Origin of the sequence: Algibacter luteus (assembly GCF_030344935.1) — a bacterium.
In the GTDB taxonomy this organism is placed as follows: Bacteria; Bacteroidota; Bacteroidia; order Flavobacteriales; family Flavobacteriaceae; genus Arenitalea; species Arenitalea lutea.
This window is the reverse complement of record NZ_CP128313.1, coordinates 115,343-346,028: the sequence shown is the minus strand read 5'-3', so window position 1 is coordinate 346,028 and position 230,686 is coordinate 115,343. Positions and strand designations below refer to the sequence as shown.

Sequence of the window (230,686 nt, the reverse complement as noted above, 5' to 3'; positions counted from 1 at the left end):
CAACATATTCTTGTTCTTCTTTAGCCGGATTGGTATCGTCAAATCGAAGATTTACAGGCGCATTATAGCTTTCGCCCAAACCAAAACTTATACCTATAGCTTTGGTATGCCCAATATGCAAATACCCATTAGGCTCTGGTGGAAAACGAAATCGTAAATCGTTTTTATCCATGCCATTTGCCAAATCTTCTTCTATAATTTGCTCTATAAAATTGAGCGATTTTCTTTCTTCAGACATAAAAAATAAAACTGTTAGGAATTAGCTCAACAAAAACCAACCCATTACACAAAAATATTGTGCAAAATTAGGTAATTTTGATGACTTAAATTGTTTGACAATGGGAATTATTAAAGTTGAAAACATTCGCGTATTCGCTTATCATGGTTGTTTAAAAGAGGAAACCAAAATAGGCAGCGACTATCGTGTAGATTTGGAAGTTAAAGCCGATTTACAAACTTCTGCTGTTACAGATAAACTCAATGATACTGTGGATTACGTGTTTCTGAATAGAATCATAAAAGAAGAAATGAATATAGCCTCGCATCTTCTTGAAACCGTTGCTAAACGTATATTAAATAGAATTTTTAATGAAGATAAACTTGTAAAAAAAGCCACGGTTTGGGTTAGTAAATTAAATCCGCCAATAGGAGGGGATGTTGAAAAGGTGACCATTAAAATGACCGATAAGCGTAAAAAGTGATTTTAACTATTGAAACATCGCAATTTTTTTTACATTTGCAGCAGATTTTTGCCAGCAGGTGAGAATGCAAAATTCAGGAGGTTTTTAAATAACATTCTGAAAAATAAAAGATAATGGCGTCGTGGCCGAGTGGCTAGGCAGAGGTCTGCAAAACCTTGTACAGCGGTTCGAATCCGCTCGACGCCTCTAAAACCTTCAACTTATGTTGAGGGTTTTTTTATTTAATTTATTGATCACTGAAAATACTTTGAAATAAAAAGGCTTATTCAGGAAGCGCTTCTTTAATTGGATTAATTTTTTCTAACTTCTCCTTATTTTTCTCGTATGTCTCAGGAAAAACACCTTGAATTAATAACAAAACACCAAAACCAAGTATAACTAAAGCAATTACCTTCTTGGTTTTAAAAATTAGACGAGGGGTTAGTTTAGCTTTCAACCTTTTCGCAATGACTATTTTAAATAAATCTGAAACAAAATAGGCCACTAACATAGAGGATATAAAAACAATATCACCATGTTTCGATGTTGTTAAGGAATCGCCAATTACAATAAAACCCAACCAACCAAGCAACACGCCTATATTTATAAAATTGAGTAAAAATCCTTTAATAAAAAGTTTTCCGTAATCTTTTTGGATTTCAACTTTATGGTATTCTTTAACGATTGAACGGAAAGATTTTGATGTTTTCATAAATGAAATAATACCGTAAACTATAAGTAAGGCACCGCCAAATATCAGGAAACTAGGGTCATTTCCTATTTTACCTCTTAACGTATTTGTACTGTAAAAGGCAATTACTATGAAAATGATATCAGCAAGAATAACGCCTAAATCGAATATTAAAGCGCTTCTAAACCCTTTGGTTGCGCTCGTTTCTAAAAGCACAAAAAATACAGGGCCTATCGTAAAAGCCAATATTATTCCAAATGGAATTGCTGTTAAAATATCATCAATCATAAAAACGTGAAGCTTTACACAAAGTAAAGAAATATTTTAGAACAATAAGTTTAGTCATAGCAAGAATATAAGCAATATCCTAACAAAAAAAGAGTGTGGATTTTCTCCACACTCTTTTCCTATTTTAAGTTAGTCAATTAATATCTCATTATTTTTTTACTAATTTTAAAGTACTTGTTCCAGTATCCGTTTGAATTTGAGCAAAATACAATCCTGAATTTAAGCGAGAACCATCTATTACTGCCTCTCTATTTCTTGGAGATAAGTTAAAAACTTGCTCTCCCAATAAATTAAACACTGTAATAGACAGCATATTTTGTTGTTCAGATACTATGTTCCAATTATTTTGAGTTGGATTTGGAAATGCACTCACCTGATTTACAAAATCTAAATCATCAACACTTAAAGAACAAGAATTACCAACCACATATGAAAAGTATTTTGTAACCGCTAATCCACCAGCAAAAGCAAACTTACACGCGTAACTAATGGTTGCTCCAGGCGTTTGACCGGTAATGGTATGTGTGAAAATTTTCCCAGACACGTTAGTCATTTGGGTTTCTGCAAATGGCGTTTGTCTCCATAAATAGGCTATAACTCCGTCTTTATTATCAAGTAATTCAAAAGTAAAAGTAACATCAGTGCCAGAAGTTGTAAACTCGTAATTGTATCCAATATCAAAAGCACCTTGCTGCGCGTCAGAAGCAACTCCAGAACATTCCGTATTGGAGTCTGCCGCAGTAGTAGCTTGTAACACAATAGGATTATTTACCGCTGTATTTCCAATTAAATCACTTGCCGTAATACTAAATGTATATAACGTATTAGGGCTTAAAGCGGTAATAGTTAAAGACTCTTCAACATCAGAAGTTGCAGTCGTGTTTTTTGATCCTGTATCATAAGAAGCATTGTAAACAATAGTACCAGAATTATCTGTTCCATTCAATATCAATTCAACAGAAGTTGAGGTAATGTTGCCTATAGTAGCTGTAAAATTTGTTGGAGCTTCAGAATCGGTGCCTCCACTACAATCTGAACCTACTACATAACTTATATATTCTGTAACAGCCAACCCACCTGGAAACTCAAATTTACAAGCGTAACTAAGCGTTGTTCCATTGGATAATCCGCTTAAAGTTTTGGTGAATTTATTGGTTGAAACAAAATCCATTTGCGATTCAGTAAAAGGTGTTTCTTGCCATAAATAGGCATTACCTGAAGACTTATCGGTATCTAACATTTCAAAAGTAACAATAACAGTGCTTCCAATAGTTTCGAATGTGCTTTTATAACCTGTTGAAAATGAGCCTTGAATAGCTGTTGTACCAGCTTCAGTACACATCTTAACTTCATCGACTGAGATATTAATAATTTGAGATATACTTTCACCAGCAGCATCGTCTATAGCTTTAGCTGTAATTTGATGTGCTCCTACGCTAGCATTATTCCATACATAACTATAAGGTTCGGTTGTATCTTCTCCTATTTTTGTAGCGCCGTCATAAAACTCAACAATACTAATTGTTCCATCTAAATCTGAAGCAGAAGCCGTAATGGGTATAGCTTCTCCTTCTTTAAACGTTGAACCATTCGCAGGAGCTGTAATAGAAACTGTAGGGTTTGTGTTGCCTGTTTGAGTTACAATTACTAAAACAGTATCTGTAGATGAATGTGTTCCATCATCAACAGTTAATTTTACTTTGTAAATACCTTCTTCTAAATTGGAGATATTTGGAGATTCCATTGTATTGCTAGAAAAGACAATAGTTGAAGGTCCGTAAACTTGTTCCCAATTATAATTTAACGTTGGTGTATCTGCATCGGTGCTTAAAGAAGCATCTAAACTAGCGGTTGTAGCTGGTAATAATACTGAAACATTTTCACCTGCATTGGCTACTGGAGGGTTATATGATAACGGACTATTATAAGCAAAAGTCATTTTTCCTAAGTTGAATTCTCCGTTTGTCACAACTAATCTTATCACATGTTCCCCTTCATTTAACTCCAAATTACTTACTGCTTTATTAGTCCATGCATCCCAGTCGCCAGTATTTGTCACTGTAATATCTGGACTTATTTTATTCCCATCTATTTCGAAGTAAAAAGGTCCGCCACCACTAGTATTACCAGAAGCATATCTAAAACTTAAATCATAATTCCCTGCGGTTTGAACATCAATTGTGTACTCTAACCACTCTCCTGCGGCTATGAAACCAATTGTAGCACCTTCTGTAGTGTCTGAAAAAGCATCTACGTATTCCGAAGTTCTAAAATCACCTTCGTTATTTATTGACACGTCTACATAGGCAATATTCTGCCCTATACCACCTTCAAAAACATCAAAATGTCCTGCTTCAATAATTCCAGGAATACTTATTGGGGTTCCAGAATAGGGTAGTTGCTCACCAACTTGTACAGTTACAATATTGGTAACATTAAAGCTAGTGCCCACATAAACCTTCGCGTACATTCCGTGAATACCTAGTGTTAAATTTGTAGCTTTAAATTCATAAGGCGCTGTAGTATCTTCACCTAATAATGTTGAGCCGTCGTAAAACTCAACTTTAGTAATACCTGTTCCTGTAGTGTTCGCAGAAAGATTTACACTTCCGTTGGGATAGGCTTGAGTAAAATCAGACGTTAATATACCAGAAACATTAATGTCTTTACTCGTTGCCATTTGATTTGCTGGAACATCTAAGGTAAAACCATCAGAGAATGTAACAGTAATAGGAGCATCTGAATAGTTATGAGCTACATAGGTTTTATCGCCATTATTATTAAAAACTGCAGCAATTGGATAATCAGCCGTAATTGTTGCATCTAAATTACCTAAGGCATTCATAGCATGTAACCAATGATAGGTTTGTACATCTGAAATTCCAAATTTTAAATTTCTGCTTGGATAAGCGTCATATAATTCAATAGCTTTTGCAGGATCTAAAAATGATAAATATTTCCAAAATGTATCATGCCATAAATTCGGATTGGTATCACTATCACTTAAAATCCCTGTGTAAGTTTTTAATTCGTCCCATATTTTTTGAACATAGGCTAAATTTTGACCCAAATATAACGAACCACCATGCATAGGGTATAATTCTATACCGTAAGATGCTGTTATATCAGAGGTCCAAAAGGTTCCATTATCGTAAGAGTTTCCCCAAACTCTAGACACTAAACTATACTGCTGAGTAGGCTGAAAATTACGTTCGTTCATATCGAACCAATATTCTTCAATTGCCGTTTGTTCGGTGGTATACAAATACACGCCTAAATCTCTTATGTCATTGTTCTCGGTAATCGTTCCCCAATGAATTAAAGACGAGTTAAATTGCATACTTTCAGAAGTAGATTCTTGATCATTTCCTTGTGGAAAAGAAGCAAAACCATTGGCCCAACAGTGTCCTGCATAAGGGCTAAAATTTCTTAAGAATGGAAACTGAGAATCATTCCTATCAGAAGATGCAGCATCACGCACTAGTAAATTAACCATATCTCCCCATTGTGCCGCCCAACCTGGTTGAAACTGTTCCATAAATGCAGCTGCATGTATAAAATAACCCCAATGAAAATGATGGTCGTTAATGTTAGTGTCTTGTCCGTGTCCAGCAGGGTAACCTAACATTGCAGACCATGTATCGTTATAATAAAACAAAAAGGCTTTTTCTCCAGATTGATAAACTAACCAATCTTCTAAACGTTGCTTTATAGTTGCAATCATTTTATCTCTAGCGTCAATATTACCTGTTTGGTCGGCTATTCTGGCTGTTTGAATTAAACGATTCATAACTTGTCCTTCATTATAAGAATCCGTCCAAGTTGCTAAACCATCGTTTTCAATCTGAGCTATTTTTGCATCCAATTCAGAAGGACTAAAGCCTGGGCTATAATTTGCCAAATAAGGCATTGTAGGAAGTATGCCTTTGTATGTGTTTTCAACTGAGAAAGTGTTACCATCTAGTGTCTTAATTTCACCTCTTACCCCATTATAACTATAACCACCTGGAATTGCTGAACTTGTTGCCAAATTATCCCATTGATGTGGTAATAATCCAAGTAAAATATTAGATTCTGTACCTTCTTTAGTTTCTGTAGTTACCGTAAAATCTGTTTGTACAACCCCTGTGTTTGAATTATATGACCAACTTGTAGAAGTATTTGTTGGAAATACGTAAGCAAACTTTTTATATTCGTTTGCTACCGTATTAATATTAGAAGCGCCTTGTGGCAACATGGCCATAGACCAATATGTTTTGCTATTTAATGTTGATGAATATGTGCTTCCTGAGTTTGTCCATGTGCTTCCTGCGGGAGCATAAAATACGAAATCGGCTCCGCTACTTGCGTTTTCAATAATTAATAATTCTGATGAAATTGTTACGTTTCCAGAGTTTACTTTAATTTCTAAAATATCATCATTATCTTTTTCAAAATATAAAAAAGGCATGCCTATCCCTGAGGTCACGTTTAGATTATGCGAACCATCATTCCAATTCATAGTCACCGTCCAATCCGAATAATCTGAAACTGAGGCGTTAGAAGTATTTAAACCAGAAAGACCAACTTCAATAGGGGCAGAGTCACCTATTACTCCAAATGGAATATAGGTTACAATGAGTCCTTGATTAGTTGTTTTCATAGTCATCGGATAGTTAAAAAGATTATCAGCATGATTTTCTTTTACTAATTTAGACCACCAATCGTTTGTTGGTATTGGTTTGCCTACGGCATTCCCACTAACTTGTGGTGTTCCTGAAGGAAATCCGTTTCGACCAGCTGAATCTGTTCCCGGAAAAGAATTAGTATAACTACCACTACCCACATTTGTAGTCTGCGCGTTCATACCTAATGAAGCACCTAAGAGAATAAATAAGAGCCTTTTAAAGATTAATGAGAAAGTTAATTTCATAATAATTATATTTTGAAAGTAAAAAAAAGGGTGTTTTAATAAAACACCCTTAATTGATTAAAAGTTAATAAATTAACCTTATTTCTTAATTAGTTTTACACTACTTGTGCCATTATCAGTGTTTATTTGAGCAAAATATAAACCAGATTTTAAAGATGAAGCATTAATAGTTACTTCGCTAGAATCAGGCGCCAATGTCAATACTTGTTTTCCTAATACGTCTAATACTTTAATAGAATTTATAATTGTAGTATTAACTTTTATATTCCAAACTTCTTGCGATGGATTTGGATATACTTTTACATCTGATACATCAAATTTTTCAGCACTTAATGCAGTTTCGTTATAAAAATACCAGTTATCAAAATACACAGTACCATTTCCATCAACTTTAAACTGATGTACATCTGCTAAATTTTCACCACCTGTAGAGAAAAAGCTCAAAGGAATATCTACGCTTACCCAAGTTTCTGTTGAAATAGGTAACGCATAACCAATTTCTCCAGCACTCTGATCAAGAACGTAAAAGTTTAAAGCTGTAGAATTGGGTGTCCAAAAATCTACATGTAAATGTGTTTGTGCCGTTACATCTTGAGGAACACCACCATCAGTACTTCCTAAATTAGTACCTTGGTAATTTAATCCACCGTACTTTATAACTTCATTTGATGCAATAGTTTCAAACGAGAAAGCAGTTGATTGTCCCCATCCTGGATTAAAATTACTTCCAGCTAAATCTGTATAGGCTTCACTGTAAATAGACATTACCTGATTTGCAGTTGCATCATGCGTAGGTGCAGCAGGTGCAGTTGTAGGCGCAGGTAATGGTCCAGTTGGCGTTCCATCCGGAAGAACAATATTATCAAAATACAAAGTATTGTTTGTAGTTCTATCTTGACCAGTTACATAAGGGGTAACAAAATCAGGAATGATAATTAATCTACTGTAAGTGTTTCCAATTTGTGCAGAAAAATCAAAAGTTAATTCTTCCCATTGATTAACAACGGTATTCGCAACATTAATTTCAATAGCCGGACTTAATCCTTCAAATTTAATGGCTACATTACTTATTGTTGGTTTGTACACCATAATTTTTACTGTAGAATTTGTAGCGTCGAATGTAAATTCTCCATCATCATCGGTCCAACAAAGTGCCCAGTTCTGATCTGTAGTATAGGCGATAAATTCAACAACAGTGGCTGAGGTATTTATTCCACCACTTACAGGATTTGAAATTTCCATGAAACTTGGAGCATTATCTGATGCTGTCCAGCTCCACCCGCTACCAGTTCCTGCAGGTTCAAAATCAATAGTATGTGAGCTTTGAGAGAATCCCAAACTAACAGTTAATAAGGTAAATAATAAAGTAATTTTTTTCATCATAAAATAGTTTTGAATTAATATTTAGTTTTTGTTTTTATAAACTTACCTATAAATAATTGCGAAGTCTAATAAAAAGCCCCTACAAAAATCATACATCTGCAAAAAATAGCTAGTTATTTTAACGAATTCGCAAAACACCAGTAAACACAATGTTTTGAAGACTTTTAAGGTTTTTGTAAAACCTGCTAAATATTACGGTGTTGTGGTAATGTTGTGGTTAAAAAGATTAGTGTATATATTTTTTACAACGTGATTACATTGTTATAAATCAGAATAACAGCTTTTTAACCTTATTTGCGAGTTTTTTAGGTAAGAACTTTGGGTTTTCGTCTTTATCCCATAAGCCCCAATAAGCACCAACATCGCCTTCAGTATCTACTTTCCAAGATTCATCAAAAGAGGAGAAATAAAACATATCTATATTATCTTCTTTTGACCATTCTTGTGCATTAATAAAATACTTCATGGCATTTTCATGTGAAGGTTTGGCTCCTAATAAACCTAAACCTTGACTAGGCCATCCTGTTTCAGTAATAATTACTTTCTTGCCGTTACCAGCCTTAACAGCTCTGGCAAACATATCTTTCATGTAAATTAACGAATACTCTATGCTACAACCTTCCCAGTATGGATAACAATTGGCTAAAACAACATCACTAGCCTCGGTAATCCTAGGGCGTTTTGCAAACTCGTAGTAGGCATCCACATAACCCATAGGAACATTAGGAATGGCTTTCTTAACTTGATACATAAAACCTAAAAGCTCATCTTCAGTTAAATCACCTCTATACATCACTTCGTTACCAACTGCAGCGATATCAACAAAACCTTTATTTGCAAGGTTTATTAACCCTTCGACTTCTTTTTTATTTATTTCGGCATCACTGCCTAACCAAGCGCCGACTAACGTTTTTATTCCGAATTCTTTGGCTATTATTGGAATTAATTCATTACCATCAGTACAAGAAAAAGTACGAACCCATTTGGTATAAGGTTTTATAATTTTCATACGTCTTCTAATCTGCTTCTCAGTTAGTTGGTCGCCAGTTTTTTGTCCTTCTTCGTATGCACTAAAACAGATTCCATGCATGCCACCCTTTATGACTCTATGAAATGTGTTTTTTAGTCCTTTTTCAGTTTTACTTTCAAGGTGCCCCCCTGTTAAAGACATTATTTTATCTGCTCTGTATGACATCTTTTTTCGTTTTAAAAACTTATAATTCTCCTCTACGTTTGATTAATTCTTCTTTTATTTCTCTTGCTCTTTCTTCGTTTAAACTATATTTCCACATAATCCAAATAGCAATTGCGGCAGTTGATGCTGGTATTATGATATCCGCTATCCTTAAACGCAACATAGATTCAGCAGTTTGAGACACCGCCCCTTCATCGAAACCAACTAAGGTTAAAATAGCACCTCCAAGTACCAATGAAATGGCCTGACCTAATTTTACCATCCACCAATAAATAGCACCAAAAGTGCCTTCTTTTCTAGGCATCCCATTTTCTAATTCATCAAGGTCGCAAACATCTGCCGTCATACTCATCATTAATGTAAATAAACCTCCCAAACCAAAGGCCATAAAGGGAATTGGTAAAAACATCAACCACGGGCCTCCTAGACTCACATCTATACTAAACCACGACATGCCAATACTATCCAGAAAAGGGTTTATTGCTTCAAAAATCGAACCTACAAAACTATTTACACCTTGCCCTATTGATGATTGGTTGAACGTTGCATTTAACTCATTATCAAATCCCCACCATTTTAAACAATAACCTATAATAGAAATCACTGTAGAAATAATAAAGGCACGTCGCTTTCCCCATTTGTCTGATATCCGAGAAATAATAGGAATAACTGCAAAGGCCGTTACTAAAGCGGTAAATGAGGCAAACCAAGCAGGCCATGTTCCGGCATTACCATAGTCCCCGTTATAAATATAGAAAACAATAATAAAAAAGCTAAACGAAGCCACCATTTGAAAACCATTAAACACTAAAAATGTAGCGCCACATAATTTCATGAATGGCTTGTTTTGAAACACATCTTTAATACCTTGAAATAAATCTTTAAAACTGGATGATAAGGTTCTTAAACTTATTTTTTTTCTGTTCTCCATTTTACCGGCATCTATACCTTTGCAAAATAAGGCAGGTAAAATTCCAAGAACAGCACATCCTATACCCACCAAAATCGACAATTTACGTACACCTGTACCTTGTAATTTTTCGTTTGTAACTTTTAGCAAATCATCACCAGATAAACCTAATTCGCCAATAGCCATTAAAGTTTCATCGCTTATAGGGAAAACTGTTGGATCTGCAATTACCACCCAAAACCAAGGTACAAGCATCCAAGCAATTTGGCCTACTGTGTTGGCAAAAGCCATTAAACGCGTTCGTTCGTTATAGTCTGAAGTCATTTCATACCCTAATCCAACTAAGGGAGTAGCATACATGGTATTTCCAACTAGAAATAATAATGACATTAATAAAAAATACCAGAAATTGAACATGACTGAATTGTCTTCACTCATTTGAAATAAAAGCGCAAACAATATTCCACTTAAAATAGCACCAACGAAAATATACGGTCTGCGGCGCCCCCATCTAGACTTCGTATTATCAGAAATAAAGCCCATGATAGGATCGGTAAGGGCATCGAATATTCTTGGTAATCCTCCTAATAAACCTGCTAAGAATGGATCCATTCCAAAAGCAGTTACCAAAAAGAACATGAATACAGCTAAAGCTCCGGGTAATAAATTTAGCACGAGGTGCCCAGATCCGAACGCCATTTTTTGACCAATTGGCACTTTATCTCTTAATGGGGTTACAGTATGATTCATATTATTTTGGTTTAGTTAGTTTAGTAATAGCTTATGTTAATTAGGAATTACAATGGTTTGAATTGCCTTTGCATCTATTGCAAAATCTAAGGTGTTTTCATGTAAAGATAAGTTTATTGTTTTTGGAGTTTCTGTTTCATTAAATAATACCACGACTATAGATCCATCAGGGTTTTTTGCAGCAGTAGCCATAAGTGACTCATCAGAGTTGTTGTGCATAATTACTTTAGCGCCAGGTCGAATATATTTACTAAAATGAGCCATCGTGTAGTATAATGGCGTGAAATAAACCTCATCGTTATCTGGGTCTACAATTACAGGCGCAACACACCAGTTTTCAAACCAATTTGGACCACCTTGTCTGTCTAAAACCATATTCCAATCTACCCATCCATCAACCCAGTTATTCAGACAACCAATAATATCTCTAGCATAGCGATTTACAGGCGCATATTTAGGGTGCAAGTATTTCTTTTCGGGTTCTCTCCAATCATAACCCCAATCTGTTGCTTCTTTTTTCCAATACCAAGCATCATCTTTCCAAACTGGTACTTGGGAATCTATACATCCCTCAGTTTCTATTAAGTACTTATCTGGCGCCTTATTATGTGCGTACTGTAAGGCTTCAGGAAAATAATCATAAGTACTCTCATACCAATGTATGGCTGTGCCATCAAAATATTTTGAAGACGCTTCATCTCTATACATCTCATCAACCCATTCTTTTAAACCTTCTCTATTTTGATCGTAGCCCAAAATAATTTTATCGCCATAACCATCAGCTTCTAGTTTCGGGCCTAAATGAAACTCTACAAAATCTGTCATTTCTTTTGGTGAAAAATGCATGCTTTCCCAATTATTTCCATTTCCATGTGGTTCGTTTTCAACAGTGAAGCCCCAAATATCAATACCTTCAGCTTTATAAGCCTCAATATATTTTGAAAAGAATAGTGCCCAAGTATCGTAATATTCAGGAAGTAATTTACCACCAACCCATTTGTTATTATCTTTCATCCAAGGTGCAGCTGTCCAGGGTGAAGCGAATATGTTAAAACCATCTTCTGAAACAGCTAAAGCATCTTTAATCATCGGAATTAAATCATCTTTATCTTCTTCTATTGTGAAGTGTTCCAAATTTTTATCGCCTTCAAAAGGTGTATAAGAATAGTTCGTTAATGAAAAATCACAAGAATTCATGTGTGTTCTTGTTAATGAGTAACGTGCACCATCTTTTGCGAAATACGCTTTTAGAATAGTGTCTCTATTCTTTTTACTTAATTTATTTAATAAATAGGCCGATGACTCGGTGAAGGCTCCACCAAATCCAGAAATGGTTTGTAAAGTTTCTTCAGGTTTAAGGGTTATATTAACCAGACTATCACCTGCTTTAAACTCCGTAATCTTAGTTAAACTATTACCACTTGCCGATGTTTCAAATACTTCAAAATTCATCTTTTCTTCTTTCTTGTTACAGCTTGAAATTAACAATGCAACGATGCATACCCATGCGTAATTAAATATTCTCATTTCTTTATTCTTTTAACTGTGTGTATTTGGCTTTTATAATACTAAAAGCTTCCTTTTTGTTTCTATCTATATCTACGATGCCCCAAAATTCTTCGTTGGGAGACCCGTCGTATGGCACACCGCTACTATTTGGCGCCCAACCGCCTATATCTTGTTGGTCTGGATTTCCTGCTTTCCACCAGCCATCGGTAAATGAAAACATGGCAACACCAGAACAAACATCTTTATTTTGAAAAATCTCATCTAAAATATTGGCATTGGCAGCGGCTTGTGCCTTTTCATTAACACCTTTCTCAAAACCATAATCAGAAATGGTCATGTAACTATCTCCTCCTGCTTCCGAAAGATACATAGGTTTAGAACTGATAGCTTTCCATTGCGGAAAAATAGTTCCTGGTTTATCCCATCGGTACACATTCATTCCCCAAACGTCAATGTTAGGGCAGGAGGCAAGCACTTGTTTATCTGGCAACTCGCCATGTGCAGTGGTTACCAAATGATTTTGGTCGTTTTGATGAATCCGTTCTGCCGCATTATTTAAAGCTTGATACCAATTGTTCATATCGCCTTCAAACCATTCTGGATGGTAGTTATACTCATTACCCAATTCCCACATTAAGATAGATGGGTGGTTTTTATAGGTGTTGACGTAATCAATAAAAGAGCCGGATTTAATATCAAAAACACCACCTTGATCGTAACCAAATCCTATTATTAATTTAATGCCTGAAGCATCAATTTCATCTAAAACTGCTTTATCATCAATTGGCGCGTACACTCTTATGGTGTTAATACCAGCTTCAAGCATCAATTCTAAATCTTGAGTAAGTGTATCGAAATTTCTTTGAGTACTGCCTTTTGGAACTGGATGATAACAAATACCTTTAATGAAGTAAGGCTCATTGTTTACATAAATTATACGTTCTGATTGAGATACAAAAGGAGTGTTTTTGTTCGTCTTACAAGACAAACAGAAACAAAGAACTAGACATGTAAAAACAAATTTTGCCATATGTGTTAATTGATTATTCGTGCATTAATAATTTATTTTCATCTGGAACTAAAACATCTTTCATTAAGGCTTTTTTGTCTCCATTATAAGTTTTATTAATAGAATTTCCATCTCTTTTTAAACCTTTAAAAACACCTTTGTCCACTAAATCCCAAAGTGCATATTTTGCTTTTCCTTCAATAGTAAATAACCCGAAGTAATTTTCAGATCCTTGCGGGTTTTTGGCATCTTTCCAAGATTCGTCAAATGCTTCAAAATAAAAACAAGACATGTTTTCTTTATTCGTCCATTCTCGCATATGTTTATAATACAAGGCTTCTTTATACTCGTCAGTAGCCTTAGTTCCATTAGCTCCGAAAAGACTACCTGAAAAACTTGCCCAACCTGTTTCTCCAATATGAATTGATTTTTTTACCCCAAGGCTTTTTACATAATTAAAAACACTATCGTATTGCGAAATTGCATATTCTTTAGCCTTTAACATGACGAAGTCTATATTCTCCATATCCGACAAATCATTACCTCCCTCTACACCCCAAAAAACTGGGTTGTGGTGCGTATCGTGCATCGGGTAGGTGTGCATAGAAATATAATCAACAGCTTTTATTAATTTTTCTAAATCTTTTACATGGTACTCGCTGCCACCGCCGCCCCAAGATGCAAAGTTATCAGAGCTCGTTATCCATAAATCTTTAGGCAATTCACCCTGACTTTTTAGTTCTTGTAGGTGGTTTACCCATTTTAAAATAACCCCAGGCTTTACAAAATAACTTGTTGCCCAATGTACCATAGCTTCATTACCAACAGCAATTATTTTTACAATATCTGGGTACTGTTTTGCTAAGGACACTGCCGTTGCTATTTCAACTGCATTTCTTTCGCTTTCTTGATTATGGTCTGGTGCACCATGCCCGCGATAAAATGCGTTTTTACAATCAATCCAAGCGCCCAACATAACATACATTTCAAAGTTAGAATCTTCTTTTTTTAACTGAGATATCGCTTTTAGAACATTTGCTGCCTGTTCGAAATGTACATTATAAGTTCTGAGTATTTTAATACCCATAGCAGACAATATTTTCATATCTTCTTTTATCTGCTCTACCGTTGGCTGAATATCGCGTGTATTCTGTCTATAACCACCATATGAAATGGCTAGGTAATTTGGATTTCCTAAAATATCGGTTGCAGATAATTGCTTTTCGGTTTTTGGTATTTTATTACATCCAAACATCATAATTACTATTGAAAATATTATATACTTATTAAGACTGGTCATTACTTAGTCCTTATTAATCGAAACAATAATCTGTTTTACTTCTCCTTTTCGTTTGAAAATTGAATTTGAAGTTTCTAAATCAAGCTGCAATTCATTTGATTCTATTTGCCTGCCATCATTAAAAACAACTTTTAATCCGTGTTCATTCGAAAGTTTATAAACTACTGGAACTTTACAATATGTAAAGCATAAAGAACCAGCTTCAACATCTATTTCTTGTTCTTCTTTATTCACATTTGTGAAACGGAAAACCGATGGTTTCTTTAAAAACTCACTTGTTTGTAATAATCTAGCATTGAAAACAATTTTTCCGTTTTCAACAAACACACCTAATTCTCCAAACCTACTTAAAACATCTTCTTTAACTTGCCCAGTCATTCCTGGTTGTTGTGCACCTTTTGTTCCTGGTGTATGTGAATATGGGTCGGTTGGAAATGCGCCATATAATTCTGGTGATTTATGAACACCAATACCTGCGTTGATTTCGTAATAATGATCGAACAATTTACCAATTACAACATTACTTTCATTATTCTTTATGGCTAACAAGCAATTTTCTTGTACAGCAAGTAATAATTTAGAAACCATATGCCAATAGATTGAACCTAAGCCCTCGTAACCAAAGAATGTTCCTGAACGTCCTGTAAATGATTTGTGATCGAAAATGTCTTCATAAATTTGAAGCAAGAGTTCTTCATCTTGTTCTATTAACGAAGCGTAATTAGTTCCAAGATTTTTTAAGGCCTCTTTGAGACTATTCGCGTTATTGAAGTTACCATTAAAATGGAAATTGCCTTTTACATCTTGTTCTATAATTTGTCTGTTACCATCTGCAACCAGTTGTTTCAATAAAGCAGACTGTTGCACTTTATTTGAAGGAATGTTATTCTTCTTATCGAACTTTGGCAAATCTTTATTTGGGTATAAGATATAGCTATATTGATCGTCTCTAAACAAAGCGCTACTTTTTAACCCGTCTAGCAAACTTAAAGCCTGAGTAGGAGAGAGGTAGCCAGAACTTAAAACCGCCACTTGGCCTTCTAACATTTCTGATAAATATGAAATCGAAACCTCATTATCGTTTTCAACAGTCATTAAATTATAGGCATGATACAAGTTATCATCACGCTTATTGGCATCTATACTGTGTTCTAAATAAGCTTTGGTAACTTTTATAAAGATTGAAACATCTTCAATTTTTAATGTTGATTTCGCACTTGAAAACCCATGTGCGTATATCGTTTCTCGATACTCACTTCCCGCTTTTCCTAAACCATCAAGAACTGTTTTTCTGTCTCTATCTAAAATTTTTCCCGATAAAATATTTGAGTTTTCTTGAAGTGTGTCAACAACTTCATTGAAGAAAACTGCTAATTCTTGAGAAATTTCAACTTGATTCGTTTCTGAGTTTTCAACAAGATTTTCAAAGAAGTTTAAAAATCTATATAGATAATACAGTGTAACCATTGATACACCGTTACCAACTAACGCATTATTAGCATCGTTCCATTCCGGACGTTGAGTATTTAACCAAATACCACCTTCAGGAATAAAGTTAGACACTTTTGCCAATACGGTTGCTAACAGTTTTTCAATTAAATTTACTCTGTAAATATTCTGGTTTGCATCGTTTAATAATGCACCATCTGCACCTAAAAGGGCTCTTTTTTCATCAATCTCACGATTCAGTTCGTAATCAAAATCGATAGTGTCTTTTGGGTTTTTTAAAGTATCCTGATAGCTTTTTATTTTATAAGGCACATTAGCATAAACAAAAATGTTTTCTGCAAAACGCTTACTTAAATCACCTGGGTAGTGGTCTTCAATAAACTCTAAGAATTTTAATAGATAGATAATTTGATGATCGCCCCAGTACCCAATATAAGACCAAGGGTCGTGCTCTTCAATAACTTCCCAATCAAAACCGCCTTTTGTAACACGGTATGGGTTGTAACCTTCAAAGGTAGATGCGTTTAAAAACTTATGAATCATCCCTTCAATAAATTCCGGGTAAGAATGTGCTAATGCCTCCCAGTTTTGGAAAATATCTCGCCAATTACCTTCGTAGTCTAGTATTTTAGAACCATCAATTTCATTTCTAGTATTTATAGAAAACTTATTCCAAGGTCTACTCGGGTCTCCATGTCTTCTACTAAATTTAAGTGGTAAATATTCAAAACATAAACGTTTAAAATCTTTATCACTGTCATTTTCTGCAATGTCTTTTAAATGGTTTAAAGAGAATATTTCTGGCAAATTACTAAGTGCTTCTTTTTTATTTGAAAAAACCGTCTTGTTTGCCTTTGATAAATAAGTTGTAAAATCGCCTTTTTCAATTTGATAATCGTTATCAAAAATACCACCTCGCATGATATTGAAAAGTGTATTGGCAAAATGTCTTGTATTTATTAATTGATCTTCTGTAAGTTGTAAACCATCTGCCGAAGCGGTTAATTCTACTAAGTTTTTGGTTCCGGCATCAACATCACTTTCAACAACTTGCTTTAAGTTGTTTTCGGTTTTAATTAATTCTGAAATCTGAACAACATCTGAAATAGACTGATTTACATTGGCAACAAACATCCAATTTTCCTCTGACTTTGATTCCAATGTGATATCTGCACAAATGAAGTAAGCACCTTTTTCTGCTTTTATATCAACTTCTTCTTGAATAGCTTCACCTCTTCTAAAATTATTAAGTTGTAAAGAGGATACTAAATAAGTTGGATTGTTTAATCCGTGAGACCAAACAATATTAGATTTTAATGCTTCACTGGGTTCTGCTTTATCAACAATTACAGCGCTTAAGGCAAAAATACCTACGCCAACTTCTTTTTGTAATTCACTTCTTTTATAAGCATCAACAAGATTACTCCTGCTATTTTGTAAATCTGAGCTAACGTTGTTTGGAACAATGTTTTGTAACCCATCTAAAACTTTAATATGAAGCGCGCTATCAGTATTATTTATAAGCGTCGATTTTTTTACAAAACCAAATTTGTTACTTGAATTCCACTCGTATCTAAAAGTTAATCCTAGATCTAAATTACTTTCTTCAAAAACAACTTTATTCCCATACACATTCTTATACAAATTAGTCTGGGTATTATAAAGTCCTGTTTGACGAATCGAAAATGGTTCCCAGATTAAAGTCTTACCGTTTTTCTTTATCTGAAAAATAGATTTGCTTCCAGTAATATCCGCAAGCTCCGTAAGTTTATCATCTGTGTAATAAGGAAACAATGCATATTCTGCATTTTTTCTTCCTGCGGTTAATCCGCCATTACTTGATATGAACATCCAGTGATTAGAATCACTAACTATGCTCATGAAAAATGGACGCATTTTATCACTATTCGAGATCTTGAAAAAAGTTTCTCCGTTAAGATTTACAATTTCAGATTCAATCTTTTTGTCTTCAAACGAAACGAGTTTATCGTTTTTCATGTAAATGGTATTAGTCATTAAATAATAATTAACAAGACACTCAAATCAGCCTTTTATTTTAATCTGTTATAGTTGAAAAAGGTCGGTTAAAAGCGTTTCACCGACCTTTTTATAATTACTTTATATGTTGTTATTGATATACTCTTACGTAATCAATTTCCATGGTATCTTCCGTAAACGCAGGATCTATATCACCTCCTAAGGTTCCTCCCATTGCGATATTTAGAATAAAGAAAAATTCTTTATCATAGAAAGGTAAATCAGCATTGTTTCCGATATTTACAACTGGTACATTATCAACTAAAATAATAAGCTCTTCTGCCGACCACTCTAGTGTGTATAAATGAAACTCTGTTGACGTATCAGATACCGCTAATGTTTCACCGTAGCTCGCATTTGCATTAGTGCCTGTATCAAACCAATGGAATGTTCCTAATGATGTATTTTTATCTGCACCTGTTTGCTCCATAATATCAATTTCGCCACATACAGGCCATCCAACATCTGGGAAATTAGCGCCTAACATCCATATAGCAGGCCATGTTCCTTGAGCAGCTGGTAGTTTTGCTTTAACCTCAACACGACCATATTTAAACTCATATAAATCAATGGATTTTAATCTCGCAGACGTATAATCGCTACCATCTTTTTTAGCAGTAATTTTTAAGGTCCCTTCTGAAACGCTAACATTAGACGCATCACTTGTGTAAGTTTGTACTTCTTGGTTACCCCAACCACCAGCACCTAAATCATAGGTCCAGTTAGCAGCATTTGGTGCACCATCCGTATCAAATTCATCAGACCAAACTAAGTTATTATAAGCCGATTCAAATTCTGCTTCACCTTCTGTTGGTTTACTTGATGTAAACACTTGATACCATGCAAAGCCATTACCCGCTTGAATTATTCTTACTTGTAGCATGTCCTCTGTTACAGATATAATATCGTAAGTGCTTGCACCTACATACCAACCCATAAATCCACCATCTGAAATTTCAAATGCGGTTCCTCTGTAAGGTGCTTCTTTATAAGAACCTTCTGTTGCTGCTTTAGATGTAGATGGTAAAAACGATACATTTTTAACACCAAACATAGTTGTAGCTACTGTTTCATCATGACAAGTATCACCCGCAACTCCTAATTCTGATGCATAAGTACCAGGAATAAAAGCTGGACCAACAGTTTGTTCGAAAGTTAAACCATTAGCAGTTCGCGTAAACACAAACTCATTTTGATACATACAGTATTTTTCTTCATCCCATGGTCCAATAGCATTCCACCAAGCTTCGTATGCAAACTCGCCATTTCCATAATCATCTTCTACAGGACCTAAGCCTACATGCAATGGAATATTTGCAGCCCAATACCACGTTTTAGAATCGCCAACTAACTCACCAGCTAATAAATTTTCAGCTTCAGGATCGGCAAACGAACTAAATACTTCTACTTCCATAGAAGCACTAGAAACAACACCACCTGTACCTACAGCATTAACAACTACCGTAAAAGTATTCACACCTGTAACAGTAAATCTGTGAGCCATTTGTCCTGAAGGTGCAACGCCAGTTTTTCCATCACCAAAATTAAATTGATATGTGATCTCATCATTTGCTGTAGCAGAAAAATTAACAATTCCACTTCCATCTCCATAAGGATTAGCTGCATCAGCACCCACAATTTCTGCAGATATTGTAACATTTGATGGCGCAATAATATCGCCTATCGAGGCATCATCTTCTTGACAACTAGTAAACACCAGCGCCAAAGAAAAAATCATTACTATATAATATTTTATATTTTTCATATTCTATGTTTTTGAGTCTTTAAATTAGTTTATATCAATATCATCTACATAGATGGTATAATTTGCAGAACCATCTCCTTGAGTTCCGTTATCAATAATCATAACAAGGTTATACCAATCAATTCCCATATCGATACCACTAAAATCGAATGTTAGTGTTTCCCATCCATTAGCAACTGTTGATGTTGCTATAATTTCTGCTGTTCCTGTAACATCTGGCCATGGCACTGCGTCTTCAAATTTAAACAGCAAGTTTAGACCTGCTCTAGGCGACCATACTTTTGCGGTAACTGTAGTTCCTCCAGAAAAATCGAAAGGCATAGGAACCGTAATTTTTGATCCTGCCCATGGCTGTCCTGCACCTTTTACAACTTGTAAAACACTTCCTGAAGTATTACCATTTGTATCTGGGTTTGAAACAACCGATGTTCCACCGCCATCAAATGCATCTAAAGAGAATGCTGGTTCAAAATCTAATTCAGGACTAGTAGAAATATCATCTACATAAATTGTATAATTTGCAGAACCATCTCCTTGAGTTCCGTTATCCATAATTAGTACCATATTATACCAGTCGATACCCATATCGATACCTGTAAAATCAAATGACAAAGTTTCCCAGCCATTAGCAACTGTTGTTGTTGCAATAATTTCTGCTGTTCCTGTAACATCCGGCCATGGCACTGCATCTTCAAATTTCATAAGAAGATTTAATCCAGCTCTTGGCGACCATACTTTTGCGGTAACTGTAGTTCCTCCAGAAAAATCGAAAGGAGTTGGTATCGTAATTTTAGATCCTGCCCATGGTTGTCCAGACCCCTTAACAAGTTCTAAAACACTTGAAGAAGTGTTACCATTTGTATCTGGGTTAGCAACGACTGTAGTCGCTCCACCGTCGAATGCATCTAGAGAAAATTCAGTTTCAAAAGTTAACGGTGTAACCCCGCCTGAAGTTACTTCGCCTTGTTTATAAAAATAAATATTATCAATAAATACAGTTCCAGCTGCCCAAGGTGTTCCCACAAATTTTAATTGAAAAATTTCAGAAACTGTTAATCCTTGATCTGTATATGCTGAAATTGGAATTTCAATACTTGTCCAAGCGTTTGCATTTAAATTAGTTGTTACCGGAGCCTCAGTAACTGTTCCTGAAGAATTATTAATTAACGAAGTTTCAATTGCAGTAACTTCATCAGCGGTCCAAACATCAAGGTGTAAATATTCCATATTTGAAACATCAACTGTTACACCATCTGCTAGTGCAATACCTTGGTAGCTTAAATTAATGTATTGAAGCATTTCATCTCCAGCTAAATTAAACATAGCCCAACTACTTCCTTGGCTACCTTGAGCCCAATCTGGGAAATAATTTGTGTCTGGCACATTATCATAAGCGCTACTAAAAATAGAAATAACATCTTCTGCTGCTCTATTTCTAGGCATTGGCGCCGATGCTAACGGTTGTACAATTGCAGTAACTTCAAACTCTTCTGAATATGAAGTAGTTTCTATAGCTGCACCCTTTGCTGTAACCATAATTGTGTACGTTCCTGCATCTTGGTAGACGTGAGAAGCGATTTCACCAATATTGGCTTCAACTACATCTGAACCATCTCCAAAATCTACTTCAAAGAACATTGCAAAGTCAGCTGTAGCTGTCACATTTACTTGTTTTGAAATAGCTAAATCATTTTCAATGGTAACTGCAAGATTTTCTGGAGCTTTAAAGGATACAACAACATTTTGAGCTGCTGTAGCTGATAAGCCATTTAATCCGTATGCTGTAATGGTTGCATCATAAGTACCTTCTTCATAAACATGATCTGCACCTTCACCCGGAGTAATCCCTTCCATTATTTCAGAACCATCTCCAAAATTAATTGAATAACTCACTGCACCTTGTGCTAATGGGGTTATAGTAACCAACCCCGTGTTATCTTGAGTAACACTAACTGCGGCAGAGACATTTGAAGGTGCCACAATAGCATCTACATAGTCTGTGCTTTCATCTTGTGAGCAACTAAAAGCAATTAGCGCTACAAGACATAAACTGAATGTGTGTTTAATAAATTTTTTCATAGTATTTTTTTATTAATAGTTAGGGTTTTGCTCCCAATTACCGTTTGAAAATTGAATTTCTTCAAAAGGAATAGGGAAAACCTCGTGTTTACCTGCAATAAATCCGTCTATTTCAGAACCTCTACCTGTTCTAACTAAATCGAAAAAACGGTGGCCTTCACCAACAAGCTCTACACGTCTTTCATTAGCAATAGCATCAGTAAGAACAGCTCCTGTTGAAGTTATATCATTTGGCGCTCCAAAAGCTCTTTCTCTAACTCTATTTAAATATTGTTGCGCTTTAGTATCGCTGATACCTCCACGGTTATACGCTTCTGCTGCCATTAATAAAACATCGGCAAAACGTATAGCTCTGTAATTATTAGGGTTTGTAAGGTTTTGATCTCCAGTATTTAAATCACCTTGTCTGGCAATATATTTTCTATTAAAATAACCTGTATGTTCATAACCTGTACCAAACGTAGCATTATTTGCAGCTGCCCAAGCTTCAATATCTAAAATGGCAACATCTTTACGTAAATCGCCAGCTTCAAATGCATCAACAACTTCTTGTGTTGGTACATTAAAACTGAAACCCGAATCAAATAAAGGGCCTGTGTAATTTCTGATACCGTTAAATCCAACAGCAACGTTACCCTCACTACATTGTAAACAACCAAATCCTGCACCTTCAGCATCAGTATACTGTACTTCAAAAACAGACTCTATACCGTTTTCTCCATCATTTTCAAAAATAGTGTCATAATCACTTACTAAATCATATGGTCCGTTTAAAATCAAATTATCTAAAACTGTAGCCGCAGGAGCAAATTTATTTTGATATAAATATGCTTTTCCTAAAAGCGCCTGTGCAGAACCTTTAGTTGCTCTTCCAACTTGAGGTGCTGTATAATTTAAATTATTAATAGCGTACAATAAATCTGATTCAATTAATGCGTAAACATCAGCCACTGGAGAGCGCGGTATGCTAGTTTCGTCTCCTAATTGAAATCTTGTTTCTTTTAGAGGAATAGGACCAAACCATTTTACTAATTCAAAATAATAGTAAGCTCTTAAAAAACGCGTTTCACCTAATATAATTTCTTTTCCTTCAAAATCAGCTTTATCCTGAAATTCTAAGATAAAGTTTGCTCTATTAACTCCAGAATACATCCAATCCCATAGACTTTTTAATCCGTCATTTACTGGGGTATGAATCATGTCGTCAATTTGTTGCCAACTAATTACGTCTGTTGCACTTTCGCCACCACATAAAGTGTTATCTGAAGCTATTTCACCTAGAATAACGTTTAAGTAAGATGCTTGCAACAAATCGTATGCGCCAACTAATGCGTTATAATAATCATCTTCAGAATTGAAATAACTTTCTGAATCAATGCTGTATCGTTCAACTTCCTCTAAATAATTGTCACTACAAGAGTATATGCCGAAAGCCAATACGCATACTACTAAACTTGCTAATATTTTATTTATATATATTTTCATCTTTTAAATATTTTATATTGATAAGTTTAAGCCTAAGATAAACTGTCTTGATATTGGGTAGAACCCGTAATCTATACCTCCACCAATGGCGCTACCATTTGTAGCAGCTGGATCGTAACCGTTGTACTTAGTAAACGTAAACGCGTTATTAACAGAAGCATATAAACGGAATTTACTGATACCCAATTTTTCAATAACATCACCTGGTAATGAATACCCTAATTGAATGTTTTGAATTCTTAAGAATGAAGAATCTTCTACATAAAAATCTGAAAACAATTTGTTAGTTGTTGCTCCAACTGTTGCTCTTGGAACAGTATTACTTGACCCTTCACCAGTCCATCTGTTTAAATATAAATTTAAACGGTTTACATTAGGTTGGTCACGCTCATAATTACGAACTGTTTCTTTTCCTAATTCTGCATACATATAAGTTCCAAAATCGAAGTTTTTATAATTAAAACTTAAATTAAGACCCATAATATAATCGGCTTGTGGTTTACCAAGATAAGTTCTATCCGCGATTGTAATTTCACCATCGCCATTAACATCTACGTAACGAATATCTCCAGGTGAAGCTGCAGACCCCAATCCTGTTTGTGATGGATGTGCATTAACTTCTGCTTGATTTTGGAAAATTCCATCTGATTTAAGTCCGTAGAAATAACCAATTGGTTGTCCTACTTCCATTCTTGAAATAGCAGGCTGACCAACACTAAAAGAACCACCTTCTGATATAATATCGTTACTTACTGCCGTAACTTCACCATCAATTTTTGTAGCATTATAACTAATTCCGAAAGAAACATCATCAGAGAAAGAATGTTTGTAATTTAGAAAAAGCTCAAGACCTTTATTTCTTGTTGTACCTGCATTAACTGTTGGTAAACCGGCTCCTGGTGCACTTGCACCTAAGATTCCTGAAACAGGAAAGCCTCCAATTAATAAATCATTTCTATCTTCAACAAAATAATCGGCTACAATCTCTAATTTATTATCAAATAAATTAATATCCAAACCAATATCTAGTTTTTCAGCTGTTTCCCAAGTTGCATCTGCGTTAGGTAATCTACCGTTAGCTGTACCTGTTATTAAAGCACCATCAAAAACATAAGTTGCTTCACCACTTAATAAAGCTCTATATAAATCGTCTCCAACATTATTACCTAATGTTCCATAACTTGCTCTAAGTTTTAACAAGTTTATAGTTTCAGAATCTTTTAAGAAATTTTCTTCTGAAAGTTTCCAACCAGCCGTAGCAGATGAGAAATAATCAATTCTATTTTCAGGAGCGAAATCTGAAGATCCATCACGACGAATCATTGCAGATAATAAATACTTGCTTTTATAATCGTATTGTACTCTTCCAAAAAATGAAGATAACCTTGAATCATAAATATAAGAACCAGTTGTTTTCGCTTCACTTAATCCGTTTGCTAAAGAAATATCAGCAAATTCCCAAGAGTTATTAGGCACATCAAAACCTGTTGCGCTAATATTATCTCCCCAAGCACGCTGTGCACTTGTACCTAATGTGAATGATGTGTTATGATCTTCCGCAAAAACCTTATTATAAGTGGCGAAAGTATCCCAAGTATAAGAATTATTTGCGTTTTTAGATTGGCTTACACTACTTCTATCTGTATTAAATACTTTACCTGAACCGTAATTTACAATTGGGCTAAAAGATTTTCCAGTATCGTTATAAGCTTTTAAACCAACACGAGAAGTGATTTTAAATCCTTCAAATGCTTCATATTCTAATTGAAAAGTACCCTCGATAGAACTACCGTTATATTCATTATACGTATTTGCTATTTGAGATATTGGATTAACCACTTCATTTCCTAAAAATCCAGATGTATCTTGTTGATCTAAGCTGTATGTAGGAGCGTAGTTAAGCGCGTTGAACAATGGTGTACCTAAAGCGTTTTCACCAATACTTCTTCTATTTTGGTTAAAGTAGTTAGCTGAAGTTGTGAACTTTAATTTATCTGAAAGTTCAAAAGTAAGCTTCACTTTAGCATTTGCTCTCTGAAAGTTTGATTTATCACTAGCAACGATACCATCTTGTTCTAAAATAGAACCACCAAAGTAATACGTGCTTTTTTCTCCACCACCAGTTACCGATAAACTGTGATTTGTTATTGGTGCTGTATCAAATAATTCGTTTTGCCAATCTACACCTGTACCTAAACCGCTTACATTAGGAAAAGGCAATGTCTGACCATTTGCCGCGTAGCTTTCGTTAAGAATTAAAGCATACTCTGTAGCGTTTAAATACGGTAACTCACGCGTTGTTTCTTGAACTCCAGTATACCCACTATAACTAATTCTAGCTTTAGAGTTTTTCTTACCGGTTTTAGTAGTCACTAAAACAACACCATTCGCACCCTCAATACCATAAATGGCTGCTTGGGCATCCTTCAGTATCGAGAAGGTTTCAATATCACTTGGGTTAATAGAGTTTAAATCTCCTTTATAACCATCAATAATGATTAAAGGACCATTATCACCATTAGAACTTACACCTCTAATTAATATATTAAATCCTCCACCAGGAGAACCAGAAGGTGCAGTTACCGAAACCCCCGCGGATGTTCCTTGTAATGCCTGTGCTGCATCAATTGGCCTTAACTCTTCTAGAGTTGCTGCGCTTACAATGGATACCGCACCCGTAACGTCTTTCTTTTTCTGTGTACCATAACCAACAACTACAACCTCATCTAATTGAGCTAAATCTTCTCGTAATTGAATAGTTAATTTTTTACTGTCTGTAATTACAATATCTCGTGTTACATAACCTATGTAACTAATAGATATTGTAGATCCTGTCTCTACCCCTGCTAAGACAAAGTTACCATCAAAATCTGTTGTGGTTCCTTTGGAGGTGTTCTTAACAATGATATTCGCCCCAGGAATTGGAAACCCTGTTTCATCCTGAACATTTCCGCTTATCTCTATATTCTGTGCTCCAGAATAAGTTATAAAGAATAAAGCTAAAATTTTAAATAGCGTGTGTCTCATAAATTTGTTAGTTTTTGTTTTAAGTAAATCTAGCTATTGATTTTGAAGTATTAGCATTTTCCACCTCAACAAAAAACATACACCATAAAAAAAACTAAATTATTTTATCAAATTGATAAATTATAGTCTATTTCCTTGTGTTTATGGGGATTGAGCAATTCACCAACAATACAATAAACCATGTTGTGTTGTGGTATTGTATGGGTAATTAACAGGTGTGTTGTAGATTTTAAATTTCTAGAATATAGTCTGTCAAGCTAGATTCGTGGGGTAATTCCATTTTCTTCCTTAATCTGTAGCGTTTAACCTCAACGCTTCTTGAGGAGATATTTAATAATGGTGCTATTTCTTTTGATGATAAATTTAATCGTAAATAAGCACATAAACGTAAATCATTTGAGGTTAGACTAGGGTGAAGCGTTTTAATCTTTTTAAGGAAATCTTTATCTGCATTATTAAAGGCTTCTTGGAACAAATTCCAATCGTCTGTATTATTAAGGTTTCTATCTATGATTTTAATAACACTATTTAAGTTTTTATTCCCTTGTGCTGCTTCCAATTCTTTCTTAATAGTATTTAAAAACTGATTTTTCTTAATTAGATTCATGGTAGAAGCAGCTAATTCTCTGTTTTTATTCTCGATATTTTCTTTGAGTTTTTCATTTTTAAAACGCATCAATTGTTGTTTGTTTTCTAATTCCTTTAACTCAAATTCTCTTGTTGTTTTTAACATTAACCGTTCTCTTTGTTTTCTATAATAGCGTTTATAAATGTTATGCATTAATAACGAGAATAATAATATTGACAAAGCATATACGGCAATTGCTAAATTAGATAAAAACCAAGGTCTGGCAATTTCAAAAGTATAGGTCTCTGTATTGTTAGATACTTGATTACCTACCTTACCCATAACACTAAAGGTATATTTTCCATGCGGTAGGTTTTCAAAATACACACTACCATTCAATGTCCAATCGCTCCATTCATTATAAATACCTTCTAGTTGATATCTGTATTCTGGCCTCTGTGTTTTTAAAAACTCTGAAATACTATAAGAAATGCTTAAATTATTCTCTTGGTTTTTAAATTTTCCTGGATGCTTCAAATTAACTAACCTAATAGTATCATGATGTTTAGATTGACTAATTGAAATTTGGTTGATATTAATCTTATGATCAAAACTGTTAATCATACTTAAATCAAAAATAATATAACCTGTTGTGGTTCCTAAAAGGTGATTCTCGTCAGCAATGTGCACTATGTTTTCAAAACCAACAACATCTTTTCTAACATCTACAGGAAAATGAATAGAGTTTATTTCTTTATCACCGCTCAACTTGGAAGTAGTCAAGTAATTAATTCCATCTGATGAAAAACTCCAAAGTTTGTTGGTAACTTCATCCGAAACCAATTTTCCGGAAGTAAATTTATCAATGTTTATTAATTTACTTAATAAAGAATCTTTTTCGAATTTGTTCTTAGATGTGTCATATTTATATACACCATTTTTACTCGAGTATAATACCTCATTGTTGTGTTTCGTTAAGCTAGAATAGAGGCCTTTTTTAAGCAAACTATCAAGCTTATAAGAAGTAACCGTTTCAAGATCATTGCTAATCTGCAATTTAAACACACCTTTATATTCATGATTTACAAAAACTTGGTTATTATTTAAAAACTCAAAATACCTGCTAGAAATGTTAAAACCTTTAATCTTGTTTCTGAGTTGCCAAGTTCCAGATTTTTTATGTAAAACATGTAAACCCGTATAATTTCCTTGTACCAATAAATTACTTTGATTATCAAAAGATTTAATTTGCCATGTTCCAGGAATATCAGAAATCCATTTTGCTTGATTGTTTTTCACTAAAAACGTACCCATATTATGGCCACAGAAAAGCTCATTGTTAAAAACTTCAATGCACCATATTTGTCCTTGTGTACCTTCTATAAATTTAAAACTATCATTACTATTTAAAGGTTTATAGTACAGGCCTTGATTTGTTCCTAGGTATAAAAAGTTATTGTAAACTGCCGAAGTATAAACACTACCAATTTTTCCATTATTATCATGAAAAATAAGATAAGGCGATTTAATGTTTATACAATTAATGCCGTTATCCAATCCCAGCCAAATATTACTATCAATATCCTCATGAAGCGATAAAACCGTGTTATTACTTAAACCGTCTGATTGATTAATTTTATAATTAATCTCTCCATTTTTTGTTAAATGAATTATACCATCTGAAATAGTACCAAGCACAAAGCTATTGTCGCGTAATTTAATACTACAAAAAACACTTACACTTTTTAATGCACTTCGCGCAGGTATATTCCATGGTGATACACCTTCATCATTTAAAATATAAAATCCGTTGTCTTGGGTAAGGACTAATAATCCTTCGTTTAGACTAAAAACATTAACTATAACATTGTTTTTAATTATTGCGTCTTCAGATACTAAGACATCTTTTCCGTTTTCAATTTTAAATAATCCATTGTTTAGATTCTGAAAATATAAGTTCTCATCAACCTTAAAAAGTCTTGAAAGAACAGTTTTTGAATTTATAATATTGTACGACTGTTTTATTCTATCATAGATTATGATGCGATTTAAAGATTGAAACAATACCCAGTTTTCTAAACTATGAATATTCCAAAACTCTTCATCTACAATAAATTCAATATCTAACTCTTGAGATAGCGAAGTATAATTTAAAACACCAAAATCATCCTTTTTCCAATATCCGAATTGATGAAAACTTCCAGTATAAATTAATGAGTCTACAACTTTTACGCAACGTAGAATAGTTTCGTTAGGAGATGGATATAAATTCCATTTAGCCCCATTATACTCTAATAATCCTTTATTATTAGCAACATAAATATAACGATCATTAGATTGTGAAACGGACCAATTTTGAGAGTCGGCACCATAATCATCTGGATTAAAAATACTAATTGGGGGTCTTTCTTGAGCCTGAATAGACAAAGAAAGCCAGAATACCAGAAAACAAACTAAACAATTAAGAATTTTCAAAACTTACAATTTTGTTTAGGTACTAAGGTACTAAAAATGGGCTATAAAAACACTTATGTATAGTTAGTGTTTGGTTTATTTTGGAAATAGAAGATAGTTTATTCTTTTAATATATTAATTTTCCCACCTAAAACTCTACTTTCATCAATTTGTTCTGGATTACCATAAATATATATATTTCCACCAGCACGCACTTTTGCAACTACTTTTTTACTAGCATTGATATTCGCATTTCCAGCAATCCTTATTGATACCTCTGATGTTTTAGTTTTTAAACCCTTCCCATCGTAATCGCCACCCATGTAGATTGAAACGTCTTGGTTAACAGCAATCCCTGAAGTTATAATATTAGCTCCAGTTACAGCTCTTACATTAACATATTTCGTGTCTATTTTTACATCAATTTTTCCGCCTTCTTGAGCGTTTAAATCGATTTCGAATTGTTTTATAACATCTTTTGAATGAATATAAGCACCTTCATTAGCATCAAGAATATCAAAAGATGTGTAATAAAGTTTCACTTTTGTATTGTTACCATCAAAAGCTTCTTCTAGTTTCATTTTTATTTTTAGTGTGCCATTTTTATTGTTCACTAAAACATCTTCGGTATTTTTTCCAGTGATGATTACTTTGTTTACATCTGCTTTTATAAGCTCCACTTCAATGAGATCGTAAACTTTTAATTCGCTAAATTCTCCAATTTCTTTTTCGATTGGATGTTGAGCAAAACAAGTGATTGATATAAAAAGTACTAGAATATGTGCTAAGGTTTTCATTAAATATATTTTTCAACTACAACGTAAAACTATCAAGAATTATTCCTTTATTTATTTACTTTATGAAAAGATTAAGAATGTTAAACAACTTTTACAGCCGTACCTGTTACAGAAACAAAAAAATAAGAGCCCGCTTCGGTTTCCATATCTAATTGAATTCCAACAATAGCATTGGCTTTTAAATTTATAGCATTTGCTTTTAAATTTTGAAAAGCCTCTTCTTTAGCTTTATTAATAATATCTGATATCATATTCATATTCTTTTCGGTTTTGAATGAAAATGACGTTTTGATATTACTTGAAACTCCTGTAACTATACCTAAATAATTTTCTATTTTATGCCCTTCAATAGAGTTTGTTGTAGTTAGAATCATTGTTATAAAATTTAAATAAGAGTAAAAACAAGTAGTTATTATTACTCTGGTTTACCTAATAAATTAAAATCTAAGTGTTTTTTAACTAAGTCTGTATTTTTAACTTTTACAATAACTTCATCACCTAATTGATATGTCATACCCGATTTTCTGCCAACCATAGCGTATTGGTCTTGATCGAATGCGTAATGGTCGTCTTTCATATCACGAACACTAACCATTCCTTCGCATTTATTTGAAATTATTTCAACATAAATTCCCCAGTCGGTTACTCCGGAAATAACACCAACAAATTCTTCATCTTTATGATCTTCCATAAAACGAATTTGCATATATTTTATAGAATCGCGTTCGGCTTTAGTAGCTAAATTTTCCATATTACTGGAATGCTGGCATTTTTCTTCATAAACCTCTTCATTAACCGATTTTCCACCATCTAAATAATGTTGTAGTAAACGATGTGCCATAACATCGGGATAACGACGAATAGGTGAAGTGAAATGACTATAATAATTAAAAGCTAATCCATAATGGCCAATATTATGGGTTGTGTATTCAGCTTTACTCATACTTCTTATAGTAAGTGTATCTACCAAATTCTGCTCTTTTTTTCCAACAACTTCTTGTAATAAATTATTTAAAGAAGCTGTTGTACTTTTTCGGTCTTTAAAATTAAGTTTATATCCAAAACGACCTACCACATTCTGCAAAGCAGCTAATTTACTATCGTCTGGTTCGTCATGCACACGGTAAACAAACGTTTTTTTAGGCGATTGTTTTCCAATAAATTCTGATACTTTTCTGTTTGCCAACAACATAAATTCTTCAATAAGTTTATTAGCATCTTTACTGGTTTTAAAAAATACACCTTCAGGATTATTATTGTCATCTAAATTGAATTTCACTTCAACCTTATCAAAAGAAATGGCTCCATTTCGCATACGTTGAGCACGCATAATTTTAGCGAGTTCGTCCATTTTTAAAATAGCATCAGCTAGTTTTTGATCGGTTTGATACGCTTCACCAGTTAATGAAACATCTGCAGGAATGGTATTGGTTTTACTCTCAATTACTGCCTGAGCTTCTTCATAAGCATAACGTGCATCACTATAGGTTACCGTTCTTCCAAACCATTCGTTTTTTATTTCTGCTTTGTCATTAATTTGAAATACAGCTGAAAATGTATATTTTTCTTCATGCGGACGTAAAGAACAGGCATTGTTTGATAAAACTTCAGGAAGCATAGGTACAACTCTATCTACCAAATACACCGATGTGGCACGTTCGTAGGCTTCATCATCTAAAACAGTACCTTCTTCTAAATAATGCGACACATCGGCTATATGAATTCCTATTTCGTATAAACCATTATCTAAAACTTCAAACGATAAGGCATCATCAAAATCTTTAGCGTCTTTCGGATCTATAGTAAAAGTTAAATCTTTACGCATATCGCGTCGTTTAGCAATTTCTTCTTTTGTAATAGAAGTATCTAATTGATTTGCATAAGCTTCAACTTCATGAGGAAATTCATGAGGTAAACCGTATTCCGCAAGTATGGCATGAATTTCTGTATTATGATCTCCAGGTTTCCCAAGAACTTGAATGACTCTTCCGTAAGGTGAATCTGCTTTTTCAGGCCAATCTTCAAGTGTTACTAAAACTTTATCGCCATCTTCGGCCTTATTTATTTTATTAATTGGTACAAAAATATCTTTGTACATTTTATTACTATCTGGTACTACAAAAGCAAAATTTTTATTTTCTATAATTTGAATTACACCAACATATTCAGATTTTGCTCGTTTTATAACATTAGTAATTTCACCTTCTAACTTACCACGTTTTCTGCGTTTGTAAGCATAAAATTCTACTTCATCACCATTTAAAGCTCTATTAATATTATTTGAAGCGATAAAAACATCGTCTTCAAAATCTTCGCAAATAACGTAACCGTTTCCTTTTGCAGCTAAATCTAAAATACCTGTATGATATTCTGTATTAATGATAGCTCTAAACTTGCCACGTTCAACTTCTTCTATTTCTTTCTGAACAGCTAGTTTAGCTAGAGTTTTTATAATTTGATTTCGACTACTAGCATCATTTACACCGAGTTTAGCAGCAATTTGTTTATAATTAAAACTTTGATTTCTTTCTTTTTTTAAAATACTTAAGATTGTATTTGTAAGGTTGGAAATTCCTTTATTCTTGGATTTCCCTTTTCTTTTTCTTGTCATTTAATTTTGTAATCATATTTATTCCTTAAGGTTAAGGAAATTTTGTTATTAAATAGCTCAATATTAGGAGAAGAGATTGCTATTTATTTTACAAAGCTACGGTTTTAAATTTTAACCTTTGTTATTTTATTATTAATTGAAGTTATCCACATTATATATTATATAATAATTTTTTTTTAAAATTTAAAAATATAAATGGTGGTTATTATAGTGTGTTAATATGTGGTATAACTTTTTTATCTTTTCTTTTGATATGTGTTTTATATATTCTTGTTGATATGAAATGAACATTTTTAATAGACTTAACTTGTTTAATTTTAAGTACTTTAAGAAATCTATTAACAACTGTTATAAACTCCTATTAACAACTTTTTTTAATAAGAATTTCTACTCACATGACTTATAAGTATACAATTTAGTGCTGATAAATTAACCAAAAATTTACATTAACTAATTTGTGTATGAACTAAATGTTATGGGTTGAAAAATTAATCGATTTATCCTAATTTTTGTTTCACAAAGTAACAAACAGTTATTAACATGTAATGAATATTTGAATGAACATTATTTATAATTAGTACCTTTGTTAAACCTAATATAATATATTAAATAATGACAATTTCAATAGGAAACGATCACGCCGGAACCGAATATAAATTTGCTATACTATCTTTATTAGAATCTAAAGGAATTAAAGTTAATAATTACGGTACAGATACCAATGATAGCGCTGATTATCCAGACTTTGTACACCCTGTTGCTAAAGATGTATCTGAAAATAAAGTTGATTTTGGTATTTTAATTTGTGGTAGTGGTAATGGTGTTGCAATGACTGCAAATAAATATAAAGAAGTAAGAGCAGGTTTATGCTGGAATAAAGAAATTGTAAACTTAACACGATTACATAACAACGCTAATATTTTATGCATCCCGTCGCGTTATACAGCAATACCACAAGCTTTAGAAATGGTTGAAACTTTTTTAAATACAGATTTTGAAGGCGGAAGACACCAAAGAAGAATAGATAAAATTCCTTTATCTTGTTAAATGGGGCACAACCATTCGCATAATCACACACACAACCATAACGACTTAAAAGGCCGCAACCTGCTTATTTCTATTTTATTAAATATAGGGATAACCGTTGCGCAAGTTATAGGTGGTATTTTATCTGGAAGTTTAGCTTTACTAAGTGATGCACTTCACAATTTTAGCGATGTACTTTCGTTGGTGGTAAGTTATGTTGCGAATAGGTTAACTAAGAAGAAAGCCTCTTTTCATAAAACATTTGGTTATAAACGCGCTGAAATTTTAGCTGCATTTATTAATGCTTCTACATTAATTATTGTTGCTGTTTTATTAATTATAGAGGCAATAAATCGTTTTAAAAACCCGCAGGAAATAGAGTCAAATTTAGTTATTTGGCTATCTGTTATAGCTATTTTAGGAAATGGGTTTAGTGTGCTTTTGTTAAAAAAAGATGCTGAAGCTAACATGAATATGAAAAGCGCCTACCTGCATTTATTTACAGATATGATGGCTAGTGTTGCCGTTTTAATTGGCGGTTTGTTAATGAAGTACTACCAAGTTTTTTGGGTGGATAGTGTGCTTACTTTTATTATTGCTTTGTATTTAATATGGATGGGTTACGATTTACTTAAAACGTCTACTAAAGTACTCATGTTGTTTACTCCAGATGCCATTCCAATAAAAAAGATTGTTAATGAAATCAATGCCTTTGAGAGTATTAAAAACGTACACCATGTGCATGTTTGGCAACTAAATGAAGATGAAATTCACTTAGAAGCTCATATCGATTTTAATCAAGATATTACTTTATCTCAATTTGATACCATTCTTCATGAAATTGAAGATTTAGTTTTTAAAAAATACGATATTAATCACGTTAACATTCAACCAGAGTTTGGTAAAGATGATGCTAAAGATGTAATTGTTCAGGATTAAAAAAATGCTAGAAATAAAAATTAAAACCTTTGCTGAATTAAGTACTCAAGAGCTTTACGATTTACTTCAGCTTAGAAGCGAAGTATTTGTGGTTGAACAGGATTGCGTGTATCAAGATTTAGATGGTAAAGATGAAAAAGCGTTGCACGTTTTAGGTTTTAAAAATAAAAAATTAGTGGCATACACACGCGTTTTTAAACCTGGTGATTATTTTGAATTTGCAAGTATCGGTAGAGTAGTAGTTGCTAAAAACGAGAGAGCATTTAAATATGGTTATGATATTATGAACGCTTCTGCCGAAGCGATAAAAACGAATTTTAATGAAACTAAAATTAAAATATCGGCTCAAAAATATTTATCAAATTTCTACCAGAATTTAGGCTATAAACAAATAGGTGAAGACTATTTAGAAGATGGTATTCCGCATATTGCTATGCTACGTAACTAACGTTTTAAAGCAAAATAGCCACGTAAAACTTCACGAGAGTTTAGTATAATTTCATACCAATAACTATCACTTGGTAACAACTCACCATTTAATGTACCATCCCAACTTGAGTCGCTATTTGGTAAAAATTTCAAAAGTTTGCCATTTCGGTTATAAATAGAAATATGATTTACGAGTTTTAATCTATCATAAACTTGCCAAACATCATTAGTACCATCATTATTTGGTGTAAAATATTTTGGAATAAAATAGTCCTCATTATTTATGATTACAATAAAGCTACTTTCATTACTATTACAGGCGGTAGCATTATAAATATAAATGGTTTGTGATGAGGTAATCACATCACCAGGATTTAAAGAGTTTCCTAAACCACCAGAAGCAGTAAAATAGCTACCATTATTTAGTGTTGGTAAGGTATAACTTGTGGCTATAACATTTTCTAGATCATCAACTGGAACAAAATTGCTGCAGGCCGCAGGCGTGTTCACATAATTTGAAAATGTTGTAGGCACCCAATTGGAATGATTTGCATTAGGATTATCGACCACAACACAACTTAAATCTGGGTTTAAATCGAAATTAACAGAGGTGAAATTACTGTTATTTTCGTTTTTAAGATTTAATGAACATAGTTGATTTTGGCTGCAATCGAGCTCTGAAATATTAGGGTTTGAACTTAGGTTTAATTCCGTAAGTTGATTATTAAAACAATATAAAAAAGATAATTGCGAGTTATTAGAAACATTAAGTTGTGTTAGAAAATTTTGTTCACAACCTAGATATGATAAATTGGTGTTCGCAATGATATTTAGGTTTGTTAATCTATTATTTCCACACTGAAATCTATTTAAATTAAGGCTATTTGAAACATCGAGAGTGGTGATTAGATTTTGTTCGCAAGCCAAAACATTTAAGTTGATATTACTTGATGTATCCAGACTTGTGAGTTGATTATTTTCACAACGCAATGAAATTAACCCAGGATTTTGCGTGACATCTAAGTTTGATAATTGATTATTAAAACACCATAATCGCACCAAGTTTGGCAGGTTAGTAACATCTAAACTTGGTAGTTGATTCGCGCTACAATACAACTCTATTAAATTGGTGTTTTGCGAAACATTTAAACTAGTAAGCTGGTTGTTAGAGCAGTCCAAATTTGTTAAACTTATAAAATCTTCTATCCCAGTTAAATCTGAAATATTTAGGTTAATCACGTCTAAATCTGTAATACCGCTAATGTTTGCAGTCAAGACATTATCGTCTAATACGGTATCATAACCTAAATCGATTAAAGCTTGTTCAAAATTATCGTCTGGCACAAAGGTATTTTGGCTGTAACTGTAATATGTAATAAAACAGAAACTAATAAGAATAAACTTAGTTTTGGAGCACATTGAAGTTTATTTAGCTTCATCACCCACATGGGTGATTAGTATTTCTACACGTCTATCAAATTTTGGATCACCACCTAGTGGAAATTTTCTTCGCATACCTAAATGACGCATTCGTTTTTTATCTATGCCTTTATTTGCAAAATAATCGTAAACATATTTAGCCCTGGCTTCAGATAGGTTTTGTTTTTTTGTTTTCCTGTTTACCGCATCTCTGGTGTTCTGGGTACAACACACATGACCCTGTATTGTGAAATATATATCATCACGCTCTAAAAGCGCTTTAGCAATCGATTCTAATGTTTTTTTAGAATCTGGAGTAACCGAGGCGTAACCTGTTTTGAATAAAATATTTTTAAACAAGATTTTATCACCTTTGGTACTTTCTTTAATTAAATCTACAACTCCTTTTTCTTTAGGTTTTTTTTCTTTTACAACCTCTTTTACTTTGGGCTGTTTAGGTTTTACTATAATTTCAACTTTCCTATTTAGACCTCTAATTTTTAAAAGATTTTCTTCCTCAACAATTTTAATCAGTATTTCACCTTTACCATCAACATTTGTTATAAGTGTTTCGCTTATTTCATTATTAGCAAAAACAGCTTTTATAGCATCGGCGCGTTGCTGCGAAAGAATTAAGTTATAGGTATCCGCACCTCTGTCATCACAAAACCCAAAAATTGAAATCGATTCAATATCAACATCGTTTAACGAAGAAATAAATAGAAGTAAACGATTCTCTTCAGTACTAGGAACCTCGTATTTATCGGTATCAAAATAAACTTCGTGTGTTAATTTGTTTTGCGAAAAACCAAAAACACTACTAAATGAGATTAATATTAATACTACTAATTTATTCATAGAAGGGCACTGAATAGGTGTTAAATATACTATTTTTAATCTAAAATCATGCCAGTTGTCTTTTATCCAAAGGGTTTGCCGGATATAAAGCCTTTTTTATTTTAAATAACCTTGATAGGTTGATGTGTTGCTAAGTATTTCAGTTGCTTTTTTAATTTCAGAATCATGCTCTTCTAAATATTCGTATAATCCTTCTCTATACACGTAGCGTTTTACAATGTCTTGCGTTAACAAATCTATTAAATAGTCTTTATTTTCATCAATAACACTGGTTTTTGAGGCATTTAAATTTGTAATTAATGTGTTATAATCGTTTTCAATATTATCATTCAGTTCTTCTTTTTTAGAAGTTTCAAAGGCTTTTTTAAGGGCTTTTTCTGTTTCTGTTTCAAATGAAAAATTGTTTTCTTTTAAGTAATTCTTAAAATCTAAGAAATCCTTATCAGTCAACTTTAGGTTGTTTATATCATCAATAGTATGATTGTAATAATAGTTGGTAGAAAAGTCGAAAACCAAATCATTATTAACAATAGCAGTTGTAATTGGTGATATTTTATGATTACCAATTTGCACATCAGGAAATACACCGCCACCATCAAAAACTTGTCTTCCGTTTTTAGTTTTAAAGGCGTTGTAATTTTCTTGTTTCACTTTTACCGCTTCGCCTTTTTCATTTCTATTCCAATAATCTAATGCCTGAATACATCTACCAGAAGGTGTATAATATCTAGAAATGGTAATTTTTACTTGGGTACCGTAGGTTAAGGCTTTCGGACGCTGTACTAGGCCTTTTCCAAAACTTCTAGACCCAACAATTACGGCACGATCTAAATCTTGAAGGGCGCCAGAAACAATTTCGCTAGCCGATGCACTACTTCCATCAATTAAAACCACCAACGGAATTTTAGCATCTATAGGGTCGCTTGGTGTTATATAAGTTCGGTTGTATTTTTTAACTTTAGATTTTGTTGTCACTACCAATTGACCTTTCGGTACAAAAAGGTTTACAATTTTTATAGCTTCGTTTACTAGACCACCAGGGTTGCCACGTAAATCTAGAATAATATTTTCTGCACCCTGAGCTTTTAAATCGCGCAGCGCATAATTGGTTTCAGCATGTGCTTTTCTACTAAACTGACTTAAAACAATATATCCTGTTTTATTATTAATCATAGAAAAATGAGGCACTGCTTTAATTTCAACCTCTGCACGTTTTATGGTGGCAGTTTGTGTTTTTCCTTGACGATTGTAAGTTACTTCTATTGAAGAATCTGGTGCACCTTTTAATAATTCACCTGCATTATCATCATAATCTACAATAGAAATATTACCAACTTTTATAATTTCGTCTCCAGCCTTTAAACCCGCCTTATCTGCAGGATAATCTTTATAAGGCTCAATAACGACCAACTTATCTTTTTTGGTTTTTATTCTAGCGCCAATTCCGGTATAATCGCCGGTATTATTAATTCTAGCAGATTCAACATCTTGCTCGTTCATAAAATTGGTGTACGGATCTAGATCGCTTAACATGCTTTTTATAGCCGTATCCATTAAATCTCCCGGGTTGGTTTCATCCACATAATTCATGTTTAATTCCTTAAACAACGTGGTGAAAATTTCAATTTGCTTCGCAATTTCAAAAAAGTCGTTTTTAAACGCTGAGGTTGAAATAAAAACAATACCTGCAAGCAATGGAATTAGTATTTTCTTTTTAAGAATATGTTTCATTTTTTACTTTTTTTAAGCCATTTTTTAATAAGAAATCCTGCAAAAACAAGAATTAAAATAAATGGCCAGATGTGTAATATACCTAAGAAAAATATTGAAATACCATTAAAACCAGATTTTATGGCATTCCACATTTTGGTTCCATAAGAGGTTGTAATGGGTGTTTCTGAAGTTAATTTATAAAATTCTATATCGAGGGTGCTCAACGACACTTTATCTTGAAGATATTTTAAGCGTCCTTGCTTCGCTTCAATTTCTTCTCGAATATTAGAAAGTTCGCGTTCTATTTCAAGCATTTCCTTTACGGTTTTTGCTTTGGTAAGTAATTCTAAATATCGATTTTCTAAAGTTTGTTTTGCTTTTAAACGGGCCTCTAAGTCTATAAATTCTTCAGTAACATCTTTTGCAGAAACTCGTTTAGCGTCAAAAAACGATACGTCTTTGCTTACAGCATCTAAGGTTTTTTGAAAGTTACTAGTAGGTACTCTAACAATTAAATGTCTTGTAATGGTATTGTATGATTTATTTGAATTATCATCTTGAATATACCCATTATTATCTTGTATAGCCTTTTTAATTTGAAGATAAGTTTTGTCTAAATCTTTTGTTTCAAATTTTAAATATGAGGTTTTTATTATTTTTTGCGGTGAAGCCTCCGCTGGGACAGAGACCATACCGTTTATATTTGAGGCTTCCTCAAAAACCATTTCTTGATCGCTATAATCTACAGTATTTGCATATTCAGAAGGCCCTTTAGAGCACATCAAAGGCAACATTAATATTAATAAATAGGAAACAAATTTCATAAGTAGTCGATATTAAGGATTTGTAAGCTTGCTGGAAAACTTATCAAATACCATTTTCATTTTACTTTCAACTTGCACAAAGGTGGGCATGTCCTTGCCAATGTACAAAATCATAAACGCGTGTTGTGTTGTTAAATTGTTAAAAAAGCTCGCTTTATTTAGCCTATAAGCTTCTCTTAACAAACGTTTGATCCTGTTTCTAGCAACCGCTGTTTTAAAATGCCTTTTGCTCACTGAAACGCCCGTTTTAGCTATAACATCATCATCAAAAGTAGTGCCTAAATACACTAAACGCAACGGAAACGCAGAAACCGATTGTCCTTCAGTAAACAATTGGTCTATAAGTTTTTTGCTTTTAAGCTTTTCTTTTTTCGAATAGGTTGCAGTCATAAATAGATTTATGCTTACAAAAATACTAATAACAATTCACACCAAGCGTAACAAGGGGCAACATGACAAAAATCATTTTTAAAACGCTTAAACTAAGGTATATTGGTATGTTACAACGAATTTAAATTAAACGATTATGGGAGATTTAAGTGTTACAAAACTAAATACTAAAAAAGATAGAGCTAATTATATCCATCATTTGATAAATGATATAGAAGCCCTAGACCTCATGATTGAAAAAAACATGATTGAAGAAGGCCCGATTAGAATCGGAGCAGAACAAGAATTTTGTTTAGTTAATAATCAGTTTTTGCCCGAGAGTAATTCGTTAGAGATTTTAGAAGAAATTAACGACGAGCATTTTACAACCGAAATTGGGAATTATAACCTAGAACTAAACTTAGACCCTTTAATTCTAGTAGGAGATTGTTTTTCAAAATTACACAAACAATTAAATAGCTATTTAAAAAAGGCTAAAGATGTTGTGGCTAAGAACGATGGTAAAATTATTCTAACAGGCATTTTACCATCCTTATCAGTTAATAATGTTGGCGAAGATAACATGACCAATGTTGAACGATATTCCGTTTTAAATGATGCCATTAAATCAAGTAGAAGAACCAGTTTCGATATTCATATAAAAGGTGTAGATGAGCTTAATTTATTACACGATTCTGTTATGTTAGAAGGTTGTAATACCAGTTTTCAAATGCATTTGCAGTTTGCTGCTAAAAATTTTGTAGATAATTATAATTGGGCACAAGCCATTGCGGGTCCTATTTTAAGTGTTTGTACAAATTCTCCTTTATTATTTGGAAAAGAATTATGGAGCGAAACTAGAATTGCACTTTTTACACAAAGCATAGATACCAGAGCAAATTCGTATTTATTAAATGACAAACCTTCTAGAGTAAGTTTCGGAACCGATTGGGAACGCGGCTCAATAACCGATATTTTTAAAAATAATATAGCCCGATTTAGGAGTTTTTTAACCACGCATTTTATTCGAAACAGTGTAGATATGCTAAAAAACAACGAAATCCCAAAGTTAAAAGCTTTGCAATTGCATAATGGTACCGTTTACCCTTGGAACAGAGTCTGTTATGGTTTAACCAACGGAAAACCTCATTTACGAATTGAAAACAGATACATTCCTTCTGGACCAACAACTGTTGATGAAATTGCAAACATGATGTTTTGGGTAGGTGTCATGTTAGGAAAACCAAAAGCTTACAATAATATTAGCGATAAATGGGATTTTAAAGATGTAAAAACTAACTTTTTTAGCGCTGCAAGATACGGTATGGCCACCCAGTTTTATTGGAATGGGAAATACATTTCAAGCCATGAACTTATTTTAAACGAACTTTTACCAATGGCATATAAAGGCTTGTATAAAATGGGAATTTCTCCAAAAGATGCCGAGTATTACTTAAAAATTATTAATGATAGAGTTATAGGTTATAACGGATCAGAATGGATGGTTAGAAATTACAGGTACCTTCTAAAAAGCCATAAGCGGTATGAGTCTATGCAAATACTAACAGCAAATATTTATGATAAACAAGAAAAAGGTTTTCCTGTTTCGGTATGGGATATGCTGCATCATCAAAACGAATCAATCTTAAAAACTAAATATGTGGCGAAACATATTTTAAGTTCGGATATATTTTCAGTAGATAAAAAAGACAGTATCGATTTGGTATTGCATATCATGAAATGGAAAAACATTCACCACATGCCTGTTATTAATGGGGATAGAGATCTGTTAGGTTTGATAACTTGGAATGACGTTGAAAGCTATATCGATCAGCGCGATGAAAAACATAATAGTGTCTCAAAATTAATGAAAACCGATTTAATCACTGTTGAGGAATACACACCTTATGAAACGGTTATAAAATTATTAAAAACACATGCAATTGGTTGTTTGCCCGTTGTAAAAAACAAAAAGCTTATTGGTTTAATAACCTCAAACGACTTATTACATGATTGATGTATACAACAAGGCACTAAATAGTAGTTTAAAAATTAACAGAATACTTGGTAAAATAGAAGGTACAAAACCTGGTCCGACGGTTATTTTTTTTGGCGGTATTCATGGTAATGAAACTTCTGGAGTGTTTGCTCTAAAAGATGCTTTAGCAGGAATAAATAACACCTATGTATCTGGCACTATTTACGGTATTGCGGGAAGTTTAACCGCTTTAAAAGCCCATAAACGTTATATTGAAGACGATTTAAATAGGCTTTGGACTAAGCAGCAAATTCAAAACATTATAAGTAAAGCTCATGTAAATGAAGACGAAGCTGAATTAGTTGAGCTCAACACCATTTTAAATGAAATTTTAGAAAAACATAAACCGCCATTTTATTTTGTTGATTTGCACACAACATCCAGTAAAACCTTGCCTTTTATTACAATAAATGATGCCTTAATAAACAGAAAGTTTTCAGAGCAATTTCCAGTACCTATAGTTTTAGGTATAGAAGAGTATTTAAATGGTCCGTTATTGAGTTATATAAATCAATTAGGTTATGTGTCTTTAGGTTTTGAATCTGGGCAACATGACGATTTTGTTGCCATTACCAATAGTATTGCATTTGTGTATTTAACCCTAGTGTATTCAGGTGTTTTAAAACAAGAAGCGGTTATTAATTTTTCAAAATATTACGAGCAATTAAAGCAGCAATCTAATAATACCAAGCAGGTATTTGAAGTGGTGTATTTACATAAAATTCAAAAAAACGAACGCTTTAAAATGCTTAATGGTTTTAAAAGTTTCGAAACTATTAAAAAAGGAACGCTACTAGCCATAAGCAACACTAAAGAAATTGAATCTCGTTACAACGGTAATATTTTTATGCCACTTTACCAACAAAAAGGCGCCGAAGGTTTTTTTATCATTAAACCCATAAAACCGTTTTTTCTAAAATTATCTACCGTATTAAGACGCATAAAAACAGATAGTTTTTTAGCCTTTTTACCTGGAATTTCTTGGGCAAATAAAAACGAAGGCATTTTACAAGTTGATTTGAAAGTTGCACGGTATTTTGCTAAACCATTATTTCATTTATTAGGTTACAGAAACAGGCAAATTACAAGAACTCATATAAGATTAAACAATAGAGAGCGTGTTGCAAAAACTAAAATTTACAGAAAAGCGCCTTGGTATTAATGCTTTAGATTAAAATTTAATAAAACTAACGCTGCCCTTTTTTAAAGCCATAGGTGTTTTGTCCAATAAAATCTTTAGGAAATTTATCATCGCCTTTAAACCCAATTTCAATCTTACCACTGTCTTCTGGAATGTAATTAGTTTTAAAAATATAATCCCATAAGCTTAAACTAATACCGTAATTCACACCATATGTTCCTTTTGGTAATACATAAGCATGGTGGTATAAATGCATCACTGGGTTATTGAAAATATACTTTAATGGTCCCCAAGTTATTTTAATATTTGAATGGTTAAGATGACCAATAGCAATTGTTATAAAGTGAATAATATAAGCTTGTTCTGGTTCAAAACCGCCAATAATCATGACGCCAAAAGTTTTAAGCGGTTTGTATAACACGTTTTCCATCCAATGGTATCTTAAATGTGCTGCAAAACCCATTTCTTTTACGCTGTGGTGAACTTTATGAAATTTCCAAAGAAAACCATACTTATGCAATAATACATGTGTAAACCACTGTACAAAGTCAAGAATTATGAAGAATACCAACAATTGCAACCATGGCGCCCATTCAGAAATATCCATAATTGCAAGACTTTTAGCGGTGACATTAATTTCGCCTAAAAGCAATCCAATAACCTTATAAACTCCACTTATGACAATGGAGAAAATGAAGAAATTGAAATACATATAAAATGCGTCTAACCAAAAATCGCGTCTGAAAATTGATTGATCTTTTCGCCAAGGGAAAGCAATTTCTAATAACCACACGACTATTGAAATTACTGTAAGTCCCCAAAAATAATTGGTATACCATGGCACTTCAAAAATTATCGATTTCCAAGTCCAATTTAATGTGCCTTCAAAGGCATTAATAAATGCGTCTAAATACTTTTCCATTTTTTTTATTGTGTTAATGTTATACTATCACTTTCAAAAGGTAAGTCGTTAAAATAGCTCCATTCTGTCCATGAGCCATCATAATTTGTTACATTTTTGTACCCTAATAGTTGGGTTAGCACAAAGGTTGTATGTGCTGAACGAACGCCACTATGGCAATACAAAATGATAGAATCGTTTTTATTTATTTTACTATATATCTTTTCTAAATCTTTTATTGGTTTAAATTTTTTATTACCACTATAGTTTATAGCTTCTACCCAATCTATATGTATGCTTTTAGGTATTCTTCCTGCCTTGTAAGCACCTTTTTTTTGTTGTTTTCCTGAAAACTCATCTTCATTTCTAGTGTCTAAAATAACCGTATTGTTTTTTAATGCTTCAATGACTTGTTCTTTTGAGGCATAATATCGCATTTTAGGATTTGCCTTTAGTTTAAAAACAGTTGTTTCCACTTTTGGTATTTCTGAATTAACATGACCATTAATTGATTTCCATACTGAAATTCCGCCTAGTAAAAGATTAATATTTTCAAAATCATAATTTTGTAATATCCACCATAACCTTGAAGCTTCACACAATCCGTTATCATCATAAATGACTATGGTGTCTTCCGTTTGAATTCCTAGTTTTCCAAATAAATCTTCTATCTGTTTTTTACCAGCCATAATTCCGGAGTAAGGATATGTTGTGTCTTCGATATCCGTTCTCCAAAGATTTAAAGCGCCTTCAATATGTTCATTTTTATAATGTTCTTTTTTTCTAAAATCAATTATTTTAATATTAGGTTGTTGAATAATTGTTTTTAATTCATTTGCTGATATTAAATATGCCGATTCAAATACTGCTGTTTCATTCTCTTTTTCAGGTTTACATGCTGAATTGATTAACAAGAATACTATGATATTAATCCTCCAATTCATACCAATCGATATCTGTTAAAACCGCGCGCCTTCCTTTTGCTTTTGGTGGATAGTTGGTTACTAAATAATTAACAATAACCTCCTGATTCCTTCCTAAATCCCAAAGATTTTGGGTTTCTTGCATCCATTTAATCGTGGCGTTCCAACGTTCGGCATTCATTCTATTTTGTGTTACTAATTTTGATGAATGACAATTGGTACAGTTATTTACAACCACCATTAATCCTTCTGCATCAATCAAACCCGTTCTAACATGAATGCCATTTTCAATCCTATCTTCGTCCACTTCAACTGGTGCAATTGCAACAGTTTCAGATTTAGACATGAAATCTAAGACATTAGGATTCACCATATATGAAATGATTCCACCTCCTGCAATTACGAACAACACAAACAGCAGCGCCAAAAGACGATGTACTTTTTTAACTTGATTCCTAAAGGCGTCTTCTTTTTTGGTCATTTATGTAACTTTTATCGCTATGCGATGGCAAGCATTATTTAAGTAACCTTTTGGGTTCCATCCTGGTAAAAGCATTGGTTGTGCTTTAGCATTGGTATCTGTTGCTCTGGCCCAAACCTCGTAATAACCAGGTTTCGGAAAATTTATTTTAGCTGTAAAATGTTGCCATGCTAAACGGTTTTCTGGTTTTGCGACATCACATGTTTCCCAAGTAGAACCAAAATCTATGGAATATTCCATTTTAGCAACTTCTAATTCTCCTGCCCATGCATGCCCTCTTATATTTAAAGACTGCCCTTTTTTTATTATTGCCCCAGTTTTAGGGTAAGTAATAATTGATTTTACAGGCATTGACTCGATAATACACATATCTTCATCTTTTACTTTTTCTCCAGGTGCCACAGGTTCGCAAGGCACTCTGTAGGCTGTACCTGTCATTTTTGTGCCATCATGGACTTTATCTCGAATGCTAATTCTATTTATCCACTTTCCAGAAACTGATGCCGGCCATCCACCTGCAACCAAGCGTAAAGGGTATCCATGAATAAGAGGAATGTCTTCTCCATTCATTTTAAATGCTAAAAGCGTTTCATCTTGTATAGCTTTATTCATTGGGCAACCCCTAGAAATAGGTTCTTTGTTAGGATCCATACTAAGGTGTTTATCTATGGCATGATATCCAATATAAACAGCATTACTTTTTATACCAGCATCTTCCAAAACATCGCGTAAGCGCACACCAGTCCATGAAGCACAATGTACAGCACCAACAGTCCATTGGTTTCCTTTTGCTGGTGGATCAAATTCTGCGCGTCCATTACCACCACATTCTAACGTTAATTGATAGGTATGATGCTTAAATTTTGATTTCAATTCAGTCAATGAATATGTTTTTTTATTTTTTACTGATTCTCCATCAATGGTGAGCGTCCATGTTTTTGGGTCGATATCTTCAGGTACCAAGCCATTATTTCTTATAAACATGCATGAATTTGGTGTGATTTTATCATCCAATAAATGCGCTTGTGCTTCAATATTCCATGGTTTATCGTTTAGAACAACCATGTCTTTGTGTTTATTAAAAAGTTTAAAAGGATCGGGTTCTTGCAACGCTAAAGGCGTATAACCATCTAACATTTTAGAACCAAAAACTAGCTCAGTACCTATTAATGCAGCAAACGAGCCTAGTGTACCTTTTTTTACAAAATCTCTTCTTTTCAAAATATTTCTATTATAGGTTTGACTAACCAACTTCCTAAGTTACAACTTCTAAGCTTCTTTATTTGTAACTTATGTTACATACAAAAGGCATAGTTAACGCTAAATTGCACTATTACCTTAAAATTAGCAATGATGAGAATTATTACAAAAAATTTTGAAACTAAGTTTACTGGTTGGTCGTTTATTATGGCCGCCTTAATGTTATGGTTAGGTTGGGCACTATCACCACATCATATTGGTGAATACATTGTAGCTTCGGATTTTGTAGCTATTGGTGAAAATGTTTGGACCTGGATTTGGATGTATCGTATTCACATTTTTGGTTGGGTTACCATGGCAATTGCCTTATTTGCACTGGTGGCGGTAGCGGCCAGAAAGCCATATCGGGTACTTATATTACCAGGTGCTGGCATGATTATTATTGGCACGTTTACCTTAGCTATTGCCAATGCTTATTTTTATAATTTTGGTGCTTGGGGTGTGGGTCAAACAATGGGGAAGTCTGCAGTAGAAATTCAGGCTTTCGTTAATGATATTTTATACACGAATCAATACGTAACATGCTTTATACGTTTTGGACGTGTTTTCTCTGGTGTTGGTTTAGTCTTGTTAGGCTACGGCTTAATAAAATGGCATATTGTAGCTCTATGGTTAGGCTGGTTTACGGTTTTGTTAGGACTTTCGGCAATGGGCATTGTTATGGGTATTCCTGATAATTATGAAATCTACAAGCCATTATTTCATATTAAAGTCATTTGGTTGGTAGCTATGGGAGCTTTAATTCTTTTAAAAGGCATTCATTTACCAAAATCTGAGTCATAATTAATAGTATTATCAATTAGAACTTAACTAATAGCAAAAAAAGCCACTTAATTTCAAATTAAGTGGCTTTTAAATGAATTATAATCTTAATTTTTGTTGTTTTCCTTTTCAATATCAGCCATTAAACCTTCTGGGTCTATTTCCACAGATTTTACAGGTTTAGTTGCTTCAAACGTGTAAGTTGGATAAGCCCAAGCCCAGTCTTTTATGATGGTTGCTGAGGTTGGTTTTTCACCACGCATCATTTGTAATGGGATATAAAATGCTTCAGTAGAGCCATCAGTATAGGTTACTAAAACATCAATAGGCATTGGCATTAATCCTATACGCTCTAAAGTTACCGAGTTGTTTTCAATAGTTTTAACTGCGTAGTCAATAGTATTAGTGGTTTGTGTCCAGTCAATTAAATACCAATCGAGTTCTAAACCAGATGTTTTTTCGGCAATTCTTAAAAAATCTATTGGTTTTGGGTGCTTAAAAGCATACGTTTTAAAATATTGTTTTAATGTTTTTTCTAGATTTTCTTGCCCAATAACATACGCCAATTGTTTCAAGAACACATAACCTTTGTAGTATGCTGAAATTGAATATGAACGATTGTAAACATACCTATCTGAATGTGTAGTTTGCGGTTGTTCTGTACCAGATTTAGCTAAGTATGCATAAACACCGTAAACACGTTTGGAAAGTTCGTTAAAATCTTTATTGAAAATATGACTTTCTGCAAGGGTACAAATGTATTCGGTAAAACCTTCATCCATCCAAGAGTGTTTTGCTTCGTTTGTTGCCAAAATAAATTGGAACCACGAGTGCCCCATTTCATGAGCTGTTACACCAAACAAACCATCAAAACTTCCTTCACCTAAAATAAGTGTGCACATGCCGTATTCCATTCCGCCGTCACCACCTTGAATTACAGAGTATTGATTGTAAGGATATTGCCCCACTTCGTTACTAAAAAACTGCATTAATTCTACAGCTTTTGGCTGCAAATTTTTCCAATTATCAAGTTTGTCTTGAGGCATGGTGCTTTTGTATAAGAAGTGCAATAACGGACCATTTGGTACTTGTTTGGTATCGTGAATATATTCAGGGTCTGCAGCCCATGTAAAATCATGCACATTAGGTGCTACAAAATGCCAAGTTAGTTTGTCAGAATTTGGACGATTTACGGTACCAGTTTCATAACCATGACCAATTTCATTTGGGTTTTGTAGGTAACCTGTTCCGCCAACAACGTAATTTTTATCTATGGTCAATTTCACATCAAAATCTCCCCAAACACCGTGAAATTCACGCCCTATGTATGGGTCTGCATGCCATCCTTCAAAATCATATTCTGCTAATTTCGGGTACCATTGTGCCATTGAAAGTGCCACGCCTTCTTTATTATTTCGTCCAGCTCGACGAATTTGAACAGGAACTTGTCCGTCAAAATCCATATCAAAAGTTACGCTTTCACCTGGTTGAATCGGTTTAGCTAATTCAACCTCTAAAACGGTACCAACAGTTTCGTGATTAATCGATACACCGTTTTGTTTAAGCGAATTAACTTTAATGTATCCTATTTCATTAGGTTTTAGTTTGCTAATGCGATCTTTTACTCTTCCATCTGGGTCTGCAATAGTAAGTGAACGCACATCCATTTCACTTCCAGGTTGAAATGCATTAAAGTATAAATGATAAAACACTTTATTTAATACGTCTGGTGAATTATTAGTGTAAACCAATTTTTGCTTCCCTTTGTATTGATAAGTATTTACATCCATATCAATTTCCATGTTGTAATCTACATGCTGCTGCCAATAAGCGGTAGTTACAGCTGAAGGCGCAGCAGGAGTGGGAGGTGTAGTTGCCGATAGACCTTTTGTACTACTGCAAGAAAACAATAATGAAACTATAAGAATTGATGAAAAAAATCGCGTCATAACTTTAAAAAGATTGAATCTATAGATTGAAAAGTAAAGCATAATCAAGATTGGTATATCCTTGATTATGCTTGAACTAAAAATATATTATTTTGACATTTGTTCTGCTAGAATTAAAGCATTGTAAGCATTTGCCATTTTTGAAGATTTACTTAAATCAGCAAACGGTTTTACGTCTTCAGAATTACCTCCAACAATTACCTTAGTTTTAATTGCTAAACCAGAATCTAAAATTACTTGCTTTACTTGTGCAGCAGTTAATTTGGGGTAGTATGAACGAATTAAAGCGGCTATACCAGCAACGCCAGGAGCTGCCATTGAAGTTCCTCCTTTAGTGTCGTATTCGTTTTCTGGAGTCGTAGAATATACGCTCGCACCTGGAGCAAAAATATCTACATTTTGTTTTCCGTAGTTAGAAAAACCGGCAACCATACTCGAACCGTATTTTGGTGCTAAAGCACCAACTCTTATGTAAGTATCAGTGACTTCAACACCGTTTACATTATCATCTGGATAATTAGGTTCTTTATCTACATTTTTACTGTCGTTTCCGGCAGCATGCACAAAGACCACATCATTTTTCCCAGCATAAGCAATGGCATCGCGCACCCAGTCGCTATGCGGTGAAAAACTCTTACCAAAACTTCCATTAATAACGGTAGCGCCGTTATCAACGGCATATCTTATGGCTAATGCCACATCTTTATCATATTCATCGCCGTTTGGTACCGCTCTTATGCTCATAATTTCAACATTATTGGCTACACCATTTGCACCTTTACCATTGTTACGTTCAGCAGCAATTATTCCTGCTACATGCGTACCGTGGCTCTCAGATTTTTTAACTGGCTTAACATTACCGTTGCCGTAAAATTTTGTAGACATATCATCAGGATCATCTCCAGTAACACGGCCTTTTAATTCTTTGTTTAAGTTATAATTTAATCGGTCGTTTATGCTTTCTAAACCATTTTCAATTTCTGTAATTGCAGTGGCCATAGTATCTAATCCATTACTAAACATGTAGTTTGCAATTTGTTGTGCTTGTGCTAAACTTTCATTTTCAGTTTTAATAGCCACAACCTCTTTTTGAGTGTAATCTTTCTTTCCAAAATGTTTAGTTAAGGCATCATCGGCTGTTTTTACCTGCTGATAAATTTGCTCGTATTGATTTTTTCTTCCTAACCATTTTTGATACTCGGTATCGTAAAGTGCTTTTGCCGCCGCATAATCAGGATTGCTCGTGTCTCCACTCGCTAAAATTCTAACATACTCTAACTGCTCATTATAACCATCGCCTAAAAAATTCCAGCCATGAACATCATCAACATAACCATTATTATCATCATCTTTTCCATTTCCAGGAATTTCGTCTTTATTTGTCCAGATAACATCATCTAGATCTTCGTGATCTATGTCAATTCCAGAATCAATTACAGCCACAATAACTTTTTTACCTTTTCTGTTTTTAATGATGTCTGTATACGCTTTATCTACACTCATTCCAGGAATGGTGTCTTTAACCAAATCTAGATGTCCCCAATTGTTTTTTTCAGCTTCCGTAAGCTCAGAAACTTTTAAAGGAGAGGTATCTATATTTTCAACGGGAGTTGATAAAATTGCCGCGGTTCCGCCACAGCCTGAAATTAAAACTGCTAAAAAAGCAGCCATTGCTATTAATTTAAATTGCTTCATGGGATAATTAGATTTAGTCTTTATTATAAATTAGTAAATATATCTTTTGTAGTAAAAGTGTCTTTGAGTCGGACTCCTTTTTCTGTTTTTTGTACGGTAATAATTTCATTATGAGCATCATGTTCTAAAAATAAGTAGAAATTTTGTTCTGCAGCAAGATTTAGAAAACTTTCTTTTTCATCTAAAGTCAATAATGGCCTTGTATCATAACCCATTACATAGGGAATAGGTAAATGCCCTACTGTTGGCAATAAATCTGCCATAAATGCAATGGTTTTGTCTTGATATTTAATAAGTGGAATCATTTGTTTATCGGTATGTCCGTCGGCATAAAAAATATCAAATCCTAGCTGGGAGTTATTTAACAGTTGATTCTGTGGAAGCGCTGTAAATTTTAGCTGCCCACTCTCTTCCATTGGAAGAATATTTTCTTTTAAAAACGAAGCACGTTCACGTTTGTTAGGCTGTGTTGCCCATTTCCAATGGTCTTTATTACTCCAAAAATGTGCATTTTTAAAAGCAGGCTCATAACCTGAGCGATTTTGATTCCATTGAATACTTCCTCCGCAATGATCAAAATGTAAATGGGTTAAGAACACATCGGTTATATCATCACGATGAAAACCGTAAGATTTAAGGGATTTATCTAGATTAAAATCGCCCCAAAGATGATAGTAGCCATAAAATTTTTCTGATTGTTTATTTCCCATACCGTTATCAATCAAAATCAAGCGATTACTGTCTTCAATAAGCAAACAACGTGTTGCAATATCAATCATGTTATTAGAATCTGCAGGATTGGTACGCTGCCAAATGGTTTTTGGAACAACTCCAAACATCGCACCACCATCTAGCTTTAAATTTCCGGCATTTACAGGGTATAAATTCATAGGAAGGTAAAATTAAGAAAACTATATCACATCCTTAAAATTCTTAAGAATATATTAAGAAATTACTTGTTTTAAACGTTTGCCAAAATCGTAAAGCGCCTTAATTTCTTTTATACTTGCCAATCTTTCTTTTTCAAAAATTAACAAAGCATTTCCGTTAGATTCGACATGATAATAAGGGTTGCTTTCGAAAAAATGGGTGACATCGTCATTAAAAAATTGGGCGATTCTGGTTTCGTTTTCACCTAGAAGATAGAAGCGGTTTGAGAAATCGTCGTGATTTTCAATAGGAATATCTTTAAATCCAGCTAGAGCTGATACTTTCTCGAGAAACCCTTCTTTATCTAATGTAAATTTTGGAATTTTAAAATCTAGCTCAATATGCAACATCGTGCTTCTAACAACTTCTTTGGCTATAAACTCACCTTCTGAAAACTCAATATCAAATAACGAAATCGTCAAATCTTTTTGAATTAATTTATTATAAATATGGTTGATGTGTTTCGTATTAAAAAACGAAAAACTATTTAGGAATGAAACTTCTTTTTTCTTCTTAGGGCTGTATTTTAAGTTGTAGTTTTTTGCCAAGGTTTCCATGGTACTTTGGCGTCTTGTAAGACTGTTTTTAATAATATTCGGAACTGGGAGCAATCGTCTGGACGCAAATGGATGTTTGGTTTCTGTGTCGTGCATATCCAATCCTATCACATCAAAATGACCATCTCTCTTAGCAAATAACTCTTGATAACTATGAATGTTTTCTAATACGGTATCATCAACAAAATCGCATAACGAAAAATCTAGAATAACATCTTTATTTTCTGGAATGGCATCTAAGTGTTTTTTTAATTTATAATAATTTAAAAAACTGCAAAAATGCTTAACACTTACATAGTAGTTGTCTTTTTCACCATGTTCTTTATACATTAAAACATTAGGTTTTAATAAATTCCTGATGAATAATCCAGCACCTAAATGCCTATTTATAAAAACATGAATAATAAAAGTGGTTATAACACCAGCAATAATTCCTGTTATAAGCCCTATTTTTAAGGTAACAATTAGGGTTACAAAAAATATAATAAGCTGCTCTTTACCAATAGAAAACATTTGAGTAACAACTTTTGGCGACGCCAATTTGTAACCTGTATATACTAAAATAGCCATTAATGCCGGTAGTGGTATACGTGTAAGTTGCGTGCTAAAAAATGCTATAAACAACACTAAAAATAAGGCATGAAAAAAGTTTGACGACCTGTTACTACCGCCTTGATTTACGTTAACAGAACTACGTGCTATTACCGTTACCACATTTAAACCACCTAACAAACCACTACCAACAGTTGCCAAACCTAAAGCTTTTAAATCTCTGTTAACGTTCGAGCGTCTTTTTTCTGGGTCTAGTTTATCAACCGCTTTGATACTTAAAAGTGACTCTATGCTGGCAATAAGTGTTAATGCTAATACGTTGCCCCAAAACATAAAACTCCAAATACTACCAAAATTTGGTGTTGGTATGTCTGCAATTATTTTTTGTATGCTTGGTATACCTGAAACCATATATTCTGGCGCTATTGGGTTTGCCTCATGTAAGCCATATTCAAAGTAATAACTAAACCCAATTGAAAGAATAACAATCCACATAGGTGCCGGGATAAGCTGTAAATATTTATTTCTAATTTTTGAGTAAAATAGCATGATGGTTAAACTTAAAATACCTGCAAAAGCAGCAAATATTAACCCTTTATTATCGTAGTGAATGGCATCATTTATTGTAAAAGGAATTTCTAAAAGATAATCTACCGTATCGGCTCGACTAATTTTATGAGCCAGCATGATGTGGAATTGCTTACCTAAAATAATTAAACCAATGGCTGCTAACATACCTTGAATGGCCGAAGACGGAAAAAAATCAGCTAATGCTCCCATTCTAAAAAACCCTAACAATAAAAGTAATACTCCTGAGCACATGATGGCGACATACGCGGTTTCCAATCCTAATGTTGTTATCGCTACTAATAGCACACCAACTAAACCGTTTCCAGGACCTACAATGGTTACATGGCTTCCGCCTAAAATAGAAACAACAATACCGCCTACAACTGCAGCAATAATCCCAGCAATTGGTGGTGCATCACTTGCCATAGCAAGTCCTAAACCTAAAGGTAGTGCGATAAGACTTACCACAAAACCTGAGAATATATTTTTTGGTAATGCATTGAAAAAGGCTTTTATGTTATTTTTTTTCGGACTCATTGCAGAATTAACACATCGGTTGGTAATTCGGTTAAAATATGTTCAATATCATGCGGAAATAACCTATCCCAAAATGTCATTCTTGAAGGTGCATTCATCACTAATAAATCGGCCCTAGTTATTTGTGCATAATGGCCTATAGAATACCCGCGCTTACCAAAAATGGGTTGCAGTTTTATGGTCTTATTTTGAGTATATTCTTTTGGGATATGACTTATTATTTCTTTTACTCTTGTGTTTTCTCTTAGTTTAATTCGTTCTTTGGCTATAGTAGCTCTTCTTAGCGATTTATCATCATCTACTTTTACCGCAATTTCATCTTGTCCAATTTCTTCAACAATGGTTATTTTTTCGGCATTTAGTTGATTTGCTACATAAAATGCTGCGGTAATTGTTTGTTCAGTTTTAGGGTCTTTTAAACCATTTACAACTACATGCTGACACGGTATACGCTCAACAGAGGGTTTTATTAAAAGCAAAACAGAACAATTGGCTTGTCGCGTAATTTTTCTTGCAATAGAGCCTACATAATATTTAACTATTTTTTCTCGTTTAACAGCACCAAGAATTAATAAATCGATCTTTTTTTCTTCAGATATAGATAAGATGACATCTACAGGATTACCTAGTTTAAAAACAACTTCATACTTTAATTGGTCTTTTTCAAAACTTTTTAGAATTGTACTAAGCAATTTGGATTTTTCTTCGGAAGCTTCACCTACATGAATTAAAACTAATTTAGCCTCAAAAAAAACAGAAAGTCTTGCAGCCTCAAAAAGGTTTGCTTTTAAGTTTGGAGAATATGCAACTCCAATTCCAATACTTTTAAAAGGCTTTATAGGCACAGGTTTTACGTTGTTTTAATACAAAAAGTTGAAAGATAACATTTTTTGAAAACAATAAATGATACGTTTTACTTAAATTAGTGGTTTTTAACAAGAAAAGTGCCTATGTTAGAACTCGCAGGAATCATTATTTTAGGAATATTAGCCCAATGGGTAGCTTGGAAATTTAAAATCCCAGCAATTTTACCTTTAATTTTAATTGGGCTTTTAGTAGGCCCTATTGCTGCGGCATATCTAAGCGAAGATGGATCTAAATGGATAGAACCCATTTGGAACGGAAAACAAGGACTTTTTCCAGGCGAAGGCTTGTATTACTTTGTATCTTTAGCCATTAGTGTCATTCTTTTTGAAGGAGGTTTAACGCTAAAACGCTCCGAGGTGAAAAATGTAGGTCCGGTAATTACTAAGTTAATAACTCTTGGTTCTGCTGTAACTTTTTTTGGTGCAGGTATTCTTGCTCACGTTATTTTTGGTTTAAGTTGGGACCTGTCCTTTCTTTTTTCTGGATTAATTATTGTTACCGGACCAACAGTAATTACGCCAATTTTAAGAAACATTCCGCTTAAAAAAGATATCTCAGCAGTTTTAAAATGGGAAGGTATTTTAATAGATCCTATTGGTGCCTTAGTAGCGGTATTGGTTTTTGAGTTTATTAGTGTTGAAGGCGATAGTGGTTTTACCAAAACAGCACTTATCGAGTTTGGTAAAATCATTCTCTTCGGTACTACCTTTGGGTTTACTTTTGCCCATGCATTGGCCTTTGCAATTAATAAAAAACTCATTCCGCATTACTTATTAAATGTAGTGTCTTTATCAACTGTTTTATTGGTTTTTGTTGAATCTGAAGTTTTTGCACACGAGTCTGGTTTACTTGCCGTTGTAGTTATGGGCATGGTTCTAGGTAATAGTAAACTTGAAAACATTAAAGAATTACTTTATTTCAAAGAATCGCTAAGTGTCTTGCTTATTTCCATATTATTTATTTTGCTGGCAGCAAATATCAATATTGAAGATATGATGCTGCTTTATACCTGGAAAACAGGAATTCTTTTCGCTGCGGTTGTATTTATTATAAGACCATTGGCAGTATTTTTAAGTACCATGGGTTCAAAACTAAAAACAAACGAACGTATATTTATTAGTTGGGTAGGCCCAAGAGGTATTGTTGCAGCAGGTATCGCTTCACTTTTTGGCAGTAAGCTGATAAAACAAGGCGTTGAAGGTGCAGAATATATTACACCACTGGTGTTTATGATTGTTTTAGGAACTGTATTACTGAATGCCACAACTGCTAGATTATTTGCTAAATTGGTAGGTGTATTCCTTAAGAAGTCTGAAGGAATTTTAATTATTGGTGCATCAAAAATTTCTAGATTGTTGGGTCATTATCTAGAAGCTAACGGAAGACATGTTGTGCTTATTGATAGCAATGAACAAAACATTAGAAAAGCAAAAGAATTAGGTTTAGAAGCCTTTAGTAATAACATTTACTCTGAAACTTTAACAGATAATATAGAATTGAACGATGTTGGTTATTTAATGGCACTTACCGGAAATCCAGATATTAATAAATACGCTATTAATAAGTTTACTAAACAATTTGGAGAAAATGGCTCATTTAGATTGGTTACTACCGAAGAAATGTTAGATGATACCAATAACCCTAAAGAAGGATTGTTTTCGCACAAAGATGATTTTAATAGACTTATGGAACTAACCAAAAAGCATCCTTCCATTCAGGAAATTGATTTAGAAGACAAAGCGCACTATGAAAAACTAATAAAAATTTCGAATAATGATCCTGATATTATCCCGCTTTTTGTAAAAGATAATGAGGGCGAACTGCACATTATATCTTCGTATAATTTAGAGGTTGATAAAATTGAAGAAGGGAATCAATTGGTTTACTTAGGAAAACCTTTTGATGTTGAAAAAGTTCCAACAGTCGAAATTAATGCATCAAAGGAAGATTAGTTTTTATTTAGTCTTCATTGCTAAATAATAATCTTTAGTCTGTCTATCCAACTTTTCAATTGCATATCTTAAGGTTACCCTTGGCATGGTGTTGGCGTATTTATTTAAAAATGTTTTAAGCCTGTTTTCATCTCTTTTTCCAGCTTCTCTTATCCAGCTACCAACTGCTTTTTGAACATATTCATCTTTGTCATGTATTAAAATTTCAGCAATATTAAACGTGTCTACAGTGTCATTTTTTCTGATGAAAAAGTAAGTGCTAACTATGGCTGTACGTCGTTCCATGGGGTTTTTTGAACTTGCCAAATCATATAAAGGCTTACGGTCTTTGTCGTGCAAGTAGCCACCAATTACATAAGGAGCTGCTCTGTCAACCAAACCCCAATCATCAATCCATTTATGATGATTAATATAGGCATTGTATATGGCTTCTTTTTCTTCTGAAATAGTCTTTTTGTTTCTCGCTTTCCAATCTAAAATGGATACAGCTCCAGTACGATGATTATGATTTTGGTCTTTCAGTAAGTTCACTACTTCAGAAACTGGCATATATTGAAATTCTTTTGCTAAAGAAAATAATTCTCTTTTAGGGATTGCTCCTTTATAATTTTGAGCGATGCTATTTAAAGTTTCAATAAATTCTTTGGCCGTCATTATGCAATTAATTAATACTAGTTGAAAATGTTTAATTAAAAAAGTCAATAATTATGAAACAATGTTATTCCGAAAGCTCTTTAATTTTTTTCAAAGCTTTTGGGAAAGTTTCATTAAAAAAATTCACATATTCATCAGTAGTGTCCATACTAACATGTAACTCTGTTTTTCCATTGTTTTCAATGAGTTCATAAGATTCTTTTGCGTTTTCCCATGCTTTCGATTTTCCATCATAGACTTTTTTTCCTTCTTTTATAAATCCGAGGTGATTAAAAACCATGAGTTTGTTTGGTATTTTCTGATGAATCGTACTAAACATGCCATCACCACTTGGTATTAAAAAATCAATAGCACTACCTTCTTGCCAATCGGTTTTAGCATAAGAGCCTTCACTGAAAACTGACACCCATTTTGGGTAATTTTCATCCGTAAAAAGTGTATTCCAAACTTTTTCTTTGGAAGCATTTATGGTTGTATTGTATTTTAAAGTTTTCATAGTTTGACTATTTAGAACTTACATAGGTTTTAAAATTATTAAGAATAGCTTGCCATCCATTTTTTTGTTGCTCAACAGTGTGAGTGCCTTCTGTCTCGAACGTTTGGCTTATTTCAACTTCATTTCCATGATTTGAAAATATAACTTCAACCGTTCTGCCATCAGCTAGGTTGTAAGCAATTAATTTCATAGGAATTACCTTGGTGTACTTTCCTGAGAAATCGAATCCCATACTGCCATCTTTTGCTTCCATACGATAGTTAAAGTCGCCATCTTTTTGTAAGTTGTTTGTAGCAGCTGGACAACACCAATCATTTGATGCAAAATTCCAGTTGGTAATGTGTTTTGGTTCGGTATAATATTCCCACACTTTTTCTGTTGGTGAAGGAATGGTTGTTTTAACGGTGATTCTATTTTTTTCCATTTGCTAGTTTATTTTTATGATGTAAGTTTGGTTGACTGTTGAATTCCGTTATATATCTTGTTTTTTGATAGCAAACAGCTATTACTAATTTAGTTAATTTTTCTGATTATGCCGATTAATTAATTTGGAACTAACGCATAAAAAAGCCTCCCTTTATTATAAAGAGAGGCTTTAAATGTATTTTATATATGGTTTTAAGCCATAATATGAAGCTCTGAAAATTCTTTAGTAATGGTTAATGTATTGTTACCATTAAGTTTTAATTTTTCAAGAGGTATAATCACATTATCAATTTCAATTTTTGAAATTTTGAATGGTAACCCGTGCAGCTTTAACTTAAAGGTTTTATATGTGGTTACAAACTTACCAGATTTATGCTGCTGTATAATCAATTCGTTTTTCTTACCAGACAATTTAAAATCTCTTAAGCTATATCTTCCTTTAATATAGTCGTAACCATCAGTAGCATCTTCGTAAACTTGAGATGATTCTTTACCCTCTTTATAATAAACATCAAGAATTAATTCATCAATAGTTTTTTCACCAACATATTGTTGAATAGGGTATTTTGGAATAATAGCTCCTTCTTTTATAAATATTGGCATGCTGTCTAAATCGGCATCAACCCATTGTTCAGATCCACCTTTAACCAACTCGTCATTCCAGAAATTGTACCATTTACCAAGTGGGAAATACATACGCCTTCCTTTTTGGTTTGGTGCTGTTATCGGGCAAGCTAGTATTTTTTCACCAAAAATAAACTCATCATTTCTGTAGTGTGTTTGCGGATCGTGTTGATCGTATAATACAAGCGATTTTAAAATTGGAATGCCCTCTTCGGCATATCTCCAAAACGCTGTGTATAAATAAGGCAGTAATTGGTATCTAATTTCAATAAACTTTCTTACTACATCTGTTATAGTGGTTCCAAAAGCCCATGGTTCTTGGTCACCATGATCTCCAGAAGAGTGAGTTCTACAAAATGGGTGAAAAACACCTAACTGAATCCAACGTGCGTATAATTCCCCGTTTGGTTGTTCTGCAAATCCACCAATATCAGATCCTATAAACGAGAATCCAGACATACACATACGTTGTGCTTGTAAATTTGCAATGGTTAAATGATCCCAGGTTGCTACGTTATCACCTGTCCAACTTGATGTGTAACGTTGTGTACCAGAATATGCTGCTCTAGTAATAACGAAAGGTCTTTTCGGGTAAGAGAATTTCTTTAAACCTTGGTAAGTAGCGCGTGCCATCTGCATGCCGTATACGTTGTGCGCTTTTCTGTGGCTACAAGGGTTCCCGTCATAATCGTGTCTTACATCATTAGGGAATGTTTTTCCTGGAACGTCCATAACAGCAGGTTCGTTCATATCATTCCAAACACCTTTTACACCAATATCTTCAACAAGTTCTTGGAATAAATTAGACCACCATTCTCTTACTTCAGGATTTGTATAATCTGGGAAATAACACTCCCCAGGCCATACTTTACCTTTCATATAAGGGCCATCGGCACGCTTACAGAAGTAGTCTTTCTCTAAACCTTCTCTAAACACAGAGTAATCCATGTCTATTTTGATTCCTGGATCAATTATTACAATGGTTTTAAACCCATCATCGGCTAATTCTTTAACCATTCGTTTTGGGTCTGGAAAATACTCTTTACTCCAAGTAAAACATCTAAACCCTTCCATGTAATCGATATCTAAATAAATAGCATCACAAGGAATCTCTAATTCTCTAAATTTTGCAGTAATTTCTTTTACATTAGATTCAGGATAGTAGCTCCATTTACATTGGTGATATCCTAAAGTCCAAAGTGCAGGCATTTCATGTGGTTTACCTGTTAAATCTGTATAGTTTGCAACCACATCAGACATTTCAGGGCCGTAAATAAAATAGTAATTCATTTCGCCACCATGCGCCCAGAAACTTGTTATATTTCTTCGTTCGCTACAAAAATCGAAAAATGAACGAAAGGTATTATCAAAAAATATACCGTAAGACTTTTTGTTGTGTAACGCTGTATAAAATGGAATGGCTTTGTAAATAGGATCGGTTTCTCTACCATAAGCATAAGAATCTGTTACCCAGTTTTCAAATCGTTTTCCTTTTAGGTTATTGTCAACAGGTTTATCGCCTAAACCGTAATAACTTTCACCTGCATGCGATGTTTTAGACATTTTAACAACATCCCCTCCAAACTCATAACTTTCTTCCCAGTGGAAACCAAGCTCGTCTTCACAAATAAGGCTTTTATCCTTAGCATCGTAAATCGATGATCTTAAATCTAACTTTGAAATATGGCAAATCAGTTTTGCAGTTGTAATGATGTAATTATTTTCATCTTCGGTAACTTCAAGGTGATTATAGCCTCTGCTTGCATATTTTGTAATGGCATAAGAAAAATCATTTTCAAAAATACCAGTAGTTGTATATCTAAAACGAAGAACACTATCTCGACGCACCGTAACTTCTAAAACAACACCGTTTTCGGTGGTAAAAGACAGTACATTTAAGTTCTTTTTGTATGCAATTATTTTGGATGGGAATAAGTTCCCTTTGTATTCTAATTCAGTATTTAATATCATAAAACTATAAATCAATAATAATTGACGAAAATAGTAAATTTTGAATACCTTGTTGATTACTTTTTATCAAAAAAACGCTTGAATTAATGCATTAAAGTCAAATATTAACCTAATTAATTATGGATAACTCAGATTGGGATAAATCAACAGAAATTGAAGACTAAATTTAAAACATATAGCATGTTTAAATTCAAGTTTTTTATAGTTAATGTGTTGATTACATAGAAAGTATAGTAGCGTTTTAAAAATTATTTTAAAACGCTACTTCTTGATTTTATTTTTTAGGAATTAAAGGAAAAAATTGTTACTGCTAATGGGGGTAAAACAATTTCTGCTGAATATTCTTTACCATTCCAAGGATCTTTTTTAACGGTTGTTTGCTTTTTGTTTTTTATGCCACTACCTCCAAATTCTTCGGCATCACTATTAAAAATCTCGACGAGTTTTCCTTTTGAAGGCACACCAATTTTATAATTTTTTCTAACTGTTGGTGTTAAGTTACAAACCACAATTACATTTTCTTCTTCTTTATACCCTTTTCTTACATACGAGATTACACAATTCTCGTGATCATCATAACTTATCCATTCAAAACCTTCACCACTAAAACCTTTTTCATATAATGCAGGAGTGTTTTTATAAATCGTATTTAGCGATTTGAAATAGTTTTGCATGTCTTGATGAGGTTTAAACTCTAATAGGTTCCAATCTAAGCTTTCTTCGAAATTCCATTCGTTGTATTGACCAAATTCACCACCCATAAATAGGAGTTTTGTTCCTGGATGTGTAAACATGTAGCCATATAATAAACGAAGATTTGCAAAACGTTGCCATTCATCACCAGGCATTCTTCCTAAGATTGAATTTTTGCCATAAACCACCTCGTCATGCGATAGTGGTAACATAAAATTCTCTGTAAAAGCATATGCTAAACTAAAGGTAATTTCGTTATGATGATATTTTCTATACACCGGATCTTTAGCAAAATACTCTAGGGTATCGTGCATCCAACCCATCATCCATTTCATACCAAAGCCTAAACCACCTACAAATGTTGGTTTAGAAACCATAGGGAACGCCGTAGACTCTTCTGCAATGGTTTGCACATCAGGGAAAGAGGCATATATTTCTTCGTTTAATTCTTTTAAAAAGCTAATAACCGCAAGATTCTCTCTTCCACCGTAAATATTAGGTTCCCACTCGCCATCTTCTCTTGAATAATCTAAAAATAACATAGAAGCAACGGCATCAACACGTAAACCATCTGCGTGGTATTGATCCATCCAAAACACCGCGTTACTTATTAAAAATGAACGCACTTCATTACGTTCGTAATTAAAAATTAAGCTTTTCCAATCTTGATGATATCCTTTTCTTTTATCAGGATGCTCATAAAGATGCGAACCATCAAAAAACCCTAAACCATGTGCGTCTTCGGGAAAATGTGACGGCACCCAATCCAAAATTATTCCTATACCCGCTTGATGTAATTTATCAACGAGATACTTGAATTCTTCTGGGTAACCAAAACGCGATGTTGGTGCAAAATATCCTGTAATTTGGTATCCCCAAGAAGGATCGTAAGGAAATTCCATAATAGGCATAAGTTCCACATGGGTAAAATTCATGTCTTTTACGTAGTTCACTAAGTCGTCTGCCAACTCGAAATAAGACATGAAACGATCTTCTTCAAGATGTTTTTTCCAAGACCCTAAATGCACTTCGTAAACCGAGTATGGCGCATCAATGGCGTTGTGATTTTTACGCGTTTTCATCCAGTCTTTATCCTTCCATTTATAATTATCGTCCCAAACAATTGATGCTGTTCTAGGAGGATGCTCATAACGTCTAGCATAAGGATCTGCTTTTTCGGTTTTTATATCATTATTATGACTTTGAATTTTGTATTTGTAAGCAGTACCTTTAGTTATAAGCGGAATAAACCCTTCCCAAATACCACTAGAATCCCAACGAACATTTAATTGGTGTTCACCTTCCATCCAATAATTAAAATCGCCAATTACAGATACTTGTTTTGCTGTTGGTGCCCATACTGCAAAATATACACCATCAATACCATCAACGGTTACAAGGTGCGAACCGAATTTTTCGTATAGCCTAAAATGCTTGCCTGATTTAAAAAGGTTTATATCAAATTCGGTAAATAAACTGTGAACTTTTACTTGTGCCATAAATTAATGATTTATAATATTAGATATCCCTTTTAGAGGAATTACTGCCCATTGCGGACGAGAATTGAGTTCGTAACCCAATTCGTAAACTGCTTTTTCAAGTAAGCAGTATTTTAATATAAAGATACGTTCTTTATTGTAACCTAAATTTAAATTTGCGTTTTGCGTTTCTGTAACATAAGTGCCTAAAAACAGACCTGTTATATACCTGTATAATATTTCTGAAGCATTAAATAAGGCTTCCTGAGATTCTTTATAATGTGTTTCACTATTGTTAAAAACCGTAGCGTACAAGGCGTAATGAAATGATCTAAACAAGCCAGCAACGTCTTTTAAAGGTGGTTGTTTTACTTTTCTATCGCGTATGGTACTTTCTGGTTCGCCTTCAAAGTCTAGAATATAATAATCGTTATCTTTTACTAATACTTGGCCTAAATGATAATCACCATGAACCCGGATGCGTTCGCCTTTAAGTTTGGTCCAGTCAAAATTCACAAAGCGCTTTCTAATGCTATTTTTTTTGTCAAGAAACTCTTGTGCTAAAGATACGGCTAAACCTTCCAGTTTACCTTGGTTGTTTTCAATAATATTTAACCTATTTTGAAATTGATATAACATTTTATTTTTTAACCACACTTCGTAATCGCCATTGTAATGGGCTGGTGTAAAAGCGGTTTCTTCAAACTCTGAACCCAAAGCAATATGCATTTCTGCAGTACGTTTTGCTAAGGTTTGTACTTGATTAAACAAATTTAGTCCCGCCCAGTCTATAATTTGTGGTGGAATATCTTGAATGGTTAAACGTTGGTATAATTCTGTATTAGGTAAATTATTTATAACTATCTTTTTGTATTCTAGATTAGAAAAAACCCTGTGTAATTCTTTTAGCATATAATCCCACGCATCACCTTCATTGGGTATCATTTCTTGCATCAATCCTATGGTAATGTTGGTGTTTTCTGAGTCAACTAAATTAATACTTCCTAAATAGGCAGGTGTATTTTTAAATTCTTTTTTCTCTGACAAAAAACGACTCATTTCGTAGTCGGGGTTTTTATCTCCAAAAATGCGTCTGAAAAACTTTAATACATATTTATCGTTATAAACCAAAGAGGTATTACTTTGTTCTAGGCCCATAAACCTTGATGATTCATATGAAACATTGTTGAACAAATGACTTTTATGGTATTGCACCTTGGTTGTGTCTTTGGGCTCAGCAGTAATAATACGCTCAAAAACTAATTTTCTAAAGGCTTCTAAGTTAACCGCGTCTATGATATGACCTTTTTGATTTTGAATGCTTATAGGAAGAATTCTATCTTTTTGAGCAAAATTTACATCGGTTACAAAAGCAATTGGCAAAAAATAATGCTGATAAAAAGATTCTACAAAATTTACTTCAAGGATAAGTCCAAAATAAACCTCGCCATGTTGCTGAATTCTAAAATATTCGGCTAGTTCTATATATTTTATCTGACTCGATTTTCCACCATACCAGCGTTGTTTTATAATATAGTCTTCTAATACATCTGATAAGAAGGTTTTAACGAACGCTTCATTATCAAGCAAAACCTCCCAGGCCTCATCAGACTTAAAATGGCTATCTATTGATGATATTGAAGCTTCATGCGTCATACAATTACTTGTTAATATTGAAAATATGGAACGGCATTGTAGGATGTAATTCTACATAACACCATTCGGAATTCCAATTATAGCGACTATCTGTAATTAAATCATGCATTTCTAAGTTATGTCCATGGTGCACACCAATGTCGTGTAATGGTACTTGAACTGTGCCTTGTTGGGAGTTTTGAGCATCTAAACTAATAATAATAAACATTTGGCTAGTTCTGTCGTCGTTCCATTTATAAAATGCTATTAAATTGTCGTTATTTATATGACAAAATTTAATGTTATTGGTTTGCTGGAGCGCAGCATTGTTGTGCCTGATATAATTTATTTTTGAAATTATTGTGATTAGCTTGTTTTTAATATTCCAATCGTAATGTGTGATTTGAAATTTTTCAGAATTTAAATACTCTTCTTTTCCTAGTAGCGAGTTAGATAACATATACTCAAAAACGGGCCCATATATACCAATACTCGAACTTAAAGTTGCCGCTAATGCATAACGTTGAATATGCTTAGATTCGTTTGCACCTTGCAAGTGATATGGGTTAATATCTGGTGTATTAGGCCAAAAATTAGGCTGCATGTATTCTTTTAATTCTGATTTTGTAAGCTCTTCAACGTATTCAATAAGTTCATGTTTGTTTTCACGCCATGTAAAATATGTATATGATTGGGTGTAACCTTGTTTTGCCAATTGTTGCATGACTTTTGGTGCTGTAAAGGCTTCAGCTAGAAAGATAACATCTGGATGTTTGGCTTTTACTTGCGTAATTATCCAGTTCCAGAAATAAAACGGTTTGGTATGTGGGTTATCTACTCTAAAAACATTGATACCACAATCTATCCAGTGCATTAAAATATCTAGGCACTCATTCCATAGGTTTTTATAATCTTCACTTTCCCAATAAATAGGAAGAATATCTTGATACTTTTTAGGAGGGTTTTCTGCATATTGAACAGTGCCATCCGGTCTCCATTTAAACCATTCAGGATGAGATTTTACCCAAGGATGATCTGGAGCCGCTTGTAATGCGTAATCCATGGCTATTTCAATATCTTGCTCTTTTGCTCGTTGAACCAGTGCTTTAAAATCATCAAGCGTTCCTAATTGTGGGTGGATATCTTTATGGCCACCATATTGAGAACCCACACCCCAAGTAGAGCCAACGTCTCCTTCTTTAGCTTCTACAGTATTGTTTTTACCTTTTCTATTAACTTCGCCTATTGGATGTATAGGGGGTAAATACAAGACATCAAACCCCATACTTTTAACACGCGGCAGTAATCGTTCGCAGTCTTTAAACGTACCATGAACCCCTGGAGTTTCTGAGGCTGAACGCGGAAAGAACTCATACCAAGTACTAAAACGAGCTCTTTTTCTGTCGACATATACCTGAAATTCTTTTGAGGTATTATCAAGTAATTTTATTGGGTTAGCATAAAAAATATTATATAACCGCTCTGTACAGGCTTCTGTTATAGCCTCGCCATAATCATTTGTACTTTTGAATAATTTATGAAGGTGTTCTAAGTAGACTTTATCGTCTCCGCTAACTTTATTTAAAATAGCATTAATATACTCCGCGCCTTCCAGTAATTCAGAAGCCACATGTTGCCCATCATTTATTTTTCTTATTAAACCATAGCGCCAATTGAGAGCATAATCAACCCACGATTGGACTTTGTAGGTGTAAAAACCTTGTTTTTCAACGGTGAAGGATGCTTGCCATTCATCATTGGAAATTAAAGTCATTCGGGTTTCTCTCCAAGCTCTATCTTTTTCATGTTTGAAAAGAATGGAAGCGCCCAAAACATCATGTCCATCGGCCATAATGTGCGCATCTACTTTTACTATTTCATTTACTATACGTTTTATGTAAAACTCACCACAGTTTACACTAGGCGAGACATAATCAATTACAACTCTTCTTTGGTCTTGCATTTCAATTGGTTATATAAAAAATAAAAAAGATTAGATGTTTATATTATTGTGCCTTTTGGTATTGTAGCTCCTTTTTTAATGACTACTATACCCTGTTTAACCATATAAGTATCTGTTTCAACTTCTTCCAGATGCTTACCTCCATTTATTCTTACATCATCTCCAATACGGCAATTTTTGTCTAGAATGGCATTTTTTATAAAACAGCGTTCACCAATACCCATAAGAATAGGAATACGTTTGTTGTTAATTTCATCTAAAGACTCATAATAATCGCTACCCATCATGTAGGTATTAATAACCGTTGATTCGTCACCAATTCTTGAACGAATACCTATGACTGATTTTTCAATTTTTGCAGCACTAATAATACAGCCTTCAGCAATTACCGTTCTTTCAAGTGCAGTTCCTGCTAGTTTTGTTGTAGGCAACATTCTAGCTCTAGTATAAATACGTTTTTTCTTGTCGTATAAATCGAATTTTGGTATATCATCTGTTAACCCTAGGTTTGCTTCAAAGAACGAATCGATATTTCCGATATCTGTCCAGTACCCTTCGTATTGGTAACTCATTGTTTTATGTTTATCAATGGCTTGTGGAATAATTTCTTTCCCAAAATCGTTTGTATCTGGGTTTTTCATTAATTCCTCTAAAAGCTCACGATTGAAAACATAAATCCCCATTGAAGCTAAATAATGGCGACCTTCTTTTTTCATGTCATCACTAACGTCGGAAGTCCAATCCGGTAATAGACTAGCGTCTGGTTTTTCAATGAAAGATGTAATGACGTTTTTGTCATCAGATTTTAAAATACCAAACTCGGTTGCTTCTTTAGCCGTAACAGGAATGGTAGCTATAGAAATTTTGGCATCATTTTTTTCGTGCTCTTCTATCAGATGTTCATAATCCATTTGATACAATTGATCACCAGAAAGAATTAAGAAATACTCAAAATCATGTCGTAAAAAATGGTGCATACTTTGGCGCACAGCATCAGCAGTTCCTTGAAACCAAGTTTTGTTATGTGGTGTTTGTTCCGCAGCTAAAACATCAACAAAAGCTGAACTAAAAAAACTAAAATGATACGTGTCTTTGATATGACGATTTAATGAGGCTGAATTAAATTGAGTTAAAACAAACATACGCTTGATGTCTGCATTTATACAATTTGAAATAGGAATATCTACTAACCTATATTTACCTGCAATAGGTACAGCAGGTTTTGAGCGTTCTTGAGTAAGTGGGTAAAGTCTGGAGCCTTGACCACCCCCTAGAATTATTGCTAATGCCTTGTTATTTATCATAATTTGGTTGTTTTAGTTTATAGTAATGTTTTGTATAGTTCTTCAACTTGTTTAGCTATGGCTACCCAGTCAAAATAGTCTTCAACACGTTTTCTGCCATTTTTTGCCATGGTTTCTCTTAACGCCTTGTCGTTTATAACCTTGTTAATGCCGTTAGCTAAATCTCGCGAAAATTTATCAGGGTCCACAGCCTCAAAAGGCGCTTCTTTTTGCTGTTCTAAAGGAATTAAAAGACCTGTTTCACCATGCACAACTACTTCTTTTATTCCGCCCACGGCGCTCGCAACAACGGCTGTATTACAAGCCATAGCTTCAATATTTATGATCCCGAAAGGCTCATAAATTGAAGGGCAACAAAACACGTCGGCATGCGAGTATAACTGAATAATTTCTTCTTTAGTTACCATTTTATCAATCCATATCACATTATTTCGCGACTTTTTAACCTCGTTCACTGCGCTCTCCATTTCCTTGCCAATTTCTGGTGTGTCTGGAGCTCCGGCACAAAGCACTATTTGTGTGTCTGGATCTATATATTTTATGGCGTTTACCAAATGAATAATACCTTTTTGGCGCGTTATTCTTCCAACAAAAAGCACATAAGGTTTGTTTTTATCGACCTTATATTCATCTAAAGTTGATGATTCTGAAGTTTGAACATATTGTTGAAGGTTGATACCATTATAAATAACCTTTACCTTATTTTCGTCTACATTAAAATGTTTAATTACATCTTCTTTTGTTTCTTCTGAAACTGCAATTAAGGCATCAGCCATTTCAATGGCTGTTTTTTCAACCCAGGAAGAAGCATCATAACCGCGCCCAAGTTGTTCGCGTTTCCAAGGGCGTAGTGGTTCCAGCGAATGTGTGGTAATTACTAAAGGTGTGCCATAGCATAATTTTGAAACGATTCCCGCAAAGTGTGCATACCAGGTATGGCAGTGTACCACATCTGCATCAACAACATCGGCATTCATGTGAAGCGAGGTGCTAAGTGTTTTAAAAACCGATTTTAATTTATCGTCTGCACCTTTAAATACACCATCTTCAAATGGAAATCCTTTTACACTCAATGAACCTTCATTTGAGTTTTGGTCGCCAAAGCATCTAACTTCTAAATCCATTAATTTAGACAACTCGTCGGCTAAATATTCAACATGTACTCCTGCGCCACCATATACGTATGGAGGAAATTCTCTTGTGTAAAAAAGTGCTTTCATATAAAAATATTGTCAATAAACTATTTTAAAACCCGCTTAAAAAAAAGGAATTTGTTACTATTATTCCACTTTTTTCAATACTTAATTTATAATTTTATGAATACTTTGTTTTACATAGTTTTCATTTATAAAATTAAGCAAAACAGTGTTTAGAAATTGTAAAATTGTTAATAACATTTACGTCTTTTTGTAGATGTTTTCAATCAAATTTTAAAATTAGTTAAACGTGGTATTTAAAGGACTTGCTTTTAATTAACTATCTGAAATAGTTAATGAGATATAAACTTACGAAAATATTTATTAACAATTTGAAGCTGTTTAATTTTTATAGAAAATAATGTAGAAATAGAAATTCGCCAAATTATTAGCAACAAAATGAGATGAAATGCCAATTTTAATTCTGATAATTCAACCAAAATTAAAAATTAATTGAAATTGAATAGCAGATTTTAGATTTATGAGCGAAATTTTCTGAAATTAATCATTCAGCTTTAATACTGCCATAAATGCTTGCTGCGGAATCTCGACATTTCCTACTTGACGCATACGCTTTTTACCCTTTTTCTGCTTTTCAAGAAGCTTACGCTTACGCGAAATATCACCACCATAACATTTAGCAGTAACATCTTTACGAAGTGCTTTTATGGTTTCACGCGAAATAATTTTAGCACCAATAGCCGCTTGGATAGGAATATCGAATTGTTGGCGTGGAATTAACTCTTTAAGTTTTTCGCACATTTTTCGTCCTATAAATTGTGCGTTATCGGCATGTATTAAAGCAGAAAGCGCATCTACAGGTTGTGCATTTAACAAAATATCTAAACGCACTAATTTTGATGGTTTCATGCCAATTGGATGATAATCAAAAGAGGCGTATCCTTTAGATACTGTTTTTAGTCTGTCGTAAAAATCGAAAACTATTTCTGCTAACGGCATTTCAAAAGTAAGCTCAACACGTTCTGGTGTTAAATAGGTTTGATTGGTGATAATACCTCGTTTTTCAATACACAAAGACATCACATTACCAACAAAATCGGCTTTTGTAATGATGGTTGCTTTGATATATGGTTCTTCAACGCGGTTTACAGTTGATGGTTCTGGTAAATCGGATGGGTTGTTAACCACAAAGGCTTCATCTGGATTTTTGTTTGTATAGGCGTGATAAGATACGTTGGGAACGGTTGTTATTACCGTCATATCAAATTCACGTTCTAAACGTTCTTGAATAATTTCCATATGCAACATGCCAAGGAAACCACATCGGAATCCGAAACCTAATGCCGCTGAACTCTCTGGAGAGAACACCAACGACGCATCATTTAACTGCAGCTTTTCCATTGAGGCACGAAGCTCTTCATAATCCTCAGTATCAACAGGGTAAATACCAGCAAAAACCATTGGTTTTACATCCTCGAAACCTTCAACTATATTGGTTGTTGGTTTTGCATAATCGGTAATGGTATCTCCTACCTTTACCTCTTTGGCTGTTTTAATACCTGTAATTAAGTAGCCTACATCTCCTGTTTTTACACTTTGTTTTGCTACTTGAGTTAGTTTTAAAGTTCCAACTTCATCGGCGTAATAATCTTTATTCGTGGCAACAAATTTAATGTGTTGTCCTTTTTTTATTTCACCATTGAATACTCTAAAATAGGTTTCAATGCCTCTGAAAGTGTTATAAACTGAATCGAAAATTAAAGCTTGTAACGGTGCGTCTGGATCACCTTTTGGTGCAGGAACACGTTTTATAATGGCTTCAAGAATATTATCTACTCCAAAACCTGTTTTGCCACTGGCGTGAATAACTTCTTCTGGGTTACAACCTAATAGGTCTACAATATCATCAGTTACCTCTTCTGGGTTGGCACTTGGTAAATCTACTTTATTTAAAACAGGAATAATTTCTAAGTCGTTTTCTAAAGCTAAATATAAATTAGAAATGGTTTGCGCTTGAATACTTTGAGCTGCATCAACAATTAACAATGCACCTTCGCAGGCTGCAATTGATCTAGAAACCTCATATGAAAAATCGACATGACCAGGAGTATCAATAAGGTTCAAAATATATTTTTCACCTTCATATTCATAGTCCATTTGTATGGCGTGCGACTTAATGGTAATACCACGTTCGCGCTCCAAATCCATACTGTCTAGTAACTGGTCTTGCTTTTCTCTAGCGGTTACAGATCCTGTAAAATCTAATAAACGGTCGGCAAGGGTACTTTTACCATGATCAATATGTGCAATGATGCAAAAATTTCTAATATTCTTCATAAGGACATCTCTATAAAAAAGATTTTGCAAATATAGTTGAAATATTCAGCTATTTCGAGAATATTTCAAAAGCTATTAATCTTGCCATTCAGCAATAAAAAGATTCGTGTCTCTTCCGCCACCATTATTTCTATTTGATGAAAATGCTAAATATTTCCCATCGTTTGAAAACACAGGAAAGGCATCAAAAGTTTCACTATGAGTAACGCGCTCTAAGTTTTTACCATCTATATCAATTAGGTATAAATTAAACGGAAAACCGCGTTCAGCTTCGAAATTTGAAGAGAATAATATTTTTTTACCTGAAGGATGAAAAAAGGGACTCCAATTGGCATTTCCTAAATCGGTTAATTGTCTTAAATCGCTTCCATCAGCATTACAAATATACAACTCCATATCGGTTGGTTCTACTAATCCGTCAGCCAATAAATCTTTGTATTCTTTAATTTCTTGTTCCGTTTTTGGTCGAGACGAACGGAAAATGATTTTGGTACCATCTGGCGAAAAGAAAGCGCCACCATCATAACCTAGTTCATCTGTGATTTGTTTTACATCGGTGCCATCAAGATTCATGGTGTATAATTCTAAATCGCCACTTCTAGTTGAGGTGAATACAATTTTATCACCTTTGGGCGATACAGTTGGTTCTGCATCATAACCTTTTTCGTGAGTTAATTGCTTTACGATATTGCCTTCCAAATCCGCAACAAAAATATCGAAGGTATCATAAACAGGCCAAATGTATTTACCATTTTTTCGTAATGGTGTGTCTGGACAATTTTCATCTCCTAAATGTGTTGATGCGTAAATAATATGTTTGTTGTCTGGCAAAAAATAAGAACAAGTTGTACGCCCTTTACCTGTAGATATCATTGGAGGCATGTTGTCTTTAAAAGTTTCGCCAACATTCATTAAAAACATTTGGTCGCAACTTACATTCCAGTTTTTGTTATTAGATTGAAAAACGATTTGTTTGTCGTCAAAACTCCAATAAGCTTCAGCATTATCGCCTCCAAAAGTAATTTGCTTAATGGATTTAAAATGAGTTTCTCCCGGGAAAATTAGCGAGTCGGTTGTTTCTTGAACTTGCACTTGTTTTTCAAGGTTTTCTTTTTTTTCATTTTTACATGCAAAAACTAAAAGTAACAAGGCAACTAAGTAAATCTTATTCATTCTGAAAAATTTATAAGTAATGTTTAAATTTGAACAAAATTAATATTTATAACCATGAAATACTCAATAGCGCTTCTTTTTTTGTTTTTACTGAATTCTTGCAAACAAGAACCTGTTAAAATAGTTTCGATAAAAGATGATGTTACATTTTTATCAGACGATGCTCTAGAAGGCAGACAAACCGGAACCGATGGCGAAAAAGCAGCTGCAGATTATATCGCGAAGCGTTTTGAAAAACTAGGTTTAGAGGCTAAAGGTACAAATGGTTATTATCAAAATTTTACGTTTAAGCCTAAAACCAATCCGCATCAAACAGTAAATTATACGGTGAAAGATGGTGATAGTACCATAACAGGAACAAATGTTTTAGGGTTTTTAAATAACAATGCTGACCATACTATTGTTATTGGTGCGCATTTCGATCATCTGGGTTATGGCGCTGAAGGTTCTCTTCACAGAGGTGAAAAAGCCATTCATAATGGTGCCGATGATAACGCCAGTGGCGTTGCCGTTATGTTAAATTTAGCTGATAAATTAAAAAATAAAAACACGAGCAACAACTACTTGTTTATGGCATTTTCGGGTGAAGAAATGGGCTTGTTAGGTTCTAATTATTTTGTAAAAAACGCAACCATTGACACCCAAAAAATTAATTATATGATTAATATGGATATGGTTGGACGTTTAAAAGCCGACAGTACGCTTGCGGTTTATGGCGTTGGTACATCACCTATTTTAAAACAGACCTTAAACGCACATAATAGCACTTTTAAATTAATTCAGAAAGAATCGGGAATAGGCCCAAGCGATCACACATCGTTTTATAATGCCGATATTCCTGTGTTACACTTTTTTACGGGTCAGCATGAAGATTACCATAAACCAACAGACGATTTTGATAAACTGAATTATGAAGGGATGACAACCATTTCGAATTATATTTTTGAAGTCATTTCAGATTTAGATAACAACGGAAAATTACCGTTTAGAAAAACTAAAAACGAAAGTGAAGAAACACCACGATTTAAAGTTGGCCTAGGTGTTATTCCAGATTATATGTTTGATGGAAAAGGCATGCGTATTGATGGTATTAGTGAAGACAAACCTGCACAAAAAGCAGGGTTACAAAAGGGTGATATTGTCATAAAACTAGGCGATAGTACTGTGACAGATATGATGAGTTATATGAAGGTTCTAGCAACGTTTGAAGCTGGTGATAAAACTAAAGTAACAGTTGATAGAAACGGCAAAGCGGTAGAGGCTACCATTCAATTTTAAAGCTGCCACATGATTAAAACCAAACAGGATTTCATCAATAAAATACACCTGATAATTTCGGTTGTTATCTTGGTTCCAGTGGCTTTTGTTTATGGTTTTAATCCAGATTGGAAATTCGATATTCACTTAAATACTACCGACGAGCACAACTTTTTTAAAGCGATAATGGGTCTGTATTTAGGCTTTTCTGCACTTTGGCTCTTGGGTGTTTTTAAAGAACCATATTTAAAATTAGCCTTAATAAGTAATCTTATTTTTATGCTAGGATTGGGTTTGGGCCGACTTTTAAGTTTGTTACTAGATGGAGCGCCAACATTTGCCTACCTTTTTGGAACTTTTGCTGAACTATTTTTAGGCTTTTATGGGCTTTGGGTGCTTAAAAATCTGAAATTAAATTCCTAAAACTTTAGCATCAACTTTAAAAGTGGCAAAAAAGTCGATGTCATAGAATTCCGAAGTCGTTTCATCTGCTACGGCCGCTATTCTCAGTTTAAAAGCATCTTCTTTCAGATAGTTTTTTAATTCAACATTAATAGTATTTAATTCAAGACTATTAGAGTTGGTATTTTCAATATCAAATAAATTAGCAATTTCTACTTCTTCAACATTTTCAGTGCTTATGTAGATTTGAATGTATTTTAAGAAATTAAAATTCCCTGTTTCTGGAGACGAAATTATAAGCTTCAAACTTTTTAGTTTAATGCTTTCAATACTGTTGGCATTGGTGTTATTATTTTCAAAAGTAGTTTCAGTGTTCGATTCAATGTCCGATGTAAAAAGACTTACCGGCACACCCACAACGGGGACGGGGTTTAATGTATAGCTTGTATCGTAGTCTAAATCAAACTTCGTTAGTTCATCAACAACATCACAGTTTAGAAACGGTAAAATGAACAATATAAGTAAGTAACACTTGGCTTTCATAGAAAATAATTTCGTGTAAATATAAACATTTAAAGGCTAGATTATTAGCCTTTACGTATTTACAACGGTGTGTGACTTAAATAAATTAATAAAACCTGTATTTTTGCAAAAAAAAAGAATTCGTGGTAAAAATAGATAATATAGAACTTCCAGATTTTCCATTGTTGTTAGCACCTATGGAAGATGTAAGCGATCCACCATTTCGTGCATTGTGTAAAGAACAAGGCGCCGATGTGGTGTATACCGAGTTTGTATCTAGCGAAGGCTTGATTCGTAATGCTGCAAAAAGCGTTATGAAGCTTGATATTTATGAAAAAGAAAGACCAGTAGGCATTCAAATTTTTGGAGCCAATCTGGATAGCATGTTGCAGACCATTGATATTGTTGAAAAATCCAATCCAGATATAATCGACATTAATTTTGGGTGTCCGGTAAAAAAAGTAGTGAGTAAAGGTGCCGGAGCGGGCATTTTAAAGGATGTGTGTTTAATGGAAAAACTCACTGCCGAAATGGTAAAACGCACCAACATTCCTGTAACCGTAAAAACCCGTTTGGGCTGGGACCACGATTCCATAAAGATTGTTGAAGTTGCTGAACGGTTGCAAGATGTTGGTTGTAAAGCCATAGCCATTCACGGTCGTACAAGAGCTCAAATGTATAAAGGTAATGCCGATTGGAAACCAATTGCAGCAGTAAAAAACAATCAACGCATGCACATTCCAGTATTTGGAAATGGCGATGTAGATTCCCCAGAAAAAGCGGCCTTAATGCGCGATGAATATGGATTAGATGGTGCTATGATTGGTCGTGCAAGTATTGGTAACCCTTGGTTTTTTAAGCAGGTAAAACACTTTTTTGAAACAGGCGAGCATTTAGCACCTATAAGTTTGGAAGAACGTGTGGAAGCGGCACGCAGACATCTGCAAATGTCTATAGATTGGAAAGGTGAAATACTAGGTGTTTTTGAAACCAGACGCCACTACACCAACTATTTTAAAGGCATTCCGCATTTTAAAGAATACCGGATGAAAATGGTAACTTCAGATCATTCAGAAGATGTTTTTGCGGCCTTCGATGAGGTTCTTGAAAAGTTTGCAGGGTATCAGTTTACCGAGTAGTTTTTTTATTTGGGCAAATGGCAAGCCACCGCGCTATTCGTTACTAGTTTTGGCTCGATGCGCGCCTCGCCAAAAGCTAAACACTACTATCGCTTTTGCTACTATCAGCCAGCAACTATTATAGTTCTAAAGGTTTTAGCATCTAAATAAATGCTTTAAATGTTTTTAACCAAAGACGTTGCAATTCTTGACGATGCAATTTTTGATGCGATGATGCCTAAAACCGAAATGGTTATAAACACAATAAAGAAGTTTTCTAGCTTGATGGTTACGGGGTATGCTAGTGTTGGCGTTATCATTACCCAGCTAAAAGTTTTTTGCAGCGCTATAATAACTAAGGCTAATCCTAAGCCAATAAGCCCGCCAACAACTCCAATTAAACTGCCTTGATAAAAGAAAATTTTACGAATATCTTTTAACGTAGCGCCAATATTAAACAAGGTGTTTAGACTTTGTTTTTTATCTAACACCATCATGATAAGCGAGCCAATAACATTAAAAAAGGCAATAATTAGCACTAAAGTGAAAATGAGGTAAACGGCTAAATTTTCGGTGTTGAGCATTTTATAAAGGGCATCGTTTAGTTGTGCTCGGTTTTTTAAAACAACCTTGTCGCCTAAAATATTTTGTATTTGTGCTTTAGCTTGGGTTTCGTCTACACCGTTTTTTAGTTTAAATTCTATGGCTGAAATTTGATTGGGCTCGTAATTCAACAAATGTTTGGCTAAATCTATAGGCGCAAAAATGTATGAATCGTTTAATGTTTCGTTAATGTAAAACACACCAACACTTAATGTTTTTACGCTATTAAATGCATTCTTGGTACTGGTAATTTGGCCTTTACCAGGTTTTGGCACGTAAACCGTTATTGGTTTGGTGAAATTTAAAAGCCCTAAAGATAAACTGTTGGAAATACCCCAACCGGTAACAATTTGATTGGATTTTTGTTCAAGCCAATTGCCGTGGTCTATAGTCGATTGTATTTCAACAACATCTTGAAAATGTTCGTCTACACCTTTAATTATGGCCAGTGTGTTTTTGTCTTCAGATGAGAGGAAAACACGTTCTTCAATTATTTTTGAAAAACTGGCAACGTCTTCTAAATTTTGGAGTTTGGTAGCTTCATCATCGGTTAGCAAAAACGATTTTCCTTGCGCCGCTTCAGCTTTTAAATCAGGATCTACCTGACTTGTAAATTGAAGTGTAAAATCTTTTAAGCCCGCAAACCCAGAAAGCACAATAAATAACGAAGCAGAGCCTAGAATAACACCAATTATGGCAATATAGGTTATGAAGTTTATAGCATTGTTACTGCTTTTTGATCGCAGGTAACGTTTTGCTATGTATAATGAGAAGCTCAATGATTTACTTAAGATTTTTTTCTTTTATCAAGAATAGTAGGGTCTTTTATTGGGTTTTCTTTTCCCTTTAAAGATTTTTCAATCTGGTCTATATACTCTAATGAATCGTCAATGAAAAACTCTAAATTTGGCATACGTCTTAATTGATGTTTGGTGCGTTGTGCTAATTCATGTCGAATTAACGGCGTGTTAGATTTTATGCCTTCAAGTAGTTCTTTGCCTTTATCGTTGGGGAAGATGCTTAAATATACTTTAGCAACACCTAAATCTACCGTTACTTTTACTTTAGTAACAGAAATTATAATACCACGCATACCGCCTTGTGTTGCAGCACCTTGCAATACTTCAACTAAATCTTGTTGTAAAACAGAACCTATTTTTTTTTGCCTTTGACTTTCTTCTGCGTTGCTCATAATAATTTAACCGTTATGGGTTATGGTGCAAAAATAACGGATATTTAAAGATAATGTTACTTTTAGCTTGCTATTTTCATATCTTGATGATGATTTTCAGGAATTTTAAAATAGAACCCCCTTCTTAGAGGGAATGACAAAATGATTATTTTATGAATAAAATTGAACATATAGGTATAGCTGTTAAAAGCCTTAAAGATTCAAATACGTTATTTTCAAAACTCTTTGGTGAGGCACATTATAAAATAGAAGAAGTGAAAAGTGAAGGCGTAAACACTTCTTTCTTTAAGGTGGGCGAAAATAAAATCGAACTATTGGAAGCCACTAAAAAAGAAAGCCCAATCGCAAAATTTATTGAGAAAAAGGGAGAAGGCATTCATCATATAGCTTTCGATGTGGATGATATAGTTGCTGAAATTGAGCGACTTAAAAAAGAAGGTTTTAAAGTACTTAACGAAACGCCAAAAAAAGGTGCTGATAACAAGTTGGTTGCTTTTTTGCATCCAAAATCATCAAATGGTGTTTTAATAGAATTGTGTCAGGAAATAAAGGATTAATTTTTTCTTGCTAACAATTAAAATAAGTAGTAATATTGCACTCCAATTTCGGTCCTATAACTCAGTTGGTTAGAGTATCTGACTCATAATCAGAAAGTCCCTGGTTCGAGCCCAGGTGGGACCACTTCTAGAAATTGTAAAGCCTTTCAATACTGAAAGGCTTTTTTATTTAATATAATTTATTCAAAATCTTATCGTTATACTTTACACCTAAAATTAAGAGAACCAAACTTAAATTTTCAGTTTACAAGTATTTACATATATTTGTTCTGTAAATTAAAAGTGAGGGATTAATTTTACACAACTTGTTTGTTTAACGTTGTTATTAACAAATGTTTATTGAAAAATGATAGAAAAATGCATTTCATCGATGTTTTTAGTCATTTCATAGACGTTTTTTAGCAGATAATCGTGTAATTATTTTGTGAACTCTCTTTTTTTTATACATTTGTGACCCAATGACAATACAAAATAAAAGAATTATTGCCTCAATCTTATTTGTATTAATAAGTGTTGTATGCATCGCTCAAACTGGGCCCACACCGCCGCCTCCAGGTCCGCCGCCACCAAAAGGATTTCCTATTGATGGAGGGTTGCTATACGGTATGGCATTTGCCTTATTTTATGGGGTTAAAAAGTTACTTGTAAAGCGTAACAACTAAGACAACTTGTTAATCTCAACAAGTTTTGCAACATATTTTCCTAAAACATCAAATTCTAAATTAACCACAGTACCTACTTTAAAAGTATTAAAATTGGTGTGCTCATAAGTAAAAGGAATAATCGCCACACTAAAAGAATCTTCACCAGAGTTTACAACAGTTAAACTAGTTCCATTTACTGTTATTGATCCTTTTTCAATGGTTATATTATTTAAAGTACTGTCATATTTAAAGGTGAAAACCCAACTACCGTTTTCTTGTTTTATGTTTGTGCAAACTGCTGTTTGATCTACATGTCCTTGTACAATGTGCCCGTCAAGTCGGTCGCCAAGTTTCATAGCGCGTTCCAAATTTACTTTATCCTCTACTTTTAAATGATTTAGATTCGTTTTATCTAAAGTTTCTTTTATCGCAGTTACTGTATATTCATCGTTATTTATGGCAACAACGGTAAGGCAAACCCCATTATGAGCAACGCTTTGGTCTATTTTTAGTTCAGGAGTAATTTTACTTTTAATTGATATATGAAGATTATCTAAATCAGGTCTTAAATTCGAAACCACACCAATATCTTCAATAATTCCAGTAAACATTATATTCTTTATTTAATTAGTTAAATTTGCATCAAAATTACAAACAAAAGTTGTCATATATAATGAAGCAAGAAGAAAATATAAAAGTAGGCATATCCATAGGCGACTTAAACGGTATTGGTGGAGAAATCATTTTAAAAACATTTGAAGACTCAAGAGTTTTAGATTTTTGTACGCCAGTAATCTTTGCTTCGGCAAAAACAATGAATTTTTTAAAAACGCATTTCAAATCTGAAATCAATTTTAACAATATTAATAATTTGAGCCAGATAGCTCATAATAAGGTTAATGTTTTCAATTGTTGGAAAGACGAAGTAAAAATCGAATTCGGTAAAGAAGATATGAAAATAGGGGCTTTTGCCATAAAATCTTTAGAGTCTGCAACAAAGGCGTTAAAAGATGGAGAAGTAGATGTATTGGTAACGGCGCCAATTAATAAGCATAATATTCAATCTGAAGCATTTAAATTCCCAGGACATACCGATTATTTAGCACAAGAATTGGAAGGCGAAAGTTTAATGTTTATGATAACAGATACTCTTAGAGTTGGTTTGCTTACAGACCATGTACCTGTAAAAGATGTATCAACTCATATTACATCAGCATTAATCGAACAAAAAATAAACACAGTTTATAATTCGCTGTTAAAAGATTTTAGAATTCAAAGACCTAAAATAGCAATATTGGGCATCAACCCGCATACTGGAGATAATGGTGTTATTGGAAGTGAAGACGATGAAGTTTTAAGACCCACATTGCATAAAATAAAAGAGCAAGGAAAATTAGTTTTTGGTCCTTATGCTGCCGATAGCTTTTTTGGCTCAAACAATTATAAAAATTTTGATGCCATAATTGCTTCATACCACGATCAGGGGTTAATTCCGTTTAAAACATTATCCTTTGGTCAGGGTGTCAATTACACTGCAGGTTTAAATAAAGTAAGGACTTCACCAGATCACGGAACAGCATACGAAATAGCGGGAAAAGGTGTTGCGGACGAAAACTCGTTTAAAGAAGCCGTTTTTAGTGCCATTAGGATTTTTAAAAACAGAACGAGTTATGAACAACTAACCGCAAATCCATTAAAAAAATCTCCTAAAAAAGAGCGTCGTTAAATAGCTGAATATGAGTTGAAACTCTACTGAAAAAAGGGTTAAAAAAACATAATCAAAAAAATGTTGATAACTCATGCTAGGTAAATAAAAATTTATATATTTGCAGGCTCAAAATAGATGTGATTATGAAGCTGTTGAAAGAGTTTACAATTCCATTTGTAGGATTAAAAATAGGGAAACATCATTTTGAGTATGCGATAAAGCAAGCGTTCTTTGAACATTTTGAGTATGAAGATTTTAATGATGTAAATATTAATGTTGATCTAGAGTTTGAAAAAAAGAGCACATTATTAGAATTGCACTTTAAAATTACTGGATGGGTTAATATTAATTGCGATATCACAAACGAACCTTATAACCAAATAATTGAAAATGATTTTGTTTTGGTGGTGAAGTTTGGGGATGAATATAACGATGAGAATATTGATATTCTTATTGTTCCTCATGGCACTTACGAAGTTAATATACAGCAATATATATATGAACTATCAGTGTTAGCTGTACCTATTAAAAGAGTGCATCCAGGAATTGAAGATGGTACATTAAACTCAGAAATACTCGAAAAGTTAGAGGCTTTAAGCCCAAAAGAACAAAAAGAAAACAAAGAGAAAGAAGAGGAAATTGATCCTCGTTGGAATACATTAAAGAAATTATTAACGGATAAATAAACATATAAAATGGCACATCCTAAAAGAAAAATCTCGAAAACAAGAAGAGATAAGAGAAGAACACATTACAAAGCAACTGCGCCACAGATTGCTACATGCCCAACAACAGGTGAACCACATTTATACCATAGAGCTCACTGGCATGAAGGAAAATTATATTACAGAGGTCAAGTATTAATTGATAATTCTGGAGAAGTAGAAAACGTTGCATAAACTATTATGCATGCATATATAAAACGCTCATTTATGAGCGTTTTTTTTATGAAATGCTTTTTCTACTTAACAAAAACGTGTAATTTGTAAATTATTAAGTGAAAATTTAGTAGTTTTCATGAAATTTTGAACGTTTTTGTCCTATTTTAATCAATTTTTGGTCGAATTAACTATAAAAGTATGAGTAAAATCTCAGCGGCAATAACAGCTGTAGGTGCATATGTGCCAGAGTATGTATTAACCAATCAAATTCTTGAAACAATGGTTGATACTAACGACGAATGGATTACCTCTAGAACAGGAATCAAAGAACGTCGTATTTTAAAAGAAGATGGTAAAGGCACTTCTTTCCTAGCCATTAAAGCAGCTCAAGACCTTATTAATAAAAGAGGTATAGACCCAAAAGATATAGAGTTGGTAATTGTTGCAACCGCAACACCAGATATGAAGGCAGCTTCAACAGCTTCTTTTACGGCTTCAGAAATTGGAGCAACGAATGCGTTTTCATTCGATATGGATGCCGCATGCTCTAGTTTCCTTTATGGTATGTCTGTTGCTTCAACCTACATCGAGTCCGGACGTTACAAAAATGTTTTACTTATAGGAGCAGATAAAATGTCGTCTATCATAAATTATAAAGACAGGGCCACTTGTATTATTTTTGGCGATGGTGCTGGTGCCGTTTTGTTCGAGCCTAATGAAGAAGGATTAGGGTTACAAGATGAATATTTAAGAAGTGACGGTACAGGTAGAGAGTTTTTACAAGCAACTTATGGAGGTTCTTCACATGCTTTAACAGCAGAAACTCTTGCACAAGGAGGGCATTACGCGTTTCAAGAAGGGCGAACAGTTTTTAAAAATGCCGTTTTTAATATGGCGGATGCGACAGTTAAAATTTTAGAACGAAATAATCTTACCAAAGATTCTGTAGATTGGTTGGCAGCACATCAAGCTAATAAGCGAATTATTGATGCAACTGCGCAGCGAATAGATTTAGACGAGAAAAAAGTAATGATAAACATTCACAAGTACGGAAACACGACTTCTGCGACGTTACCATTGCTATTACACGATTACGAATCACAACTTAAAAAAGGAGACAATATTATTTTTGCTGCCTTTGGAGGCGGATTCAATTGGGGTGCTATTTATTTAAAATGGGCTTATAATTCAAAAAACTAACCACTAACTAATTAGTATAATTATGGATATCAAAGAGATTCAAAACTTAATTAAGTTTGTTGCCAAATCTGGCGCCAGCGAGGTTAAATTAGAAATGGATGATATTAAAATCACCATTAAAACAGGGTCAGATTCAGATACAACTATTGTGCATCAGGTTCCTGCTCAAATGCCGCAACAAGTCATTGCAGCTCCTGCAGCTGAAACTCCTGCAGCTCCTGCGGCCGCCTCAGAACCTGCGGCTCCTGCAGCTTCAGACGACTCAAAATACATTACAATCAAATCGCCAATCATTGGTACATTTTATAGAAAACCTTCTCCAGATAAACCTTTATTTGTTGAGGTAGGACAAACCATTGCTGAAGGCGATGTATTATGTATTATTGAAGCAATGAAACTTTTCAATGAAATTGAATCTGAAGTTTCAGGGAAAATTGTAAAGATTTTGGTAGACGATTCTTCTCCAGTAGAGTTCGATCAACCATTATTTTTAGTCGATCCATCATAACCTATTAAAGATTCCAATAAACAAATCTCAAAATCCAATATTTGGAATTTGGCGATTGGAATTTGTAATTTTTAATTCAAGAAGTTATGTTTAAAAAAATATTGATTGCCAATAGAGGGGAAATAGCACTTCGTGTTATTAGAACCTGTAAAGAAATGGGTATTAAAACCGTAGCAGTATATTCTACTGTTGACGCAGAAAGCTTACACGTTAAGTTTGCCGACGAAGCGGTTTGTATAGGTCCTGCTCCAAGTAGCGAGTCTTATTTAAAAATGTCTAATATCATATCAGCTGCCGAAATTACTAATGCAGATGCCATTCACCCAGGATACGGATTTTTATCAGAAAACGCTAAATTTTCAAAAATTTGTGAAGAACACGGAATAAAATTTATTGGTGCTTCTCCAGAAATGATAGAGCGTATGGGCGATAAGGCAAACGCCAAAGCCACGATGAAAGCTGCAGGCGTACCATGTGTACCTGGAAGCGAAGGGGTTATTAAAGATTTTGCAGAATGCCAAAAAGTAGCTAAAGAAACCGGTTACCCAGTTATGCTTAAAGCATCTGCTGGTGGCGGTGGAAAAGGCATGCGAGGTGTTTTTAAACCCGAAAAATTAAAAGAAGCTTGGGACTCTGCAAGACAAGAAAGTAAGGCAGCCTTCGGTAATGATGATATGTATATGGAAAAGCTTATCGAAGAGCCAAGACATATCGAAATTCAAATTGTAGGCGATTCTACAGGTAGAGCTTGTCATCTTTCAGAAAGAGATTGCTCAATTCAACGTCGTCATCAAAAATTAACAGAAGAAGTGCCATCGCCTTTTATGACCGATGCACTGCGTAAAAAAATGGGTAAAGCTGCGGTAAAAGCTGCAGAATATATAAAATACGAAGGTGCCGGAACTATAGAGTTTTTAGTAGATAAGCACCGTAATTTCTACTTCATGGAAATGAATACACGTATTCAAGTAGAGCACCCAATTACAGAACAAGTTATCGATTTCGATTTAATTCGCGAGCAAATTCTAGTAGCAGCAGGCGTTCCAATTTCAGGTAAAAATTACGAGCCAAAACTACATTCTATCGAGTGTCGTATTAATGCCGAGGACCCTTACAACGGTTTCCGTCCGTCGCCAGGAGTTATTACAACGTTACATGCTCCAGGAGGGCACGGTGTGCGTTTAGATACGCATGTTTACGCAGGTTATGCCATTCCACCAAACTACGATTCTATGATTGCTAAGTTAATTACAACGGCGCAAACCAGAGAAGAAGCCATCAATAAAATGAAACGTGCTTTAGATGAGTTTGTTATAGAAGGTATAAAAACAACCATACCGTTCCACAGACAACTCATGGATCATCCAGATTATTTAGCTGGTAATTACACCACTAAATTCATGGAAGACTTTGTTATGGAAAAACCAAACAACGACTAAATATTAGAAACTCCGGAAGCAATTTCGGAGTTTTTTTATGGCGTTACCGCAAGGGTCGGGCTTTCCATTACTAGTTTTGGCTCGATGCGCGCCTCGCCAAAAGCTAACCATTACAATCCCTAACGCTGTGCAGAACTTCAATTTAAAATCCTAAATTAGCATCATGAATTGGTCCTACTGGGAAATTAAATCATGGTTATCACAAGTCGATTACTGTATCGTTGGCAGCGGTATAGTTGGTCTTAGTTGCGCACTTCAATTAAAAGCTCAACACCCTAAAGCTAATATCCTTATTCTTGAGAAAGGGGTTTTGCCACAAGGCGCAAGTACAAAAAACGCAGGATTTGCTTGCTTTGGAAGTCTTAGTGAGATATTTGATGATTTAGAAACACATACAGAAGATGAAGTTTATCAACTTATTACAAAACGCATCAACGGACTAAAACTATTAAGAACAACCCTAGGCGACAAAGCAATCGGGTACCAACAATTAGGCGGTTACGAGCTGTTTTTAAATCAAGATAAAGCCTTATTCGATGCTTGTATCTCAAAAAAGGAGGACATTAATAAGTGGCTAAAACCACTTTTTAAAGACTTTGTTTTCAGTATAAAAGACAATATTTTCAACTTCAAAAAAATAAAAAATAATTACATATTCAATCAATTTGAAGGTCAAATAGATACCGGAAAAATGATGGAAGCATTGCTTGAAAAAGTATATTCAAAAGGCATTAAGATATTAAATAATACTAATGTCGAATATTTTTCAGAAGGGAATAATGCCGTAAAAATCAATACCAACCACTTTGAGTTTTCAGCCTCAAAACTTCTTATCGCTACAAATGGTTTTGCATCACAATTAATCGGTCAAGAAGTAAAACCAGCCAGAGCACAAGTTTTAATCACAAAACCTATAAAAGACTTAAAAATAAAAGGCACATTTCATTTAGATAAGGGCTATTACTATTTTAGAAATATAGACAACAGAATATTGTTTGGAGGTGGCAGAAATCTAGATTTTAAAGGCGAAGAAACCACAGTATTTAACACCACAAAAAACATTCAAAATAAATTAGAATCTATTTTACAAACGACTATTTTACCCGATACACCATTCGAAATAGACCACAGATGGACGGGTATTATGGGCATTGGGGAGCAAAAAAAACCTCTAGTAAAACAACTTAGCAATAATGTATTTTGTGGCGTTCGTTTAGGAGGTATGGGAATTGCCATTGGTAGTTTAGTTGGCAAAGAATTGGCAGAATTAGTAACATGAACGTGAAACAAGATTTATATAATCAGTGTTTAGAATTTGTTGAAAACCGCTTACAATCGGTACAAAACACCATAAACGAAATTCAAGAATCTTTACAATCTGAAACAAAAAGTAGCGCAGGAGATAAGCACGAAACTGGGCGTGCTATGTTACAACTAGAACGCGAAAAAGCAGGTAATCAACTAGCAGAAATCGAAAATACAAAACAAATATTATTCAAAGTAAATACTGATAGAAGCACCAATATTGTTGGTTTAGGTAGCATTATTTATACCACAAAAGCCAACTACTATATTGCCATTAGCGCAGGCGAAATTAAAGTGGGAAATGAGAAGTTTTATGCTATTTCTGCAAATACACCAATTGGGCAACTTTTAGCTGGAAAAACCACGGGTTCTGTTATAACCTTTAGAGAGGAATCGTTTAAAATAACTAATGTTATATAGCTTTTATTTTTTGATAGCTAAACAAATTTCAGTTTCTGGTTTAATGGATTTAGGATGTTCAAAAAATATGTGTTCTCCATTTAGTTCAGCTTCAATTAAAAAGTAATACCCTTTGTAATAAGTATTTTTAACGGTCATTTTAAGTTCAGAATCGTTTACAACTTCTAACTGATGTGCATAATAAATCTGATTATTTATTACATTAAACTCTCCGAAAAAAGAAGCTACTAATGGTGTTTTAGGGTGTTTGTATAATTGTTCGGGAGTATCCTTAACAGCAATTTTATTGTTATTTAAAACAATCATTTGGTCTGCATAACCAAGCACATCTTCTTTATCGTGCGTTGCTACTATACAAGTAATATGATTGTCTTTTAAATATTTAAAAACGCTCCTGCGTAGACTTTGCTTTTTAAAATTATCAATATGGCTAAAAGGCTCGTCAAGCAAAATAATTTCAGGTTGTTTTGCTAAAGCTCGTGCTAAAGCTACACGTTGTTTTTGTCCGCCGCTAAGTGTTTTCACTTTGGTTTTGGCAAACTCGGTTAGTTCAACAACTTCTATTAATTCTTGCGTGCGTCGGTGTTTTTCTTCTGGATAAAATCGAGACAAAAACTTACCAATGTTTTCTTCAACCGTAATAAAAGGCATCAAATCGAATTCTTGCGCTACATATTTCATAAAATCGTAGCCAACAACCAAATTAAATTTCGGACCTAAAATCTCATTGTCATTCCAAAAAATATGCCCTTCATCTAAATCATATTCCCCATATAAAACCTTTAGCAAGGTGCTTTTTCCAGATCCACTTTCTCCAATAATGGCAACGTTTTCTCCTTGATTTGCATTAAAGGAAATATGCTTTAAAACAGCAGTTTTTTTATAGGAGAATTTAAGGTTTTTAACGATTAGCATAGGCTAGCAAAAATAGCACGTTGTAAGCATTTAATCGATATTTTAGTCCTTAATTTTTTCATCTAGTTTACTTGGAAGCACTTTAAATCCCATGTTATAAAGTGTAAATCCAAAAACATCAGCATATTGTTCTATGGTTTTACTAACAGGAGTTCCAGCACCATGACCAGCATCCGTTTCAATACGAATTAAAGTTGGGTTATTACCTGATTGTTTGCTTTGTAATTCGGCAGCAAATTTAAAGCTATGTGCAGGTACCACTCTGTCATCATGATCGCCAGTTGTAATTAAAGTGGCGGGATATTCTACTCCAGATTTTACGTTGTGTAATGGTGAATAGCCTTTTAAATATTCAAACATTTCTTTACTGTCTTCGGCAGTTCCGTAATCATAAGCCCAACCTGCGCCTGCTGTAAAGGTGTGATATCGTAACATATCTAAAACACCAACTGCTGGTAAAGCTACTTTGGCTAAATCTGGACGTTGTGTCATGGTCGCACCAACCAGTAAACCACCATTAGAGCCTCCTCTTAAAGCCAAATAATCTGAAGAAGTATATTTTTTATCAATAAGATATTCCGCGGCAGCGATAAAATCGTCAAACACGTTTTGTTTTTTCATTTTAATTCCCGCATCATGCCATGCTTTTCCATATTCGCCACCACCTCGTAAATTGGGTACTGCTAAAATGCCCCCTTGTTCCATCCAAACCGCATTGGTAATACTAAAACTAGGTGTTAAACTAATATTAAAACCACCATAACCATAAAGAATAGTTGGGTTTTTCCCGTTTAACTTTAACCCTTTTTTATAGGTGATAATCATAGGTATTTTTGTCCCATCTTTGGAGTTGTAGAACACCTGATCGCTTACATAATCTTCAGAATTGAAATCTATGGCAGGTTTTCGGTATAACTCAGAAGTGCCTTTTTTAATATCATATTTATAGATATTTCCTGGTGTTTTATAATTGGTGAACGAATAATACAATTCTGTTTCTTCTATTTTTTTTGTTGAAAAACCTCCCGCACTTCCTATTCCTGGCAATTTGACTTTTCTTATTAAATTACCATTATAATCGTATTGTAAAACTTTAGAAACCGCATCTACCATATATTCTGCAAAGAAATATCCACCACCTTTTGATGGCACTAAAACATGTTCGGTTTCAGGTATAAAATCTTCCCAATGTTCTGGAGTAGGGTTTGAAGCATCAACTGTAACAATTTTTTTATTTGGCGCATTTAAATTAGTAACTAAATACAATTTGCTTCCTTGGTTTTCAATAATGTAGGTATCGCTATCGGTATGATTTAAAATCGTAATCAATTTACTATTTGGTTTTGTGAGGTCTTTTATAAAAAGCTTGTTGCCAGTAGTTGATATTCGAGGCGATATAATTAAATATCGATCGTCTTGGGTAACCGTACCATATATATAGCGGTGTTTTTCGCTTTCGGTTGCACCATAAATCAATGCATCATCTTTTTGAGAAGTACCTAATTTATGATAGTAAACTTTGTGTTGGTCTGTTTTAGCAGATAGCTCACTGCCTTTTGGTTTATCGTAACTTGAATAATAAAAGCCTTCATTTTTATACCAAGACATGCCGCTAAATTTTATATTAACAAGCGTATCTTCGATAATCTTTTTGCTTTCCGCATCCATTATCAATATTTTTCTCCAGTCACTTCCACCTTCAGAAATTGAGTAGGCTAATATTTTTCCATTTTTTGAAAAACTTATACCACCAAGTGATACTGTGCCATCTTCTTTAAACGTATTAGGATCTAAAAATACAGTTGCTGTATCTGGGCTTTCACCAGTTTTGTGGCGATAAATGACATATTGGTTTTGCAAGCCGTCATTTTTATAAAAATAGGTATAATCACCTTCTTTAAATGGCGCCCCAACTTTTTCGTAGTTCCAGATTTCGGTTAAACGCTTTTTGAGCTCGTTGCGGTAAGGTATTTGGTCTAGATATCCAAAAGTTGCATTATTTTGTTCTATTACCCACGCTTCTGTTTCTTTACTTCGGTCGTCTTCTAACCAACGGTACGGGTCATTAACGTTGATATCAAAGTAAGTATCTACAGAGTCTACTGTTTTGGTTTTTGGGTAATTCACAGAAATAAGATTGTTTTCTTTTTTAAAATTTTTACAAGCTATTAAAATAAAGGAACTTAAGAGAATGAGAATTATTTTTTTCATGATAGTCAAATTATCATTTTTTCAAAAGTAACGACAGTTTCGTTAACTCGCAAAGAAAAGATATTGTATCCCATTTATGCTCGTGTTAAATTAAAGAAGATTTACGTTTAAATTGGTTATCTTTGAGTATAAACGATTGATAATGAGAGCAAAATTTGTATTATTACTTTTAGTTGTGGTTTTTTTGAGTTGTAGTAAGGATAATGACGAAGACATTGTTATAGTTGACTCTCGAACCATTGAAGAAGTTATTGAAGATTTTAAAAACTTAAATATCCAACCTGGAATTAATGATTTTTCTTTGGAATCGATGAATACCGGGGTGTTTTGGAATTTTAGAGTGATTGCACCAACTGATGCCTCAGAAACTAACAAAAGACCGTTGGTGATGGCACTTCATGGTGCTTCAGGAGGAAGTCCTACGGCCCATCAAAACACTAGTTGTTATGTAGAACCAGGGCTGGAAGAATTGAATGCTTATATTATAAGCCCGAATGCAGGCACAGAACAATGGTATAGTATAAATAACCAGATACAAGTTATTAATCTGTTAGAATTAGCTAAAGCAAATTGGCATGTAGATGCTACTAAGGTATTAGTTACCGGATATAGTAATGGAGGTAACGCGAGTTGGTTGTATACCGATTTTTTTCCTCAATATTTTACTGCAGGTATAGCCATGGCGAGTTCTTATAATACCAGACGATCAGACGGCTCCATTTCTGCAATAGCGGTACCGCTTTATGTTATTCATAGTAATGCAGATGAGCTTTTTCCTGTGGAAATAACACAAGCATTTGTTGAAGACTCACTTAATGCAGGCAGCACTATTGAATTTGTGGTAGTAGACGGATTGTCGCATTATACACCTTGCGATTATGTGTCCTATTTAAAAGAAGGTGTAGCTTGGGTGCAGAATCAAGTTTGGTAGAACCTGAGGTTACTAACGTACTATGCTGAAGTTTCCCTTGTAAATTTTAGAATTTCCTTCTTTATCTTCAATGGTGACGTAAAACCAATAATCTGAAACTGGAAGCACTTCTCCGTTATATGTACCATCCCATTTAGATTCGGGAGAAAGCACAATCAAGAGCTTTCCATATCTATCAAAAATATTCACATCTGACACAGTGTATTTATCAGAATCTAATCCTTTAATACCCCAATGGTCGTTATGCGAATCGTTGTTCGGAGTAAAAAATCTTGGAAACCCTAGTACATAAAATTCACGTTCGGTAATTTCACAATTATTTGAGTTTTGAACGTATAAAGTGTGTTCTCCGGGTTGAACATTATAAAACACATTGGTTTCTTGATACGCACCATTAATATCATTTAAAGCGTAAGTGTTATTAAGGTTATCAGAAGTTAAAACTGTAACAGTTCCGCTATTTACATTAATTTCAATTCCAGTTACACTAGGTGCGAATAAGCGCTCTATATTATAAGTTTTAGTAATTTCACACAGCGTGTTCCTGTCAATCACATTTACCGAAATGGTTTGTGGAAAATAGATGAGTTTGCTATTACTAATCTCGCCGGAACTCCATAAATAATTATAATTATTGGTCTCATTATTTGGTATAGAAGACTCTATAATAATAGGAAAATCATTTTCGCAAAGCTTTAATGTTTCTTCTTGACTGTCAATAGGAGGAAGAGGATTAGTGGTTAAGTTGAATGAACCTGAACCATAGCATATTCCATTTTGCGAAGCATAAAAGTAAAGTAAATTATCTGAAGACTCATAATTTCCGTTTACGGTATTGGATTTTAAAATGGCGTCTTCCAATGAGCTAAAAAATTGTATATCCACGTTATTGGGTAATCCATTTAGCGATCCTATACTTTCTAATTGTGCGTCTAAATCAAATAAAGCCATGTTGGTTTCGCTACATCCTTGTACATCGATTGCGTTAAGATTTTGTCCTGAATTGGCACCCAGTTGTAATTGTCCTAAAACATAACAATCAGAATTCTTTCTGTACACTTTTGCGGTTAAAATTTGGTTTGGGGTGGTGTTATAGTAAAAAACTGGTAAACTATTCTCGTTTAGAATATCGGTAGTAGCATCGTTATCATTTAAATAGAAATAAACCTCGTAATCTGCTGCAAAACCTGTAAATAAATCGGTTATACTTTCTTCTAGATTAAAGGTTGTTAACCCGTCATTTGAGTCATTATCAAAAGTATCACATGTCGTTAAAAAAGTTGGAGAATTAACTGTTGGAGGCGCTGTAAAAGACACATCGGCTTTACCAATTAATAGGGTGTTACATTCATCGTTGGTGGTAATTTTTAAAGTATACGTTCCTGGAGTGTTATCACCTAATGTGTTTACCGTTAATTGATGTGCAGGGGTTGGCGTAGGGAGGTTTACTACAACATTGCCATCACTATAAGACCATTGGTAAATTGCACCTTGAATATCTTCACCTTCAAGTGTATAACTATCACCTAAACAAAGTTCTAAATCGCTACTGGTTACAGAGACCTCTTCATTGGGGTTGACTATGTTTATTTCATTTTCGTAAAAAAAGGATTGAATAAAAGGAGGCAACCCTTGCATCACATAATTATCAGCACCAAAAAAGATGTAATCTTCCTCGAAATCACAGAGTACGCCGTCAAGCTCAGGGTAATTAATAACATCAATGTAATTACTGCCAATAAGATAAGTTTCGGGGATAGTCACATAAATTTTAAGATCTGGCCCAAGTTGCAAAGCACCTCTAAATGCTGGTTGTTCTTGATGAATAATGATACCTGAATTTTTAATGCTAGCGGCTGTCAAATCAAACTGGTATAACTTATATTGTTCGTTATTTATAGTTGATGCATAAAGTTTGTTGGTTTTTGATGAAAACTCAATTCCATAAACTTGAGTATTTCTATCGAACAATGTGATGTTATTCTCAATTACTTCACCCGTATCATTATTGAAATCATAAAGGTAAAGCCCGTTATCACTTCCATTAATTCCTTGATGTGCTGCAACTATTTTTTTTCCATTAGGTGAAGCTTTTAAGTATCCTCTTGATAATCTTGAAGCTGTAAAATTTACTTCGGATATTACAGGTGTTGAGCTAACCCCATTGGCATCGATTTTATAGGCATAAAACTTGTTTCTAACTAATGAAATAACCCAAACTGTATTACAGGTATTTCCATATACTGCTGTAATTTTTTCAGACCAATCAAATCCGTTATCGTCTCCAGACAAATCAACTGAGACACCAGTAACATCACCAAACCCATTATTGAGTGTCATGTCTATGGTATAATAATGATAACCGGTAGGAATTTGAGTAGAGCCAACCGTAAATAGATAGAATAGATGACTTTGAGTAGGATGAGGCACAATTATAGCAGATTGTGTGCTAGATTCATCTCCAAGCAGACCTGTTCCATTCGGCATGATTTGATGGTTTCTCGACCAAACTGTAGAACCATCAGAATAAAATAAAAGATTACCAGAACTATCTGAAATAGAAGCACAACCCTCTAAAGTGTTTAGCTCACCATATTGAACGACGGGTTTAGTAAATCCATCAAATTTTAATCCAACCTTAGAACCAAAGAACCAATTGTTTGCCTCATTTTGTGCCTGAGCTACAAAAGTGGTAAATACAATGCATATGATAACAAGATAGCGCATTAATAATTCGTTTAAGGAGGGAATAGAATCGCCTTAAATATACAAAAAAGCTATTTGATTGTTTTATTTAGTCCTCTTGTTAACATTTCAAAAAAAGAAACTCCTACGTTAAAAACGCAGGAGTTCATTATATAATCTAAGAATTAATAATCTAAACTAAGTTGTTTTCAATTAAGTACTCCGCAATTTGAATCGTATTAGTTGCAGCGCCTTTACGTAAGTTGTCTGCTACAATCCACATGTTTAAAGTGTTAGGTTGTGTTTCATCTCTTCTTATTCTACCAACAAAAACGTCGTCTTTTTCATGAGCGAAAATAGGCATTGGATACGTATTGGTATCGGTGTTATCTTGAACAACAACTCCTGGAGTTTCATGAAGTAATTTACGAACGTCAGCTAAATCAAAATCATTTTCAAACTCCACATTTACAGATTCTGAATGCCCACCAGCAGTAGGAATTCTAACAGCTGTTGCGGAAACAGAGAATGTTCTATCATTCATTATTTTTTGAGGTTCTCTGGCTAATTTCATTTCCTCTTTAGTATACCCATTTTCTTCAAAAACGTCACAATGTGGTAATGCGTTTCTACCAATAGGGTAAGGATAAGCCATTTCGCCTTTAACACCGGCTATTTCGTTTTCTAATTGACGTACAGCCTTTACTCCAGTTCCAGAAACCGATTGGTATGTTGATACCACAACACGTTTCATTTTGTATTTTTTATGAAGCGGGTTTAAAGCCATTACCAATTGAATTGTAGAACAATTTGGGTTAGCAATAATTTTATCATCTTTAGTTAATTCATTGGCGTTTATTTCTGGAACGACTAGTTTTTTTGTTGGGTCCATTCTCCAAGCAGAAGAATTATCAATTACGGTTGTACCAGCTTCTGCAAATTTAGGAGCCCATTCTAACGATGTGCTTCCACCTGCTGAAAACAAGGCAATATGTGGTTTCATAGAAACTGCTGTTTCTAGTCCAACTACTTTATAATCTGTTCGTTTGTATGTTATTATTTTTCCAACAGATCTTTCTGATGCTACAGGAATTAATTCTGTAACAGGAAAATTACGTTCTGCGAGAACTTTTAACATCACTTCACCAACCATTCCTGTGGCGCCAACAACAGCTACTTTCATTTTTCTAACTTTTAATAAATTTTGTGTCGACAAAACTAAGTATTAATTCCATTTTAAAATCTAAAAAAAGCCCTCATTTTTCAAAAACAGGGGCTTTTTAACAACAAATAACAGGTTGTTATTTATTTAACAGATTGTTATTTTTTAAGCAAATCTCTTATCTCAGCGAGTAAATCTTCTTGAGAAGGTCCTGCAGGTTCAGCTGGAGCTTCTTCTACTGGTTTTTTAGTTTTGTTGTATGCCTTAATGATTAAAAACATCACTAAACCTACAATTATTAAATTAACAATAGTGTTAACCCAAGAACCCCACATAATGGCATTTTCTGGTGTAACTACTGCACCGGCAGCATCAACAACAGCTTCGTCAAGTACAACTTTCATCTGCGAGAAATCCATCCCACCTGAAAAGTGACCAACAACTGGCATAACTATGTTACTAACAAATCCGTTAACAACACTTCCTATAGCTCCTGCCATTATTACAGCTACGGCAAATTCCACAACGTTACCCGTCATGATAAAATCTTTAAACTCTTTTAACATTTTAATTTGATTTAATGGTTATATTACTTAGACCAAGATAATTAAAAAAGTCACATAAAGGAAATTATAGACTAAAACAGAAGGTTAACTACCACACTAGAGTTGTCTTTTTTATTCGGTAAATATTCTTTTAACCCGCTGAGATACAGCAGTAATAAGTTCGTATGAAATAGTTTCAGCGGTAATAGCTAGGTTTTCCGCGGTTGTATTTTTGCCAAAAACAATAACTTCATCACCTTCATTACAATCAATATTTGAAACATCTACCATAATCATATCCATACAAACATTTCCAACAATGGGTGCTTTCTGTCCATTTATAGTTACAAACCCTTTGCCTTTTCCATATTGCCTTCCAATGCCATCAGCATGACCAATCGGCAAAGTGGCTGTTTTTAGCACCGTATCACTTTTATAGGCACGATTATAACCTACAGATTCGCCTTTTTTTACTGTATGAATTTGGGAAATAATGGTCTTTAAAGTGCCAATGGGTTTAAAATTTTTATTTTCTTTTTCTGAATTCCCAAAGCCATACAAACCAATGCCACTCCTTACCATATCAAAGTGGGCTTCAGGATAATTTAATATACCAGATGTATTACACATATGAAGCCATGGTTTATAACCGATGCCTTTCTCAAAACTTTTGGCAATCTCTTTGAATGTTAATATTTGACTTATTGTAAAATCTTTTTCATTTAAATCTTCACTAGCCGCTAAATGTGAAAATATTGATTTTGCTTTCACCACTTTGGTGTTTTTCAATTTTGAAACAATTCCATCAGTTTCATTTTGAGAAAACCCTAACCGGTTTAAACCCGTGTTGAATTTAATATGAATAGGATAATTGGTTTGATTTTCCTTGGAAGCCACATCAATAAACTCATTTAAAATTTTAGAACTATAAATACTAGGCTCTAAACAGTGTTCAATAAGTACTTTAAAATTTACAGTTTGCGGATGCAAAACTAAAATGGGTTTAGTAATACCAGCTTCTCTCAGTTCAACACCTTCATTAGTGTAGGCCACAGCAAAATAATCGGCATTTAATTCTTGTAAAAATTGTGCAATTTTATGGGCATCACTTCCATAAGCAAACGCCTTTACAACTGCTAAAAATTTAGTATTAGGTTGTAATTTAGATTTGAGATATTCAAAATTATGCTTCAATGCTTGTAAGTCAATTTCAAGCACCGTTTGTTGTGCTTTAGGCATTGGAGTCTTTTGGCTTATTAATAATTTCTTCGGCTTCATTTACCTTCATATTTCTTACCTTATCACGTAGCATCGCCTTATAATAAGCGGCTCTACTTAATGGCTCGTATTCATTAACCTCACCAAGTAATACTAAGTTGTCATTTTGATTTTTTCTATAACTATATTGCGCTAGATTTCCAGTTCTGGTGCAAACGGCATGAACTTTAGTAACATATTCTGCCGTGGCCATTAAATTGGGCATGGGGCCAAAAGGATTGCCTTTAAAATCCATATCTAAGCCAGCTACAATAACACGCACTCCTTTATTTGCTAAATCGTTACAAACTCGAACAATTTCATCATCAAAAAACTGAGCTTCATCAATACCAACAACATCACACCCATCGGCCAAAATAGGAATGTTAGCGGCTGCAGGTACAGGTGTAGAGCGTATTTCGTTAGCATCATGAGAAACAACCATATCCTCATCATAACGCACGTCTATGGCAGGTTTAAAAATCTCAACTTTCTGTCTTGCGAATTGCGCACGCTTAAGCCTACGGATTAATTCTTCGGTTTTTCCAGAGAACATGGAACCACAGATAACTTCAATCCATCCAAATTGTTCTTTATGATTTACTGTATTTTCAAGAAACATTTCGTAATTTTAACACTAAAAGAAAGCAATTTATCGTTTGTATAAAGGTGACGCAAATTTATTAAAAATCAAAAAGCTAAAGTGCATTAATTAAAAATTTATAAACAATGAAGAAGAAGCTGGAATCTGAACTTGTCAGTATCGCACATAGAATTCTCAAATTGAAAGGGAAAGAAGATGTCATAAAAATGCATGCTGAAGTTACTGCGCTTTACGAAAAACTTTCTGTGCTCAAATTTGCACACGAAAATTTTGAAGGCGACTTGCCTACAATTGGCAACGACTCGTCTTTTTTTGGTATGCTTGACACCGCTTTTAACAACAAAATTAGCGACAATATCGAGGTTGAAGACAAAATATACATAAATCTTGACGATGTTGAAGACGATGCCATAATGGAACCTGTTATGAATAAAATTAAAGACATGGTAGAGTTTATGCCAGATGAAACTGAGCAGATAGAAACCGTATTTGAAGAGGCTATCCCTAAAACCCCTATAAAAAGGCACGACCTAGAAGATATTACTGCTGGATTTGAAGAAACACCAGTTTTCGAGCCTATTACAAAAACCCAAAATGGAGTTTCAAACGGTAAAAAATCTTTAAATGATGCTCTCAAAAATGGTGGTTTTAAAATTGGGCTAAATGATAAAATTGCCTTTATCAAGCACCTTTTTAATGGCGAAACCGAAGATTATAACAGAGTTTTATCGCAACTTAACACCATTACTACCTATAACGAAGCAAAACATTTTATTGAAACTATCGTAAAACCAGATTATAACAATTGGGAAGGAAAAGAAGAATTCGAAGAGCGATTTTTAGAAATTATAGAAGCTAAGTTTAATTAAAACTATGGTGTTACCGCGCAAAAAAAGCGCGGTCGTGCTTTTTGTTCATAGTTTTGGCTCGATGCGCGCCTCGCCAAAAGCTAACCACGGCAATCACTAACACATATGAGTAAATTATTTATCGTTCCAACTCCCATTGGAAATTTAAAGGACATCACCTTTAGAGCCATAGAAGTACTAAAAGAAGTCGATTTAATTTTAGCAGAAGATACCAGAACTTCAGGGAAATTATTAAAGCATTTCGAAATTTCAACGCACATGCAATCGCATCATATGCATAATGAGCATAAAACGGTTGAAAACATCATTCAGAAACTAAAAAGTGGTACTTCGATTGCCCTCATCAGCGATGCAGGAACACCGGCTATTTCAGATCCTGGTTTTTTACTTTCTCGTGCCTGTATAGAAAATGGAATAGATATAGAATGTTTACCAGGAGCAACAGCTTTTGTGCCTGCATTGGTAAATTCTGGCTTACCAAATGATAAGTTTGTTTTTGAAGGCTTTTTACCCGTAAAAAAAGGACGCCAAACCCGACTATTATTATTAGCCGAAGAAACCAGAACCATGATATTTTACGAAAGCCCTCATAAACTGGTAAAAACCTTAGGTCATTTTTGTGAATATTTTGGCGAAGACCGTCTCGTTTCTGTATCACGTGAATTAACCAAGCTTTTCGAAGAAACCATTCGCGGAAGCGCTAAAGAAGTTTTAGAATATTATACAAACAAACCACCAAAAGGTGAGATTGTTGTGGTTGTTGGCGGAAAAAGCAAATAGAATTTAACATAAAATGAATATTACATCTTTCAAGAAAAAGTTAAAAGAAAGTCCCGAACAAATTGAGTTTTCTGAAACCATGAATGTTATAGAAACCAACTACAGTTTTAACCCCACAGCTTTTAAAAATGGGGCTTTAGATAATGCCGTAGGACAAAATTCAGGTTCTTGTCAATTGTTTGCATTCGCAAAAGTACAAGGCTTATCTAAAGAAGAAACATTAGCCTGTTTTGGACAATATTATTTTGATGATGTGTTAAAAGACCCAAACGGTAACGGACATCAAAATATCAGAAATTTTATGAAAACAGGTTTTGAAGGCTTGAGTTTTAAGGGAGAACCATTGGTGGAAAAATAAACAAATCGATATCATATAAAACGCGATTCAGAATCTTACATCACATGCAAGATTTACTCAACCAAATAAAACAATGCACCATTTGTAAATCGCATTTGGCTTTAGGTCCGCGACCTGTAGTTACAGCACATCCTGAAGCTAAAATCGTTATTATAGGACAAGCACCAGGTACAAAAGTACATGCTTCTGGAGTTCCTTGGGACGATGCTAGCGGCAAACAATTGCGTAAATGGCTCAATGTGTCTGAAGAAGATTTTTACGATGAAACCAAGTTCGCCATTATCCCCATGGGTTTTTGCTACCCAGGAAAAGGTAAAACAGGCGATTTACCACCACGACCAGAATGTGCACCACAATGGCATAAACCTTTATTTGATGAACTAAAAAATGTGGAGTTGGTTATTTTAATAGGCATGTATGCTCAAAAGTATTATTTGGAAAAAAATGCTAAAAAAACATTGACTGAAACAGTTGATAATTTTCAAGAATATTTACCTCAATATCTGCCCTTGCCACACCCAAGCCCACGAAATAGGTTTTGGTTGACTAAAAACCCTTGGTTTGAGGTTGAGGTGTTGCCGGTGTTGAGGGAAAGAATCAAAAAAATGATTTAACCAAACATTATTATGTATTGGAATAATAAACACCTTGATGATTCATAAAAGTACCATCCTTTTTATTTAAATCTAATGCTCCACCATTAAAATTTGTTGCTGGTAAACCGAGTTCGTGGTAAATACAAGCTGTAGCGGCAAAGTCCCAAATACTGCCTCCTCCAACTTCTTTTTTTGGGAGCTTTAAAAAACATGCAGGTCCGTTATCTAAAACAAAAATAGCATTCATTACTGCACCTGCTCCTGAGATTTCTTTAATTCCTTTTAATCCCAAGTTAACTTCATATTTGCAAAGTATTTCTTGTATTTCAGTAAACTTAGGTGTATCTCTTAGTTTTTTATCCGTCAAGTAAGTCAAATAGTCATTCGTATTTTTAATGGTCCAAGGCATTCTATTTTTATAAACTCCGTTTCTTTTTATGGCATGGTATAATGTTTCCGTACTCGGATCAAACACAACGCCAATTACAGGTGTTCCATCTTTTGCAATTAAAGCAATAGCAACAGAAAACCCAGGTTGTTTATTAATAAATGCTAGTGTACCATCCAATGGGTCTATGCACCAAAAGAAATCTTTTTCAAATCGGCTGCCATCATCTTCCGTTTCTTCTGATAATAAGCCAATATCAAGCGCTTTACAAGTTGGCTTTAAATGGGATAAAATAACACGTTCACATTCACGATCTACTTTTGTAACTACTTGAGAAGCATAATTAGATCCTGCTACTTTTTTCTCCACAATAATGTTTTCATTTATGTACTTCTGAATAATTTTTCCAGCAGAAAGTGCAGCTTCAATAGCTATATTTGCTAAATGTTGTAAATCCATTACTGTATGTTTTTAATGACTTCAGTAGTTATACGTTCACTATAAGTATTAATTTTCCAATGGCTAGGGCTCCAACCTTTTAAAAAGCGATGAAAATCTGCCCAAGCCACACGATATAAAGGGCGCCATTCATTTTCAAGTGCTTCATTTTTTTTACCAAGAGCTTTATGTAAATGTGTAAAGTAGGTGTCTAATAGTTTTGATTCTAAACGTTCGCAATCACTTTCATTAAGGCAACTTCCAACGAAATAGGCTACATCTTTCATACCACATCCACCGCCTACATATTGAAAATCTACTCCTGCAACTTGTCCATTTTCAGAAAAACAGAAGTTCGCCAATTTAGCATCGCCATGAACAAATGTTTTAAAGTTACAGCTATTCAGTTTATTGTTAATGGCTACAGCAGCATTTTTCAATGCTTTATCTTGTAAAACCTCTAGTTCTTGAGGCCTAGTTTCCAAATGCCAATAGGTGCCAACTTCCCAAAGCCCGTTTGGAACTTTACCTAAATAACTTGCATGAAATTGTGCCAACCACTCTAAACAAGTTTCTATATCTTGCCATGTTACGTTTTGTTTTCGTAGTGGGAAACCTGCTTTATCTAAGTCTTCAAGTACTATTAATGTTTCGTCATGTTGACTTTCAATAGCAAAACACTTTGGTAAGCGTGCCATACTATTTTTACTGTGCAGCTCATACCAAGTGGTTTCTACTTCATAAGATTTTAATTTTCTTTGATGACCAATATCTGTATTCCATCCTCGAGGGTGATTATGACGCCTAGGTAATTGCACATGTTTAACAATAACGCTATCTAAAGTAGAATTTTCTAATGAAATACGTATAATTTTACCATAACCACTCCATAATTCCTGAATGACTTCTTTTTCAAATAAAGAAGACGCACCAGTGTTTTGCAGAATAATTGATTTGAAATGCTCGTTCATAGGGTTTCAAAGGTAGGAAAATGTAGTTTTTTAAATGCCTCTATTCTTCAATATGATTTGGTCTAACTTATTTATACTAAACTATATCATTAACCTCAAACAGTTTAAGACATGAATTTTTTATTAAATTCATTAAAAAAAACCTCCCCATTTCTGGAAAGGTTCAAAAAAATTATTCGTGTTTTCGTGGCTAATAAAAAATCTCGATACACCTCAAGAGATTCCTGCTTTCGCAGGAATTAAATATGCTTCCCCTTTTCCCAACCATGTTTGCCTAAGTACTGTTCACCGCTTTCTACAGCACCGTCTTCAATACTTGTTCCCATAGAGTCATTCCATCTGTTTAAATATCCAAACAAAGAAATTACACCCAACATTTCAACAATTTCACCTTCATCCCAGTATTTGTATAATTGTTTTTTAATGTTTTCATCTACGGCATTTGGCACTTGGCTTGCGGCTAAACTAAAATCTAGCGCAGCACGTTCAGCTTCGTTAAAAGCAGGATGTGTTCGGTATTTCCAAATATTATCTAGTTGTTCTTGTTCTGCACCGTAACGCTCTGCCGCACGTATGGCATGTGCCTGACAATATCTGCAGCCCGTAGCATTACTTGACACCCATGCAATCATCCGTTTTAATGCTGATGTGACTCTGCCTTCATTGGCCATAACTGCCTTATTCAAATTAATAAAAGCCTTGCTAATAGCAGGACGACGTTGCATGGTCAATACCGAATTGGGACAAAAACCTAAGGTTTCATTGAAAAACTCAGCGAGTTCCTTGGTTTCTAAATCATGATTGGCAGATAATGGTGTTACTAAAGGCATAGTTGTTTTTTTTGTAGTATTTTTGATACTTATACGAAACATCAGGGCAATTATTCTATCGAGAAATAGTGCCGTTAAAGATGTTTTTGTTTTTCAATTTAATTAAAAAATAATACTACAAGAAACAAAAAATATAACAATGGCAGTAAAGGTTAGTACAAAATGGTTAGGAAATATGAGGTTTGAAAGCACAAATCCGTCAGGGCATAACTTATTTATTGACGCAGGTGAAGAAAATGGAGGTCAAGGCGAAGGTTACCGCCCAAAAGCGTTAATGCTTTCTGGTTTAGCAGGATGTTCTGGGTTAGATGTTGCGGCTTTAATTAAAAAGATGAAGTTAAATGTTGAAGATTTCAATATTGAAATAGAAGCTAATTTAACTGATGAACACCCAAAATATTACGACAAAGTTGCTATGCATTTTTATTTTTACGGAGATGATTTAAATGAAAAAAAATTACAAAGAGCTGTAGATTTATCCATCGAGAAGTATTGTGGTGTTATGGAAATGTTTCGCCAATTTTCAGAATTAAAAATTGAAACGCACTTTCATAAAAAATAAAAAATCTTCCACTAATTAAGCTATTACAACATAATTTATTAATATCACTCTCTCGATGCGTTGGACACTAAAACCTAAACCTGATAAAGAAAAAATTGAAGGCTTGCAAAAAGCGCTTCAAGTTGATTCGATTACAGCAACACTTTTAGTGCAAAGAGGCATTGAAACTTATAAAGATGCTAAATTATTTTTCAGACCAAGTTTAAAAGATTTACACGATCCGTATCTTATGAAAGATATGGATAAAGCTGTTGCGCGTATTGAACAAGCTATAGCTAATAAAGAAAATATTTTAGTTTATGGTGACTATGATGTTGACGGAACCACTGCCGTTGCGTTAATGTCTTCTTATTTAAAAACAAAGCACAACCTCATTTACACATACATTCCTAATAGATATGATGAGGGTTATGGAATTTCTTATAAAGGTATCAACTTCGCGCTGGAACATGAGTTTTCTCTAATTATTGCGCTTGACTGTGGTATTAAATCAGTTGAAAAAATAGCCCATGCCAAAACATTAGGTATTGATTTTATTATTTGCGATCATCACAGACCTGGTGACACAATACCAGATGCTGTGGCAGTATTAGACCCAAAACAAGAAGATTGTGAATATCCTTATAAAGAATTATGCGGTTGCGGTGTTGGCTTTAAATTAATTCAAGCCTTGGCTTTAAAAGAAGGAAAAACTGCCAAAGATTTAACTGAATATTTAGACTTAGTCGCTACTGCTATTGGTGCGGATATTGTTCCAATTGATGGAGAAAATAGAGTGCTAGCTTATTTTGGTTTGAAAGTAATAAACACCAATCCTAGGTCTGGAATAAAAGCCATATTAGATAAGGTTGAAAAAACGAGTTTAACAATTACAGATGTAGTTTTTGTAATAGCCCCAAGAATAAATGCAGCGGGCCGAATGAAGCACGGAAATTACGCTGTTTCTTTATTAACCGAAGAAGAGCCTGATATGGCTGCTAAATATGCGGCAGAAATTAACGACTATAATTTAGACCGACGTGAAACCGATAAACAAATTACCGAAGAGGCTCTAAAACAAATTGAAGAGCACAACGAACAAGACCGTCTTACTACAGTAGTTTACCATAAAGACTGGCATAAAGGTGTGATTGGAATTGTAGCTTCTAGATTAACAGAAACTTATTACAGACCTACATTAGTTTTTACTAAAAGTGGCGAAAAATTAGCTGCATCTGCACGATCGGTAAGAGATTTTGATATTTATAATGCTTTGGAAGCCTGTAGCGAATATATTGAGCAATTTGGAGGTCATAAATATGCCGCAGGATTAACCCTTGAAGAAAAAAATTATGAGGCTTTTAAACAAGCTTTTGAAGCTGAGGTTTCACGCACTATCGATAGAAATTTACTAATACCTGAAATAAAAATTGATGCTAAAATTGATTTAAAAGATATTACACCTAAATTCTACAGAATTTTAAAGCAATTTGCGCCTTTTGGCCCAAACAACATGACACCTGTTTTTATAAGTGAAAATTTAATAGATACAGGTTATGGTAAATGCGTGGGAGAAGATAAAACACATTTAAGACTTACAGCTACACAACCTGAATCTTCAAGTAGAATGGTAGGCATTGGTTTTGGAATGGGTGACAAATTCACAATGATTTCAGAAGGAAAACCGTTTAGAGCTGTTTATTCTATTGATGAAAATGAATGGAGAGGTAATGTGAGTTTACAGTTAAAATTAAGAGATATTAAAAAACAAAAGTAGCGCTGGAGCTAAATTATGGCAAAAACCGATCCCTATGCAGCATTACGAATAAAAGAGTTTAACATTTTTTTATTGGTACGATTTGTTTTAGTTTTTGGTTGGTCTATGCAATTTATTGTTATTGAGTGGCAAGTGTATAGCCTTACTAAAGATCCACTTTCTTTGGGTATTATTGGTCTTATGGAAATTATTCCTGCCTTTACCATGGCGCTTTTTGCGGGCCATATAGTAGATCAAAAAGAAAAGCGCAATTTACTCGCAACGTGTATAGCAGCGTTTTCCTTAATCAGTCTAGGTTTGTTTCTTTTAACTTGGGATGAGGTAGTTGGCGATTGGACTACCAAAACCATTTTATATTCTATTTATGCTTTAGTGTTTTTTGGTGGTTTTTTACGTTCCTTTTTTGGGCCAACCATATTTTCGCTTGTCGCTTTAATTGTACCTAAAAAAATATACCCAAATGCTGCGACATGGAATAGTTCTACTTGGCAAATGGCAAGTGTATTAGGTCCCGCATTTGGAGGCTTTTTTATTAGCTGGATAGGGGTGCATTGGTCGCTTTGCATCATTTTTGGCTTGGTATTACTCTCTTTTTTCATATTGCTTCAAATAAAAAGGAAGCCTATTTTAAATCCCAAAATTGGCGAACCGGTTATTGAAAGCTTGAAAGAAGGCGTTCGTTTTGTATTCAAAACAAAAGCTATTTTAGGCGCGATGACTCTAGATATGATTGCCGTTTTATTTGGTGGAGCTATTGCACTGTTACCAGTTTTTGCACAAGATATTTTAAAAGTAGGAAGCGAAGGCTTTGGTGTACTTAGAGCTGCGCCTGCTGTTGGTGCATTTTTAACAATGTTGGTTACTGCTTATATTCCAATTAGTAAAAATGCAGGAATGAAATTGATTGCTGCTGTTTTTGGATTTGGGGTGTGTATAATTGTTTTTGGCCTGTCGTCTGTATTTTGGATATCACTTCTTGCACTGTTCTTTAGTGGGATGACTGATGGTGTTTCGATGGTTATTCGCCAAACAATACTACAGATAAAAACTCCAGACCATATGCGTGGGCGTGTATCATCGGTAAACTCTATGTTTGTTGGCTCTTCAAATGAATTGGGTGCTTTTGAAAGTGGTGTTACTGCAAAACTTATGGGCACCGTAACTGCTGTTGTTTTTGGTGGTACCATGACGTTAATTACTGCGGTTACTACAGGGTTAGTTTCACCGTCGTTTAGAAAATTAGATTTAACCAAAGATTTAGAAGAACACGAAAAGGAAGATTAATATTCTTTTAATTCCATTTGTTCACCATCAAAAACACCATAAGTATAATACTGAACCCAGTCGCCAAGATTAACATATGTCGACTTTTCATTGAGTTTAATTTTTAAAGGTAAATGCCTGTGCCCGAAGACGAAATAATCACGATGTTTGTCTTCTAATTTGCGTTTACAATATTGAGCCAGCCACTCTTGGTCTTCACCTAAAAATTTAGCATCATCATCGCCTGAAATGAGTTTGTTTTTTACAGAAAAATACTGTGCTATGCGCATGCCAATATCTGGATGCGCCCATTTAAAAACCCATTTAAAAAATGGATTAGTAAATACTTTTTTCATGCGCTTATAGCCTTTGTCTCCAGGGCCTAAACCATCGCCATGACCTATAAAAAAAGTCTTGTCGTTAAATTTGAATTCTTCAGGTTTATGATAAACAGGTATGTTTAGTTCTTCTTCAAAATAACCATTCATCCATAGGTCGTGATTTCCAACAAAGTAATGTATAGGAATACCAGAATCGCTAATTTCTGCAAGTTTGCCTAAAGTTCTGGTAAACCCCTTGGGAACAACGGTTTTATACTCAAACCAAAAATCGAATAAATCGCCTAAAAGGAAAATAGCTGCAGCGTCTTGTTTTATTTCGTCTAACCAAGCTACAAATTTCTTTTCGCGAGGAAAAGAAGCTTCTGTGGTAGGGGCTCCTAAATGGTTATCTGAAGCGAAATATATTTTTTTCCCTTTTGGAATATTCATGAAGTAAATATAAATAAAATAGCCACAAATGCATGAATATTTGTGCTTGAAGCTAATTTGACCTAGAGGCTTGTGTTAGGGATTGCATTGTAAAGCCCACAGCGAGGTACGAAGCGAGGATTTGCAACAGAAAGCCCGACCCTTGTGGGAACCTGCCCGCGGACAGGCAGGCGCCCTAAATATTATCGTATTGAAACCATTCGGCAAACGAACTTTCGGTTTCTTGAAGTTTTAAGGAATGTAAACTGATATGTTTAGGTAAGCGTTTACTTATTTTTTTGGCAAAGTCTAAAACCATCATCTCACTAGTTGGTTGATAATCAACTAGTAACACATTGTGTCCGCGATCTTGTAGTTCTTTAGCTAACTCGACATGCGGTGTGTTTTTGTTGAAAACGGTGGCGTGGTCAAAGACATTGACAATTTCTTCTTTCACAATTTTTTTAAGGTCGCCAAAGTCGATTACCATACCATATTTAACGTTTGTATTGTCAGTTATGGGTTTACCAATTACGGTTACCGAGAGTTTGTAACTGTGTCCGTGAACGTTTTTGCATTTTCCGTCGTAGCCGTATAGTGCATGTCCGGTTTCAAAAGAGAACTGTTTTGTGATGCGAATGTTGTTTCCCATTATCTTCTTTTTCTTTTGTTAACAAAGTATACGATAATTAGCACTAGAGCTAGTACTAGAAATAATCCGTTTCCGCTGACGAACGACATGATATCCATAAGGCTTTATTGTTGGTTTTTATTTTTACTATATCGATACATTAAATATGCTAATGCCACTAGTATAACGAAAGGCAACATAGAACCTATAAAAACGCCTATTTCATAACCTTGGTCTGGGGCGTTTTTTAATTTTTCTTCAATATCAACTTGTTGAATTAAGGCTAAAAATAGATACATAGTTGTTTCTTAATCTAAGATGCAAAGTTAATTGTTTTGTGCTAGCGGTATAAATATTTTTCTGAATTTTATGATTAAAGGAATACCTCGAGCTATAATCCAGAATGTTATGGCTATAAAAATTGCATGAAGCTTATAACCTAAATTATCTAACCACAATAATATAGGTATGAAAATTAAAAAGGTTGAAAATAATAGCACGTTTCTCAAGTACTTCATTTTACCGAGACCTTTGAAAATACCATCGAAAATAAAAGCTAGGGTACAAAGTGGCTGCATGACTAATACAATCCAGAATACATGATAAAAGGCATTTAACACTTCGGGTTCTTTTGTGAAAATACGCCCAATGGGATAATAGAATACGGCTCCTAAAATACCTAAAAAGATGCCAATTAGAATGCCATATTTTATAAGTTTATTACTTAATGTTATCAGTGTTTTAAAGGATTTTGCTCCATATAACTTGCCAGAAATAATATTACCTGCGCTGGCGTAACCATCTACAATAAAAGCACCAAAAAACCACAAATTAATGGCTATGGTATAGGCTGCAATATATTCTGCGCCATAACTTGTGGCAAAGGCACTTGCCAAATAGAGTGTTACGTTTAGCGCTATAGTTCTAACAAATAGATTTAGAATCATTAAAATAAATCGTTTTATTTCAGGATTAAATGGAAAGCTTGGAATTAAAGGGATATCGGTTTTTTTAAGAAGATAAACCGCTGCAAAAATTGCCATTAATAACTGAGCGATAACACTGGCATAAGCAGCGCCTTTAATATGCATTGGATTTAGTACACCCTCAATCCCATAAACCAAAATAACATCTAGAATGATGTTTGACGCTGCCCCAATAATAGCTATTATCATGGGGTAAAAGGTGTTTTGCAACCCGCGAAAAGCACCAAAAACTGCAATTGTAAATAAGGTAAATGGAAACCCTAAAACACGTATTTTGTAATAATCGATACTGTAATCTAATATTAGATTTGAGGCATTGTAAAGCTTAAAAATTTGTCTTGCAAATGGATATGTGCTAAAAATAATAAGAATACTAAGCGATGTAATAATGAAAATGGCTTGCGAAGGCAGATTTTTAATATCGTCTAAATTATTTGCTCCAACATATTGCGAAACTATGGATGAAATGGCGCTTCTGGTTTGTCCTAATACCCAAATAAGCATTGACATAAAAGTGGTAACAATACCCACTGCTGCTAAAGATTCGGTGGCATTTATATCAATATTTCCAACAATAGCGGCGTCGGTTAAGGATAATACGGGTTCTGATACTCCCGCAATTAAAGCTGGAATAGCAAGTTTGTTGATATGTTTTAAACTAATGGTTGCGCTCAAAAGACTAATTCGTAACAGTGAAAAGGATGTTCACTTTGTTTAGGGAAATATATAGGTTCTAGTTTTTTATATCCGCGAAGTTCGTAAAATTTTTGGTTTCGTTTGTTTTGCGAAAAGGTGTCTAACCGAATAGAAGCATAGTTGTTTTCTTTGGAATAATTTTCAGCAAATTGCATAAGTTGTTGCGCATAGCCTTTACCCTGATAATTAGGATGAACAGCTAGCCTATGAATGTAAATATTATTATTGTTAGGTGTTAACCAATTTACTGGAATATATTCTTCGTCCATAAATGTTGAAATAGTTATGCTTCCTATAATTTTATTTTTGAGCTCTAAAACATACAGTTCATCCTCATGTAAATCTTTGGTAAAAGCCAGATTATTGGGATAATATTCGTTCCACTGAAAAATATTTTTAGAAATCATATGAGCGGCACAGGCCTTTGTAATTTCAATTATAGAATCTATATCGTTTATAGTTGCTTTACGAATCATTAAAATGTTTACTTTTGCTTCAAATTTATTGTAAATTTAGCTTTAAAATTTTTGGTATGAATAATATTTTAGTTCCTGTAGGATCATCAAAAAATGCGGTTAGCCATTTGCAGTATGCAGTTGATTTTGCAGAAGCATTTGGAGCAAGACTTTTTATAGTTCAAGTATATAATGTTTATACCAAGGCTGGTACTATGATTAAGGTCGACCAAATTATTGAAAAAGAAAGTAAGGCTTTTTTAGAAGATTTGGTTTCACAAATAGATACCAAAGGTGTTGAGGTAATAGTGAAAACATTAAAAGGAAAACTTATTGACACATTAGAATTGGCATGTAAAGCTGCTGATGTTGATTTGGTTTTAATTGAACCTAGAACAAATTCTATTAAAGATGAAGTGTATTTAGGAAAAACTTCTGGTAAGATTGTGAAGCAAATGGATGTTCCAGCACTTATTGTTCCAGAGGGCTATAAGTTTTCGGCTATCTCAAACATATTAATGGCAGTAAAATCGGCTATAATAAAAAAAGAAGGCGTTTTAAAACCTCTAATAGCCATTAAAGATAAATTTAAGGCAACAACAGATTTGTTATTGGTAAAAACACCATTTCATAAAGAAGGCGACTTTGAATTACATAAAGATTTGAAGACTATAGTGAACAATATTACCACTACCGAAAACCCTACAACTTTCCAAGGGGTATTAGAACATTTTCAATCGCATAACCCAGATATGTTATGTGTTGTAAGACGTAAACGTGGTTTTTTTGCTAAAAAATGGGAAAAAAATACAATTCTTAAAAAAGATTTCTACAGTCGTATTCCTGTATTGGTTTTAAGTGGATTAAAATAAAGTATTGGGGATGTAGCTCAGTTGGCTAGAGCGCTTGACTGGCAGTCAAGAGGTCGTCGGTTCGAGCCCGATCTTCTCCACATCAATAAAAGACTTTCAAGAAATTGAAGGTCTTTTTTTGTTTTAATTTTTGGCTTTCCACTTTTTTCAAAGTTTTTTTGAAGATATTCTTCGCATCAAAAAATTTCTATCTCTCTATTATTGACGGGCTGTAAGCTCGGATTTTTTCAGACTTCCTGTCCTAATTATTTCTTGTTAACAAAACTTTAACAAAACCCACTTTATCATTTCTTCGTAGGTATTGGCACAAGTGAAAAATTATTAATTAAATCTCAAAAATTATGAAAAAATTTAAAAATGTATTAGGAATTGGAATACTGGCACTAGCCGTATTTTTTGTGGTAGCAGCAGATCATATTGATGCACCAGATGTTCAAGGAGGAACAAGCGATATTACTGATTTTTATGCCTTTCAAGGTGAAAACACAGAAAATTTAGTATTTGTTGCCAATGTACAAGGGTTATTAAGTCCGTCTGCAACGGCAACTGCAAGTTTTGACGAAAATGTTTTAATCGAATTTAACATTGATAACACAGGTGATAATGTGGAAGACTTAGTTATCCAAGCTATTGCAAGACAAGGAAAAATGTATTTCTTCGGTCCTTCAGCTCCAACGTCAACAGGAATTAACAGTACTATTTTAACAAACGCTTCGGCTACAGGAGTCGTAGATATTAGTTTGTATGGGTCTTCTGCTATTGTAGCAAGCAATAATGGTATGTCCTTTTTTGCAGGCCCAAGAGACGATCCGTTTTTTATGGACTTCGCACAGTATAGTGCCATTATTGGTGGTAATGCCTCAAGTTTTAACGACCCTGGGAGCGACACCTTTGCTGGAAGTAATGTGATGTCTGTGGTTGTAGAAGTGCCAAAATCAATGATTGGTAGTTCGGGAACCATAAATACATGGGTAGAAACTAAAAGAAAATAAGATTAACCAATTTAAAACAACAATTATGAAAAATATAAAAATATTAACGATGCTATTAGCGGTTTCAATGATTTCTTTTAACTGTTCAAATAATGACGATAACAATGATTTCATGGCATACGAACCAGATTTTTCTGGAACTTATGTACAACAAGATCAAATGGGAAGACCTGCAGTAAACACCGTGTTTGTTTCAGCTTCTAGTAAAGATATGTTTAACATTACACCGCCTTCTCAACAAAACGCCGCTTTTCAAAGCATGTTCGAAGCGAATTTAACTGCGCTAAGTCCTGCTTACGCTAACGAAGGAGACACTAACGCTTTAGGATTAGATGCCGCAACTTTTACGGGTCTTTTAGCAACAGATGTTTTAAATGTTTCCTTAGACGGAAAAACCACTATTTATGATGGGGAAAATGTTTTAACAGGTCGCGCATTAGCCGATGATGTTATTACAGTTGAACTATTATTAATTTTTGGCGGAGAAGATTTTAGTGAAAATCCTGGATTATCAAATGATAATGTAGATGGAAACGATAAACCTTTTTTGACCTCATTTCCATATCTGGCTTCACCATGGTAGAAGCCCTTCATCAGAGTATGTGTAATAAGCGCATACTCTGATATTTTAAACAAAACAATTCAAACTAATCAAAATATTGAATCATGAAAACGAAAAATATACTCCTAATGCTTGGTTTTATTTTCATTTTATCAAGCTGCACAAAAAATTTAGATAAAATAACACATGTAGAAGATTACAATAGTTATTTACAAAATACTGAGAGCGAGATGTTGCGATTGGCTGAGGAAGACTTTAATTTTTGGGAAAAAAAGCTAGAAAAAGAACCTCAACAGTTTCCTTATTTAGCAAAGGCAGCAGCATCTCAATCTCTTTTATTTAATAAAACAGGCAACATTGATGCATTAATTAAAGCAGAACAATATTTAATTGAAGCCAATGAAAAGACCAACTACTCAAAGGTTGGGTATTTAAGAGCTTTAGCCCGAAATTATATTTCACAGCATAAGTTTAAAGAAGCATTTATACAATTAAAGAAAGCTGAAGCTATTGGCGAAACTTTACAAGCAACCCAAAAAATGCTTTTTGATGTGCATTTAGAATTAGGAAATTATGATCTGGCAAAGTCATATTTAGAAACGTTTAGAAACGATACAGATTTCGATTATTTAATTCGATTATCTAAATGGTCAGACTATCGCGGAAATTTAGATGCTACCATAAAATATATGGAGCAAGCCAAAAAGATTGCTGAATCTTCGAATCTTTCCGGAATGAAACAATGGACATATACCAATTTAGCCGATTATTATGGTCATGCTGGTAATATTAAGGCATCGTACGTTCACTATTTAAAAGCTTTAGAATTAAATCCTGATGATGCTTATGCTAAAAAAGGAATTGCTTGGATTGTTTATTCGCATGAGAAAAACCCAGACGAGGCCCTTCGTATTTTGAATATGGCAACAACAACTTACAATGCGCCAGATTATCATTTATTAAAGGCTGAAATAGCCGAATATAAAGGCGATTTAAAAATGATGAATGCGCAGATTGAATTATATCACGAAGCTGTAAAAAATCCATATTATGGCAGTATGTACAATGCGCATAATGCGAAGTTATATGCCGAAGATGAAATTAAAATAGAGCAAGCTTTAAAAGTAGCTAAAACAGAGATTGATAATAGACCTACACCACAATCTTATGATTTATTAGCTTGGACCTATTTTAATCGTGGAGCTATTGATGAAGCTTTAAAGGTTATGGAGAACCACGTGGTTAATAAGACTTATGAGCCTGAAGCTTTATATCATTTAGCTGAAGTTTATAAAGCGGCTGGTCATGTAAAAAAAGCTAAGAAATTAAAACAGGAATTACTAGAAAGCAGTTTTGAATTGGGGCCATTAATGGAAGATAAAATTAAAAATATATAAGTGATTATTGATTTACATTCAATTAGATTTAGGGGATTTATTTGAAGTATTTTGGTGAAGTTTGGTTTGATTGTGAGTGCGTCTGTAATGATTACAGGCGCATTCTTTTTTATTTTAGTTGCTTACGTTCACATAAATCAAATTTCAATTTTGAAGATGTAAACTCTACAATACAGTCTGTCAATCCCAATTTTAAGAAAGTTGAGTCAACATCTATTACTTCAATGTCTTTATTAAACATCCCAAAAACGAATGTTCTTTTCAATTTTAAATAGGCTTCACTTCCAGGTCCAGCAAAATATTCTTGATTAGCATATACAATTTCATAATTATTTATGACCCAAGATTTATGCAAGTTTTCAGATTGCGAAAAATCTCGAACAAATTCAAAGAACAGAATAATGAAAACAATTACAATTGTAACCAAAGTAAGTAATAATCGAATGCCTAAATGTTTTGAATACCAGAAAACAAATCCGACGCACATTATTAAATTTAGAAGTGCAATGGTATACGTGTTCGCTAGGGTAAAACGAAGTTCAGAATTATAAACAAGTAATTCGGCAATCACAATCACAACCAGTATTATGGCTTGAATGTCTTTCGTTTTCTTCTGCATCGACAGTATCTAAATAAATTGAAAAGAGAATTAAATTACGAAGCTGTATCAACCACACCCAAAGTGTAGAGTTGCTCTAACGTTGGCGATTCGCTTCCTCCTGCAGGTTCTAAAGTAATTCCAAATGCTTGAGAAGCATTCGCATTTTCTATAACGAAAATCTTGTTTTCATCGGTATTAAAGTCATCAAGAATACCTAAACTCGTTGGTGTTAGAGGGTTTAAAGTTAACGACCACACTTGATAAACTTTACCTTCTGGTGGTGTTGGTAAACCTTGAACATCTAAATAAATATTATTAGAATTTTTATCCCAATATACTTTAGCATAAGCTTCAGGGTACACTTGTTGACCGTCAAGCGGAACAGAAATAATATTTCTATCCCTAAGTACAGAAATAAGCTCTTTAGCCTTTGTTAAGCTATTATTTGCGTTTTCTATTTGTACTTCTAAGAGTTGCTCGTTAGTTTCGGCAATTTTTATTTTAGATTTTAGTTCGTTATTTTCTGAAGTTGCCCAGAATAAACCGGCAGCCAGAACGATAGATGCAGCCCAACCTGCATAGTTAAACCAATTGGTTTTACCCTTGTTTAAAGGAATGACCTTATTGTCGTTATCGTTAAAATCTAGACTTTCTTTTATAGAATTGAATATGTTTTTTGAACCTTGAGGTGCTGTGGCAGCTGTAAGTTTAATTATTGAAGCTTCTATGTTCTGAACTTCTGTGAGTATTTCGGGATGTTTAAGCATAAGCGCGTAAACCTCTTCATTCTCTTTTTCAGAAAGGGCTCCTGCAACGTATAGTTCTAATATACCAGATTCTATGTATGCTTTTATATCCATTTAAACTTCTAGTAAACTTCTAAGCTCGTTTATACAATTTCTATTTCTTGTTTTAATCGTGCCAATTGGCATTTTTAATGTTTCTGAGGCTTCCTTCTGTGTATATCCCTTAAAATATAACAGTTCAATAACTTCAATACATTTTTTCGCAAGCTTAGAAACAAACGCTTTTATGCCAATAGCATCGGTTTGATTCTCTAAACTATCTTGGTTTTGTAATATATCTACGAAAAAATCGGAGTTGAGGTTTTGTTTTGTATTCTTAAAATTTTTAGAACGTGTTTTATCTATTGCAGCGTTACGTGCAATATTTAAAATCCATGTAAAAAAACGACCCTTTTCAGCAGAATAGGTAGCCGATTTGTGCCATACTTTTACAAACACATCCTGCATAACCTCTTCGGCTATAGCTTCATCTCTCACAATATTATAAATAACCCCATGCATACTTTCGCTATACATATTGTAAAGCGTTTCAAAAGCTTTTTCGTCTTTTTGTTTAAATTGAAGTATTAGGGATTCTAATTGCATGAATTTTATTTAGCAACTCAATGTAGTAATAAAATGTATAGTATAAAAGATGTTAGCTAGAATAGTTTTAGAGCGAGCTCAGGATTTATTTTTCAAAAAAGTAATAATTTCAGTTGAAGCATCTTTTAAATCTTGAGGCAATATGTTTTTGTTCCATGGATGAGAAGCTCCAAAAACATGGTTAGCACCTTTAATTACTTTGAATAAACTATTCGGGTTCCATTTTTTTAAATCATAGGCTTCATCAATAACTACACTAGTATCTGCATCACCATGAATAATTAAATATGGAATTTTTAAATTAGAAACAGCACGTTCAATAGTTAACCGTTCTTCATTAGCTTTATAATCTTCGTAAAACTGGTAAAAATGTGGCATCTGCTGTTTTGTTCGTCCGTTTAGAACGTACTTTACACCATCTTTTTTCCATTGTTCTAAATCTCCTGATGTAGACGTTCTTTTTCCAAATTCTGAAACACCAGCAAGACTTACCACTTTTTTTATTTTAAGATTTTCTTCAGCTTTAATAGTAACAATACCTCCTGCTCTACTATGCCCAATTAAGTTGATATTATTGGTATTAGCTTCGGTTTTGTAACTTTCATTCAAACAAATCCAGTTAATTACCGATTCTAGATCGTCAAGTTCTTTTGTGTAATTATTGTTTCCAAAGGCCTCTAAATCTGGAAAATCAATGGGTTGTTCTGCGGTTCCGCCATTGTGTGAAAAATTAAACTTTATAAAAAAGAATCCAGCTTCAGCAATTAACTTCGCCATTAAATCCCAAGCGCCCCAATCTTTAAAACCTTTATATCCATGACAAAAAATAACAATAGGCTTCATGGTTCCATCATTTTTGAAAAACAAATCGGTTACAATAGGGCGATTATGTTTACCAGAAATTAATATGTTTTTTAAAATAGTCATAACTACAAGATTTCTTTTTCTACAAAATCGATTTTAGGGTTGCAAATTTCTAATATTAGGTTTGTTAATTGGGCTTCAAAGGCTTTAAGCGTATTATCATTAATCAAAGTACCATGACCATTCTTCTCATTAAATTTTATGAATCCAGAACTTAGGTTTTTAAAAGATATAATACCAGCTTCAACAGGAAAGTTTATTTTATTGGCTTTGTTAAGCATGTATACATAAGTTAGTACTTGAAAAGGTTTGCTGTACTTTTTATAGTCGGTAGTGATATCTTCCCAATCTTGCACTGCCACTTGACCTTTTAGAACACTTCCTGTTTTATAATCGATAATTCTAGTGATGCCGTTGTACTCATCAATCCTATCTACTTTTCCTTTAATATTAACAGGAAAATCAAGTTCAGGAATTTCTATTGAAACATTATTTTCTGCTTCAACTTCAATGATTTTAATGGTGTTGCCGGCTTTTAAATCTTGAATTTCTAAATCTAAAAAATTAGAAACAAAACGTTTGGCAATTTCAAAAATAATCAGGTTTTTTCCTTTGGTTATATCACCTTCTTTGTATTCATTTTTAAAATGATAAGTTATGGTTTGCTGTATTTTGGGTTTTAAACTTTTTACATCATCTACAGTTAAAAGCCTTCCTTTAAAAGGTTTGTAAAAATCTTCAAGAGTGTTGTGTACAACAGTTCCAAGTGTGTTTGCAGCAACAGTTTCTTCAACATCATTGTGCTCTTTTATTTTTAAAACTTTCTGATAATAAAAATCAATGGGGTTTCTGATATAATTAGTTAAAGATGAAGGTGAAAATCCTTCATTTGCCAGTACTACAAGTTGTTGCTGTAAAGAATCTGTTTTTGTAATGACATTTAATTGAGTTTCAATAGTTGGAACTTGAGGCGTAATTATTTGATGATTGATATTATGAATAGGCTCTAAATCCAGTTGTGTAATAAATCTACTCTTTTCGCCTCCTGTTAGTACATCGGCTTCAGTATTGTAAAGAATGTATACATTTTTAGCGCGCTGTAAAAGTCGGTAGAAGTGGTACGTATATACCGCATCTTTTTCTTTGTATGTAGGTAAGTTATTTTCTAGTTTAACATCAAACGGAATAAAAGAATTATTACTTTTCCCTGCAGGTAATATGCCTTCATTTACAGAAGAAATAATTACCGTTTCAAAATCTAAAACACGAGATTCTAGCATACCCATAAGCTGTAAACCTTGTAAAGGTTCTCCTTGAAAATCTAGAGTTTCACTGCTTAAAAGTTCTTTGTAAATACTATATAATGTTGAAATATCTTTTATATGTTCGTGTTCGGAATTTAATCTGATGAGTTCATTAAAGAGCTCGTTAAAACGAAAAACATATTCTAAAGTTAATAGGTTCGATTTTTTATTATTATCCAACAAAGATTTGATGCTTAGAATAAGCTTTGAACAATTTTCTAAAGCTAAAACCATAGAGTTTTCCCAATTTGAAAATAATAACTCGATAATGTTACTGCAGGGTTTAGCTATTTTTGTTAAACGATGTTTGTCTAAATAAACTAGGTTGTTCTTATCAATTGTTTCAATAATTTTTGAAGCATAATCTATACCATCAAACAGAAACAGAGGGTTTATAAATTGATGTGATACAATATTAATAACATCCTTGAAGTAAAATGTATTAGTATTGTTTTTGTGTAAATGAAAAAGGTGGTCGAATAACGAAGCCAATGGGATAGATTTTAAAGGAAATCCCATCGTAATATTTAAAGCCTGAATAGTTTCAGGAAGCGAATTAAGGACCGGAATTAATAAATTTTCATCGCCTAAAACTACCGCAGTATTGCTCAAGGAGTCATTGTCTTGTTGAAGCTTTTTTAAAAGTGAACCTACGTATTTAGCCTGACCTATATTTTTAGGAATTCCAATAGCTGATATGTTTTTATCTTTGGTATAGTTTTCGGTATTCCAATTAAAAGGATTGTTTTTAAAGTACTTCCAGTTTTTTAAATGTTGTCTTGCAAATAAGGCTGCATCATGTTTTTGATTATTCATGAATACTTTATCTATATCACAATAAATTTTAGCTAAATCATTTTGTAATAATTCTTGTATAATCGTTTCTTCAGCTGTATTTAAGGCATTAAAGCCAATGAAAACATGTTTCTTATCTGCGTTGTTTTGTATGTAAGCTTCTAGATTATCTACGGCTTCTCGGTAAATTAAACCTTGATATCCAATCTTTTTATTTAAAAGCGAATCTGTAAAATGTGTATAGTAGGCGTGAAGTTTATTCCAAAATAAGATATAGTTTTTGACAAATTCGGTTTGATTTTTTTCTACCGACCAATGTTTTAAGTCTTGAATGGCACTTAAATAATCGAAAATATTTTTATGTGGAATTAAATAACGATCAATTTCGTTAAAATCTTGCAGTAAAATTTGAGACCATTTTGAAAACGTTTCAAAAGAATCGGCACTTTCTTTTTTGGTTAATTGTAAATAGGTATTGTAAAACTCGAATAAAAGCTCTGTATTAGATATAGATTTTAGTTGAGATAATTCTTCTACAAATTCTTCAATACTTAAAATTTGAGGTGCAAATATGGTTTTATTTACAACTTGAGATAATTGATGGTTTAAAAATAATCCAGCTCTTTTACTGGGCAAAACAAAGGTTAGCTCAGATAGGTTTTCGTTATTATTTTTTAATTCTTTTAAAACCTCAAAAATGAATGTTGTCATGCTAGTTAATTTTTATAATTTGATAAAGTTAAAAAGTAACTGTTTGTTTGATTCATTTTTGTTTCGCTGTAAGTTTTATAAAAATAAAAAACGCTTCGGATATCCGAAGCGTTTTTTGTAAACTTATTTATTTAAAATTTTCTTTAGCTTATTTTGCTAAGTTAATTTCAACACGTCTGTTATTAGCTCTACCAGATCTAGTCTTGTTAGTGTCAATTGGTTTTGATTCACCATATCCAAGAGCAGAAAGTCTGAAAGCATCAATTCCGTTTTCAACTAAATATTCTTTTACAGAATTAGCTCTAGAATCAGATAATCTTTGGTTTAATTTTTCGCTACCTACACTATCAGTATGACCTTCTACTGTAAATTTAGCAGTTGGGTATTCTTTAAGAATTCCAATGATATCAGCTAATACAGCTGCAGATTGAGCTTTAATAGTTGATTTTCCAGTATCAAATAAGATAGTTTTAGCATACTCATTTAAAGTTTTTTGAACTGCTTCTGATACTTCAGGACAACCATTGTTAGCAACAGTACCTTTAACATCTGGACAGTTATCATCTTTATCTAATACACCGTCACCGTCTTTATCTGGCCATGGGCAACCATTGTTAGCAGCAGGACCTGCTTCGCTAGGACATTTATCGTCAGCATCAGTAACACCGTCACCGTCAGCATCAGGACAACCAGCTAAAGCTTTTAAACCAGCAACTGTAGGACAGTTATCTTTGTTATCAGCAATTCCGTCACCGTCAGTATCAGGACATCCGTTAAGCTCAGCTAAACCAGCTTCGTTAGGACAATCATCTTTACTATCTTCAATTCCGTCACCGTCAGTATCAGGACATCCGTTGAATGCTTCTAAACCAGCAACATCTGGACAAGCATCATCTTTGTCATATATTCCGTCACCGTCAGTATCAGTTCCACCAAATTTGATAGAGATACCAGCAGTATGTTGGAAATGTGTATCTAAATAATCTTCGAAAGCATGTTTGTAAGCTGTTTGTACAGTTAAACCGATGTTATCACTGAACCAAACATTGAAACCTAAAGTACCATTTAATGTACCAGCTCCAATTTCATCTACCCAAGTGTAACCACCACCAAGTCCTACGAAAGGATCGAAAGTGTGACCTTCAGAGAAGTTATATTTGATTGTACCATCTACACCGTAGTATGACCAATCACTAACATTGTTAGTTACATCAGGATTTGAGCTTTTATCACCCCATTTATCTATTTTGTTTAAAGATCCAGTAAGCCCAAAAGAGAAACCATCGCTTAAGTACTTCGATACAGAGATCGTTGATAATGATGGTAAAATGTTCCAGTGATCAGTTACATTACCGAACTCATCAAAAATAGTTTCACTAAATAAACCACCATCTCCATTTGGGTAGGCATCTACTGCGTTTACTCCAATGGTGATTTGCCATGGATTGTTTTGGTCTTGCGCATTTACGTTGCTATAACCAAGTACAAGCAACATAGCGAACAATAATCTGCTAAGATTTTTCATATTCAAAAGTTTAATTTTTAAGTGTTAATTGTGAACAAAAGTAAGTTGTTAAATGTTATTAACAAAGACAAATATATAAAAAAATAGAAGATTTATGCAGTTCGTCGATAGTTCAGAATGAATTTAGATAATTTTAAGGGCTTGACCTACTTTTATAAAGGCTTGTAAAGCCTTATCTAAGTGTGATTTGGTGTGTGCTGCCGACAGTTGCACACGAATTCTTGCTTTTTCTTTTGGAACTACTGGAAAAAAGAACCCAATAACATAAATTCCTTCCTTTAATAGCATATTTGCCATTGTTTGAGAGAGTTTGGCATCATATAACATAACAGGAACGATTGCAGAGTCTCCATCTATTATATCGAAACCAGCAGTCTTCATACCTTTTTTAAAATAATTAGTATTCCATTCTAAGGTATCTCTAAGCTCGGTGTTATTGGATAACATATCAAATACTTTTATTGATGCTCCAACAATGGCGGGCGCTAATGAATTTGAAAATAAATATGGTCTTGAGCGTTGGCGTAGCATATCGATAATTTCTTTTTTACCAGTAGTATAACCACCCATAGCACCGCCTAAAGCTTTTCCTAATGTACCGGTTATAATGTCTATTCTATTTAAAACGCCTTTTTCTTCAAGAGTACCTCTACCTGTTTTGCCTATAAAACCTGTGGCATGACATTCATCAATCATTACTAAGGCTTCATGTTTTTCAGCTAAATCGCAAATTTTATCTAATGGAGCTACAAGTCCATCCATTGAAAACACACCATCTGTAACAATTATTTTAAATCGAGCATTATTTTTATTGGCTGTAATAAGTTGCTTTTCTAGGTCTGCCATATCATTATTTTGATAGCGATATCTTGCGGCCTTGCATAATCGAACACCATCAATTATGGAAGCATGATTTAATGAATCTGATATAATGGCGTCTTCTGCACCTAACAAAGGTTCAAAAACCCCTCCATTAGCATCAAAAGCTGCAGCATATAATATGGTGTCTTCGGTTTGATAAAAATCTGCGATTTTTTGCTCTAGCGTTTTATGAATATCTTGGGTGCCGCAGATAAATCGAACCGAACTCATTCCAAACCCGTGAGTATCCATGGTATCTTTAGCTGCTTGAATAACTTCTGGATGCGAGGAAAGGCCTAAATAATTATTGGCACAAAAATTTAAAACAGTTTCTCCTGTATTTAAAGTAATTTCTGCACCTTGCGCGGAAGTTATGATGCGTTCTTCCTTATAAAGTCCATTATTTTTTATGTCTTGTAGTTCATCTTGAAGATGATTTTTCAGTTTTCCGTACATTTTATTGCGTTTTATGCAAATTTAAACATCTTTTACTAAAATATCATCATTTATATAAATAAGAATCTTTCTTTTAACCTTAATATTCATGTCTTCTAAAACATCTTGATAAGTTTGAAGCTGCTGTGCATATTTTTTATCTTCTAACCCCGTTTTATAATCTATAATAACGGCTTCATTATTATCATTAATTATAACTCTGTCGGGTCTTAAAATTATCCCGTTACTTGATATAATATCACGCTCATTATATATGGTGTTTTTGGAAGTAAAAAAATCTTGTAATTTTGGATGATTCACAATGGCTTCTACAGTTTCTTTTAAAAAAGAGGCTTGATTTGCTGTTACTGTTGAAGAAGTCACGAAATCGTTAATTACATAGGCTATATCGTCATAGGTATTTACTTTAGCCATAATATTATGGATAAGGTTTCCTTTTTCTATGGCTTCTTGCTGAGAGGTATCCCATAGTAAACCAGATTTAGTAACCACTTTTATATTTCGATCTTCTTTTGCTGTTGAAACAAATTCGCTTTGCGTTTCAGTTTTCTTATTAGTTTCTCTACTTTCTGATGTTTTTTTGTAATCACCAAAGCTATAAGTAGTTTCATTAGTATTCCAAATACCTAAATGTTGCAGGTAACTAATTAATAATCCTGAATATTTCTTGGTATTGGCTTCGCCTTTAGCTGTTATATCTAATGTTGAAATAACATGAAGTTGCTCAATAGCACGTGTTAAGGCAACGTACAAAACATTAATATTATCTAACTCTTGTTCAGATTTGTGTTTGTAGAAGATGCGCAATCCCTCTTCACCATAATGTTCAAAATCTTTATTATAGTTGAGAAGGGCATGAGTAAAACCATTATATTTTTGTTTATCTAACTCAAACCACTCTTGTGGCTCAAAATCCCTGTAAATATCTGTATCAGCATATGGAAAAATAACTACAGGAAACTCTAAACCTTTTGATTTATGAATGGTCATGATTTGCACCGCTTCTTGACCTTGTGGCGAGATAATAGTTAAACTATCTTTTTTCTTATCAAAATAATCTAAAAAAGCAGCAATATCGGATCCTTTCTTCTGTGTGAAATCTAAAACAACATCTAAATAAAATTGCACATAAGCGTTCGATTTTTTTACTAATTTAAATTGCCTAACTATAGTTTCAGCTAAATCGTAAAGCGGTAATTGCAATAATGTATTAGCATCAACAAAAACCTCGTAATTCTCAAAACTTTTTAAAAGCTTTTCAGTTGAAATTTGGATATGATTTACAAAAAATTGATGTTTATCTTCAATATGAAAAAGCGAGGTTAAATAATTAAGAACCTTAATTTTTGTTTCATTGTTTTCTGGCTGAATAAGAAGCAATAGTAAATTATTAATAAAGACAACCTCTGGAGAATTATTAATAAGTAAAGTATCTGAAGATATAATGGCTATCCCATTTGAACTTAAATAATCAGCTATCGCAACACCTTCCTTTTTGCTTCTAACTAAAACACAAATATCTTTTAACTCAAAGCCATTGTTTTTACATGTATTTATCGTGTTTAAAACTGCTTCAGGGAATAGTTCGTTTTTATCATCTTCTTTGTTAATTTCTAAAAATGAAAGTTTTACATAGCCATCATTTGCTATTGTAGTATTTTGATGTGCATTTTCGTAAAGCGTTTTATAGTCATTATTATTGAAAACAAATTGCGACAAATACTTAAAAAAATCATTGTTGAATTTTACTATTTCTTTGAAGCTACGGTAGTTTTCTTCAAGATTTCTTACCTCTTGTTCAACATGAAAAGGCTTGCTTTTTTGTGCAAATAAATCGATAAATTGTTCTGCTTTTCCTCCGCGCCATCTATAAATAGCTTGTTTAGCATCACCAACAAGCATGATGCTTCCTCCATTGTAATCAAGTGCGTTACCTTGCAATGGCATTAAGTTTTCCCATTGCATCTCAGAGGTGTCTTGAAACTCATCTATAAAATAATGTTTAAATTTTTCGCCCAAACGTTCGTAGATAAAGGGTGTAGGTTGATCTTTAATTTCATTACTTATTATAGTGTTAAATTCTGAAATCAACATTTTATTTTGGTCTTCTTTCAAAATATTTAATTCATTATCGATGGCTTTTAAAACAGATATTGGCGATATGTTTTTATAAAACGCATGCAAAAATTTTAAATGAAAAACCGCTTTTTTTGTAAGCTTGAAAGATGAAACCAGTTCTGGTTTTATACCGTCCAATATGATTTTTATATCTTCTGTTCTGGTTTTTTTTGGATACAGGGGTTTCTCTTCTAAATTAGCAATCCAAGCAGTTGAAAAATTTATATCTAGATTACCATCTTTTAATTTCAAAAAATAGTTAGGTAAATACGCATTACTTCCACCTGAAAAATCTGAATGTTCTAAACCAGCTTCCTCAATTAAACTAAGCACACTTTCAGCACTTTTTACAAGTTGTTTTTCTACAACAGTAATTTCAGATCGAAGCTGTTTTTTTAGCAGATTAAAATCTTCTAAAGTCTTATCATTTAATGTGTTAATGTAAGGCGCATCGTTTTCACTAACCAGTAGTTTAGCAATCTTATTAAAATCGTAGGCGATGTCCCAACTTTTGTCATCATCGGCTTTTTCAATGGCAAAATCTACTAATATTTTTGTTAAAACATTATCAGTTCCAGCCTTAGCAATTAAACTATCAACAGCTTCAAAAAGTATAGATTCATAATCTAATTCCACTTCAAAATTTAAAGGCAGTTTTAAATCGTAAGCAAAAGTTCTAATTAACTTATGTGTAAATTTATCAATGGTCGAAATATCAAAAGCAGCATAGTTATGCAGTATGGTATCTAAAATAATTTTTGATTTTTCGTGTATTTCACTGGGTTCGATTCCTGTTTCTTCACAAATGCTTTTAAACATGGAGTTACCTTCCGTTAAAATACCATCATTAGAAAACGTTTTAAGCATTTCAATGATACGATCTTTCATTTCAGCGACGGCTTTATTGGTAAAAGTAATTGCTAAAACACGCTTAAAAAAGTCAGGTTGATTGGAGTTAAATAATACCTTTAAATATTCTTTTACAAGTGTATACGTTTTTCCGCTGCCAGCAGAGGCGTTATATATGATAAAAGGATGCGTTTGCTGCATAAAGAATGATTTGCCTACAAGATAAAAACTATCAATGGTTTCATAACAATTTATTATTTTTTATTGAGCCGTTTTATGCGTAAATTTGGAAGGAATAAAATATTAATAAATAAAAACAAAAAATTATGGCTTTCGAATTACCGAAATTAGGATATGCTTATGATGCTTTAGAACCTCATATTGATGCTAGAACAATGGAAATACATCATACTAAGCATCATGCTGGTTATACGAACAATTTAAATAACGCTATAGCTGGAACAGCTTTAGAAGGAAAATCTATTGAAGATATTCTTGCGAATTTAGATATGAGTAATGCTGCAGTGAGAAATAATGGAGGAGGATTTTATAACCACTCATTATTTTGGAGTGTTATGAACCCTGAAGGTAAAGGGTACCTTTCTGGAGATTTAAAAGATGCTATAGAAGCAGCTTACGGATCAAAAGATGCTTTTGTTGAGGCTTTTAGTAAAGCAGCAGCAACGCGTTTTGGTTCAGGTTGGGCATGGTTATGTGTGCACAAAGGGGGTAAGGTAGAAGTTTGTTCTTCTCCAAATCAAGATAACCCATTAATGCCAGGAGTTGGTTGTGGAGGAACACCAATTTTAGGACTTGACGTATGGGAACATGCGTATTACTTAAACTATCAAAATCGTCGTCCAGATTACATCAAAGCATTTTTTAATGTGCTTAACTGGAACGAAGTTGAAAAACGTTACGCAGAGGCTAAATAAGTTTCAATTACATATTTAAATAAAAAAACGCCCAGAGAACTTTCTGGGCGTTTTTTTATGCTTTAAACTTAACTTTCATAAAAAAAGTGACTTTTTTAAAAAGTACCAGTCACAATTATATAACTAATTAACAAAGTTGTGAAAAACGACAATTCATTCCAAAATCTAACTGATGAGGAACTTGTTGAACAAATTATTAAAACCAATAACGATATTTTATTTGGAGCGCTATATGAAAGATTTTCACATGTAGTCTATAATAAATGTTATGGCTTTACGAAAACTAAGGTTGAAGCGCAAGATTTAGCTCAAGATGTATTTATAAAACTATACCAAAAATTATCTTCTTTTAGCGGTAAATCAAAATTTTCGACTTGGCTTTATGCTTTTACATACAATTTATGTGTGGACTATGTAAACAAAAATGTACTACAAAAAGTGCATAGCGATGATCTAGAACCTGAAGATTTTGAGCATTTACAAATAGAAGTAGAAGACTACTCATTATTTCAGTTAAAAGAAAACACTCTAAAAAAAGCCTTAGAAATAATTGCACCTGAAGATAAAATGATTCTGCTTTTAAAATATCAAGACGATTTTTCAATTAAAAACCTCACGGAAGTTTTAGAAATAAGTGAAAGCGCGGTGAAAATGAGACTTAAAAGAGCAAAAGCAAGAATAATTGAGGCTTATAATTCATTAAGATAATACCTATGGAAAATCCGTTTAAAAAAATAGCCATTCCCCCACAAGATGTGCCAAAGGAATTAAAAAATAAAGTGATGACAGACGTTGCAAGAATGAAGTTGCTTAAAGATATAACAGATTTGTTCTCGAATAATTATACAAACGCTGCAAAAGCTTTTTTTGAAAAAAAGAAAAATAATAACTAACTAAATTAATAATAAAAACAATGGAAACAATTACAAACATTAAGGATCTAACAATAGAATCTTTGAACCAAATGGCAAAAAATATTGCAGAGGTAGCACCAAAAGTAATATTTGCAATTTTAATTCTAATCATTGGCTGGTTAATAACTAAAGTCATTGCATTGGTATTAAAAAGGATGTTGAAATTCGCAAAAGTTGATAAACTAACAGATATAATTAACGATAAAAACCTATTTGGGAATACCGATTTAAAATTCAATGTAACAACAGTAATTGTTGGCTTTGTAAAATGGGTTATGTTTTTAGTCTTTTTAATTATTGCTTCCGATGTAATGAATTGGGAAATCGTATCGGTAGAAATAGGGAATTTATTACGCTATTTACCACGCTTGTTTAGTGCCATTGCTTTGTTTATGGTAGGATTATACATTGCTAACTTTATTAAAAAAGCAATAAGAGGATTGTTCGAATCTTTTGATTTAGCTGGTGATAGAGCAATAAGTAATTTGGTGTTTTATGTAATTATAATAACTATAACTATTACTGCCTTGAATCAAGCGGGAATTGATACAGATATAGTTACTAATAACCTTACAATAATTTTAGGTGCTATTTTATTAACCGTTGCTCTAGGTTTTGGATTTGGTTCTCGAGAAGTAATTAAAAGCTTGTTGTTTTCATTTTACTCAAAGAAAAATTTTGAAGTAGGACAAATAATTTCAATGGATGATATAACAGGTAAAATAGTATCTATAGATAATATTTGTGTAAACGTGCAAGTAAATGAAGATATTATAGTAATTCCTATCAAAGAATTAGTAGATACAAGAGTGACTAAAAAAGGATAATGACTTACAATGAAAAACTTGCAAAAACGATAAACTGTGAACAAGGTAAGTTGATTAAAGCAAGTTTTCAGAGTAACGAAGAGCGATTATTTAAAGCTTAATGTGTAGAATAAATATTTCTCTTGTGGAGAATAATCGCCTCTTTTTGTTTTAATAATAAAAAAGCTAAAATGAAAAACATAATATGTGTTCTAGTGGTTCTATTTTCTATAATGGTATCCGCTCAAAAAAAAGAAAAGATTAAAGGTAATAAGGAAGTAATTGAAGTTTATAATAATTTGGAATCATTCTCCCAGATTGAAATATCAGATCAGTTAGAGGTTTTTTTAATGCAAACTGGTTCTGAAGGTTATAGCTTAAAAACAGATTCTAATTTAATTAATTCTATAAAATTAGAAGTTATTGATAGCATTTTAAAAGTTTACACAACAAGAAATATTGTTTCAAATAAAAAATTGGAACTAAATATAACTTTCCAAAAATTAAATAAAATTAGTCTATCTAATAAAGCTAAGCTTAAAGGTAATAATATGTTTAGGTTAGAGGCATTAGCTATAAATAGTTTGAGTAACTCTGATTTTGAATTAGATATTGTTTCTAATGATGTTTCAATTCGAATGGATGGAAATTCAAATGGTAAACTTAAACTTAATGGCGAAGCATTAACTATGGTTTTAAATGATAATGCGTTTATAAAAGGAAGCGTATCGCTAACTAATTTTAATTTAACAGTAAATAAAAGAGCTGATTTGAATATTGAAGGCAGTTGTGATAATCTCAATTTAATAGCCACAGGATCTTCCGATATAAAGGCTAAAAATTTAAAAGCCACTAATGCTGTTATTAATGGATCGAATACATCTGATATTTATGTGTATTCAAGTAAAAATTTAAATGTTTATGCCAAAGGCAAAACATTCGTTTATGTATATGGAAATCCAGAAATTAAGGTTGAGGGTTTAAATGATAAATCTCAAATAATTAAAAAATAGAACCATGCAATTAAAAACAATTATAGCCGTAATTTTCGCAATAATTATTGTTGTTTTTTCACTTCAAAACGCAGAAGTTATTGATGTTAAATTTCTATTTTGGAAACTAACACTATCTAGAGTTCTAGTTATTTTAGGGAGTTTTTCTATTGGGGTTCTAGTTGGGATATTAGTGTCTATGAAAAAAAATTTAATGCCCAAAAAACAAGAATAATGGCAAAAATATTATCTGTAAGTTTATTATCAATTCCTGAAGTAATTGTAGTAAACGATAATCATAATGATTTTACTGTTGTAACTGAAATTGAATTTCATGATTTGGATATTCAATTCAATATGGAATATTGTTTACATTTATTTGTATACGATATTCATGGTGATGCAGATGCCCCTTTAATAATACCAAATTGGGATGAAAGCAAGGTGTTTCCAATAATTATTGACAGAAAGGATGAATATTTAGGCTTTCAAGTTAAAAATATTATTGCGTTGAAAAAAACACAAACAATCAAAACCCCTATGCGTTTGCAACTTGGTAAATTAGGTGAAACTACTTCACATTTTTCAAAAAAATTGGAGGTTTTTGCTAGTATGGCTCCTGCTATTGGGAGGGCTTCAAAGTGGTCAAATCCATTTGAATCTAGAATAGAATTCTAACCAGAAAATTCAATTTTCAAATTACACCTCTTAGCTTCAGGTTTAAGAGGTTTTTTTATGATATAATTTTTGAAAAGTATATAAAATGAAAAAGGTGAACAGATGTCCACCTTTTTGCCCCAAATCTACCATAAACTTAACCTACTTATGTTATGGTGGTTCAAATATATAACGGCTATTTCTTCTACTAAAATATTTTAGTTAAACGGCTTAAATATTGGCTTAAACGAGATATTGATACTTTATAAGGATAAAGTGCAAACCAATTCTTTTAACTACTGAATCGAAACTAAAAAGCATAAAAAAAGGCGAACAGATGTTCACCTTTTTTTGCCCCAAATCTACCATGAACTTAACCTACTTATGTTATGGTGAGACCAATTTATGTGTAATTTAAATATTTTGACTATTTTTTAGATGAAACGCGTTTTTTTAGGATGAAATACATATTTTATGATATTCTCCACAAAAATTAGCAATTTCGCAATTAGTATGCACGTTCATTATTACCTTCGTAAAAATTAATAAAAGCACGGTTAACAACTCTATTTCCTCCCACTGTAGGATAGTTGCCCGTAAAATACCAATCGCCTAAATGATCCGGACAAGCTTTATGTAAATTCTCAACAGGTTGAAAGATTATTTTCACTTCAGCGTTTATGGTTTCATCACTTAACAAGACTGATATTTTATTAGAAATCTCTTCGTCTGTAAACGGGTCATAAATTTCTTTTACAAAATTCTGTACATATTTATCTTCTAAGTCTGTTTGCGTAACACACTTTTCATAAACATCTTTAACTATATGATATTTACCGGCATCTTTTAGCAATGCTAGGGCAGCTTGAAATGCAACTAAATCTTCCAATCTAGCCATATCAATGCCATAACAATCTGGGTATCGAATTTGAGGTGCCGAAGACACAACAACAATCTTTTTCGGGTTCAAGCGATCAAGCATTTTTAAGATACTCTTCTTTAAAGTGGTACCGCGTACAATACTATCATCAATAATAACGAGGTTATCTGTTGGCTTAATAACGCCATAGGTAACATCATAAACATGTGCCACCAAATCGTCTCTACTACTATCTTCAGTAATAAACGTTCTAAGCTTTACATCTTTTATGGCTATTTTTTCAACTCTAGCACGTTCAGATAAAATTTCAGTAACCTTAGCCGCAGATAATGAGCGTTGACCGTTTAAAATAGCTGCGGTTTTTGTTTTATTAATAAAAGCCTCAGCAGTTTCTATCATACCAAAAAACGAAGTTTCAGCAGTATTAGGGATGTATGAGAATACCGTGTTCTTTGTATCGTTATCAATAGCTTCTAAAACTTTAGGCATAAGTAGTTTTCCTAACATTTTACGCTCTTGATATATTTCGGCATCACTACCTCTAGAAAAATAGATGCGCTCAAACGAACATGATTTTCTTTCTAAAGGCTCTAATATTTTCTTTATTCTAACATCTCCAGATTTTTTAGTTATAATGGCATGTCCTGGAGTAAGTTCTTTTACATCTTCAAATTTTACGTTGAACACTGTTTGAATCACTGGTCTTTCAGAAGCTATAACAACAATTTCATCATCTTTATAATAATATGCCGGACGTATTCCTGCGGGGTCTCTTAATACAAAAGCATCCCCATGGCCAATAAGTCCTGCCATAGCATAACCACCATCCCAATTTTTTGCTGCACGTTTTAGTATTTTGCTAACCTTTAAGCGTTCTGCAATTTGTGGTGAAGCGTTTCTTTTGTTATACCCTTCTTTCTTTAAATCTTTATAAATTTTACTAACTGCATCATCTAAAAAATGACCAATTTTCTCCATTATAGTAATGGTATCGGTATATTCTTTTGGGTGCTGGCCTAATTCAATAAGGTTGCTAAAAAGTTCCTTAACATTAGTCATGTTAAAGTTTCCAGCCATAATTAAGTTTCTGTGCATCCAGTTATTTTGTCTTAAAAATGGATGAACACTTTCTACGCTATTTTTACCAAATGTACCGTAACGTACATGTCCTAATAGAACCTCGCCAATGTATGGGATGTTCTTTTTTTGCGCCGCTACATCTTCTTTGTATTCTGGATGCGCCTCAAACTCTTTATTAACTCTATCGTTAATTTGAGCGAAAATATCCTGAATTGGTTGTTGCGCAACAGAACGCACTCTGCTAATGTATCGTTCTCCGGGTTTAGTATCTAATTTTATACTTGCAAAACCAGCGCCATCTTGTCCACGGTTATGCTGCTTTTCCATCATTAAATACATTTTGTTTACACCGTAAAATGCGCTGCCATATTTTTCTTTATAAAACTCTAGTGGTTTTAAAAGTCTAATCATGGCTATTCCACATTCGTGTTTTAAGGCATCACTCATAACTAAAATTGTTTTCGCTTTCGCGGAAATAAAATTATGTTTAAACTCCCCATTTTAAGGGAATTACAAAAATATTTAAAATAAAAACGCACTCTTGTTTAGAGCGCGCTGGATTATCCTAATTCTATATCAAATTGCGTTAGTTGCTTAAACTGCAACAAACGTTTATGTACTTCTTTACTTGGTAAATTTTGCATTCGCTGGGTGCCAAATTTTTCAACACAAAACGAAGCTAAAGTTGATCCGTAGATAACAGCGTTTTTCATATTTTCAAACGATGTGTCGTCTGTTTTCGCAATATATCCAGCGAATCCACCAGCAAATGTATCTCCAGCCCCTGTTGGGTCAAAAACTTCCTCCAAAGGTAAGGCCGGGGCATAAAAAACATGATCGTTATGGAAAAGTAACGCACCGTGCTCTCCTTTTTTAATGACCACATATTTAGGACCCATTTTGTGAATTTTCCTGGCTGCAACAAGTAAAGAGTATTCACCCGTTAATTGTCTCGCTTCTTCATCATTTATCGTAATAACATCTACACGTTTTATAACATTTAGTAAATCATCTAAAGCACAATCCATCCAAAAATTCATGGTATCTAGGATAACCAATTTTGGTTTAACCGTCATTTGATCTAAAACACTAGATTGGACGAGAGGATGCAAGTTTCCTAACATAACAACCCCGGCATCTTTGTAATTTTCTGGCACTTTTGGATTAAAATCCGCTAAAGTATTTAACTCGGTTACCAAGGTATCTCGAGTATTCATATCATTGTGATAGCGTCCACTCCAAAAGAATGTTTTTCCCTCTTTTACAATTTCAATACCTGAAATGTCAATATTTCTATCTGAAAGTAAATCTAAATATTCTTGTGGAAAATCTCCGCCAACAATCGAAACTGCAGCAGTATCAACATTAAAATAAGAAGCCGCAAGACCTATGAAAGTAGCGGCGCCGCCCAAGATTTTATCGGTTTTGCCGAAAGGCGTTTCTATAGCATCAAATGCTACCGTGCCTACAATGACTAATTTGCTCATAAATGAGGTGTGAAATTAAGGTGCAAATATAAGTCTTTTTATAGATTACGTTGTGTTTATTTTTTCAATTAATTACGTTAGAAAAAAGTTAAATTTAAATGTGACTTTTTAAAAAAGTAGGTGTCTTAATATTGAATGCTATTATTAACAGAAATTGGGGGATGATATTATATTGTCTCCTTTTTTGATTTTTATTATTGCATATTATCAACTATTTTCTACCAAAATCGGCAGGAATTTCTCCCCAAGCTTTGGTTTCCCATTTTACAATTACCGTATTATAAGTATTGTTTTTTAGCCAATGGATAGCTCTATCTACCAAATCGAATACAGGTTTGTTTTTTTCGCTACGTTTTAGTTTGGTATTACATTTTTTATTTTTCACCCAACTTATAGCAGTTTTAGAGTCGGTATATATTATTCTATCGCTATTGTTTTTTTTAAGTAGGGCTAAACCATGAACAATGGCTAAAAACTCACCGATATTGTTAGTGCCTTCTTCAAAAGGGCCTTGAATAAAAAGTTGTTTTTTGGTTTTGGTATCTACACCTCGGTACTCCATTTTACCAGGGTTACCGCTTGAGGCCGCATCAACGGAAATAGAATTATAATTGGGTTGTCCTATTTTTTTAAGTTGAACTTCAGTAAGTTCACTTTTAAAGGATTTGTTTTTACCTATATAATCTTTGTAATTTCCTTTCAGCGCTTTTTTTGCTGCTTCAAAAGTTAAAAACGATTTGTATTGAGCGCCTTCAAAGTTTGTTATTTGAGCTTTACAATCATCCCAAGTTTCAAAAACACCAGTTTTATGGCCCTTCCAAACGGTATAATATTTCTTTTTCTTTTTGCTCATTTACATCATTCTTCTAAAAAAGGAAACCTATTCAAATTTTACTGTTAATCGTGCCCTAATAATAGTTTGCTTACTACTTTAGGAAAGTGTTCCATTTCTAATTCGTGAATTTTTGCAGCAACATCTTCAGGTGAATCTGTTTTTTCAACAATGCATTTAGCTTGAAAAATAATAGCACCTTCATCATAATGTTCATTAACATAATGAATGGTTATCCCTGTTTCAGTTTCATTATTAGCCACCACAGCATTGTGTACATGCATGCCATACATCCCTTTACCTCCATATTTAGGTAATAAAGCAGGGTGCACATTAATCACTTTGTTTGGGAATTCATTTATAATATGATCTGGAAATTTCCATAAAAAACCAGCCAAAATAATAAGATCTGGTTTGGCTGCTCTTAAAATGTTTAACACATCGTCTGTTTCTGAAAGGGCTATTTTGTTGAATGACAGCGCGCTAACTTTAAGCTTTTTAGCTCGCTCCAAAACTTTGGCATGAGGATTGTTACTGAGTACTTGAATAACAGACGCATTATCGCTGTTGTGAAAAAACTTAATTAAATTTTCAGCATTAGTACCACTTCCGGACGCAAAAATTACAATACGTTTCATTTTACAGACTATAGTGTTAAATATTGTTCAAACAAAAAAAAGAATAATTATTAACAATTAGAAGGTAAAAACTAAATACTTAAAAGTAATTTTAGTAAATTACCAACACATTTTTAAAGTAAAAGTGTATTATAAAATAAAGTTTTTTATTTTTGCCAACTAATTAAAACATTTAAATTAAAAGATTATGTCAGACATTGCATCAAGAGTAAAAGCGATTATCGTAGACAAATTAGGAGTAGATGAGAACGAAGTTGTTACTGAAGCTAGCTTCACAAACGATTTAGGAGCAGACTCTTTAGACACTGTAGAATTAATTATGGAATTCGAAAAAGAGTTTGATATCCAAATTCCAGACGATCAGGCTGAAAATATCGCAACAGTAGGTCAAGCTATTTCTTATATAGAAGCTGCAAAATAAGCAAAAAACAAGCAAATACTTTATGGAATTAAAGCGAGTTGTAGTCACAGGATTAGGAGCTTTAACACCAATTGGCAATACCAAAGAAGAATATTGGGAAGGCTTAATTAGTGGAAAAAGTGGGGCTGCGCCTATAACATATTATGATACCGAAAAGTTTAAAACAAAGTTCGCTTGCGAATTGAAAAACTTTAACGTAACAGATTTTATCGACAGAAAAGAAGCGCGAAAAATGGATAAGTTTGCACAATACGCCATGGTGGCGGCAGACGAAGCTATTGCCGATTCTAAATTGGATTTAGATAAAGTTAATAAATTACGTGTTGGTGTTATTTGGGGTGCAGGAATTGGTGGTTTAGAAACCTTTCAGCAAGAAGTTTTGAACTTTGCTGCCGGTGATGGAACCCCGAGATTTAACCCGTTTTTCATTCCTAAAATGATTGCAGACATAGCGCCAGGTAATATCTCTATAAAACATGGTTTTATGGGGCCTAATTACACAACGGTCTCTGCTTGTGCGTCTTCGGCCAATGCTATTTTTGACGCTTTAAACTCTATACGTTTAGGGCATACAGATATAGTTGTTACCGGTGGAAGTGAAGCAGCAGTTACTATTGCTGGTATGGGTGGTTTTAACGCGATGCATGCGCTATCTACTAGAAATGAAAGTCCTGAAACAGCCTCTCGTCCTTTTGACGCTACAAGAGATGGTTTTGTTTTAGGTGAAGGTGCAGGAGCACTTGTTCTAGAAGAATACGAACATGCTAAAGCAAGAGGAGCTAAGATATATGCAGAATGCGTTGGAGGAGGTTTATCTTCTGATGCTCATCATATGACAGCGCCACATCCAGAAGGCATTGGTGTTATTGCGGTAATGAAAAATTGTTTGGAAAATGCAGGCCTTAGGCCGGAAGATGTAGACCATATTAATACACATGGTACTTCTACCCCGCTAGGAGACGTTGCAGAATTAAAAGCAATTTCAGAAGTGTTTGGAAGTCACGCTAAGAACATAAATATTAATTCAACAAAATCAATGACTGGGCACCTTTTAGGTGCAGCAGGAGCTATAGAAGCAATTTCGGTTATATTGGCTATGGAGCATGGTATAGTACCACCAACAATAAACCACACGACTGTAGATGAAAACATTGATCCTGAATTAAATTTAACCTTAAACAAGGCTCAAAAGCGAGACGTAAAAGTAGCAATGAGTAATACATTTGGATTTGGCGGTCATAACGCTTGTGTATTGTTCAAAAAATTAGATTAAATCCCGAATGGATAAAATTCGTAACATACTAAATTCCCGTTTTAAACGTAACGGGAATTTTTTTATGGAATTAACTAAAATCCTTGGGTTTAAACCAAAAAATCTTAAATACTACAAAAGAGCCTTTACACACCGGTCTATGAACATTAGAGACCCTAAAGGCAATGCATTTAATTATGAACGTTTAGAATTTTTAGGTGATGCCATGTTAAGCTCAGTAATTGCATCACATTTATACCTTGAAGTACCGAGTGGCGATGAAGGTTATTTAACCAAAATGCGATCTAAAGTTGTAAGTAGAGAGCATTTAAATGAGCTAGGTAAAGATTTAAAACTTATTGACTTGGTGGAAAGTAAAATCCCTCCAGGACAGTTTGGTGATAATATACACGGTAATATATTTGAAGCTCTAATAGGAGCTATTTTTCTAGATAGAGGGTATAAGTATTGCGAGAAGTTTATTTATAAACGTGTTATTACCCCTTATGTTGATATCGAAACTTTAGAAGGGAAGGTTATAAGCTATAAAAGTTTGCTTATTGAATGGTGTCAAAAAGAAAAAAAGACTTTTGGTTATAATGTTTATGAAGATACTGGAAATGACGATGTACGACATTTTTCAGTAAAATTATCGGTAGACGAAAAAGTTATTGCTAAAGCCAGAGCAACTTCAAAGAAAAAGGCAGAAGAAAAAGCTTCCAAACGTGCCTTTTTTGCTTTCCAAAGCAGAATGTCTAAGATGCTATAATCTTCTTACTTTTCATTAATTTTACTAAAACGTTTTAGTGGTTTTTCTTTGTAAGAATAGCACAATCTTAATATAACTGAACGTTTTTAATACTATATTTACGAAATTTAAAATAAGTTATGGCTGTTCACAAACTTATTCTTGATGATGCTTTTGAGGAGGCATTGTATACTTTAATTGCAATTCATTGCAGACTTGAAGATTATCGTTTAGCATATCTTCTCAATAATCATTTAGGTATAACCCTCGCTAGAAAAGCATCAGATTTAGATTATAACAATGGACAAGTATCTTATTCAATATTTGAATGGGAAGACCAAAAACAATTAGTAACATGGAGTTTGGTTTCTAACATTTGTAAAACCGAAGAATTTCAGAAAACAGATTATAAGTCGTTATTCGACAACCAAGAAAATATAACCAAAACATTTCAATTAGTGCCAGAGTATAAAACTGTAAATTATTTTTTAAAAATAGACAGTGAAATCAGTTTTAGTAAAGAAAAATATATTATCGATAGTATATTAAAATTACCTCAAATTGCTACTGCTTACAGTGTTGATTCTAACACTTTGAAATCTAAAGAGAATTTAATATTTAACTAATGTCAATAAATAAAAAAACCAAAATAGTAGCAACTCTAGGTCCAGCTACAAGTACGAAAGAAGTTTTAAAAGGCATGCTTGAAGAAGGCGCTAATGTTTTTAGAATAAACTTTTCTCATGCCGACTATAAAGATGTGAAGGAACGTATTCAAATGATTCGTGAGCTAAACGAAGAGTACGGATACACTGCCGCTATACTTGGAGATTTACAAGGGCCAAAACTTCGTGTGGGAGTTATGAAGGAGGAAGTAGTTGTAAACCCAGGAGACGAAATAATTTTTGCAACAGGTGAACGTTTTGAAGGTACTAAAGAACGTGTTTATATGACCTACGAAAGGTTCCCACAGGACGCGAATCCTGGAGAACGTATCCTTTTAGACGATGGAAAATTAATTTTCGAAGTTGTTTCTACAGATAAAAAGAAGGAAGTAAAAGCAAAAGTTATTCAAGGCGGACCATTAAAATCTAAAAAAGGAGTTAATCTTCCTAATACTAATATTTCACAACCTGCTTTAACAGAAAAAGATATAGAAGATGCTATTTTTGCCATCAAACAAGATGTTGATTGGATTGCACTTTCATTTGTGCGTCATGCTGAAGATTTAATGCAATTACGAGATTTAATTGCTAAACATGCAGACCACAAAATTCCTATTATTGCGAAGATTGAAAAGCCCGAAGCAGTAGAAAATATAGATAAAATTGTAGCACATTGTGATGGTTTAATGGTTGCACGTGGCGATTTAGGAGTAGAAGTTCCAGCTGAGGAAGTACCTCTAATTCAAAAGCAATTGGTGTTGCGTGCTAAAAAAGCAAGAATTCCGGTAATTATTGCTACGCAAATGATGGAAACCATGATTTCTAGCTTAACACCAACACGAGCTGAAGTTAACGACGTTGCAAACTCTGTTATGGATGGCGCCGACGCTGTAATGCTCTCTGGAGAAACTTCCGTAGGTCAATATCCTGTGCAAGTTATCAAGCAAATGGCAAATATTTTAAAGAATGTAGAAAATTCTAAGTTAATTCAAGTTCCTCAGTTGCCACCTCATATTCGTACCAATCGATACATCACAAAATCAATATGTTATCATGCCGCAAATATGGCTAATGAAATTAATGCAAAAGCTATATCTACATTAACAAATAGTGGGTATACTGCATTTCAGATTTCAGCTTGGAGACCGTCATGTCATATCTTAGTATTTACTTCAAACAAGCGTATTTTAACACGTTTAAGTTTACTTTGGGGTGTACGTGCCTTTTATTATGATAGGTTCGTAAGTACCGATGAAACCATTGAAGATGTTAATAAAATTGCATGTAAAATGGGCTATTTAGATGTGGGCGATATGCTTATAAGTTTAGCAGCGATGCCAATTCAAGCCAAAGGCATGGTAAACACATTACGTGTAACAGAAATAGAAAGCTGCAGTTTTTAAGATAGTTTTAATTAAAAATATACGTGTAAATTTTATCTCTTAATCATATGAAGTTGATACAGAATAATTTAAAATTAATAGCTGCCTTAGCCATACTTATTTATAGTACAAATACGATGGCACAGTCAACAAGCGTCGTTGTTATTGATAGTACTTCGAAGAAAGAAAGTAGATTGAAATTTGCATGTGGATTTGGATTGAATTTTGTAGGGGCAACAAACATAAGCTTATCTCCAAATTTAATTTATAGAGCAAGTGATAAAATTAACCTAGGCTTTGGATTACAGGGTAGTTATGCAGCTGTAAAAGACTTGCAAAAAACTACTACATTTGGCTTTAATGCCATTAGTATTTATACACCAACAAAAAAATTCAGCATGTTACTAGAGTTAGTTCAACTCAATGTAACTACCAAAATAGAAACTCCAATTGAGGATAAAAATAGTTATTGGGATACCGCACTTTTTGTAGGCGCAGGGATTAATATAACCAATAAATTTACAATTGGAGCAAAGTATAATTTACTCTATAATGAAGACGAAAGTGTTTATACAAGCCCTGTTGTGCCTTTTGTAAATATTATATTCTAGGATAAGCTTTATTACGCTAGTTCATATTTTCATGATTTGTTTTGAGAAATAAGGTATGGGGAACGTCAATATAACCTTAAGCTAAAACTCAAACTTTAGTTGTACACTAACACTTTTTTTAATTTCGGGAGTTTTCTTTTTTTCGTTGTTTAAATTAGATAGTGAAATACCCAACAATCGTACTGAATTACTTAGTCGTTCTTGGAATAATAAATCTTTAGCAGTTTCTAAAATCACACTTTTATCACTTATAAAATAAGGCAATGTTTTACTTCTAGTTTGTAGTGTAAAATCACTATATTTTATTTTTAAGGTTAACGTTTTTCCTGCAACATTACTTTTGTTTAAGCGTCGTGCAACTTCTTCAGCAATATGGTCTAATTTTTCAAGCATAAAAACTTCAGAAGACAAGTTTTCAGAAAATGTGCGTTCAGCAGCTAAACTTTTTCGGGTTCTATCGGGTTTCACTTCACTGTCATGAATACCTCTAACAATGTAATAGTAATAGCGTCCAGATTTTCCAAAATTTTCATCTAAATACTCCAAAGATTTTTGCTTCAAATCTAATCCAGTAAAAATGCCTTTTTGGTACATTTTTTCAGCAGTTACTTTACCAACTCCATAAAATTTTCTAATATCTAATTGTTCTAAAAACGATAATACCTCTTCCGGATTTACCGTTTTTTGTCCGTTTGGTTTATTATAATCACTAGCAACTTTAGCAATAAACTTATTTATAGAAATTCCTGCCGAAGCGGTTAATCCAACTTCATTTAAAATACGTTTTCTTATATCTTTAGCAATTAAAGAGGCACTTGGGTTACCTTTTTTATTTTGGGTTACATCCAAATAGGCCTCATCAAGAGATAAAGGTTCCACCAAATCGGTATAATCATAAAATATTTTTCTAATCTTTTTTGAAATTTCGGTATATCTGTCAAATCGAGGGCGTACAAAAATTAAATCAGGGCACAATTTTGCAGCTAAGGCGCCCGCCATAGCACTTTTTACACCATAAGTTCTGGCCTCGTAACTGGCTGCACTTACCACACCTCGCGTTCCACCACCACCAACAGCAATGGGTTTTCCTTTTAATTCGGGGTTGTCCATTTGTTCAACAGAGGCATAAAACGCATCCATATCTACATGAATAATTTTTCGTATTGGTAAATCGGCAGACATAGCGTAAATTTATGAATTCCTACGCATGCAGGAATCTTATTAACGATAAAAAAAGAATCTCGTTTTTACGGGAATTGCTATGATAGAAATTGAACGTAAATTTTTAGTGCTTTCAACCGATTTTAAAGAAGAAGCATATAAAAAAACAAGAATAATTCAAGGCTTTTTAAACACTCATAAAGAGCGAACGGTGCGGGTGAGATTGATTAATAATGAAGGTGTTTTAACCGTTAAAGGGTTGTCTTCGAAAAACGGATTATCGCGTTTTGAATGGGAGAAACCAATAACAAAAGAAGATGCATTAGAACTTTTAAAATTATGCGAACCCGTTGTAATTGATAAAATTAGATATCTTGTTAAAGCTGGAAATCATATTTTTGAAGTTGATGAGTTTCTAGCAGACAATGCAGGATTAATTATAGCTGAAATTGAACTACAAAATGAAAATGAAACCTTCGAAAAACCGTTATGGCTTGGAAAAGAAGTAACAGGAGATATAAAATATTATAATTCGCAAATAAGTAAACAACCCTATAACACCTGGAATACATGAAAAAAATAATTGTATTACTTTCACTTACAGCAGTTTTGTTCAGTTGTAAAGAAGAAGCCAAAGCATCTGTTGCAGACATAAAAGAACAACCTGAGGAGGAAATAAAAAATATAGTGAGCACCGAAGAAGTGGCTCCAGAAATCATTGAGGAAGTTCCTGAAAAAACCATAAAGCAAATAAAAGAAGAGCTTAAAACTAAAGGCTTTAAAACTTTTGATTATGTAGATGAAAAAACGAAAGACACCTTTTTGATGCAACAATATTTCTTGGTGTTTTTGAAGAAAGGACCAATTAGAGGTCAAAATGAAGAGGAAGCTGCCGAACTTCAAAAATTGCATATGGAACACTTAGCTAAAATGTACGAACTAGGTTATGCTGATATTTCTGGACCTTGTGGAGACGATGGCGATTTAAGAGGCATTACCATTTACAATGTCCCTAATTTAAAAATGGCAGATAGTTTAGCAAATGCCGACCCAATGGTAATAGCTGGTCGATTACAAACTGAAGTTCATCCATGGTGGGCAGCCAAAGGTTTCATGTTAAGATAATGATTAGATTTATAAAGCCCCATTTATCTAAAATCAATGTTATTGTAATTATTGCATTGTTATTGATTCATTTTGTAATTAAAGAAAGCACTCATTTCTTTTCATTACTTTATTATACCGTTCCTTTACCTTTAATAATCTGTGCTGTTATTTTCTTTTCATTTTTTCAAAATAAAAAGATTAGAAGATATAATTTGATACTGGCAAGCTTGCTTTTAGTAGTGTGGTTGTGGAGAAGTTTTAAAATAAATACATCTGAAGTCATTCAAGAAACAGATATTGAAATCGTTTTTTGGAACGCCACCCACAAGAGAGAACTTGAAGATGTTTTTAGTCGCGTTGAAAACATACCTGATATTGTGGTGCTGGTAGAATATCATGCTGAAGAATTAGATGCCGATAAATTAAGATTCCCAAATTATTTCTTTTATTGGCATTCTGTTAGTGAAATTGGTGTCTTTTCAAAAAAACCTATTAACATAAAAAGTGTGCTTGTTGCCAAAGACGATACAGCCATTATAAATTTTGAAACAAATCAATTAAATTTTTATGCAGTTGATGTGGGTTCGAGCTTAAATGTGTTTCGAAAAGAGCAAATAGAGTTTGTTATGAAGGCAATTAAAATCAACGAAAAAGCCATAGTTTTAGGAGATTTTAATTTACCATTAGAGTCAAAATATTTAGAAGATATCAAATTGAATTTTAATAATGTTTTAACTGAAAAAGGAAATGGATTTAGAGAAACTTGGTTTTGGAATTTACCCTTGTTATCAATTGATCATATTTGGGTTTCAAAAGATTTACAAATAGTAAATGCTGAAAAATGGAGTACTTTTAAATCTGATCATAGCATGATCAAAACGGTGATTAGAGATTGAACAAGTTACTTAAATTGTCAAAAGATTTCTGAAAGAATATAATATCATCCTTCAATGTTTAATTGTTGGATGTTTTTTCAATAATATTGTTATCTAAATAATGTAAATAAGTATTTATCATCAATTATAGAACTTCTTTATTAATAGCGGCTATTATTTGTGCTTTTATTCAAAAAATGAATGCACAATTAGGATTTTGTACAGGAAATGCTGGAGATCCAATTTTTACAGAAACGTTTGGAGCTGGAACAACAAATGTGGAATTACCTCCTGGAACAACAACCTATACCTTTGCAAATACGTCTCCTAACGATGGTTTTTATACTGTTTCTAGCAACTCTAATTGGTTTGGTTGGCATAATATTACCGATCATACAAATGGTGATACCAATGGCAGAATGTTAATAGTAAATGCCGATTTTACTGCAGGTGAATTTTACAGAACAGCAATTAGCGGATTATGTGAAAACACAACTTATGAGTTTTCTTCGTGGATGATGAATTTACTTCCTGCATCGGGATGTGGAGGTGTAGGAATTCCAATTAATGTGAAATTCGAAATTTGGGATAACACTGACACTAACCTATTAGCGAGTGGCGATACAGGGGATATTACAGGTACTTCAAGCCCAAACTGGCAACAATACGCATTAGTTTTTCAAACATTACCAAGCCAAACATCTGTTATTTTAAAAATGATAAACAATGGTGTAGGCGGTTGCGGAAACGACTTAGCTTTGGATGATATTGTTTTTAAATCTTGCGGAGATTCTGTTGTTATAGAAGACTCGTCAAGTACAAATGTAACAAGGATTTGTGAAGATGAGGGACCTTTTACTACAACTTTAACTGCAACCCCAGACTTTACTATATTTTCATCACATTTTTATCAATGGCAAGAAAGTCCGGATGGAATTAATTGGGTTGATATTCCAGGAGAAACGAATACGAGTTACACCGCTTCAGCTATTACAACCTCAACCTTTTATAGAGTAAAAGTCGCAGAAGACATAATCAATGTCAATAACGATACGTGTAATTCTACTTCGGAGATTTATGAAATTAGAGTCGTAGAGCTCCCTGAAGCACCTTTGAGTAATGGCGATTTAATAATTTGCGAAAACGATAACACTGCTCTAACGGTTACAACTCCAATAGATATTACTGTAAATTGGTACGATGCTCCTACGGGTGGAAATTTACTTCTAGCAAATAGTAACTCATATAAACCTAATACCACTGGTATCTATTATGCCGAAGCAGTAACTCAAGAAGCAAATTGTTCTTCGGATACAAGAACAACCATGCAAATAGAATATCTTGAAACCCCAGAAGTAACAGATGAAACTATCACCTTTTGTGAAAATACCGACATAAATTTACACGCCAACCCAACAAACCCCTCTGCTGTAACTTCTTATCTTTGGAATACTGGAGCAGATACCGAGAGTATTGAAGTTTCAAATCCTGGTACTTATACCGTTGAAGTTGCTAATAATTCATGTAGCGTAATAAAATCCATAACGCTAACACAAATTGAAAATCCAATAATTGATATCGTAGAATCAGAAGGTACCAGTATTATAATTACCACAACAAATACGGGCAATTTTTTATATTCTCTTGATGGTTTTAACTATCAATCGAATCCTGTGTTTTCAAACATTGAAGGTGGACAATATACCATTTATGTTAAGCATCAAGATTGTAATCAAGTAACCACCACTCAGCACATCCATTTTCATATCCCAAAGTTCTTCACGCCTAATAATGATAACGCTAATGACACGTTCAATTTAAAAGGTATTGAATTTTATAATTCTTCTCAAGTGTCAATTTTCGACCGGTATGGAAAACTATTAAAAATAGCTATTAACTCTGCCTTTTCTTGGGATGGAACATTCAACAATCAGCAACTGCCATCAGGCGATTATTGGTACATTGTAATTGTAGAAAATCAAAAATTTACTGGACATTTCACCTTAAAACGATAATTCGAATTTCATTCAATCGATTAGTTCAGTTTCCAAATTCTTCAACTCTAATAAATTAAAATCGGTGTACTTTAACTAATTTTTAAACATTCCGATATACAATTCGCCTTTATCATTCATAGTAGCTCTAAACATGCCTTGGGTATTAAATTCCATAGCCATATTTCCATTCTTATCAATGGCAACTATCCCTCCTGTGGCACCTTGTTCTCCAATGGATGGTAACTTGTTTTGAATTACTTCTTTTGCTGCCTCTTTAAGACTTAATCCTTTATATTCCATAAGGGCAGAAATATCATAAGCTACCATGCCGCGGATAAAAAATTCGCCCCATCCTGTACTTGAAACTGCACAAGTGTTGTTATTGGCGTAAGTTCCCGCCCCGATAATTGGCGAATCTCCAATGCGACCCCAACGTTTGTTGGTCATACCGCCTGTTGAGGTTCCCGCTGCTAAATTACCATTCTTATCTAATGCGGCACAACCTACGGTTCCGAATTTAGAGTCATTTATATTGTCATTATAAAATGAAGCCACTTTATTTTTATTAAAGTCTTGAACACGCTTTAAAGACTTTAATTTTTGTTCGGTAAAAAAGTAGTTGGGTTCAACAATTTCTAACCCTTGATCTTTTGCAAACGTTTCAGCACCAAACCCAGAAAGCATCACATGTGGTGATTGAACCATTACAGCTCGAGCTAAATTAATTGGGTTTTTAACGGTTTTGGTACCTGCCGAAGCTCCTGCATTTAGGGTCTGTCCATCCATAATGGAAGCATCGTGTTCATTGATGCCTTCGAAAGTTAAAACAGCGCCTTTTCCAGCATTGAAAAGCGGGGAGTCTTCTAATACAGTTATGGTTTTTTGTACCGCATCTAAACTCGTGCCTCCATTTTTCAAAATGTCATGGCCTACGCGAATGGCTTCTTCTAGTTTTTGGCGGTATTCTGCTTCTTTTTCTTCGGATATATTATCGCGCCTAATGCTTCCAGCTCCACCGTGAATAATTATTGAAAATTCAGCTTTTTTAACTTCCTTTTGAATTATTTCAGGACTGCTTTTTGAATCGGTTTTACAAGAAGTAACAATCAAAAATGTAAAAATTAAATAGTAAAATGTTTTCATGAAATATGAATTGAATTGCAGACTAAGTTACAATTTTATAGTTAGTAAATATTAACAAAATCGACTTTTAATTAGTATATTCGCAATTAATTTCAATATAGTTAATAAATCAATAATTTATGAATACAATAGCGACCAATTTCGGTATAGATAAAGCACTTCAAATTTTAGGAATACAAGCGTTAAATAATGGAACTTCTACTGGAGCAAATCAATTTTCTAGCGGAGAAATTATTGAAAGCTATTCTCCTGTTGATGGTCAGCTAATTGGAAAGGTAAAAACAACATCAAAAGCTGATTATGAAAACGTAATGCTAGCTGCGACTTCTGCCTTTAAAATATGGAGGACTACACCTGCGCCACAACGTGGAGAAATTGTACGACAGTTTGGAGAAAAATTAAGAGAAAAGAAAGAAGCTTTAGGTAAATTGGTGTCTTATGAAATGGGTAAAAGCTATCAAGAAGGCCTAGGTGAAGTTCAAGAAATGATAGATATCTGTGATTTTGCTGTAGGTTTATCTAGGCAGCTTCATGGTTTAACAATGCATAGCGAAAGACCGGGACATAGAATGTACGAGCAATATCATCCATTGGGTGTTGTTGGTATCATTTCAGCATTTAATTTTCCAGTAGCAGTTTGGGCTTGGAACACTGCTTTAGCTTGGGTTTGTGGTGATGTTTGTGTTTGGAAACCTTCGGAAAAAACACCTTTATGCGGAGTTGCCTGTCAGAATATCGCGGCCGAAGTTTTTGCAGAAAATAATTTACCTGAAGGGATATCTTGCCTAATAAATGGAGATTATAAAGTGGGTGAGTTTATGACTAAAGATACTCGAGTGCCTTTAATTTCAGCAACCGGTTCTACCCGAATGGGAAAAATTGTGGCGCAAGAAGTGGCAGGACGTTTAGGGAAATCACTTCTAGAATTAGGTGGAAATAATGCCATTATTGTTACACCTGATGCCGATATAAAAATGACAGTAATAGGTGCTGTGTTTGGAGCTGTTGGTACTGCAGGACAACGTTGTACATCAACGCGTCGATTAATTATTCATGAATCTGTTTATGATAAAGTTAAAAATGCCGTTGTTGACGCGTATAAGCAATTGCGTATTGGAAATCCTTTAGATGAAAAAAATCATGTAGGTCCATTAATTGATAAGGATGCCGTAAAAATGTATAAAATGGCCTTAGAAAAAGTGGTTGAAGAAGGCGGAAAAATTGTCGTAGAAGGCGGTGTGCTTTCAGGGGAAGGTTATGAAAGTGGTTGTTATGTAAAACCTGCAATTGCCGAAGCAAAACCAGAATTTAAGATTGTACAGCATGAAACTTTTGCTCCTGTTTTATACCTATTAAAATATGAGGGCGATGTTGAAAATGCTATTGATATTCAGAATAATGTAGCTCAAGGATTAAGTTCAGCTATAATGACGAATAATTTGCGTGATGCTGAACGGTTTTTATCTGTTCAAGGCTCTGATTGTGGAATAGCAAATGTGAATATAGGAACATCTGGTGCCGAAATAGGTGGTGCTTTTGGTGGTGAAAAAGAAACTGGAGGCGGTAGAGAATCTGGTTCTGATGCTTGGAAAATATACATGCGAAGACAAACAAATACTATTAATTATACAACCGAATTGCCTTTAGCACAAGGAATTAAGTTTGATTTGTAAATTTAAGAAAGGAAAGGGTTTAAAGTCATGTTTACGGGGCATGACTTTGAGTATTAGAAACAAAAAAACCTTGACTCTGTTTCGATTTGGAGCACAAGGTTTTATAAATTGATTAATAGCACTGCAAATGTACTACTTTTTCTATAATCTCAAATTGATGAATGTTAAAAAATTGTTAACTTATTAACATTTGTTAACTATATTTTACTTTTCTAAGGATACGTAATGACTCTTTGTAAAGATCATAAACTTCTTTATTATATGCTTTTAAGTATGGCTTAGCTTCATTTAATTTATCTATGGCATTATGGAATAAATTTAAATAACAAATTAAATAGGTGGCAGGTAAATTTTTTAAATCTATTTCTTCTCTTGCGGTTAAAGTTATCCCTTTTTTAAGTTTTTCTAACAGCGTATTATTGATGTTGTAAATATGGTGAAGGTCTTTTTTATCAAATTGAGGTGGTTCAAAGAGTAAACGCGTGTCAATATTATATTGTGCATTATCTTCAAATTTTATAATGGTTTCTTCTAATTGATAATATTTGTTTGAATTTTGTAAACCCAAATTCACATATTCAATAATTTTAAAACTATTGTCATCAATGTCTATAGAGACTTCATCTAGAGCCGAAAAAAACAAACGCACCTGCTCATTTATGAGTTCAATATCTACTCTAGAAAAGAATATTTCATCTTTTATAATTTTTTTCTGACCCGCCCAACACACTACAAAATATTCTTTAAAAACTTTGTATTGGGCATTAAAATCTACTCGTGTGTTCATAAACTCGAAAACACCGTTTAGTGTATGTTCAATATTGTTTTGAGCATGTTTTTCAATGGCTTCAACAATTTTAGAGTTCACATCCTTTATCTCTATATCGAAAACTTTAGGCATACTCATGCTTCCGTCTCTAAAGAAAACCGAACCACCGTAATATTTCCAAATGTTTTTTCTTAGCGACGTGATTTTTGCAGTAGATCGAATAGTAACTAACCCCACAACTTTATCATCTGGTAAATGCGGAAATGGAATGTTTTCATACTGAACAATAGGCGGATTAGTTAAGTATGCATTTATTAAATTCTGAATTTTACTATCATCAAAAAAATCAACCCCAATAATATTGTTGTCTTCATCTTCAACACCAATAACTATATATGAATTATTATCAGGATTGCTATTCGAAAGAGCACAAACGTGTTTTAAAAACTTCGCTTTTCCTTCTTTATGACTAATATCAATTTTACGCTTTTTGTCATAAAAACTATTCTCATCGTTATGAGCCAATAGATGTTTTATAAGTAGGCGTTTGTTAATCATAATTTTCAATTCCGGCGAATGCAAGAATCTATTTTTTGTTTATAATTCCTTTTTTACTGTGACACTATTAGCCTGAGCAGTCGGGAACACCAACAAATCGGCTATATTAACATGAGAGGGTCTAGTTACGGTAAAGTAAATAATTTCGGCAATATCCTTGGCCTGTAAAGCCTTAAAACCTTGATAAAACGTATCTGCTTTGGCATCACCTTTAAATCGTACTTGAGAAAATTCGGTTTCTACTAAGCCTGGGTTTATAGAACTTACTTTAATCCCAAATGGGTTTAAGTCTATACGCATGCCTTCCGTAATTGCTAAAACTGCATGTTTACTAGCGCAATATACGTTGCCTTTAGGGTAAACTTCTTTGCCTGCCGAAGATCCTATGTTAATAATATGTCCAGATTTTCGATCCGTCATTTGTGGAATTACCGCTTTACTAACATATAACAGCCCTTTTACATTAATATCCATCATAGCATCCCAATCGTCTACACTTCCTTCATGTATAGGGTCTAAACCATGCGCATTTCCCGCATTGTTAATTAGAATATCAATAGTATTAAATGGTTTCGGTAAACTCTTTAGAGCTTTAAATGTTTCTGCTTTATTTCGTACATCAAAATTTAAAATATGTACATCGGTTAGACGCTCTAAAGCATTTTGTATGCTATTCAAACGTTCTAATCGTCTTCCACAGAGCACCAAATTAATTCCTTGTTTTGCAAATTCATAAGCAGTGGCTTCACCAATACCACTTGTAGCTCCAGTAATAAGGGCAGTTTTTTTCATTTGTAGTTATGTTATACTGACTATAAAAATAATTAAAAGTGACTATATAGAGGGAAGCATTTCAAATTATAAAAAGAATCATTTAATCAGTAATTAAGATAAACTTATAATAATTATTTGTTAAATACCACAATCATTGATGTTCGTTGGTATTTTTAACCATTTTTTAACACCACTGCACCAATTTTTTTAACATTTTGCAGTCCTTAAAAACAAAGTGTAAATTCAAGCTTTTAATAAGATATAAAATGATGGAAGAAACAGGGACAATTGATATTAAGACCATTAACGAGAAAATTGAAAAGGAAAGTGCTTTTGTTGATTTACTGATGCTGGAAATGAATAAAGTCATTGTAGGCCAAAAACACATGGTAGAGCGTTTGTTAATTGGTTTATTGGGGCAAGGTCACATTTTACTTGAAGGTGTGCCTGGATTAGCAAAAACATTAGCAATTAATACGTTAGCACAAGCTGTAGATGGAAGTTTTAGTAGAATTCAATTTACGCCAGATTTATTACCTGCTGATGTTACTGGGACACTAATTTATAACATGAAAGTCAATGATTTTTCAATAAAAAAAGGTCCTATTTTCGCAAACTTTGTTTTAGCAGATGAGATTAACAGAGCACCTGCAAAAGTGCAATCTGCTTTATTAGAAGCTATGCAAGAAAAACAAGTGACTATTGGCGATGAAACGTTTGTTTTAGATAAGCCATTTTTAGTAATGGCGACCCAGAATCCTGTAGAGCAAGAAGGAACTTATCCTTTACCAGAGGCACAGGTTGACCGTTTTATGCTAAAAACAGTAATCGATTATCCAAAAATAGACGAAGAGCAATTAATCATGCGTGCTAACATGAAAGGTGCTTGGGAAACTGTGAAATCTGTAGTTTCAACAGCTCAAATACTAAATGCCCAAAAGGCTGTTAGAGAAGTGTATATGGATGAGAAAATTGAAAAATATATTTTGGATATCATTTTTGCTACGCGTTATCCAGAAAAATATAGACTTCCGGCTTTAAAACCATTAATTTCCTTCGGAGCATCGCCTCGTGGAAGTATCAATTTAGCAACAGCAGCAAAATGTTATGCATTTATTAAGCGTCGTGGATATGTAATCCCTGAAGATGTGCGTGCCGTAGTTTATGATGTGTTAAGACACAGAATTGGTATTACCTATGAAGCAGAAGCTGAAAATGTAACTTCAGAAGATGTCATCAACAAAATTGTAAACGAGATTGAAGTACCTTAAAATTGACAATTGATAATTGACAGTTGATTATTAAATAAAACTAATCAATAAAAAATATTCAATAGACAATTGAAAAATGGATACTAAAGAATTACTAAAAAAAGTTCGTAAAATTGAGATTAAGACACGCCGTTTGTCTGATCATATTTTTGGAGGTGAATACCATTCTACTTTCAAAGGGCGTGGTATGACTTTTAGTGAAGTGCGACAGTATCAATTTGGCGATGATGTTAGAAATATAGATTGGAATGTAACGGCACGTTATAACGAACCTTTTGTTAAGGTTTTTGAAGAAGAACGCGAGCTTACCATGATGCTTATGGTAGATGTTTCTGGTTCCGAGATGTTTGGAACATCACAGCAATTTAAAAATGAAGTAGTAACAGAAATAGCCGCAACTTTAGCCTTTTCGGCTACTCAAAACAACGATAAAATTGGTCTTATTTTATTTTCAGACCAAGTGGAATTATACATTCCTCCTAAAAAAGGACGTTCTCATGTATTGCGTATTATTCGTGAACTTATTGAGTTTAAACCAGAAAGTAAAAACACCAATTTAGCCGAAGCTTTAAAATTCATGCAAAACGTTATGAAAAAAAAAGCGATTGTTTTTGTACTGTCAGATTTTATTGCCGATGACTATCGCCAAACCATGAAAATCGTTTCAGGAAAGCACGATGTTACAGGTATTAGGATTTATGATAAATATGAAGAAGAAATCCCAAATTTAGGAATGGTACAAATGCAAGATGAAGAAACTGGCGAGCTCATGTTGGTAAATACATCATCAAAAAAAGTGCGTCTTAATTATGGTAAATTTTATCATCAAAAAGTAGAGTATTTTAGAGAAAGCTTTACCAAATCTGGAGCAGGAACTATTGATTGTCGGGTAGATGAGAGTTACGTTAAAAAACTCTTAGGATATTTTAAAAGACGAGGATAAAGAGATTAACCATTTATGAATAACACATTACGATATATGAATAGAATATGTACCATCTTCGGATTACCGTCTTTGGTCATATATTCTATTTTCTTTTTTCTATGTTATTTTTCAGCTTCAGCACAAGTAACTTCTTCTATTGATTCTACATCAATAAAAATTGGAGAACAAATTACGTATCATATTCAGGTAGAAGCAGACACCACAGATTTAGTGGTTTTTCCAGAAGGCCAAACTTTCACGCCTCTTGAAATGATCGAGTCTTATGATATTGATACACTCAAGAAAAAAGACAAATACAACCTAATAAAAAAATACGGCTTAACTCAGTTTGATTCTGGGTCTTACACCATTCCAAGACAAAAAATAATTATTGGCGACATAACTTTTTTCACAGACTCACTTAAAGTTGAAGTTAATAATGTTGAGGTTGATACCACTCAAGGTCTTTACGATATTAAACCGATAATTGCGGTTAATAAAAAAGGAAGTAATTGGTGGAAATATGTATTGCTTACGCTCCTTATTCTGGGTGTTTTAGCGTTTTTATTGTTCTGGTTTATTTGGCGAAAAAAGCCATTAACTGAAGACCAGAAAATCGCCCTTTTACCTCCATACGATAGAGCAAAATTAGCCTTGAAAAAATTAGACGAAAGCTCATATTTAGAAAATCAAAATTTAAAAGATTATTATTCAGAGTTAACATTTATCATTAGGAATTATCTTGATGAAAAAGTATATGATAAAGCTTTAGAAAGCACAACAGATGAACTAATATCTAGACTAAATTTGCTTAAAGAAGCCAATCAAGTTGATTTGAGTAATGAGGATATAAAAAATCTTGAAAGCATTTTAAAACGTGCCGATTTAGTAAAATTCGCAAAATCTGCTCCAGATGTTGAATTGGCTAAAATGGATAGAGAAACTATCGATGTTGAGATTGACCATGTAAAAGAAGCATTGCCAGAACCAACCGAAGAAGAAAAGCTTCTTGATGAAAAATACAGAGAAGAACAAGAACGAAAAAAGAAACGTAAAAAGATTTGGTTAACTGTAGGGATTAGCGTCTTTTTATTGCTCGCTACACTAACAGCATTATCTGTAAAATATGGATTTGATTTTGTAAAAGACACCATTATTGGTCATGATAGTAAGGAGCTTTTAGAAGGCGATTGGGTTCGAAGCGAATACGGATTTCCGCCGATTACCATTTCAACTCCAAAAGTTTTAAAACGAATGGATGCTGGTTTATCTGAAGAATTAGCTGCACAAGTTGATATTACGTTATTTGGATACGGTACGTTAATCGACAAGTTTAATGTTGTTGTAGCCACATCGAAGTATAAAAAATTAGGTGATAACAAAATCGATTTGGAGCAAGTTATTGATGGGAATTTAAAAACTTACGAAGCCGCAGGAGCACAAAATATTATTACCAAAAGAGATAAGTTCGTTACGCCAAACGGAGCCGAAGGCTTAAAAGTATATGGTTCGTTGCAAATGCCAGCGCATCCAGGTTCTGAGAGTTTAGAAAATGGCAAATATGTCATATTGGCTTTTAATGCAGAAAATGTGGTTCAGCAAGTGTCCTTATCTTGGAAAGAAAATGATACTTACGCAGACCAGATGGTGGAACGTATTTTAAATTCAGTAGAACTTAAACCAGCAGAAGAGTAATGTTTGAAGGGATTGAATTTGTAAATAAAGAGTTTTTTTGGTTGCTGTTGGCGCTTCCTCTCGCTATACTTTGGTATTTGTTAAAGCATAATAAACAAACGGCAGAGTTGAAAATTTCGAGCTTAAAAGGTTTTAAAATCACAAATTCTTGGTTGCCAAAACTCAGGCATTTATTATTTGTATTACGTCTATTAGCATTAGCGTTACTTATAACTGCACTTGCAAGACCTCAGTCTGTTGATGTATCTACCAAAACAAAAACTACACGAGGAATCGATATTGTAATGGCTATAGATGTTTCGGCGAGTATGTTGGCTAAAGATTTATCACCAAACAGATTAGAGGCTCTAAAAAAGGTGGCTGCAGAATTTATTAAAGGAAGACCTAACGACAGAATTGGTTTAGTAGAATACGCAGGCGAGAGCTATACAAAAACGCCAATTACTAGCGATAAAGCCATAGTGCTACGTTCGTTAAAAAGTATAAAATATAACACCATTATTGAAGGTGGTACCGCTATTGGTATGGGATTAGCAACTTCTGTTAACAGGTTGAAAGATAGTAAAGCAACAAGCAAGGTCATTATTTTATTAACCGATGGGGTCAATAATTCCGGATTTATAGACCCTAAAATAGCTAGCGAATTGGCGGTAGAATATGGCATAAAAACATACACAATTGGTCTTGGAACTAATGGTATGGCATTGTCGCCAGTGGCTATTTTACCAAACGGTAATTTTCAATACGGCCGAATTCAAGTGGAAATAGATGAAGAATTACTAAAAGAAATTGCTGAAGTTACCGGCGGAAAGTATTTTAGAGCTACCGATAACAAGAAGCTTGAAGAGATTTATGATGAAATAAACAAACTTGAAAAAACAGAAATTGAAGAATTTAAATATTACAATTACGAAGAAAAATATAGACCATTAGTCATTCTAGCAGGATTGTTCTTGCTTATGGAATTACTATTGCGTTATACAATTTTTAGAAGTTTTATATAAAATAAAAGAAGAAGAGTGTTTCAACTTGAAGAAAAAATATGGTTTTGGGGATTAGCAATTATTCCAATAATTCTGCTCCTCTTTTTGGCGCTCCATTTTTGGCGATATAAAACGCAGAAAAAGTTTGCAGAAGCCTCTTTGTTAAAAAGATTGAGCCCTAATAGATCGGTATTTAAATCTGTTTTAAAAGCGCTGGTTTTAAGCTTAGCTTTTCTTTGTTTAATAATTGCGTTAGTAAACCCTAAAATTGGCACAAAACTAGAAACGGTAAAACGAGAAGGTGTCGATATTGTTTTTGCTGTCGATGTTTCCAAAAGTATGTTAGCCGAAGATATTGCGCCAAATCGATTGGAAAAATCGAAGCAATTAGTCACTCAAATCATTAATAATTTAGCAAGTGACCGCGTTGGCATTATTGCTTACGCAGGAAAAGCTTTTCCGCAATTACCAATTACAACAGATTATGCTTCGGCTAAAATGTTTTTACAAAGCATGAATACCGATATGTTGTCTTCACAAGGAACTGCCATTGATGAAGCCATAAAATTGGCAAGAACTTATTTTGATGATGAAGAGCAAACCAATCGGGTATTAATTATCATTTCTGATGGTGAAGACCATAGCGAAGTGGCTGCAACTGTTGCCGAAGAAGCTAGTGAAGAAGGTATTAGAATTTTCACAATTGGAGTTGGCGATGTTAAAGGCGGACCAATTCCAGAAAAACGAAATGGTATAGTTTTAAACTATAAAAAAGATAACCAAGGCGAAACGGTTATTACAAAATTAAACGAAGAAACACTACAAAATATAGCCGCTGAAGCCAACGGCGCTTATATTAATGGTAAAAATACGAACGATGTTGTTGAGAATATTCGTGAAATTTTAAATGCCATGGATAAAACTGAATTTGAAGCCAAAGAATTTGCCGATTTTAAAGATCAATTTCAATGGTTTTTAGGTTTCGGAATTTTCTTATTATTAATTGATGTGTTCTTATTAGAAAGAAAAACAGCATGGTTAAAGAAGTTAAATTTATTTAATGAAAATCTTTAGAAAAATGAAACTCTATTGAAACACAGGCTAGCGGTGAGCAGTCAAGAGATTAATTTATAATTTTTTTAACGAACAAAACAACTAAGGTTTTATAAATTAGAAATAAAAAATGATTCGAAACATAGTACTTTTATTATTAGTGATACCTTTTATTTCTTTCGCTCAGGAAGTAAGTAAAGAACAACTTATGGCTGCAAAAACAGCTAATAATTTTGTTTATGAAGGCAACGAATTATTAGAAGATGAAGATTTCGTTTCAGCAGAAATGGCCTACCGTAAAGCCATTGCTAAACAATATTCAACCGAAGCCGGAGCTTACAACTTAGGGACATCTTATATTAAAAGTGGCAATTTTGACGAAGCATTATACCGTCTAGAACAAGCCACAAAAATTGCAAATTCTAAATCAGAAAAACACAAAGCCTTTCATAATATTGGTAATCTATTAATGGAAAATAAAAAGTGTATGGAAGCTGTTGAAGCCTATAAAAATGCACTAAGAAATAATCCTGCCGATGATGAAACACGATACAATTTAGGTGTTGCTAAAAAATGCGCTGAACAACAACAGGATCAAGACGACCAGAATAAGGACGACAAAAAAGATCAAGAAAAGAAAGACGACAATAAAGAAAATCAAGATAAAGAGAATCAAGAAAATAAAGACCAAGAGGGCGATAATAAAGACGATAAAAAGGAAGAAGGCGACGAAGATAAAAAGGAAGGTGAAGACGAAAAAGATGATGAAGGGAAGCCTAAGGATGAAGAAAAAGATAAAGGTAAAGGTGATGAAGACAAGAAAAAGGAACAGCCAAAGCCGCAACCTGGTCAGTTGTCTCCGCAGCAAATAAAAAACTTGTTAGAAGCTATGAATAATCAGGAACAAAAAGTTCAGGAAAAAATGAATGCTGAAAAACAAAAAGGTGTTAAAATAAAAACTGAAAAAGACTGGTAAATAAACCTTGAAGATAGATTCTGTATTGTCATGCTAACCGCAGTCAAAGCATTTCGATTTAATAATAATGATAATTAAAAAATACATATACATATTAGTAATACTCGTTTCAGCTTCTGCTTGGGCGCAAGTCAATTTTGATGCTAAAGTGAGCAAAAACAAACTTGGTGTTAATGAGCGTCTGCGTATTGATTTTGAAATGAATCAAGATGGAGATAATTTTGTGCCGCCAGATTTTGTAGGATTCACAGTCGTTGGTGGTCCAAATCAATCGGTAAGTAATTCTTGGATTAACGGAAAACGATCGTTTAAAAAAACCTATACATATTTTTTAGCACCTAAAAAGCGTGGTGAATTTACAATTTCGCAGGCTACCATTAGTATAGATGGCGAAACTTATAAAACGACACCGATAAGAATTCAAGTCACCGCTGCGGTAGATATTCCTAAAGACCCGAACGATCCAACTTATTTGGCTTCAGAAAACATTCATCTGGTTGCAGAAATTTCAAAAACAAACCCGTATTTAAACGAAGCCATTACGGTTGTTTATAAGCTTTATGTATCGCCTAAAATTGCAGTTGATAACTGGAATGAATTGGACACGCCTAGATATAACGACTTTTGGAGTCAGAATATAAATACTCAAGGTCAAAAAGTTCAAAATGGAACATACAATGGTGAAGATTATCGCTATTTAGTTTTAAGAAAAACCGTTTTATATCCGCAGAAAACAGGAAAACTTAATATTGAGCCATTAACATTAGATATTTCAATGCGTGTACCATCAAACCGTCGAGATATCTTTGGAAGTCTATTAATGACTCGAATTAACAGAACGGTTTCAGCCGGAAATAAAACCATAAATGTAAAAGCTTTGCCTGAAAAAGGAAAACCTGTAGATTTTACTGGTGCTGTTGGTGATTTCGACTTAAATGTCACAGCCTCTAAAACAGAATTGGATGCTACTGAATCACTTCAAGTTAAGGTAAATGTTGAAGGTAATGGAAATTTAAAATTATTTAAACTTCCTAAAATTTCGCTTCCAAGTTCTTTAGAGGTTTATGAACCCGAACATAGTGAAAACGTAAAAACAAATTTAGCCGGCATGCAAGGTAGTATTACGGATAGTTATACGGTAGTGCCACAGTTTAAAGGTAAATATCCAATTCCAAGCATTTCATTTTCATATTTTGATTTAAAAACAGAATCTTACAAAAGGCTGTCTTCCAACGAAATTGTAATTAATGTTTTAAATGGACCTTCTAATAACGCGTCTTCAAATGAAAGTGCTGTAACTGCTAATAACAAACAAGCGGTCGTTTTAAATAGCGATCAGTTTGCTTTTATAAAAACCAAGACGAATTTTGTGGATGCGAAAACAGAATATTTTTTCAAAACCAAACTGTTTTGGAGTTTATTATTGGTGCCTTTTTTAGCAATTCCGTTGGCTATTTTTATTCGCAAAAAGAAAGTAGCGAGAGATGCCGATGTTTATGGAAACCGTATTAGAAAAGCTGATAGATTAGCACGCAAATACTTAAGTAATGCTAAGAAATCTTTAGGCCAAAAAGAAGCATTTTACATTGCTTTAGAAAAGGCTTTACACAACTATTTAAAGGCTAAACTACACATTGAAACTAGCGATTTAAGTAAAGATAAAATTAATAATTTGTTAGATGATAAGGGTGTTGAAGCAAGTGTCATTAAAGATTTTGAAAGCATTTTAGAACGTTGTGAGTTGGCACGTTATACACCTATAGATATTGTAACCATGCAAGAAGATTATGAGAAGGCAGCAAAAACAATTTCTTTAATAGATAAACAAGCACGTTAACATGAAACGAATATTATATATACTATCTTTTTTGTTATGTTTAAGTGTTTTTGCACAAAATCAAGCTCAGTTTGATAAGGCAAATGCGTTGTATAATGATGGTAAATATGCTGAAGCCATCGATAATTACATGGCTATTCTTGAAACCGGAAAGCATTCTTCAGATTTGTATTTCAATTTAGCAAATGCCCATTATAAACTTAATAATATAGCTCCTAGTATCTATTATTATGAAAAAGCATTATTGCTAAATCCGAATGATGCTGATATCGAGAATAATATAGCCTTTGCAAAAAATATGACTATTGATGCCATAGATGTTGTTCCTGATGCAGGTTTTTCAAAATTGTTAAATACAACGACAAATAAAATGACTTTTGATAATTGGTCTAAACTCGCTGTAGCTTTAGTATTTGTATTCGTCATGTTGTTTTTGGTATATTATTTTGCGTATTCAACTTTAAAAAAGCGGCTCGCATTTATTGGGAGCATTTCTGCATTAATACTCATGTTCATAACATTGGCGTTTGCGTTTCATAAGTATAATCTTGATAAAATAGATAATCCTGCAATTATTTTTGCTCAAGAAAGTAAAGTAAGAAGTAACCCAAACTCCAGAAGCGAAGAATCGTTTAGGTTACATGAAGGCACTAAAGTCCAGGTCGTTGAAGCTTATAATGACTGGAATAAAATTAAACTTTCAGACGGTAAAACAGGCTGGATAATTTCTAAAGACTTAAAACTGTTGAAGGATTTTTAAAAATAATTTAACAATATTATCAGAATCATGTATTATATTTGTGGTTTCAATTTTAATTTATGATTAAAAACATTATTGCAATTTTCTTTTCTGTAATTCTTTTGGCGCTTATAGCGGCACCTGCTATTATTATTGCAATAGACGATTCTGTAGATACTTCTATATTTTACAGTGTTTCAGAAGAAGAAGAAACTACAAAAATTAAATTACAATCTCCAGAAGACCTTTTTGATTCAGAGCGTTTGTTTGAGTTTAATAATTTAGAAACCATTGTGTATTTCTTCAAAAAATACCCCAAACCTCATTTAAATTTAATTTCCCCGCCCCCCGAGTTTCACATATTATAATTTCAGATTTATAGACCATTTCGGTCTTAATTAATTATTTACTTACAGCTTTTGGTATGAAAAATTCCCAAGAGCAATAATTTATTATAATATGTTTAAAACTATTAAGAATGACTTGCCAGCGAGTATAGTCGTATTTTTTGTTGCATTACCATTATGTTTAGGTATTGCATTAGCTAGTGGAGCTCCACTTTTTTCAGGATTAATTGCAGGTATTATTGGCGGAATTATTGTTGGATCATTAAGTGGTTCTAAAATAGGAGTTAGTGGTCCTGCTGCAGGTTTAGCGGCTATTGTATTGGCAGCAATTGCTACATTAGGTAGTTATGAGAATTTTTTAGTTGCCGTTGTTTTAGGTGGGATAATCCAAATAATATTTGGAATTTTAAAAGCGGGAGTTATTGGATATTATTTTCCATCATCAGTTATTAAAGGGATGCTAACAGGTATTGGTATTATCATTATTTTAAAACAGATACCGCATTTTTTAGGGTACGATTCTGATCCTGAAGGGGACTTTGCATTTATTCAAGTTGATGGAGAAAATACATTCTCTGAAATAATCAACACCATTAATCACATCCAACTTGGATCGGCTATTATAGGTATAATTAGTTTAGCAATCTTATTGCTTTGGGATAAGGTATTATCTAAAAAAGGAAAAATATTTCAGTTAGTACAAGGGCCATTGGTTGCTGTGGTAGTTGGTATTATTTTTTACGCATTAACGCAATCGCACGAAACGCTTTCAATTGCCCAATCGCATTTGGTAAGTGTTCCAGTGCCTGAAGATACTGCATCGTTTTTAGGTCAGTTTAGTTTTCCTAATTTCTCGGTGATAACAAACCCAGATGTATGGATCATTGCTTTTACCATTGCACTTGTGGCAAGTTTAGAAACCTTGTTATGTGTTGAAGCGACTGATAAGTTAGACCCACATAAAAACGTAACCCCAACCAATAGAGAGTTATTAGCTCAAGGTACTGGAAACATTATTTCTGGTATGATTGGCGGGTTACCAATTACTCAGGTTATTGTTAGAAGTTCGGCGAATATACAATCTGGTGGGCGTAGTAAAGCCTCTGCCATTATACATGGTTTTTTCCTGTTAACTTCTATCATATTAATCCCTAGATTGCTAAATATGATACCGCTTTCGGTTTTAGCGGCTATATTATTAATTGTTGGTTATAAGCTTGCAAAACCTGCATTATTTAAAAAAATGTATAATTTAGGATGGAAGCAATCCATTCCATTTAACGTCACTGTTCTAGGAATTGTGTTTATTGATTTACTTTACGGTATCGGTCTTGGATTAGCAGTTGGAATTGTTGTAATACTTTTAAAAAGTTATCAAAACTCTCACTTCTTGCATATTGAAGACAAAAGTAACGGCAAACACAGAATTAAAATGACGCTTGCAGAAGAAGTAACATTTTTTAATAAAGGTGCTATTTTAAAAGAGTTAGACAGCTTACCTAGAGATACTTATTTAGAGTTAAATCTATTAAATACGAGATACTTGGATAATGATATTATTGAGATTCTTGAAGATTTTCTTTTTAAAGCTAAAGAGCGAAATATTGATATAAAGCTAGTATCTAAACGTGGTGTTGAAGAAAACCCAGAAAGCTTCATCAGATTCTTCAATGAAAGACCAAAATCAAGTTTAAGTTTAAGCTAAAAAAATTAAAATGAAAAATAAATATAAAATATTAGTGCTTTCAGATGTCAATAATTATACAGAAATCATTCTGAAAAACGCGGTAAGTCTTGCTAAAATGATAGATGGGGAAATCGAGTTATTATGCATCAAAAAACCAGCAGAAATCGTAAAAGAAGATAACCAGTTATCGGCAATGCGAACAATTAATCAAAAACACTTCGCGGTAGATAAAAAAATACAAAAATTGGTAAATTCTTTTTCTAAAGATTATAACATAAATATCAATTATACACTATCTTATGGAAATGTAAAACAAGAGATTAATAAGCATATAAAGAAACACCAGCCTGATGTAGTTGTATTAGGAAAAAGAAAATCTAAATTATTAAAGTTAGTTGGAGATAAGATTACAAAGCATGTTCTGAAAAAACATAAAGGTGCTGTAATGTTGTCTTCATTAGAAAATATTTTAGAGCCTGAGAACAACATTGCATTAGGCATGCTAAACGAAATGGAAGATTCTTTAGAGTTTGCAAAACGTTTAACACAAAAAACTCAGAAGCCAATAAAATCATTTAAATTGGTAAATAAAATAGAGACTGAAAATCATTCGATAAATAATAATAAAGACACTGTTGAGTATGTTTTTGAAGAAAATGAAAATGTAATCAGTAACCTTTCAAATTATCTATTAAAAAGTAATATCAACTTATTATTTGTGAATAGAGAAAAAATAAATAACAAGTGTGAAAAGCATCTTATAAAATCGGGAGACGATAAAGTAGATGTTTCATTACTCTTAACAGCATAATACATTTCAATAATTTAAAAACATTAATTAAAAACAAATAATTCATTATGAAAGCACATACTAGAGAAACACAAGCCACCATGACTCCCGAGAAGTCAATTCGATTTTTAAAAGAAGGGAACTTAAGATTTCAACAAAACCTAAAGGCTAACAGAAATCTATTAGAGCAAGTAAATGATACTAGCGATGGGCAATTCCCTTTTGCTACCATTTTAAGTTGTATAGATTCAAGAGTATCCGCAGAATTGGTATTCGACCAAGGTTTAGGCGATATTTTCAGTGTTCGTATTGCGGGTAACTTTGTAAACGAGGATATTTTAGGAAGCATGGAATTTGCTTGTAAATTGGCGGGCACAAAGCTTATTGTTGTATTAGGGCATACTGCTTGTGGCGCAGTAAAAGGTGCTTGCGACGATGCGAAATTAGGAAACCTTACTAAGCTAATCGAAAAAATAACACCAGCGGTAAAAGCAACGCCAGAACCTAAAGACGCAAGTTTAAGAAACTCTAAGAATTTAGATTTCGTAGATTCTGTTGCAAAAAAGAATGTAGAATTAACTATTGAAAGAATACATCAAGAAAGTCCTGTTCTATCTGAGATGGAAAAAAATGGCGAGATAAAAATTATAGGTGCTATGTATGATATTAATACAGGAGCCGTTGATTTTTACGAATAGCATTTAAATGGTAAACTATATTCTAAACATTAAAGTAAATCTGGTAGCATTAACTATGGTGTTGATGCTGCCAATTTATGCCCAATCTCAAGATAGTAATTTTGGTAATTGGCTTATTTATATTGGTAACAAAAAATTAAACAATAATTGGAATCTACACCACGAAGTTCAATATAGAAATTATAATGCCATTGGCGACTTAGAACAACTGCTTCTAAGAACAGGTTTAGGTTATACATTCAACAATAGTAAAAACAATCTTTTACTGGGTTACGGTTATATACTTTCTGAAAACTATTTAGGCAATACAGATGAAAAAATTTCGGTAAACGAACACCGTATATTCCAACAATTTATTACAAAACAAAATTTTAATAAGTTTTCACTACAACACCGATATCGATTTGAACAACGATTTGTAGAATCGGATTTTAAAATGAGATGGCGTTATTTTTTAGGGCTAAATGTACCTTTTTGTGTAAGTGAAGATCAAACCAGTAAATTGTACTTCTCAGCTTATAATGAAATATTTTTGAATACCAAATCATCAGTTTTCGACAGAAACAGGTTTTATGGTGGCATAGGCTATAACATCAACAAAAACATAAGAGTTGAAGCTGGATATATGAATCAGTTTTTTGAAACCAGTAGTCGAGATCAGTTTAATATCTTAACCTTTGTAAACTTCTAGAAAAGAATTAAGACAGAATTAAAAAGCTAATACTTTGGTAATAGCTTTTTTTTTGCCTCAATAACAATTAACTTAGAAAATTAATATTAAATTTCAGTAATGAAATGCGTTATATCAATCGAGTTTGGAAGAATGGCGAGGTTGTGAACGAAAATATTTCACTTAATAAAACACTAAAATTTATCAAATGAAAAATTTATTCTCGAATATAAAAGGCGATGCTTTTGGTGGAATTACAGCTGGTATTGTTGCATTACCGTTGGCATTAGCATTTGGTGTATCATCTGGGTTAGGTCCAACGGCAGGGCTCTATGGAGCCATTTTTATAAGTTTCTTTGCTGCGCTTTTTGGTGGTACAGCTACTCAAATTTCTGGTCCTACTGCACCAATGACCGCCGTAAGTATGGTGGTAATTGCAGGAATTATAGCTGTAAATGATGGCGATATCACAAAAGCGTTACCCGTAATTTTAACGGTATTCTTATTAGCAGGACTTATGCAAATAGGTTTAGGGATATTAGGTCTAGGTAAATATATAAGGTACATACCCTATCCCGTGGTTTCTGGGTTCATGACAGCCATTGGTGTTATTATTTTATTGACTCAAATTTTACCTTCATTAGGTTATTATCCTAAAGAAGATGCTGCGTTTGTAGAAACTTTTAAACCGCAAGCAGAAGAAGTTATTCTTGAGAATATTTTGAAAGAAGAAGCAGGAGAAGGAATTTTAGTTTTAGAAAATTTTAAAGAAACTATTGATAGAGCTGAAAAAATATCGCAAGCAGATATTTTGAAAGAATCTCAAACTCTGGCGGCAAAGGAAGCTTCAGGAGCATTAGGTGCTATAAAAGCACTTCCAAGAGCGTTACAACATATTAATTGGTTAGAACTTATACTGGCGTTGGGAACGATTATAATTATTTATGGGTTTAAAAGAATCACTAAAGCGGTACCTAGCACATTGGTGGCATTAGTAGTCATGTCTGGAATTGCAGTTGGTTTTGGATTAGAATACAGGCCAATTGAAGAAATTCCAAGTGGGCTACCCATACCCAATTTAGAAATATTTACCAGTTTTAAGTTAGGCAGTATAACTCCTTATATTTTTACAGCACTTACATTGGCATTATTAGGGGCTATTGACTCTTTATTAACCAGTGTAGTTGCAGATAATATGACGAAAACTAAGCACAAACCAAATAAAGAATTAGTGGGTCAAGGTATTGGTAATAGTATTGCTGCTGTTTTTGGCGGTATTCCAGGTGCTGGGGCAACTATTAGAACGGTGGTAAATATCACTTCTGGTGGTAAAACCAAATTATCAGGAATGATAGCAGGTGTTATGCTCTTAATTATACTTTTAGGTCTAGGTCCTATTGCATCACAAATTCCGGCGGCTGTATTAGCCGGTATTTTAATTACCGTTGGTATTGGGGTTATGGATTATAAAGGATTAAAAGCCATACCAAGTTTACCTAGAGATATAAAATTAGGGCCGTTTAAAATGAGTTCGGAAGTTTTAATTATGCTGGTCGTATTATTGCTTTCAACGTTCTGGAATCTTGTTTACGCTGTAGGAATTGGTTTGATAATAGCCTCATTAATGTTTATGAAAAAAATAGGCGATTTAACTGCTGAACGTAGTGATGTTAAACCACTAAAAGAAGAAGCTTGGGCAGATGAAAAAGGCTTTCCAACCAATTTAAAAGAAGAAGTATTCATAAAGCATATTAAAGGGCCATTATTTTTTGGTTCTACTAGCGAATTTCAGCAATTAACAGCACAAATTCCGGATACAGCAAGTACAGTAATTATCAGATTAGGTCGTATGCAATATATGGACCAATCAGGGTTATATGCAATGGAAGACATGCTACAAGATTTAAATAAAAAGAATATAGAAGTCCTTTTTGTTGGATTGCTTAGACAACCTAAATATATGATGGAACGTATTGATATTATTCCAGATTTAATTCCTTATGAACATATTTTCGATTCTTTTAAGGAATGTATCGCTTGGGTAAAAGCAAATGTAAAAGACGTGTATTAAACATAAGGAAATTTATCATTTAGACTAACATAATACCACTCCAAAAGAGTGGTTTTTTTATGCTTCAGTTTCAGGGTTTTCAGCTTCTTCTTTTGGCGTCAATAAATCCGGAAATATCATCGGAAATACGGATTTTACAGGTTCGTAAAAAGCAGAATCCCTCTTCGTATCTTCATCTAAAAAAGGGATCGTATTATTCAGTTTGTCAAATATATTTAAAACCACACTTAAAATTAAAGCAATTTTTAATGCACCAAAAACACCACCGGCCAACTTATTTATAATACCTAAAGCAGCAAAGTCTGCTAATTTAGTAAGTGCTTTTCCAGCAAGACCAATCGCTAAAACAATAACAACAAACGTAATAGCAAAAGCGGTAATATTCACGGTTTTGTCAGACCAATCGGTTTTGTTTTGTAAAAATTCGGCAGCAAAATTACTAAAATGTATGGCGCCGTAAACTCCTGCTAAAAGAGCCACTAACGAGGCAACTTCAACAAAAAGACCTTTCATAAAACCTCTTACTAAACCAAATAAAACTAATGCACCTAAAACAATGTCTATAACTCCCATAATTAATTACAATTTCAACAAATATAAAATAATAGTCACAATATGGTTTATTAACTTTGCAACCTAATAAATATTATGGCAAGAGACGAACAATTAAAAGAACGCTGGGAGCTTTTGGTAAAAAAGCTATCCAACCAATTTGCAGATGGAGAAACTCTCGATCTCGATGCCATTATTTATTTAATCGGTGTACAAGAATTAGGACAGTTAAACCGAACTTTTAAAAAAGACCAAAAGCTAGACCTCATGCACATTGCCATTTGCAAGTTGTTAATGCCGTATGGTTATTACGAACTCGATTTTGTAGATAACGATGGTTGGCCACATTATAAAACCTTAGAGGCCTTACCACATTTAAAAGCGGGCGAGCAAAGTGTTTTAATGAAAGAGGCTATTGTAAGCTATTTTCTAGAAACCGAGTATATCATTTAAAATAATTTGGGCGTTACCACAAGGGTCGGGCTTTTCATTCCAATCTTTTTAATCGTGCCTCATAAAAAGGATTTCCTTTTCAATCCCTAACGCAGTTCACGTAAAAAATAGTAAATTTGCCATCATTTTGTAAAAGGTCATGATAGATAAGATAAACCAACTCATAGCAGAAGCCGAAGCATTTAAAGCCCAATCCAAAGAAGAGGTAGAAGCGTTTCGTATAAAATACTTAGGTAAAAAAGGATTATTAAACGAATTTTTTGCTGAGTTTAAAAATGTGGCAAACGACCAGAAAAAGGAATTTGGTCAAACCATTAATAAACTTAAAAAAACTGCCGAAGATAAAGTTAACGCTTTAAAAGAAGAGCTGGAGAGTAAAGAAGAAGTAATAGGTGTTTACGGCGATTTATCGCGCCCAGGAGAGCCTATTCAAATAGGAGCGCGTCACCCAATTTCAATTGTAAAAAATCAAATAATAGATATCTTTTCTCGCATAGGTTTTAATGTAAGCGAGGGTCCAGAAATAGAAGACGATTGGCATAATTTTACAGCCTTAAACCTTCCGGAGTATCATCCAGCGCGCGATATGCAGGATACCTTTTTTATTCAAACCAATCCAGATATTTTATTACGTACTCACACCAGTTCTGTGCAAGTGCGTTATATGGAAAATAATAAACCACCAATAAGAACCATATCTCCAGGTCGAGTTTACAGAAACGAAGCCATATCAGCACGATCACACTGTTTTTTCCATCAGGTAGAAGGTTTGTATATTGATAAAGACGTGAGTTTTGCAGATTTAAAACAAACGCTTCAACACTTTACCACCGAAATGTTTGGAAAAAGTAAAATTCGTTTGCGTCCGTCTTATTTCCCGTTTACAGAACCAAGTGCAGAAGTAGATGTGTATTGGGGCTTAGAAACCGAAATAGATTACCGCATTACAAAAGGAACAGGATGGTTAGAAATTATGGGATGTGGAATGGTAGACCCTAATGTTTTAGAAAACTGTGGCATAGACTCTAAAGAATTCACAGGTTTTGCCTTTGGTATGGGTATAGACCGAATTGCCATGTTATTACATCAAATAGGTGATATTCGCTTGTTAAGTGAAAATGATGTGCGTTTTTTAGAGCAATTTAAAAGCGCTCTTTAGATTGAAAAAAGACATCCATATACCAAAAGTTGAGGACGTTTATATAGCGGTGGTTAATGAGTATAATGACGTTTATAAAACTCAAGATTGGAACGCATACATAATTAATGATAAGAATGTAGACTTAGTTATGATTCTTATTGTTACCAGCGGTTATTCTGAAAATAAAACAACTTCTGTTTTTAGAAAGAAATTAGACACACTGCCTAAAAAAAGTTATGCCAAAATAGAGCTGATGCAAGAAGAGCTTTTTGCGTTAAATAACACATTTAAAGTGTCTTTTTTTGAAGGAAACACCATGTTTGATAAAACTTACACGTTTAGAAAAAATACGATTAATTTAAAAGCATTACAATCAGTGCCTTTGATGGATGCAAAAGGAGTTTTGGTAAAATAGACTTTGGCAGGATGGCCCGCGTTAGGGATTGAGCAATTGTTGGAGCTCCTCGCAGAGAGCGACTTGTGAAAGCCCGACCCTTTTTGGGTAACCTGCCTGCCGGCAGGCAGGCGCCCAAATTATTCTAATCTAACTTCTCGGTCAATTTTTTAAACACTTTTTTAGGATCTTTATTTTCGTATAAAATCTCATAAACTGCGTTTATAATTGGAATTTGCGCTTTTTTTGCATTTTTTTCATGCAGTAAATGGGCACTTTTAGTGGCATAATACCCTTCGGCAACCATACTCATTTCCATTTGGGCCGATTTTACAGTGTAGCCTTTACCAATCATGTTTCCAAACATACGGTTTCGAGAAAATACCGAGTAACCCGTTACCAATAAATCGCCCAAGTAAGCCGAATTATTGATGTTGCGTTTCATTTTATGGCGTTTTTTAATAAAGCGTTTCATTTCACGAATAGAATTACTCATTAAAACACTTTGAAAGTTGTCGCCATAACCTAAACCGTGCGCAATTCCTGCTGCTATGGCGTAAATGTTTTTAAGCATTACGGCGTATTCAATGCCAATAATATCGTCGCTTATTTTAGTTTTTATATAATCGCTAGACAGATTCTTAGCAATTTGTTTTGCTTTTTCCTGATCGGAACAGGAAATAGTTAAATAAGATAAACGCTCTAGGGCAACCTCTTCGGCATGACAAGGGCCAGCAATTACTGCAATGTTATCAAAAGGAATGTTATAGGCTTCATGAAAATGTTCACCAACTAAAAGCCCTGTTTCAGGCATTATACCTTTTACTGCAGAAACTATAATTTTGTTTGAAATATCTACTGTTAGCTTTTCCAATTCACTGTGCATAAACGCCGAAGGAATTGCAAAAATTAAAACATCGGCATAAGTAGCAATTTCATTAATATCATTACTTAGTTTAAGTTGCTCTAAGTGAAATTCTACAGAACTTAAATAATTAGGATTGTGCTGCTCTCTTAACAAATGCTCTTTGGTATAAACACTACGCATATACCAACCAATTTCATCTAAATTTTCGCAAAGCATTTTTACAATTGCTGTAGCCCAACTTCCTGCGCCAAAAACCGCATATTTTAGAGGTTTATCCATAGATTTAAATCGTTTTCTATTTCAAAAATACATAATTATTTTTCCATTTTAAGAACCGAGGTGCAAAAGAATAAATATCGGCTTCATAAGCGCAAAAACAATGGGAGTCTTGCTAAAAATGAACCACTTGAATAAGTCTTAATAATACCTCTATTTCGTTTTTGGCACGTGTTTTGAAACCTTAGTACTAAGAACCCTAAAATGATATATTATGAAAACGATAAAAATACTTTTAAGTTTTGCATTAACAGCAACCCTTTTTACTTCGTGTTATACTGAAGTCGTGGTAGATGATTTTGCTTATGTTGATGAACCTACAATTTCTTTAAATCAATTATTACGCTCGCACGAGCTTTGGTATGTTGATATTAACAGCACACTTGGTTATGGAGAAACCCCGTTTTTACAAAAAGCATTTACGGTGTCATTTATTAATGGTGTTGTGTATGCTAATAACAATATTGCAGGATTAGGTGCTAATGGTGATGGCTTTGGGATTGATGTTGGTGAGTATAACGCTTATGAAAACATTTTAGATGTGTATCATGATATTGACGGGTTTTCAACTTTTGATGTTTATGAAATAGATTATAATACTATTGAATTGTATAATCCAAACAACGATACCTCGTACTTTTTAGATGGTTACCAAAGAAATAATTTTGACTACGATTTTGTTTTCTACGACAATATTCATTATTTCTTACAAGAATATGAAGCTTGGGAAAAAACGTATACCAGTGAATATGGTGCTATAAATGAGTTTGATAATGAAAATTATTTACAGTTTTTAGCTGGCGGAAACGATTCTACTTTTAGAAGCTCTCAAGATGATACCGGAATAAATGCGAACAACTTATATTGGGATTACACAGGGGTGTATGGCGTAGGAGATGTGTATGGTGATGCCTACTTAAAAACTTTAACATTAGATTATGATTATTTAGGCAATGAATATTTTGAATTGAGCGTTATAAATGACGGAAAGATTGAATTGTTTCATCCGTCATCTGAAACGGTTTATGAATTTGAAGGTAGAGGATATATTCAATATTTAAAATCTGAAAGTGGTACGAAAAAAGAAAAAGTACAATCGGATAAATTGCGTAAGCAAAGAAAAGATAAAGTAGCAAACCCTAGGGAAAATACTCGAAAGGTTTAAAAATAAAAAGTGATTATTCACTAATAATTTTGGTTGGTTATTTAGTTTAGAAACCGTTTAAAGCAACTTGCTTTAGGCGGTTTCTTTTTTTAATCTAATTTTTTTTTGTGACTAAATAGAACTTAGTGTTTCCTATAAGTAAAAGTCTATAGCAAATATTGTAAAATGGGATTATATTCATTTAATAAAAATAGTGGCGTTAAACTGATTGATTTTGACAAAACTGAAGGTATTGCCAATGATTTAGAATTGAACGAGGTTCTCGCCAGAAAACTAGAAGCATCAATCAACGACTTATGTATACAAGTAGAAGAACTAAAGATTAATGTCGTAGAGGATATTGTTTCAGTTTCAGGGTTGGTATGTGATATTGCTACAAAAAATAAGGTGATTTTAATAATAGGAGGAACATTTGGTATATCAACTGTTAACGACCAGATAATTGTAGAAGACCAGGAAACCTTAGCACAATTTCATATGGTTTCAAGTGCGGATAGCTTAGTTGAAAATTAATTCTAAATTTAAATAAGACCCTGAAACAGCTAATGATTCATGGTATGAAGAAAACTTCAAGAGGTTTATTTTATTTCAAAAGATTTTGATTGTGACCAAATAGAAATTATTGTGTCTTAAAAGTATTAACCCTTAAAACAAATTATAAAAATGGGACTATTTTCATTTATAAAAAATGCCGGAGCCAAAGTTTTTGGTATTGGCAAAACTGATGCAGAAGAAACTGCGGTAGCTGTAGCTGAAGCTGCGGCAAAAGAAGTAAAATTAGAAGAGGCTGCCGCAAGAAAACTAGAAGAAACAATTACAGATTTACAACTGAATGTTGAAAATTTACACATATTTATTGATGATGACGCGGCTAAAATTACAGGCTTAGCTTATGATCAAGCAACAAGAGAAAAAGTGGTTTTAGTTGTTGGAAACTCTAATGGAATATCAACTGTAGATGACCAGATGACTGTTGAGCATGAAGAGCCAGCAGCACAATTTCACACCGTAGTAAGAGGTGATACTTTAGGTAAAATTGCAAAAAAACATTATGGTAACGCGATGAAATACCCTGTTATATTCGACGCGAATAAACCAATGCTTACCCATCCAGATAAAATTTATCCTGGGCAAGTATTAAGAATCCCAACTTTAGATTAGAACATGAGAACCTAATTAATAGCTAATTATGTTATGTTCGAAAACCAACTTGAAAGAGTTGGTTTTTTTTTGCCGATTCTTGAATTTAATCAGGTGGATTTGCTGTTACATTTGATTTTACATGCACATCCATTTGCGGGAATGGGATAGTGATGTTGTGTTCAGCAAATTTCTGACTTATCTTTCGGCGTATATCGCTTTTCACCTTACTTATTCGAAATATATTTTGACTAAAAAACAAGACCTGAAAATCTAATGAGGAATTTCCAAAATTGACTAATCGGGCTTCGGTTGATTCTCTGCCTGAAATATCTGGATGTTCAAATGCGCATTCTTCCAAAATTTTTATAACCAAGTCAATGTCGCAGCCGTAAGCAACGCCTACATCAATTCTAAAGCGTGTTTTCATGGTTTGATGGCTCCAGTTTATAACCTTATTAGTTGTAATTAATGAATTGGGAATTATAATGGAAACATCATCGGTATTTAACGCCTTTGATGTTCTTAGTCCTATCGATTGAATCTTAACAATATCCCCATCGATATCTAAAACATCATCTATTTTTATGGATTGTTCTGAAAGTAAAATAATACCTGAAATAATATCGTTAAAGGTTTGTTGTAAGCCTAACCCGATACCAACTAATAATGCTGCAGAACCAGCCAAAAGTACGGTCACTTTAACCCCAATAGTTTCGAGCATAAGCCCAATGGCAATGACCCAAATTACATATTTAATAATTTGAAATAAGGCATAAACACTACCTCGTTGCAAATTTCTAAATCGACGTTTACGAAATAGCGCTTTTTTAATTAACCAGAGCGTTAATTTTGTAAAAAGGAAAATTAGTAAAATAACAACTATAGTGTAAACCTGAATCTTATTTTCACCTATGCTAATGAGCTCAATTTCTAAAAACTCCTTGAGTGTTTCCATGTTTTATTGTATTGCTATATAAAGTATAGCTAATATAATTTAGTTTTGATGAATTTAGTTTCGATTATCGATAAAAATTCATCTCATCTAAATATTCCCAAACGTTTTTTGGAAGCATAGGTTCTACATTTTTACCAGCTTTAATAGCTTTTCGTATAAAAGTTGAAGAAAGTTCCATAATTGGTGCATCGATAGCATGAATTTTTTCGTGACCATCAAATTGAGATGCTTCAATATTTTTGGTAATTCTTGGGTAAACGTAAATATGATGATTTTCGAGAATAACCTGATAATTTTTCCACTTATGGAAACTCTTTAAATTATCCTCGCCCATTATTAACGCAAACTCGTGGTCTGGATGTTTATCTTGCAAATAAGCTAAGGTGTTTACGGTGTAATTTGGTTGTGGTAAGTTAAACTCTATATCGCTAGGTTTTAGTTTCGCGTAATCTTTAGTAGCTAGATAAACCATTTCCAAACGTTGGTAATTGTCCAGAAGGCTATTTTTCTTTTTAAAAGGGTTATGTGGTGTAACTACAAACCATATTTGGTCTAAATCGCTGTATTCTGCCAAATGGTTAGCAATAACCAAATGCCCAATATGAATAGGGTTAAAGGAGCCAAAATACAGTCCGATTTTCATGTTTCCGTTTTAAGAATTTATAAAAGCATCCACTTGCTGCTTTGCTTCTTCTAGGGCTTTTTCTAAATTATCATTAACAATTATGGTATCGAATAAAGGGGCGGTGGCTAATTCTGCAGAAGCTTTTGCAACACGCATATTAATTTTGTCTTCACTTTCAGTTTTACGTTTTTTCAAACGTATTTTCAATTCATCAATACTTGGTGGTTTAACAAAAATAGCTAAGGTTTCTTCAGGGAATTTTCGTTTAATTCGTAAACCTCCAGAAACATCAATATCAAAAATCACGTTTTTACCTAAAGCCCAAATACGTTCTACTTCGGTTTTTAAAGTGCCATAAAAATTGTCGCGATACACTTCTTCCCACTCTAAAAATTCATCGTTTTTTATTTTATTTTTAAAGGCTTTCGCGGTAAGAAAATAATAGTCTTTTCCTTCTATTTCGTTGCCTCGCTTTTCTCTTGAAGTTGCAGAAATTGAGAATTCTAAGTTTAATTCTTCAATACCTAACAAATGTCTAACAATAGTAGTTTTTCCAGAGCCTGATGGTGCCGAAAATACGATGAGTTTACCTTGTTTTTTTTGTTCTTTCACTATTAATACTTATCAGTTTTATTGAATACTTACATTTAGTACTAGTATATAGATTAGAGTACATTCAATAATTGTTCCTTAATTTTTTCTAACTCATCTTTCATTTGAACCACCAATTGTTGCATTGGTGCATAATTACTTTTAGAGCCTATGGTATTTATTTCTCTTCCTATTTCTTGACTAATAAAACCTAATTTTTTTCCGTTAGAATCGTCAGAGTTTATCGATTCAGTAAAGTAATTCAAATGGTTTTTTAAACGCACTTTTTCTTCGGTAATATCAAATTTTTCAATGTAATACACGAGTTCTTGTTCAAATCTGTTTTCATCATATTTTTCTCTTAACTCTTCTACGCCTTTAAGTAAACGTTCTCTAACCCCTTCAACACGTTCAGGATCCATGGCAATTACTTTTTCAAGTATTTCGTCAATAGCAATAATGCGATTGTTGAAATCTTGCTCTAGCACTTTACCTTCATTTAAACGATAGCTATTTAATTCATCAATAGCGTTATTAATTTCACTTTGAATGGCTTTCCATTCGGTTTCATCAATTTCTTCTCTTACGGTATTAAGTGCATCAGGAAAGCGAACAGCCATTTTTAATAAATCCATGTCGTCACCATCAACAACTTGTCTTAATTGTTCAATGTATTGCTTTACTGCAGGGGTGTTAATTTGCGAGGACGTATCTTCAGCTGTGGCTTCAACATAAATTGAAAAATCTATTTTTCCACGTACTAATTTATCGGCAAGAATTTTTCTAATAGCTAATTCTTTTTCACGATAAATGGAAGGCATTCTAGCATTTAAATCTAAATTTTTACTATTTAAAGATTTTAACTCTATTGTTATTTTCTTTGTTGGTAATTGCAAAACAGATTTCCCATAACCTGTCATTGAATATATCATAAATGTGTGTATTAAGTTCGCAAAGGTAGTTAAAACTGTAAGAAACTTAAGTGTTTAACTGTTGCTAAAAATAACATTTTAAACTCAAAAGTTGGATTTTAAAACAGGTAATTCTTTAGAATCCATTAAAAGTAGATGAATTAAAATAAAAGGCTTAAACGAATTTGTTTAAGCCTTTTGTACTCAAGGTGGGAATCGAACCCACACTTCCGAAGAAACTGGATTTTGAATCCAGCGCGTCTACCAATTCCGCCACTTGAGCTAATCGGACAGCAAAAATATAGATTTTTTCGATATTACGTATAAAAATACTAGTCAATATCCTTTTTAGGTTAAAATAAATGTATAAATTTGCACCTCGTTTAAAATAAGGTGTGCTTTTGCACTAAAAAACAACAAGTTAACTATGCCAATTGTAATAACCGAAGCTAAAATTTTTGCATGTACTCAAAGTAGAGTTCTGGGTAAAAAAATTGCTAAAGCTTTTGGTGCTAAATTAGGTAACGTCATCACGTCAACATATAGTGATGGAGAGTTTCAACCGTCTTACGAAGAATCGATAAGAGGGACTCGTATTTTCATTATTGGTTCTACCAATCCAGGACCCGAAAATTTAATGGAAATGTTGTTAATGATTGATGCTGCTAAACGCGCATCGGCAAGACATATTACGGCAGTGCTACCTTATTTCGGATGGGCCAGACAAGATAGAAAAGACAAACCTCGTGTGCCAATTGCTGCTAAGTTAGTAGCAAAAATGCTGGAAGCTGCAGGGGCGACACGAATTATAACAATGGATTTACATGCAGATCAAATTCAAGGGTTTTTTGAAAAACCTGTAGATCATTTATTTGCGTCAACAATCTTTTTGCCATACTTAAAAAGTTTAAACTTAGATAATTTAACCATTGCATCGCCAGATATGGGAGGTTCTAAAAGAGCTTATGCTTATTCAAAAGCATTACAAAGCGATGTAGTTATTTGTTACAAGCAACGTGCTAAAGCGAATATAATTTCGCACATGGAACTTATTGGAAATGTAGAGGGTAAAAATGTGGTGTTGGTAGATGATATGGTTGATACCGCAGGAACGTTAACAAAAGCTGCCGATTTAATGATGGAGCGTGGTGCTTTAAGTGTAAGAGCTATTTGTACACACCCTATATTATCTGGTAAAGCTTACGATAATATTAATAATTCAAAATTAGAAGAATTAATAGTTACAGATTCTATTCCGGTTAAACCTTTAAGCGATAAAGTTAAAGTTTTAAGTTGTGCAGATTTATTTGCCGAGGTTATGGATAAAGTGCATAATAATCAATCTATTAGTTCACAATTTGTGATGTAAATCACTTTAATAAAGAATAATAATTAAATAACAATAAAAACAATTATGAAATCAATTACAATCAACGGATCTCAAAGAGAAAGCGTGGGCAAAAAAGCAACAAAAGCCTTACGTAATGCTGGTCAGGTTCCTTGCGTACTATACGGAGGAGATAAGCCAGTGCATTTCTCTGCACCTGAATTAGCTTTCTCTAAACTTGTATACACACCAAATGCGCATACAGTTGTGATTGCTTTAGATAATGGCGATAAATTAAATGCCGTATTACAAGACATTCAATTTCACCCAGTAACAGACAGAATTTTACACGTAGATTTCTATCAATTATTTGAAGATAAAGAAATTGCTTTAAATATTCCTGTAAACGTGGTAGGTAACTCAAGAGGTGTTAAAAATGGAGGTGTTTTAAGAAGACCTTACAGAAAATTGCGTATTAAAGCACTTCCTGCTAATTTACCAGATTTTATCGAAGTAGATATTACACCATTAAAAATTGGTGATAAAATCGCAGTAGGCGATTTACCAAGCGATAAATACACTATTCTTCACCCAGATGCAACAGTTGTAGCCGCAGTTAGAACATCAAGAGTAGCTATTGCAGATGAAGAAGAGGAAGAAGAAGAAGGAGCAGAAGCAGCTGAAGGAGCAGAAACTCCAGCAGCAGAAGGCGCAGAAGCACCAGCAGCTCAAGAATAGAACATATTCTCTAATAAAATATAAAAGCATTCTGACATTTTCAGGATGCTTTTTTTATAATTAAATTTTGGGACGCCAGCCTGCCGGCAGGCAGGTTACCCCAAAGGGGTCGGGCTATTCGTTACAAGTTCTCGCTTAGCTGCGGGCTTTCCACTGCTATCCCTAACGCGGGCAATCTAGCCAGAAATAATTTAAGCAACATGTTTTTGGCATGTTTAATGTATTTTTGCTTCAAAATAAGAAAAGCATGTGGCAGTTTTTGTCAAATTTATTTAAAAAGAAAAATCAATTAGAAGAACAAGACCCTATGAAAAAATTTTTGATTGTAGGTTTAGGTAATATTGGCGAGAAGTATGAAAACACACGCCACAATATAGGCTTTAAAGTACTAGATTATTTTGCGAAGCAAGAAGATATTACCTTTACTACTGATAAATTAGGAGACGTTGCAACTTACAATTTAAAAGGAAGAACTTTTGTGTTTTTAAAACCAAGTACCTATATGAACTTAAGCGGTAAGGCAGTTCTGTATTGGTTAACAAAAGAGAAAATTCCTTTAGAAAATCTTTTAGTAGTAACAGACGATTTAAATTTACCTTTTGGAAGCATTCGCGTAAAAACAAAAGGAAGTGATGGCGGACATAATGGTTTAAAAGACATTCAAGACAAATTAAACACAACCAAATATAATAGGTTTAGGTTCGGAATTAGTGATGCTTTTAGTAAAGGTAGACAAGTAGATTATGTTCTAGGTGAATGGACAACCGAAGAAAACGATAAACTTAAAGAACGCCTGGATATAGGAGTAGAACTTATTAAATCATTTGCGCTTTCAGGCATTAATAACACCATGAATGCATTTAATGGTAAATAAAAAAAAGAGGCTTTAAAGCCTCTTTTTTTTATTCTATAATAATTTTTTTAATTGATTGTCGTAAGCCATCACTAACATTTAAAATATACATACCAGATTGTATGTTTTTTAAACGAACAGTTTCTTCTAAATCGCCGCTTTCATCAAATATATTGTTATAAATAACTCTTCCTCTTAAATCAACAAGGTCAACCTTTATTTTATTTGTTAAGCTACCATTCAATTTTATAGTAAACTCCCCTTTATTTGGGTTCGGATAAACAACAAAATTTTCAAAACCAAAAGTATTTACAGAAAGTGTAGGCATCACATTAATGGCATAATCTTCAACTTCACCATCAAAACCATTTTCACATGAACCTGGTAAACCATCATCTTTATATTTTGTAGTAATTCGCATTACGGTTGTGCCTAAAGCGGCATCATTTGGTATGGTGATACTTAGTGGCGAATTACCAGTTAGTCCATCGGCAACATTAAAAGCATCGCCCAAATCATATTCTTCACCTGCATCAAATTCACAATTATGGTTCCAGTCTATCCATGCTTTGGTGTTCGTGGTATAGGCGCCATCGCTAGGGTCTGTATTTACACGTACACTTAAACTGTATGAACTATCTCTATTTGCATCGGTTGGAGTTCCGCTGTAATTAGAATAGCCAGAAGGTTTCCCAGAAACTTGCATGATATCGCCAAACTCTACATAAGTTGTACTTGTTTGATAAGTTGTATTTCCGGCAGATGTACAAACACTATTAAAGAAAGGTAAGTCTATTGTTCTGTTTTTAGTTTCAGAAGGTGCAGTACCAATTATATTAATAAAGTAATTGTTTGGCGAAACACCATCTAAATTACTAATGGTTAATGTTACATTACCAGTGGTACTTCGGCTAGTAGGAGAAAAAGTTGCAGTACCACTACCTGGAATTCCAGAAGCACTAAACACTGTCGTTTCCGTAAAACCGTTTACAGCAAAATAGTCAAAATTATAAACTACAGTAGTTTCATCACAGTTTATAGGTGTTAGAGTTTCATTACCAATAAAAAAATCAGGATTGCTGGAAATAGAAAAATCAAAGTCTGACACGTCGTAGAAAATATTATCTGCGGCTTCAATAAGTATTCTTGCAGTTGCTGTGTCTGAAATGGTTGGCACTACATACGAAAACGAGCCGTCGTTAGGGGTGTTTGAAGCAATGGTAGTTGGAAATGTTAATCCGCCGTCTGTGGATAATTTAATGTTCACTAATTGACAATTAATAGTGCCAACATCAGCAGATTGTCCAACAATCCATTCAATATTTTGTGTTGAACCTTGTGCCCAAGACACCGGATTTACAACTGCAAATGGGTCTGTACTATTCACTGTAATGTCAACAAAATCTACGGCTGTTTGTCCACCGCCATTAGCACCAACAACATCATTATCCCTAACAGTAAGGGCAAAAGTCATAGTGCGATTAACAGATGGAATTTTTTCCCAAGCAGTAGAGCCACCTGCAGCAATATAATCGGCAAAAACAGGAATATTTCTAACGGGATTAGTTGTGCCTTCAAATGAGCGTACTAGTGGACCTGTAGTATTTGTTTCTTCTGGAAGTCCTGCAGGACCAAGATCGTATTGTTCCCAAGTATAAGTATGTCCTGCTGTTCCATCAGGATCAGAGGAGTCACCAACGAGTTTAAATGCCGTAGAAATTGGAATAGTATAATTTGGCCCCGCATTGGCTACTGGCGCATTATTCGATAGTGTGGTTTGCGTACCGCAGGTACTAAGCCCAGTTGTGATATTATCCCAAATCATTTGAATACTCTTTTGATGAAAGTAAGCATCACCATTAAATTGTATATTTTGAGGAGCACAAATACCCGCATAAGCCATTATTGTTGATCCACTTCCAGGTTCATAAGCGTTATCTGCAGTTCTATTGCCACTACAACTCCCTGCATCTCCATTAAAGGTATGAGGCGCACCAAATTGATGTCCCATTTCATGAGCTACATAATCAATATCATAAGCATCTCCAACAGGATTTGGTGATCCTGTAATGCCCATAGCTTTTCTACTTGCAACACAAGGAGAATTTAAGGAAGCTAAACCACCACCACCTGTACTAAACGTATGTCCAATATCATAACTAAATGGTGTTGAGGTTGCCGCGGCATCAATTTCTTGTTGACTTTCATTAATTAAAGCACTGGCATTATCATTTGAAAAAGAATCCGATAAAATAAATATGATATTGGTATTGTCTACCAAAGTCATTTTTATCGCTAAATCTCTTTGAAAAATGGTGTTTACACGATTCATAGTAACTACCATGGCAGCTAATACAGCTGCTTTTCTATCTTCTACCGAATCAAATCCTGTTAAACCTGCTGCTTCCCAATGAAATTGAGAATATTCTACCGTTGAGGCGAGCGCTAAATTAAAAGTTCGTAAAGCGCTGTCGCTAGGGTTTTTAAAAGCCATAGCACTTTTGCTAACGTCTCTAGCAGCAATCATATCATCTGGAACTAAGCATTCAAATTCTTTTTTTAATGCAGGAAGATCGCCTTTGTTATAAACAATATAGGAGTTGTTTTTGGTGTAAGGGTCTATAAATTGAATGCCTTTTTTTGACGACAGAGTCATAGCATGCAACCCTTGTGGTGTGATACTAAAACTAATTATAGATGAAGGGTTTTGTGTGTTTTTTCCAATATAAGTTCTAATTTCCGGGTGTTTTTTTTGAAATGCAGGTTCTAAGATTGAAGATTCTTGAACTTCAAAAGTATCAAAGCCTCCATCACTATTAGGAAATTGGACGGTTTGACTCTGTTTCTTGTTGGATTTTACACTTTTTGAAGCAAATGCCAGCGTATTTTTTAATTGTTCAACATTTAATTGAAAATATACTGATGCGTTTGGTTCAGTTTTTCTCACTACTTTTTTTCCAACTATAGCTTCATCTTTTGAAATTTTAGTCCAAATTTCTTGCTTGTTTTGGGAAAAAGCAGCTGACATTATAAATGAAAACAACAGTAGGTAAAAACAATTTTTCTTAGTAAAAAGTCTCATAGCAATATGGGGTTATTTTTTTAAGGCTTGATAAAAATAGGCTCTAAATGTATCAATTGCAAAAAATAATGAGTCATTTTAAATTTACATATATTTGTTTATGAAGTATTTTTATGCCTTTTATCTTATTATTTGCTTCGTTTCTTGTAAAGCAAAAAGTAACTTAACCTCAGAGAAAACAGGTGATGTAACGACTATGTTGTGCCCTGAAGACGGTGTTTGCACTTTCGAAATTCTAGAAAACTCTGCACTTAAAAATAAAACAGATCATTTAGGAAGTATTTACCCTGAAATTGTTCCAGGCAACACCTTAGTGGCTAAATTTGAATACAAAAAAAATAATGATATTAATTTACAGGATAGTAGTTATAGAGAAGAATTGTACATAGAATTAGATAAAAACAACCCTGAAATTGAAACGGAAAATTTAAAAAATGAAAATCTGTTTTTTGCGAGATGGTGTTATTGTAAGGGGCAAACGGGTTTTTATAAAATAAATAAAGGGAAATTAAAGGTTATTAAAATTTCTGAAAAAGACTATCAAATAAATCTCAGTTTTATAATAGATGAAGTACCACAAATTATTAACAAAATAAATTACAATTTCAGTCTACAATAAAGGTTTATTGTTTGTTTTAAAAGACATTATACCTAGTTTTGTTTAAAAATAAAAAGCTTGAAAACAAAGCATAATCTAAATACTTTACCAGATAAACCAACCGTTGTAACCATCGGCACTTTTGATGGTGTGCATATTGGGCATCAAAAAATTATTCAGCGTTTAATAAATACAGGAAAAGAAGAAGGATTAAAGTCTGTAATATTAACATTCTTCCCGCATCCAAGAATGGTTTTGCAAAAAGATTCCAACATAAAATTAATAAATACCATTGATGAGCGCCATGGTATTTTAAAAAATATGGGACTCGATTTTCTAGTCATTAAAAAATTCACACACCAGTTTTCAAGACTTTCAGCTGAAGATTTTGTAAAAGACATTTTGGTAGAAAAGCTTAAAGCAAAAAAAGTTATTATTGGCTACGACCACAGATTTGGAAGAAACAGAAATGCCGATATTAATGATTTAAAAGTTTATGGAGAGGCTTTTGGATTTGAGGTTGAAGAAATTTCAGCTCAAGATATTGACGATGTTGCGGTAAGCTCAACAAAAATAAGAACAGCCATAACTGAAGGCGATATTAAAAAGGCTAACGATTATTTAGGCTATCATTTTATGCTTACTGGTAAAGTTACTAAAGGCAAAGGCTTGGGTAAACAAATAGATTATCCAACGGCAAATATTGAGATTACGGAAGATTATAAAATTATTCCAAAACAAGGTTCTTACATTGTAAAATCAATTATAAGCGATAAACTTGTTTATGGTATGATGAATATTGGTATGAATCCAACCGTTAATGGAAGTATGCAAACCATTGAGGTTCATTTTTTTGATTTTGATAAAGATATTTATGGAAAAACTATTGAGATAGAGTTGCTTGATAGGATACGCGATGAAGAAAAATTCGAATCTATCGAAGCACTTAAACTTCAGCTTGCAAAAGATAAGGAATCGGCATTGAAATTTATTTCAAACCAAAATGCTCAATAAGGCATTATTTAAACATATCGATAATTCTGCTTTAATTGTTTTCAGGATATGCTTCGGCTTACTTTGTTTTTTGGAATCTGTAGGTGCCATATTTACGGGCTGGGTTAAGCGCACTTTAGTTGAACCTGATTTCACGTTTAATTTTATAGGATTTGAATTTTTACAGCCTTTACCAGGAAACGGCATGTATTATTATTACGCCATAATGGGTGTTTTTGGGTTGTTTATCATGCTAGGTTACAGGTATCGATTTAGTATGGTAATGTTCACTGTAATGTGGTCTGCAACGTATTTAATGCAAAAATCATCATACAACAATCATTACTACTTATTGATGCTATTAAGTGGTTTAATGGTATTTCTGCCAGCTCATAAATACGCATCTTTGGATGTTAAATTAAACCCGAAACTAAAGAGTTTTTCCATGCCACAATGGTGTAGTTGGGTAATTATTTTGCAACTTTTTATTGTTTACAGCTATGCTTCATTAGCTAAATTTTACCCAGATTGGTTAGATGCTTCAGTTATCAAGCTAATGATGACTGCCAAAAGAGATTATATGCTTGTTGGAGATTTACTTCAGCAAGATTGGTTGCACTATGTTTTGGCTTATGGAGGTATTTTGTTTGATGGTTTAATTGTACCCTTATTGCTTTTCAAACCTACCAGAAAATATGCTTTTATAGTTTCAATTTTCTTTCATCTATTCAATTCGTTCATATTTCAAATTGGTATTTTTCCGTATTTAGCTTTGGCATTTTCGTTATTCTTTTTTCCTTCAAGTAGTATTCAAAAAATATTCTTAAAAAATAAACCGTATTACAACTCAGAAACGGTAATTATTCCCAAATATAAAACGCCTTTAATTTTAGGTTTTGTCATTTATTTTGTAATTCAAATAGGCTTACCGTTAAGGCATTATTTTATTGAAGATAATGTACTTTGGACGGAAGAGGGCCATCGTTTATCATGGCGGATGATGCTTCGAGTAAAAAACGGACATACAACGTATTGGGTTCAAAACAAAGAGACTGGAAAACGCATGAATATAAATCTTGATAATTATTTAAGTCCCAAACAAAAACGAACGGCAAGTACCAAACCAGATGTGATTTGGCAATTTGCACAACACCTAAAAGAAGATTTTAAAAATAGAGGAGAAGATGTTTCGGTTTATGTAAATAGCAAAGTAAGTGTGAATGGAAAGCCTTATAAAACGCTTATTGATCCTGAAGTTGATTTAGCAAATGTACCCTGGAATGTTTTTAAACATTGCGATTGGATTTTACCTTCAAAAGAAGACTAATTATATATTCAATTCCTTAAATTTGTCGTTTAAATTTTCAAGACATGTTACAAGTTGCTTTTATTAGAGAGAACAAAGATTTGGTTATAGAGCGATTAGCTAAAAGAAATATTGAAGCTTCGCAATTAATTAATGATGTTATAAATTTTGATGAAGACCGAAGACGACTTCAAACAGAATTAGATAATACTTTGGCTGAATCTAATACCTTATCAAAGGAAATAGGAAACTTATACAAATCTGGTAATGTTGAAAAAGCTAATCAATTAAAAGAGAAAACAAGCCAATTAAAAGAAACTTCAAAAGATCTTTCTGAAACTTTGAATACAAAGGCGGAAGCATTAAATGAGCTGCTTTATAAAATACCAAATGTTCCTCATGATTCTGTGCCACGTGGAAATTCGGAGCTTGATAATGAAGAGGTTTTTAAAGCAGGTGATATTCCGAAATTACATCTAGGCGCATTGCCACATTGGGAGTTAGCCAAGAAGTACGATATTATAGATTTTGAATTAGGAAACAAAATTACAGGAGCCGGTTTTCCTGTGTACAAAGGAAAGGGGGCTAAGTTACAACGTGCTTTAATTGCTTATTTTTTAGATAAAAACACAGCCGCAGGTTATACCGAATATCAATTACCTCTGTTGGTAAATGAGGCTTCTGGATTTGGTACTGGACAGTTGCCAGATAAAGAAGGCCAAATGTATCATGTAACCGAAGATAATTTGTACTTAATTCCAACAGCAGAAGTGCCGGGAACAAATATATTTAGGGATGTCGTTTTAAACGAAAGTGATTTACCTATTGGTATTACAGGATACACACCTTGTTTTCGTCGCGAAGCAGGTAGTTACGGAGCGCATGTTAGAGGATTAAACAGATTACATCAGTTTGATAAAGTAGAAATTATAAGAGTGGAACATCCAAGTAAATCGTATGATGCGCTTGATGGGATGGTAAACCACGTTAAAGATATTTTAAAAGAATTAAAATTACCATACCGAATTTTGCGATTATGTGGTGGAGACACCTCATTTGCATCAGCTCTAACTTACGATTTTGAAGTATTTTCTACGGCGCAAGATCGTTGGTTAGAAATATCATCAGTATCAAATTTTGAAACCTTTCAAGCCAACCGATTAAAGCTTCGATATAAAAATAGCGAGGGCAAAAATGAATTGGCGCACACGCTTAATGGAAGCGCTTTAGCTTTACCAAGAGTATTAGCTGGAATTCTTGAAAACTACCAAACAGAAGATGGAATTCTTGTGCCAGAAGTACTTCAATCTTATACAGGTTTTGAAATTATAAATTGAAGCAATAAGATTACAAATATCTTTATTTGACCACAAAAACATCGATGAAATGCATTTTTCGTATGCTGTTTGACGATTTGAATTAGATTTTCTTGATTATTAAGTATTTATTTTTGAAGTTTGTTCTTCCAAATCTACTTAACCTACTTAATTATGAAGAATGTTAAACGCATTGTATTAATTATTGCATTAATTTTTTTCGCATCCAAAGTTTTATCCTCAGATTTCAATCTGTTCAAATCTGAAAATAAAACATCTACAATTGCGAGTAAATAAAATATTTTTTACAATTAAATAAGATTTTAGTAAAATAGTCGTTCTTATGTATAATAAGAAATAAAGACTGTCCCCAATCGAGTTTTTAATTAGCGAGTAGTTAATAGAAGATAATTTTTGGTTGGTAAGTGCCCAATTTATATTGGGCACTTTTTTTATAAATATCTAGAAATAACATGCGTTTGTGTTTAGAATCGACTCAATACTAAATATACTTCTATAAATACGTGACTAGCATGTTAAAAATTTCATATTAGAACAAGTTCAACACCTTACATTTGCTATATTTACGCTATGCGATATCTTTTAATTTTATGTTTATTAGTTTCGGGTATTTTGTATTCGCAAAATCCTACGCTTGCCGATGATTATTTTGAAAAGGGTGAATATAAAAAAGCCTTAATTGAATATCAGAAATTGCACGCAGAGTCAACTTCAAACATTACCTATATCAACAAAATTATAAGCACGCATCAACAATTGGAGCAGTACGATGAAGCTGAAGGTTTTATTGTAAAACTCATGGAGCGAATTAATTATCCCGCATTTTTGGTAGAACTTGGATATAATTATCAACTTAATAACAATCCTGATAAAGCAAGCGAATATTACCAATTGGCTATCTCAAAAATAGACGAAAAGGCTAGTCATGTTTTTGGTATCTCCCGTAGTTTTCAAAATCATGCATTATTAGACCAAGCTGTAATTGCTTTTGAGAAGGCCGCTAATTTAAATCCTAATTATAATTTTAGTGTCCAACTTGCACAAATCTATGGAGAGCAAGGTAATATGGAAAAGATGTTTCATAGTTACATAAACTTTGCAGAATCCAATCCACGTGTTATAAGAGATGTTAAGAGAGCATTAAATGATTTTATTACTGAAGATAGTTCTAATGAAAATAACATACTGTTTAGAAAAATTCTGCTAAAAAAAATGCAGGAAGAACCTAATATATTATGGAACGAATTATTAAGCTGGTTATTTATTCAGCAAAAAGATTACAAAAAAGCATTTACTCAAGAAAAGGCCATTTATAAAAGACAACCAGAAAATTTAAACAGAATAGAAGAAGTGGCACTAATGGCTTCAAACGACAATGAAAATGAAATTGCAAGAGAAATTTTTAATTTCATTATAGATACGTCTCAAGATGCCGAAACCAAACTTGAAGCTCATAAAAATGTTATCGATATAGATATTAAAGAAAGTTCGAAAACAAATTATAATACCATCAAATTGAAATTTGAAGACTTGCTGAAAGAATTTGGGAATACGCCTGAAACAATAGAGTTACAGATAGCTTATGCGCATTTTTTAGCATTCTATTTAAATGAAACACAAGACGCTATTAATTTCTTAGAAACCAGTTTAAAATTGCCACTTGCATCTATAGAAAAGGCACAAATAAAACTTGAGTTAGGCGATATTTTAGTATTGCAAGAACAGTTTAATAAAGCCTTAATTTATTACACACAAATACAGCGTAATTTAAAAAACAGCACCATTTCGCAAATGGCGAGATTCAAAGTGGCTAAGGCTAGTTACTATAAAGGCGATTTTAAGTGGGCCGAATCACAATTAAAAATTTTAAAGGCATCAACGTCACAACTTATTGCTAATGATGCTCTTGATTTAAAACTTTTAATAACAGACAACAAATATGAAGATTCACTTCAAACAGCATTGAAATTATATGCTAAAGCCGATTTATTATCATTTCAGAATAGAAATCAGGAAGCAATTAGTTTATTAGATAAAATTTTAGATGAACATAAAACAGAGCCAATTGTTGCCCAAGCGCTTTACAAACAAGCGCAATTGTTTGAAATGAATTTGGAATTTGAAAAGGCAAAAGCAAACTACGAGGTAATTATTGAAAACTATAGAGAGGGTATTTTAATTGACGATGCCAATTTTCATCTAGCAGAAATTTATGAAAAGCAATTAGATCTTCCAAAAAAAGCAAAAGCCTTGTATGAGCAAATTATTTTTAATCATGCCGATAGTATTTACTATGTTGAGGCTAGAAAAAGATTTAGAGCTTTACGTGGCGATGCGATAAATTAATATGAATATTGCAACTACAGAGCGGTTGCTCATTAAAAAATTCAATTTAGAAGACGCTGCATTTTTAAAAGATTTAGTGAACACGCCAAATTTTTTAAAGTTCATAGGTAATAGAAATGTTAATACCCTTAAAGAAGCTAAAGCCTATATTAGAAAGACCCATTTTAAAAGTTACGATGCACACGGGTTTGGGTTTTATAAATTAATTTTAAAAGAAACTAATTTGCCTATTGGGACCTGTGGATTGGTAAAAAGAGATGAATTAGATGATGTGGATATTGGGTTTGCTTTTTTAGAAGATTATGAAAGAAAAGGCTACGGATTCGAAGCTTCTAAAGCCATAATAAAACTTGCTAAAGAACAATTTAACCTAAATAAATTATTAGCTATTACTGTGCCGTATAATACAGGCTCAATAAAATTATTAGAAAAACTAGGATTTACTTTCGAAAAAAAGATAAAACCTTTTGAAGATGATGAGGAACTACTGTTATTTGCAAAAACATTAAAATAAATATGATTATATATAACGTAACTGTAAATATTGACGAATCTATTCACGACGAATGGCTCACTTGGATAAAAGAACATATTCCTCAAGTTTTAGGTACAGGCAAATTTGAAAAAGCCACCCTGTCTAGAGTTTTAGTAGAAGAAGAAATGGGAGGTGTTACGTATTCTGTTCAATACCGTTCGTATTCGAGAGAAGCGCTAGATGCATATTATAGAGAAGATGCAGATAAATTGCGTACTGAAGGACTTAAAAAATTTGCAGATAAAATGTTGGCTTTTAGAACCGAGCTTCAAATTGTGGATGAATACACGGTAAACTTTAAGTAGTTTAATTTTGAAACAAACGGCAATTTTAAATGGCCACCTATAACTTTAATACATACAACCAGTGTCAAACCAACATCAAGTAAAAGCTAAAAAACATTTAGGACAACATTTTTTAAATGACGAATCAGTAGCTGAAAGAATAGCCGATTCACTCACCTTAAAAAATTACAAAAATGTTTTAGAAATTGGTCCTGGTATGGGGGTGTTAACCAAATATTTACTTAAAAAAGATATTAAAACCTACGTTATCGAAATTGATACCGAATCGGTTGAATATTTACAATCCAATTACTTAAACTTAGCACCAAGAATAATTGAAAAGGATTTTTTAAAGTACAATTTAAAAGAAACTTTTAAAGAAGAACCATTCGCCATTATTGGTAATTTCCCTTATAATATTTCAACACAAATAGTATTTAAAACTTTGGAAATGCGCGATCAAATCCCTGAATTCTCTGGGATGTTTCAAAAAGAAGTTGCGCAACGAATTTGCTCTAAAGAAGGCAGTAAAGTGTATGGTATTCTTTCGGTTTTAACTCAAGCATTTTATGATGCAGAATATTTATTTACGGTGCCGCCAAATGTTTTTAACCCGCCACCAAAAGTGGAGTCTGGAGTTTTAAGGCTTACCAGAAAAGCAGATTACACATTGCAATGTAACGAAGCTCTATTATTTAAAGTTGTCAAAGCGGCATTCCAACAACGCCGAAAAACAATGCGTAATAGTTTAAAAACATTCAATTTATCCGATAATTTAAAAGCAAATAGTATATTTGGCAAGCGTCCAGAACAATTAAGTGTGCAAGCGTTTATTGAACTCACACAATTAATTGAAAACGACCAACATTAAATATAGATACAATTGGTATATACTTTAGTGTCTAAATCTCATCGAGCCCTGTTATATTGATGCAAGAAGAAAACGAAAACATACAATTTCAGCTAACCGACGAACTCGTTGAGCAAGTTGAGTTGCTTATCGAAGAACAAAACGATAAAGCACTCAAAAAACAACTTGATGCGTATCACTATGCCGATATTGCCGAAATTCTAGATGAGCTCAATCTCGATAATGCCATTTATATCATAAAACTTCTAGGTTCTGAAACTACTTCAGATATTTTAATGGAGTTGGATGAAGACAACCGAGAAAAAGTCTTAAAAAATCTTTCAGCAAAAGAAATAGCCGAGGAAGTAGAAGAGTTAGATACCGATGATGCTGCCGATATTATTGCTGAATTATCCGAAGAGCGTCAACAAGCAGTAATCGATCAAATTGAAGACGAAGAGCACAAAGCCGAAATCACCGAACTTCTAGCTTATGATGAGGATACTGCAGGTAGTTTAATGGCAAAAGAGCTGGTAAAAGTTTACGAGACTTGGACGGTTGCAGGTTGTATGCGCAGAATTCGTGGTCAAGCTCAAGAAGTTACACGTGTGCATTCCATTTATGTAGTAAACAAAGAAGAAAAACTTATTGGGAGGCTGTCGCTAAAAGACTTAATTGTAGCTAAAAGTGAGCAAAAAATATCAGATTTAGTAAAAGTAAATGTTGATTATGTAAATGTTAATGATGATGTGGAAGACGTTGCCAAAATCATGGCAAAATACGATTTAGAAGCTATTCCTGTAGTTGATGATAACAAAACACTTCTAGGAAGAATTACCATTGATGATATTGTTGATGTTTTAAAAGAAGAAGCCGATAAAGATTACCAAATGGCTGCAGGTATTACTGGCGATGTCGAGGCAGACGACAGTATTTTTGAACTTACTAAAGCCCGTTTACCTTGGCTATTTTTAGGTTTAGTTGGAGGTGTTGGCGCCTTTTTAATTATGGAAGGATTTGAGGGGCTTTTTACAGGTAAAGCTGTTATTTTGTTCTTTTTCACACCATTAATAGCAGCTATGGCAGGAAACGTCGGGGTACAATCTAGTGCAATTATTGTGCAAGGTTTAGCCAACGATGATGTTCGCGGAAGCGTCAATAGCAGATTAATAAAAGAAATGTTGCTAGCTGCCCTAAATGGTTTCATCCTAGCTATATTTTTATTCTTATTTGTTTGGGCTTTTAAAGGTGAAATAATCACTGCCTTAGCCATTTCTATATCCTTGGTTGCAGTAATTATAGTTGCAGGACTTATTGGTACTTTCGTACCATTATTTTTAAATAAACGCGGTATCGACCCAGCTATTGCAACAGGACCTTTCATCACAACTAGCAACGATATTTTAGGAATATTACTCTACTTCTGGATTGCTAAAACGATTTTAGGAATTTAAAAATCCGACGGTCAAGAATAAGCAAGAGTCTTATCATATTTATCAATATTTGGGCGTTACCACAAGGGTCGGGCTTTACGCTACAATCTTTTTGATCGTGTCTCACAAAAAGGATTTTCACTTCAATCCCTAACGCAAAAACATTGTATTTTTGTAACTTAATAAATTCAAATGAAAATACTGCACCTCGATAGCAATCATCAATTATTAATAAATCAATTAAACGATTTAGGATATACAAATCATGAAGATTACAAGTCGTCAAAAGAAGTTGTAGAAGCAACAATTCATGAGTACGATGGCATTGTTTTAAGAAGCTGTTTTACAATAGACCAACAATTTCTCGACGCAGCAATAAACCTAAAATTTATAGCTCGCGTTGGTGCAGGGTTAGAAAATATAGATTGCGACTACGCACATAAAAAAGGAGTGTATTTAATATCGGCACCAGAAGGTAACCGAAACGCTGTTGGCGAGCATACTTTAGGCATGCTTCTATCCCTTTTCAACAAACTTAATAAAGCCGACGCTGAGGTGAGAGGTGGTAAATGGTTAAGAGAAGATAATCGCGGAATAGAGTTAGATGGCAAAACGGTAGGTTTAATAGGCTACGGCAATATGGGTAAGGCTTTTGCAAAAAAATTACACGGTTTTGATGTGGAGGTACTTTGTTACGATATCAAAGAAAACGTTGGTGATGCTAATGCAAAACAAGTTACACTTCAAGAATTTCAAGGAATAGTAGATGTGGTTAGTTTGCACACACCGCAAACACCACTCACATTAAACATGATTAATGCATCTTTTATTAATCAAATTAAAAAACCATTTTGGTTCTTTAATACCGCTCGAGGTAAAAGCGTAGTGACTTCAGATTTGGTTTCAGCTTTAAAATCGGGTAAAATATTGGGTGCCGGACTCGATGTTTTAGAATATGAGAAAGCATCTTTTGAAAGTCTGTTTTCTTCAGAAATGCCAGAAGCATTTCAGTATTTAATCAATTCAGAAAACGTATTACTTACGCCGCATGTCGCAGGTTGGACTATTGAAAGCAAAGAAAAACTAGCTCAAACCATAGTTGATAAAATTAAAGCAAAATTTTGTTAATTTTAATACATGAAGAAAACCGTTATTGTTTTTTCATTACTAATTTTAGCACTACTTGTTCTGTTTCAATTCAGTAGGTACACGTTAGTTAGTGGCGATTTACAAACCGAATATGTCATGGCAATTATTGCAATTATATTTTTCGGTATTGGGATTTTCATTAATAAAAAGACTCAAAATAAACAACAAGCATCCACTAAAAAGGAGATTGATTACCAAAAAATTGAAGATTTAGGCTTAAGTAAACGAGAGTACGAAGTATTACAAGAAGTCGCTTCGGGCTTGTCTAACCAAGAAATAGCCGACAAATTATTTGTTTCAGAAAGCACTATAAAAACACACGTTTCTAATGTTCTTGTGAAGTTGAATGCAAAACGCAGAACACAAGCTATTCAAATTTCAAAAGCTCTAAATATTATTTAATTCACACTTTTAATACTAAAGTAGTAGCAATTTAGTACTTTAGTATGAGCTTCAATTCTTTCCATAGCACTACTTTTGGTTAACTAATCAAAGTAAGATAAAATGAAAAAAACGGTTATTAAGTTTGGCCTTCTAGCTTTTTTAAGTGGGTTTATATTATTCGGATTGCCCTTCTTTTTAGGCATGGGCGTAGATTATGACTATGGTGAACTTATTGGATACACCGCCATGGTTCTCTCGTTACTGTTTGTTTATTTCGGAATCAAACATTACAGAGATAAAGAAAATAATGGTAAAATAAGTTTTAGAAAAACCATATTAATTGGTATGCTCATTACTTTCGGATCAGCAGTTGGGGTGGCACTATTCGATTATATTTATACTTCACAAATTAATCCAGACTTTGCTAGCGAGTATTTGGAGTATTCTATAAATAAAATGCAAGAAACTTTATCTGCTGAAGAAGTAAAGGTTAAAGCAGCAGAGTTAAAACAACAAATGGAAGATTATGGGAGCCCAGGATTTATGGCATTTATGATGTTTGCATCAGTGGTAATCCTTGGTTTTATCATTACATTAATATCAGGTTTAATTTTGCAACGTAAATAATATAGGCATGCAGTACAAGGCAACATCACCAGAAGATTATATTAATCAAGTTCCAGAAGAACGACAAGACACCCTTAAAAAGCTTAGAAAAACAATAAAAGATAATTTACCTAAAGGGTTTGAAGAAGGCATTCAATATGGTATGATTGGGTATTATGTACCACATTCAATTTATCCAGATGGTTACCATTGTACACCTTCAGAACCATTGCCATTCATGAGTTTTGCATCACAAAAAAACTCTGTCAACTTATATCACAGTGGTATTTACGCAAATCCCGATATGTATAAATGGTTTGTGAATGAATACCCAAAACATTCTTCGCTTAAATTAGATATGGGTAAAAGTTGTATCCGTTTTAAAAAAATTGAAGCCATTCCTTTTGATTTAATTGCTGAATTGACTTCTAAAATGACAGTTGAAGATTGGATTGAATTGTACGAAACTAACATTAAAAAGAAATAACATGACACTAGGAGCATTTTCAATAAGTTTAAGTGTAAAGGACCTAAAAACCTCAAAAGAATTCTACGAAACTTTAGGGTTTACAGTATTTGCAGGTGATATGAGTATGAATTATCTTATAATGAAAAATGATAAAGCACTTATTGGTTTATTTCAAGGTATGTTTGATAATAATATTATAACATTTAATCCAGGTTGGGACGAAAATGCTAACAAGCTTAAATCTTTTGACGATGTACGAGACATTCAGAAACATTTAAAAGATCATAAAATTAAGCTTGTTAATGAAGCAGATGAAACCACAACAGGTCCTGCGAATATTGTTTTGTATGATCCAGACGGGAATACCATACTTATTGATCAACACGTTTAAAAGCATTTATTGATGAAAAAAAGAGTTACAGGAATAGGCGGATTGTTTTTTAAAACAAAAGATCCAAAAACTACAAAAGAGTGGTATAAAAATCATTTAGGATTTAACACTGATGATTACGGATGTACCTTTTGGTGGAAAGATGAAAACGGAAATAAATGCTCAACACAATGGAGCCCTTTTCCAGAGGACACTAAATACTATAACCCTTCTAAGAAAGATTTTATGTTTAACTATCGTGTTGAAAATTTACGCGAATTACTCAAGATATTAAAAAAAGAAGGAGTAACTATTGTTGGTGAAGTAGAAGAGTACGAGTATGGAAAATTTGGCTGGATTTTAGATAACGATGGCAATAAAATTGAACTTTGGGAACCTATAGACAGTGCTTTTTTGTAAATTCGATTTTCGTAAAAAGTAACTATTGAATTATTTAGAAATACTACAATCTTACCAATTAACTGCAATACAATGGTTAGCCATAAGTTTTGCGGTTTTTTTATTAGGCTTATCTAAGTCTGGTTTTAAAGGCATTGGGATAATAATCGTTGTTATTTTAGCCTTCGTTTTTGGCGAAAAGGCATCAACAGGAATTTTACTTCCAATGCTTATTGCTGCGGATATTTTTGCTGTTATTTACTACAACAGACATGCACAATGGCACATTATTAAAAAATTAATCCCGTGGATGATTGTTGGTGTTTTAGTGGGTGTTTGGGTTGGTAATGATATTTCTGAAATGGTTTTTAAAAGGCTTATGGCCATAATTATTATCATTTCAGTGCTTATTATGTTTTACACAGAACATAGAAAGTCCAATAATGTTCCACAAAACAAACTATTTGGTATTATTACAGGCTTTTTAGCTGGTTTTACAACAATGATTGGCAATCTAGCTGGCCCCATTTCTAATATTTATTTCCTCGCCATGCGATTTCCAAAAAACGAGTTTATAGGTACTGCAGCTTGGTTGTTTTTTATCATCAACGTGTTTAAATTACCCTTTCATATCTTTGTTTGGAAAACAGTAACATACCAATCTTTGGTTTTAAATTCAGTCTTATTTCCCGCAGTAATTATTGGTTTTTTTTTAGGAGCTTATATTGTAAAACTTATCTCTAATGTAAATTATAGACGTTTTATTTTGGCTGTTACGGCTCTTGGAGGCATTATTATGCTTTTTAAATAGTAACAAATATGTATCTGTGTAACAAAATGTTAATTTAAATGACTTATAAGTAAAGGAGTTTTTTATTAACTTTATAGTCTAACCAAAATTATTACAGAATGGCTGATGAAAAAAATTTAAGCGACGATTTAAACGATATGTTGGGCGACGCTAAAGAAGGCGCAAAAAAAGCAGCGAATAAGGCTGAAGACTTAGCAGGAGAAGCTAAAGAGAAGGCAAAAGAATTTGCAAATGAAGCAAAAGAAACAGCTTCGGAATTTACAGAGGGTGCAAAAGAAGCATTTGATAAAGCCTCGGGAGAAAATAAAAAAATTCTGGCAGGCGTTTTAGCCATTTTATTAGGAGCCCTAGGTATTCATAAATTTATATTGGGATATAATAAAGAAGGTATTATCATGCTAATTGTTACTTTAGTAATTGGAGGTTTTACTTGCGGAATGGGTGTAGGTTTAATGGGTATAGTTGGACTTATAGAAGGTATAATTTATTTAACAAAATCAGACGTTGAGTTTTATAACACCTATCAGGTCGGAAAAAAACCTTGGTTCTAATTGAACAACTTAAAATAAAAAAAGCCAAAATATATATTTTGGCTTTTTTTATTAAAACAGAAATAGTTTAGTCTCCTTTGTTTTCTAACTTTCGTTCTAATTCTGCTTGAAATTCTTCCATAACAGGTTTTACCGTGCTTTCAGGAAGATCGGCAATTCTTATATACATCAATCCATCAACCGAATTATTGAACAACGGATCGACGTTAAACGCTACCAAACGCGCATTTTGTTTGATGTATTTTTTTAACAAAACAGGTAGTCTCAAAGCACCTGGTTCTATTTCATCAATAAATTTATCAAACTTATTTAAATCTGCTTCAGCTTCATCAAAAACAAAATCTTTATCTGCATCTTTTAGTTTTACCTTAAATTCCTTTTTAGGATGGACGTATTGAGCTATGTACGGATCGTAATAATGTGATTTCATAAATTCTACCATCAAAGATTTTGAGAAGTTTGAAAACTGATTGCTAATACTAACACCTCCAATTAAATATTTATGTTCAGGAAAACGTAAGGTGGTGTGAACAATACCTTTCCAAAGTAAAAATAAAGGCATTGGTTTTTGTTGGTATTCTTTAATTATAAATGCGCGACCCATCTCTATAGATTGGCTCATCATTTTATGCAATTCGGGTTCAAACCTAAATAAATCTTGCAGGTAAAAACCATCAATACCATAGCGTTCATAAATTTGAGAACCTAACCCCATTCTGTAAGCGCCGGCAAGCACATTATTTTCGTTGTCCCATAGGAACATATGGTGGTAATAATTATCAAAAGCATCCAAATCTATAGCTTCATTGGTGCCTTCACCAACTTCTCTAAAGGTAATTTCTCGCAACCTTCCTATTTCACGCAGGATATTCGGAATTTTTTCGGCTTGTGCTAAAAACACTTCGTAATTTTTACTTTGTAGTAGCCTTGAATCATTTTCTCTAAGGGCGTCAACCTCTTTGGTCATTAACCCATTTTCAACGGGTGTTACTATGTTTTTAGGTGCTTTAGGTGTTTTTAAACTCGATGAAATATTATCTAGTATTTTTGGTTTATCTTCAAATGCATTCGATAACATATAGGTTTTACGTCTTAAAAATTCGGTAAAATCTTCTAGTGTATTGTGTTCTTTTTGGTCGGCAACAGAAATGGGTTTTCCTATGCGTACTCTAATGGTTCGCCTTTTTTGAGTTAATAATTCTGAAGGTAATTTAGCGGTTCTAAACGTATCGCTAATTTTAGAAAGCTTGTAGAATAATTTACTGTTTTTGGCGTGAAAGTAGATTGGAACCACGGGAACCTCCGCTTTTCTTACTAGCTTCATGGCAGCTTCTTCCCAAGGTCTGTCTACCACCAACTTACCATCTCTGTAAGTTGAAACTTCACCAGCTGGAAAAATACCTAGAGGATGTCCATCTCTTAAATGTAGTATGGCACTTTTAAACCCAGAAAGACTAGATTTCACATCTTTTCTATCTTCAAAAGGATTAACAGGCATGATATAAGGTTTCAATGGCTCAATTCTATGAAGTAAAAAATTGGCTATTATTTTAAAATCTTTGCGTTGTTCTAGCATTAATTTCAAAAGTAAAATACCATCAATACCACCTAGTGGATGGTTAGAAATAGTAATGTATGGGCCTTCTTTTGGTAAGCGTTTTAAATCTTCATCGGGAATTTCAAATTTAATTTGAAAATCGCCTAGTATACCATCTAAAAAAGGAATTTCACTAAGGTGTTTGTTGCGCTTGTATATTTTATTTAATGTAGATATTTTAAGAACTTTCATTAAAAGCCAACCAATAAACGTGCCTATAAAGCCATATTTATCGAGTTGAATAGCTTTTGCGACTTCTTTTGCATTTACCAATCCTATATCTTGTGGTTTACTCATAAGTGTAAATGTACTAAATAAACTATTTAGTTATAATTTGAACAGTTTCTTGGGTTAATTGTTTAAGCAATACGGTTTTACCTTTTTCAATTTGATTTATTGCCGATTGATTATAATGACGAATCGTATAAAGCGACACGTTTTTATGACTATTCACCTTAAATTTTGATTTTAATTGCTGTAACAATTTATCCAAATTATTATAAATATTATCAACACATACAGAAAAACTAATGGCCGAATTTTGAATAACATCAACTTTCATCTTATACCTATGTAAGAGTGTAAAAATTTCGCTGATATTTTCTTCTACTATATAAGAGAAGTCTAATGATGACAATGAAATTAAAACCTGGTTTTTTTTCACTATAAAACAAGGTATCATAGGTTTTAAAGTTACATTTTTACCAATTTGTGTGCCTGCAGACTCAGGGTTTAAAAATGATTTGACATACAATGGGATTTCTTTTCTTTGCAGAGGCTGTAACGTTTTTGGATGAATTACCGATGCACCATAAAATGCCAATTCTATGGCTTCTCGATACGATATATTTTCTAATAACTGAGCATTTTCAAAATATCTAGGGTCTGCATTTAAAACCCCAGGAACATCTTTCCAAATGGTTACTTGTTCTGCATTAAGGCAGTAAGCATATATGGCTGCCGTATAATCACTACCCTCTCTACCCAGCGTTGTGGTGAAATTATTATCGTCGCTTCCTAAAAAACCTTGGGTGATATTTAAAACCGATTTATTAAAATTTGATGAAATAAGTTTTTGAGTTTCAGCCCAATTTACATTTGCGCGTCTGTAATAATTATCAGTTTTTATATGATTTCGAACGTCTAACCAAGTATTTTTTATGTCAATAGAATTTAAATATTCACTGATTATGGTGGTAGAAGCTAATTCTCCAAATCCTATAACTTGATCGTATACAAAATTATAATCAGGCGATTTATTAGATTTAAAAAACCCATTTAATTCGTCAAATAAATCATTTACTTTTTTAAAGGCTTGATGGTTAACATTCTCGAATAAACCTAGTAGAATTTCATTATGAAATTTTTTTACTTCCTGAATAGCACTTTGTAATTCGGTTTTGTTTTCAAAATAATTTTTAATGACACCCTCTATAGCATTGGTAGTTTTTCCCATTGCAGATACTATAATTAAAGTGTTTTTATGTCCTACTTTGTTTAAAACAGAAGCTAAATTTTTTACACCTTTAGCATCTTTAACAGATGCTCCACCAAATTTAAAAACTTGCATACGATACCAATTTTTACTTATTTAATTAATATTGTCGGTATTATAGTTTTGCCACATAATTTTTTATACCTGCCTCGTCTAGCCAAACAACATCCCAATCTCGTAATACTTTGGCGCCTTTTTTTTCGTAAAATGCGATGGCACTCTCATTCCAATCAATCACTTCCCAATTGATGCGTTTAACACCTAAATCGTAGCTGTATTTTACAACTTTATCTAATAAGGCAGTTCCTAACCCTGTTCCTCTCATGGCCTGACTTACTATTAAATCTTCAAGATGGATAATTTTTCCTTTCCATGACGAATAACGATTATAAATTAGAGCTATACCTTCAATTTTAGAATTTACAGTTGCAACAAAACAATGAAATGCAGGCTGTTCTCCAAAACCATCTTCTTCCAAGTCTTTTACAGTAACTTCTACCGCATCTGGTTCTTTTTCAAATATTGCTAATTCCGTTATTAATTCTAAAACGGCAGGCATATCTTCTTTCTTGGCATTTCTTATTGTGAAATTCATATTTTATATAATTATTTCAAATATAGTTTAAACTTCATTATTTAGAACCGTTATATTAAGTGAAAACGTTGAAATCTCCTATTTTTTTATAATATTTGTATTATCTAAAAAACCAAAGATATGGCCCATAAAAAGCAAACCTTAGGAGAGTTTATAATTGAAAATCAATCGTCATTCCAGTATTCTTCTGGTGAATTATCTAGCCTTCTTAATTCATTAAGATTAGCTGCAAAAATTGTAAACCATGAAGTTAATAAGGCGGGTTTAGTTGATATTATAGGGGCTGCAGGAGATACGAATATTCAAGGTGAAGACCAGCAAAAATTAGATGTTTATGCTAATGAAAAGTTTATTCAAACGCTTACAAAGCGAAATATTGTTTGTGGAATTGCTAGTGAAGAGGAAGATGATTTTATAAGTATTAATAGTCAAGATGAAAATCATCAAAACAAATATATAGTGCTCATTGATCCGTTGGATGGCTCGTCTAATATTGATGTTAATGTATCGGTTGGTACTATCTTTTCAATTTATAGACGTGTAACACCAGTTGGCACACCTGTTTCGTTAAAAGATTTTTTACAAAAAGGAGATGCACAAGTAGCTGCTGGTTACATTGTTTATGGTACTTCTACTATGTTGGTTTATACTACTGGTGATGGCGTAAATGGTTTTACCTTAAACCCAGCAATAGGTTCATTTTATCTATCACATCCAGATATGCAATTCCCTGAGGATGGCAATATATATTCTGTAAATGAAGGAAATTATATTCATTTTCCTCAAGGGATAAAAAATTATATAAAATACTGTCAGAAAGAGGAAGAAGATAGACCTTATACCTCTAGATATATTGGATCATTGGTATCAGATTTTCATAGAAATATGATTAAAGGCGGAATTTATTTATATCCACAAAGTTCTAAAAATCCAAATGGTAAATTACGTTTGTTATATGAATGTAACCCGATGGCGTTTTTAGCAGAACAAGCTAATGGATTAGCAAGTGATGGGTATGCCCGAATTATGGAGATAGAACCAACTGAATTGCACCAACGAGTGCCATTTATTTGTGGAAGTAGAAATATGGTTAAAAAAGCAGAAGAGTTTATGACTGACGCTCTGAAATAAATAGAGACGAATAAAAAAAAGCGAACTAAACAGTTCGCTTTTTTTTATTTATAAATGTTCATAATTTACATTGCAACTAAATCTCCAGATTCGTCTTTTGTTGGTAAATTGGTTTTACCCATTAAATAGATATCTACCTGTCTTGCTGCTTCTCTACCTTCAGAAATAGCCCAAACTATTAAAGATTGCCCACGACGCATATCGCCAGCTGTAAATATATTTGGAATATTAGTTTGGTATTTTCCGTATTCTGCTTTATAATTTGAACGTACGTCAGTTTCAATACCTAGTTTATCTGCAAGTGTACTTTCAGGACCAGTAAAACCTAATGCAAGCAATGCTAAATCACAAGGCCATGTTTTTTCTGTACCAGGTATTTCTATAAGTTGCGGACGCTCTCCAGGAACCATTTTCCATTCTACGTTTACAGTTTTTAGAGCTGTTAACTTTCCGTTTTTATCTTTTACAAATTCTTTGGTGTTTATAAGCCAATTGCGTTCTACTCCTTCTTCATGAGATGAAGATGTTTTGAGTTGTAATGGCCAAAAAGGCCATGGTGTTGTTGGCGAACGATGCCCTGGTGGTTTAGGCATGATTTCAAAATTTACAACCGATTTTGCTCCATGACGATTTGAAGTACCAATACAATCTGAACCAGTATCTCCGCCACCAATTACAATAACGTTTTTATCAGTTGCTAAAACTTGGTTTTCTACTTTTTTACCAAACAAAACTTTAGTTTGTTGCGTTAAGAAATCCATAGCTTGAACTACTCCATCGGCATCAATTCCTGGTGTTGGTAAGCTTCGTCTTTCTGTTGCTCCACCACATAAAACAACCGAATCAAATGCCTTTAATTCTTCAACATCGTAGTTTACACCTACGTTTACATTGGTTTTAAAGGAAATGCCTTCAGCTTCTAAAATGGCTAATCGACGATCAATGATCTCTTTTTCCATTTTAAAGTTAGGAATACCATAACGTAATAAACCTCCAATTTCATCATCTCGTTCAAATACGGTTACCGTGTGTCCTGCTCTATTTAGTTGTTGGGCAGCGGCTAACCCAGCAGGACCTGAACCTACAACAGCAACAGTTTTACCTGTTCTCGTTTTTGGTGGTTGTGGTTTAATCCACCCTTCTTTAAAGGCACGTTCTACAATATTTTTTTCAATATTTTCTATAGATACAGGGTCTTCAATGATTCCTAAAACACATGATTTTTCGCAAGGAGCTGGACATAACCTTCCTGTAAACTCTGGAAAATTATTAGTTGAGTGTAATATCCAAGAAGCTTTTTGCCATTCACCTTGATGAACCATATGATTAAAATCTGGAATTAAATTCCCTAATGGGCATCCACTATGGCAAAAAGGAATACCACAATCCATACAACGAGAACCTTGTTTTTGTAGTTCAGGCTCATTTAATGGTACTGTAAATTCTTTATAATGTTTTACACGGTCTTTTACCGGCGTGTAAGTTTCATCTTGTCTTTCAAATTCTTTAAATCCTGTTACTTTTCCCATGACACTATGCTGTTGTTAATTCTTCTACCATTGGTTCTTCAGTCTCTAAACGTTTTAATGCACGTTTATATTCAATTGGCATCACTTTTACAAAATGGCCTAAACTTGTATCCCAGTTTTCTAGCAAGTTTGTACCTAAACTACTGTTTGTGTAAAGCACGTGCTTTTTAATAGTTTGTTTTAAATCATTAGCATCTTCAGTACTAATATCTTCAAATTCTATTGTTTCGATATTACATAAACCGTTTACAAATTTATTTTCAGGGTCGTAAACATAAGCGATACCACCACTCATTCCTGCAGCAAAGTTTCTACCTGTTTTTCCTAAAACAATAACTTTACCTCCTGTCATATACTCGCAACAATGATCTCCAACACCTTCAACAACCGCAGTTGCTCCTGAGTTACGAACTGCAAAACGTTCTCCTGCAATACCATTTATATAAGCTTCACCTTGAACTGCACCAAACAAGCAAACATTACCAACAATAATATTTTTTTCTGCTAAGAAATCTGCTTTAGCTGGTTTTTTAACAATAAGTTTAGCTCCAGAAAGCCCTTTACCAAGGTAATCATTAGTATTTCCTTCAACAGTAAACGTTAATCCGTGAGCTCCAAATGCACCAAAACTTTGTCCGGCAGAGCCTGTGAAATTAATATTTAAAGTATCTTCAGGCAAACCAAGGTGTCCGTAGATTTTAGAAATCTCGTTACTTACAATAGCACCCACCGTACGATTAATATTATTTATAGGATAAGCCAAATTCATTTTTTCTTTTCGATACAAAGCTCTATGTGAGTCCTTTAATATTTTAAAGTCAATGACTTTATCTAAATTATGATCTTGCTTTTCTGTGTTCCTAACAGTTAGTTGTCTATAGGCAGCAGGTCTATGCAGTATACTTGATAAATCTAAGCCTTTAGCTTTATAATGTTTTATGGCTTTATTAGCGTTAATTTTATGGGTCTGTCCTACCATTTCAGCAAGCGTTCGAAAGCCTAATTGTGCCATGATACCTCTTAATTCTTCAGCAATGTAATAGAAGAAATTAATAACGTGTTCTGGTGTACCTTTAAAGTTTTTACGAAGTTCTTTATCTTGAGTTGCAATTCCTACCGGACAGGTATTTAAATGACATTTACGCATCATAATACATCCTGAAGCCACTAATGGAGCTGTGGCAAATCCAAATTCTTCAGCACCTAAAAGCGCTGCAATAGCAACATCTCTACCAGTTTTTAATTGACCGTCGCACTCTACAACAATTCTACTTCTTAGGTTATTTAATACCAAAGTTTGTTGAGCTTCTGACAAACCAAGTTCCCAAGGTAAACCTGCATGTTTTAATGATGTTAAAGGAGAGGCTCCAGTTCCACCATCATAACCAGAAATTAATACGACATCTGCTTTAGCTTTTGCAACACCAGCAGCAATAGTACCTACTCCAACTTCTGAAACTAATTTTACATTTATTCTAGCCTCACGATTGGCATTCTTTAAATCGAAAATTAATTGTGCCAAATCTTCAATAGAATAAATATCGTGATGCGGTGGTGGCGAAATTAATCCAACAAATGGTGTTGAATTTCTAGCAGCGGCAATCCAAGGTAAAACTTTTTCTCCTGGTAATTGACCACCTTCACCTGGTTTAGCGCCTTGAGCCATTTTAATTTGAATCTCTTGGGCATTTGTAAGGTAATGTGAAGTTACTCCAAATCGACCAGAAGCTACTTGCTTTATTGCTGAATTTCGGCTGTCGCCATTAACGTCTTTTTGAAAACGTTTTCTATCTTCTCCACCTTCACCAGAATTGGACTTTCCTCCAATACGGTTCATAGCAATGGCTAAATTTTCATGTGCTTCACGAGAAATAGAACCGTATGACATGGCTCCAGTTTTAAACTTTTTAACTATTTCAGTCCATGGTTCAACTTCCTCGATTGGAATAGGATCTAAGTTATCAAATTCAAATAACCCTCGTATTGTCATTAAGTTTTCAGACTGCTCATTAATTGCTTTAGCATAAACATCATAACTTGCTTGATCACTTAACCTTACTGCTTGTTGCAATTTAGAAACTGTTGTAGGGTTAAATAAATGTCTTTCGCCGTTACGTCTCCATCTATAATCGCCACCAATATTTAAACCTAGTTTTCTATTAATGGCATTATCTGGATAAGCTTGTTTATAACGTTGATCTATTTCTTTCTCTATTTCATACAACCCGATACCTTCTATTCTTGAAGCGGTGTATGGGAAATACTTTTCAACAAATTGAGAATTGAAACCTACGATTTCAAAAATTTGAGAACCTCTATACGAATGAAGTGTTGAGATTCCTATTTTGTTCATGATTTTTAAAATCCCTTTTCCAATAGCTTTGTTAAAGTTATCTACAGCTTTTTGCTCGTCCATACCAGTAATGAAGCCTTCTTTTACTTGCATTCTGATAATTTCGTTTACCATATAAGGGTTAATAGCACTTGCGCCATAACCGAATAAAGTAGCAAAATGATGAGGTTCACGAGGTTCTGCGGATTCAATGATAATATCGAAATACGAACGCTTCCGCAAACGATTTAACTGATGATTTACATAAGAACAAGCCAATAATGCCGGAATAGGAGCAAATTCTTGATTAACTCCTCTATCTGAAAGAATAATAATATTTGTTTTTCGATCGATTGCTTTTTCAATTTGAACAATAATATCTTCCAAAGCATCCTCTAAACCATTCATCCCTTTAGCTTTTGGGTAAAGCATTTGTATAGTTTCTGCTTTATAGCTTTCAATTTGAATGGTTCTGATTTTTTCTAAATCGGCATTAGAAATTACAGGGTTTTGTATTCTTAATTTTCTACATTGTCTTTCTGTAATGCTGAAAATGTTTCTGTCTTTACCTAAATTTAAACTTATATCGGTAACAATTTCTTCTCTAATCCCATCTAAAGGCGGGTTTGTTACCTGCGCAAATAATTGCTTGAAGTAATTAGAAATGAGTTGTGGCCTATCAGATAAAACGGCTAGTGGTGTATCTATACCCATAGATCCTAACGCTTCTTTACCAACTTGCGCCATTGGCGTTATTACTTCTTGAATATCTTCAAAAGTATAGTTAAATAAGCGCTGTCTTGTTTTTATATCGATAGTTTCAATAGGACAAGTTTCGTTTGTGTAAGGCACATCTTTTAAATGTAAACGTGTTTTGTCTAACCATTCTTTGTATGGTCTTTCAGAAACAATTTTACTTTTAATTTCTTCATCTTCAATAATGCGGCCTTCATTCATGTCTACCAAGAACATTTTTCCTGGTTCTAATCTACCATGTTCTTGAACATCTTCAGGATCAACTTCTACTACACCAATTTCAGAAGACATGATTAATTTGCCACTTTTAGTAACAGTATACCTTGAAGGTCTTAAACCATTTCTATCTAACAAAGCACCAACGTAATCACCATCTGTAAAAGGAACAGATGCAGGACCATCCCAAGGCTCCATAATACAAGCGTTATACTCGTAGAAGGCTTTTTTATCTTGAGTCATGGTGGCGTGTTTTTCCCAAGCTTCAGGAATCATCATCATCATAATCTCAGGAAGTGAGCGATTGGTATGGGTTAATAACTCTACCACCATATCCATAGAAGCAGAATCTGATTTTCCAGGTAAAATTATTGGGAATAATTTATCAATTTGAGGCCCGAAAACATCACTTTTCATAATTTCTTCGCGCACACGCATTCTACTTACATTCCCTCTAAGCGTATTAATTTCTCCATTCTGACACATAAAACGGAATGGTTGTGCCAACTCCCAAGTAGGCATAGTGTTTGTAGAGAAACGTTGATGAACTAACGCTAATCTTGTCACCAAGTCTATTTGTTGTAAATCGGTATAATATGGCCCAATATCTTCAGGCATAATAATGCCTTTGTATATGAGGGTAGTAGTTGATAAACTTGGCACGTAGAAATAACCACTTTCAGAAATTTTAGAATTTCTTATCGCGTGTTCTGTTATTTTTCTGGCTGCATATAATTTAGCTTTAAAAGTAGCTTCATCAATTTCTTCAGTTTTGCCAACAAAAAGCTGCTCAATATTTGGTTCTGATGCTAGTGCAATTTCACCAAGTTGCGTAGAGTCTACAGGAACTTTTCTCCATCCTAATATTGAAAGACCTTGCGCTTTAACTTCATTTTCAAAAGTTGTTTTACAATAATTATATTGATTGGTAACTTTAGGTAAAAACACCATACCAACGGCATATTCTCTTTGTTCTGGAATGCTAAAATCGCAAACGCGTTTAAAATAATCGTGAGGGATATCAATTAATAAACCAGCACCATCACCAGTTTTTCCATCAGCACTTACACCGCCACGGTGTTCTAGTTTTACCAGAATTTCTAACGCATCGTGAATGATTTGATTTGTTTTCTCTCCTTTAAGATTACAAATAAAACCTGCACCACAGTTTTCGTGTTCGTATTCTGGTAAATAAAGTCCTTGCTTCTTAATCATAATCAACAATAAATTAGTTTAAAAACTTGAGTTGAAAAGCTAAGATACGCCCTAGAATTTAATTAACAATAGGGTGTATTTCATTATTTCGATTTTAGAAGCCAATGGGTTATAAAAATAATTATATATCAATATTACTCCGCTTTTTTAATAAATATTCAAACCTAAAAAAATTGTTAATAAATGCAGATATGTGAATTTATGTTAAGAATCTAATTAAGAAATGGCAATTATAGCATAAAAACGCAAAAAATACTGACAATAATTCAATTCTCGCGATTGTTGAATTTGTAAAATTTTATTTTATTTGATGAATACCCCTAAAAAAATGGGGGTAAAATTATGTAATTGATAAAAATGAATCAATTACCCCTATTTTTTATGGGGGTTAAATGTTTTTAACATAGTTTTACCCCGTTCTTAAGTAAAAATAGATCTAGAATTTTAAAAACTATGAAGAAACCAACTCTAGATCTTTTGAAATTAAATAACTTAAAAAGAAAACAATGATGAAAAAATTTATTACACTTTCAATGCTTTTTGTAGCAACAGCGTTATTTGCACAAGAAGATGCAAAAAAATTAACTATAAGTGGATCAGTTGATGCTTACTACCAAACTTATTTAACAGCTCCTGATAATGATGCGCCATCTTTCGGAACTGCTTTTGCAGACCAATCAGGTTTTGCTGTTGGTATGGCAAATGTTATAGCGAGCTACGAAGGTGAAAAAGTAGGTGCTGTTCTTGATTTAGTAACTGGACCAAGAGGTGCGGGTGCGACATTTAATACTGATATTGTTGATGGTATTGTTAATCAAGCTTATGTATACTGGAATGTATCTGAAGGAACTACCTTAACAATGGGTAGATTTAATACCTTCTTAGGATATGAAGTTATTGCTCCTGCAGCAAATTTTAACTACAGCTGTTCTTATTTGTTCTCAAGCGGTCCTTTTTCGCATGTAGGTTTAAAAGCTGATTTTACGTTAAGCGATGACTTTAGTTTAATGTTAGCGATTACTAACCCTTGGGATACTAACAATATTTCTATGAGTGGTGAATATGCACTTGGAGCTCAATTAGGGTTTTACGGACAGTATTTAAACTTATACTATGATAGTGGAAATGCGGGTGGTTTAGGTTTTGAAATCGATTACACAGGTGGTTTCGATGTATCTGATGACTTTTTCTTAGGTATCAATGCTGCTTACAATGATAATGATGGCGAAGGATTTTACGGCGCTGCATTATACCCACAGTTAGCAACTTCTGATAGTTTTTCAATAGGTTTAAGAGGTGAATATTTCGCATTACACGGAGATGGTGATGATTTACCAAGTGTATTCGCTACAACTTTAACTGGGAGCTATACTATTGAAAACTTAATTATTAAGCCAGAAATAAGATTAGATGCTTTAACTAATGCTGATGGAGGCTTATTAGGTAATGTAATTGATAATGATGGCTTACCTGCTGATAGCTTAGCTGCATTTACTTTAGCTGCAATCGTATCATTCTAAGGAATGATACAAAAAACAAAGAGAATAAAAGCAAGTTCTCTAAACGAGGGCTTGCTTTTATTAATTAACTAACCCTAAAAATTATTTATTATGTCAATATTAAATATCCCTTTAATTATACAAGATACAGCCGCTATTGAAGGCGATATGGGAATGTTATGGATGCTTATTTCTGGTATCTTAGTATTCTTTATGCAAGCAGGATTCTTTCTTGTGGAGTCTGGAATGACAGATTCAAAAAATGCTGTTAACATAGCAATGAAAAACTTCCTAGATATTGCAGTTGGTTCTTTAGCTTTCTGGTTTATAGGATATTCATTAATGTATGGTGGTGATACTGGTGGAGGATTTTTCCACTGGGGCGGGTTTACATTTTCGCAAGGTGCTGCCGATTTATTTTTCCAAACTGTATTTGCCGCAACTGCCGCAACTATAGTTTCTGGTGCTATTGCTGGTAGAACAAAATATACAACTTATGCTATATTTAGTATTTTACTAACAGCTTTCATTTATCCAATCGCTGGTGGTTGGGAATGGAATGGTGGATGGTTAAATAATACTGATGGTATTATGCCTGCAGAATTTATCGATTTTGCTGGATCTTCTATTGTTCACTCTGTTGGTGGATGGGCAGCTTTAGTTGCTGCGTGGATGGTTGGTCCTAGAATTGGAAAATTCCTTAACGGTAAACCAATTGAAATGCATGGTCATAACCAAATGTACGCTACTTTAGGTGTATTCATCTTATGGTTAGGATGGTTTGGATTTAATGGTGGTTCTCAATTAGCATGGGGTGGCGATGATGCTACTGCTGCTTCTCAAGTAGTATTAGTAACTAATTTAGCTGCTGCTGCTGGAGCTTTAAGTGCCTTATTATTTACGTGGATTAAAAACGGTAAGCCTAATTTAAGTATGACTTTAAACGGTGCGCTTGCAGGTTTAGTAAGTATTACTGCTGGATGTGGTAATATGACTGAAGGCGGTGCTGTTTTAGCAGGTTTATTAGGTGGTATCCTTGTTGTATTGTCTATTGGGTTTGTTGAGAAAACTTTAAAAATTGATGATGCTGTAGGTGCTATTTCTGTACATGGTGTTGCTGGAGCTTGGGGAACCTTGGTAATAGGTCTTTGGGGAGTTGATGGTGATGCTGGTATTGGAATCTTTAATGGAGGTGGAGCTGCTCAATTAGGAGCTCAGGCCATTGGTGTTGTAGCATATGCTGTTTGGGCCATTGGTTTATCATTCATTTTCTTATTTATTATGAAAAAGACTGTTGGCTTAAGAGTTACTGAAGCTGAAGAAATTGCAGGCCTTGACTGGACAGAACATGGTTCTATTGCTTACCCAGGTAAGAGACAAAGAGAGATTGAAGAATAATCAAAACATAAAATTTATAATTCTAAAAGATACCTTGCTTCATGCAAGGTGTCTTTTGATTTAATACAAATAAATAATACAGGTTATTTATAGAGTTATTTGAAAAATTAAAATTTTACTATTTTCACAAACTAAACAATTATAAGATATTTATTGAATTATGAAAAAAATTGAAGCAATCATTAGAAAATCAAAGTATCGTGTAGTAAAAGAAGCTTTACATGATGTTGGTGTGAACTTTTTTTCTTACTGGGATGTAACGGGTCTTGGTAATGAAAAAGAAGGACATGTTTACAGAGGTGTGTCTTACAGTACTAGCGATATTCAACGTAGACATTTAGCTATCGTTGTTAACGATGATTTTGAAGAAGTAACAATTAACGCCATACTTAAATCTGCAAGTACAGGGGAGGTAGGAGACGGAAAAATATTTGTTTCAGACGTTACAGAGTGTTATAGAATACGAACAGGAGAAAAGGGTGGAAACACTTTAAAATAAAAAAACTAAAACTAATATAATGGAAGGATTATTTACAGCAAATAATGTATGGATGATGATCTGTACTGCACTTGTTTTCTTTATGCATACAGGATTTGCATTCTTAGAGATAGGATTAACTAGACAAAAAAATACAATTAACATATTATTTAAAAATATATTTATAATTACAGTAGGTTTATTACTGTATTACATCGCAGGATTCAATTTAATGTATCCTGGTTTTGCAGAAGATTCTTTAGGAGTTATTGATTTCGCAGGCTTTGGAATTGGAGCGCCAGAAAACGGAATGACACCTGAGTATGCTGATGGAGGATACACTTGGTGGACAGACTTTTTATTTCAAGGTATGTTTGCGGCAACTGCAGCAACTATAGTATCTGGAGCTGTTGCTGAACGTATGAAAATAGGGCCATTCATGATTTTTACCGTAATCTATGTAGGTCTTGTATACCCAATTGCAGGTTCTTGGAAATGGGGTGGTGGTTTCTTGGATCAATTAGGATTCTATGATTTTGCAGGATCAACTTTAGTGCATTCTGTAGGAGGTTGGGCAGCATTAATGGCTGTTTGGTTATTAGGATCGCGTATTGGTAAATTTGATAAAGCTGGAAAACCTCAAGCCATTCCAGGGCATAGTATTCCACTTGCAACAGCTGGTGTATTAATATTATGGTTAGGATGGTTCGGATTTAATGGAGGTTCGGTGCTTTCTGCTGATCCAGAATTAACCTCGTTAACTTTAGTAACAACTTGTTTAGCTGCAGCGTCAGGTGGTGTAGTTGCTGCGTTCGTATCTTTTATAAAATATAAGAACTTAGATTTAACTATGTTTTTAAATGGAATTCTTGGAGGTTTAGTAGGAATTACTGCTGGTGCGGATGTAATGACTCCTGAAAGCGCTATTATAATAGGAGCAGTTGCAGGTGCATTAATTGTTTTTGCAGTAAGTTTTATTGATGCTATAAAGCTTGATGATCCAGTAGGTGCTATTGCTGTACACTTAGCATGTGGTATTTGGGGTACGTTAGCAGTTGGAATATTCTCAACTAACCCGGATCATACATTTTTAACTCAATTAATTGGAGTAGCATGTTATGCCGTATTTTGTTTGATAACATCATTCTTAATTATTTTTACGCTTAAGAAAGTGGTAGGAATTAGAGTTTCGGAAAGAGAAGAATTAGAAGGTTTAGATGCCCATGAACATGGAATGGATGCTTATCCAGATTTCAGATTAAATGAGCACTAATCGCTAAAAAAATAGTTTAGTTTAGTTTGATAAAAGGATGTCTTGCTTAATTGTAAGGCGTCCTTTTTTTATTGAAGAATGTTGAACAAGTAACTTAAAACCTAGAGATTCTCATTTAACTTCAATGGTTAATCAAAGTCTGCGTTAAGGATAGAAATGGTTAGCCCGCAGGGAGGCACGACCGAGGACTTGTAATGTATAGCTAACCCTTGTGTTAACCTGCATGCCAGCAGGCAGGCGTCAAAATATTATTTTAAAAAAAAGCCTTCAACGAGTGAAGGCTTTTTTGTTTGTGGTGTCTTTAATTTATAACATCTATGCAGAATTTCTACTTGCATTAATATTTCCGAATAAAGAACGCGTTACGATTTTCTCAAAGATTAATTTTTCAGGATCTTCTTTGTCAACACCAGCTTTTTCAAGTTCTTGAATCTTTTTTAAAGCATATTGCTGTATGGTTAATAATGGTAATACAATAGACTCTCTAACCTCAATTGAGGCTTTTCCTGATGGTTCATTTTCCATCAGTTCTTGATAGCCTGTAAGTTTAAGTAATAACCTTTTAGTGGTTTCATACTCCTTAAAAATAATTTTCCAAAAATCACCAAATTCTTCGTCGTTAGACATATATTTTGTTAAATCGAAAAACGATTTAGTCAACGACATCATGCTATTCTCTAATAATGTTTTAAAGAATTTAGAGTTTTTGTAAAGTTGCTCTACTTTACTCCATTCATCTCTGTCTTCATACATTTTTAAAGCAGTACCTACACCATAAAATCCTGGTACGTTTTGCTTCAACTGGCTCCATGATCCTACAAACGGGATGGCTCTTAAGTCTGAAAAAACCAATTTATCTGAAGTTCCTCTTTTTGATGGTCTACTTCCAATATTAGTTTTAGCATAGTATTTTAAAGTACTCATGCGCTCTAAGTAAGGAATAAACATAGGGTGATTTTTGAAATCTTTGTATGTTTCATAACTTGTTTCAGCAAGAGTTGTCATCACTTCTCTATCGTCATCAGCTAATCGATTCTTTTCACCATCAATTCTGTTTTTAATACCAGAACTTATTAATTGTTCCAAGTTATATTGAGCAGAATCGCTGGTTCCAAAATTAGAACTTACCGTTTGTCCTTGTATGGTTATTTGAACTTCTTTATCTTCTATAGTTGGGCCCAAAGAAGAATAGAAATTATGAGTTTTTCCGCCACCACGTGCAGGAGGTCCTCCACGACCATCAAAGAATATGGCTGTAATGTCATATTTTCTAGACATTTCAGTTAGTTTTTCTTTAGCTTTATAAATACCCCAGTTAGCCATTAAATAGCCACCATCTTTAGTACCGTCTGAAAAACCTAACATAATGTGTTGCTTGTTTCCTCGAGATCTTAAATGTGCTATATATTCAGGGTTTTGGTACAATTGTTCCATTACTCCTGGCGCGTTTTCTAAATCTGGTATGGTTTCAAATAATGGTGCAACATCTACCGTTAACTTGTCTTTAAAGGCAACCATTTTCAACATAGCAAATAGTTGCATAACATTTAGCGCAGTTTGGTTGTTACTTATTATGTATCGGTTAGCACCACGTTCGCCATTACTTTTTTGAATGTCTTTTATTATGGCAATAGTTTTTAAAGTATTTCTAACCATTTCATCTTCAAAATCATCTAAATCTCCAATGTTATCTGTAGCTTTCGAAAGTATTTTTATTTGTTCGGCTTCAGATAGGTCATGATAATTTTTAGGAAATGAAGACGTTCCAGTTGAAATTAATTTGTCTATTACAGTGGTAAATACATTATGGTGAATTCTACTGTCTTGTCTTATATCAAGCGAAGCAAATCTATAATCAAAAAGATGAACTCTATTGATTAAATTATTAATTTCGTTGACATATAATGACTGATGCTGCTCAATAATAAGATCTCTTATACTTAAAAGCTCTTTTCTTAATTCTTTGGCACTAATCGCTTTTTTTGTTTTTAGGTTGATGCTATAATCGTACATAATCGTTTCTAAACGAATAATGCGCTCTTCAACACCTCTAAAAGTTAATTTTTTTCTTAAATCTTTTAAATCTAGATAGTACCTTTTTAGAATTGATTTTTTTAATTTTTTGGCTACTTTTAAAGTAGTTTCTGGTTTTACAAATGGGTTTCCATCTCTATCTCCACCTGGCCAAAATCCAATATTAATGATATCGTTATGCTTTTTATCATCAGCATAAATATTGGTTTGAATGTAATTGTAAATCTCACCAAAAGTTTGATAAAATACATTTTCCAAATACCAAATTAAACTTTTGGCTTCTTGATATGGCGTTGGTTTTTTATGCTTGAAGAAAGGTGTTTTTCCTAATTGACCAAACAAATTGTTTATTTCTGAAAGATCATTTTCCTTGATGGCTTTAGTTAAAGATGTTATAATTCCCAAAACAGAACCTGGATAGAACTGTGTTGGGTGTGCCGTTAATACAATGCGCACTTTAAACTCTTCTAAAAAGGCTTTAAGTTCTTCAATATTACCTTCAGACACAGCAGACCCTTTAAGGTTTCTTAAAGTACCTACGCCTTCCATATTATTTACAATTGGGAATGCAGCATCTTCTATGGCATCAAACAATACCACTTGTCTTTCAATATATTGGATAAATCTAAATAGCAGATTTATTTGACTTTGCTTATTTCTTCTGGCTTGATATTTAGTAAAGAAAGTTTCTACTATTTCAGTAGGATTGTCTCCATTTTTAAAACCTTTGTCGCAAGTTTCATGAAATAATGGGAGCAAAACCCCAGTTTTTGTAACAGCATCAAAAGGTAAGGTCATAAATATACTGTTGTATATTTGATATTTGGACAAAACGGTTTGATTGAATCGCGTTAATTTAGGTTCTACAGACATAATTCAGCTTTAGTAAAATTTAGCCATAAAAATACTAAAGGTTTAGCGAACAACACAGATGTTGTAAAGTTTTATCAATTTTTGTCGATTGTGCATTTTAGATTATGAATAATTGAAAAAAATTGATGTTAACGCCATTTCTTATTAATTAAATCAGACTCTACATCATTGAAATTGTAATAGAAGTATCAAAAATCAAAAAAGATTAATTCATTAGCTTATGACTTATGTCATGTTCTGCGCCTAGTCATACTAATAACTTTGCCCTTTCAATAAAATAATACTTATGCACAAAACACATTCCTTTCATATCCCAGTAATGGGTATTGGTTTTACCATCGATACACCATTAAAAGTGGCGCATTATGGTATAGATTCTGTAATTTCTTTAGTTGACGATATTTTGTTAGAGAAGTTAAGAAAAATGTACAGTGAAAAATTTCAAATCCCTTATCATGAAATAACAGATAAGATTGAAGATTTTAGAGCAAAACGTATTACTTCTTATTTAAACCTCATATCCGATTTAGCTGATAAAAAATTTGAAGTCTTGAAGAACATCACTTCAGAACGGAGTGACGAATTCATTGCTTATTTAAATATGCTTCCTAATGGATCGTATTTAAAGAAAGAATTCAAGCAATTAACAGCAAAAGAATTTAATTTTTCTGAAATTAAAAGATGGGCAAATAAGGCATTGTCTATGGGTAGTATTGATGTAAATATCATGACTAAAGTTGATAAAGATAACTATATAAAAAACGAAAAATTACCTGTAGAGTATAACGATGCACATGCCGCGTTAAGAGGGTTTGCAAAGAGTAAACTTCATTCTTCGATAGTACTTTCTGCAGGAATGAATCCCAGATTATACAGTTACATGTCTCAGTTTGATGATTTTTATCCAAATGAAAACGGAGAGTTTAAAAAACAAATAATTTTAAAGGTAAGCGATTACCGATCGGCATTAATTCAAGGAAAATTTTTAGCCAAAAAAGGCTTATGGGTTTCTGAATATAGAATTGAATCTGGACTAAATTGTGGTGGTCATGCCTTTGCGACTGATGGTTATCTTTTAGGTCCCGTTTTAGCAGAGTTTAAAGAAAAACGTAACGAATTGCAGCAGAGTATTCAGACAGTTTTGTTTCAAGAATTAGAGAATCAAAACAAACCAATTCCTACTAATGAGTTAACTATTTCGGTTACAGCCCAAGGAGGCGTAGGAACAAATGAAGAACATGATTTTTTGTTAGAACATTATAATCTCGATTCAATAGGGTGGGGAAGCCCATTTCTATTAGTTCCTGAAGCAACAACTGTTGATGACGATACCTTAAATAAATTGGTAAAAGCTAAAGAAGACGATTTGTATTTAAGCGATATTTCTCCATTGGGTGTGCCTTTTAATAACCTAAAAAACAATACAAAAGACAATGAAAAACAAGCTTTTATAAATAAAGGCAGACCAGGTAGTTCTTGTCCTAAAAAGTTTGTGGCTTTAAACACAGAATTTAAAGAAAAAGGTATGTGCACGGCTTCAAGGGAGTATCAACATTTAAAAATACAAGCCTTGGAAAATAAAGCATTACCGCTGGAACAGCATCAAAAAGAATTCAATAAAATAATTGAAAAATCTTGTACTTGTGTTGGATTAGGTACTTCGGCATTATTGGCCTATAATTTGGATACTAAAGTTGAAGGCGAAGGTGTATCTGTTTGTCCTGGGCCCAATTTAGCTTATTTTTCAAAGCTTATGAGTCTTCAAAATATTATTGATAATATTTACGGAAGAGCTAACATGATTTCAAGAAATGATCGTCCTAATTTATTCATAAAAGAATTACAGATTTATATTGATTATTTAAAAAATAAACTGGACGATGTAAAAACAACTATGACAAAAAAAGACGAAAAGTATTTACTCAATTTCACCAAAAATATGTCTTTGGGGGTTGCTTATTATAAAGATTTGTTCAACGAGGCAAAATCTGTTTTTAATGATTCAAAAAATGTCATACTTAACGAATTAAACAAAAGCGAGATTGTTTTGAATAAGATTAATGCTGAAATACAAGAGTCAACTTTGGTCTTGAGTTAAAGATCAACATTGTAAGTTTCGTTATTTTCAATCATTTAGAGTTTTATTTGTTGAAAATTTAAATATTTTCACAAAATTTTGTTGGACCTTAAATCAATACTTTTTTTCGCGAAAATCCCATTTTATTACGCCTTTTAATTAAGATATTTGCAGTAAATTCTTGGTATTCAAGAATCTTTATCAACATTATTCTGAAGAGTTTATCATGGATTTAGTTAAAGAAATACAACGACTTAAAAAGGAGAAAAATGCAGTAATTCTTGCGCATTATTATCAAGTGCCAGAAATACAGGATATTGCAGATTATGTTGGAGATAGTTTAGGATTGTCTCAAAAAGCAGCCGAAACTGATGCTGATATGATTGTTTTTGCGGGGGTTCATTTTATGGCTGAAACGGCAAAAATTTTAAGTCCTAATAAAACCGTAGTACTTCCTGATTTAAATGCAGGTTGTTCGTTGGCAGATTCTTGTCCGCCAGATGAATTCGAAAAATTCACCAAAGCACATCCAAATCATGTAGTAATAACTTATGTGAATTGTTCTGCCGAAATAAAAGCATTAAGCGATATTGTTTGTACCTCATCAAACGCATTAAAAATTGTAAACTCAATTCCAAAAGATACCCCAATCATTTTTGCTCCAGATAAAAATTTGGGGAAATATATAATAAATGAAACAGGAAGAGATATGTTGCTTTGGGACGGAAGTTGCATAGTTCACGAAGCATTTTCAATGGATAAGCTAATTGCTTTACATAAAAAATATCCTGATTATAAAATTATTGCACATCCCGAGTCTGAAACGCATATTTTAAATACTGCAACATATATTGGATCTACTTCAGGAATGATAAATTATGTAAAAGGACATCAAGACCAAAAGTTTATTGTGGCTACTGAAGCCGGTATTTTACATAAAATGCAACAAGAAATGCCAAATACCGAGTTGGTGCCGGCGCCTGCTAAAGAAGACAATACTTGCGCATGTAGTGAATGTCATTTCATGAAAATGAATACGCTGCAAAAATTATACGATTGTATGTTGAATGAATCGCCTCAAATAGAAGTTGATCCAGCTATAATTGAACGCGCTTTGTTACCAATTGAACGCATGTTAGAATTGTCTAAATAAAATGACTACAGATTATTTAGTTATCGGGTCGGGAATAGCGGGATTAACGTTTTCAGTAAAAATTGCCGAAAAGTATCCTGACAGAACGGTTGTTGTTGTAACTAAAGCTAATGAAGACGAATCGAACACCAAATACGCCCAAGGTGGTGTCGCTATAGTTCTAAACAAAGAAGAAGACTCCTTTAAAAAACATATTAATGATACGTTAATTGCTGGCGACGGACTTTGTGATAAAGATATTGTTGAATTGGTAGTTAAAGAAGGTCCTGATCGCTTGGAAGAATTGTTGCTTTGGGGCGCAAATTTTGATGTTAACGATTCTGGGAAATTTGATTTAGGAAAAGAAGGCGGCCATTCAGAATATCGTATAGTACACCACAAAGATATTACAGGTTTTGAAATAGAGCGGGCGTTACTATCAAAAGCACATCAGTTACCAAATATTTCTATTTTACCACATCATTTCGCTATAGATTTAGTTACCAATCACCATATTAAAGATGTTCAATCGGATAAAATATCGTGTTTTGGAGCCTATGTTTTAAACCAAAAAAACGGCGAAATATTCACAATAAAATCAAACAACACGTTGTTGGCCTCGGGTGGCATTGGTTGTGTTTATGGTCATACTACCAATCCTATAATTGCAACAGGTGATGGTATTGCCATGGCATATCGCGCAAAAGCACATATTAAAGATATGGAGTTTGTACAATTTCATCCCACTGCTTTGTATGAAGCCAAAGGCGAATCTTCTTTTTTAATATCCGAGGCGGTAAGAGGGTTTGGTGCATACCTTAGAAACAAAAACGGGTATCGATTTATGCCTGATTATGATGATCGTGCAGAATTAGCATCTCGGGATATTGTGTCTCAGAGTATTGATAGTGAATTAAAAAAATCGGGTGAATCTCATGTCTTTCTTGATTGTACGCATTTGGACATGGAAGCCTTCATCGATCATTTTCCTAACATTTATAATAAATGTTTAGAGCATCATATTGATTTAAATACCGATTGGATTCCTGTGGTTCCGGCTTCACATTATTTATGTGGCGGAATCGACGTTGATAAAAATGGCAAGACAACCATTAATAACTTATTTGCATGTGGCGAATGTTCAAGAACTGGGTTGCATGGTGCCAATAGGTTGGCATCAAATTCATTATTAGAAGCTTTAGTTTTTGCACATAACATTTTTAAATATCATGCTGAGAATCAAAGTAAAGCCTTGGAAGTTGCTATTCCAGATTGGAATGACGAAGGCACTGTAATTACTCAAGAGCATATTTTAATTCAACATAATTTAAAACAGCTACAAGCCTTAATGCGCGATTATGTGGGAATCGTAAGAAGTAATAAACGCCTAAAACGCGCCATAAAACATTTAGATTTAATTTATGAGGAGGTTGAAGATTTGTACCGTGAATCTAAAATCACCACATCGCTCTGCGAATTACGAAATATGATTAATGTAGCCCACTTAATAATTAGGCAATCATTAGACAGAAAAGAAAATAAAGGGGGTTATTTTAATATTGATAATGTAAAATAACAAAAGAGACCCTTACAATAAGAGTCTCTTTCTAAAAATTTTGGGCAAAAAAAGGTGCTATTTTCCAAGCATCAATAATTCATTACATACAACTTCTGTAATGTATCGTTTGTTACCATCTTTATCATCGTAACTGCGGGTTGTAAGTTTACCTTCAATAGCAACTTCTTTTCCTTTGGTTACATATTTCTCTATAATTTGAGCCGTTTTCCCCCAGGCCACAATACTATGCCATTGGGTGTCTGTAATTTTTTCACCTTTATTATTCGTATAACTTTCATTTGTAGCAATATTAAATTTTGCTAAAGTTTTACCTGATTCTAAATTGATGATTTCTGGATCGTTTCCTAAGTTACCAATCAACTGTACTTTGTTTCTAAGTGTGTTCATAATTTTAAATTTTAATTGTTAAACAGTTAATACTATCGAGTTCTTATGTTTCGACACTGCAAAGATGAGACAGCTTCAAAATTTTATTCGGTAATTACTTGTTTAATTTCGTTTGTAAATGTTTGTAGTCGTTTGTAAACGGTTATAATTTTTTGTTTATATTTACAACATGCAAAAAGAATGTTTAGAATGTGGCGATAAAATTGTGGGCAGAATTGATAAAAAATTCTGTAGCGATGGTTGTAGAAACGCCTATAATAATAGGGTGAATAAGGATAGTAAAAACCTCATTAGAAATACGAATAACAGACTTAGGAAGAATTATAGAATTTTAGAAACCCTCAACCCAGACCAAAAAACTAAAACCTCGCGGGCGCGATTAATTGAGGCTGGATTCGATTTTAATTATTTCACAAGTATTTATAAAACTAAAGCCGGAACCATTTATTATTTTGTTTACGATCAAGGGTATTTACCTTTAGAGGGCGATTATTATGCGCTTGTTAAACGCGAGAGCTAGAATTGTAATCATAAAAAAAGCTTCCGATTATTAACATAATCAAAAGCTTTTCCTAATGAATCACAGGTTAGTGTGATTGTTATTTTTAACATAAGAAACTAGTCTATTTCCAATTTTGACCTTTTAATTGCATCGCAGCTTTTAAAACATCTTTTTGACTAATTTGACCTATTAACTTGCCATTTTCAACTATTGGAAATCTTCTGCGTTTGGCTTCTAAAAACTTATTCGCAGCATCAAAAATATTCATATTCGCATCAATAGTTTCAACATTACCAGCCATATGTTTTTCTATGGTTTGGTCTTGCATAGGCATGTTGTAGTATCTACTCTCGCTTATTTGTTTTATACAATCACCTTCAGAAATGATGCCTATTAATTCATTTTTATCATTTACTACTGGTCCACCAGAGATTCTGTTCTTAATTAAAGATTGCATAACACTTTCAATGGTTTGGTCAGGAGTAAATGTTATCAAATCTGTTGTCATGTAATCACTTACCGTCAGCGACGGTTGGTCCGAAGTGGCATTTTGCTGCCTCCTTGCCCCTTGAAAACTCTTTATTCCCATAATTTTTTTAATTTTAAAGTAATTTTAAATATAAAGGTTTTTTTTAACAAAACCTAAAAAACCTACTTATAGCGTCGATTTATATAAAGTATTCTAACTATTCTGGGCGTTCAATAGAGCGGTTATCAAACTCAATTTTCTTATTCATTTGGAAAGTTAAGGTGTAATAAGCCACAAAAAATTCTTTAATAGTATCTAAAAGCTCATCCTTTGTGGTTGTAGATAAATTGGCTAAACTTTCAAGTTTAAGAATTTTAGTTTCTAAAACCAAAAGACGTGCTATAATGGATGGCGAATTTAACACTTCAGGTATAGATTGTTTCAATTCTTTAATTAATAATAAAACCACTTTTTCATTATCCCTGAAAAATTTCAGATCGCCTTTTTTCAAATCGACAACTAATGCTTCTAACTGCTCGTATTCTGTCCAATCCTTAATAGTTTCTTCGGTATTACTATCTAAAGCGTATTCAATATACTTTAATTTTGAAACGTCTTGCTCTGTAACAAGTTGTGTGTGGTCTTGTTCAATTTCTGTGTTGACTGGATTTTCGCCCTCTTGTTTGCAGTCTAAAAATAACAACAAAACACTTAAAATAGTTAGAGTTTTAATACGCATGTAGTTTCATTTAAAATGATATGTTACAAATATATAGTAATCGTTTAATTTTTATTCGTTTATAGAATAATCAAATTGAGAATATTTAAACTTAATAATGCATTATTATCAATAAAAACTTATTATTTTTGAAATATCTTTATAATAATGCGATTTAATGAGTTCTAAAATATTAATCATTGGTGCTTGCGGGCAAATTGGTTCAGAATTAACTTATAAGCTTAGAAGCCTATTTGGGAACGAAAATGTGGTGGCTTCAGATATTAGTTATAATAATTTAGAGATTGTAAATTCTGGCATTTTCGAGATTGTTGATGCACAAGATTATGCGAGTGTGAAAACCTGCATTGAAAAACACCAAATAGATACCGTTTACCTTATGGCCGCTATGTTAAGTGCCACTGGCGAAAAATTCCCGATGAAAGCCTGGGACTTAAACATGACCTCTTTATTCAACGTTTTAAATCTAGCTAGAGATAAATTTATAAAACGCGTTTTTTGGCCATCAAGCATTGCGGTTTTCGGCTCCACAACTCCAACAGAGTTTACACCGCAATATACTATTATGGAACCATCAACCGTTTATGGTATTACCAAACAAGTGGGAGAACGCTGGTGCGAGTATTACCAAAACAAATATAAAGTAGATGTGCGCAGTGTGCGATATCCAGGTATTATTAGCTGGAAAACCCAACCTGGTGGTGGTACTACAGATTATGCCGTTGAAATTTATCACGAAGCGGTTAAAACCAAATCGTATGAATGTTTTTTAAAAGCAGACACCAAGTTGCCAATGATGTATATGGACGATGCCATTAAAGCCACCGTGGATATTATGACTGCTAAAGCAAAAGACATTAAAATAAGGTCGTCTTATAACCTGGCAGCTATAAGTTTTACGCCAAAAGAAATCGCAGAATCTATTAAAAAGCACATGCCTGATTTTAAAATAACTTACGCGCCTGATTACCGACAAGATATTGCAAACAGCTGGCCAAAAAGCATTAACGATTCGTATGCAAGACAAGACTGGAAATGGAAACACGCCTTCTCTTTAGAAGATATTACCGAAGAAATGCTTTTTCAATTAAATAAAACCTACAATAACATTTCAAAACCGTTATAAGGCTTTGGTTGAAACCATTCTATTTGTATCTTTGGTATACCCTAAATCTTAATTATTATGCTAGAAAATTTTTGGTTTAATGTAGAGTATGGCATCAATCATGTACTTGATATAAATGCTTACGACCATGTTTTATTCCTAATAGTACTTACCATACCTTATGTGTTTAAAGACTGGAAACGCGTATTGCTACTCGTATCTATGTTCACACTTGGGCATACGCTATCGCTCGTTTTGGCAGCTTACGGCGTTGTAAGTGTTAATGCATCGGTGGTAGAATTTCTCATTCCTATAACCATTCTGGTGGTTGCTTTGTTTAACGTATTTACTTCTGGTAAAGGCGCACAACGCGAAAAAGTAGGTGTGCTTTTTTTATCAACCTTATTTTTTGGATTAATTCACGGGTTAGGTTTCGCACGCGAATTTCAAATGTTATTAACTGATTCTGATAATAAACTTGTTTTATTACTCGAATTCGCTCTAGGTATCGAAATCGCTCAAATCATCATCGTATTTATAGTACTCTTTTTAAGCTACATCGTGCAAACTATATTCAGGTTTACCAAACGCGATTGGATTATGGTAGTTTCGGCTATAGTAGTAGGTCTGGTAATTCCTATGATATTAAATAGCGATTTTATAACCTAAATGTTTAGGGTACCTGCCGTAGACTGGTAGGTTACCACAAGGGTCGGGGATTTACTACTCTCCCGATAAAAATCGAAATCAAACAGGCCGTTCAATCTCTAACGTAAATTCGTTGTAACCACAAATTTTCGTAAAAAATTAACGCACTTAGCGTTGTAATTAAAATACTTACTAACTATATTCGTTATATGTACGCGCGTTAAGGATTGAAGAGAAAATCCTTTTGCTTTTTTGCAAAAGATTGTAACGAAAAGCCTGACCCGAATTGATGTAAAGTTTAAAATTGTATTTTAAATATTAAATGAGGGTAACCTGCCTGACGGCAGGCAGGCGCTAAAAAAAATTAAAAGTTAATGCCAGAAAAAAAACAGCTTAAGTACGATAAAGCTTATTTAAGAATAGCACAAGAATGGGGCAAATTGTCTTATTGCAAGCGCAGACAAGTGGGAGCCATAATAGTAAAAGACAGAATGATAATATCAGACGGGTACAATGGCACACCATCTGGCTTTGAAAATTTTTGTGAAGACGATGAAGGATACACCAAATGGTACGTTTTGCATGCCGAGGCCAATGCCATTTTAAAAGTAGCAGCATCAACACAATCGGCAAAAGGTGCAACACTTTACATAACCATGTCGCCTTGTAAAGAATGTAGCAAATTAATACATCAAGCCGGTGTTGTAAAAGTGGTTTATCACCAAGCGTATAAAGATGATTCTGGATTACAGTTTTTAAAGAAAGCAGGAATAAAACTTGAACAAATTGAAGATTTAAAAGCATAATAATGCCTATTCAAAAAAAATATTTGCCCTTAATATTAGGTGTTGCAATTGCGGCCGGCATTTTTATTGGCGGAACTTTAGATTTTTCTGATGCGCCAGATCGATTGTTCTCAACCAACAGTAAAAAAGACAAGCTTAACCGCCTTATAGATTATATAGAGTACGATTATGTTGATGACATAAATACCGATAGTATTGTTGATGTTACCGTAAATGGTATTTTAGAAAATCTAGACCCGCATTCGGTTTACATTCCTAAAGAAGATATGGCACGTGTTGCCGAAGAAATGAAAGGCGATTTTGTTGGTATTGGTGTGAGTTTTTATACCTATAAAGATACTATTGCCGTAATTCGTGCGATAGAAAACGGACCAAGTGCCAAAGCAGGAATAAAAGGTGGCGATAGAATAATTATGGCTAATGGCGATTCGTTATATGGTAAGCGCTTAAAAGACGGCGAAATTATTAAAAAGTTAAAAGGCGAAATAAACTCTAAAGTAAAACTTAAGGTATATCGTAGAGGCGAGCCAAAACTCTTAGATTTTACCGTAAAACGCGGAAAAATTCCTATTAAAAGTGTAGACGCTGCTTATATGCTAACCGAAAAATTAGGCTACATCAAAATTAATAGGTTTGCCGAATCTACATATAAAGAATTTAAAGCAGGAATTGAAAAACTGGAAGCGCTTGGCGCTACTGAAATTGCTCTAGATTTAAGAAATAACCCAGGCGGTTTTTTAGGCATTGCAGAACAAATTGTCGATGAGTTTTTAGAAGATGATAAATTGATTTTGTTTACCAAAAACAAACGTGGCGACATAGAAAAAAGTTACGCTACAAGCAAAGGCGAGTTTGAGGACGGTAAGGTGTATGTCTTAATAGACGAAAACTCTGCATCAGCAAGCGAGATTGTAGCAGGCGCATTACAAGATAACGACAAAGGCACCATTGTTGGGCGACGTTCTTACGGCAAAGGTTTGGTGCAACGCGAAATGGATTTAGGCGATGGTAGTGCAGTACGCTTAACCGTATCGCGCTATTACACACCAACAGGGCGTTCTATACAAAGGCCTTACGCTAACGGTAATAAAGATTATTACGATGAGTATTTTACAAGATTGGACAGCGGCGAGTTGCTAGACCCTGAAAAAATTAAGGTAGACGATTCTTTAAAATTTAGAACTCCAGGGGGTAAAATTGTTTACGGTGGCGGTGGTATTATACCTGATGTGTTTGTGCCTCTTGATAATAGCATGCACAACGAAACACTATCTTTTTTACAGCGTCGTGGGTTTTTTGGCAATTTTGTTTTTGAACAATTAGAAATGGACCGTCACCATTATGACGATTTTGAAAGACAAGATTTTATAGATTCTTTTGAAGTTGGCGACGATTTAGTGTTTGCTTTTCAAGATTACTTAAACTTGAGAACCGAATCGAAAGTTACGTTTGTGGCGTATCACGATGAAGTGAAACAATATATTAAAGCTACGCTTGCTGACCAACTTTTTGGCGCTGGTGCTTTTGAAGAGGTTTATAACCAACGCGATATTATGATTGATGAGGTTATTAAGTTGAGTGATGGGAAAGAACTAGATTAAACATCAACTTTATCATGCACCTTCACATGTTTCCCGCCATTCCAAAGTGTTAAAATATCAGTAGCTACATGCGCACCACTACCAGAAGCTATAGAAAACTGGCTGCGCCATCCTGCAAGAGTGCCGGCAACATATAGGTTTTCTTCAATTACATGATTGGTATTTTTTAACCAAATGCGATCTTTTTCAATATTGGCTCTAGGGTGTGGTTCAATGTACTGGTTTAAACCATCAATAGTCATTAAATTAGTGTAACCCACTGCAATAACCACAATTTTAGCTTGGTACCTGTTTTTATTAGTTCTAACTAAAAAGGTATTTTCGTTTTTCGAAATTTCTAGAACTTTTTCGTTTTCAATTTGCTCTACATGCGGATACAAGCTGGCAAGTTGTTTTTTTCCGCTTTCTAAAATAGATGCACCTGTAGTTCCTGGCTTTAAACCTAATACATTATTAAAAAGTGCAGTTTGTAAATGCGATGTTTTTTGATGTGTAATAATGCCAATTGACTTATCGGCAGCAAAAGCTTTTGGTTTAGCAGAACCTAAAACCAAAGCACAAGACATACCTGCTGCGCCACCGCCAATAATTAAAGCATCATACATTCAAGAAATATTTATTTGCGTCCTTTTACTTTTTGTTCGATACGTTTTGAAGTTCTTAATATAGCCATCATCATAATAACGCATAATGAAGCTACAATAGTTATAACAGCAACAATGCTATCACCATCAAAAGGGGCATCTAAATTAACTTGTGTAAAATTAAATACAATTAAACCAAGTGCAATTACACTAAGAACTATAGTAAATATCTTCATTTATTCAATTTTTAAATGGTTACCAATAATCTAAATTACAAACCTCACAATGGTTTTTAAACCACATCAAATAACGCTTTAATGTTGTGAGCAAACAGTTTTACAGCAATAGCTAATAAAACAACTCCGAATACTTTTCTAATGATATTTATGCCATTTTGCCCAATTAAGCGCTCAATTTTCGACGACGTTTTAAGTACTATAAAAATAATAATAACATTAATTAAAACAGCAACTATTATATTTTCTGTTCTAAACTCAGCTCTTAAAGATAGTAAGGTGGTTAAACTTCCTGGGCCAGCAATTAATGGGAATGCTAAAGGAAACACAGCCGTAGTCATAGAATCATGCTCTTCTTGTTTGTATAATGTAATACCTAATATCATTTCTAATGCTATAAAAAATAAAATGAAAGCACCAGCAACGGCAAACGAATTCACATCAATCCCAATTAAGTTTAATATACTTTTTCCTAAGAATAAAAACACAATTAAAATCACACCTGCAATAATAGATGCTTTTTCACTTTGTATATGACCTGCTTTTTTTCTTAAGTCAATAACAATAGGAATGTTACCCACAATATCAATTACTGCAAATAAAATCATGAATGCTGTGAATATTTCTTTAAAATTTAATTGCATATTCCGTAAGTTTTAAATTTTCGGCAAAAATATAGCATTATTACTTAATTATCTTAAAAATAAAGTCAAAGTTTATCTATTTTTGTAAACTATTTTTAAGAGCATTTTTTATGTTTCAGTTGGGTAAAACGATAGTGTCTGAAGATATTATTGAAAAAGATTTTTTGTGTAATCTATCGGCTTGCAAAGGTGCCTGTTGTATAGATGGCGATGCTGGTGCCCCGCTTGAAAAAGAAGAAGCTCAAATTTTAAAAGACATTTACCCCAAGGTAAAACCATTTTTACGTCAAGAAGGTATTGATGTTATTGAAGCCCAAGGTGCCTACATTACTACAGAAGAAGGCGAATTGGAAACACCATTAATTAACGGTGCAGATTGTGCTTATGTTATTTTCGACGAAAAAAAAGTAGCCCTCTGCGCCATTGAAGAAGCTTACAATCAAGGCGAGGTTAGTTGGAAGAAACCTGTGTCTTGCCATTTATATCCCGTTCGTGTTCAAGATTATTCTGAATTTTCTGCAGTTAATTATCATAAATGGCAAATTTGCGATGATGCTTGTGCGCTAGGTAAAGAATTACAAATTCCTATCTACAAATTTGTAAAAGAGGCTTTAATCAGGAAATTTGGGGAAGATTGGTACGCCGAATTAGAGAAGGTTGCAGAAACTTTTTAACAACCCAAAAATATCCAAAAAAAATATCCAAAAATCCCTTTGTTTAAAAGGGTTCTTCGGTAAAAAACATAATATTTTTTTGTTAACTTTTTTAATTTTTAAAAATGTTAAGTAATTAATAATCAGTATTTTAACCAATTTTTATTGTAAACTTTCTGATTATCAGTGTTTTTTTTATTTGTTAAAAACTTGTTGAAAAGGTTTCATGAAATTTTGAAAAAAATAGCAATCATTTTACAATCTTTGTGAACCCGTAACCGAAGAAAATTGTCGTTTAACTAATATTAAAAAAATCTAATCATTATGTCTCAAGTCGTAGAGCCCATTCTTCAAGAAAACAAAGATCGTTTTGTTATTTTCCCAATTCAACATCATGATATCTGGGAATGGTATAAAAAATCTGAGGCAAGTTTTTGGACTGCAGAAGAAATTGATTTACATCAAGATCTTACAGATTGGTCTACGAAATTAAATGATGACGAGCGTTATTTTATTAAACACATTTTGGCATTTTTTGCAGCTAGTGATGGTATTGTAAATGAAAATTTAGCTGAAAACTTTGTAAACGAGGTACAATACAGTGAGGCTAAATTTTTCTATGGATTCCAAATTATGATGGAAAATATTCATAGTGAAACATATTCTCTGTTAATAGACACTTACGTAAAAGACGAAAAAGAAAAAGACTTATTATTCAATGCCTTAGAAAATTTTCCTGCCATTAAGAAAAAAGCAGATTGGGCTTTAAAATGGATTGAATCTCCAAGTTTTGCTGAACGTTTAATTGCATTTGCTGCGGTAGAAGGGATTTTCTTTTCAGGAGCATTTTGTTCTATTTTCTGGTTAAAGAAAAGAGGTTTAATGCCAGGATTAACGTTTTCAAACGAATTAATCTCTCGTGATGAAGGTGTACACTGCGACTTTGCTGTGCATTTACATAACAAACATTTAATAAACAAAGTGCCTAAAGCTCGTATTCGCGAGATTTTAGTTGATGCTTTAGATATAGAACGTGAATTTATAACAGAATCTTTACCAGCTAGTTTAATTGGTATGAATGCTGTGTTAATGTCTCAATATTTGGAATTCGTAACCGATAGACTTTTGTTTGAGCTAGGTTGTGATAAAGAATATAATACAGCAAACCCATTTGATTTTATGGACATGATTTCTTTACAAGGAAAAACAAATTTCTTTGAAAAGCGAGTGTCTGAATATCAAAAAGCGGGCGTACTAAATAAAGAAGAAGAAAAAGATAAATTCAGTTTCGACGCCGATTTTTAATTGACTCCCTATTCAAAACGAAGTATTTTGAAGTTCAATTAAAATGACATTTCCTGCGAAGGAAAATATACTAAACAAACTTATTAAATTAATTAAATCAATCAAGCATGTTTTGGCTCTTGGGCTAAACAGGTTTGGCCTATTAACTAACCATTTTTCTGAAGGTGTATCAGAAATACTAAAAAAAGTGTAAACAATGTATGTAGTAAAAAGAGACGGTAGAAAAGAACAAGTTATGTTCGATAAAATCACTGCCCGAGTAAAAAAATTGTGTTATGGATTAAACGAATTAGTAGATCCATTAAAAGTCGCTATGCGAGTTATAGAAGGACTTTATGACGGCGTAACAACCAGCGAGCTTGATAATCTTGCTGCTGAAGTTGCTGCTACTATGACTACTGCACATCCAGATTATGCACGATTAGCTGCACGTATTTCTGTCTCTAACTTACACAAAAACACTAAAAAAACGTTTAGCGACGTTATGGAAGATTTGCATAAATATGTAAATCCAAGAACAGGTAAAGACGCGCCGCTTCTTGCTGATGACGTTTACGAAGTTATTATGGCAAACAAAGAGCGTTTAGATTCTACAATAATTTATAACCGCGATTTTGGTTATGATTATTTCGGATTTAAAACCCTAGAGCGTTCTTATCTATTAAAACTAAATGGCAAAATTGCTGAACGTCCACAACACATGCTTATGCGTGTTTCAATTGGAATTCATTTAAATGATTTAGATGCAGCCATTGAGACCTACGAGTTAATGTCTAAAAAATATTTTACTCACGCTACACCAACATTGTTTAATGCGGGTACACCAAAACCGCAAATGTCTTCATGTTTTCTTTTAACCATGAAAGAAGATAGTATAGACGGAATTTACGATACCTTAAAACAAACGGCTAAAATATCTCAATCTGCAGGAGGTATAGGTTTAGCAATGCATAATGTTCGTGCCACAGGAAGTTATATTGCTGGAACAAACGGAACGAGTAATGGTATCGTGCCAATGCTTCGTGTATTTAATGATACGGCCCGTTATGTAGATCAAGGTGGTGGAAAACGTAAAGGAAGTTTTGCTATTTACCTTGAAACTTGGCATGCCGATATTTTTGAGTTTTTAGATTTGAAAAAGAATCATGGTAAAGAAGAAATGCGTGCGCGCGATTTATTTTATGCGATGTGGATTTCAGATTTATTCATGCAACGTGTTCAAGAAAATGGCGATTGGACCTTAATGTGTCCTAACGAATGTCCAGGATTACCAGAAACACACAGTGAAGAATTTGAAGCATTGTATTTAAAATACGAAGCGGAAGGTAAAGGTCGAAAAACTATTAAAGCACGTGAGCTTTGGGAGAAAATATTAGAATCTCAAATTGAAACGGGTACGCCTTACATGCTTTATAAAGATTCGGCAAACCGTAAATCGAATCAGAAAAATTTAGGAACTATTCGTTCTTCAAATTTATGTACCGAAATTATGGAGTACACCTCTCCAGATGAGGTTGCGGTATGTAATTTAGCCTCTATTGCATTACCAATGTTTATTAAAAATGGTGAGTTCGATCATAAAGAATTATACCGAATCACTAAGCGAGTAACTAAAAACTTAAACCGCGTAATTGATAGAAATTACTATCCTGTAATTGAAGCTAAAAATTCTAATATGCGACACAGACCAATTGGTTTAGGTGTGCAAGGATTAGCGGATGCATTTATTCAATTACGTATGCCTTTTACAAGTGACGAGGCTAAAAAATTAAATCAAGATATTTTTGAAACGCTTTACTATGCTGCGGTAACGGCAAGTATGGAAGAAGCCAAAGCTGAAGGTCCTTATGAAACTTATGAAGGTTCACCAATAAGTAGAGGTGAGTTTCAACATAACCTTTGGAATATTAAAGATGAAGAGTTAAGTGGCAATTGGGATTGGGAAAAATTACGTAAGCAAGTATTAAAACATGGTGTTCGTAATTCACTTTTAGTAGCGCCAATGCCAACTGCATCAACGTCTCAAATTCTTGGAAATAATGAGTGTTTTGAGCCTTATACCTCTAATATTTATACCCGCCGTGTATTATCGGGTGAATTTATTGTTGTGAATAAGCATTTATTAGAAGACCTAGTAGAATTAGGGCTTTGGAATGAAAACTTAAAACAAGACATCATGAGAGCTAATGGTTCCGTTCAAGGAATAGATATCATCCCTCAAGATATCAAAGAACTTTACAAAACGGTTTGGGAGTTAAGTATGAAAGATATAATTGATATGTCGCGTCATCGTGGATATTTCATTGATCAGTCACAATCACTTAACTTATTCCTTGAAGGTGCAACCATGGCTAAATTAACCTCTATGCATTTTTATGCTTGGAAAAGTGGCTTAAAAACAGGAATGTATTACTTACGTACTAAGAGTGCTGTTGATGCCATTAAATTTACCTTGAAAACAACTAAAATGGAAGAACCAGCAGCTGAGGTTGTTGAAGTAACTAATGTTGTTGAAGAACAGCAAGATGCTAAGAAAAAGAAATTGGCGGCACAAAATGCAGCTAAATTTGCTAAGGAAAAGACCCAGGAAGTAGAGGTAGAACCTATGTCTGCCGAAGAAATGAAAGCACTCATTGCACAAGCTAAAGAAGCTGAAGGTGATGATTGTTTAATGTGCGGATCTTAATTAATTCATTATTATTGGGTTTGTTCCCTCGAAAGGGGGAACCCCAAATTTATAAAAAAGACATCTTGAAAAAGATGTCTTTTTTTATTTAAAATAACTCTAGTTTTTTTATCTTCAATACCATTTAAAATACTTCATATGGTAAAAAGGTCTATTTTTTTTGGACTTTTAATTGTTCTAGGGGTTTTATTGTATTTAAATCCAAATTTTAAAACCATTTCTGCTGGAGTTGCTATTTTGCTCTTCGGTATGATTATGTTGGAAGAAGGTTTTAGAGTTTTTACTAAAGGCCCGCTTCAAACCATATTAAAAAAAGCGACCAAT

Annotated in this window: 205 protein-coding genes and 4 tRNA genes (2 of these 209 cut by a window edge); 111 read left to right on the top strand and 98 right to left on the bottom strand. The window is 33.5% G+C overall.

What is annotated here, in order from left to right; all coding sequences use genetic code 11:
* A protein-coding gene (locus O5O44_RS01490) for a glutamine--tRNA ligase/YqeY domain fusion protein (RefSeq protein WP_289195450.1) crosses the window boundary here: on the bottom strand, window positions 1–238 show its 5' portion. The gene continues 1,757 nt to the left of window position 1, outside the view; the window shows 238 of its 1,995 coding nt (coding positions 1–238); the start codon lies at window positions 236–238; its stop codon lies beyond the left edge, outside the window.
* Window positions 239–338: 100 nt separating this feature from the next.
* Here O5O44_RS01490 and folB point away from each other — a divergent pair, with 100 nt between their 5' ends.
* The gene (gene folB, locus O5O44_RS01485) at window positions 339–701 is read left to right on the top strand and encodes a dihydroneopterin aldolase (RefSeq protein ID WP_289195449.1); all 363 of its coding nucleotides are present in this window, start codon (window positions 339–341) and stop codon (window positions 699–701) included.
* 115 nt (window positions 702–816) lie between these two features.
* A tRNA-Cys gene (locus O5O44_RS01480) sits at window positions 817–887 on the top strand.
* 76 nt (window positions 888–963) lie between these two features.
* Here O5O44_RS01480 and O5O44_RS01475 read toward each other — a convergent pair.
* From O5O44_RS01475 to rnr, 17 genes are all read right to left on the bottom strand, one after another.
* Window positions 964–1,659 (bottom strand): LysE family translocator, encoded by a 696-nt coding sequence (locus O5O44_RS01475; protein WP_019387969.1) that lies wholly within the window; start codon window positions 1,657–1,659, stop codon window positions 964–966.
* 148 nt (window positions 1,660–1,807) lie between these two features.
* Complete coding sequence (locus tag O5O44_RS01470) at window positions 1,808–6,571, bottom strand: glycosyl hydrolase (protein WP_289195448.1); 4,764 nt, start codon at window positions 6,569–6,571, stop codon at window positions 1,808–1,810.
* Window positions 6,572–6,649: 78 nt separating this feature from the next.
* Entirely contained in the window at window positions 6,650–7,951 is a 1,302-nt protein-coding gene (locus O5O44_RS01465) for a T9SS type A sorting domain-containing protein (protein WP_289195447.1), read from the bottom strand.
* Window positions 7,952–8,222: 271 nt separating this feature from the next.
* Complete coding sequence (locus O5O44_RS01460) at window positions 8,223–9,149, bottom strand: glycoside hydrolase family 17 protein (RefSeq protein ID WP_289195446.1); 927 nt, start codon at window positions 9,147–9,149, stop codon at window positions 8,223–8,225.
* 19 nt (window positions 9,150–9,168) lie between these two features.
* Window positions 9,169–10,809 carry an MFS transporter gene (locus O5O44_RS01455; protein ID WP_019387965.1) on the bottom strand — a complete coding sequence of 547 codons (1,641 nt, stop codon included), beginning with the start codon at window positions 10,807–10,809 and terminating at the stop codon, window positions 9,169–9,171.
* A 36-nt stretch (window positions 10,810–10,845) separates the two neighbouring features.
* A complete protein-coding gene (locus O5O44_RS01450; RefSeq protein WP_434088359.1) occupies window positions 10,846–12,261 on the bottom strand; it encodes a glycoside hydrolase family 30 protein in 1,416 nt (471 codons plus the stop codon).
* Window positions 12,262–12,340: 79 nt separating this feature from the next.
* On the bottom strand, window positions 12,341–13,348 hold the full coding sequence (locus O5O44_RS01445; RefSeq protein ID WP_289195444.1) for a glycoside hydrolase family 2 TIM barrel-domain containing protein: 1,008 nt from the start codon (window positions 13,346–13,348) through the stop codon (window positions 12,341–12,343).
* Window positions 13,349–13,361: 13 nt separating this feature from the next.
* On the bottom strand, window positions 13,362–14,585 hold the full coding sequence (locus tag O5O44_RS01440) for a glycosyl hydrolase family 17 protein (protein ID WP_289196457.1): 1,224 nt from the start codon (window positions 14,583–14,585) through the stop codon (window positions 13,362–13,364).
* 45 nt (window positions 14,586–14,630) lie between these two features.
* Window positions 14,631–18,092 carry a 1,3-beta-D-glucan phosphorylase, GH149 family gene (locus tag O5O44_RS01435; protein WP_289195443.1) on the bottom strand — a complete coding sequence of 1,154 codons (3,462 nt, stop codon included), beginning with the start codon at window positions 18,090–18,092 and terminating at the stop codon, window positions 14,631–14,633.
* Between the two features lie 112 nt (window positions 18,093–18,204).
* Window positions 18,205–19,878 carry a family 16 glycosylhydrolase gene (locus O5O44_RS01430; protein ID WP_289195442.1) on the bottom strand — a complete coding sequence of 558 codons (1,674 nt, stop codon included), beginning with the start codon at window positions 19,876–19,878 and terminating at the stop codon, window positions 18,205–18,207.
* A 24-nt stretch (window positions 19,879–19,902) separates the two neighbouring features.
* Window positions 19,903–21,957, bottom strand: a complete 2,055-nt coding sequence (locus O5O44_RS01425) for a PKD domain-containing protein (protein ID WP_289195441.1) — start codon at window positions 21,955–21,957, stop codon at window positions 19,903–19,905.
* A 12-nt stretch (window positions 21,958–21,969) separates the two neighbouring features.
* Entirely contained in the window at window positions 21,970–23,442 is a 1,473-nt protein-coding gene (locus O5O44_RS01420; RefSeq protein WP_019387958.1) for a RagB/SusD family nutrient uptake outer membrane protein, read from the bottom strand.
* A 12-nt stretch (window positions 23,443–23,454) separates the two neighbouring features.
* Window positions 23,455–26,469 carry a SusC/RagA family TonB-linked outer membrane protein gene (locus O5O44_RS01415; RefSeq protein ID WP_289195440.1) on the bottom strand — a complete coding sequence of 1,005 codons (3,015 nt, stop codon included), beginning with the start codon at window positions 26,467–26,469 and terminating at the stop codon, window positions 23,455–23,457.
* Window positions 26,470–26,698: 229 nt separating this feature from the next.
* Window positions 26,699–29,512: a helix-turn-helix and ligand-binding sensor domain-containing protein gene (locus O5O44_RS01410; RefSeq protein WP_289195439.1), complete on the bottom strand. Its 2,814-nt coding sequence runs from the start codon at window positions 29,510–29,512 to the stop codon at window positions 26,699–26,701.
* A 98-nt stretch (window positions 29,513–29,610) separates the two neighbouring features.
* Window positions 29,611–30,288, bottom strand: coding sequence for a head GIN domain-containing protein (locus tag O5O44_RS01405; RefSeq protein WP_289195438.1), 678 nt, complete (start codon window positions 30,286–30,288; stop codon window positions 29,611–29,613).
* A gap of 80 nt (window positions 30,289–30,368) precedes the next feature.
* Entirely contained in the window at window positions 30,369–30,662 is a 294-nt protein-coding gene (locus tag O5O44_RS01400) for a YbjQ family protein (RefSeq protein ID WP_289195437.1), read from the bottom strand.
* Window positions 30,663–30,703: 41 nt separating this feature from the next.
* Window positions 30,704–32,899, bottom strand: coding sequence for a ribonuclease R (rnr, locus tag O5O44_RS01395; protein WP_289195436.1), 2,196 nt, complete (start codon window positions 32,897–32,899; stop codon window positions 30,704–30,706).
* Window positions 32,900–33,511: 612 nt separating this feature from the next.
* Here rnr and rpiB point away from each other — a divergent pair.
* The 3 genes from rpiB to O5O44_RS01380 are packed head-to-tail and all read left to right on the top strand — an operon-like array spanning window position 33,512 to window position 35,312.
* Window positions 33,512–33,946, top strand: coding sequence for a ribose 5-phosphate isomerase B (gene rpiB, locus O5O44_RS01390; protein WP_289195435.1), 435 nt, complete (start codon window positions 33,512–33,514; stop codon window positions 33,944–33,946).
* Window positions 33,947–34,864 (top strand): cation diffusion facilitator family transporter, encoded by a 918-nt coding sequence (locus O5O44_RS01385; protein ID WP_289195434.1) that lies wholly within the window; start codon window positions 33,947–33,949, stop codon window positions 34,862–34,864.
* Between the two features lie 4 nt (window positions 34,865–34,868).
* On the top strand, window positions 34,869–35,312 hold the full coding sequence (locus O5O44_RS01380; RefSeq protein ID WP_289195433.1) for a GNAT family N-acetyltransferase: 444 nt from the start codon (window positions 34,869–34,871) through the stop codon (window positions 35,310–35,312).
* Here the strand turns inward: O5O44_RS01380 and O5O44_RS01375 are convergent.
* The 5 genes from O5O44_RS01375 to rnpA all read right to left on the bottom strand — a co-directional run bounded on the left by O5O44_RS01375 (window position 35,309) and on the right by rnpA (window position 40,497).
* Window positions 35,309–36,712: a T9SS type B sorting domain-containing protein gene (locus tag O5O44_RS01375; protein ID WP_289195432.1), complete on the bottom strand. Its 1,404-nt coding sequence runs from the start codon at window positions 36,710–36,712 to the stop codon at window positions 35,309–35,311. The genes O5O44_RS01380 and O5O44_RS01375 overlap by 4 nt on opposite strands.
* Before the next feature lie 6 nt (window positions 36,713–36,718).
* On the bottom strand, window positions 36,719–37,570 hold the full coding sequence (locus O5O44_RS01370) for an OmpA family protein (protein ID WP_289195431.1): 852 nt from the start codon (window positions 37,568–37,570) through the stop codon (window positions 36,719–36,721).
* Between the two features lie 96 nt (window positions 37,571–37,666).
* Window positions 37,667–39,301, bottom strand: coding sequence for a S41 family peptidase (locus O5O44_RS01365; protein ID WP_289195430.1), 1,635 nt, complete (start codon window positions 39,299–39,301; stop codon window positions 37,667–37,669).
* A complete protein-coding gene (locus O5O44_RS01360) occupies window positions 39,298–40,107 on the bottom strand; it encodes a DUF4349 domain-containing protein (RefSeq protein WP_289195429.1) in 810 nt (269 codons plus the stop codon). Before O5O44_RS01360 ends, O5O44_RS01365 begins: the two co-directional genes overlap by 4 nt.
* Window positions 40,108–40,119: 12 nt before the next feature.
* Complete coding sequence (gene rnpA, locus O5O44_RS01355) at window positions 40,120–40,497, bottom strand: ribonuclease P protein component (RefSeq protein ID WP_289195428.1); 378 nt, start codon at window positions 40,495–40,497, stop codon at window positions 40,120–40,122.
* Between the two features lie 136 nt (window positions 40,498–40,633).
* Here rnpA and O5O44_RS01350 point away from each other — a divergent pair, with 136 nt between their 5' ends.
* Window positions 40,634–42,493: a CBS domain-containing protein gene (locus O5O44_RS01350; protein WP_289195427.1), complete on the top strand. Its 1,860-nt coding sequence runs from the start codon at window positions 40,634–40,636 to the stop codon at window positions 42,491–42,493.
* The gene (locus O5O44_RS01345; RefSeq protein WP_289195426.1) at window positions 42,486–43,676 is read left to right on the top strand and encodes a succinylglutamate desuccinylase/aspartoacylase domain-containing protein; all 1,191 of its coding nucleotides are present in this window, start codon (window positions 42,486–42,488) and stop codon (window positions 43,674–43,676) included. Before O5O44_RS01350 ends, O5O44_RS01345 begins: the two co-directional genes overlap by 8 nt.
* 25 nt (window positions 43,677–43,701) lie before the next feature.
* On the opposite strand, the gene O5O44_RS01340 is transcribed toward O5O44_RS01345, so the two are convergent.
* From O5O44_RS01340 to O5O44_RS01325, 4 genes are read right to left on the bottom strand one after another with little or no spacing between them, the layout of a single operon-like run.
* Entirely contained in the window at window positions 43,702–44,577 is an 876-nt protein-coding gene (locus tag O5O44_RS01340; protein WP_289195425.1) for a sterol desaturase family protein, read from the bottom strand.
* 5 nt (window positions 44,578–44,582) lie between these two features.
* Window positions 44,583–45,500, bottom strand: coding sequence for a sulfurtransferase (locus O5O44_RS01335; RefSeq protein ID WP_289195424.1), 918 nt, complete (start codon window positions 45,498–45,500; stop codon window positions 44,583–44,585).
* A complete protein-coding gene (locus O5O44_RS01330) occupies window positions 45,484–45,960 on the bottom strand; it encodes a monoheme cytochrome C (protein ID WP_289195423.1) in 477 nt (158 codons plus the stop codon). Before O5O44_RS01330 ends, O5O44_RS01335 begins: the two co-directional genes overlap by 17 nt.
* Entirely contained in the window at window positions 45,961–47,181 is a 1,221-nt protein-coding gene (locus O5O44_RS01325; RefSeq protein ID WP_289195422.1) for a sulfite oxidase, read from the bottom strand.
* Between the two features lie 132 nt (window positions 47,182–47,313).
* Here O5O44_RS01325 and O5O44_RS01320 point away from each other — a divergent pair, with 132 nt between their 5' ends.
* On the top strand, window positions 47,314–48,003 hold the full coding sequence (locus tag O5O44_RS01320; protein ID WP_289195421.1) for a hypothetical protein: 690 nt from the start codon (window positions 47,314–47,316) through the stop codon (window positions 48,001–48,003).
* 86 nt (window positions 48,004–48,089) lie between these two features.
* On the opposite strand, the gene O5O44_RS01315 is transcribed toward O5O44_RS01320, so the two are convergent.
* From O5O44_RS01315 to O5O44_RS01295, 5 genes are all read right to left on the bottom strand, one after another.
* The gene (locus O5O44_RS01315; RefSeq protein ID WP_289195420.1) at window positions 48,090–49,931 is read right to left on the bottom strand and encodes a M1 family metallopeptidase; all 1,842 of its coding nucleotides are present in this window, start codon (window positions 49,929–49,931) and stop codon (window positions 48,090–48,092) included.
* An 87-nt stretch (window positions 49,932–50,018) separates the two neighbouring features.
* Window positions 50,019–51,626: a S8 family peptidase gene (locus O5O44_RS01310; RefSeq protein WP_289195419.1), complete on the bottom strand. Its 1,608-nt coding sequence runs from the start codon at window positions 51,624–51,626 to the stop codon at window positions 50,019–50,021.
* Window positions 51,627–51,649: 23 nt separating this feature from the next.
* Window positions 51,650–52,516 (bottom strand): MBL fold metallo-hydrolase, encoded by an 867-nt coding sequence (locus tag O5O44_RS01305; protein WP_289195418.1) that lies wholly within the window; start codon window positions 52,514–52,516, stop codon window positions 51,650–51,652.
* A 54-nt stretch (window positions 52,517–52,570) separates the two neighbouring features.
* Window positions 52,571–54,772: a SulP family inorganic anion transporter gene (locus O5O44_RS01300; RefSeq protein ID WP_289195417.1), complete on the bottom strand. Its 2,202-nt coding sequence runs from the start codon at window positions 54,770–54,772 to the stop codon at window positions 52,571–52,573.
* The gene (locus O5O44_RS01295; protein WP_289195416.1) at window positions 54,769–55,617 is read right to left on the bottom strand and encodes a universal stress protein; all 849 of its coding nucleotides are present in this window, start codon (window positions 55,615–55,617) and stop codon (window positions 54,769–54,771) included. Before O5O44_RS01295 ends, O5O44_RS01300 begins: the two co-directional genes overlap by 4 nt.
* Before the next feature lie 105 nt (window positions 55,618–55,722).
* Here O5O44_RS01295 and O5O44_RS01290 point away from each other — a divergent pair, with 105 nt between their 5' ends.
* Complete coding sequence (locus tag O5O44_RS01290; protein WP_289195415.1) at window positions 55,723–57,591, top strand: cation:proton antiporter; 1,869 nt, start codon at window positions 55,723–55,725, stop codon at window positions 57,589–57,591.
* Between the two features lie 3 nt (window positions 57,592–57,594).
* Here the strand turns inward: O5O44_RS01290 and O5O44_RS01285 are convergent, their stop codons facing one another.
* The 11 genes from O5O44_RS01285 to O5O44_RS01235 all read right to left on the bottom strand — a co-directional run bounded on the left by O5O44_RS01285 (window position 57,595) and on the right by O5O44_RS01235 (window position 73,502).
* Window positions 57,595–58,245, bottom strand: coding sequence for a DNA alkylation repair protein (locus tag O5O44_RS01285; RefSeq protein WP_289195414.1), 651 nt, complete (start codon window positions 58,243–58,245; stop codon window positions 57,595–57,597).
* Window positions 58,246–58,309: 64 nt separating this feature from the next.
* Window positions 58,310–58,741 carry an SRPBCC domain-containing protein gene (locus tag O5O44_RS01280; RefSeq protein WP_289195413.1) on the bottom strand — a complete coding sequence of 144 codons (432 nt, stop codon included), beginning with the start codon at window positions 58,739–58,741 and terminating at the stop codon, window positions 58,310–58,312.
* Window positions 58,742–58,748: 7 nt separating this feature from the next.
* Window positions 58,749–59,165: an SRPBCC family protein gene (locus O5O44_RS01275; RefSeq protein WP_289195412.1), complete on the bottom strand. Its 417-nt coding sequence runs from the start codon at window positions 59,163–59,165 to the stop codon at window positions 58,749–58,751.
* A 194-nt stretch (window positions 59,166–59,359) separates the two neighbouring features.
* Window positions 59,360–61,762, bottom strand: coding sequence for a glycoside hydrolase family 31 protein (locus tag O5O44_RS01270; RefSeq protein WP_289195411.1), 2,403 nt, complete (start codon window positions 61,760–61,762; stop codon window positions 59,360–59,362).
* Between the two features lie 281 nt (window positions 61,763–62,043).
* A complete protein-coding gene (gene glgB, locus O5O44_RS01265) occupies window positions 62,044–63,954 on the bottom strand; it encodes a 1,4-alpha-glucan branching protein GlgB (protein WP_019386924.1) in 1,911 nt (636 codons plus the stop codon).
* A gap of 3 nt (window positions 63,955–63,957) precedes the next feature.
* Window positions 63,958–65,589, bottom strand: a complete 1,632-nt coding sequence (locus tag O5O44_RS01260; RefSeq protein WP_289195410.1) for a trehalose synthase — start codon at window positions 65,587–65,589, stop codon at window positions 63,958–63,960.
* A gap of 4 nt (window positions 65,590–65,593) precedes the next feature.
* Window positions 65,594–67,531 (bottom strand): alpha-1,4-glucan--maltose-1-phosphate maltosyltransferase, encoded by a 1,938-nt coding sequence (locus O5O44_RS01255; protein WP_289195409.1) that lies wholly within the window; start codon window positions 67,529–67,531, stop codon window positions 65,594–65,596.
* Between the two features lie 38 nt (window positions 67,532–67,569).
* The gene (locus tag O5O44_RS01250) at window positions 67,570–68,835 is read right to left on the bottom strand and encodes a glucose-1-phosphate adenylyltransferase (RefSeq protein WP_289195408.1); all 1,266 of its coding nucleotides are present in this window, start codon (window positions 68,833–68,835) and stop codon (window positions 67,570–67,572) included.
* 17 nt (window positions 68,836–68,852) lie between these two features.
* Complete coding sequence (gene glgA / locus O5O44_RS01245; RefSeq protein ID WP_289195407.1) at window positions 68,853–70,055, bottom strand: glycogen synthase; 1,203 nt, start codon at window positions 70,053–70,055, stop codon at window positions 68,853–68,855.
* Window positions 70,056–70,532: 477 nt separating this feature from the next.
* Window positions 70,533–72,329, bottom strand: coding sequence for a translation elongation factor 4 (gene lepA, locus O5O44_RS01240; RefSeq protein WP_019386918.1), 1,797 nt, complete (start codon window positions 72,327–72,329; stop codon window positions 70,533–70,535).
* Between the two features lie 75 nt (window positions 72,330–72,404).
* Window positions 72,405–73,502, bottom strand: coding sequence for a TolB family protein (locus O5O44_RS01235; RefSeq protein WP_289195406.1), 1,098 nt, complete (start codon window positions 73,500–73,502; stop codon window positions 72,405–72,407).
* A gap of 54 nt (window positions 73,503–73,556) precedes the next feature.
* On the opposite strand from O5O44_RS01235, the gene O5O44_RS01230 reads away from it, so the two are divergent.
* Together O5O44_RS01230 and O5O44_RS01225 are read left to right on the top strand one after the other, a co-directional pair.
* Window positions 73,557–74,780, top strand: a complete 1,224-nt coding sequence (locus tag O5O44_RS01230; RefSeq protein WP_289195405.1) for a M20/M25/M40 family metallo-hydrolase — start codon at window positions 73,557–73,559, stop codon at window positions 74,778–74,780.
* Window positions 74,781–74,789: 9 nt separating this feature from the next.
* On the top strand, window positions 74,790–75,182 hold the full coding sequence (locus tag O5O44_RS01225) for a DUF4345 domain-containing protein (protein ID WP_289195404.1): 393 nt from the start codon (window positions 74,790–74,792) through the stop codon (window positions 75,180–75,182).
* On the opposite strand, the gene O5O44_RS01220 is transcribed toward O5O44_RS01225, so the two are convergent.
* Complete coding sequence (locus tag O5O44_RS01220) at window positions 75,171–75,704, bottom strand: hypothetical protein (RefSeq protein WP_289195403.1); 534 nt, start codon at window positions 75,702–75,704, stop codon at window positions 75,171–75,173. The genes O5O44_RS01225 and O5O44_RS01220 overlap by 12 nt on opposite strands.
* Before the next feature lie 122 nt (window positions 75,705–75,826).
* Here O5O44_RS01220 and dusB point away from each other — a divergent pair, with 122 nt between their 5' ends.
* The gene (gene dusB / locus O5O44_RS01215) at window positions 75,827–76,822 is read left to right on the top strand and encodes a tRNA dihydrouridine synthase DusB (RefSeq protein WP_289195402.1); all 996 of its coding nucleotides are present in this window, start codon (window positions 75,827–75,829) and stop codon (window positions 76,820–76,822) included.
* Between the two features lie 155 nt (window positions 76,823–76,977).
* On the opposite strand, the gene O5O44_RS01210 is transcribed toward dusB, so the two are convergent.
* Together O5O44_RS01210 and rbfA are read right to left on the bottom strand one after the other, a co-directional pair.
* Window positions 76,978–78,183, bottom strand: coding sequence for an FtsX-like permease family protein (locus O5O44_RS01210; RefSeq protein ID WP_289195401.1), 1,206 nt, complete (start codon window positions 78,181–78,183; stop codon window positions 76,978–76,980).
* An 8-nt stretch (window positions 78,184–78,191) separates the two neighbouring features.
* The gene (rbfA, locus tag O5O44_RS01205) at window positions 78,192–78,596 is read right to left on the bottom strand and encodes a 30S ribosome-binding factor RbfA (RefSeq protein WP_019386911.1); all 405 of its coding nucleotides are present in this window, start codon (window positions 78,594–78,596) and stop codon (window positions 78,192–78,194) included.
* A gap of 152 nt (window positions 78,597–78,748) precedes the next feature.
* Here rbfA and mce point away from each other — a divergent pair, with 152 nt between their 5' ends.
* The 3 genes from mce (at window position 78,749) to O5O44_RS01190 (ending at window position 79,815) form a co-directional block, all read left to right on the top strand.
* Window positions 78,749–79,153 (top strand): methylmalonyl-CoA epimerase, encoded by a 405-nt coding sequence (gene mce / locus O5O44_RS01200; protein WP_289195400.1) that lies wholly within the window; start codon window positions 78,749–78,751, stop codon window positions 79,151–79,153.
* 50 nt (window positions 79,154–79,203) lie between these two features.
* Window positions 79,204–79,277: transfer RNA gene (locus tag O5O44_RS01195), tRNA-Ile, on the top strand.
* Window positions 79,278–79,611: 334 nt separating this feature from the next.
* Complete coding sequence (locus tag O5O44_RS01190; protein ID WP_019386909.1) at window positions 79,612–79,815, top strand: PID-CTERM protein-sorting domain-containing protein; 204 nt, start codon at window positions 79,612–79,614, stop codon at window positions 79,813–79,815.
* On the opposite strand, the gene O5O44_RS01185 is transcribed toward O5O44_RS01190, so the two are convergent.
* Complete coding sequence (locus O5O44_RS01185; protein WP_289195399.1) at window positions 79,812–80,408, bottom strand: riboflavin synthase; 597 nt, start codon at window positions 80,406–80,408, stop codon at window positions 79,812–79,814. The two genes, O5O44_RS01190 and O5O44_RS01185, sit on opposite strands and share 4 nt — an antisense overlap.
* A gap of 62 nt (window positions 80,409–80,470) precedes the next feature.
* Between O5O44_RS01185 and pdxA the strand changes: the two genes are divergently transcribed.
* From pdxA to O5O44_RS01145, 8 genes are all read left to right on the top strand, one after another.
* Window positions 80,471–81,523, top strand: coding sequence for a 4-hydroxythreonine-4-phosphate dehydrogenase PdxA (pdxA, locus tag O5O44_RS01180; protein ID WP_289195398.1), 1,053 nt, complete (start codon window positions 80,471–80,473; stop codon window positions 81,521–81,523).
* A gap of 125 nt (window positions 81,524–81,648) precedes the next feature.
* On the top strand, window positions 81,649–82,191 hold the full coding sequence (locus tag O5O44_RS01175) for a YceD family protein (RefSeq protein WP_289195397.1): 543 nt from the start codon (window positions 81,649–81,651) through the stop codon (window positions 82,189–82,191).
* A 9-nt stretch (window positions 82,192–82,200) separates the two neighbouring features.
* Entirely contained in the window at window positions 82,201–82,404 is a 204-nt protein-coding gene (rpmF, locus tag O5O44_RS01170; protein ID WP_019386905.1) for a 50S ribosomal protein L32, read from the top strand.
* Window positions 82,405–82,584: 180 nt separating this feature from the next.
* A complete protein-coding gene (locus O5O44_RS01165; protein ID WP_289195396.1) occupies window positions 82,585–83,586 on the top strand; it encodes a beta-ketoacyl-ACP synthase III in 1,002 nt (333 codons plus the stop codon).
* A 22-nt stretch (window positions 83,587–83,608) separates the two neighbouring features.
* Complete coding sequence (accB, locus tag O5O44_RS01160; RefSeq protein WP_289195395.1) at window positions 83,609–84,094, top strand: acetyl-CoA carboxylase biotin carboxyl carrier protein; 486 nt, start codon at window positions 83,609–83,611, stop codon at window positions 84,092–84,094.
* 86 nt (window positions 84,095–84,180) lie between these two features.
* Window positions 84,181–85,533: an acetyl-CoA carboxylase biotin carboxylase subunit gene (accC, locus tag O5O44_RS01155; RefSeq protein ID WP_019386902.1), complete on the top strand. Its 1,353-nt coding sequence runs from the start codon at window positions 84,181–84,183 to the stop codon at window positions 85,531–85,533.
* 163 nt (window positions 85,534–85,696) lie between these two features.
* Window positions 85,697–86,812, top strand: a complete 1,116-nt coding sequence (locus O5O44_RS01150) for an NAD(P)/FAD-dependent oxidoreductase (RefSeq protein WP_289195394.1) — start codon at window positions 85,697–85,699, stop codon at window positions 86,810–86,812.
* Window positions 86,809–87,258 carry a 3-oxoacyl-ACP synthase gene (locus O5O44_RS01145; RefSeq protein WP_289195393.1) on the top strand — a complete coding sequence of 150 codons (450 nt, stop codon included), beginning with the start codon at window positions 86,809–86,811 and terminating at the stop codon, window positions 87,256–87,258. Before O5O44_RS01150 ends, O5O44_RS01145 begins: the two co-directional genes overlap by 4 nt.
* A gap of 3 nt (window positions 87,259–87,261) precedes the next feature.
* On the opposite strand, the gene O5O44_RS01140 is transcribed toward O5O44_RS01145, so the two are convergent.
* Together O5O44_RS01140 and O5O44_RS01135 are read right to left on the bottom strand one after the other, a co-directional pair.
* Complete coding sequence (locus O5O44_RS01140; RefSeq protein WP_289195392.1) at window positions 87,262–88,173, bottom strand: ABC transporter ATP-binding protein; 912 nt, start codon at window positions 88,171–88,173, stop codon at window positions 87,262–87,264.
* A 42-nt stretch (window positions 88,174–88,215) separates the two neighbouring features.
* Complete coding sequence (locus O5O44_RS01135; protein ID WP_289195391.1) at window positions 88,216–90,384, bottom strand: prolyl oligopeptidase family serine peptidase; 2,169 nt, start codon at window positions 90,382–90,384, stop codon at window positions 88,216–88,218.
* Between the two features lie 142 nt (window positions 90,385–90,526).
* Here O5O44_RS01135 and O5O44_RS01130 point away from each other — a divergent pair, with 142 nt between their 5' ends.
* Window positions 90,527–91,315: a carboxylesterase family protein gene (locus O5O44_RS01130; protein WP_289195390.1), complete on the top strand. Its 789-nt coding sequence runs from the start codon at window positions 90,527–90,529 to the stop codon at window positions 91,313–91,315.
* 12 nt (window positions 91,316–91,327) lie between these two features.
* Here the strand turns inward: O5O44_RS01130 and O5O44_RS01125 are convergent, their stop codons facing one another.
* The 5 genes from O5O44_RS01125 to O5O44_RS01105 form a co-directional block, all read right to left on the bottom strand.
* Window positions 91,328–94,042 (bottom strand): T9SS type B sorting domain-containing protein, encoded by a 2,715-nt coding sequence (locus O5O44_RS01125; protein ID WP_289195389.1) that lies wholly within the window; start codon window positions 94,040–94,042, stop codon window positions 91,328–91,330.
* A gap of 151 nt (window positions 94,043–94,193) precedes the next feature.
* A complete protein-coding gene (locus O5O44_RS01120) occupies window positions 94,194–95,183 on the bottom strand; it encodes an aspartate-semialdehyde dehydrogenase (RefSeq protein WP_289195388.1) in 990 nt (329 codons plus the stop codon).
* A gap of 137 nt (window positions 95,184–95,320) precedes the next feature.
* Window positions 95,321–95,728, bottom strand: coding sequence for a large conductance mechanosensitive channel protein MscL (gene mscL / locus O5O44_RS01115; RefSeq protein ID WP_289195387.1), 408 nt, complete (start codon window positions 95,726–95,728; stop codon window positions 95,321–95,323).
* Between the two features lie 111 nt (window positions 95,729–95,839).
* A complete protein-coding gene (gene alr, locus O5O44_RS01110) occupies window positions 95,840–96,946 on the bottom strand; it encodes an alanine racemase (RefSeq protein WP_289196456.1) in 1,107 nt (368 codons plus the stop codon).
* Entirely contained in the window at window positions 96,939–97,586 is a 648-nt protein-coding gene (locus O5O44_RS01105; protein WP_019386892.1) for a thymidine kinase, read from the bottom strand. The genes alr and O5O44_RS01105 overlap by 8 nt, the downstream gene beginning before the upstream one ends.
* A gap of 107 nt (window positions 97,587–97,693) precedes the next feature.
* Here O5O44_RS01105 and O5O44_RS01100 point away from each other — a divergent pair, with 107 nt between their 5' ends.
* The 4 genes from O5O44_RS01100 (at window position 97,694) to O5O44_RS01085 (ending at window position 100,189) form a co-directional block, all read left to right on the top strand.
* Complete coding sequence (locus tag O5O44_RS01100; protein WP_289195386.1) at window positions 97,694–98,437, top strand: DUF8457 domain-containing protein; 744 nt, start codon at window positions 97,694–97,696, stop codon at window positions 98,435–98,437.
* 105 nt (window positions 98,438–98,542) lie between these two features.
* Window positions 98,543–99,217, top strand: coding sequence for a 16S rRNA (cytidine(1402)-2'-O)-methyltransferase (rsmI, locus tag O5O44_RS01095; RefSeq protein ID WP_289195385.1), 675 nt, complete (start codon window positions 98,543–98,545; stop codon window positions 99,215–99,217).
* Between the two features lie 13 nt (window positions 99,218–99,230).
* On the top strand, window positions 99,231–99,575 hold the full coding sequence (locus O5O44_RS01090; protein ID WP_289195384.1) for a HopJ type III effector protein: 345 nt from the start codon (window positions 99,231–99,233) through the stop codon (window positions 99,573–99,575).
* 44 nt (window positions 99,576–99,619) lie between these two features.
* Window positions 99,620–100,189 (top strand): uracil-DNA glycosylase family protein, encoded by a 570-nt coding sequence (locus O5O44_RS01085; RefSeq protein ID WP_019386888.1) that lies wholly within the window; start codon window positions 99,620–99,622, stop codon window positions 100,187–100,189.
* A gap of 10 nt (window positions 100,190–100,199) precedes the next feature.
* On the opposite strand, the gene O5O44_RS01080 is transcribed toward O5O44_RS01085, so the two are convergent.
* From O5O44_RS01080 to O5O44_RS01070, 3 genes are all read right to left on the bottom strand, one after another.
* The gene (locus O5O44_RS01080) at window positions 100,200–101,018 is read right to left on the bottom strand and encodes a 3'(2'),5'-bisphosphate nucleotidase CysQ family protein (RefSeq protein WP_289195383.1); all 819 of its coding nucleotides are present in this window, start codon (window positions 101,016–101,018) and stop codon (window positions 100,200–100,202) included.
* Window positions 101,018–101,968: an oxidoreductase family protein gene (locus O5O44_RS01075; protein WP_289195382.1), complete on the bottom strand. Its 951-nt coding sequence runs from the start codon at window positions 101,966–101,968 to the stop codon at window positions 101,018–101,020. Before O5O44_RS01075 ends, O5O44_RS01080 begins: the two co-directional genes overlap by 1 nt.
* A 239-nt stretch (window positions 101,969–102,207) precedes the next feature.
* Window positions 102,208–102,798 (bottom strand): carboxymuconolactone decarboxylase family protein, encoded by a 591-nt coding sequence (locus tag O5O44_RS01070; RefSeq protein WP_289195381.1) that lies wholly within the window; start codon window positions 102,796–102,798, stop codon window positions 102,208–102,210.
* Window positions 102,799–102,937: 139 nt separating this feature from the next.
* Between O5O44_RS01070 and O5O44_RS01065 the strand changes: the two genes are divergently transcribed.
* The 3 genes from O5O44_RS01065 to O5O44_RS01055 are packed head-to-tail and all read left to right on the top strand — an operon-like array spanning window position 102,938 to window position 106,400.
* A complete protein-coding gene (locus O5O44_RS01065; RefSeq protein WP_289195380.1) occupies window positions 102,938–103,360 on the top strand; it encodes an OsmC family protein in 423 nt (140 codons plus the stop codon).
* A 55-nt stretch (window positions 103,361–103,415) separates the two neighbouring features.
* Window positions 103,416–105,116 carry a single-stranded-DNA-specific exonuclease RecJ gene (gene recJ / locus O5O44_RS01060; protein WP_289195379.1) on the top strand — a complete coding sequence of 567 codons (1,701 nt, stop codon included), beginning with the start codon at window positions 103,416–103,418 and terminating at the stop codon, window positions 105,114–105,116.
* 15 nt (window positions 105,117–105,131) lie between these two features.
* Window positions 105,132–106,400, top strand: coding sequence for an MFS transporter (locus tag O5O44_RS01055; RefSeq protein ID WP_019386882.1), 1,269 nt, complete (start codon window positions 105,132–105,134; stop codon window positions 106,398–106,400).
* Here O5O44_RS01055 and O5O44_RS01050 read toward each other — a convergent pair.
* The 5 genes from O5O44_RS01050 to O5O44_RS01030 all read right to left on the bottom strand — a co-directional run bounded on the left by O5O44_RS01050 (window position 106,397) and on the right by O5O44_RS01030 (window position 109,917).
* Entirely contained in the window at window positions 106,397–107,149 is a 753-nt protein-coding gene (locus tag O5O44_RS01050; RefSeq protein ID WP_289195378.1) for a UDP-2,3-diacylglucosamine diphosphatase, read from the bottom strand. The genes O5O44_RS01055 and O5O44_RS01050 overlap by 4 nt on opposite strands.
* Before the next feature lie 175 nt (window positions 107,150–107,324).
* Complete coding sequence (locus O5O44_RS01045) at window positions 107,325–107,780, bottom strand: 6-pyruvoyl trahydropterin synthase family protein (protein ID WP_019386880.1); 456 nt, start codon at window positions 107,778–107,780, stop codon at window positions 107,325–107,327.
* Window positions 107,781–107,884: 104 nt separating this feature from the next.
* A complete protein-coding gene (locus O5O44_RS01040; RefSeq protein WP_019386879.1) occupies window positions 107,885–108,058 on the bottom strand; it encodes a hypothetical protein in 174 nt (57 codons plus the stop codon).
* 27 nt (window positions 108,059–108,085) lie between these two features.
* The gene (locus tag O5O44_RS01035) at window positions 108,086–109,420 is read right to left on the bottom strand and encodes an MATE family efflux transporter (RefSeq protein ID WP_289195377.1); all 1,335 of its coding nucleotides are present in this window, start codon (window positions 109,418–109,420) and stop codon (window positions 108,086–108,088) included.
* Window positions 109,417–109,917 (bottom strand): GNAT family N-acetyltransferase, encoded by a 501-nt coding sequence (locus O5O44_RS01030; protein ID WP_289195376.1) that lies wholly within the window; start codon window positions 109,915–109,917, stop codon window positions 109,417–109,419. The genes O5O44_RS01035 and O5O44_RS01030 overlap by 4 nt, the downstream gene beginning before the upstream one ends.
* Window positions 109,918–109,973: 56 nt before the next feature.
* On the opposite strand from O5O44_RS01030, the gene O5O44_RS01025 reads away from it, so the two are divergent.
* The 5 genes from O5O44_RS01025 (at window position 109,974) to O5O44_RS01005 (ending at window position 113,719) form a co-directional block, all read left to right on the top strand.
* Window positions 109,974–110,768, top strand: coding sequence for a universal stress protein (locus O5O44_RS01025; RefSeq protein WP_289195375.1), 795 nt, complete (start codon window positions 109,974–109,976; stop codon window positions 110,766–110,768).
* A 6-nt stretch (window positions 110,769–110,774) separates the two neighbouring features.
* Window positions 110,775–110,848: transfer RNA gene (locus tag O5O44_RS01020), tRNA-Ala, on the top strand.
* 261 nt (window positions 110,849–111,109) lie between these two features.
* Window positions 111,110–111,760, top strand: coding sequence for a DUF4331 family protein (locus O5O44_RS01015; protein ID WP_019386875.1), 651 nt, complete (start codon window positions 111,110–111,112; stop codon window positions 111,758–111,760).
* Window positions 111,761–111,785: 25 nt separating this feature from the next.
* Window positions 111,786–112,343 carry a DUF4331 family protein gene (locus O5O44_RS01010; protein ID WP_019386874.1) on the top strand — a complete coding sequence of 186 codons (558 nt, stop codon included), beginning with the start codon at window positions 111,786–111,788 and terminating at the stop codon, window positions 112,341–112,343.
* Window positions 112,344–112,426: 83 nt separating this feature from the next.
* Window positions 112,427–113,719 (top strand): tetratricopeptide repeat protein, encoded by a 1,293-nt coding sequence (locus O5O44_RS01005; RefSeq protein ID WP_289195374.1) that lies wholly within the window; start codon window positions 112,427–112,429, stop codon window positions 113,717–113,719.
* 109 nt (window positions 113,720–113,828) lie between these two features.
* Here O5O44_RS01005 and O5O44_RS01000 read toward each other — a convergent pair whose 3' ends face one another.
* The 8 genes from O5O44_RS01000 to O5O44_RS00965 all read right to left on the bottom strand — a co-directional run bounded on the left by O5O44_RS01000 (window position 113,829) and on the right by O5O44_RS00965 (window position 125,395).
* Window positions 113,829–114,338 (bottom strand): hypothetical protein, encoded by a 510-nt coding sequence (locus tag O5O44_RS01000; protein WP_289195373.1) that lies wholly within the window; start codon window positions 114,336–114,338, stop codon window positions 113,829–113,831.
* A gap of 35 nt (window positions 114,339–114,373) precedes the next feature.
* Complete coding sequence (locus O5O44_RS00995; RefSeq protein ID WP_289195372.1) at window positions 114,374–115,180, bottom strand: anti-sigma factor; 807 nt, start codon at window positions 115,178–115,180, stop codon at window positions 114,374–114,376.
* A complete protein-coding gene (locus O5O44_RS00990; protein WP_289195371.1) occupies window positions 115,181–115,711 on the bottom strand; it encodes an RNA polymerase sigma factor in 531 nt (176 codons plus the stop codon).
* 78 nt (window positions 115,712–115,789) lie between these two features.
* Entirely contained in the window at window positions 115,790–116,638 is an 849-nt protein-coding gene (locus O5O44_RS00985; protein WP_289195370.1) for an alpha/beta hydrolase family protein, read from the bottom strand.
* Window positions 116,639–116,640: 2 nt separating this feature from the next.
* A complete protein-coding gene (locus O5O44_RS00980) occupies window positions 116,641–119,385 on the bottom strand; it encodes a PD-(D/E)XK nuclease family protein (RefSeq protein WP_289195369.1) in 2,745 nt (914 codons plus the stop codon).
* Between the two features lie 148 nt (window positions 119,386–119,533).
* On the bottom strand, window positions 119,534–120,910 hold the full coding sequence (locus O5O44_RS00975) for an OmpA family protein (protein ID WP_026009969.1): 1,377 nt from the start codon (window positions 120,908–120,910) through the stop codon (window positions 119,534–119,536).
* 123 nt (window positions 120,911–121,033) lie between these two features.
* Window positions 121,034–122,227, bottom strand: a complete 1,194-nt coding sequence (gene kbl / locus O5O44_RS00970) for a glycine C-acetyltransferase (RefSeq protein ID WP_289195368.1) — start codon at window positions 122,225–122,227, stop codon at window positions 121,034–121,036.
* 21 nt (window positions 122,228–122,248) lie between these two features.
* Entirely contained in the window at window positions 122,249–125,395 is a 3,147-nt protein-coding gene (locus O5O44_RS00965) for a UvrD-helicase domain-containing protein (protein ID WP_289195367.1), read from the bottom strand.
* Between the two features lie 125 nt (window positions 125,396–125,520).
* On the opposite strand from O5O44_RS00965, the gene O5O44_RS00960 reads away from it, so the two are divergent.
* The 7 genes from O5O44_RS00960 (at window position 125,521) to O5O44_RS00930 (ending at window position 129,519) form a co-directional block, all read left to right on the top strand.
* On the top strand, window positions 125,521–126,129 hold the full coding sequence (locus O5O44_RS00960; protein WP_289195366.1) for a superoxide dismutase: 609 nt from the start codon (window positions 125,521–125,523) through the stop codon (window positions 126,127–126,129).
* Window positions 126,130–126,267: 138 nt separating this feature from the next.
* The gene (locus tag O5O44_RS00955; RefSeq protein WP_289195365.1) at window positions 126,268–126,837 is read left to right on the top strand and encodes an RNA polymerase sigma factor; all 570 of its coding nucleotides are present in this window, start codon (window positions 126,268–126,270) and stop codon (window positions 126,835–126,837) included.
* Window positions 126,838–126,842: 5 nt separating this feature from the next.
* A complete protein-coding gene (locus O5O44_RS00950; protein WP_289195364.1) occupies window positions 126,843–127,022 on the top strand; it encodes a hypothetical protein in 180 nt (59 codons plus the stop codon).
* Window positions 127,023–127,042: 20 nt separating this feature from the next.
* Entirely contained in the window at window positions 127,043–127,870 is an 828-nt protein-coding gene (locus tag O5O44_RS00945; protein WP_289195363.1) for a mechanosensitive ion channel family protein, read from the top strand.
* Between the two features lie 170 nt (window positions 127,871–128,040).
* The gene (locus O5O44_RS00940; RefSeq protein WP_289195362.1) at window positions 128,041–128,862 is read left to right on the top strand and encodes a GIN domain-containing protein; all 822 of its coding nucleotides are present in this window, start codon (window positions 128,041–128,043) and stop codon (window positions 128,860–128,862) included.
* A 4-nt stretch (window positions 128,863–128,866) separates the two neighbouring features.
* Entirely contained in the window at window positions 128,867–129,076 is a 210-nt protein-coding gene (locus O5O44_RS00935) for a lipopolysaccharide assembly protein LapA domain-containing protein (RefSeq protein ID WP_289195361.1), read from the top strand.
* Window positions 129,076–129,519 (top strand): hypothetical protein, encoded by a 444-nt coding sequence (locus tag O5O44_RS00930; RefSeq protein WP_289195360.1) that lies wholly within the window; start codon window positions 129,076–129,078, stop codon window positions 129,517–129,519. The genes O5O44_RS00935 and O5O44_RS00930 overlap by 1 nt, the downstream gene beginning before the upstream one ends.
* A gap of 487 nt (window positions 129,520–130,006) precedes the next feature.
* Here O5O44_RS00930 and O5O44_RS00925 read toward each other — a convergent pair whose 3' ends face one another.
* The 4 genes from O5O44_RS00925 to purN all read right to left on the bottom strand — a co-directional run bounded on the left by O5O44_RS00925 (window position 130,007) and on the right by purN (window position 134,415).
* The gene (locus O5O44_RS00925) at window positions 130,007–131,905 is read right to left on the bottom strand and encodes an amidophosphoribosyltransferase (RefSeq protein WP_289195359.1); all 1,899 of its coding nucleotides are present in this window, start codon (window positions 131,903–131,905) and stop codon (window positions 130,007–130,009) included.
* 113 nt (window positions 131,906–132,018) lie between these two features.
* Window positions 132,019–132,945: a PfkB family carbohydrate kinase gene (locus O5O44_RS00920; protein WP_289195358.1), complete on the bottom strand. Its 927-nt coding sequence runs from the start codon at window positions 132,943–132,945 to the stop codon at window positions 132,019–132,021.
* Window positions 132,946–133,156: 211 nt separating this feature from the next.
* On the bottom strand, window positions 133,157–133,798 hold the full coding sequence (locus O5O44_RS00915) for a ribonuclease H1 domain-containing protein (RefSeq protein ID WP_289195357.1): 642 nt from the start codon (window positions 133,796–133,798) through the stop codon (window positions 133,157–133,159).
* A gap of 44 nt (window positions 133,799–133,842) precedes the next feature.
* Window positions 133,843–134,415, bottom strand: a complete 573-nt coding sequence (gene purN / locus O5O44_RS00910; protein ID WP_289195356.1) for a phosphoribosylglycinamide formyltransferase — start codon at window positions 134,413–134,415, stop codon at window positions 133,843–133,845.
* Between the two features lie 187 nt (window positions 134,416–134,602).
* Here purN and O5O44_RS00905 point away from each other — a divergent pair, with 187 nt between their 5' ends.
* The 6 genes from O5O44_RS00905 (at window position 134,603) to O5O44_RS00880 (ending at window position 139,494) form a co-directional block, all read left to right on the top strand.
* Window positions 134,603–134,836, top strand: coding sequence for an acyl carrier protein (locus O5O44_RS00905; protein ID WP_007647141.1), 234 nt, complete (start codon window positions 134,603–134,605; stop codon window positions 134,834–134,836).
* A 22-nt stretch (window positions 134,837–134,858) separates the two neighbouring features.
* Entirely contained in the window at window positions 134,859–136,109 is a 1,251-nt protein-coding gene (fabF, locus tag O5O44_RS00900) for a beta-ketoacyl-ACP synthase II (protein WP_019386858.1), read from the top strand.
* Window positions 136,110–136,116: 7 nt separating this feature from the next.
* Complete coding sequence (gene rnc / locus O5O44_RS00895; RefSeq protein WP_289195355.1) at window positions 136,117–136,857, top strand: ribonuclease III; 741 nt, start codon at window positions 136,117–136,119, stop codon at window positions 136,855–136,857.
* A gap of 119 nt (window positions 136,858–136,976) precedes the next feature.
* Window positions 136,977–137,462, top strand: a complete 486-nt coding sequence (locus O5O44_RS00890; protein WP_019386856.1) for an IPExxxVDY family protein — start codon at window positions 136,977–136,979, stop codon at window positions 137,460–137,462.
* A complete protein-coding gene (gene pyk, locus O5O44_RS00885; RefSeq protein WP_019386855.1) occupies window positions 137,462–138,904 on the top strand; it encodes a pyruvate kinase in 1,443 nt (480 codons plus the stop codon). Before O5O44_RS00890 ends, pyk begins: the two co-directional genes overlap by 1 nt.
* Before the next feature lie 53 nt (window positions 138,905–138,957).
* A complete protein-coding gene (locus O5O44_RS00880; protein WP_289195354.1) occupies window positions 138,958–139,494 on the top strand; it encodes a hypothetical protein in 537 nt (178 codons plus the stop codon).
* Between the two features lie 81 nt (window positions 139,495–139,575).
* Here the strand turns inward: O5O44_RS00880 and dinB are convergent, their stop codons facing one another.
* Window positions 139,576–140,676 (bottom strand): DNA polymerase IV, encoded by a 1,101-nt coding sequence (dinB, locus tag O5O44_RS00875; protein ID WP_289195353.1) that lies wholly within the window; start codon window positions 140,674–140,676, stop codon window positions 139,576–139,578.
* A gap of 79 nt (window positions 140,677–140,755) precedes the next feature.
* Here dinB and O5O44_RS00870 point away from each other — a divergent pair, with 79 nt between their 5' ends.
* From O5O44_RS00870 to O5O44_RS00855, 4 genes are all read left to right on the top strand, one after another.
* The gene (locus tag O5O44_RS00870) at window positions 140,756–141,229 is read left to right on the top strand and encodes a CYTH domain-containing protein (RefSeq protein WP_289195352.1); all 474 of its coding nucleotides are present in this window, start codon (window positions 140,756–140,758) and stop codon (window positions 141,227–141,229) included.
* On the top strand, window positions 141,226–141,780 hold the full coding sequence (locus O5O44_RS00865; RefSeq protein WP_289195351.1) for a hypothetical protein: 555 nt from the start codon (window positions 141,226–141,228) through the stop codon (window positions 141,778–141,780). The genes O5O44_RS00870 and O5O44_RS00865 overlap by 4 nt, the downstream gene beginning before the upstream one ends.
* Window positions 141,780–142,658 carry an endonuclease/exonuclease/phosphatase family protein gene (locus O5O44_RS00860; RefSeq protein WP_289195350.1) on the top strand — a complete coding sequence of 293 codons (879 nt, stop codon included), beginning with the start codon at window positions 141,780–141,782 and terminating at the stop codon, window positions 142,656–142,658. The genes O5O44_RS00865 and O5O44_RS00860 overlap by 1 nt, the downstream gene beginning before the upstream one ends.
* A gap of 176 nt (window positions 142,659–142,834) precedes the next feature.
* Entirely contained in the window at window positions 142,835–144,652 is a 1,818-nt protein-coding gene (locus tag O5O44_RS00855) for a T9SS type B sorting domain-containing protein (protein ID WP_289195349.1), read from the top strand.
* Between the two features lie 75 nt (window positions 144,653–144,727).
* Here the strand turns inward: O5O44_RS00855 and O5O44_RS00850 are convergent, their stop codons facing one another.
* Window positions 144,728–145,777: an isoaspartyl peptidase/L-asparaginase family protein gene (locus O5O44_RS00850; protein ID WP_289195348.1), complete on the bottom strand. Its 1,050-nt coding sequence runs from the start codon at window positions 145,775–145,777 to the stop codon at window positions 144,728–144,730.
* Between the two features lie 119 nt (window positions 145,778–145,896).
* Between O5O44_RS00850 and amaB the strand changes: the two genes are divergently transcribed.
* Window positions 145,897–147,450, top strand: a complete 1,554-nt coding sequence (gene amaB / locus O5O44_RS00845; RefSeq protein ID WP_289195347.1) for an L-piperidine-6-carboxylate dehydrogenase — start codon at window positions 145,897–145,899, stop codon at window positions 147,448–147,450.
* A 193-nt stretch (window positions 147,451–147,643) separates the two neighbouring features.
* Here the strand turns inward: amaB and O5O44_RS00840 are convergent, their stop codons facing one another.
* Entirely contained in the window at window positions 147,644–148,777 is a 1,134-nt protein-coding gene (locus tag O5O44_RS00840; protein WP_019386844.1) for an ATP-binding protein, read from the bottom strand.
* Between the two features lie 39 nt (window positions 148,778–148,816).
* Window positions 148,817–149,569: an SDR family NAD(P)-dependent oxidoreductase gene (locus O5O44_RS00835; RefSeq protein ID WP_289195346.1), complete on the bottom strand. Its 753-nt coding sequence runs from the start codon at window positions 149,567–149,569 to the stop codon at window positions 148,817–148,819.
* A 251-nt stretch (window positions 149,570–149,820) separates the two neighbouring features.
* Between O5O44_RS00835 and O5O44_RS00830 the strand changes: the two genes are divergently transcribed.
* The 14 genes from O5O44_RS00830 to O5O44_RS00765 all read left to right on the top strand — a co-directional run bounded on the left by O5O44_RS00830 (window position 149,821) and on the right by O5O44_RS00765 (window position 165,293).
* Window positions 149,821–150,822: an AAA family ATPase gene (locus O5O44_RS00830; protein ID WP_289196455.1), complete on the top strand. Its 1,002-nt coding sequence runs from the start codon at window positions 149,821–149,823 to the stop codon at window positions 150,820–150,822.
* A gap of 76 nt (window positions 150,823–150,898) precedes the next feature.
* Window positions 150,899–151,765: a DUF58 domain-containing protein gene (locus O5O44_RS00825; RefSeq protein WP_289195345.1), complete on the top strand. Its 867-nt coding sequence runs from the start codon at window positions 150,899–150,901 to the stop codon at window positions 151,763–151,765.
* Window positions 151,766–151,801: 36 nt separating this feature from the next.
* On the top strand, window positions 151,802–153,442 hold the full coding sequence (locus O5O44_RS00820) for a hypothetical protein (RefSeq protein ID WP_434088358.1): 1,641 nt from the start codon (window positions 151,802–151,804) through the stop codon (window positions 153,440–153,442).
* The gene (locus tag O5O44_RS00815; RefSeq protein ID WP_289195343.1) at window positions 153,442–154,446 is read left to right on the top strand and encodes a vWA domain-containing protein; all 1,005 of its coding nucleotides are present in this window, start codon (window positions 153,442–153,444) and stop codon (window positions 154,444–154,446) included. The genes O5O44_RS00820 and O5O44_RS00815 overlap by 1 nt, the downstream gene beginning before the upstream one ends.
* A gap of 15 nt (window positions 154,447–154,461) precedes the next feature.
* Window positions 154,462–155,499, top strand: a complete 1,038-nt coding sequence (locus O5O44_RS00810) for a VWA domain-containing protein (protein ID WP_019386838.1) — start codon at window positions 154,462–154,464, stop codon at window positions 155,497–155,499.
* Between the two features lie 109 nt (window positions 155,500–155,608).
* Window positions 155,609–156,454, top strand: coding sequence for a tetratricopeptide repeat protein (locus O5O44_RS00805; protein ID WP_019386837.1), 846 nt, complete (start codon window positions 155,609–155,611; stop codon window positions 156,452–156,454).
* A gap of 67 nt (window positions 156,455–156,521) precedes the next feature.
* On the top strand, window positions 156,522–158,291 hold the full coding sequence (locus O5O44_RS00800; RefSeq protein ID WP_289195342.1) for a BatD family protein: 1,770 nt from the start codon (window positions 156,522–156,524) through the stop codon (window positions 158,289–158,291).
* Window position 158,292: 1 nt separating this feature from the next.
* Window positions 158,293–159,051, top strand: coding sequence for a tetratricopeptide repeat protein (locus O5O44_RS00795; RefSeq protein ID WP_289195341.1), 759 nt, complete (start codon window positions 158,293–158,295; stop codon window positions 159,049–159,051).
* 59 nt (window positions 159,052–159,110) lie between these two features.
* Entirely contained in the window at window positions 159,111–159,398 is a 288-nt protein-coding gene (locus O5O44_RS00790) for a hypothetical protein (RefSeq protein ID WP_289195340.1), read from the top strand.
* A gap of 91 nt (window positions 159,399–159,489) precedes the next feature.
* The gene (locus tag O5O44_RS00785) at window positions 159,490–161,082 is read left to right on the top strand and encodes a SulP family inorganic anion transporter (protein ID WP_019386833.1); all 1,593 of its coding nucleotides are present in this window, start codon (window positions 159,490–159,492) and stop codon (window positions 161,080–161,082) included.
* Window positions 161,083–161,092: 10 nt separating this feature from the next.
* Complete coding sequence (locus tag O5O44_RS00780; protein WP_019386832.1) at window positions 161,093–161,875, top strand: universal stress protein; 783 nt, start codon at window positions 161,093–161,095, stop codon at window positions 161,873–161,875.
* A gap of 47 nt (window positions 161,876–161,922) precedes the next feature.
* Complete coding sequence (locus tag O5O44_RS00775) at window positions 161,923–162,552, top strand: carbonic anhydrase family protein (RefSeq protein ID WP_019386831.1); 630 nt, start codon at window positions 161,923–161,925, stop codon at window positions 162,550–162,552.
* A 7-nt stretch (window positions 162,553–162,559) separates the two neighbouring features.
* Window positions 162,560–163,243, top strand: a complete 684-nt coding sequence (locus O5O44_RS00770) for a DUF2490 domain-containing protein (protein WP_289195339.1) — start codon at window positions 162,560–162,562, stop codon at window positions 163,241–163,243.
* A 187-nt stretch (window positions 163,244–163,430) separates the two neighbouring features.
* A complete protein-coding gene (locus tag O5O44_RS00765) occupies window positions 163,431–165,293 on the top strand; it encodes a SulP family inorganic anion transporter (RefSeq protein WP_289195338.1) in 1,863 nt (620 codons plus the stop codon).
* A gap of 57 nt (window positions 165,294–165,350) precedes the next feature.
* Here O5O44_RS00765 and O5O44_RS00760 read toward each other — a convergent pair whose 3' ends face one another.
* The gene (locus O5O44_RS00760; protein ID WP_019386828.1) at window positions 165,351–165,866 is read right to left on the bottom strand and encodes a CvpA family protein; all 516 of its coding nucleotides are present in this window, start codon (window positions 165,864–165,866) and stop codon (window positions 165,351–165,353) included.
* A gap of 75 nt (window positions 165,867–165,941) precedes the next feature.
* Between O5O44_RS00760 and O5O44_RS00755 the strand changes: the two genes are divergently transcribed.
* The 3 genes from O5O44_RS00755 (at window position 165,942) to O5O44_RS00745 (ending at window position 167,854) form a co-directional block, all read left to right on the top strand.
* Window positions 165,942–166,298 carry a hypothetical protein gene (locus O5O44_RS00755; protein WP_289195337.1) on the top strand — a complete coding sequence of 119 codons (357 nt, stop codon included), beginning with the start codon at window positions 165,942–165,944 and terminating at the stop codon, window positions 166,296–166,298.
* 139 nt (window positions 166,299–166,437) lie between these two features.
* The gene (gene pheS / locus O5O44_RS00750; RefSeq protein ID WP_289195336.1) at window positions 166,438–167,457 is read left to right on the top strand and encodes a phenylalanine--tRNA ligase subunit alpha; all 1,020 of its coding nucleotides are present in this window, start codon (window positions 166,438–166,440) and stop codon (window positions 167,455–167,457) included.
* A 1-nt stretch (window position 167,458) separates the two neighbouring features.
* A complete protein-coding gene (locus O5O44_RS00745) occupies window positions 167,459–167,854 on the top strand; it encodes a hypothetical protein (protein ID WP_289195335.1) in 396 nt (131 codons plus the stop codon).
* Between the two features lie 124 nt (window positions 167,855–167,978).
* On the opposite strand, the gene O5O44_RS00740 is transcribed toward O5O44_RS00745, so the two are convergent.
* Window positions 167,979–168,980, bottom strand: coding sequence for an NAD(P)H-dependent glycerol-3-phosphate dehydrogenase (locus O5O44_RS00740; protein ID WP_289195334.1), 1,002 nt, complete (start codon window positions 168,978–168,980; stop codon window positions 167,979–167,981).
* A 211-nt stretch (window positions 168,981–169,191) separates the two neighbouring features.
* On the opposite strand from O5O44_RS00740, the gene O5O44_RS00735 reads away from it, so the two are divergent.
* From O5O44_RS00735 to lysM, 3 genes are all read left to right on the top strand, one after another.
* Window positions 169,192–170,142: a hypothetical protein gene (locus O5O44_RS00735; RefSeq protein WP_019386823.1), complete on the top strand. Its 951-nt coding sequence runs from the start codon at window positions 169,192–169,194 to the stop codon at window positions 170,140–170,142.
* A 165-nt stretch (window positions 170,143–170,307) separates the two neighbouring features.
* Window positions 170,308–170,655: a hypothetical protein gene (locus O5O44_RS00730; protein WP_289195333.1), complete on the top strand. Its 348-nt coding sequence runs from the start codon at window positions 170,308–170,310 to the stop codon at window positions 170,653–170,655.
* A gap of 150 nt (window positions 170,656–170,805) precedes the next feature.
* Window positions 170,806–171,303, top strand: a complete 498-nt coding sequence (gene lysM, locus O5O44_RS00725; RefSeq protein ID WP_289195332.1) for a peptidoglycan-binding protein LysM — start codon at window positions 170,806–170,808, stop codon at window positions 171,301–171,303.
* An 85-nt stretch (window positions 171,304–171,388) separates the two neighbouring features.
* Here the strand turns inward: lysM and O5O44_RS00720 are convergent, their stop codons facing one another.
* From O5O44_RS00720 to O5O44_RS00700, 5 genes are all read right to left on the bottom strand, one after another.
* The gene (locus O5O44_RS00720; RefSeq protein WP_289195331.1) at window positions 171,389–172,240 is read right to left on the bottom strand and encodes a mechanosensitive ion channel family protein; all 852 of its coding nucleotides are present in this window, start codon (window positions 172,238–172,240) and stop codon (window positions 171,389–171,391) included.
* A gap of 64 nt (window positions 172,241–172,304) precedes the next feature.
* Window positions 172,305–172,883, bottom strand: a complete 579-nt coding sequence (gene nadD, locus O5O44_RS00715) for a nicotinate (nicotinamide) nucleotide adenylyltransferase (protein ID WP_289195330.1) — start codon at window positions 172,881–172,883, stop codon at window positions 172,305–172,307.
* A gap of 9 nt (window positions 172,884–172,892) precedes the next feature.
* Entirely contained in the window at window positions 172,893–173,477 is a 585-nt protein-coding gene (gene gmk, locus O5O44_RS00710; RefSeq protein ID WP_019386818.1) for a guanylate kinase, read from the bottom strand.
* A gap of 53 nt (window positions 173,478–173,530) precedes the next feature.
* The gene (locus O5O44_RS00705; protein ID WP_289195329.1) at window positions 173,531–174,388 is read right to left on the bottom strand and encodes a YicC/YloC family endoribonuclease; all 858 of its coding nucleotides are present in this window, start codon (window positions 174,386–174,388) and stop codon (window positions 173,531–173,533) included.
* Between the two features lie 180 nt (window positions 174,389–174,568).
* Window positions 174,569–174,650: transfer RNA gene (locus O5O44_RS00700), tRNA-Leu, on the bottom strand.
* Window positions 174,651–174,794: 144 nt separating this feature from the next.
* On the opposite strand from O5O44_RS00700, the gene O5O44_RS00695 reads away from it, so the two are divergent.
* The 3 genes from O5O44_RS00695 to pth all read left to right on the top strand — a co-directional run bounded on the left by O5O44_RS00695 (window position 174,795) and on the right by pth (window position 177,306).
* A complete protein-coding gene (locus tag O5O44_RS00695) occupies window positions 174,795–175,736 on the top strand; it encodes a ribose-phosphate pyrophosphokinase (RefSeq protein WP_019386808.1) in 942 nt (313 codons plus the stop codon).
* A 45-nt stretch (window positions 175,737–175,781) separates the two neighbouring features.
* Window positions 175,782–176,432, top strand: a complete 651-nt coding sequence (locus O5O44_RS00690) for a 50S ribosomal protein L25/general stress protein Ctc (protein WP_019386807.1) — start codon at window positions 175,782–175,784, stop codon at window positions 176,430–176,432.
* A 247-nt stretch (window positions 176,433–176,679) separates the two neighbouring features.
* On the top strand, window positions 176,680–177,306 hold the full coding sequence (gene pth / locus O5O44_RS00685) for an aminoacyl-tRNA hydrolase (protein WP_289196454.1): 627 nt from the start codon (window positions 176,680–176,682) through the stop codon (window positions 177,304–177,306).
* A 28-nt stretch (window positions 177,307–177,334) separates the two neighbouring features.
* Here the strand turns inward: pth and O5O44_RS00680 are convergent, their stop codons facing one another.
* Complete coding sequence (locus O5O44_RS00680; RefSeq protein WP_289195328.1) at window positions 177,335–180,313, bottom strand: reprolysin-like metallopeptidase; 2,979 nt, start codon at window positions 180,311–180,313, stop codon at window positions 177,335–177,337.
* Between the two features lie 154 nt (window positions 180,314–180,467).
* Between O5O44_RS00680 and O5O44_RS00675 the strand changes: the two genes are divergently transcribed.
* From O5O44_RS00675 to O5O44_RS00595, 17 genes are all read left to right on the top strand, one after another.
* Window positions 180,468–180,986, top strand: a complete 519-nt coding sequence (locus O5O44_RS00675; RefSeq protein ID WP_289195327.1) for a hypothetical protein — start codon at window positions 180,468–180,470, stop codon at window positions 180,984–180,986.
* Window positions 180,987–181,043: 57 nt separating this feature from the next.
* A complete protein-coding gene (locus O5O44_RS00670; protein WP_289195326.1) occupies window positions 181,044–181,979 on the top strand; it encodes a bifunctional riboflavin kinase/FAD synthetase in 936 nt (311 codons plus the stop codon).
* Complete coding sequence (locus O5O44_RS00665) at window positions 181,969–183,285, top strand: HTTM domain-containing protein (protein ID WP_289195325.1); 1,317 nt, start codon at window positions 181,969–181,971, stop codon at window positions 183,283–183,285. Before O5O44_RS00670 ends, O5O44_RS00665 begins: the two co-directional genes overlap by 11 nt.
* A gap of 44 nt (window positions 183,286–183,329) precedes the next feature.
* Window positions 183,330–184,601, top strand: coding sequence for a serine--tRNA ligase (gene serS / locus O5O44_RS00660; protein ID WP_289195324.1), 1,272 nt, complete (start codon window positions 183,330–183,332; stop codon window positions 184,599–184,601).
* Window positions 184,602–185,171: 570 nt separating this feature from the next.
* Window positions 185,172–186,947 (top strand): tetratricopeptide repeat protein, encoded by a 1,776-nt coding sequence (locus O5O44_RS00655; protein ID WP_289195323.1) that lies wholly within the window; start codon window positions 185,172–185,174, stop codon window positions 186,945–186,947.
* Between the two features lies 1 nt (window position 186,948).
* Entirely contained in the window at window positions 186,949–187,461 is a 513-nt protein-coding gene (locus tag O5O44_RS00650; protein ID WP_289195322.1) for a GNAT family N-acetyltransferase, read from the top strand.
* Between the two features lie 2 nt (window positions 187,462–187,463).
* Window positions 187,464–187,787 carry a DUF4286 family protein gene (locus O5O44_RS00645; protein WP_289195321.1) on the top strand — a complete coding sequence of 108 codons (324 nt, stop codon included), beginning with the start codon at window positions 187,464–187,466 and terminating at the stop codon, window positions 187,785–187,787.
* A gap of 61 nt (window positions 187,788–187,848) precedes the next feature.
* A complete protein-coding gene (gene rsmA / locus O5O44_RS00640; RefSeq protein WP_289195320.1) occupies window positions 187,849–188,637 on the top strand; it encodes a 16S rRNA (adenine(1518)-N(6)/adenine(1519)-N(6))-dimethyltransferase RsmA in 789 nt (262 codons plus the stop codon).
* Between the two features lie 59 nt (window positions 188,638–188,696).
* On the top strand, window positions 188,697–190,070 hold the full coding sequence (gene mgtE / locus O5O44_RS00635) for a magnesium transporter (protein WP_019386796.1): 1,374 nt from the start codon (window positions 188,697–188,699) through the stop codon (window positions 190,068–190,070).
* A gap of 171 nt (window positions 190,071–190,241) precedes the next feature.
* Window positions 190,242–191,177: a 2-hydroxyacid dehydrogenase gene (locus tag O5O44_RS00630; RefSeq protein WP_289195319.1), complete on the top strand. Its 936-nt coding sequence runs from the start codon at window positions 190,242–190,244 to the stop codon at window positions 191,175–191,177.
* Between the two features lie 9 nt (window positions 191,178–191,186).
* Window positions 191,187–191,600, top strand: coding sequence for a response regulator transcription factor (locus O5O44_RS00625; RefSeq protein WP_289195318.1), 414 nt, complete (start codon window positions 191,187–191,189; stop codon window positions 191,598–191,600).
* A 102-nt stretch (window positions 191,601–191,702) separates the two neighbouring features.
* Window positions 191,703–192,209: a DUF4199 domain-containing protein gene (locus tag O5O44_RS00620; RefSeq protein WP_019386793.1), complete on the top strand. Its 507-nt coding sequence runs from the start codon at window positions 191,703–191,705 to the stop codon at window positions 192,207–192,209.
* 7 nt (window positions 192,210–192,216) lie between these two features.
* The gene (locus tag O5O44_RS00615) at window positions 192,217–192,675 is read left to right on the top strand and encodes a DUF1801 domain-containing protein (protein WP_019386792.1); all 459 of its coding nucleotides are present in this window, start codon (window positions 192,217–192,219) and stop codon (window positions 192,673–192,675) included.
* 1 nt (window position 192,676) lies between these two features.
* Window positions 192,677–193,048, top strand: a complete 372-nt coding sequence (locus O5O44_RS00610) for a VOC family protein (protein ID WP_289195317.1) — start codon at window positions 192,677–192,679, stop codon at window positions 193,046–193,048.
* A gap of 12 nt (window positions 193,049–193,060) precedes the next feature.
* Entirely contained in the window at window positions 193,061–193,447 is a 387-nt protein-coding gene (locus O5O44_RS00605) for a VOC family protein (RefSeq protein WP_289195316.1), read from the top strand.
* 25 nt (window positions 193,448–193,472) lie between these two features.
* The gene (locus tag O5O44_RS00600; protein ID WP_289195315.1) at window positions 193,473–194,237 is read left to right on the top strand and encodes a sulfite exporter TauE/SafE family protein; all 765 of its coding nucleotides are present in this window, start codon (window positions 193,473–193,475) and stop codon (window positions 194,235–194,237) included.
* 98 nt (window positions 194,238–194,335) lie between these two features.
* The gene (locus tag O5O44_RS00595; protein WP_019386788.1) at window positions 194,336–194,788 is read left to right on the top strand and encodes an NINE protein; all 453 of its coding nucleotides are present in this window, start codon (window positions 194,336–194,338) and stop codon (window positions 194,786–194,788) included.
* A gap of 67 nt (window positions 194,789–194,855) precedes the next feature.
* On the opposite strand, the gene O5O44_RS00590 is transcribed toward O5O44_RS00595, so the two are convergent.
* Genes O5O44_RS00590 through O5O44_RS00580 form a run of 3 tightly spaced genes read right to left on the bottom strand, consistent with a single transcriptional unit; the run spans window position 194,856 to window position 198,475 of the window.
* Window positions 194,856–196,682 (bottom strand): GNAT family N-acyltransferase, encoded by a 1,827-nt coding sequence (locus tag O5O44_RS00590; RefSeq protein WP_019386787.1) that lies wholly within the window; start codon window positions 196,680–196,682, stop codon window positions 194,856–194,858.
* 22 nt (window positions 196,683–196,704) lie between these two features.
* Window positions 196,705–197,955 (bottom strand): aspartate kinase, encoded by a 1,251-nt coding sequence (locus tag O5O44_RS00585; RefSeq protein WP_289195314.1) that lies wholly within the window; start codon window positions 197,953–197,955, stop codon window positions 196,705–196,707.
* A 40-nt stretch (window positions 197,956–197,995) separates the two neighbouring features.
* Window positions 197,996–198,475: a GNAT family N-acetyltransferase gene (locus tag O5O44_RS00580; RefSeq protein ID WP_289195313.1), complete on the bottom strand. Its 480-nt coding sequence runs from the start codon at window positions 198,473–198,475 to the stop codon at window positions 197,996–197,998.
* A gap of 120 nt (window positions 198,476–198,595) precedes the next feature.
* Here O5O44_RS00580 and fbp point away from each other — a divergent pair, with 120 nt between their 5' ends.
* On the top strand, window positions 198,596–199,606 hold the full coding sequence (fbp, locus tag O5O44_RS00575) for a class 1 fructose-bisphosphatase (protein WP_019386784.1): 1,011 nt from the start codon (window positions 198,596–198,598) through the stop codon (window positions 199,604–199,606).
* Window positions 199,607–199,671: 65 nt separating this feature from the next.
* Here fbp and O5O44_RS00570 read toward each other — a convergent pair whose 3' ends face one another.
* Complete coding sequence (locus tag O5O44_RS00570; RefSeq protein ID WP_289195312.1) at window positions 199,672–201,135, bottom strand: glutamate synthase subunit beta; 1,464 nt, start codon at window positions 201,133–201,135, stop codon at window positions 199,672–199,674.
* 4 nt (window positions 201,136–201,139) lie between these two features.
* Window positions 201,140–205,654: a glutamate synthase large subunit gene (gene gltB, locus O5O44_RS00565; protein WP_289195311.1), complete on the bottom strand. Its 4,515-nt coding sequence runs from the start codon at window positions 205,652–205,654 to the stop codon at window positions 201,140–201,142.
* Between the two features lie 509 nt (window positions 205,655–206,163).
* Between gltB and O5O44_RS00560 the strand changes: the two genes are divergently transcribed.
* The 4 genes from O5O44_RS00560 to O5O44_RS00545 all read left to right on the top strand — a co-directional run bounded on the left by O5O44_RS00560 (window position 206,164) and on the right by O5O44_RS00545 (window position 210,302).
* Complete coding sequence (locus O5O44_RS00560; protein ID WP_019386781.1) at window positions 206,164–207,174, top strand: outer membrane beta-barrel protein; 1,011 nt, start codon at window positions 206,164–206,166, stop codon at window positions 207,172–207,174.
* Between the two features lie 90 nt (window positions 207,175–207,264).
* Window positions 207,265–208,551 carry an ammonium transporter gene (locus tag O5O44_RS00555; protein ID WP_289195310.1) on the top strand — a complete coding sequence of 429 codons (1,287 nt, stop codon included), beginning with the start codon at window positions 207,265–207,267 and terminating at the stop codon, window positions 208,549–208,551.
* A gap of 160 nt (window positions 208,552–208,711) precedes the next feature.
* Window positions 208,712–209,050 (top strand): P-II family nitrogen regulator, encoded by a 339-nt coding sequence (locus O5O44_RS00550; protein ID WP_019386779.1) that lies wholly within the window; start codon window positions 208,712–208,714, stop codon window positions 209,048–209,050.
* A 19-nt stretch (window positions 209,051–209,069) separates the two neighbouring features.
* Entirely contained in the window at window positions 209,070–210,302 is a 1,233-nt protein-coding gene (locus tag O5O44_RS00545; RefSeq protein ID WP_019386778.1) for an ammonium transporter, read from the top strand.
* A 315-nt stretch (window positions 210,303–210,617) separates the two neighbouring features.
* Here the strand turns inward: O5O44_RS00545 and O5O44_RS00540 are convergent, their stop codons facing one another.
* A complete protein-coding gene (locus O5O44_RS00540; protein WP_289195309.1) occupies window positions 210,618–213,209 on the bottom strand; it encodes a phosphoenolpyruvate carboxylase in 2,592 nt (863 codons plus the stop codon).
* 286 nt (window positions 213,210–213,495) lie between these two features.
* Here O5O44_RS00540 and O5O44_RS00535 point away from each other — a divergent pair, with 286 nt between their 5' ends.
* The 3 genes from O5O44_RS00535 (at window position 213,496) to nadB (ending at window position 217,994) form a co-directional block, all read left to right on the top strand.
* Window positions 213,496–215,307, top strand: coding sequence for a hypothetical protein (locus O5O44_RS00535; protein ID WP_289195308.1), 1,812 nt, complete (start codon window positions 213,496–213,498; stop codon window positions 215,305–215,307).
* Between the two features lie 205 nt (window positions 215,308–215,512).
* Window positions 215,513–216,439 carry a quinolinate synthase NadA gene (gene nadA / locus O5O44_RS00530; RefSeq protein WP_289195307.1) on the top strand — a complete coding sequence of 309 codons (927 nt, stop codon included), beginning with the start codon at window positions 215,513–215,515 and terminating at the stop codon, window positions 216,437–216,439.
* A 1-nt stretch (window position 216,440) separates the two neighbouring features.
* Entirely contained in the window at window positions 216,441–217,994 is a 1,554-nt protein-coding gene (nadB, locus tag O5O44_RS00525; protein WP_289195306.1) for an L-aspartate oxidase, read from the top strand.
* A 57-nt stretch (window positions 217,995–218,051) separates the two neighbouring features.
* Here nadB and O5O44_RS00520 read toward each other — a convergent pair whose 3' ends face one another.
* A complete protein-coding gene (locus O5O44_RS00520; RefSeq protein ID WP_019386773.1) occupies window positions 218,052–218,384 on the bottom strand; it encodes a single-stranded DNA-binding protein in 333 nt (110 codons plus the stop codon).
* A 169-nt stretch (window positions 218,385–218,553) separates the two neighbouring features.
* Between O5O44_RS00520 and O5O44_RS00515 the strand changes: the two genes are divergently transcribed.
* Window positions 218,554–218,904: a hypothetical protein gene (locus tag O5O44_RS00515; protein WP_019386772.1), complete on the top strand. Its 351-nt coding sequence runs from the start codon at window positions 218,554–218,556 to the stop codon at window positions 218,902–218,904.
* 103 nt (window positions 218,905–219,007) lie between these two features.
* On the opposite strand, the gene O5O44_RS00510 is transcribed toward O5O44_RS00515, so the two are convergent.
* Both O5O44_RS00510 and O5O44_RS00505 read right to left on the bottom strand, forming a co-directional pair.
* Window positions 219,008–219,475, bottom strand: coding sequence for a CBS domain-containing protein (locus O5O44_RS00510; protein WP_019386771.1), 468 nt, complete (start codon window positions 219,473–219,475; stop codon window positions 219,008–219,010).
* 97 nt (window positions 219,476–219,572) lie between these two features.
* Entirely contained in the window at window positions 219,573–220,094 is a 522-nt protein-coding gene (locus O5O44_RS00505; protein ID WP_289195305.1) for a hypothetical protein, read from the bottom strand.
* A 157-nt stretch (window positions 220,095–220,251) separates the two neighbouring features.
* Between O5O44_RS00505 and O5O44_RS00500 the strand changes: the two genes are divergently transcribed.
* The 4 genes from O5O44_RS00500 (at window position 220,252) to O5O44_RS00485 (ending at window position 224,254) form a co-directional block, all read left to right on the top strand.
* Window positions 220,252–221,220, top strand: coding sequence for an NAD-dependent epimerase/dehydratase family protein (locus O5O44_RS00500; RefSeq protein WP_289195304.1), 969 nt, complete (start codon window positions 220,252–220,254; stop codon window positions 221,218–221,220).
* A gap of 57 nt (window positions 221,221–221,277) precedes the next feature.
* Window positions 221,278–221,868 carry a HupE/UreJ family protein gene (locus O5O44_RS00495; protein WP_019386768.1) on the top strand — a complete coding sequence of 197 codons (591 nt, stop codon included), beginning with the start codon at window positions 221,278–221,280 and terminating at the stop codon, window positions 221,866–221,868.
* Between the two features lie 353 nt (window positions 221,869–222,221).
* Complete coding sequence (locus O5O44_RS00490; RefSeq protein ID WP_019386767.1) at window positions 222,222–222,653, top strand: deoxycytidylate deaminase; 432 nt, start codon at window positions 222,222–222,224, stop codon at window positions 222,651–222,653.
* 2 nt (window positions 222,654–222,655) lie between these two features.
* Window positions 222,656–224,254, top strand: coding sequence for a S41 family peptidase (locus tag O5O44_RS00485; protein ID WP_289195303.1), 1,599 nt, complete (start codon window positions 222,656–222,658; stop codon window positions 224,252–224,254).
* On the opposite strand, the gene O5O44_RS00480 is transcribed toward O5O44_RS00485, so the two are convergent.
* The 3 genes from O5O44_RS00480 to O5O44_RS00470 are packed head-to-tail and all read right to left on the bottom strand — an operon-like array spanning window position 224,251 to window position 225,718.
* Window positions 224,251–224,859 carry an FAD-dependent oxidoreductase gene (locus O5O44_RS00480; RefSeq protein ID WP_289195302.1) on the bottom strand — a complete coding sequence of 203 codons (609 nt, stop codon included), beginning with the start codon at window positions 224,857–224,859 and terminating at the stop codon, window positions 224,251–224,253. The two genes, O5O44_RS00485 and O5O44_RS00480, sit on opposite strands and share 4 nt — an antisense overlap.
* A gap of 11 nt (window positions 224,860–224,870) precedes the next feature.
* Window positions 224,871–225,074 carry a hypothetical protein gene (locus O5O44_RS00475; protein ID WP_289195301.1) on the bottom strand — a complete coding sequence of 68 codons (204 nt, stop codon included), beginning with the start codon at window positions 225,072–225,074 and terminating at the stop codon, window positions 224,871–224,873.
* Window positions 225,075–225,130: 56 nt separating this feature from the next.
* The gene (locus O5O44_RS00470) at window positions 225,131–225,718 is read right to left on the bottom strand and encodes a MarC family protein (protein WP_019386763.1); all 588 of its coding nucleotides are present in this window, start codon (window positions 225,716–225,718) and stop codon (window positions 225,131–225,133) included.
* A gap of 110 nt (window positions 225,719–225,828) precedes the next feature.
* On the opposite strand from O5O44_RS00470, the gene O5O44_RS00465 reads away from it, so the two are divergent.
* The 4 genes from O5O44_RS00465 to O5O44_RS00450 all read left to right on the top strand — a co-directional run.
* Window positions 225,829–226,392 carry a DUF3109 family protein gene (locus tag O5O44_RS00465; RefSeq protein WP_019386762.1) on the top strand — a complete coding sequence of 188 codons (564 nt, stop codon included), beginning with the start codon at window positions 225,829–225,831 and terminating at the stop codon, window positions 226,390–226,392.
* A 303-nt stretch (window positions 226,393–226,695) separates the two neighbouring features.
* Complete coding sequence (locus O5O44_RS00460) at window positions 226,696–227,676, top strand: ribonucleotide-diphosphate reductase subunit beta (protein WP_019386761.1); 981 nt, start codon at window positions 226,696–226,698, stop codon at window positions 227,674–227,676.
* Window positions 227,677–227,872: 196 nt separating this feature from the next.
* The gene (locus tag O5O44_RS00455) at window positions 227,873–230,362 is read left to right on the top strand and encodes a ribonucleoside-diphosphate reductase subunit alpha (protein ID WP_289195300.1); all 2,490 of its coding nucleotides are present in this window, start codon (window positions 227,873–227,875) and stop codon (window positions 230,360–230,362) included.
* Window positions 230,363–230,500: 138 nt separating this feature from the next.
* Window positions 230,501–230,686: the start of a Na/Pi cotransporter family protein gene (locus O5O44_RS00450; protein ID WP_289195299.1), read on the top strand. Its footprint extends 1,578 nt past the window's final position; the window shows 186 of its 1,764 coding nt (coding positions 1–186); it begins with the start codon at window positions 230,501–230,503; its stop codon lies off the right edge, out of view.

Coding starts and splice junctions, on each gene's coding strand:
- lepA (WP_019386918.1), bottom strand. CDS start 72,329: ATGAAGAATATTAGAAATTTTTGCATCATTGCACATATTGATCATGGT.
- O5O44_RS01075 (WP_289195382.1), bottom strand. CDS start 101,968: ATGAACGAGCATTTCAAATCAATTATTCTGCAAAACACTGGTGCGTCT.
- O5O44_RS00980 (WP_289195369.1), bottom strand. CDS start 119,385: ATGACAACATTCATTTTTGAGGTTTTAAAAGAATTAAAAAATAATAAC.
- O5O44_RS00800 (WP_289195342.1), top strand. CDS start 156,522: ATGATAATTAAAAAATACATATACATATTAGTAATACTCGTTTCAGCT.
- accC (WP_019386902.1), top strand. CDS start 84,181: ATGTTTAAAAAAATATTGATTGCCAATAGAGGGGAAATAGCACTTCGT.
- O5O44_RS00665 (WP_289195325.1), top strand. CDS start 181,969: ATGCTCAATAAGGCATTATTTAAACATATCGATAATTCTGCTTTAATT.
- O5O44_RS00785 (WP_019386833.1), top strand. CDS start 159,490: ATGTTTAAAACTATTAAGAATGACTTGCCAGCGAGTATAGTCGTATTT.
- O5O44_RS00815 (WP_289195343.1), top strand. CDS start 153,442: ATGTTTGAAGGGATTGAATTTGTAAATAAAGAGTTTTTTTGGTTGCTG.
- O5O44_RS01230 (WP_289195405.1), top strand. CDS start 73,557: ATGAAATACTCAATAGCGCTTCTTTTTTTGTTTTTACTGAATTCTTGC.
- O5O44_RS01370 (WP_289195431.1), bottom strand. CDS start 37,570: ATGAATAAATTAGTAGTATTAATATTAATCTCATTTAGTAGTGTTTTT.
- pth (WP_289196454.1), top strand. CDS start 176,680: ATGTGGCAGTTTTTGTCAAATTTATTTAAAAAGAAAAATCAATTAGAA.
- O5O44_RS01050 (WP_289195378.1), bottom strand. CDS start 107,149: ATGAATATTCCAAAAGGGAAAAAAATATATTTCGCTTCAGATAACCAT.
- O5O44_RS00680 (WP_289195328.1), bottom strand. CDS start 180,313: ATGTCAGCTGCTTTTTCCCAAAACAAGCAAGAAATTTGGACTAAAATT.
- kbl (WP_289195368.1), bottom strand. CDS start 122,227: ATGTACGGAAAACTGAAAAATCATCTTCAAGATGAACTACAAGACATA.
- rnpA (WP_289195428.1), bottom strand. CDS start 40,497: ATGACTGCAACCTATTCGAAAAAAGAAAAGCTTAAAAGCAAAAAACTT.
- O5O44_RS00790 (WP_289195340.1), top strand. CDS start 159,111: ATGATTAAAAACATTATTGCAATTTTCTTTTCTGTAATTCTTTTGGCG.
- O5O44_RS01320 (WP_289195421.1), top strand. CDS start 47,314: ATGAGAATTATTACAAAAAATTTTGAAACTAAGTTTACTGGTTGGTCG.
- O5O44_RS00535 (WP_289195308.1), top strand. CDS start 213,496: ATGCACAAAACACATTCCTTTCATATCCCAGTAATGGGTATTGGTTTT.
- O5O44_RS00905 (WP_007647141.1), top strand. CDS start 134,603: ATGTCAGACATTGCATCAAGAGTAAAAGCGATTATCGTAGACAAATTA.
- O5O44_RS00825 (WP_289195345.1), top strand. CDS start 150,899: ATGGATACTAAAGAATTACTAAAAAAAGTTCGTAAAATTGAGATTAAG.
- nadA (WP_289195307.1), top strand. CDS start 215,513: ATGGATTTAGTTAAAGAAATACAACGACTTAAAAAGGAGAAAAATGCA.
- O5O44_RS00505 (WP_289195305.1), bottom strand. CDS start 220,094: ATGCGTATTAAAACTCTAACTATTTTAAGTGTTTTGTTGTTATTTTTA.
- O5O44_RS01365 (WP_289195430.1), bottom strand. CDS start 39,301: ATGAAACATATTCTTAAAAAGAAAATACTAATTCCATTGCTTGCAGGT.
- O5O44_RS01070 (WP_289195381.1), bottom strand. CDS start 102,798: ATGCCTTTAGTAACACCATTATCTGCCAATCATGATTTAGAAACCAAG.
- O5O44_RS00515 (WP_019386772.1), top strand. CDS start 218,554: ATGCAAAAAGAATGTTTAGAATGTGGCGATAAAATTGTGGGCAGAATT.
- O5O44_RS01340 (WP_289195425.1), bottom strand. CDS start 44,577: ATGGAAAAGTATTTAGACGCATTTATTAATGCCTTTGAAGGCACATTA.
- O5O44_RS01025 (WP_289195375.1), top strand. CDS start 109,974: ATGAATAATATTTTAGTTCCTGTAGGATCATCAAAAAATGCGGTTAGC.
- O5O44_RS00720 (WP_289195331.1), bottom strand. CDS start 172,240: ATGGAAACACTCAAGGAGTTTTTAGAAATTGAGCTCATTAGCATAGGT.
- O5O44_RS01150 (WP_289195394.1), top strand. CDS start 85,697: ATGAATTGGTCCTACTGGGAAATTAAATCATGGTTATCACAAGTCGAT.
- O5O44_RS01135 (WP_289195391.1), bottom strand. CDS start 90,384: ATGAAAAAAATAATTCTCATTCTCTTAAGTTCCTTTATTTTAATAGCT.
- O5O44_RS01065 (WP_289195380.1), top strand. CDS start 102,938: ATGGCAGTAAAGGTTAGTACAAAATGGTTAGGAAATATGAGGTTTGAA.
- O5O44_RS01440 (WP_289196457.1), bottom strand. CDS start 14,585: ATGATGTTTGGATGTAATAAAATACCAAAAACCGAAAAGCAATTATCT.
- O5O44_RS00695 (WP_019386808.1), top strand. CDS start 174,795: ATGCCAATTGTAATAACCGAAGCTAAAATTTTTGCATGTACTCAAAGT.
- O5O44_RS01005 (WP_289195374.1), top strand. CDS start 112,427: ATGAAAACGAAAAATATACTCCTAATGCTTGGTTTTATTTTCATTTTA.
- O5O44_RS00610 (WP_289195317.1), top strand. CDS start 192,677: ATGACACTAGGAGCATTTTCAATAAGTTTAAGTGTAAAGGACCTAAAA.
- O5O44_RS01010 (WP_019386874.1), top strand. CDS start 111,786: ATGAAAAATATAAAAATATTAACGATGCTATTAGCGGTTTCAATGATT.
- O5O44_RS00730 (WP_289195333.1), top strand. CDS start 170,308: ATGGGATTATATTCATTTAATAAAAATAGTGGCGTTAAACTGATTGAT.
- O5O44_RS01235 (WP_289195406.1), bottom strand. CDS start 73,502: ATGAATAAGATTTACTTAGTTGCCTTGTTACTTTTAGTTTTTGCATGT.
- O5O44_RS00625 (WP_289195318.1), top strand. CDS start 191,187: ATGAAGAAAACCGTTATTGTTTTTTCATTACTAATTTTAGCACTACTT.
- O5O44_RS01165 (WP_289195396.1), top strand. CDS start 82,585: ATGAGTAAAATCTCAGCGGCAATAACAGCTGTAGGTGCATATGTGCCA.
- O5O44_RS01140 (WP_289195392.1), bottom strand. CDS start 88,173: ATGCTAATCGTTAAAAACCTTAAATTCTCCTATAAAAAAACTGCTGTT.
- rbfA (WP_019386911.1), bottom strand. CDS start 78,596: ATGAGCAACGCAGAAGAAAGTCAAAGGCAAAAAAAAATAGGTTCTGTT.
- O5O44_RS00760 (WP_019386828.1), bottom strand. CDS start 165,866: ATGGGAGTTATAGACATTGTTTTAGGTGCATTAGTTTTATTTGGTTTA.
- folB (WP_289195449.1), top strand. CDS start 339: ATGGGAATTATTAAAGTTGAAAACATTCGCGTATTCGCTTATCATGGT.
- mce (WP_289195400.1), top strand. CDS start 78,749: ATGAATAAAATTGAACATATAGGTATAGCTGTTAAAAGCCTTAAAGAT.
- O5O44_RS01305 (WP_289195418.1), bottom strand. CDS start 52,516: ATGAATTTATACCCTGTAAATGCCGGAAATTTAAAGCTAGATGGTGGT.
- O5O44_RS00615 (WP_019386792.1), top strand. CDS start 192,217: ATGCAGTACAAGGCAACATCACCAGAAGATTATATTAATCAAGTTCCA.
- glgA (WP_289195407.1), bottom strand. CDS start 70,055: ATGAAAGCACTTTTTTACACAAGAGAATTTCCTCCATACGTATATGGT.
- alr (WP_289196456.1), bottom strand. CDS start 96,946: ATGCCTAAAGCACAACAAACGGTGCTTGAAATTGACTTACAAGCATTG.
- O5O44_RS00475 (WP_289195301.1), bottom strand. CDS start 225,074: ATGAAGATATTTACTATAGTTCTTAGTGTAATTGCACTTGGTTTAATT.
- O5O44_RS01260 (WP_289195410.1), bottom strand. CDS start 65,589: ATGACGCATGAAGCTTCAATATCATCAATAGATAGCCATTTTAAGTCT.
- O5O44_RS00855 (WP_289195349.1), top strand. CDS start 142,835: ATGAATGCACAATTAGGATTTTGTACAGGAAATGCTGGAGATCCAATT.
- O5O44_RS00455 (WP_289195300.1), top strand. CDS start 227,873: ATGTATGTAGTAAAAAGAGACGGTAGAAAAGAACAAGTTATGTTCGAT.
- serS (WP_289195324.1), top strand. CDS start 183,330: ATGTTACAAGTTGCTTTTATTAGAGAGAACAAAGATTTGGTTATAGAG.
- rpiB (WP_289195435.1), top strand. CDS start 33,512: ATGACAATTTCAATAGGAAACGATCACGCCGGAACCGAATATAAATTT.
- O5O44_RS00870 (WP_289195352.1), top strand. CDS start 140,756: ATGATAGAAATTGAACGTAAATTTTTAGTGCTTTCAACCGATTTTAAA.
- O5O44_RS01285 (WP_289195414.1), bottom strand. CDS start 58,245: ATGACGGCCAAAGAATTTATTGAAACTTTAAATAGCATCGCTCAAAAT.
- O5O44_RS01300 (WP_289195417.1), bottom strand. CDS start 54,772: ATGAGTCCGAAAAAAAATAACATAAAAGCCTTTTTCAATGCATTACCA.
- O5O44_RS00835 (WP_289195346.1), bottom strand. CDS start 149,569: ATGAAAAAAACTGCCCTTATTACTGGAGCTACAAGTGGTATTGGTGAA.
- O5O44_RS00495 (WP_019386768.1), top strand. CDS start 221,278: ATGCTAGAAAATTTTTGGTTTAATGTAGAGTATGGCATCAATCATGTA.
- O5O44_RS01380 (WP_289195433.1), top strand. CDS start 34,869: ATGCTAGAAATAAAAATTAAAACCTTTGCTGAATTAAGTACTCAAGAG.
- O5O44_RS01080 (WP_289195383.1), bottom strand. CDS start 101,018: ATGGATTTACAACATTTAGCAAATATAGCTATTGAAGCTGCACTTTCT.
- O5O44_RS00820 (WP_434088358.1), top strand. CDS start 151,802: ATGAATAGAATATGTACCATCTTCGGATTACCGTCTTTGGTCATATAT.
- O5O44_RS00630 (WP_289195319.1), top strand. CDS start 190,242: ATGAAAATACTGCACCTCGATAGCAATCATCAATTATTAATAAATCAA.
- O5O44_RS00930 (WP_289195360.1), top strand. CDS start 129,076: ATGGCAAAAATATTATCTGTAAGTTTATTATCAATTCCTGAAGTAATT.
- O5O44_RS01030 (WP_289195376.1), bottom strand. CDS start 109,917: ATGATTCGTAAAGCAACTATAAACGATATAGATTCTATAATTGAAATT.
- O5O44_RS00765 (WP_289195338.1), top strand. CDS start 163,431: ATGAAAAATTTATTCTCGAATATAAAAGGCGATGCTTTTGGTGGAATT.
- O5O44_RS01470 (WP_289195448.1), bottom strand. CDS start 6,571: ATGAAATTAACTTTCTCATTAATCTTTAAAAGGCTCTTATTTATTCTC.
- O5O44_RS00830 (WP_289196455.1), top strand. CDS start 149,821: ATGGAAGAAACAGGGACAATTGATATTAAGACCATTAACGAGAAAATT.
- O5O44_RS01100 (WP_289195386.1), top strand. CDS start 97,694: ATGAAGAAGAAGCTGGAATCTGAACTTGTCAGTATCGCACATAGAATT.
- O5O44_RS01250 (WP_289195408.1), bottom strand. CDS start 68,835: ATGATAAATAACAAGGCATTAGCAATAATTCTAGGGGGTGGTCAAGGC.
- O5O44_RS01105 (WP_019386892.1), bottom strand. CDS start 97,586: ATGTTTCTTGAAAATACAGTAAATCATAAAGAACAATTTGGATGGATT.
- O5O44_RS00740 (WP_289195334.1), bottom strand. CDS start 168,980: ATGGATAAACCTCTAAAATATGCGGTTTTTGGCGCAGGAAGTTGGGCT.
- nadB (WP_289195306.1), top strand. CDS start 216,441: ATGACTACAGATTATTTAGTTATCGGGTCGGGAATAGCGGGATTAACG.
- O5O44_RS00935 (WP_289195361.1), top strand. CDS start 128,867: ATGCAATTAAAAACAATTATAGCCGTAATTTTCGCAATAATTATTGTT.
- O5O44_RS00735 (WP_019386823.1), top strand. CDS start 169,192: ATGAAAACGATAAAAATACTTTTAAGTTTTGCATTAACAGCAACCCTT.
- O5O44_RS00945 (WP_289195363.1), top strand. CDS start 127,043: ATGGAAACAATTACAAACATTAAGGATCTAACAATAGAATCTTTGAAC.
- O5O44_RS00940 (WP_289195362.1), top strand. CDS start 128,041: ATGAAAAACATAATATGTGTTCTAGTGGTTCTATTTTCTATAATGGTA.
- rsmI (WP_289195385.1), top strand. CDS start 98,543: ATGAGTAAATTATTTATCGTTCCAACTCCCATTGGAAATTTAAAGGAC.
- dinB (WP_289195353.1), bottom strand. CDS start 140,676: ATGTCTGCCGATTTACCAATACGAAAAATTATTCATGTAGATATGGAT.
- O5O44_RS01400 (WP_289195437.1), bottom strand. CDS start 30,662: ATGATTCTAACTACAACAAACTCTATTGAAGGGCATAAAATAGAAAAT.
- mscL (WP_289195387.1), bottom strand. CDS start 95,728: ATGTTAAAAGAGTTTAAAGATTTTATCATGACGGGTAACGTTGTGGAA.
- O5O44_RS00650 (WP_289195322.1), top strand. CDS start 186,949: ATGAATATTGCAACTACAGAGCGGTTGCTCATTAAAAAATTCAATTTA.
- O5O44_RS01425 (WP_289195441.1), bottom strand. CDS start 21,957: ATGAAAAAATTTATTAAACACACATTCAGTTTATGTCTTGTAGCGCTA.
- O5O44_RS01085 (WP_019386888.1), top strand. CDS start 99,620: ATGCAAGATTTACTCAACCAAATAAAACAATGCACCATTTGTAAATCG.
- rnc (WP_289195355.1), top strand. CDS start 136,117: ATGGATAAAATTCGTAACATACTAAATTCCCGTTTTAAACGTAACGGG.
- O5O44_RS00780 (WP_019386832.1), top strand. CDS start 161,093: ATGAAAAATAAATATAAAATATTAGTGCTTTCAGATGTCAATAATTAT.
- O5O44_RS00890 (WP_019386856.1), top strand. CDS start 136,977: ATGGCTGTTCACAAACTTATTCTTGATGATGCTTTTGAGGAGGCATTG.
- pheS (WP_289195336.1), top strand. CDS start 166,438: ATGATAGATAAGATAAACCAACTCATAGCAGAAGCCGAAGCATTTAAA.
- recJ (WP_289195379.1), top strand. CDS start 103,416: ATGCGTTGGACACTAAAACCTAAACCTGATAAAGAAAAAATTGAAGGC.
- O5O44_RS00840 (WP_019386844.1), bottom strand. CDS start 148,777: ATGATTAACAAACGCCTACTTATAAAACATCTATTGGCTCATAACGAT.
- O5O44_RS00460 (WP_019386761.1), top strand. CDS start 226,696: ATGTCTCAAGTCGTAGAGCCCATTCTTCAAGAAAACAAAGATCGTTTT.
- O5O44_RS00795 (WP_289195341.1), top strand. CDS start 158,293: ATGAAACGAATATTATATATACTATCTTTTTTGTTATGTTTAAGTGTT.
- O5O44_RS00510 (WP_019386771.1), bottom strand. CDS start 219,475: ATGGGAATAAAGAGTTTTCAAGGGGCAAGGAGGCAGCAAAATGCCACT.
- O5O44_RS00920 (WP_289195358.1), bottom strand. CDS start 132,945: ATGAGCAAATTAGTCATTGTAGGCACGGTAGCATTTGATGCTATAGAA.
- O5O44_RS00960 (WP_289195366.1), top strand. CDS start 125,521: ATGGCTTTCGAATTACCGAAATTAGGATATGCTTATGATGCTTTAGAA.
- O5O44_RS00590 (WP_019386787.1), bottom strand. CDS start 196,682: ATGAGTAAACCACAAGATATAGGATTGGTAAATGCAAAAGAAGTCGCA.
- O5O44_RS01280 (WP_289195413.1), bottom strand. CDS start 58,741: ATGAAAACTTTAAAATACAATACAACCATAAATGCTTCCAAAGAAAAA.
- O5O44_RS00915 (WP_289195357.1), bottom strand. CDS start 133,798: ATGAGCAAAAAGAAAAAGAAATATTATACCGTTTGGAAGGGCCATAAA.
- O5O44_RS01450 (WP_434088359.1), bottom strand. CDS start 12,261: ATGAATTTTGAAGTATTTGAAACATCGGCAAGTGGTAATAGTTTAACT.
- O5O44_RS00690 (WP_019386807.1), top strand. CDS start 175,782: ATGAAATCAATTACAATCAACGGATCTCAAAGAGAAAGCGTGGGCAAA.
- lysM (WP_289195332.1), top strand. CDS start 170,806: ATGGGACTATTTTCATTTATAAAAAATGCCGGAGCCAAAGTTTTTGGT.
- rpmF (WP_019386905.1), top strand. CDS start 82,201: ATGGCACATCCTAAAAGAAAAATCTCGAAAACAAGAAGAGATAAGAGA.
- O5O44_RS00485 (WP_289195303.1), top strand. CDS start 222,656: ATGCCTATTCAAAAAAAATATTTGCCCTTAATATTAGGTGTTGCAATT.
- O5O44_RS00975 (WP_026009969.1), bottom strand. CDS start 120,910: ATGAAAAATCTTAGCAGATTATTGTTCGCTATGTTGCTTGTACTTGGT.
- O5O44_RS01145 (WP_289195393.1), top strand. CDS start 86,809: ATGAACGTGAAACAAGATTTATATAATCAGTGTTTAGAATTTGTTGAA.
- O5O44_RS01315 (WP_289195420.1), bottom strand. CDS start 49,931: ATGACGCGATTTTTTTCATCAATTCTTATAGTTTCATTATTGTTTTCT.
- O5O44_RS00595 (WP_019386788.1), top strand. CDS start 194,336: ATGGCTGATGAAAAAAATTTAAGCGACGATTTAAACGATATGTTGGGC.
- O5O44_RS01000 (WP_289195373.1), bottom strand. CDS start 114,338: ATGCAGAAGAAAACGAAAGACATTCAAGCCATAATACTGGTTGTGATT.
- O5O44_RS00520 (WP_019386773.1), bottom strand. CDS start 218,384: ATGAACACACTTAGAAACAAAGTACAGTTGATTGGTAACTTAGGAAAC.
- O5O44_RS00860 (WP_289195350.1), top strand. CDS start 141,780: ATGATTAGATTTATAAAGCCCCATTTATCTAAAATCAATGTTATTGTA.
- O5O44_RS01460 (WP_289195446.1), bottom strand. CDS start 9,149: ATGTCATACAGAGCAGATAAAATAATGTCTTTAACAGGGGGGCACCTT.
- O5O44_RS00545 (WP_019386778.1), top strand. CDS start 209,070: ATGGAAGGATTATTTACAGCAAATAATGTATGGATGATGATCTGTACT.
- O5O44_RS01255 (WP_289195409.1), bottom strand. CDS start 67,531: ATGCAAGACCAAAGAAGAGTTGTAATTGATTATGTCTCGCCTAGTGTA.
- O5O44_RS01090 (WP_289195384.1), top strand. CDS start 99,231: ATGAATATTACATCTTTCAAGAAAAAGTTAAAAGAAAGTCCCGAACAA.
- O5O44_RS01350 (WP_289195427.1), top strand. CDS start 40,634: ATGGGAGATTTAAGTGTTACAAAACTAAATACTAAAAAAGATAGAGCT.
- O5O44_RS01430 (WP_289195442.1), bottom strand. CDS start 19,878: ATGAAAAATATAAAATATTATATAGTAATGATTTTTTCTTTGGCGCTG.
- O5O44_RS00850 (WP_289195348.1), bottom strand. CDS start 145,777: ATGAAAACATTTTACTATTTAATTTTTACATTTTTGATTGTTACTTCT.
- O5O44_RS01375 (WP_289195432.1), bottom strand. CDS start 36,712: ATGTGCTCCAAAACTAAGTTTATTCTTATTAGTTTCTGTTTTATTACA.
- O5O44_RS00560 (WP_019386781.1), top strand. CDS start 206,164: ATGAAAAAATTTATTACACTTTCAATGCTTTTTGTAGCAACAGCGTTA.
- O5O44_RS01270 (WP_289195411.1), bottom strand. CDS start 61,762: ATGATATTAAATACTGAATTAGAATACAAAGGGAACTTATTCCCATCC.
- O5O44_RS00620 (WP_019386793.1), top strand. CDS start 191,703: ATGAAAAAAACGGTTATTAAGTTTGGCCTTCTAGCTTTTTTAAGTGGG.
- O5O44_RS01420 (WP_019387958.1), bottom strand. CDS start 23,442: ATGAAAATATATATAAATAAAATATTAGCAAGTTTAGTAGTATGCGTA.
- O5O44_RS00550 (WP_019386779.1), top strand. CDS start 208,712: ATGAAAAAAATTGAAGCAATCATTAGAAAATCAAAGTATCGTGTAGTA.
- O5O44_RS01130 (WP_289195390.1), top strand. CDS start 90,527: ATGAGAGCAAAATTTGTATTATTACTTTTAGTTGTGGTTTTTTTGAGT.
- O5O44_RS01190 (WP_019386909.1), top strand. CDS start 79,612: ATGACAATACAAAATAAAAGAATTATTGCCTCAATCTTATTTGTATTA.
- O5O44_RS00465 (WP_019386762.1), top strand. CDS start 225,829: ATGTTTCAGTTGGGTAAAACGATAGTGTCTGAAGATATTATTGAAAAA.
- O5O44_RS00950 (WP_289195364.1), top strand. CDS start 126,843: ATGGAAAATCCGTTTAAAAAAATAGCCATTCCCCCACAAGATGTGCCA.
- O5O44_RS01040 (WP_019386879.1), bottom strand. CDS start 108,058: ATGTATCTATTTTTAGCCTTAATTCAACAAGTTGATATTGAAGAAAAA.
- pdxA (WP_289195398.1), top strand. CDS start 80,471: ATGAAGCAAGAAGAAAATATAAAAGTAGGCATATCCATAGGCGACTTA.
- O5O44_RS01310 (WP_289195419.1), bottom strand. CDS start 51,626: ATGAAGCAATTTAAATTAATAGCAATGGCTGCTTTTTTAGCAGTTTTA.
- O5O44_RS00865 (WP_289195351.1), top strand. CDS start 141,226: ATGAAAAAAATAATTGTATTACTTTCACTTACAGCAGTTTTGTTCAGT.
- O5O44_RS00965 (WP_289195367.1), bottom strand. CDS start 125,395: ATGCAGCAAACGCATCCTTTTATCATATATAACGCCTCTGCTGGCAGC.
- O5O44_RS01330 (WP_289195423.1), bottom strand. CDS start 45,960: ATGACCAAAAAAGAAGACGCCTTTAGGAATCAAGTTAAAAAAGTACAT.
- O5O44_RS00775 (WP_019386831.1), top strand. CDS start 161,923: ATGAAAGCACATACTAGAGAAACACAAGCCACCATGACTCCCGAGAAG.
- O5O44_RS01125 (WP_289195389.1), bottom strand. CDS start 94,042: ATGCGCTATCTTGTTATCATATGCATTGTATTTACCACTTTTGTAGCT.
- O5O44_RS01185 (WP_289195399.1), bottom strand. CDS start 80,408: ATGTTTACTGGAATTATTGAAGATATTGGTGTGGTTTCGAATTTAAGA.
- amaB (WP_289195347.1), top strand. CDS start 145,897: ATGAATACAATAGCGACCAATTTCGGTATAGATAAAGCACTTCAAATT.
- O5O44_RS01045 (WP_019386880.1), bottom strand. CDS start 107,780: ATGGGAAACAACATTCGCATCACAAAACAGTTCTCTTTTGAAACCGGA.
- O5O44_RS00705 (WP_289195329.1), bottom strand. CDS start 174,388: ATGATATATTCAATGACAGGTTATGGGAAATCTGTTTTGCAATTACCA.
- gltB (WP_289195311.1), bottom strand. CDS start 205,654: ATGATTAAGAAGCAAGGACTTTATTTACCAGAATACGAACACGAAAAC.
- purN (WP_289195356.1), bottom strand. CDS start 134,415: ATGAAACGTATTGTAATTTTTGCGTCCGGAAGTGGTACTAATGCTGAA.
- pyk (WP_019386855.1), top strand. CDS start 137,462: ATGTCAATAAATAAAAAAACCAAAATAGTAGCAACTCTAGGTCCAGCT.
- O5O44_RS01120 (WP_289195388.1), bottom strand. CDS start 95,183: ATGAAAGTAGCTGTTGTTGGCGCCACAGGAATGGTTGGTGAAGTGATG.
- O5O44_RS01015 (WP_019386875.1), top strand. CDS start 111,110: ATGAAAAAATTTAAAAATGTATTAGGAATTGGAATACTGGCACTAGCC.
- O5O44_RS01220 (WP_289195403.1), bottom strand. CDS start 75,704: ATGAAAGCCAAGTGTTACTTACTTATATTGTTCATTTTACCGTTTCTA.
- fabF (WP_019386858.1), top strand. CDS start 134,859: ATGGAATTAAAGCGAGTTGTAGTCACAGGATTAGGAGCTTTAACACCA.
- O5O44_RS01435 (WP_289195443.1), bottom strand. CDS start 18,092: ATGACTAATACCATTTACATGAAAAACGATAAACTCGTTTCGTTTGAA.
- O5O44_RS00675 (WP_289195327.1), top strand. CDS start 180,468: ATGAAGTATTTTTATGCCTTTTATCTTATTATTTGCTTCGTTTCTTGT.
- O5O44_RS00580 (WP_289195313.1), bottom strand. CDS start 198,475: ATGAATTTCACAATAAGAAATGCCAAGAAAGAAGATATGCCTGCCGTT.
- O5O44_RS00755 (WP_289195337.1), top strand. CDS start 165,942: ATGGCAAGAGACGAACAATTAAAAGAACGCTGGGAGCTTTTGGTAAAA.
- O5O44_RS01405 (WP_289195438.1), bottom strand. CDS start 30,288: ATGAAAACCTTAGCACATATTCTAGTACTTTTTATATCAATCACTTGT.
- O5O44_RS01275 (WP_289195412.1), bottom strand. CDS start 59,165: ATGGAAAAAAATAGAATCACCGTTAAAACAACCATTCCTTCACCAACA.
- O5O44_RS01415 (WP_289195440.1), bottom strand. CDS start 26,469: ATGAGACACACGCTATTTAAAATTTTAGCTTTATTCTTTATAACTTAT.
- O5O44_RS01335 (WP_289195424.1), bottom strand. CDS start 45,500: ATGAATTGGAGGATTAATATCATAGTATTCTTGTTAATCAATTCAGCA.
- O5O44_RS01455 (WP_019387965.1), bottom strand. CDS start 10,809: ATGAATCATACTGTAACCCCATTAAGAGATAAAGTGCCAATTGGTCAA.
- O5O44_RS00570 (WP_289195312.1), bottom strand. CDS start 201,135: ATGGGAAAAGTAACAGGATTTAAAGAATTTGAAAGACAAGATGAAACT.
- O5O44_RS00480 (WP_289195302.1), bottom strand. CDS start 224,859: ATGTATGATGCTTTAATTATTGGCGGTGGCGCAGCAGGTATGTCTTGT.
- O5O44_RS00470 (WP_019386763.1), bottom strand. CDS start 225,718: ATGCAATTAAATTTTAAAGAAATATTCACAGCATTCATGATTTTATTT.
- O5O44_RS00555 (WP_289195310.1), top strand. CDS start 207,265: ATGTCAATATTAAATATCCCTTTAATTATACAAGATACAGCCGCTATT.
- O5O44_RS00655 (WP_289195323.1), top strand. CDS start 185,172: ATGCGATATCTTTTAATTTTATGTTTATTAGTTTCGGGTATTTTGTAT.
- O5O44_RS01465 (WP_289195447.1), bottom strand. CDS start 7,951: ATGAAAAAAATTACTTTATTATTTACCTTATTAACTGTTAGTTTGGGA.
- O5O44_RS00990 (WP_289195371.1), bottom strand. CDS start 115,711: ATGCAATTAGAATCCCTAATACTTCAATTTAAACAAAAAGACGAAAAA.
- O5O44_RS01175 (WP_289195397.1), top strand. CDS start 81,649: ATGAAGCTGTTGAAAGAGTTTACAATTCCATTTGTAGGATTAAAAATA.
- fbp (WP_019386784.1), top strand. CDS start 198,596: ATGGCCCATAAAAAGCAAACCTTAGGAGAGTTTATAATTGAAAATCAA.
- O5O44_RS01385 (WP_289195434.1), top strand. CDS start 33,947: ATGGGGCACAACCATTCGCATAATCACACACACAACCATAACGACTTA.
- rnr (WP_289195436.1), bottom strand. CDS start 32,899: ATGACAAGAAAAAGAAAAGGGAAATCCAAGAATAAAGGAATTTCCAAC.
- O5O44_RS00605 (WP_289195316.1), top strand. CDS start 193,061: ATGAAAAAAAGAGTTACAGGAATAGGCGGATTGTTTTTTAAAACAAAA.
- O5O44_RS00805 (WP_019386837.1), top strand. CDS start 155,609: ATGATTCGAAACATAGTACTTTTATTATTAGTGATACCTTTTATTTCT.
- O5O44_RS00645 (WP_289195321.1), top strand. CDS start 187,464: ATGATTATATATAACGTAACTGTAAATATTGACGAATCTATTCACGAC.
- O5O44_RS01290 (WP_289195415.1), top strand. CDS start 55,723: ATGTTAGAACTCGCAGGAATCATTATTTTAGGAATATTAGCCCAATGG.
- accB (WP_289195395.1), top strand. CDS start 83,609: ATGGATATCAAAGAGATTCAAAACTTAATTAAGTTTGTTGCCAAATCT.
- O5O44_RS01225 (WP_289195404.1), top strand. CDS start 74,790: ATGATTAAAACCAAACAGGATTTCATCAATAAAATACACCTGATAATT.
- O5O44_RS01345 (WP_289195426.1), top strand. CDS start 42,486: ATGATTGATGTATACAACAAGGCACTAAATAGTAGTTTAAAAATTAAC.
- O5O44_RS01475 (WP_019387969.1), bottom strand. CDS start 1,659: ATGATTGATGATATTTTAACAGCAATTCCATTTGGAATAATATTGGCT.
- glgB (WP_019386924.1), bottom strand. CDS start 63,954: ATGGCACAAGTAAAAGTTCACAGTTTATTTACCGAATTTGATATAAAC.
- O5O44_RS00540 (WP_289195309.1), bottom strand. CDS start 213,209: ATGTCTGTAGAACCTAAATTAACGCGATTCAATCAAACCGTTTTGTCC.
- O5O44_RS00995 (WP_289195372.1), bottom strand. CDS start 115,180: ATGGATATAAAAGCATACATAGAATCTGGTATATTAGAACTATACGTT.
- O5O44_RS01445 (WP_289195444.1), bottom strand. CDS start 13,348: ATGGCAAAATTTGTTTTTACATGTCTAGTTCTTTGTTTCTGTTTGTCT.
- O5O44_RS01055 (WP_019386882.1), top strand. CDS start 105,132: ATGGCAAAAACCGATCCCTATGCAGCATTACGAATAAAAGAGTTTAAC.
- O5O44_RS00490 (WP_019386767.1), top strand. CDS start 222,222: ATGCCAGAAAAAAAACAGCTTAAGTACGATAAAGCTTATTTAAGAATA.
- O5O44_RS00500 (WP_289195304.1), top strand. CDS start 220,252: ATGAGTTCTAAAATATTAATCATTGGTGCTTGCGGGCAAATTGGTTCA.
- O5O44_RS00585 (WP_289195314.1), bottom strand. CDS start 197,955: ATGCAAGTTTTTAAATTTGGTGGAGCATCTGTTAAAGATGCTAAAGGT.
- nadD (WP_289195330.1), bottom strand. CDS start 172,883: ATGAAAATCGGACTGTATTTTGGCTCCTTTAACCCTATTCATATTGGG.
- O5O44_RS01360 (WP_289195429.1), bottom strand. CDS start 40,107: ATGAAATTTGTTTCCTATTTATTAATATTAATGTTGCCTTTGATGTGC.
- mgtE (WP_019386796.1), top strand. CDS start 188,697: ATGCAAGAAGAAAACGAAAACATACAATTTCAGCTAACCGACGAACTC.
- O5O44_RS00925 (WP_289195359.1), bottom strand. CDS start 131,905: ATGAGTGATGCCTTAAAACACGAATGTGGAATAGCCATGATTAGACTT.
- O5O44_RS00985 (WP_289195370.1), bottom strand. CDS start 116,638: ATGACTATTTTAAAAAACATATTAATTTCTGGTAAACATAATCGCCCT.
- O5O44_RS00770 (WP_289195339.1), top strand. CDS start 162,560: ATGGTAAACTATATTCTAAACATTAAAGTAAATCTGGTAGCATTAACT.